Consider the following 191,693-nt stretch of genomic DNA (forward strand, 5'->3'; position numbering starts at 1 on the left):
TCCATTTTCTCGCAGACAATAGCCTCTAGGTGATCGAGCATCTCCAGCCGAATGTCCTCATGCACGTTCTTCGCCCTGACTTGCGCGCATATCCGCGCGAGAAACGCTTGTACCGCCGGATGCTGTTCCATTCCGCCGCCGCTCATGCGCTTCCCTCCCCAATTATCCGCGATACCGTGGAGCTGAACAGCGACCACTCCCGCTCTTTCTCGCCGAGCTGCCTGCGCCCATCGTCCGTGATCCGGTAATACTTGCGCTTGCGGCCGCCCTCCTCGTGCCAATAAGCGACGACGAGTCGTTCCATCTCAAGTGTGTGCAGAATCGGGTAGAGCGTCCCTTCCTTAAAAGTGAACAGACCTTCCGATTTCTGCTCGATCAGCTTCGTCATTTCATAGCCATACAAATCCTTATTATCTAGCAGCTTCAGGATCAGAATGACCGTGCTACCCTTCATGAGCTCCTTGTTGATTTTCATGGCGGACTTCCTCCTCACCTATAGATTATCTATGTATCGATTATCTATGTATTAGTATAAGACAATTTCCATACATTCACAACCACCACACAAAGAAGTCGCCCAGCTCGCCTTCCGTTATCCTGCCCGTTAACGTAATAACGGCTGCTCTGCAGCAGCCGTTCAAATATCGTTCCCCGTTAGTTGAACATCTTGGCAGACCTCAGTTGAGTAACCAACAATAGAGGATTTATAAATATAATCTCGAACATGATATTTCGGTGCATGGATTGCAAGGTTTCAATTTTCTTTATCCCCTAAAATGGATTTTGAAAGGAGGATCTGAATGGATTGGCTGGACCGCATGAACAGCGCTATGGAATACGTTGAAACTCACCTAACGGAAATCATTGATTTTGAACAAGTAGCTCGAAAGGCATTTTGCTCAACGTATCATTTTCAGCGCATGTTTTCGTTCATTACAAATGTGCCGCTATCTGAGTACATTCGGCGTAGGCGGTTGACACTTGCCGCATTGGAGCTACAGCAAAAGGGAACGAAAATTATCGACATCGCTTTAAAGTATGGTTACGAATCGCCTGAAGCATTTTCCAGAGCGTTCAAAAAAATGCATGGCGTAATGCCCACGTCGGCGCGCGACCAAGGCGTTTCGCTGAAAGCCTATCCTCGGTTATCCTTTCACATTTCAATTCGGGGAGATGTAGAGATGAATTACAAAATCGAGGAAAAAAAAGCTTTTGAGATGTTCGGCATATCTACTGTGGTCAATTTCGATGGTTTTATTGAAATACCCGCTTTTTGGAATAAGTGTGTTTCCGACGGAACCGTCGATCGAATTCGTACTGCAGCGGAATTGGGTGAAAATGATCAGATTCATGGTATTTCATACAACTTTGGAAAGAGTTATTCATACATGATCGGTTATTTTTTGCCTCAGAGTGGTTTGCAAGAGGGGTTTGAAAAGCTTCAAATCTCACCTCAAACCTACGTAATTTTCTCAATAGGGATCAACCCAGACGGACAGAGTGGTCTTCTTGAATTGCATAAGCGTATTTGGGGGGAATGGTTTCCAAGCAGTAACTATGAATCCGCAAATAGTCCCCATTTTGAAATGGTTTACGATAGGGGAAACAACATGTATGAAACGGAAATTTGGATCCCAATCGTATATAAACCTGAATCTTAGAACACTGAAAGCAATACACTACGTGTTGCTTTCCTCTTTTTTGAACTATCCTGCCATTTAACGTAAAACGGCCGCCATGGCAGCCGTTAAAGTATCGTCTCCCGCAATGACTGTTGGGTGGCTAACTTGCGGAGCTTTTCGGATAAAGCAGTGATATCTACATATAACTAATGACAGTTCTTAGGAAAGGAGCACTGGACAATGACTGATGTGATTAAACCTAACGGCTCACAGCATGCGGCACCGCCTTCGGATGATCCGAAGAAGCAAGGCAGATCCGCAGCCAAGAAAAAATCGAAGTAATTCAGAATGAATAAAGCCGCCGATTGGCGGCTTTGTTGCCGTCATTAACGGCAGGCACATACAGCGCTTTGCATTAAATTCAACAGCGGCTAAAAACAAGATCGCAGAGGTTCCATTATCAATATTTCTTCTAGCTTTTCTGAACTATCGTTTCCCGTTAGGTAAAAGTCATTTCATCGATTTGGCTATCTTAATCATTTTCCTTTTTGATAATTCGGGGCTGTCTATCTCAATATAAGTACCATCTTGTATCCATCGTAAAAACCCACCTAGCGTGGTATCTGCCCCTGGAGTAAACCGTGCTTCAAGTTCATTATATTTAATAATTTCACCACTCGTATCAAATTTGAAATCCTCTTCAACAATTTTCGTTTCACTGGTGTTATTACGTACATCAATGCTTGTCTGTTCTTTTTTGCTTTTGTACCCAATTGCTTTGTGTTGTTCAATTCCAAACATATAGTTTTCATCTTTATCAAAGTAGTGAAGTCTAACGTACTGTATTGCTTTGGTGGTGTCCAACGGATAAGGACACTTAAGTTCTACTGTCCAACCGTTAGGTATGTTTTCAGGAACAAGTAATGTGAAAGCCGACTTATGCTTAACTTCGTTGAGTTCGGTGCTATCCAATTTGTGATATTCCGAGGCGTGGGAAGGACTTTCATTAGCCTGAACCAACGAACTGGCTGAAAACATTACCACAGTAAATAATGCATAAAGAATCTTTCTCATGGTATCCCACCTAAATAATTATTAGGTATAAGGTTTCCAAATCAGCCCATATATAGTCATCCTGCCAAACTGCCGCTAGCTTAATGAAAACGACAGCCTATTTTCTGGTCGACTGACGCGGTTTTCTTATTGAACTATCGTACCCGTTAGCTTAACACATCATAGCTTGCTACTTAATAATGTCCTGCCAATTCGGGGGGAGTTCATGTGTTTTTACGTGAGTGTATTTCACCAGTCTAACCTTGGGTCCTGCAGATATTTCAAACGTCAATCTATCTTCACCAACAGGGATATGTGGTCCGACTACAGGCGTTACATCGAGCGTTAATGATAAGATAAATCCGCGAAATCCATTCACCCTGTGGGACTCAATCACATCAACAAAATATGAATAAACCAGTGGAGATTCCCGCAAAAGATGTTGGTAGTAATCGTGAACAGCATCGTTTATATAAGGATTTAAAAAATTCATTAGCATATCCTGCATTCTCAGTTCGGTTGAATCTGTCTTCGGAGGGCGATAAGCCTTTTCACCGTTAGTCTGCATTGGTGAAAGAAGGAACATCGCCATAGCCAAAGATATGACAACGATATTTCTTTTCATATTCTCACCTCATTGTTTAGGAATAGTTTCCCACACAATGAGAAAAATTATTAAGCAAATCTGCCCGTTTAGTTGAGAAACCCCAGCCGATTATTGCTACTGGCTGGCATCGAGTTTTTTGGAGCTATCGTACCCGTTAGTTGAGTCCAGCAATTTCCTGACTTAAGGAAGATTCACTTAGCCAGATTCTTAACCGATCGCGTCCTTCCGGGCAGGAATTCGCTCCACCTCTTCCAGTTCCTGAAGAACCTCCTCGAATAGTTTGGGATCCATAACGGTAAAGTCGTCATGGTACATGCCTGGGAACTTACGATCGAGCATCAGCCCCCTGAAAAGAATAAGCTCCTTATCTGCAAAAAAATCGCTCTTAAGCACCCATTCAAGCTTTGCGTCTAGTTTTTTGTGAATCTTCTTTCGGTCGCCGCTTCCGAACTTGTTCAGAAGATTCCGCATTTGATTGGGCGAACTTGGTAGTTCGTAAACTTTGCATTCCAGTATGACCAGGAGTTGCTTGTCCGGACTATAGGCGAGGACATCTATCTGGCCTGATAGTTTCTTCCCTTTTACCTTCAAAGGCATTTCACCGTTCTCCGTGTACCATATGCCATTAGTTTCCACCATCCCGCACGTATAGCCCGCCATCCTAAGTCGTTCAATGATACGATGTTCAAACTCGTCTGAAATGAATTTTTCTCGGAATCGCTCCGATAGCTTAACGGGACTTCTGGAATCGCCCATTACCGAGCTCTCAATAAAATTACCGAGGGAATCCAGTATAAGAAAGAAGGAGGTGACGTAACATTTTTCTTCGTTTTTGATCCTCATCACTGGACGGCTGATCAACATATCATACATGTTGACTTCATTCTTCGCACGCTCATACCACTCGGTTGTCCAAAATAAATCTTGAATCGCCTTCTGAAGCTTTTCCTGGCCTATCTTGGTAGAGGACAGAATAGGTATACGGTCGGGAAGAATGCTAATACCATGCTGAAGCTCGTCTTTCCTGTAGCCAAGGGACAGCATAAATACTTTGATCCTCGCCCAGACACCCAGCCAGAAGTCAATTGGTTCCGACCTGCTGATTTTGGCGAAAATTGTTTTTTCAAATTTTTTGATTCTGGAGGGAGATTCACCATTCAGAACGCGCTCCACCGCCTCCAAGGCACCCGGAATATCCGACATAAACACATTTACGAATTGCCCCCATGTCCGCTGTAGATAGCCTTCCCGGAACGATTGATAGAAATCATTCAATACTCGGTGAAAATCAGACGACCCGTGTACACCTTCACCGTCCAAGCTGAACGGTTCGCAAATAAAGCATTCCATATACAGACTGGACTCAAAGGTATTCAAAATCTGTATGCTGAGTAGCGCCTGCTTGATATCATCTGGCTCTCTGCTTTTACCCTTCGACCCGCCTTCAGCAAGCTGATCCCACAGGACGGCCGCGGTGTACTTGATCGCAAGTCCCAGCCAAGCGGGTGTTAAGGACCAGACGGAGTAAAAGTTCGTGTACATTTGAAGAAGAATAGGCAGAGCATGTTCCACGTCAATGATGGAGCATTTGGCGTAAGCGAACGACCTGAAGGAACCGATCGCCCTCCTTACGTCCTCATAGTCGCTGATCGTCAGCGAATCTTGACCGCCCGTAAATTCCTTCAGTATCTCTCTGAAAGGATACTGGTCTTCCTTTATGGATTCCCATAATATTTGGGCGTTGCGCTCTATCTCGGCATAAAATGATTCCGGCATTGGCATGGTACCGTCCCCTTTTTGTCAGTTGCTATTGCAATGCATCCAAAGTTCAATACATATTAAGCGTTATCCTGCCCGTTCAAATTACGCTAATATCTCATATAAATACTTCTTTCTTTAATGTTACTGCTAACGCATAATGTCCAGCGACTGACGGATCATGTTGTCCAGCATTAGTCGGGTAAGCTGACCGCTCTGTGATAAAAACCAGGGAGAATCATGACAATTCTCCCCCGATGACGCGTTTGATCATATGATCGTCGATAATCCGATGTTTGTTCTGCGCCCCGTACAGTAACCCGTGCGTACATACCTTATTGATCATCCGCGCGGATCCGCTCGCGAAGCGATAGACTTCATCAATCGCGCTATCCGTGAATATGTCACGATCTGCCCCCGCGTAAGTCATGTGCCGTTCGATGTAGGCTCCCGTCTCCGCCCGATCGTAGTGCGGCAGCTTGCATTGCAAATCGATTCGCTGGCGAATGGCTGCATAAGCCTGTAACCCAATCCGGTCCCATAGTTCGCTCTGTCCAACCAAGATTAGCGCCATGGGACTTTGTGCATCCATCTTGAAATTTAGCAGGAAGCGAACCTCTTCCAGCATCTCACGATCCAGTAAATGCGCTTCATCCACGACCACCACCGGTAGCAAGCGGTGGATTCCCCGCATGAGTTCAATTTCCCGATGCAACTGACGTTTAGCGTCACCCCGATAGAATTTCGATTCGCAGCCGAGTTGCTCCAGTAATCCTTTGTAGAAGTGACGTGGCGTGAGCTTCGAGTCCGATAAATATAGCACCTTATATTTCGCAGGATCCAGCACCGCTGTGAACCGCCGAATCGTCGTCGTTTTCCCCGTTCCGCAATCACCCGTGACAACGGCAAACCATTGTCGCTGTGCCGCATATTCCAGTCGTCCGAGCGTCTCCTCTAATGTAACGGAAGGATACAACTCGCTTGTCGGGATATCTCTTGAGAACGGCGAGCGGCTTAGACCATAGAAGGACTCAAACATGACTGTCCTCCTGATTCACCTTCCGGTAGGAAACCGCAGGTGCTTCGCGCTCATGGCGCTGACGGCTTTTCTCCTCGGCGGCTGTAAGTAATCTGGACACGTCTGTAGGTGCTTTCCCCAGATGCTCCGGTAAGGATGGACGCTTCCCAGCTCGCTCTCCGATGACCATTTCACGAACCGGCCAAGGCGCATGCCCGTCGTATTCGATGGTGAGCTCCGTCGTGTCCGCGGGGTCGTAAATGACGTCGACGGTGCAACCGATGAATTTCAGTCCCACTTCGTACTTACGATCCATGAAGCTGATGCAGAACAGACTTGTCGACTTTGCGCGTTTCGCAGTGTAGGAATGCCGTTGCTAACGCTTCTGGATCTACGAACCTCAGCGGTTTCTTGTCGCCGCGATAGACCGATTCCGGGCTGCGCTTGTTCTCTAGCGCCGAGTGAGGCTTGTTCTGATAGCATTCGCTGAGCCACACCTGGAACAGCTCATTCAATCGCTCCAAGGTTTGAGGTTTCGTTAGTGCCGCTTCACTTAAGAACGCGTCGACGACACGATTAAAACGCTCGACCTTGCCTGTTGCCTCTGGAGAGTAGGGCTTGGCAAAAAGGAGCCTCACTCCGAGTTTGGAACAAGCTCGTGTCATCCACTTGGTTCGGTACTGTTTTCCATTGTCGAAGTAAACAGATTCCGGCAGACCGTATTTCTGAATGGACTTACGGTAGCAATCCTCAACAATGGTCTTATCCATGACCGGATAGAACTCGCCATGCAGCACGAACCGCGTGGCGTCGTCAATGAAGACAACGAGGAATACCTGCTTCTTGGCTCCGTCCGGACCAATGGGTAAATAGGGGCCGAACTTGATATCCGAATGCCAGAGCCGATTGCGATGACGCTGTTGGAACCGCCTTGCGGCCACACCGGATTCGGCGTATATCCGCATATGGCGTGTGCTGTACCCACGAGATGCCAGTCTTTCTTGCAAGGTACTGCGTTTGATCTCGCCGGGCTGAATCCGACCTTCCCACTCTAGAATCTGAATGATCTGCGCGACACTACGCCCTGGTACTTCCCGCCGTAGGAGAATAGCTTGCTCCATGACTTCGGGTGCGATGTTGTCTGATTCCCTGCGACCTTTCCCCTTGGGGCGCAATCCGCTGAAGCCTGACTCGCGATAATTCGCCAGATAACGGCGTAGCGTCCGCTCGGATAATCCGTATTGCTCGCAGATTTGCTTCTTTAAAGCCTGAGCCTTGGCAGCGTCTAACCCAACTGCTAAGAGCGGTGACAACAGCTGTACCCGCAAAGAGGCGATTTCTTCCGCTTTCTTCTGATCTTTCATTTGTCTGCTCCCTCATTGATAGACTTCGAAGCTCAGTCTATCTCAAGGGAATGCGGACAAGAATGCAAAGCGGGTATGTAGCCAACAATTCGCGTTGGCGACGGGACGGACAATTCTCGCCAGCCATCCGGGTGCATTGCCAACGACGTGTCCAATTCTCTGGTGTGCGGTCTGCAAAGCAAAGGACGGTTGCCCTGCAGGATCCTGGTGAAAGCGAGTCGAGAGGGAAGCGAGGCAACCTAACCAATAGGTGGTTCGCTCTTGCACAAAGCTCCGCCAACGATGTATTGTGGATTCATCTACTGCGACTGTAAGAGTAGCGATTTCGCTTGTAGCTTGCTCTATACAGCTTGATTCGTAGTGCTTGTACGGCACTAGAAAGTCTGGCAACTCATGATGAATGCTACGGCATCCAAGGCAACGCAGTCTCCGAATAACTAAAGTTCTCTTATCCCCAGTAGCTCCGATGACCATTCGCTTTCGACTGCCAATCACGGAGAACTCCGCTAGGCAGCAGGGAGAAGGAACCAACTCCGCACACCTAACAAAAAACGCCGGTGATCTTCTCAACCAGCTCATACTTTGATACAATGACCATAGATATTTGAGGGGATGCTTCCAGTGAACCTGCTACCAACAGGCCACGCGATATGGGGGCATCCTTTTCCTTTACCGAGATACGGTCATTATATTCGGCAACTCCCGGACAGGCAATCCCACCAGCATCTGGACGTTATGATCTAGCGGTAACACTTTAAATCCAAGCGATTTCCAAAATGCATACCCAGTATTGTTCCAATGCATGACTTCGATATCTATATTTTTTGTTTCTAGTACTTCGAGCAACTTCTCAAAAGCTAATTTTCCATACCCATGCCTTCTGCTATTTCTACAGATAAAAAACTGTCTTAAATACACAGGTTTGCTTGTATGATTCACTAAGGCATAGCCAATGGTTTCGCCACTAATTTCAAATGCATAAGCTCTATAATCCGTGTTGATGAAACCTCTCATTCTTTCTCTCAACTGTTCGACGTCCATTGGATTGTCATGTTGTTCATCCTCAATTAGTTGTTTGTTTAATACAGCAAGAAAGTCCAAGTCTTCATCAGAGCAAATTCGAATTGTTATTGATTCATTATGAGACCCCCAAAATTCGATCTAAAATATATTGGACTATTCTCTAAATTGGTTGAATTATCCTGCCCATTAGTTAAACAAAGGCAGGCCGATCTTACTGGTCGGCTGCCTTCGTGTATGCGTTGAACTATTGTTCCCCGTTAGAGCTCAATCCCTCAGCCTCATTCATTTACATCATAACCAATTACTTGTTTCGTAAAAGGATTAAAATAAACGGTTATGGGACCTTGTAAACCTTCAAAATCGGTATGAAACAGCACACGAACAGCTTTATTTCCGTTTAAAAATAATAAACTACGATTAATTTTTGCACGCGCGTTTCGTTTAGGAATAAACAATTGCTTGATATTCTTTTCTTGAAGAGAGTTAATAGATACTTCGCCTTCCTGCCAATTAATAAGAAAACGCCAGCCGATTATTGCGACCGGTGGCGTCGAGTTTTTCTGAGCTATCGTTTCCCTCTTTGCCGCGTCTCTAAAATAAACCCCGACGAATGAGATTTGCCGTCACGGGGACCTTGCCCACTTCTCTCGACCAAACGGACAATTGACCGATATGGTGGATTCATGGGCGATGACGTGCCGCATGATTTCACCATATTTGTAGATAACCGGCTCACCCTTTGGCGTTAATTCCGATAACTCCTTTAATTCCATTTCATTGGTCCATGACATGACAAAAGGACGAACTTCCGCGTGAAGCTTGGCGGATAAATCCGTCACTTTCTGCAGGCTGGCATAGGATTCGAACGGCTCCGTGAAATCCGGCTTTCCCTGCAGACCAGATATCCAGCTGAATTCCACATCCGCAATATGAAACAAGGTGTGCAAAATGCCTCCGGTCCCGCCTGTTCGCTTCTTAAGCAGTTCTTCTTCAGAAACGTCTTGGCACCAAGCGAACCAGTCTTGCCGAACTTGCCAGTTATACTCGAATAATTTCAACATCTTTTTTACCTCCTACATAGGATCCTGAAATTCGAATCCATATAGCTTGTCCCATATTCGTTTCTTCCATCTCCGCGGTACCAAAGGATACATCCGATTTCTAATCTGACACATTAGCGGGTGCTGCATTTGGCCAATCAAGCCGATACGACGAGATAATTTTACAATTTGATTGGCACGGCGAACACGCTTGGATTCGAATTCGTTAAAGATTTGCCTAATGGACTTCGAATTAGAAAAACATTCAGATAAACATACCGCATCTTCTAAAGCCGTACATGCGCCAAGGCCAAGGCTTGGAGTCATCGGGTGCGCGGAGTCACCAAGCAATAAGGCATGGCCATACGACCATTGACGAATGGGATTACGATCATAGATATCCAAGTGTATGATCTCAGACTTCTCTTGCCCCGCAAAGATCTTATTCACGGGATCAGGAAACGAGCCTATAAGCTGCGTGATATCATGAGTTTGTGATTCTCCTGCTCTCACGTTCGCCGTCGCAAACCAATACGTTCGCCCTCCTATTAAAGGCACAAACCCAAACCTAGACCCTTCTCCCCAAATTTGTGTCATCGTATTCTCATAATTTGAAGGGACGCTGGTCTTAGATATTCCACGCCAGGACGTATACCCGCTAAATTGTAAAGCGTCACCGACGAATTGTCTCCGAAGAACAGAATGGATACCGTCAGCGGCGATGACCATATCCGCTTCGACAGATGTACCATCCTCAAAAGTGACCGCATTTCCGGTTAAATTTTTGAGTTTTTTATTCCAAAATATTTTTTCTTCTCCCACCTTGCCTGCCAAAATACGTAGAAGATCATAACGAAGGATGCCGACTGTCGGCGTGGCATAATTTATAGTCAGGGTTTCTAACAATTTGCCCCTGCTTGAATATAAATTGGCCATTGAAAGGCTTGAGGCATGATCCAGAAGGTCTTCCAACACATTGAGCTTCTTTAAGGCTAGTGTTCCGTTGGACCAAAGCGTCAGCGCCGCGCCGCGCTTCTCCAATCCTTCATTTTTGTCATAAATAGAAACATCCAACCCTATATTTTGAAGCGCAACAGCGGTTGCGAGCCCGGAAATACCAGCACCGACAATTATGATTTTCAACTGCATACCACCTATCACTTATGCAATGCCGAGGTTAACTTCCCCCCGGCTGAAACAGCGAAATAACATTTGATACATCATTGCTTGTGACAAGACTTTTATCCTCGAATCGCGTGGAAAGAACGACGTGGGTCGATGAAAATCCGAAAGCATTGCAAGTTTCAAGGAAGGTTTCCAACGTTTCGCTTGTTGCGGTAACAACCTTCAATAAGTAATTGTACTCTCCGCTCGTTCTGTAGAAATCGACGATCTCGTGGGCCGTTTCTACGAAAGCTTCGAATTCCTTGCAGTTATTCGATTTAAATAAGACAAAAGCGGTTGTGTACTTGCCGAGCTTAGAGGGAGAAAGCATCGCCCGATAACCCGTAATGACCCTCTGCTCCTCCAGCTTGCGAAGTCGTTCCGTTACGGCCGGCTGCGACATGGAGATGATTCGACTCATCTCGGAGATTGTAATTCTGGCGTTTTCATGAATAACGGCCAATATTTTTCGATCTATGTGGTCCATGAACAATCACCTCATTTTTTAAGGTTAGCGTCGAAACCAACGATGAAATTAAGTTTTTAGACCCCAAACTACTTAATAATCTTATTTATAATTGTAAGCAGCTTCCTCTAAAATGTCATTAATAACAAGTAAGGGAGCTGGCGAAGATGACGATGACATTAAACGAAACGAAAGCGACTGATGGATTAAACTTTATCACGACCGGAGACGGCGTTCGAATTGCTTACCGAATCGAAGGATCGGCCGGCAAGCCGGTATTGATGTTAGCGAACTCGATCGCTACCACGATGAACATGTGGGATGGCCAGTTGGCTGAATTATCCCAGTATTTCCGAGTTCTTCGCTACGACTACCGGGGGCATGGTAACTCGGATACGCCTGACGGTCCCTATTCTTTCGACAGGTTGGGACGGGACGTCATCGAACTGATCGACGCGCTTCAGCTCGACCGGGTGCATTTCCTTGGGTTATCATTGGGCGGCGTTGTCGGACAATGGCTCGCTATTCATGCTCCAGAGCGGATCGATCGGCTTATTTTGAGCAATACTTCCTCCTATCTAGGGCCGCCTGAGCAATGGGAAAGCCTCATCGTCTCTGCGCTGCAACCAGAGAACCTTCCTGGGTTCGCCGATATGTTCATTAACAACTGGTTTCCTTCGCATATGCTGGAATCGGAGAACGCCCTAGTCGCATCTTTTCGCGAGATGGTACTCACTACTCGTCCGCAGGGACTTGCAGGAGCATGGGCCGCTATCCGAGATATGGATATGCGTCGAACGGCCTCCCTTATTAACAGTCCGACACTAGTCATTGCCGGTCAGTACAATACAGTGACGCTTCCTGGCCATGGCGAATTGATCGCCGACACGGTGCCGAACGCGAAGTTCGTCTTGCTGCCCGCAGTTCACCTATCTAACGTGGAGTTTCAAGACGAATTCCTTCGAGTAGTGATCGAATTCTTAAGCTGATTTTGATGCCGATATTGCAAAAGTGGCGACGCAGAGGATTACCTCTTCGCCGCCACTTTTTAAATCTCTTGTCCGACATTCATGTCCGTTCTATACATTTTTTCCGCCTCAATAGGACTTTCTTTTGCCGTCACATGGTGCGGAATAACCCGGCAAACTTGAACCGGTCCGCCGAATACGGCCGACCTATACTTGTCCACGTGTTGCTTCGACAAGGGGCGATTATAATAGCCGGGTACGTATTTATTGATCATTTCCTGAAGCACATGAGTGGCTTCGTCCAAATCCGTGATTGGCTCCGCTTGACCGAATATCATGACGCTCATATAAGCCGTATCCGTTTTGGCAGGTACCGGATCCGTAATGGTCCCGTATTCCTCACATACCGTAAAACAAACCTCCGGATTTTCACTCATGACTTGATTACGCCTTCCATCTCCTGCCCCGTGAAAATAGAGCTTTCCATCCGTCCAAACATAATTAAGAGGTACAACATAGGGCAGGTTCCCGTCAACTAACCCAAGATGCCCAATTCTCGCTTGGCGAAGGAAACTTTCAATTTTCCCTTGATCCCGACATTCCCTGATTTTGTAACGAACCGAATCCATGTTTCCAAATCTCCCCTTTCGCTAATAAGGCATTCATTGCAAATACCGGCGTTATTACGGTAGTATATCAGCGAATGGATTGCGTAAAAATATCCAAACTTCGTTGTTATAAACAATCCATAATTATCATTCTAAAATTGGAGCTTCTATTTGGAGGTATGTGAGATGCTGAAAGTACTTCGTAATGATAAGAGACCGATCTGGCAGCAATTGCTCGATCAGGCCATTCATCATATTACCAGCGGAATCTGGGCGCCAGGGGAGTTGCTGATTCCTTCCCGCGAGCTTGCTCACATGATAGGAGTCTCTCGTTCAACGATACAGATCGTCTATGAAGAATTGCTAAGTCGAGGCTACACGGTTACGTCTCGTCGCGGAGGAACGCGTGTTAGTCATTGGAAGCAAGTCACTGAGACTGCAAAGGAGATCATAGCAGATGGCCCCATCCCCCCCTCGCTTCCCTTGTTGAACTCTGCTGTCGACCAATTGCATGACTGGTTCAGGGGCAAAGAACAGCGAGCAGTAGATATTGATTTTACTCCCCATGAACCCTATTTGGATGGACAATTTCAGAAGAACTGGCGACAATCGCTTCTCCACGCTTCAGCGACAATGGAATTATCAAACTGGGCCTACGGTAATCCCTTTGGTTATACACCATTGCGCGAGCAAATTCAGCGATATTTATCACTTGAACGAGGCATCCATATTCAAACCGATCAGATTCTGTTAACCTCGGGAGCTCAGCATAGCATTGACCTAATCGCGCAATCGCTTTTGGCTGATGGGGACACCGTTTCTGTAGAAGATCCCGGCTTTCCGGCTGCCTGGATGGCATTGAAATATCGGCGCATGAATGTAGTGCCCGTTCCTGTTGATGAGTATGGTCTAGCGGTTGAGCATATTCACCCGCAATCCAAACTGATCTTTACGACTCCTTCGCACCAGTGCGCGGTCGGGGTCGTTATGTCGGAGCCGCGCAGGCAACAATTGCTGCATAAGGCCGCTCAAGATCAATTCTGGATCATCGAGGACGATTATGATAGCGAATTTCGATATCGCGGGGAACCTCTTCCAACGTTGTTTTGCCAGGCGCCTAATCATACCTTGTATCTCATGAGTTTCTCTAAAATGATTGCTCCAGGCATTCGTATTTCAGCTATCGTTGGATCTGTCGAGGCAATTGCTCAACTCGCCAGGGTACAGGAACTGACCTATCGTCATCTTCCGATTATGGATCAGCTAACACTCACCCACTTCATTAAGAATGGGCATTTTATGCGCCATATGAGAAGAGTCAGAAATGTGTACCGAAGAAGACACGAAGCCATGACAAAGGCTATTATGGATAGCGGTTTAGGAGGGCGTTTCACGCTAAGTGGAGTAGAAACGGGATTACATATGTTGCTTGAGGCTGAAGAGTCATACGACGAAGAAACCGTGACAAAGATTGCCCTTCAAAAGGGAGTACGCGTTTACCCTCTTGGACCCTATTGTTTGGAAAGCAAACGAAAGGGATGGGTGTTGGGATTTGCAAAGGTAGATGAACAATCGATTGAGCAGGGGATTCATCGTCTTGCGGAGTTCATCTTGTAGGGTCATCTTGCTCACTACGCCCTGTGCTTGCATTTTGCAATTATATACTTGTATATTGCAAGTACGTAGTTTATACTTACTAGTGAAGTTAACAAATATTGGGCAGGTGTTTCCTGAATGAATCAGAACTACAGTACTTCTTTTACCGTTGACCAGAGCCCCGAAGAAGTCTACGCCGCTATCAATAACGCCCGCGGATGGTGGTCGGAAGATCTTGAAGGCAGAACTGACCAACTTGGCGAATTTAAGCACCAATATCGAGACATTCACCGCTGCACCCTCCAAGTCGCCGAGCTTATTCCTAATGAGAAGGTTCGTTGGCACATTACAGACAACTACTTTAATTTCGTAGAGGACAAGAGTGAGTGGACGGGAACCGACATTGTCTTTGAAATCGCCAAGAAAGGCGACCAAACGGAGGTTCGCTTTACGCACGTAGGTCTAGTCCCCGCGTACGAATGCTACAACGTCTGCACGGACTCCTGGGGCACCTATATCAACGGCAGCCTGCGCAGCTTGATTACGAAAGGTAAGGGTCAGCCCAACCAAAGCGAGCGAATTGTAAACAAACACGGCATAGAAAACTCTTAGGGCTGTCCCAGTTTGTCGTCCACATCCCCCTTTGGGTTGCCGTTCTGCCCGATTTGTACGAATTTTCATACACATACGCTCGTCCAGTTGCGGATCCTCCCGATTTTGTGTGAATTTTCATACACACACGCTCGTCCGGTTGCCGACCTACCCGGTTTTGTGTGAATTTTCATACACATGCCCCGTCCTGTCGCCGATCCTCCCGAGTTTGTACGAATTTTCATACACATACGCACGTCCAGTTGTTAATCGTTCGACGCTTATTCCAAGCTATCGTCGTACCGTCGTAGAAAGGACCTCAGCCCCCACATTGAAGTGGTGGAAATTGAGGTCCTTTCACGTGTGAATTGGGACGTTCGCCTGTCATGCGAACACTTTTGGAACAGCCTCTTCTTTACACCGACGTACATTAAGGTCTTACGCCCAACAATGGCTTCTCGGGATCCGGTTCCAGCTTTATGCGAAGCTTGCTGAAGTGTGAATCACGCGTCCTTTCATCGTCCATTAGGTCTTCGTCCATCGTCAATTATCCGATGCCGCCGATCCGGCTTGGCTGCAGACGAAGCAACGTCTTCCGCACCTCGTTCCAGACTTCCTTCATCATGTGCTGCATGATCCAGGACGACGAAGCGACGGCCGTTACCGTCAATCCATGCCGATAAGTCAAAGCAGCACCCGCGTACAACTGATCGTTCGGGAACGGCAACCGGTCCAGAACCGCTCTCACCGACTCCAGCAACACCGTGTCGACCCGATCGGAGAAAACAAGAAACGATCCCAAATGGCTATCAGAATCCCAAGCCCCTTTGGCTGCGATCAATTGCCGGCCCGGACGGACGAGCTGCTTCTGGTGATGAATCAGCTCGCCTTCATAGTAAACGGAAATTCGATTGTCCAGTTGCTCGTAGGCGAAGGACTCGCCTCGGAGCACCCGGCCCGGACTCAACACCTCGCCCTGCATCCATACGGCGCCTCGCTCAAGCTCAACATCCGTCCGATTCGTATAGGATGCATCCTTGTACAGCATAATGGGCTTCATCATCGTCTCGATGCAGGCGCCTGCCGCGAGACGATAACGGTTCTCCATCGACGCGCCGAGCTCCGGCGTACACGGATGCACTTTGGTAAAGCCCTGATTGGTCAGACAGAGATGAGCGCCCGCTTCCGCAACCCACTGCATCTCATAGCGGTCACCCTTAAGCATGCCTGGAGAAGCGTCCATAATCATCACGCAAAGCGACTTGTCTTCGGGAAACGTCTTGGCGATCTTGATCGGCGACGTGCAATAGCGGCCGGCCAATACGGTCCTGTCGCCCCGGCAGGTGGCCGAGACGTCCAATACGGCGGTGCGATACCGCTCCCGGTCAGCTATGGCTGTGTTCGATAAGATTGGCATGCTGATACTCGTGCGCAAGCCACGACACAATCTCGCTCACGCCTTCGCCCCCGCGCAAATTCGCAAATACGTAAGGCCGCTCCCCGCGCATTCGCTTCGTGTCTTCCTCCATGACTTGCAAGCTCGCGCCGACGTGAGGCGCAAGATCGATCTTGTTTATAATTAACAGATCGGAGCGCATAATGCCCGGACCTCCCTTGCGCGGAATCTTCTCGCCTTGGGCGACGTCGATAATGTAGATGAAGCGGTCGGCCAACTCCGGGCTGAACGCCGCGGCCAGATTGTCGCCGCCGCTCTCGATCAGCACCAGCTGCAAGTCGGGGAAGCGCCGCTCCAGCTCGGATACCGCTTCGAAGTTCATCGACGCGTCCTCGCGAACGGCCGTGTGCGGGCAGCCGCCCGTCTCTACGCCGATTACCCGTTCTTCGGGGAGTACGCCCGTCGCGAGCAGAATGCGGGCATCCTCCTTCGTATAGATGTCGTTCGTGATGACACCGAGGCTGTACCGCGACTTCAGTTCCCTGGCGATGTTCTCCAGCAATGCTGTTTTGCCCGCTCCTACCGGTCCTCCGATCCCGATTCGCATCGGACGCGATCCCTCGAATACCGGCCGCGACCATTCATGATGGTGATGATGTCCTTGTCCTTGGCACATTTGCTGTTCCTCCGTCCTGTTAGTGAAATGCGAGCGGGTTACGACATGAACAACCGGGAATACAAGCTCTCGTGCCGAATGGCGAATATCTCGGATATAGGCGCGCTGCTGTAAGCTTCCTCCGGCTGCAGCTCGCATGCGATCCGCCATCCTTCGTCAATCGCCGGACCGAGCCTGGCGATCAGCGCCTGGCATTCGGTCTGACCGATCGGCAGCAGCTTGAGCGCGCTGCCCGTCGTCGTGACGACACAAGAATACAAATAGCCCTGCACGGCTTCGTCGAGTCGCAACCCGAGTCTCCAACACATGAAGCCGTGAACGAGCGGATGCGTGGCGAGGCAAAATCCGGTCCGATGGGCGTCCGTGAGCGGCGACCAATCCAGCGTCGGATGGATGGATACGACCAACTGAAGCAGCCGCCTGCCCATCTTCTCGACGCCCTCGCGGGATTCGCTCCCCGCGCGCTGCAGATGAACCTGCCGCTCGATCCGCCAGAGCCGCAGCCAGTCCTGGATATCGGCGGTCTCATAGACCGCCTTGACGATCATCGCATCGGAGGTCGACCAGCTCTGACGAATCATGACGTGCATATATTGCTCCAGCTCCCGCATATTCCCGATCCGTCCGTCCTGTACGGCGGCCTCCAATCCGAACGAATGCGAGAATCCGCCGATCGGCAGCGCGGAGTCGAGCAATTGTTGGGCTGCGAGCCATCGAATCATAGGCTCATCTCCGCTTCGGTTCGTCTATCTGTCAGAATCATGTCAGAATAAGAAGTAGCGTTGCGCCATCGGCAGGATCTCCGACGGCTCGCATATGGCCGGAATGCCGTCCACCGTGACCGCATAGGTGTCCGGATTGACATCGATTTCAGGCGTTGCGCCGTTGTGGATCATGTCCGCTTTGGAGACGCTTCGACAATTCCGGACCGGTTCGATCCGTTTGCGAAGACCCAGCTTGTCGGGCAGACCGCTGTCGTAAGCAGCCTGTGAGACGAATGTAATCGCGCTTCTCTCCACAGCTTTGCCGTATGCGGCGAACATCGGGCGGCCCATTACCGGCTGAGGCGTCGGGATGGAGGCATTGGGATCGCCCATCTGCGCATAGGCAATGCTTCCTCCCTTGAGCACCAGATCCGGTTTGATGCCGAAGAACATCGGCGTCCAGATCGACAGATCCGCGAACTTGCCGGACTCGATGGAGCCTACGATATGCGAGATGCCGTGCGTAATCGCCGGATTGATCGTATACTTCGCGATATACCGCTTTATACGGAAGTTGTCGCTCTCCTTATCCGGCGCCAAGGAACCGCGCTGGCGCTTCATTTTGTCCGCGGTCTGCCAGGTTCGGATAATGACTTCGCCCACGCGTCCCATCGCCTGCGAGTCGGAGCTGATCATGCTGAATACGCCCATATCGTGCAAAATATCCTCGGCGGCGATCGTCTCCGGCCGAATGCGGGAATCGGCGAAGGCGACATCCTCGGGAATGCGGCTGTCCAGGTGGTGGCAAACCATCAGCATATCCAGATGCTCTTCGATCGTATTGACCGTAAACGGACGGGTCGGATTCGTGGATGAAGGCAGTACGTTAGGGTGCGATGCCGCACGGATGATGTCCGGCGCATGACCTCCTCCCGCTCCCTCCGTATGATACGTGTGAATCGTCCGGCCATTGATCGCCGCGAGCGTGTCCTCCAGGAAGCCGGCTTCGTTCAGCGTGTCGGTGTGGATAGCGACCTGCACGTCGAATTCGTCCGCTACGCGCAGGCAGGTATCGATCGCCTTCGGCGTAGTGCCCCAATCTTCGTGCAGCTTGAGCCCGATCGCGCCCGCCTCGATCTGTTCGATGAGAGGAGCCGGAAATGAAGCATTGCCTTTGCCGGTGAACCCGAGATTCATCGGGAATGCTTCGGCCGCCTCCAGCATGCGTCTCATATGCCAGGCGCCCGGCGTACAGGTTGTGGCGTTGGTTCCGGTAGCCGGCCCCGTCCCTCCGCCGATCATCGTCGTGACGCCGGACGACAGCGCCGTCTCGATCTGCTGCGGACATATAAAATGGATATGCGCGTCGATACCGCCCGCCGTGACAATTCTTCCTTCCCCGGCGATGACCTCGGTGCTCGCACCGACGATCAGACCCGGATGAACGCCGTCCATAATGTCCGGATTGCCGCCCTTGCCGATGCCGACGATCAGGCCGTCCTTGATGCCGATATCCGCCTTGACGATGCCCCAATGGTCGATAATGACGGCGTTCGTAATAATCGTGTCCAGCACGCCTTCATCCCGGACGGCATGAGAGGACTGCCCCATCCCGTCGCGGATAACCTTGCCTCCCCCGAACTTGCACTCGTCGCCATAAACCGTATAATCCCGCTCGATCTCCGCCCACAGCTCCGTATCCGCGAGCCGCACCGCGTCGCCCGTCGTCGGACCGAACATGCCGGCGTAATCGCCGCGATTCATGCTACTCATGGACGGCCCTCCATTCCGCCAGCCGGACGGCCGGACCTTCGGGCAATGGCCCGGCATCCGCCGGTCCCTCGGTCAAGCCGTTCAGGCCGAATGACCGCTTGGCGCCCCCGAGTTCAGTCAGCTTCACCGGCTTCTCTTCGCCAGGCTCGAACCGAACCGCCGTACCTGCCGGAATATCGAGTCTCATGCCGAACGCCTGACTACGTTCGAATCGTAGCTGCTTGTTAACTTCGAAGAAATGATAATGCGATCCGACCTGTACAGGACGGTCGCCCATATTGGCAACCCTAATCTCGACCTTCCGGCGTCCCGCATTCAATTCGATCTCGCCGGGTCGCACGCGATATTCTCCCGGTACCCTCACCCATCCAACCTCGCTCTCCGATTGCTTTGCCCTTTGCTACAATGAACTGCTATCGGTGGCCGCATTAGCCGATGGGCTGATGCACAGTGACCAGCTTGGTACCGTCCGGGAATGTCGCTTCCACCTGAACCTCGTGAATCATCTCCGGAATTCCCTCCATGACTTGATCGACGGTCAGAATCCGCCTGCCGTAAGCCATCAGGTCTGCCACGCTTCTTCCGTCACGCGCGCCTTCCATAATCTCCGAAGTGATCAGCGCGACGCTTTCGGGATAATTCAGCTTCACGCCTCGCTTCAACCGGTCGCGAGCCAAATTCGCCGCAACCGTAATCAATAGCTTTTCTTTCTCACGCTCCGTCAACTGCATGCCTGCTCCTCGCTCCTTTGCGCAGCATGGCGAACAACAACCAGGTCGCTATGAAGAATCCGACCAATCCCAGACCCACATATACAAAATCAAGCCGTTCAGACCAGGCAACCCAGCTTTCCGGCAGTTTTTTCTCAAACAAATGCAGCACTTGTACGAATCCGATAAAAAACGCGGACAGCACCGAGACGCCTGTCACAACCAGGTTGTAGACCAGCCTCTTCCGGGGTGTCTCGGAAGACAATCGATAGGCGCGACTCATCATTATGCCGTCGATCGTATCCAGGAGCGTCATCCCGGCGGCGAACAGGATCGGCAGCGACAAAATACCTATCAGAGAAGCCGATTGGCTTGCAGCTCCTGCCGACAATGCCAGCAGACCGATCTCGGTAGCCGTATCGAATCCGAGCCCGAACAGAAATCCGAGCGGATACAAATGCCAGCTCTTCCGTACGAGACGATACAAAGGCTTGAGCAGCACCGTCAGCACGCCGACGGGCATAGCCGATGAAGCGCCGGACTCGCCGGAAGATGACCCGCTGCGAGCTTGCCTTGCCTCGCGAATCGAGCGCACAAGCATGGTTACATTAACAATTCCGATCACGATCAGAAAAAATCCCGACACGGATGTCCCGATGATCGAACCGGCTTCCCGCAGCGTTTTATTATTAAAAACATAAGTATTGGCAGTGAAACCGACGACCAGCACCATTAAGAAAACGACCGTTGAATGGCCCAGCGAAAAAAACAAACCGACGCCATGCGGATTTTGGCGACCTGTCATAAGCTTGCGAACCGTATTATCGATCGCCGAAATATGGTCCGCATCAAACGCATGACGCAAGCCGAATGAATAAGCCAGCATGCCCAGCCCCCAGAAAACAGGGTCGCGAGCCGCAGCGATAAAAAATCCCGCAAACCCCAGAAGATGGAGCAGCAGCACGATGACAAAATACCTTTTCCATGGATAATTCAGCTCTAACCCCTCCTTCTTCTCTAGCGTCCGGTTACCGCTTCTTGGGTTAGATCGTCAAATAACGCATCACGTTAGGATCGTCGAGATGTTCCTTCCCTCCGCTCCAGACGATCGTTCCTTTCTCCATGATGTAAAATACATCGCCCACGCTGCGAACGAAGTCCAGACTCTGCTCGACGAGTAAAATCGAAGTCCTGCCCTCATTGCGGATGCTGCGAATAACGCTTTGAATATCCTGCACGATCGACGGCTGGATTCCCTCCGCCGGCTCGTCGAGAAGAAGCAGCTCCGGCTCGGAGACGAGCGCTCTGGCGAAGGCGAGCTGCTGCTGCTGACCGCCGCTGAGATCGCCGCCTCTTCGTCCGTACATCGACGGCAGCACAGGGAACTTCGCGATCGCCTCGGACGGTATCTCCCTGATTTTGCGCCGCTTCTTGTCGCGGCACGCTTCGAGTCCGATCCGCAAGTTCTCATAGACGCTCAATTGACCGAACACCTCCCGCCCTTGCGGAACGTACCCGATTCCTGCCCTCGCCCGCTCGCCCGAAGGCGATCGGGTAATATCGCTTTCTTTAAACTTGACTTGTCCCCGCTTCGTCTTGACGACGCCCATAATGCTTTTGACCAATGTGGACTTGCCCACGCCGTTGCGCCCCATCAGACATACGACTTGACCAGGTTCCACCTTCAAGCTCACGTCGCGCAAGATCATGCTCTCGCCGTAGCCCGCTTCCAATGCTTCAACCGACAGCATGCGCATCCCGCCCTTTGCCTTTGCCCAGGTACACTTCGGCCACCCGGTCGTCGCTTTGAATCTCGTCCATCGTTCCTTCCTTCAGAAGCTTGCCTTCGTGCATAACCGTCACCTTGCTGGCGAAGTTGCGCACGAACTCCATATCGTGCTCGACGACGACGACCGTCCGCTTGCGGACGATCTCCTTCAACAGCTCCCCCGTCTTGTCCGTCTCCTTGTCCGTCATGCCGGCCACCGGCTCGTCGAGCAGCAGAATCTCCGGCTCCTGAAGCAGCATCATCCCGATCTCCAACCACTGCTTCTGGCCGTGGGAGAGCAGACCGGCCCGCAGATGGCGTTGGTCTCCGAGACCGATCAGCGTCAGTTCCTCGTCGATTCGTTCACGCTCGCTATGCTTGAGGGACGCCCGCAGCGTCGCCCAGACGCTGCGATTCTGCGACATGGCGATCTCCAGATTCTCCATCACCGTCAGTCCCGCGAAGATAGAAGGCGTCTGGAACTTGCGACCGATGCCGGATTCCGCGATCTTGTGCTCTTGAAGCTTGGTGATGTCGAGGGCGCCCGGCCGACTGCGGAACGACACGCTCCCCGACACTGGCTTGACCTTGCCGCAGATCACGTCCAGCATCGTCGTCTTGCCTGCTCCGTTGGGCCCGATCAGGAAGCGCAGCTCACCCGGCAGCAGCATCAGATTCATGCCTTGAACGGCCTTGAACCCGTCAAACGCTACGGTTATTTCCTTGCAGGACAGAATGGGCGCCTGACTCATGCAAATTCCCCTTTCCGCGTATGTTGCGGACGGCTTCGACTCCGGATCGAATCAAACCGGCGATGCCGCCCGGCAAGAAAACCGTCACGACGATAAACAGCACGCCGAGGAAAATCGTCCAGATGTCCGGATAGGCCTCGGATAGACCGCTCTTGGCATAATTAAGCGCCAGCGTGCCGATCAAAGCGCCGATCAGCGTGCCTCTTCCTCCGATCGCGACCCACAGAATCATTTCGATCGACGGAACAATACCCATCATCGAAGGCGAGATAATGCCGACATGAAGCACGAACAGCATCCCTGCTATGCCCGCCAGCGCACCGGAGAGGGCGAACGTCATCATCTGGTACGTTGCCGGGTTGTAGCCGAGGAAGCGCACCCGGTTCTCCCCGTCGCGAATGGCGCGAAGCACCTTGCCCATCCGGCTTTTCGCGATATAACGACACAAAATAAACACGAACACAAGCGCCACGACCGTCGAAAGATACAAGGCAATCTTCATCGTATCCGACTTCAGGGGCTCGCCTAACAGCTTGGTGAAGCTCGTCAGTCCGTTCGTGCCGCCCGTATGAGCTTGTTGCCCGATGAACAACGTCGTGACGATAATAACAAGCGCCTGCGTCAGAATGGTGAAGTACACGCCCTTGATCCGATTGCGGAACGTAAAGAACCCAAGGAACAAAGCGAGCAGTGCCGGGATCAGGATGCCGAGCAGAACCGCAACGAGGAACGACCTGAACGGTTCCCAGAACCAGGGCAGCTTCGTCAATCCGCTCCAATCCATAAAGTCGGGCAAACGCGCCCCGCTCGCCTGAAGCTTCAGATGCATGCCCATCGCATAAGCGCCCAGTCCGAAAAACACGCCGTGACCGAGGCTTAGTACGCCGGTATAACCCCAGAGCAAATCAAGACCGAGAGCTGCGATCGCGAATGCAAGAAACTTGGCAAGCAAATTCAGGCGAAAGTCGCTTAAATACAGCGGAGCGCAAAACAATACCGCCGCGGCTGCCATATAACCGATAAGCAACCAAAGTCTCCGGCGATCCGCAAAAATCGACTTCATGGCATGCTCACCTTCTCTTCGATGAAATGAATCTCATTCGTCAATCCAGTTGGCGCGTGCGAACGGCGAACAATCCCTTCGGCTTCCACTGGAGGAAAGCTACGATCAATACAAAGACGAATACCTTCCCGAGCGAAGCGTCCGACCACCACTCGAACATGGTGTTAAAGACGCCGATGCCGAGCGCACCGACGACGGTGCCGACCAGCTTGCCGACGCCGCCCAGGACGACGACCATGAACGCATCGACGATGTAATAGGTACCGATATTCGGGCCGATCGGACCGATCAGCGTCAACGCGCAGCCCGCGATTCCCGCTATGCCCGAGCCGATCGCAAACGTCATCCCGTCCACGCGTCTGGTCGAGATGCCGAGACATGCGGCCATCTCGCGATTCTGCATGACCGCCCGCATCCGCCTGCCTGATGCGCTTCGATAAATGTACAAATACATGGCGGTCAGGCAGATGGCGACTAGCGCCAGAATAAACAGCCGCTTGTAAGGGAACACCGCGCCGTCTATCATCTCCAGCCCCCCATCCAGCCACGACGGACTGCTCACGGCGACGTTGGGCGCGCCGAAAATCGAGCGCGCGACCTGCTGCAGAACGAGGCCGACGCCCCATGTGGCGAGCAGACTGTCCAGCGGACGGCCGTACAAATGCCGGATTAATAACACTTCCAGCAAGTAGCCGATGGCGAACGCAGCGAGGAAGCTGGCGATGATCGCAGCGATAAAGTAGCTGTCGAACGCGCCCTGGGGCAGCATGTTCTTAAACAAATTCTGCGTCAAATAAGCGGTGTAGCTGCCGATCATAATAAACTCGCCGTGCGCCATATTAATGACGCCCATAAGTCCGAAGGTAATGGCGAGGCCGAGCGCAATCAACAGCAGGATAGAGCTGACGCTCAAACAGTTGAACAACTGGGAGATCCATACCTCCATGACATTCGCCCCTCCCTGCGAGTAAGGTAAAGCGGGAGTGCACCGTGTCGACGAATCTCGCCGTGTGACGCTCCCGCCCAATGGATTGCTTATGCCTTGAGGGTTAGGATCCCGAGCTGAGGCCGCTTGCCCAATCGTAGCCCTTGAGATACGGGTCCGGCTTGACCGGGCTGCCGGAGTTCCACAGCTCCTTGATCATGCCGTCGGACTGAATCTCGCCGATCCGGACCGTCTTGTAGATGTGGTGGTTCTCGCCGTCGATCGTAACCTTGCCTTCCGGAGCGTTGAACTCGATGCCGCCTGCGGCTTTCTTCACGGCGTCTACGTCGAAGGAACCTGCCTTCTCCACCGCAGCCTTCCACAGGTAGACTGCCGTATAGCCTGCCTCCATCGGGTCGCTCGTTACGCTGTCCGCGCCGTACTTCGCCTTGAAGTTCGCGACGAACGTCTTGTTATCCGGCGTGTCGGTTGTCTGATAGTAGTTCCAGGCAACGAGGTGCCCGGCCAGGAAGTCGGCGCCGATGCCTTTGACTTCTTCTTCGGCGATGCTGACCGACAGCGTCGTCAGATCCTTGGACGTAATGCCCGCATCCTTCAGTTGCTTGAAGAAGGCTACGTTGCTGTCGCCGTTCAGCGTGTTGTACACGACGTCCGGCTTAGCTTCCTTGATCTTGGCGATGATCGTCGTATAGTCGGTATGTCCGAGCGGCGTATACTCTTCGGCGACGGTCTCGCCGCCCTTGGCAGCCAGTTGCGCCTTGATAATCTTGTTCGCCGTGCGCGGGAACACGTAGTCGGAGCCGAGCAGGAAGAACTTCTTCTTGCCTTGTTCCAGCAGGTAGTCGACCGAAGGTACGATTTGCTGGTTCGTCGTGGCGCCGGTATAGAAAATGTTAGGAGAGGATTCGAGGCCTTCGTACTGAACCGGATACCACAGCAGGCCATTCAGCTCTTCGAATACCGGCAGCATCGCCTTGCGGCTCGCAGATGTCCAACCGCCGAATACTGCCGCTACCTTATCTTCGGAAATCAGCTTTCGCGCCTTCTCGGCAAAAGTCGGCCAATCCGATGCTCCATCTTCGACAACGGGCTTGATCTGCTTGCCCAGAACGCCGCCGGCGGCGTTGATCTCGTCGATCGCCATCATTTCGGAATTTTTGACCGTGACTTCGCTGATGGACATCGTACCGCTGAGCGAGTGCAGAATGCCGACCTTGACTGTGCCGCCATCGCTTGCTGCGGACGAAGAGGAAGGTGCCGAGGAAGCCGGTGCCGAAGACGAGGCCGAATTGCCCTCGTTATTGCTGCCGCATCCAACCAAAGCAAGACTCAAAGATACGGCCAATCCCATGCCTTTAAACCACTTTTCTTTTCTCCCCATAACTCCACTCCCTATTCCAAATGTTGATTTATTTCCGAACGATTTTTTATTTGTAGTGGATTATCGTTCGGTTGTTTGTATTATAGTGTTGGATTTCCTTTCATGTCAATATATATAACATTTAAATGTCAATGACTTGTACTTTGATGTTATGTTTGAGGACGAAAAAGACTAATAAGCGTAGGAAACGGAGTAGAAAGGGTGCATATTTGGAATTTCTCATCTGTTAGGGTTGTCATTTGAGTCTGTAATCTGAAGGTATAGGGGAGGTGAATGGTATATTTATGTTATATTATATGACCCAATACGCCAATATTATGATGGACCGATTACCATTATGTAAGTTTTTTTGCCGATAAATAAATGGAAAAAGGGCTTCCCTTTGTGCAGAAAGCCCTTCGTCGTCTATGTCCTAAAGTTACAACCGACATGCCAGTCGCGCGGGGTAACGGCGAAATTTGAAAGGAGCATTTCGCGACGCATGATTGCCAACTTTTTATATCCGCTTCCATGGCTGACCAAGCCTTTATAACATGCACAGAAGGCCGCCGAAGTTATCGGCAGCCTGATTAGCGGTGATTCAACTTTCGTACCCCATCCCTCGGTTTAGCAAAATCATAGGGTTACGATTCGATATCGTACGGAAACTGTTAAGCCAATCGTTGTTTCAATTGCCTCAAACCCATTGCTTGTTGCACGAATGGCTGATGACTTGAACGGTCTGATGATTGGACATTAAAGTCGTCTCCTTTTTTTTCGCTGTCACAGGAATAGTCGCAACGTCTGCAAGGGAGCCGCTGCAGGTTCGTCGGATTTGAAGGCGAATAGGTAATGGTTCTCGATCTCCTCGTTACCAACCGTTCGCAATTTCAAATCAAGTCGGAACGCTTCTTGGTAATCGTCCGGTATGCTCCAGTTAATCGAGCCGCAAGCCGTGACGAGTTCTTTCATCGGAAATCTTTCCGTCTCGCCTTTCAACAACGTCTCGCCGGCTTTGTTGCATATCGTCCAGGACAATTGCGCATCGGCGTCGTCAGGGTGATCGGCGCAAATGAATAACCGCGCTTGAAACGATTCGCCGCGCGCGTAGGCCAGCTTGTCAAACTGCGCCGACGGATGAATCGGACGCTGAGCGAGTGCCGTCCGGAAGTAGGCGGGTTTCGGCATGCCGTAGTAGTCCACGGCGCTCGTGCAAGACACATTCGGGAAAGGTTCGTTCATTTGCCACAAGATGCTCCCGCTGCACCGAGGCGCCCGGCGCCGGTTGGACTCCACGGCATAACCAATGGATTCGGCCTGAAGCCATTGGGACAGCCGGACCTTTTCCTCGAGCGTGCAGACGGGCCCGAATAAGCGCTCCAGCTGTTCGTTCATGTTCCAATATTCGTATCCATGGTGCAGCCAGGTCGGCGAAGGGTCGGACATCGTCGTCAACTCGTCTTCGGGCAGGAATCTCTTCAAGCTTTCCAGGCTCGCGAAGCCGTCTGCGCCATACTCACTGTGAAGCAATGCGTCGCTGCCGTTATAGAGAGCGTAATGATCGACGTCCCCGGCATATTTCCAGGGGCCGTGTACGTCGTAGGACAAGCCTTGCCCGGCGTGCTGTTGTTCCAGAAAAAAGACCGGGCCGGAAGAGGATGAGGGCAAAAACAACCTCTCCCCGTCGAGATCCGCGACCAAATCCCGAAGCATTCGCAAGTTCGGATGGTTGTCGGTGAGCGGCACGAGCCGATCTTGCAAATGTCCTCCTTCGGTCAATTCATTGCCTCCGCACCAGATGGCTAGCGACGGATGGTTTCGTTTTTCCCGAATGACGAAACGCATCGTTTGTTGCAATTCGTGGAGAAAGGCGGCGTCCGCGCTTGGCTCGTTGTTGAATCCGGAACTGGACTGCATCATTTCTTGCCAGATCAAAATGCCTGATTGGTCGCACAACTCGTAGAACAGATCCCGTTCGATCAGACCGCCTCCCCATACGCGCAACAGATTAACGTTCGCCTCTTTGGCAAGCCGGATGAGATGTTCGTATTGCCCCCTTCTTTCGCGACCGTACAATTGATCGACGGGGACCCAGTTCCAGCCTTTTAAATAAACGGGACGGTCATTGACGATGACGGTATAGGCGAGCGAATCGTCGGGGGAGCCCGGGTTTTGCTTGAAATCTAACGTGCGGATGCCGACGGTTAACTCCCGCTCATCGGAAGATTCCGCGTAAGGTTGACCATCGAGACGCACTTCCGTAACCAAACGGTACAGCGGTTGGTTGCCGTAGCCGTTCGGGTACCAGAGCTCAGGATGAGCGATATGTAATCGTTGCTCAATGATTTGTAGTCCCGGTCTTAGCTGCACTTGGGTTGTCCGGGATGAGCAAAGCGTTCCGTCGGGGGCGTACAGGTTCGTTATGACGCTTCCTTGTCCGCCCTTCTCGTTATCGAGTACGACCGTCACGAGCCCCTCCGCGCCGTCTTCGTTTAAGCTTGTCTTCCAGTGAACGTCGTTAAAACGGGACGATCCGTTAATACAAAGATAAACGGGCTTCCATAGCCCCATGTTCTGGAGTCGCGGGCAAAAGTCCCACTTGTATCCGAAACGGCTCTTCAGGTGATCGACTTTATTCGTGTAGCCCAATTGAGGAACGCCTTCCGGCGTTACATCAATGCCGATGAGAAGTTCGTTCGTTTCCCCCCAGCGCAGCCGATCGGTGAGATCGAACTCGGCAGGAGTAAACATGCCGCGATGCTCGCCTAGGGGTTCGCCGTTTAGCCGTAATTTAGCCGAATAGTCAATACCTTCGCATACCAGGCGCACTTTTCTTCCGCGCCAACGTTCATCGGCGACAAAAGCGTTACGATAAAGCCAATTGCGTTCGTTTACCCATTCGCACGCCTGCGAGTTTAGCCCCCAATAAGGATCGGGAAGATAACCTGATTCGTACAAATCGTAATGGACACTTCCCGGTACCTTCGCAGGTATCCATGGTATGAGCCCTTTTAACTCGATGCCGAGTTCCATGCTGCGTCCGAACTCCCAAAATCCGGGGTGCGAACCGGTGAGGAGCCATCCGTTCTCGATCGGTGCTTTCATGCAGTTTCCCTACTTTATGTGTTAGTTTCAATTTATTAATGTCAGGTCCTCGACCGTTCGGCCTTCGTACAAGCTGATAGGGGTAACGATGCTTTCGCAAACCGCTTCCTCACGCATGGCCTTAGCCAACAGCTTAACGGCCTGCTCTCCCATTGCAGCCGTATCTTGCTGAATGAAACTAAAGAAGTAGCCGTCCAAATCATGCAGGCCGGGATTGTCGAATGAAAGAATGGATAGATCCTCCGGGACGCGCCTGCCCATTTCTTTCGCGATTCGAGCTATTAAGACGGAAAGGTTGCGGTTAAACGAAAAGACCGCCGTCATTTCCTTGTGCCGTTCCATCCACGACCTGACCAATGATTCGATTTCTTCCTCGCTATTGTAAGTATCGCGAATTCCGATTAGCCATTGGTCGGGATTGATGACCAACCGATGCTTCTGCGCCGCTTCGAGGTAGCCGCGAAACCGTTCGTCCGCGCTCGACGTCTTCGATTTGGCTTCGGATAGAATGCCAATATTCCGATGTCCTTTGCCGATTAAATATTCCGTCCCCAACATCCCGCCCGTATAGTTGTCCGAGTATACCGCGTTCGTCGGAATGCCCGGCAAATACTTGTCGACCAGAACAAACGGATAAGATAAGGTTTTTAACTTGATAATTTCTTCGCTGTAGATTTCGTTGTCGATCGGGTAAATAATAAGTCCGCTCGTCTGTTTATCCACCAGATCCTGAATGGTCCGCAACTCTTCCTCGGGGCTCAGATTCATCTTGAGAATCAATTCAAAGCCTTCCTTCCGGCAAGCTCGCTCGATCGCTATGAGCATGGCCTTGGCAGCCGCATCAAGCAGCGCCGTTAACAGCACGCCGATTCGTTTCCCTTCCGTTCTTTCGCTCCGCGCAACGAACGTTCCTTTGCCGGAAACGCGGTAGACGAGGCCTTCTTCCACGAGTTGCTTGATTGCCGAGATGGCAGTCACTCTGCTCACGCCGAACTGAGCCATCAACTCCGCTTCCGTCGGGATCTGATCGTCGGGTCTAAACGCCTGACTGGAAATTTGGGATTTAATATAATCCCGTATTTGTAAATACAACGGAACCTTCAAGGAATCGGGCCCAGAAGACATCCAAAATTCACCCCTTAAGCATAGTCGAATACTCTAATACATTTAAGTGTATTGTATCATGCCTTTACCATAATATTAATTATTTTTTCTTCGAAAAACAAGATTTTAATTAAATGTATTAATACTTTTATTTAATATAATGTATTGACTGATTGTATTTAAGGTTTTATGATACTAGTAAATGTTGTAACCGTTCTCAGGAGAGGGTGCCGAAATGCCTAAAGCAATAATCAGACATAAGTTCATTTACTTAATGATCCTGCCGACGTTCATCTATTTTTTGGTTTTCAGTTACGTTCCAATGGTTGGTATTGTTATCGCATTCAAAGACATCCAACTGTTTAAGGGAATCTGGGCGAGCCCGTGGGTCGGGCTTGAACATTTCCGAACGTTTTTCGGTTCCATACAATTCAACCGGTTAATGGGCAACACGCTGACCATCAGCCTGTCCCGCATCTTGTTCGGCTTTCCCATTCCAATCCTGTTCGCCCTCCTGCTGAACGAAGTGCGTATAGGCGTTTTCAAGAAGGCCGTGCAGACGATTACTTATTTCCCCCACTTCTTGTCTTGGGTTATTTTCGGCGGCATTATCTATAACTTGCTTGGACCGATCGGGGCGGTAAACCTCATTTTGAACTTGCTTGGCATGGAGAAAATCGACTTTATGACGAATCCCTCCATTTTCCGAGGCATGCTCATCGTGACGGGTATTCTTAAAGAATTCGGATGGGGCGCCATTATTTATCTTGCAGCCCTCTCGGGCATAGACGGCACGCTGTACGAAGCGGCGCGAATCGACGGGGCCGGCAAGCTCCGACAAGTTTGGCACATTACGCTGCCGGGCATTCGCTCGACCATCGTCTTAATGTTCGTGCTGTCGCTTGCCGGGATTATGGATGCCGGTATGGAACAAATTCTAATTCTCGCAAACCCGCTCGTTTACAGCACTAGCGATATTATCGATACCTACGTATACCGCATCGGCTTACAGGAAAGCAATTTTGGACTGGCTACGGCGGTCGGCCTGTTCAAAGGCGTAATCGGTACCATCCTTATCGTGTTGGGCAACATGATTGTTCGGAGAACGGGGGAACGTTCGATATGGTAGCCAAATCTGCAGAGAAACGAAACCGATCTTTGGACAACAATCCGTTTTGGGCGAACGCCCTCATTTATCTTGTACTGACAGCGTTAAGCTTGATTACGCTGCTTCCGATGGTCAATGTTCTCGCTTTCAGCTTTAGCGAAGCGCGGGCAATATACGATAATCCGTTGATGCTGTTCCCGCATGACTTCACGACGGCTGCCTATACGTACATCTTCTCCACGCCGGCCTTGCTCAAGGCTTTCGGCATTACGGTTTACGTGACGGTTACCGGAACGCTGTTGAACCTTCTCTTTACGGTAACCGGAGCTTACGGGCTCTCCAAGACCAATATCCCGGGCCACCGTTTCCTTCTCTGGTGGACGATCGTTCCGATGCTGTTCGGAGCTGGATTGATTCCGTTTTATCTCCTGCTCAAGGAGTTGCACCTGATCAATTCGCTGTGGGCCATGATTCTTCCCGGACTCGTCGCCCCTTTTAATCTGATTCTCATGCGCAACTTCTTCTGGTCCATTCCGGACGAACTCGAGGAGTGCGTAAAGATCGACGGAGCAACCGAGTGGACGGCGCTTACGCGAATCATTCTGCCGCTCTCTAAACCGGCCATTGCCACGATTGCCCTCTTTTATGCCGTCGGACATTGGAACGATTATTTTAACGGATTGTTCTTTCTCACCGACAACGGCAAATGGCCGCTTCAAGTGCTGCTTCGCTCTATCATTATCGATATGAGCGCCTTAAACATGCGGGGTACCAACCTCGGACAGGATGTCACGAAAGTCATTCTGACGCCGGAAAACATCAAGTCGGCTACGATTGTTTTCTCGATCGTTCCCATTCTGGTCGTCTACCCTTTCCTGCAGCGATATTTCGTTAAAGGCATCATGATGGGCGCGGTCAAAGGATGAAGCAATACCGGGCATGACACAAGGTAAACACCCTCCGGGGTTTACATATTCATTAAATTACAGGGGTGAATGGTAATGAGTATCGCGAAACAGAAACAACAACGCACAAATCGAAAATTGTCGGCTTTATTGCTGACAGCGGTAATGACGACAGGAATGTTGGCTGGATGCGCCGGCAAGAACGACAAGGAGAGCACAGGCAGTCCCGGGTCCGCGTCGCCGCAGCAATCGCCGACGTCATCGGCATCCGCCTCGTCCTCGGAAAAAGCCACGCTTGCCGAGTTCTCGTATATGCGGCCGGTATGGGGCCCCGCCACCTTTGCGGAAGGCGGCGCTTACGAGCAACAATTGAACAAAGCCGCGAACGTGAAGATGAAAGTTCAAATCGTCCCCGTCGGCGAATACGACGCAAAGCTTAACACGGTCTTCGCTTCCGGCGACTTGCCGGACGTGTTCTGGGCGTCTGGTCCTGCGGACTACAAGTTCGTCGACATGCAAAAGCAAGGCGCATTTTTGAAAATCAACGACTATCTGGAGAAGTATCCCGCTATCAAAGCAATGGCGCCGCAAGCCCTGTGGGATCAGTTAAAGGACGAGAACGGCGACATCTTCTTCCTGCCGAACGCAATCAATCCCTTTAATCCGATGTTTAATTTCTACCGCAAAGACCTGTTTGAAAAACTGAGCATTCCCGAACCAACAACGATAGCTGAACTGGAAGCCGCTTTGGAAAAAATCAAAACAAGCGACCCGAAAATCATTCCGCTCACCGGCCAGGACAGTTTCTGGGGACTTGGCGCGCTGGGCACGTCGTTCGGCTTCGCCAAGGAAGGGTGGATGCCATCCAAGGAAGACCCGAACAAACTTGTTCCTTACTGGATGTTGGATGGTGTCGTGGATTTCAACATGTGGCTGAAAAACTTGCGCCATAAAGGTCTTCTCGATTCGGAATATCTCGTGAATAAAGATTGGTCGCACTCAAAAACGAAGTTCGAGACGGGCAAAGCCGCCGTGTTGGGGATCAACTGGGCGTATACCCCGGAAATCCTTCAAAACATGAAGAAATCGGCACCCGATGCCAAGCTCGGCATTTTGCCGCCTTTGAACGGCCCTAACGGCGATGCGGGCGGCGCCCAACTGTTCAGTTTGTACGACAGGGGAATTTACGTCTCTTCGAAGATGAAAGACCCGGATGGATTCTTCCGCGTACTGAACTGGTCGTTGACGGAAGGCAGCGACTTTAGCCGCTATGGCGTCGAAGGCAAAACGTATAAAGTCGTGGACGGCGAGAAGGTGCCGCTGCCGCAAGACCAAGTGGAGAACGACTTCAAGACGACGCAGATTGAACCGCTTCAATTCCTTCGTCCGATTCAAGAGAAATTGGACTGGACCGCGCTGAAAAGCCAATACGAAGGCGCCGGCATCGGCGATATGTTCGAAGAAGTCAAAAGCAAGTACTACGCTTACACCGCCAACTATTACGGCAATTACCGCCTGCCGAGCACGGTGTCCACGACGGAACAGAAGGATGGCGCGCGGATTTACACCGATTACTTGCAACCTCTGATTGACGGCGGCGCGACACTCAATGACAAATGGAACAAACCGGAATGGGAAGCAGCCGTGAAGAAATGGCTTGACGCCGGCGGCGCCAAAATCATTGAAGAAATTAACGCCAACCAGCCATCCAAAGTTAAACCGGAAATCAACATTAAAGAGCTGTTTCCTGAATAACGGTCTAGATAACGAGTAAGTGCTATCTTTCGGCCCGCCCCCGGATGAATAAAGGGTGGCGGGCTTTCCATTTTGGGAACAGAGACAGGAGAGACCCGTATTGGAACGCCATAAAAGCAACGATACTCAAACGAAAGTGTTCGTTATCTCGCATACGCATTGGGATCGGGAATGGTACCAGGACTTTCAGGGTTACCGCGTCCGGCTTGTCTACTTAATTGACGAATTAATTGAGACGATGGAGCAAAATTCCGCCTATCGTTATTTCATGATGGACGGGCAAACGATTGTCATTGACGATTACTTAGAAATACGTCCCGAGAACAAGGAACGGCTTCTTTCCTTAATCGAACAAGGACGTATCGATGTAGGTCCGTGGTACGTCATGCCGGATGAATTTCTTCCGGACGGAGAATCGCTTATTCGCAATTTGCAGACGGGGATTCGGCGTGCGCGCTCTTGGAATGCCGAGCCGTTGCTTGCCGGATATTTGCCCGATTTGTTCGGACACATCAGCCAAATGCCACAAATCCTGCAAGGCTTCGGCATCGATAATGCCGTTCTATACCGCGGACTCGACGGCCGCTCCTCCCCTTCCGAGCTCTGGTGGGAAGGCGCCGATGGAAGCCGCGTTCTAACGCTAAGACTCGAAGAAGAACGCTCGTACGGGGATTTCTATTTCGCCGTCCGTTGGCCTTTCGAAGACCGTGATTTCACGTACGACGGCGAAGAAGTCGTTCGGAGGGCACGCGATTTACTGCAACTCAAACGCGATCGGGCGCTAACGGACCGGCTCGTCGTGTGGGACGGCGTAGACCATGTCGAAATCGAACCGTGTTTGCCGGATTTACTGCATACGCTTAACGGAGCCGGACTAGGAGCCGACTTTCAACACGCCCGCTTCGACGACTACATGCGGGAGCTTCGTCCTCTAGCTAGGGAAACATGGCCTGTCGTGCGCGGGGAACAACGGTTCCCCGGTTATGCCGGACTTAATCATATGGTGTTGGCGAACGTCCTCTCTTCCCGCATCCACCTAAAGCAGCACAACGATCAGTGCGAAACGCTTTTGACTCGATGGGCGGAGCCTTGGGGAGTGTTCTCGTCATGGGAAGGGCGTTCGTATCCCCGGAGCTTTCTCCAACAATCCTGGGAATTCTTGCTCCAGAATCATCCGCACGACTCCATCTGCGGTTGTTCCATCGATCAAGTGCACCGGGACATGATGTACCGGTTCGATCAATCCCGTTTGATTGCCGAGTCGATGCTATCCGAACAACTGGCATATATCACGAACAACATTGATGCGCCTTGGAGCGCCGACGATCGTACGCTCGTTCTGTTCAACGCCTCCCAGTATCCGCTGGACGGCATTGCAACGGCGGACGTCGAGTTGCCTAGCGGCACGGATGCTTCCCAAACCATGCGCTTGCTCGGCGGGACTTCGTTCAGGTTGTTCGATGCCGAAGGACGAGAAATGGACTATCAGGTTCTCGGCATGGAGACACGCGCCGTCAACCGAGTTCGCCCGTTCCGTTCGGTACCGGTAAGCGAATCCGTGGATCGGATTCGGATCGCGTTCAAGGCGAACATTCCGTCTTTCGGCTATTCGGCCTATCGCGTGCAGTCGTTTACGATTAGCGGTCCGGCGTTCGGAGAGTACGCAGCCGAAAGTTTCATAGCGCCGGTACGCTATACAGGTACGATGAGAACCGGCAATCTAACCTGGAATAATGGAAGGTATATTTTACGGGTCGCGGACAACGGATCGATCGGCATCGAAGATTTACATACCAACCGCGCTTTCGACGGCCTCGTTTTGTTCGAAAGCGAAGGAGACATTGGAGACGGATGGAAACATATCGCGCCGCTTCGGAATGCGTATGCCTACTCCACCGGTTGCCCGGCGGAGATCTCTGTCGAAGCGGACGGACCGTTCTTCTCCTGCATTAAAATTGCCGTTACCATGCAGGTTCCCGCGTTCGCGGGCGCCGATCTGAACGGTCGCTCGGAAGAAACTGTGCCGCTGCGCGCAACGACTTGCCTTGAAATCCGCAAAGACGATCCCGTCCTGCGAATTCAAACCGTCGTCGACAACCGCTCGCGCAATCACCGTTTTCGCGTGTTGTTCCCGACTAACTTTACCGGCAAACACTATCGGACCAACACGGCATTCGACTTGGTCGAGCGCACGATCGAGAAACCGAATTTCGACGGATACTTGGAAAATTGGGCAGATGTCGTTCCGCACAGCGGCTTGATCGTTATGAACGACGATACTTGCGGGTTGGCGGTCTATTCCGAAGGCTTGCACGAGTTGACGTTGCGGGAACAGAAGCGCACGATCGCACTGACCCTCTTCCGCTCGACAGGCGACGAAGTGCTAACCAACGGATCGGACGGAGGGCAGTTGCTCGGCCGCCTGACATTCGACTATGCCCTTCGCTTATTCGATCCTGAGCAAACCTCTTCCGCGCAGTTGTGGGCCGAACATGCAAGGTTCAAGTCGTCCGATCGGTCATTAACACGCAAGCAAGGCCGAATTCGCCATGAAACGCCTCATCGGCGGGAACCGACGCTCCCGCTGTCAAACGGTTACTTGACGTTGGCGTACAATCGACTCATCGTCACGGCAATTAAGCAAAGCGAAGACGAGAAAAATGTGTTTATCGTAAGACTGTTCAACGCGGAGAACCGTGAAATATCCGACCGCTTGCGCTTTGCGTTCGCCGTTGAATCCGCAGAGTATGTCAGCCTGAATGAAGACCGCCCTTATCCGATTCGCCTTTGCGAAGACGGCAGCCTTGACGTTACGGCCAAACCCAAAGGCATTGTTACCATTGGATTTCGCATCGCGATACCGGTTGACGGGTCTCCGCGCCCGGACAATCATACGGAGGAGCTTGAATCATGAACAAAGAGATTACCCCCTTTATTGAACACCCGGCTTATTCGGGACCGATCGTCGTGTCCGCTTCCGTACTTGAATTCGGTGCGGCTCCGAATTCGCAAGCCGATCAGACCCGTTGCTTCCAAGACGCGCTCGACTGGACGGCTCTGCAAGGCGGAGGAGTCGTTTGGGCGCCAGCCGGCAAGTATCGTTTCGACGGCGGCTTAAAAGTGCCTTCCGGCGTTACGTTGATGGGGCAATGGTACGATCCGAATACGCCGGGCAAGACGGGCGCCACAACCGTCTATCACGTCTATGCGGGCAAAGGCTTAGGACCGGATGGGGGCTCCTTTATCGAAGTTGGCGCAAGCGGCGGGATTGCGGGAGCGATCATCTTCTATCCCGAGCAAAATGAATGCGCGCCCGTCCCTTATCCGCCGGCAATCAAGCTCGCCGACAGGGGGCGCAGCTTCGCGACAGCGCGTTTCTTGACCCTCGTGAATCCGTGGGAAGCCATTCATGCCGGTCCGGAAGGCAATGAGCTTCATACGATCGAGCATATTTATGGAACGCCTCTGGCTCGCGGCATTCTCGTCAACAAAACAACCGATATCGGGCGCATTCAGCACGTTCGCTTCTCTCCTTGTTACTGGCTGCGATACGCGGATACGTCCGTAGACGAGCAAGCGCTGCTGAAGCTGCTCGGCAACGCCGTCGGTCTCGAACTGCAGCGTACCGATTGGGAATACGTCTATCGATTCGAATGCGAAGATTACGGTATCGGCATCCGCTTTGAACGGGATCCCGGCTCGACGGATATTACGGACGGTCCGAACGGTCAATTGTATGACATTCGCATCGATCGAGCACGTATCGGATTACAGTTCCGGCACCTGAACACGATTGGCATGTGCGTGACGCGAGGACGCGTCCACGCCTCTCCCGTTCCCGGCTCGTTGGCCGTTGAAGTAGCGGCGGACTTCGATTCCGTCGCCCAGCTGTTCGATCTGTCCCTGGCCTCTTCCGAGACAGCCATCGTATCGATTCGGCAAGGCGCCGGGGGCTCGGTCTCCTTTCAAAGCTGCGACTTCCAAGGCAGCCGCTCCGACGACGCGGTTGCTTTGGAAGCCGCGGGAGCTACCGTACTGCTGTCGGGATGCTCCTTCAATAACAAAGGAACGTCGATCGAGTGCCTGGAAGGCTTGATCGCCGCGTCCATTGCTGGATGCCGCTTTCCTTCCGACTCGATTCCGATTCGTTGCGAACAAGGAGCGGAAGGCCGCATCATGTTGGATGCCGCTCCCCGCGATTTCGTCGAGATTCGCGAGCCTGAGCCGGATTTGGGCACTCAACCGCAGCCGCGCCGGTCGGTATTGTATCCGCTGCCCGAGTCTCCAGTCGGAATCGACTGGACGCAATTGCGCGATAAGGCGCATTTGATACAAGCCGCGCTTGAAGCGGCCGCCCGAGAAGGAGGAGGAATCGTGTATTTACCTCCTGGACCGCATCTCATTGCCTCCCCTTTGGTCATACCGGGGGGCGTAGAACTTAGAGGGTCTTACAACGTCCCTCACCACACGAACGCACCGGGAACGACGCTCTACATCGTGCATGGAGAAGGAGATCCCGACTCCGCACCTTCCATTACGCTTATGGAAAGGGCCGGAATTCGCGGTTTGAATATTTGGTACCCGCGTCAGCGAATGGAAGCCGTCACGCCTTATCCGTGGACGATTCGAATGGCCGGAGAAGAAGCCTGGGTCATCGAGGTCAGCCTCGGCAACAGCTACAAAGGTATTGATGCGTGGAGCGGGACCGGCGGGCACTACATTGAATTCGTGACGGGCTGCTTGCTGAAGGAGGGCATCCGGGTTTCCGGTTCCGAAAGACGAGGCTGGCTGAAAAACATTCATCTTAATCCGCATATGTATTTCCGTACGATCGGCACCGGGCTTCCGAACAGCACGATCGACCAAGCGGATGAAGCCGTCAAATTTTATGTGTTGCTGCCTTGGTTGGACCGTGAGCTCGAATATGCCTTTCGCTTCGGCAAAACGAAAGACGAAGTCGTGTTCAACTGCTTCAGTTACCGATCCAAGCTCGGATTGGACATTGCCGGGTTGCCTGGCGAAGGGTTCGACGGCACGTTCTACGGCCTTGGCTGCGACGGCACCGTATCCGGATTCCGAATCGTTCATACGGGCGATCGCGAGCTTCAGTTCATTAACGCGGGCATCGACATTGTGCATCAGGATTATATGCAAATTCAAGAAATAGGCGGAATGCCGGCAAAAATCGCCTTTATGAACAGCGTTTTCGGTGGTTATAATCTAAATCCGCGTCGGGGCGTAGTCATCGACGGAGGACACGTCCGCATTCAACAAGTCCATTTTCGCGCAAACGGCGCCGAAGAAGAATCCGATGCAGGCGTTCATTTGCGCTCGGGAAGGCTGTCGCTTTACGCTTCCGTCTTCGGACATATCGGCCCTATCGACGGCAGCCGCTTTTCCAAGCAGGAAAGGGTGACAGACGTTCGAATCGGCGCGGGCGCCTCGCAAGCCGAAATCGTGTGCAATGCGGCACGGGATACGTTTATGCTCGTCTCGCAGGCCGCAGATGTCCTCCCCGTCGCCGTAGGCAACGTATCCATGTAGAAGACCGGACCGGAAAGGAGGTGATGCCCAAGTCCGCGCAAGCGAACTCGATCGGCGGTTGCTGATTATCGTTTCGTACACCATTACGCGAGGAGGAAATGGATTGGGAAAAAACAAGCTTATTTCGAGGAATATTTGGAACCGCTTGGCGATGGGCATGGTTCTGGCTGTAACATTGAACGTGATGTCCATCGCGCCCGGTTACGACGGAGCGGTTACCGCTTCGGCTATGGGTACGGGAAACACGGCATTGAAATTCACGGTAACCAACGACGCATCGGCTACGACGAATCGTTACGTCTACCAGACGATTTCGACGGCTAGTTATACGACCCAGCCCGGAGACAGGTTGGAGTACGACGTCTACTTGCCGGACGCCGTAAGCGGTGCAGGCGGTCTGGATTTTTACTTCACCTCGCCAAGCGCAGGCGTAAGCAAATATTTTCGCGATAGCAATCCAGTCGATTCCAGCAATGCCAGCGCGCATCCGGCTGTCGATTTGACCGGACAAGCCTATGGCCAATGGTTCCATCGTACGCTCGTATTAAATCCAGGTCTTATTATCTCGAATTGGATTATCGCCGGTGAGAACGATCAATTGGGACTCTCGTATACCGCGCTTTACGACAACATTCAAGTGGTGAATACCGGATATTCAAATCCTGTTCGTCTAAACGTTTATCAGAACGGGGCACCGTCCGTCAACTCGGGAACGTTCTCTCCTTCGGGCGCATCGGGTTCCTTGACAACGGTCTCGGTTCAGGATACGCCGGACTTTCAACAACCTGCAGGCCACGAGTTGAAATTCACGGTAACCAATACTTCGGGGACCGGAGCCAAGCTTTCGTACCGCAAAATATCGGAAGGCGGTCGAGGTTTCGTCTTCCAATCGGGCGACCTCATTGCATATGACGTCAAATTGCTGGATAACCGAAACAATGCCGGAGGCATTGATCTAAGGACGCAAGACGGCTCGTACTTCCGGGATGCCTCGGGATGGAAAGACCAAAACAACATTGACGGGCATCCCGCCAACGATATTTCCGGTTACGCTTACAACAACTGGTATCACCGGACGTTGGCTGTCCCGCCTTCCATGGTCGGCAAGTCGCTCGACTACTGGATCGTGGCGGGGGAAAATACGACGCCGGGCATATCGTACAGTTCCTTATACGATAATCTTCGCGTCGTACGCAGCGGAAAAACGCTTGTGTGGGGCTATCAGAACGGCGATCGCGCGAACAACGGCAATCCTTTTTATAACGCTGTCAGCAGCGAGACCGGCGTGACGGGCGTTTCCTTATCGGGACTGTTTCCGAAAGCGCTTTATTTAAAAGTCAACAATGCTGCTTCGGGAAGCAACAAGTTTGCCTACTATAGCTTTTCGAATACCGCCTATACGTTCGCGAGCGGCGATTCCGTCGAATACGACGTTATGCTTGCGGATCGGGTGAACGGCGCGGGCGGCCTCGATGTCTGCGCAGGAAGTTCCTGCGCGAGAGATGCGAGCTGGTCCGATCAGAACGGTATCAGCGGACACCCCGCCTCCGATTTGAGTCCATATGCTTACGGGACATGGTACCACCGTAAAATGAACGTTCCTTCTTCGCTCGTGGGCCAAAGCTCAACGCAATGGTTGATTGCCGGCGAGAACGATACGGACGGCCAGCCGTACGGAAGCTATTACGCGAATATTGTCGTAACGAACGGGTCTACGCTAAAAGCGGTGCTTTATCGCGGCGATCAAAGTCCGACCCCGACGATGGCGCTAACGTCATCAAACGCGATTCAATCCTCGTCCTCGACGGAGATCAAGAACCCTTCTTTCACTGTCTTTAATCCGCAGAAGGTGACGCCGACGAACGCAGACTCTTCGGATTCGGCCGTCATCTCCGGTTTTAACGTTAAAGATTTCAATGCCATCGGCGATGGCCGAATGGATGATACGATTGCCTTCAAACAGGCGCTAAGCGCGGCTTCGCGCGCCGGCGGAGGCGTCGTATGGGTTCCTGCGGGAACTTACAAAATTATGGGACAGCTCACGATTCCGAAATCGGTCGTGCTGCAGGGCGACTGGAAAAACCCCGACAGCACGGGCGGCTTGGGAAGCGGCACGATATTGTACGCCTATTCCGGACGCGGCAATCCGGCGGCGGCTCCGTTCCTTACCGTCGGTCCGAGCGCCGCGGTAAAGGGAATGACGATTTATTATCCTGAACAGACCGACCCTTCCGCGATTGTCGCTTATCCGCCAACGATTCGTCTGCAAGATAACAATTTCGCCTATGCGAACGTTCAGAATACGACGCTCGTCAACGCCTACGATGCCATTCAAGGAAGCCCGGACGGCGACCAAATGCATGTGCTCAAAAACGTTTACGGGACGCCTCTTCACCTAGGGATATCCATTAACCACACGACGGACGTCGGCAGAATCCAGAACGTATTTTTCGACCCGAAGTATTGGATCGGCTACGCCGCTGCAGTCGGTGCGCCAACGGTCAACGCGGGAACCTTGAACGCCGCTCTCGCCGGGGCAACGGGTATGACCTTCATGCGGACCGACTGGGAGAACGTCTATAACATCGGGATCGTCAATTACGGGAAGGGAATCGTTCTGAATGAAGACGGCGCGGCGAGCGGTCCTGTCAAGGCAGCCCAAGCTTTGATGACCAAAATTAGCATCACGGGAGCCAACAAAGGCATTGTCGTCAATAAAGTCAACTATGCGGGCGTCATATTTGCTAAATGCTCGATAAGCGCTACCTCCGGTACCGACCCGACGGGCATCGAAGTGGCCGCGACGCATGACAGCATCGTCCAGTTTAACGGCTGTACCTTCAACGGCAGCGCTGCCCAGCAGGCTCGAATCGCTTCGGGAAGTACCGGAACGCTTTCCATTGCCAACTCCAACTTTGCCGATTGGGCTAACGGGGCCTCGAACTATGCCGTTACGGCAGGGGGAGGTACGCTCCAACTTGAAAATAACTCTTTCGGCAAATCACAGCCTGCGGTAAACATCGGCTCCGGGGTATCGGCCGCCGCGGTCTTGAGCAATACGTTTACCGGGACGCCGCAAATTACGAACGCTCAATCATCCAATCCGAATATCGTCGTCGATCATACGGCCAGACCTTTCAAGCCAGTGCCATCCGATCCCGACCTCGGTACTGCGCCTAACGTGACGGGAAGCGCTTTTGCCGTCGTGACGGACGCGCCTTACAACGCGGCAGCAACGGATACGCTCATCGGATTCGACAACACGGCCGCGTTCCAGTCTGCGTTGAATGCCGTAAGCGCCGCCGGAGGAGGCATCGTCTATGTGCCGCCCGGAGCTTATTATTTGACCGGGCAGTTGAATGTTCCTTCCGGGGTCGAGCTTCGGGGCGTCTTTGAAATCCCGCACCACACGACCGCGGCAGGCTCTGTGCTGTATACGACCGCGAACGCCGGCAACGAGAACGCGACGCCGTTCGTAACCCTTCAGCAGAATGCCGGAATCAGGGGGATTACCGTTGTCTACCCGAATCAAGACCTATCCTCTACGAGTGCCGTTAAAGCTTATCCGTGGACGATTCGCGCCGCATCAACGGGTGCGTGGGCCATCAACGTTACGCTGCCGAATACGTTTCGCGGGCTGGACTTTAGCTCGAATTCCAGCGGCGGGCACTACATTGACCATGTGAACGGAGCGGCGCTGAAAACGGGCATCGCAATCGGCAACTCATCGAGCGCGGGGCGCATCCTGAACGCGCATTTCAATCCTACGTTCTATTTTGCCAGCTGGGGCTCTTATCTGCTTGGCATGGGCGACTTTACGACGCTCGACTACAACACCCGCGTCGGTACGTTGTTCGGCTACCAAGACAGCAACCTGATCGGCTTCGACATCGGCAAAACGACAAACGAAACCCTGTTTCACTCATTCGTATATAGGGGCAACATCGGCCTTCATCTGTACCCCCAAGGGACGGGCTCGTTCGAGGGTTCGATTTACGGCTTCGGCGCTGAGTCGGTTACTCCCCTCGATATCGAAAGCATAGGCAGCGGGGGGCTGACATTGCTAGGCGGAACATTTAACACGTTCAGCAGCACGACGGGACGCATTCGGTCCACCGTGTCCTCAAGCGCGTCCATTACGCTGCAAAATGCCCAGTTCTATTGCTACAATTGTTCGCCATCCAACGGGCTTGTCGTACAGAACGGCAACGTAACGATTCAGCAGAATCATATTGCCGCCGATGCCGCAGGCAGCAACGGCGGAGTCCGCATCAGTGGGGGCACCGTAAACGTGCTCGCCTCGGCATTCAGCAAAATCGGCCCGATTTCCGGCTCCGCTTTCACTGTACAGAGCGGCGTCAAGGATGTCGTCGTCGATTCTGGGGTGACAGGCGGCCTCGTCGCCGGAAATGCAGGCAAGACAGGTTTCGTGTATACGAATAACGGCTCGGCGAATTTTGTCTCTAACGTCGGCAATTAATAAAGAACGTTGCGCAGAATCATTCTGCGCAACGTTCTTTTGAATGCATAACACCTCATTCAAACAACCCAGAACTAGCGGTATTCAATGAACAAGAAAGCAATCTGCCTGATCTGTACCCGATTATTCGCACCCGTTCATGCCGGACGTGCTGTTCCACCCAATCTTGAATGCTAATCGCACGAATCGAATGGGTGTCGATCTGACCCAATCCGCCCATCAGCTTGCCCCATTCCGCATCCTCTTCCGGAGTTAAATCTTCGGGAACTCTAACCATCTTCACTTGCCAGATGCCAATCATGCTGCCCTTGGATGCATATCCCCCGTCAGGCAGGCAATTCAGTTCTCTCAGAATTCGAAGCGCGGCCCCTCCTTCTGTATGATGATGGCTGTCAACAATCAATTTAAATCACAGTTTTAGCATATTCTCACCCCGAGTTAGTCCATCCCCTTGCGGTCTTGTGCTGCGGTCGTAGTAAAAATAGTCCAAGCACGACTGCGAGTGCGAGAAAAGCTGCGAAGAATCGGAAACCGGTGTTAGAAGCTTGGATCAAAACATCTTTCGATTGACCCAATTCTTTGCTCCCCGCACTAAATAATAATTGTGAAGCAGCATCGGACTTGGCTACTAATTGAACAACTGCCAGTGCAAGCGCTTGGCTAATAGCCCTGCACATGTTGTATACGGTCCAGAACATACCTGATGCAGAGCCCGCTTGCTCTTGCGGAGCGGCTGATAGTACTGCTTTTGCAAGTGATGGCCAGGAAAGTCCGGTTGCTGCCGAAATGATCAAAAGCGGAACAATGACAGCTATATTCGATAGCTTGGGGCCGAGCTGTCCAAGCATCAGTAGCGAGAGACCGATTAGAAACGATCCCAGCACAATCATTTTTGCGGGGCCGATACGATCGGCAAGCCTACCTCCGAAGGGTGCCGTGAACAGTTGGGGCACTGATAGCGGAATCAACAACAACCCCGACTCCAATGAACTGAGGTGTAGTGCACCTTGCAAATACAGTGTGAGCAGAATGGTGATGGAGAAATACCCGACACAGTAGCTCATTGTGATTCCGAGTCCTATCGTATAATTCCGATAAGCGAGAAGACCCAAATGAAACAATGGATACTTAGCCTTCTGCTCAATGAAAACAAAGACAATCCATAGGAACAGCACTGCTGCGAACAGTCCTAACGTTCTTCCCGACACCCATCCCCAAGTCTGGGCCTCGGACAAGACGATAAGCAGTCCAGTTAAACCCGTTCCGTACGTCAACACGCCGAGCCAGTCCGTCTTCGTTTTTTCGCTCGATTGATCATCCTCTAGAATTACAATACCGGCTACCAAGCCAACTATACCGATCGGAACGATCGCGTAGAACATGGAACGCCATCCAAATTCTCCAATTAGTACTCCACCGACAACTGGACCAAGGAGAGAGCCTGTCACCCATGCGATGTTGTTAATGCCAAGTGCAAACCCGATTTTATTAGGCGGAAATGTCCGTATCAGGATCGGAGTGGATGCCGCCATCGCCATGGCAGCACCGGCACCTTGCAGAAGACGTACCCCGATCAGAGCTGCACCGGAGTCTGACATACCGCAAAAAGCAGTAGCAATCGTGAATAAAGCGAATCCCCATAGAAAAATGCGCTTGGTACCGAACATGTCGGACCATCGGCCAGAAGGAAGGAGGAATACTGTACTCGTAATGTAGAACGAGGTAATTGTCCACATCCCCGTTCCAATCGAAAGATGCAAGTCCTCCATGAGCGGAGGCAGACCGTTAACTACAATCGTAGCGTCCAGATTGGTAATAAATGATACGAGTGTAACCACTAATAAAATGGACCATTGGCCTGATCGCTTGATTGCCATTATTTTTTGTGCCCTCCTTTTTCATAACAGTTTCAAATGAATCGATTACCTTCTCACAACACAATTATGATTATATGATTTTCGGAATAATCGTTCCGCCGAAAATCAGGCATTCATTTTTTGCCCTTTAGCACTGAATTGAAATAAAAAAGCCGAGAATAATCAGGAGTAGATACCTGAATTATTCTCGGCTTTTTTAGCATGACTCATTGACTTTAATTTGGTTTCTGTATTCAATTACTCTACTTGCTCAATTGCGCCAGCATGTTCAGAAGGGCCGTTACTGCCTCGGCTCTTGTCACATGGTCCCCAGGGGCGAATTGGTTATCGTATCTCCCTTGCATAATGCCTGCTTGCATGACATAAGCAACCGCAGCCTTTGCCCACGCTGGAATTTCTTCCAGTTATAGACTTGTCTAAAAAAGAGATATTTCGGAGCTTTTTTGCACCTACTACAGACCGTGGCTGAAACAAAAAAAGCACCAGCCAAGCCGTAGTTACCTACAGTTGGCGGTGCTTCTGCTCAATCAATGATCCCATTCAATCGACTTTACTCGCTCTGGTAGGCCAGCATTTTCAGCAAAATCGTCACTGCCTCTGCCCTGGTCGCATGATCAAAAGAAGCGAAATGGTTATTCCCTTTGCCTTGTACAATACCTGCTTGCTTAACGACTGCCACGCTGGCTTTCGCCCACGCTGGAATGTCCTTGTCATCCGCGAATCCGGATGCAGCACCCGCTTGACCAGGCTGGTCTAAAGCAGTTGCGATCATCGCCGCCATCTCCGCGCGCGTAATCTGTGTATTCGGACGGAATGTGCCGTCATCATAACCTTTAATTATGCCTGCTTGAACGGCTTGCGCGACCGATTTCCGTGCCCAAGCGCCGATTGTCGCTCCGTCAGAGAACGTTAGTGCCGCGCCATCTCCTTGCGGCTTCAGAGCGTTCATTAACATAGTCGCAAACTCCGCACGGGTTACCGTCTTATTCGGTCCGAACGTTCCGTCCGGATAACCGCCGACGAGTCCGTTCGCTACCGCTTGCTTGATGTTCGCCTCCGCCCAGTGTCCGGCGATATCGCTGAAGCTAATGGTTGGAGCAGTCGCGGCTTGTCCAACGATCATGACCGCATACTTGGTAAAGTGGTTTGTTTCCACGGTAATTTGATCGCCATTCACAACTCCGCCGACTTCCACCCATACCTTCTTCACTTCGTCGTAATAGAATACCGCAGCTCTTTGTCCGCCGCTTAATTTCGTAGGATCGAACTTAAACGTCAGCGTAATCGGCTTACTGAAGTTCTCCGTGAAGTTTTTCAAAATCTCGAAAATCGGGCTGGCTAGAAGATCTTGATTGGATAGCAGATTTTGAGTGCCCGTCAATTTTTGTATCGTTACTTTCAGATCTTGGGTGGTCGCGCCAGCCGGAATAGAGACCGTGACCTCATTATTCAAACTAACCTGGCCTATGTTGCCGACAGGCAGCGTCAAGGTTCCATCCGTGGAGATAATTGGAGACGCAGGTGTTGTTGGGCTGCTGTTGTTGTTGCCACCCGATGACGGAGGCGTAACTTGTGCCGCCGATACCGTTACCGTCGCAGTTCCACTCTTCGTAGGATCTGCCGTTGAAGTGGCTGTTACCGTAATCGTCTTGCCTGCATCAGCTGCATTTACAGTCAACAACCCACTTGCGTCAATTGTTGTACCTGCATTTAAACTCGATCCATTAATTGTCCAAGTAACGGTTTGGCTTGGGCTGTGGGTACCCGATACTGTTGCGGTAAATGATTTGGTGCCACCTGTCGCCGCAATTGTTGCCGTTGTAGGCGATACGTTTACCGCGGTTACGGTTGGTGCCGCCGATACCGTTACCGTCGCAGTTCCACTCTTCGTAGGATCTGCCGTTGAAGTGGCTGTTACTGTAATGGTCTTGCCTGCATCAGCTGCATTTACCGTCAACAACCCGCTTGCGTCAATTGTAGTACCTGCATTTAAACTCGATCCATCAATTGTCCATGTAACGGTTTGGTCTGGGTTGTTAGCACCCGTTACTGTTGCGGTAAATGATTTGGTGCCACCTGTCGCTGCAATTGTTGCCGTTGTAGGCGCTACGTTTACCGCGGTTACGGTTGGTGCCGCCGATACCGTTACTGTCGCAGTCCCAATCTTCGTAGGATCTACCGTTGAAGTGGCTCTTACCGTAATCGTCTTGCCTGCATCAGCTGCATTTACAGTTAACAACCCACCATCTCCGTCTATTGTAGTTCCTGCATCTAAACTCGATCCATCGATTGTCCATGTAACGGTTTGGCCCGGGCTGTGGGTACCCGTTACTGTCGCGGTAAATGATTTGGTGCCGCCTGTCGCTGCAATTGTTGCCGTTGTAGGCGATACGCTTACCTCCGTTACAGTCGGCACTGCTGCTGCTGTCGTTACCGTATATATGACCTGCGTTGTTCCGTCTTCCGCGGTTACAATAACCTTATCGCCAGTTGCCAGCGTTGTTGCTGGTGTCGTTCCATCGTCCTCGTATACCCCGAATGATGCATTCTCTGCTGGCTTAATCGCTTCGTTGAGTTCATCCAACGTGGTCCCGAACGGTATGTCGGTAATCGTTTCACTCGCTGTGCCGTTTGTACTTACAGTGCCAATCGTAGAAGTCAGCGTCGCATCTGCGCTTAGTGTCCGCATGCTATACTCGCCGCTCTGTTCCGATTCTAAGTCTGCATTGAATGCACTCACCTTAAATGAATACGAGGTTTTCGGAGTCAGTCCGCTCACTGTGTAGGAGTTGCTAGTCACGGTTGCAATCGCCGTACTCCCGCCATTCACGTAGATGTTATACCCGGTTGCCCCGGATACGGCATCCCACGAAAGCGAAGTTGAGTTGGACGTCGTGTAGCTGTCCTCCAGACCAGAAGGTACATCAGGATAGAAGACCAACTTTTGTACCCCACTATCTTCCCCTGCATATAACTCATGGTCTACATTAAGCAAGGAATGCACACTGCTCGGCGAGCCGCTCATCAGTGTCCAAGTGTCATTACTGTACGACAATACGCCGTTGGAGTTGGTGCCGTACAGCGTTCCCGACGCATATAGCGTGCCGTTGTCATAGGATAAAGAACTCACAATGTTCGGAGAGCCGATCATCTGCGTCCAACTGCCTTCACTATACGCCCATACGTCGGCGCCACCGCTCTGCGACCCCGCATATAGGGTGTCGCCTACTGCGAGCAAGGAATATACTTGACCCGGCGAGCCGCTCATCGGCGTCCACTCGTCTTCACTTTTACTGTACGACCATACACCGTTATAGCGTCCTGCATACAACGTATCGTCGGCAGAGGCCAAAGAAGTCACAAAACCCGGAGAACCGCTCATCTGCGTCCAAGTCCCGTCATCGTACTTCCAGACGTCCTGGCTACCGTTAGCGGTCCCCGAATACAACACGCCGTCGTAATTGAATAGGGTAGCCACATAAACCGGAGAACCGTTCATCTGTGTCCACGTCCCACCGCTGTACCTATACACGTCACCGTTGCCGTTGCCGCTAGAGTTCCCCGCATACAACGTGCCTTCCACATCGACCAAGGAAGTTACATTGACCGGGGAGCCGATTAACTGCGTCCATTTTCCGTTGCTGTACGTCCATACGCTGTTACTGCCTGACTGCGTACTCGCATACAAAGTTCCGTTAACATCGATCATGACACTCACGTTAATCGGCATGGCGCCCATCTGCATCCAACTGCCATTCGAGTATGTCCAAATGTCGTTGCTGCCGGTAGATGTCCCCGCGTACAACGTGCCGTTGACTTCAGCAAAGGAACTTATACCGTACAACCCGCCTAATGCAGTCCAATTCCCGGAGCTGTACGAATAGATGTTGCCGAATCGGTCCTTTGCATATAGCGTGTCGCCTACTAGGAACATATAATTGATATAGCTCGGCGAGTCGCTAATTTGAGTCCACGACCCACCGCTGTATGTCCATACGTCGTTGCTATTGTTAGAAGCCCCCACGTATAGCATGTGATTTGCACTGGCCAAGGAATAAGCTGAAGATGTGGTTGGCGCGTTGTTTAACTTCCCCCATGTCCCGTTGCTGTATGACCACACTTCGTTCCAGCCATTTCCCCTCATCGCATATATCGTGTCATCTACAACGGCAATGGATAGCACAGCGCCTGGCGATTCGGGCATCGACGTCCATGTCCCATTGCTACTGCTAGATGTCCACACGCCCATATAATTCCCCGCATACAGGGAGTCGTCGGTATAGACCAAGGAAGTCACCGAGTCCGGCGAGCCGTTCATTTGCGTCCAATTCCCGTTACTGAACGACCATATTCCACTTCCTTCAGTCCACGTCCCCACATACAACGTACCGCCGACATTCACCAAGGAAGTTACATTACCTGGCGAGCCGATCATCTGCGTCCACTTCGTGCCGTTGTACGACCACACGTCGTTCTGGCCAGTCGCCGTCAACGCATACAACTTACCGTTAGAATTGACCAAGTTGCTCACGGATGAAGGCTGCAAGGATTGTCCTATAGATTTCCAAGTCGACGAATTTGCATGGGCCTCTTTCCCCGAACCCATGAAAGGGACAAGCATCATGGCAAGTAAAGATACCAAAATTAACTTTCCCGATCTGGACGACCAGCGCTTTATCGTTGCTGTAAACAATTTCATAATACGAGTCCCCCTCTTAAGTTTCATTAACCTATTTGCGACTAGCGGTGCGATCTACTCTTCCCTGCACGGGGACTTAGAATAGCTCTTTAGAACGAAAAAATCGTCAAACTAAAGTTGTAATTCCGAAGAAAAAGTCGAAAAAGCCAACAACCTGGCGCCTTATGGCTCTGATTGTTGGCTTTTCATACATTCTTCTATATCCATTAATCAATGAATTGCAGTTCTCTTGCTAGTGCAATCGCTTGTCCTCGCCGCTTCACGCCGAGTTTGCTGTATAAGCGGAATACGTGGCTTTTGACCGTAGCTTCCGTTATCCCAAAACGATAAGCGATTTCCTTATTGGATAAACCGTCTGACAAGGCGTACAAAATTTCCGTTTCACGGCTCGTCAGTGGATCAACAAGCGACTGTGAAGCTTTTGCCGAAACATCCACAAGACTGCGGCTCGCATCACTTGGCACGCTGATCTGCTTGCGGGAATCCTGAAGCGATTTCAGATAAACCATTCGAGTTATCATGAGATCCAGCACGTCCAGCCTTTCCTCCGTAAAAACACCAGGGATCAAGTTATTCTCCAAATAAAGGACAGACGGCTGCGATTTCTCCGGAAACAGAACAGGCATACACAGAACCGAATAGGGCTGGTAGCGATGGATGTAAGCATCTGCCGCGTAAGAGCTTTGGGAGGCATTGGCAAGCACGACGGGTTCGCCGCTGTTAACAACATAGCGAACGATAGATTCCGCATACGAAGGAGCTTCTCGGGGATCCTCTTCCCTTCCTGCTTGCGCTCCAATTGAGAAACCTCTCTCCTGGCCGATCAGCACATATCCCTTCTCCGCCCCCGAATATCTAAGCGCCGATTCGAGGAAGCGATTCATCACATCCTCGTTATCCTCCTTGCTCGACCAGCTTGAAATTTGTCGAATGAGCTCCTTTTCATCAACGGTAGAGGACGGCATGTCCCGCGCAAATTCACCTTGACCTGCTTCCTCGAAGGCTGTCAGGCTGTTCTCTTGCCGCTGGGCCATCAATAACGGCAGCTCAGGGTATGTGTCTCTCAGTTTGCTTGCTTTGGCGGCAGCGCCCCACGTTGAATAAGCCGCGCAGGCATCTATCATGAGCGTATCCGCCGTCGTAGTCATGCCCGCTTCTCTGAAGTAAATCGAAGCCCGTTCGCATGCGATTGCTTCCATCACTCCGTATCCTTCGCTTCGCGTTGCCCGAATCGCATCTTCGAAACCTTGCATGGCAGCCGCCCTGTTGCCGCAGATTCGCTGCCATTCAGCCGTAATGAGCAGATGGGCGGAAGATCCTTGTCCGTAAAAACCCGTATCACGTGCCATGGAGCGTAATTGTTGGTTAAGCAACTGTCGAATGCTTTTACTCTCTTCAGGCGATGCCACGGCATGCAGAGCAGCCAGTGTTAACGACTTATAGACCTCTTGTTTGCCGATTTGTAGCGGCGCTTGCTGATAAGAGCAGTTGCTGCCTAGCTCCGCCCATCTCAGGGCTTCACGGTACTCTCCGGTCACATAGGCGATTTCGATTCTGCAGGTACAGGTATAGAAAGCCTGGTTGTTCTGTGTTTGGTTACGGGAATGACTCTCCATTGGAACAGAAATTTCATCCATTTTGCTTGCTGATCCAGTCAGTTCCGTAATATATTGTCTCGCGATATGAAATAATTGTAGCGTATCTTTATCCAAGAGCAGCTGTGAAATTTCTTCATAATAAGCAATACGTTCAGACAGCGTGTGTAAATCGCCAACATGCGTGGTTATATGCGTATGCATCGCATGACCGACGAAGGTCATATCACCAGCTTCAAGTCCATAGCGTATAGATTGCCCGAAATGCTCCACCGCCTGTACCGGATTCCGATACTGCTTGATGAGGCCCATATATAAGTGAAGATGGCATTTTAAAGTCCCGCTTTCAAAAGAAGATGAAAGAAGATAAGCCGTCTCGGTATAAAATGTCTCCGTAGGGCGGAACCCGACATTGTTACCTGGAAAAAAGTCTCGGAGTTTTTTAACAAAAATGCTGCCATATATGCAAAGAACCACCGTGAAAACTTCATTATTTCCATGCTTCAAACCATAGCGAACAAATCTTGACAGCAGTACCGCATACAGTTCCAAACTTAAGCTAAATACCGAAGCCGATATCGCCATGATCAGATCGGACAAGGCTTTATAACGGGCATCACGGCTTACCGGTAAGTGCGGCAACTCCTTGCGCATTCTATACAGGGCGATTCGCGTCATGACGACTTCTTTCGCAATCGCTGCTTTGGAAGGCTTCATTGGCAGCTTCCAGCCGAATTCCGCCAGAGCCTGACGTCCGATATCTACGGCTATTTGGTTTCTTTTCAAATACGCATTCATGGCAATTCGGATTCTATAAATACGGGAACGCTCGACCAAGTCGTTGGTACGGGACATCAATTGATCTAACAGCTCTTCCGCGCGATCTATTCGCCCGCACATATATTCGCATTCAGGCAGCTCCAGCATGATCCGGTAGGCAAGTGAATCCGTTCCTAACTCATCGCCCGTGGCAAGACGCAAGCCTGTTTCTAGAAAATGCTGCGCCGCCGCAAACGCCGTGGATGCTTTCGATTTCAATCCAGCCTGAAGATTATATGCCGCCAGCTCTCTTTTCTCCGCCTCATCTGTCATCTCATTGCAGCCCAGGTTCAAGTGATAAACCATATCAAATATGGATTCTTCCTTCTGATCGAACCCTTGGCTGCGCATTGCGCGTCCGATCTTCAGATGCAAGGCTGCTTGTTCCTGTGTAGGAACAGCTTGATAGGCGGCCTGCTGAACACGGTCATGTAAAAAAGCAAAATAACCATTATCCACATCCGCCTGTTCATTCGTGTCGTTCTCAAGGCGGATTAAAGCTCCTTCCTCAGCTGAATCTAAAAGTTTGCGTGTATAGGGCAACGTGTAGTCACTTACTAGAGCAATCGTCGCAAGGCGGAATCGGTGTCCGATGGCTGCCGCTATCGTCAGCAGTTCAATCGTTTCATTCGGTAGCATACGAATACGACTTCCAATTAATTGAAGGATGTCTGGATCTTCGGGTATTTGTGCAACTGTATCTGCATCCCATGTCCAAATGGCTTGTTCCTTATCGAAATACAGCCTTTTTTCGCGATACAGACTGTCCAGAAGACGGTGTAAGTAAAGCGGATTGCCACCTGTTCTATGGTAAATCGACTCCGCAAGCAAACGGATACGAGCCGTATTTTCGTTCAGAATTTGCGAGACAAATTGTCTCACATCGATATAAGACAAAGGCTCGAGCGTAATATGTTGCACCTGTAGAGGGGTTTCTGTCCAACCTAGAGTCGATTCCTCTCGGAAAGCGCCTATCACTAACAAACCATGCAGGTTTCGGTCATATGTAACTGCCCGGAGGACATCCAGCGTAGCTGGATCAGCCCATTGGAGATCGTCCAAAAACATCACGAGTGGATAGTCCTTGCTCGCAAAACTTTTTATGAAAATAGGCAGTAGTCGTTGAAAACGAACCGCTGCTTCGGCAGGAGATAGGGGTTCCACCGCAGGAAAGTCACCGAGAAGCGCTGCAGCTTCCGGTAGAAGCTGTGCAATAACGCCTGCTCCCATGCCTAAAGATTCCGCTAATTGGACCTTCAGCTTCGCTACTTTGTCGGGCGATGCACTCCAGATTTGCCGAATCAATCTTCGAAGGGCTTGAAGGATCGGTTCAAAAGGAATATCCCGATTCATGAGATCGCATTTGCCGCTAATGAACTGACCTCCAACCCTTATAACCGCAGGCTGAAGCTCTCGGATCAATGCGGTTTTCCCGCTGCCTGCCTTGCCGCTAATAAATACGAACGCTGATGCACCGATACGAGTCTGTTCGAAAGCTTCGCGCAGCTTTTCTTCTTCTGTTTCACGGCCGAAGAGAGTCTGCGGAAGACGGAATTGACTAACCTCATCTGCACGAGCAATCCCGAAGGGGACAATCTCTCCCCCTTGCTCCAAAGTCGTAGCACAGTATTTTAAATCAGACAATAAGCCATACGAGCTCTGATAGCGCTCCTCAGGTGACTTCGATAACAGCTTCATAATGATATCTTCCAATGGACCTGCCATCTCTGGGCGCAACTCGCTTAGCGGAATGGGTACTACTGCAAGATGAGCATGTACCCACTCTTCCTTACTCTGTGCTTGAAAGGGCAACCGCCCTGCCAGCATCTCGTAAAACATCATACCTAACGCATACAAATCGCTGCGCTCATCAGGCGCACGATTCATCCTGCCTGCTTGTTCGGGAGATAGATAAGCATAATCCAATTCGCGGCTTTCTACGAGAACAGCTAAATTCATATCCTCCTGGATTCGAACACGGGATGGATTCAAATCGCCAATGATCGTATTGCCCTGATGAACCGTTTGAACCAACCTCGTCAGAGCTATAGCTATATGTAAAAAAGAAGGAACTTCCATTGGAGTTAACTTTAAAATTTCCTCTAGTTTGATACCATCTGAACGTGACATGTTGTCCGCTCCCCCGTTTGAACCTCTGAATCCATTCTCTTCTGAATCATTTTGTGCCGTTTCTTATTCTAGCATTATTCGAAGTTACTGAGCAGAGAGGGACAACAGAAAAAGCAGCCATCACAGAGGAATCTCTGCGACAACTGCTTTCTCAGTTGGAGGACCAAGATTGTCATCATTAATCATTCGTAAACGATTCCGTTTGAACCAAACCGATATTGACTGCCTCCCAGAGGTATAGGGATACGATAGTAGAATAAGGCTTCCATCCGCCATGTTTATGTTTCAATTGAGATTTGCCCTCGTTCTCTTCGGATGAAAAAAGCCATTCCGCAGCACGGTTAAGTCCACTGTCCCCGAAAGATAAGACATCCTGTCTTCCTAAATAGAAAATGAGAAACATCTCCGCGGTCCACCGACCAATACCCTTAATTGAGACCAATAAACGAATGACTTCCTCGTCGTCCATGTTTTGAAACGCATGAAAATCGAGAGAGCCTTCTTTCACACATTCGGCGGTGTTCCGGATATAGGCGAGCTTGTTCTTAGATAATCCGGCAGAACGCAAACTCTCCTCTGTTGCAGCTAGGATGGTGTCTGGCGTTATCGTCCCGCATATCTGTTCAACTCTACGGAAGATTGTCTCTGCGGCTTTGACCGAAAGCTGTTGGCCGATTAACGATCTTGCCAGATAGTTGAATCCATCCTGCTGTTTGGGTATGCAGATGTTCCCGATCCGATTTACCAGCTTGTCCAGCAAAGGATCGTTGCTGCATAATTCACGTACACAATGGCTGTATGGATGAATATCGAAGAGATATCGCATTTAATCATCCTTTCTTGTTACAGTCCAACTGAACAAGTGGGAATCAACAAGCGTATGAGCCGATCTTGAGAATATATCGGGGTTAAAATCGGACTTTTTCATGTAAGAAAGCATAATAGCCCCATTACATAACATACGTAATAATTCTGCCATTTCAAATGGACGAGCAGCACCAGCCTCTTCTGCTAATCTTGCGATGCGGTTCCAGTTTTCTTCCGTACCTTTGACCGCCCTTATATGATTCTGATGGGCGGAGTCCGGAAATTCGACTGTTGTATTTACAAAGGGACAACCACGATATCCGGGCGTTTTTATCTTCTCTACAAATCGGTCAATGAGAGCATGCAACTGCATAACGCTTGAATTCGGATGTTGAAGCTGCACTTCCTCCAAATCTTTCGCATTCAGATCTTCGTGATATTCCAAATAAGCCGCAACCAAATCGTCCTTAGATGCAAAATTCCGATAGAAGCTCGATTTGACAACGCCCGATTCCAGTATAATCCGGTCAATTCCGACGGCTCGGATACCCTCTCTGTAAAACAAATCCGATGCCACTTGAAGAATTCGATTTTTCGCTGTCGCTCTTGGCATGAAATCACCCGTCATTTAGTTAATTGAACAAAGAACAAATTCGATTATAAATCGTACAGAACAGTCCTTTTTAATAATAGTAACCACACCGAGAATTGTCAATTTTCACGAGTAAAATGCTGGGATTATGAATTTGACAAGATTTTCAAATGGCTGTATGATCATCGAAAAGGTACAGATCAGTACCTTTTATATTCAAAATGGAGGGAATTCAAATGACGACAACAGAGAAACTAGTAAGTACATGGGATGCCTGCTTCGACAAGGAAAGCGGCTGGTTTCCCCCGCTTGAACGCGCACTGCAAGGGTTAACGGCTGTACAGGCATGCTGGAGATTGGATGGGAAAGAGATGAATACGATCAAGGAATTGGTCAACCACATCTTATTTTACAAGTCGCAGTTGCTGTCTAGCCTGACAGGTTCGACAGACGCTCCATCAACAGACACAAGTTTTGATGCGGACACCCGTGTGATTAGAGAGGAAGAGTGGCAGGAAACCGTTGAAAAATTGAAACATACACACACAAGCATTCGTGAGAAGCTTTCAGCATTGAGCGATCAAGATTTGCTGAGCGAATTAGATGGGGTCACGATTGACCAATCGGTATCGAATCTTGTTCTCCACGACATCTACCATACCGGTCAAATCATTTTCATCCGCAGAATGCAAGGTTCATGGTCAGTCTGACCTTCATCATGTAACAAGTTAGCAGCGTCCAACTTGATCTTTTCTTAAAGTTCGAGTCGGCGCTGCTTTTTTTCGATTTACATCTTCGGTTGAATAAAGAATGGCGGTTCATTTTTATCCACACGCACTGAAGACCGTCAAAATACTCGGCGGCCATTGATTTGTGAGAATTACTCTCTAAGATATGAAAAGACTATTTCTCCCGTTTTAGTCCTTGCAGTTTTAAATTTAATGAATAGACTAATCTTGAGAATAATGGAATTATAAAAGCAGCGAATATGGTAGCTGGAATCATAGATACATTAATGAAGCAAATAGCTACCGAGGACACTATTGCGAAAGTAAAAAACACAACCATAAACCAATATATAAATCGAAAATATTTTGATCTAAATGACATGTCTTTTTCACATGGTTTCCCATATAAAAACGTTATCAATTTCAATATTGTGCCGCCCCCAAGTATTTCTGAAGTTTTATGTTATTCGATTACACTGCCATTAACTCATCACTGGTTCGTATGTATTGTCTCACCGAATCCTCATCTAACTCCTGCCGGACCGAGGACCGAATAGCCCGAGAAGGAGAACGCCTGTGATGGACGTTCTTCTTTAGTTTTGGCTTAATGGTGCATGCGGAGGGCTGTTTGCCCCATAACGCACAACCGTTATGCGAATGACAATCAGAGTCACCATAATGTACTTAATTTTTCCTGCAGATTAATAAACCGTGTGTACTGATTCCGAGAATACTTTTCTCCCTACAGGTCTCATAGTGATAGTTCGAATAAATTTCAAACTTCTCATCAGAAAGTTCGTCAACTTCATGACTAATAGTGTGACTTAAACCGTCAGTCCCTAAATGATCTATGATTGTAATATTGAATTGGTTTACGAATTCTTCAATTTCTAATGGAGTTGTATAATGGGATTCTGTCCAAAATGATTCCGGATCTCCTGCCTTCAAATATCCATCAGTAATAACTTTATGTATTGTACCTCGATTAATAAATTCAGGAATCTTCTTTACAAGCATTGGAACGACTGAATATTTATTAATATAGGCAATGGCTAAAATTCCGCCAACTCGTAATACCCTCAATGACTCATGGATCAATCTATCCCGCGATTCAATATCAATAATATGATAATATGGCCCGAAACAAAGTACGCTATCAAAAGACTCTGATTGAAACTGACTAAGGTCAGTAGCATTACCGACTATAGCATCTAAATGAATATCCTTATATTCAGCTTTTTTGCTAATTATTTTTTCTATATTACTTGGAGTTATATCAAGTGCTGTAACATTGTGTCCAATACTAGCATAGTAAAAAGAATAGGCTCCTGTGCCTGCACCCAGTTCAAGTATTTTCGATGATCGCTCAAAATAAGATTCTAATGCCTTTGTGCATGTAAGAAATTCAATTCTTCTGGAATTTCTTTGAAAACGAAGTTCTTCGTCAACGACTTCGTAAAATCGAATCACATCATCCACGAATATACCCCCTCTTGAGTAACCAACGAGTTTTTAGAATGCAATGATGAATAAAGAAAGTTTAAGATTGTTAGGGATTAGTTAATAACGCTTATTCAAGAGAGGAGACTTCGGTAACACCATGTTCACGCATCGGGCTATACAGCCCTCGGTCCGGCAGGAGTCCGATGTGGATTAGTGTTTTCGAATTTATGTGTGTAACAATCATAACACGGAATTGGAAAACATTGTCGTAACTGGTCACCGAAAAATCCCCTAGGGCCTTTCTACTAGGGGAACAAGAATATCTATAGTACCTTCCTCCATTACTTCTACAAGCCTCGGCACCCTCCCTGACATTTAAGATTTTTCTCCGTCACTTATGATACGGTTCAGCGTACAACCTTATAATGGTAAAATGTAGATAAGAAATATTGGAGGTGAAGGTATGTATGGCTGATTACAATAATGAGGGGGAAAAAGGGAAGAGACTCCTCCGTATTATAGTTGATCGTCCAGGTCGCGCCGTGGGGAATCGCCCTTCGATGCTCAGGGTGCGAGTATCTTCCTCGGGAGGGCGATACCAATGAGGGATGCTGCGGAAGGTCAGCAGAAGCACGGGCAGCAAGAACATGTCGAGACACTGCCGCTGTTCTCCACCAGGGATAAGAATGGACGAATGACTATGCTCCGGCCGGGACGTCGCGTCGGACGCGCGGCTCCGCTGATGCCCTGGCTGCTCACAGCCGCTGCACTGTGGGCGCTGACAGGCTCCGTGCCGTTCGGCGCACTGCTAGGCATGGCACCGACAACGACGATCAGCATGTTCCTCGGTCATCCGGTCACAGTGGGCGTCGCCGTTTTGCTGCTGTTCGTCGCGATCGGTACGACCGGCGGAGTGTACTCGCGAGCGGTCGAGCAGTTCGGACAGACCAGGGTCGCCGGCCTGTTCGTGGCGCTAGCGATAGCAGGAGGACTCGCAGCAGTCGCGGGAGTCCTCCTGTTCTGGACACTGACAAGCGATCCGTCGCGCCCCTTTGACCTCAATGCCATAGCCACATCGCCGACGATCCCGTTAGAGCTCGGCGCCGTCGTTGGAGCTAGCTTCGGCCTCTGGGCCGCCATCACGCTCCTGCGGTTGCCCGGCTCTATCGCCCACGCCCGGCGGCGTCAGGCGGACATCGAACGACTTCGCATGGAGGGTTCATCTTGCACCGGGACGTTGACGGCCGTGAACTTTACTAACAGCTGGCTCTTTAATCTCCCGATGTTCACGGTTGAGGTAAATTACATCGTCGACGGTGCTCCTCGTGTCGTCTCAGCGCATATGCGCACCAGCGCCGACCGCGTTCCCGTCGTCGGGTCGCGAATGATCGTGCTGTTCGACGACCGCGGAACCACCCACGTGGAGCTGGACCTGGCGAATGGAGCGGCATTCGAGCCGGACGTGGGGAAATACGCCCCGTCGGACGGTTAATTTTGCTTTACGAAGAGCTATCGGGCTCGAATCCGTTCAGTAATTGAAACCTTATTTTGTTATAAGCACGCGATAAACGCCCTTGCTGCCTCCAGGTGCCGTTCCTATATATAAATATCCGTTGTGGCTTAAAGCGGTAGTTATGCCATACAGTTTGCCTTCCGGATCATGCCAGCTTCCGATAAGCTCTCCCTGAGGGCTGAGCTCAGCAGCAAGCCCATGCTTCGCCGGTGCGCTTGCGCCGCTAAGCAGCGACTGCGGTAATTTGGCCATGGTGCTGGCTAACCAAGTGTTGCTATGCATCTGATCTACAAAAGAAATGCGAGTCGTGAAGAGACCGACCCAGAAATGACCTTGCTCATCACGCGTAATGTTGTCTGGAAAGCCTGCGAGATTGTCCGCAAAAATATCAGATGTCCCCTTCTTCGGTCCCTTCAGCCAGTATCTGGTTATCTGATAATGATAAGATTCCGCCACAAGTACAAAATCTTCATCCGCAGACAAGGCAACCCCGTTTGCAAAATAGAGGCCTTCTAACAGAACGGTCGTCTGCTTGGTTATTGGATCGTACTTCAACAAACGTCCATGCGGCTTGTTCTCGGCAATTTCTTTGAACGTCACGCTGCCATAATCCGAAGTATCGGAGAAATAAATTGAGCCATCCTTGGCAATATCAAGCTCGTTAGCCAGATAGATCGGCGTGCCGTCCACATGATCGGCCAATACCTCTACGCTCCCGGTTGGGTTTATAGACAGCAGTCCCTTCTTGACATCAGTAACGATCAAATTGCCATTGGCATCGAATATGAGCCCATTAGGCGTTCCTTTGGTGTCTGCAAACAATTGCGCCTTTTGCGGTTTTCCCTCTGCATCGAAAGCAACCTTGTAGATTTTCCCATCAGAATCCCCCGTGTATAGCTGATCTCCCTTATCGAAGGTAATGAATTCCGGGGATTTAGGGGCATCAGTGACAAGCTGAGCCGCGCTGAGTTTATTGTTCTGTTGCCATGGGCCCGCTTCCTTAAAAGAGGGGGCCGTCGGCGCGGACCATTTTGCCGGTTTGATCGGTGAAGGCAATAGCAAGAAAACGAGTATTCCTAGAACGAGCACCGCGAGCAGCGATAGCCCCCATCGGCATATCCTAGCACGTAGTGACAGTTTCGGACGATTCACACTTTCATTAGCTTTAGCGGGCATTAGAGCATCTCCATTTTTATATAAGCGAGATTTTAGATTTGGACAACGATTTTACCGAAATATTGCTTTCCTTCAGCCAAGAGCGCGAATGCTTCTCCAATTCGATCCAGCGGGAATACATGGTCGATGACGGGATGTAATTGATGATGGGCAATCGCTCGATTCATGTTTTCAAAGTGATCTCGGTTGCCGACCTGACTGCCGCGAATAATTGCAGCTTTCTGCAAGATGCCGGTGACATCGTATTCTGGAATGGTCAAGCCTGATAAGAATCCGACCATACTCAAGGTCCCTCCAATGCGAAGCGCATTTATGGATTTGACCATCGTGGCCGCTCCTCCAACATCCAGAACGTGATCGACGCCGCCGGTCAGCTCTAAAGCTGCCTTATCCCAATCGGGAACTTCCGAATAGTTGATCGTTTGCCATGCGCCGAGAGCTTTTGATCGTTCCAGCTTGGCGTTGCTGCTCGATGTGATGATAGCCCGTGCTCCAGCCATCAGAGCGAATTGAAGCCCGAACAGGGAAACGCCGCCTGTTCCTTGCAGCAGCACGGTATCGCCCGCTTTCAAACCACCGTATTCGATTAGCATGCTCCAAGCGGTTAATGCAGCGATCGGTAAGGTGGAGGCCTCCTCATAAGTGAGGTGATCGGGTATAGGGACGACTCCGTCTTCATGTAGAACGACATACTCGGCCGCTACCCCGTTCAACGGGCCTCCCAGACTTTCCTGTAACACCTCCGGTCTTGGGTTGCCGGCAATGAATCGCTGCTGAAAATTTCCCGCTACACGGTGTCCGACCTGAAACCTTGTTACTCCTTGGCCAACGGCTACAATTTCCCCCGCTCCGTCTGACAATGGAATAAAGGGAAATTTGACTTCGATCGGCATTAATCCGCTGAGGACCACTAGGTCCCGGTAATTGAGAGAAGCTGCCCTCATGCGGATCAGTACCTCCTTAGATCCTGGCGTTGGTATGTCCAGCTCCGCCATGGTTAATTCCTCGAAACCGAAGCCGTTTTTCAGTTGTATAGCTTTCATCGAATTGTCCTCCCTGCAAGATCAGATTGATTACCCGGATTCATATTATTGCCGCTGGATCCTTCGCGCGGACGAATCATGCTTCCAACAAGCCGAAGACTTTGCTTTCGTGTAATGAATCGCGATAACTGCGCCCCGAGATAATTCTGCACGCCCGGAACGATATACACTTTCCCTTCCTTCAACGCACGAAGCGCAACCTCTACGACTTTTTCCGGAGTGTCTTTCTTTCCGACGGCGGCTTCTTCCGCTCCTACGACATTAAAGAAACTCGTGTCCGTCGCACCGGGACAAAGCGCGAAGAATTTAATGCCGCGGTCGCGGTTTTCAAACCATAACGCTTGAGTAAACGACAGGACGAAAGCTTTCGTTGCCCCATATACGGCCATATAGGGAAGTGGTTGAAATCCGGCGGTTGAAGCAACATTGATAACTGTACCTGAGCTTTTGCGCAGCATGTCCGGCAAAAACAAGTGGGTCATATCTACAACAGCGGCGACATTGAGCATCACTTCTTCATGTTGACGCTCGCCTGACACTTGTTCAAACAAACCATGCGTAGCAAAGCCTGCATTGTTGACCAGCAGTTCGATGTCCACTTTCAAAAGTCGACATTGCCGATATAGCTCGCTGGGTGCGCCTTCTTTCGCAAGATCCATAGCGATAACCTCAGCTTTGATGCCATACCTCTTACTGAGCTCTGATGCCAAGCTCTCAAGCTTGCTCTTCGAACGAGCCACGAGTACTAAATGGCTGCCTTGTTTGGCCAGTTGTCTCGCGAATTGCTCTCCAATACCGGAAGATGCTCCCGTAATGAGCGACCATTTACCTTGAATAGTCATCTCGCCTCTCTCCTTTTTAGATACTGTGTTATAATATAGAAACAGTGTTACCGGACGAACAGAAGTCACTCCCCGTTCTTAAGGAATTTGATAACCATCGCACCATTTGGTAACAGTGTTTCCGTTCGAGTTCATTGTATTCCGGCTTTTCATGAAAGTCAATATGATCTTTGAATATCCTTGAACATCTTCCGTTTCATTGACAACCGCTCAACAACTGTATAAAATTCCTTGCAAGAGCGCCAGAAACCTTGTTTCCTGACGAAAACTTGATAACCGAAGGTGATGATTATGAGCGATCAAGATATCTCCTCCAATGCGAACTCACGAGTGTTGAAAACCTACCAAGAAGCCCGCTTGCAAAATATCGAAAATCTCCGCAAGCTCGTTGTTGACGCTGCGGCAACGCTCTTGCAAGAAGAGGGTCCGGAAGCTGTTACGGTGCGCAAAGTATCGCAGAAAATGGGTTGCTCGACAAAAATCATTTATAACTTGTTTGTCAATAAAGAGGGATTGGCTCAACAGCTGTATCTGGACGGTTGCAAGCTTCTCGCTAACGAATTCGAGGGGACGCAGCAAGCTGCTGATCCGAAGCAGCATTTGCACAATTTAGGCGAAGCCTTTTGGCAATTCGGGCATCGTTACTCCAGTTATTATAAACTGATGTTCGGAGGCGCATTCGCAGATTTCAAACCGGACGAGGAAAGCCTAAATGGCACCGTAACGGCCATGCGGCAATTATTGACGGTGATCAGCAATGCGCAGAAGCAAGGTCTCATTCCCGGCCAGTATGACACTGAATTAGTTATCCGCATATTCTGGGCTTCGCTCCATGGCGTCATTCATCTTTACATGGGAGGACACTTAGGAGATGCACAATCGGCGCATGCGGTATACAGGCAAACGTTGTCTTTAATTGTCAGTTCGTTATTGCCGGATAATCGATGAATTGCATACGCCTGCGCTGCATGTAGCTGGTGATTATGCCTCGTAAAAGTTGACAAGCTCTTCCCTGTTTAGGCGAAGAGCTTGTCTTTTTTTACAAGGCACCGATAGGTGCCTTTTTGAAGTTAGACGGAGGTTGGAAGCGACGATACTTGTGCCGTTCATCCTGTTCCAACAGCATCAGCCTCGCATAATAATATGAGCCGTAATGGCCTGCACGAACGGCTCGTCGAGCGACGCATGGCCGTTCAGCAGCCGGTACCAGATCGGCCCGTAACAGAGGTCAGCGAGCAGCTCCAGATCGGCGTCCTTCTGCAGCTCGCCTCTTGCGGCGCCGCGCTGCAGAAGAGCGATGAGCATTGCCCTACGAGAGGAGATGAATGACTCGCGGAATATCTGCGCGAAGCCGTCGTCGAACTGGGCTTCCGCCATCAAGCTGCGCATGATCCCACCGGCGCCCTGTGTCAGCGAGCGGCAAGTATCGCCGATGTAGAGAAGCAAGTCCGATTCAAGCGAGCCTGTATCCGGAACCCCTACGTCATGATGGGCTTGCTGCCTCATCACATCCATGACGATGGAGGCGATGTTTGGCCACCATCGGTACAACGTGGGCTTGCCTACGCCCGCCGCCTTGGCGATGCCTTCCATTGTAAGCTCCTTGTAGGCCGTCGTCTGCAGCAGCTGGCGAACTGCCGTTAACACCGCCTCCATCGCTTGCTGACTTCTTGGGCGGCCGGGTGCCGGTTTGACTTTATGTATATCCACAAATAACCCCTCCAGGAAAATATTTTAAAGTGTCTATTTACATTACGTTACGTACCGTATTATAATTCAAACAAGCAAACAAATCAATCGGTACATATAGGAGGAAATGAGCATGGGAAAAGGGATTCAAGGGCAACGCATTATTATTATGGGCGGCACATCCGGTATGGGACTCGCATCTGCACAGATGCTTTCAGCTGAAGGAGCCGAGGTCGTCATTACAGGGCGGGACAGCGCCAAGCTTGAAGAAGCACTTCGGCAGCTCGGAGGCAACGCTTCGGGCGAGTGTCTCGATGCGAGCTCCCCGGAAGCGGTCTAAACATTCTACGAACGCCAAGGCTCATTCGATCATCTCATAATATCCGTGTCCGGCGCTAAGGGAGCTGGGAACTTCCGTGAGCTCGCACTGGATGATCTGCGCGGCGGCTTCGAGGCCAAGTTCTGGCCGCAGCTCACGGCAGCCCAGCTGAGCTTGAACACGATCAGCGCGAACGGCTCCATCACGTTCATTACGGCCATCTCCGCCCGTAACGTTTCGCCGGGGACTTCCGGCCTAGCTGCCATCAACGCAGCGCTGGAAGCGATGGTGCCCAATCTTGCGCTCGAGCTTGCGCCGCTGCGTGTCAACGCCGTTTCACCAGGTGTCGTCAACACAGCCTGGTGGAATTGGCTGCCGGTTGAGCAGCGCGAGGCAGCGTTTAACGGCTATGCCGAAAATACGCCGGTCGGTCGGGTAGGCGCACCCGATGATATTGCCAAGGCCATCGCCTATCTGGTCGACAATACTTTTGTAACCGGAACGGTTCTCGAAGTGGACGGCGGCTTGCGATTGAAATAATTCGGTCTGTCCGAATGCAGCAAACCGAATCTTCCGCATATGCCGGCGTACATGCGCTGCGTGGCAATGCGTCACAAAGCAGGCAGTCCCATCAAGGACTGCCCGCTTTCGCTCTACTTGTGGTACGGTTCCCCGCGCTGTCACTAGCGGCAAGTTTATCTCACAGTTACGACGACATTCCCCTTCTTATGTTTTTGTTCGACATAGCGATGGGCATCGGGAATTTGTTCCAAAGAATAGCGTCTATCGATGACTGGCTTAATTTTACCTGCCTCAAGCAGCTCTTGAAGGAAGATGAGGTTTTCAACACCGGGCTTTTGTGACATATGCACACTCACATATTTTCCGTTCGTACGAAGTGCTTTTTTGAATGTCGATTTATTGATTTGCGATATCTGTTTCCCAACGGCATCAAAGATCAGATCATAGCTTTCTCCAAGCTTCGTGAAATCCTGTTTCGTATAATCTATAGCCCGATCGGCTCCTAAAGATCTCACCATCTCAAGATTGGCCGTACTGCATACCCCTGTTACATCTGCCCCGTAATATTTGGCAATCTGCACCGCATAAGTGCCCACACTTCCAGAGGCTCCATAAATAAGTACCTTCATCCCGCTCGTAATATTCCCTGTCCTAAGAAAATTCAACGCGCTTATTCCCCCGATGGGAACAGCGGCAGCCTCCTCATAGCTCACATTGACCGGTTTGATGACCACCAATCCATCTTCAGGCAAACATTTATACTCGGCATACGCACCGAAGCCAAAACCACAAGACGCGAATACTTGATCACCGATCTTAAATCGTGTTACATCTTTGCCTGCGGCTTCAACTTCCCCGGCTAGCTCAAACCCCAATATCGTTACTTTTCGGGGCCTTAAGAGACCATTGTACAGTCTTGCAAGGAATGGGTCGGCCTTTCGCATGCGCCAGTCCCCCGCCGTTACCGTAGTCGCATATACTCTGATCAGTATTTCATTGTCCTTGGGTGTAGGTTTTTCTACCTCCTTCAGATGAAGAACATCGGGAGATCCGTATTGGGCATATACAATTGCTCTCATACTTGCCCCTCCTTGATTCCATTCTAGTGTTTGCTTGAATGGACTGCAGATTCATTAAACCCTTTCGCGATGAGCCACACCGCAAGGGTCATTTCATTAGCGAATATCGGAAGCGCCAAGATTGCCCCCCAAGCAGAGACTTGCTCAATGACCCCGAACATTTCTAATAAGGCTGCAAGAAAGATCAATGCCGACCCTGTTAAACCCAATATGGGGATGAACCTGGGTACAAGCTTTGACTTATAAAAGATATAACTATACATCACCGTATTAATCCCTAGAAAAAAATTAGGCCCAAGTAAAAATGTATAGTCATGCACGGCTTTTAGCACCGTACCCGAAACCTGATAGGACGCGATATCCGGGGCCCCCGCTGCTACATAGTCCCTGCTTAAGGCCAACAGGGACAGTACGCTGATGACCCCTACCGTAATAACAATGGCCTCCAAAAACCGGAAACAAACATGCCAAAGAGCAATCGTTTTATTAAATTTCCGTAAAAAAGGAAACATAGTGGTTGCAGTGCCTACCGCCGAAATGACAAGTATCAATTCCATCACCGCACCAAGCACTACCTCGTTAGCGTGCGCGGAACCTTGAATCAGGTAATCGGGATCATTTAGGATTGGTTTATATAAGATAAGCCCTCCTATGATTGATGTAACGGCCGCAAGGATAAACAGAACACCTACAATTTTTGATGCTGTCTTCGTTGAGAAATCCATCTCATCATCCCTCCTCTGAGTTTTCTCCGTAAAAGAATACCTCTTCCAACGGTAATTTAAAGGCGTGAGAAATACGAAAAGCCAGTTCCAGGGACGGGGAGTAATTCCCCTTTTCAAGGGCCACGATTGTCTGTCTGGTTACACCTACCTTGTCAGCCAGCTGCTGCTGGGTCATTTCGTTATGGTCGAAGCGTAATTTGCGGATATAATTGCCGACAAGATTTTTACCCATCTTAGACTCCTTTCTTGTAGTGAAACAGTCTCGTTAGGGATCCGGTTACGTCAGATAGAAATCCGGAGACGATCAGGATGATGAACATCACTTTCGAGGGCTGATCGAAGTTCAAGGACCCCATGGCAAGAAGAAAACCAAGTATAAACACCAAAAAAGAATTGCGGAAAGCTTTCAAATCAATAAGCTTATCAAGTTCATCCGCGAATGAAGGTTCCTTTTCACCTGTCGTCATTCGAAAGAAGATGTTAAAAATAATGCTGATCACGATATGCGCCGCAATGGAGACCAATGTCAAAACGAGGACGAAGGACCCCCAGTAATGGAAGATTTCCTTTGAATCCATTACCCCTTCAGGATACTGCGGGTACCTATACAGGCAATAAGCTGCAAAAATGAGTATGGAACTGATTAACGATACGATGCTCTTCTTTTCTTGATAAGTCATATACGACACCGCCTTCATAAATGTCAATCCAACTAAACATAATGTATACTAAACTTTACATAAAGTCAACTTGGTTATACAAAAAATGCCGAATCACATAGGTCGTGATTCGGCTTGGGCGATTACTTGCCGTTATTTATGATACGGTTCAGCATTCAATCCCAGACATCAGAAAAGGAATGGCTAACTTGATAAATTGTTCCGGCGATAATTCCTTACTATTTCTCCTCCACTCCACAGAAGCACCATAAACGCCCCAACTAAAAATGACAGCTGTAATTTTTAGAGATTCATCTTCTTCAGTTGTACGTTGTTTTCGCAACATTCCATAGAAAATGATTTCAAGTTGTTCCCTAATAATACGGGCTATGGTCTCATCGTATCCTCTATGGCACCGACTGGATAAAGCTCTTTGAAAATCCGTTATGGCCACGAAGATATCAATAATCGATGCTTCATTTAGTTCGCTTTTCTCGAAGTCAATGGCATTCAAATTAATCAATAAAACTTCCGATAATACCTTGTCCAACAAGTCATATATATCTTCAAAGTGATAATAGAACGTTGCACGATTAATCTTAGCCTCTGTTGTAATATCCTTAACGGTAATATCCTTGAATTCTTTTTTACCTGAAAGTTCAATAAAAGAATCCATGATTACCTTACGAGTTCGTAAAATTCGGGGATCCGTCTTTGATTGAGTCATATCATGTCCCCCCAACTTTTTAAACAATTGTATCAATGTGTTGCATAAACGACAAATGGAATGATCTATTGGTGTTCCGGTAGATTTTATATGGCTAGAATATGATTGTAAAACTAAGCGATGGGAGGATAAACGAAAATGGCGAACGATAATCATATGATTTGTGATTTAGAGACAGGCGTATGCGGAGTAGCCGGGGAAGAAGAAATGGAGATGATCGATTTTAATCAACCCCAAAAATCCATTGAAGTTTATTATGTAACGGATCCGATCTGCTCTCACTGCTGGGCGCTTGATCCTGTTCTTAGGCGATTTAAGGAGCAGTATGGACATTATTTTAACTTCCATACGGTAATGGGCGGACTGCTGGAAAAATGGGGTGATGAGCCTGTCGACCCTCGTAACGGTATATCAGGACCGGCTGACGTCTTCGGCCACTGGAGAGAGGTTGGAGAATATTCGCGCATGCCGATTGACGGTTCACTGATGCTCAACGATCCAGTTCAATCCTCTTACCCGCCTTCTCGTGTATTTAAAGTGATTCAAAAAAATTATAACGATGCATTAGCCTATAATTACTTAAGACGATCACGAGAAGCTCTGTTCGCATTTAATCGAAATATCGCCGATGAATCCATCATGATAGACATCGTTAATCAGCTTGGACTTGATGGAATAGCGATTGTCCAAGAAGCCGAGCAACAATCCGGCCAATCATTATTGAATGAAGATTTTAGCCTCGCTAGAAGCCTTGGAGTTAGGGGTTTCCCGACGATCATTATGATCAATGAGGAAAATAAAGGGTTGAAAATCGTAGGTAGTCGTCCATTTGAGTCCTATGTTGAGGGCCTACAACAAATTCTAAATACGGAAGAAGTACAACCAAAACAACAACCACCCCTTTCTAACTTGATTGAAAAAGAAAAGCTACTATTTTCTAAAGAAATTGAAGTTATGTATGATATTGAAAAACCCGAAATCAACGCTTTTGTTGAAAAAGAACTTTCACCAAGCAGTTATCAAGTGAAGGAACTTCTAGGGGAATCCTATTTTACAACGAAGAAATAATAATGGAGCAAAGACTTCAAATAATGTGTAGCTGCTGCTACTTCATTAGAGTTTGAAGGCCATCCTTTGCGGGATGGCCTTCTTCTCATGTGGTATATCCATCCAAATATCGCTGCATAGTCGATAAGACATCTGCTCTAAAGTCTCGCGTAAAACCAACCAGCCCTTTTTCCTCAACGAGATTCGTTAGTTCTACAGGGTAGCTTGCCGACAACTTACACCCAATAATAATAGATGCCTGAGCATGGAAGATGTCCATCACATCGCTCTTCGTTAACTCACCATATTTACAGAGTAGAGATGTCATTTCCATCATTTTTGAGTACAGATCTGTTTTCATCTTCAAGAGCAATTCAGCATCAATATTTTTTTCTAACACAGCCGAGCGCATTGCTTCTAAGCGAATATATAATGGCTTTTGATCTACGAGTTCAATAAGTTCAGTCATGATAAGACGTTTAAAGTCACCGAAACTTTTTACTGGTGTCTCGCTTATCAGTTCCGTGAGACGTACAAGCCTTTTTTCATACTCCCTGCACAGCAAGCTAAAAAATAATGCTTCCTTTGTATTAAAGTAGACGAACAGAATACCTTTCGACACATTCATCTCTTTAGCTATATCAGACATTTTGATCTGATTGTACTCTGTTGAAATAAACATCTTCGCTGCTTGATCAAGAATCGCCTGAACTTTCAAGGCTTTTGCTTCATCCGTCATTGCACGTTTTGCCATACATTTTCCTCCAACTCAAATCCAAGGGTCAAACCGTTGCAGCAAGTGCGCATATCTCCTCGGAATCTAGAACTTCCAAACTCGGTCCCTCTCTACGCGCTGCTAAGATCATTGCTTGAGCCACTTTCCGACTCTCGATTGCTTTGTATCTAGCAAGCGGCCCGATCATTAGAGCGCCGAACATTCTAAAAATAACGATTGCTACACGCTCACCAGGACGATTCTCTGTACGGTCACCGAACATGAGAGAAGGCTTCAGCACAACAAGACGTGAGAGCCCAAGGAGAGCCAAATCCCGTTCTGTTTCTCCCTTTACTCGGTTGTAGAACATTCTCGACCGCTCGGACGAGCCCATTGCTGATACGATTATAAATCTTGCTGCACCATTTTGGCGAGCTATCTGTCCTAGCGACAAAGGATAGTCATGGTCGACGCGGCGAAACGCTTCCTGGCTGCCCGCTTGTTTAATCGTCGTTCCGAGCGAACAGAAGACGTCCGCGTCCTTAAATAACTCCCCCTCCACTTCCTTCTCCATGCGGTCAAACACAATGTGGCGCTCTTCCAGCTTAGGATGAGACAATCCGATCTCCCGGCGCACAAGTACAACTACTCGATTGTACGCCGGATGATTCAGCAGCATCTTTACGAGCTCTCGTCCGACGAGCCCCGTCGCGCCAGCAACGATGGCCGTGGCACCTCGGCTTTTTTTCATAAAATTAGTCCTCCGTAGAAAAAGGTCCTTCTAACTAAATCTTTTGATGATTTTATCGAACATACGATCACTAAAAATAGTTTTAAGGAATACCATTGGCTTCGCACCAAAACCAATCAGATAGCGTGTCTTCGGTCTTTTGACAGTTACAGCTTTACCAATACAGCGTGCTATGGCCTCTGGCTTTGTGAGAAGTGTTCCAGTGTAAGTCTTGACCATATTATCAGCCGACTTATTTGCCGCTTTCTCATATGCACCGTCAACAGATACCTTCCGAAGATTCTCAGCGGCAATGATTCCCCAATCCGTTGCGATTCCGCCTGGCTCCACTACAATGACATCTATGCCAAATGGCTCGACTTCCATTCGAAGACAATCCGAAAATCCTTCAACGGCAAACTTTGTTGCGTGGTACCACCCGCCAAAAGAAGTCCACACCTTACCACCCATGGATGAAACATTAACTATTTTGCCGAATTGGTTCTTTCTCATACTTGGCAATACAAGCTGGGTCATTCGTGCAAGTCCAAAAAGGTTAACTTCAACTTGGCGTCTAGCCTCTTCCATCGGAACATCCTCTACCGCTCCATACGAACCGTAGCCTGCATTGTTCACTAGGACATCAATTTGTCCTTCTTTCTCCAGAATTTCATTCACACAATTCACCATAGACTCTTCATTGGTTACATCTAAAGAAATTGTGTGTATTCCTAAATCGGAAAGATCCTTCATCTTTTCTGTCCGCCGAGCAGCACCGTAAACGATAAAGCCTCTATTTTTCAACTCGATTGCAGTCTCTTTTCCTATACCTGCAGAAGCTCCTGTAATAAGTGCAACCTTTTTTTTCATGTTGGTACCCCCAGTTCATTTAATTGACCTGAAGTCAATTATAAATGACTATGGGTCAATTGTAAAGGATGGTCTCTTCCCATGAACTCACGCCCGACTTAAGTAACTTTTGGAATGCATATTATATTTTTGATTTAGAACCAAGACCGCTTTCGCAAGGAAGGGGCTGTCCCAAAAGTGTTCGCATGACAGGCGAACATCCCTACTCATACGTGAAAGGACCTCACTTCCACCACTTCAATGTGGGGGCTGAGGTCCTTTCTACGACGTTACAATCGACGAACAACCGACGATTGCTTTGAATGAGCGTCGAACGATTAACAACTGGACGAGCGTGTGTGTATGAAAATTCGTACAAAATCGGGAGGATCGGCGCCCGGACGGGGCATGTGTATGAAAATTCACACAAAATCGGGAGGATCAGCAACTGGACAAGCGTGTGTATATGAAAATTCGTACAAAATCGAGCAGATCCGCAACTGGACGAGCGTATGTGTATGAAAGTTCGTACAAATTCGGGCAGAACGGCAACCGAACGGGGTATGTGGACGAGAAACACGCGAGCACAAAAGATTGCAAAATGGCTTTTGGGACAGCCACTTCACTTTCAGCTTTGTCCGGTCAGGCCATCGATACATTGCACCTGCTCGGGGTACTTATCCTGCAAAAAATTATTCATCGATTGACCGCTCGGAGTCTGATTTCTCGAACATCGGAAACGTCGCGCCACATCCTATCCTACCTCCTCAGAATTCCGTACTGTTACTGAATCATAAATGAGAAATCCTTATTGGTAAAATACATAATAAAAACACCGCATCCTTTAAAATGCGGATCCGTTTTGACTTTCGTCCTGCGCCTGCTGCTGCCCCCGTCCTGCTAACCCATAGAAAAACAACTCTATCAATTGATCCATGCTCAGGGTTGTCCGTTCTTGATTCGATGCCTCCCAATGCCGGCCCAGTTCATTCTTGAACATCGTAAAGTAGCGCATCATCATCTCTTCTGTCTGATCTATACGAATATAACCCTCTTGTTTCCCGAGGGCGACAAACTTCCTAACGAATTGTGCGACCTTCTGCTCGCTATAGTTCTCCATCATTTGCATCAATCCGCTTAACTCGGAGGATGGGGCTTTCGGAAGCTCATCCGCTACAATTTTAATGTTCTTGGCCTCCAACAGCATGATTTCTTTAGTCTTCTCAGGAAAGGATAATTCGGAATCAAGAATGTCCTCACACACTGCCAGCTGTTTGTCCATCCAGTTCATCAGCGAATCGGTGTAGAGCTGTTCTTTCGTACCAAAGTAGTTATATATAGTAGCAGGGGATACCTTCGCTTTATGCGCAATCTCATTTACGCTGACCCTCTGAAAGCCGTGCTTGAAAAAAAGCTCACAGGCTGCGTTGTATATTTGCTCCATCTTTTTCTGTTTTCGTCGTTCGAAGCCGTCCATTATCTTCACCTCATATGTAATGTAACCAAATTTGTAGAGTATTTCAACAAAATCAGTACAAAACATTGAATTCATAAATTTGTGTAGTTATAATAGTTTTGTAGTCATTCGATCTATTCAATACATAATTTTACAAACAATTATTCATGATGGGAGTGTAAGGAGATGAAACAAATACGGATTCCTTCTTATTTGCATGATGTTTTTGGAGAAAAACAGACCTTTGGGTCTATTCTGGCGATACTGCTCTTTGGCGGAATACTGACTGCTGCGCTATATTGGGTTTTCCCTGAAATGACGAACAATTTGCCGGTGTGGCGCAGCACTGTAGCGTTATTGTTGATATTCGATATTTTTTCCGGATGCATAGCGAATTTTTCGGCTTCAACCAGCAACTTTTATGCGGCGAGAAAAACGAACCGAATCGTATTCATTGCAATACATTTCCATATCGTGCTTGTTGCGCTTCTTCTCCATTGCGGCATTTGGCATTCACTGGCGATTTGGGCATATACGATTATTGGCGCATTTATCGTAAATGCTCTTATCGGCAAGCGTTCGCAGCTATTCGTTGCGGGTTTGCTCTTGTCTGCCGGCCTCGGCTCCATGCCTATGCTGCCGGGAATACCGCCGTATGTACTGATCATCGGCCTATTGTTTATGCTTAAAGTACTGTTTAGCTTCGCCGTTGATCATTATGGCAAAGCACAACATGACTCCGGTGAAGCAGCATGAATACTTCGTTCAGAATTTCTAAGCTGTCTAAATCAGATAAAGCCTCATTCGTAGCACTAATGAGCAAAGCATTTTCTCGGGATCCCTTATTTCAGCATTTGTTCGGTGATCCCGAGCATGACCTTAAAGCAAACAGAAGGATGATAGCTTTTGTGTCCTTTATGTTTGATAAAAGCTTTTTACTTCATGAAGAAGTACGGGGCCTATTTGAAAATGAGAAGCTTCTCGGCGCATTTGTCGTAGAAAAGCCGCACGCAAACAAGTTTCAGAGTATAAGAGGAGGATTGTTTCTAATCGGGAGAGTGCTTCCTTTGTTGTTTTTGTTATCCTGGCAAACGCTGCGTCTCCTTAACGGCTATATGCGAGTCACAAGATCTGCTGCCCCCACATGGACGCATCATTACCTCATTATGATTGGCGTAGAGCCGGAGAGTCAGGGACGGGGAGTCGGTAAGGCGCTGCTGAAGCATCTGTTGAACATGGTAAGTGCGGATCAGAATTCATTGGGAGTCGCGTTGGATACGGAAAATGAAGAAAATGTCAACCTATATCGAAGATTTGGATTTGCCTTAAGCAGAGAGACGGAATTCAACGATTTGCCTGTTTACTGCATGTTCTATCAAAAAGACAGTTCTTACATGTCAGCGCCGAACTAAACCAAGACAGAACGGCAACTTGCATGAAGGTCATTGTCCCGCTTACTGCTAGGTCAAACCTAACTTTTAAGAAGAATGCTCTAGACAACGGATTAAAGCCGTCCAATCCATTTTCACCATAACCACGGGCCATTCCTTCAGCAAAATGATTTATTCAAACAGTTGGAAGCAGTAGAACAACAAGAATCCAACTAAACGTACAGACAATGTTTGCAGAATATAAGACCCCTTTCGCAAGGGGTCTTCGACTTTTTCAGGATTTTGAGCCAAATCTCAAAAAAAATTTCGCTCCACTTGTGATACGGTTCAGCTTAATACGGCGCGAGAGAATAAATCCCTGATTGCTCTTGTTTGACATAAAAACATCCTGGTTACGGAAAATCCAGCTCATCATCAATGACACGGAATATTTCCCTGCTCCGCACCGGATACCGGGCATCCAGTTCCTCCCACTGCCGCTTCGGTAAAATTAAAAAGTCGTGCGTATCGGAAAGATACGAGGCCTCAAATAGTCGAATTTCGTATTTGTCCCGGATCAGCTCCTGAAAGCCGCGAATCGTGATATAGCGATCATTTCCGGTAAAGGTAAGCGCAATCGAATGCAGTTGTCCATTGTAGGTAACGTCCAGTCCTTTGTCCGTAGACGTCACCTCGACCGTTTCATCTGGAAGCCGTTTACCGAACAATCGGACGATCTCCTCGTCTTCTTCTCCCCAATCTACAGTGACGCTGTATACAAAAGCAAACACAATCGGAATTTGCTCCTTGATCGCGAGCTCGTCCGCCAATTCATTCTCATCATCCATCAATTGATAGCGCTTGAGTTTTTCATGATGCTTCTCAATAAATTGTTTAAGCTGTCGCCCATCTCCATCGAATAGTAATGTCAGCTCGCTGTCGCTTGGCATTCTCATCCCAGAATCCTCCCTGTGTTCACTCAATCCAATTCGGCGCGAGAGAATAAATCCCTGATGACAGTGTCATCCTCGCAAGCATCTTTAAATCCGATTGCAAAACTTTGTAATGCCTCTCTATTGTTAGAATAAGCGCAGAACATACTCCCTTCTGGATCAAAACGTACGTCATCTGCCAATTGAGGCATTTTTTCCTTTAGAAATATAGCAGCCAGAGACCCCCAATCATAACCGTTGCCTTCAAATCCCTCATCAGCTCTTGTTTGAAAAATTTCATCTTTATAAGTACCCACATCCAAAATCATTGACACACTGCCATTATCATGCCCAACTAACAGAAACGGTTTAATTTTCTCTGCAAAGGGGTCTTTCCCTATCCCGTTATCGTGACTCAGTTCACTCTTTGCCCGTGCTGACTGCTTTGGTTTACGTTTCATTCGGCTGATTTCTGCTCTGCTCCATTCTATAAACCTCAAAGCATCCTGATCCGTGGGGTCTAGTTTATTCGCAACTTCAAATGCTCTTACTGCGTCCTCATACTGCGATAGGTAGTAGTAGGAGTAGCCCGTCCGGAAATGCCAAAGAGAATCATACTCACCTTGATTCTTGATACTCAAAAGTTGTTGCAATGCTTCATCGTAACGTTCTAAATTATTCAATGCTCTTGCCAAATGACTGACTAAATCATAATCTCTGTCCTGTTCGGCAATCAGTAAAATCTCACCAACTATTTTCTCGTACTCATTATCTTTATGCCAACGGGTTATTTGTTCCAAAAGGTCTTTGTCCATTATTCTACCTCGCCTCATCAGTCATTGCGTCCCGATCAGAATATCGGCCATCATGCCGTTGAAACCGGAACCAGCCCAGCCTGCGTTCACGCTCACTTTATTTGATACCTCATTTTTCCATACGATAGACGTAATAATTAATCAAATAGTTGCATCGCTTATTTCTGCCTTCATAAATATACACAGAAAGCCACCGAAGTAATCGGCGGCCTTATTATCGATGATTCAACCTTTGTTTTCGTTAGTAAAGCTCAAGGCCTTTTCTTCTCAAGACAGGTGATTTTAAAACTGGTTTTGTAACTGTTCAAGAGTTTGAACCAGCTGCTCAAATACTAAAGTCACTGTAAATTTCCGCTTCAGATCTATAAGCAAGCTATTATCTCTTCTTCCATCATTCTACAGTTCTCTCTATCCTTCTTGACATCCCAATTTTCGCCGTTACTTATGGTACGGTTCTCCGCGATGTCTGTAACGGCAGTTTTAGGGCCAACCCTTTGCGGAATGGCCCCTTCTTTTTAGACTCGCTCTATTCAACTCCCGTCTTCATTAGTGAATCATTATCAGGAATTGATTTCACCACAAATTTCTCAAGAGCAATAGCAACACCATCGTTATCATTTGATTCGGTAATGTGTTTTGCACAATTTTTCAGTTCAATTATCGCGTTTTCCATAGCGATCGGAAATCCGCACTTATGGAATAGTCCTAAATCGTTAAAGTCATCCCCGAATACCATCACATTTTCTGACTTCACCCCGATATCATCAAGCACCCATTGCACGGCTTCTTCTTTTGAGGCTGATTTTTGCATGATTTGAACCAATATTCCTCCATCAGTTGCGATTACGTTCAGATGATCACCGAGTTGCTCGATAACATCCATCCATGTGCTGTAACCATGAACCAATATTTTGGTTGGCGATAGTGAACTAATAAAATCCTTATCAACAACCAGGGGTTTAGGATCATTTGAACGGATACCGAAATGACTAAGTTGCGAGTCAGGAATTGGTGTACACGTATAGCATGTGTCATTGACCTCGTAATTAATTATCGATTGAGGTGCATGTAACTCGATGAAATTGTTGATCTGTTGGCTAATCTCCACAGGGATACTAATGTGCCGCTGAGATTGCTTAGACTTGCATATGGTTAGAGCACCATTGTAATAAACCAGATAGTCTACAAAAGGAAAATTCTTTACAAATTGATTAGCCGCTCTAGGCGGTCGCGCCGTGGCAACAATAATATGAATTCCAGAATCATAACATCTTTGAACGATCTGATAATTTCTAGGTGATATGGATTTGTCACTGCCGAGCAATGTTCCGTCCAAGTCTAATACAATTGCCTGTATGTCCGACATCTGCATCTCTCCTCACAAGTAATTCTTCCAATAATATCCCAGTTTTAGGAGAGATGCTAGACTCACTATAATATTAATTTTCCAGTTAGCTCAAAACTAGGTTTATCTGCTGCCCTAAGTACAAACATTCCCCCGAACAGTACCCGTTCTTATATTTGACAGATCAGTAAAGAATAAATATTATGGTTTTATTAGGCGTAGGAAGGGAGTTGAATGGGGTGAGTAAAAGCGGAAGGCCACGAGAGTTTAAAGATACCGCAGTGATCGATGCAGCTATGGAATTGTTCTGGGAAAATGGTTACGAAGCTTGCTCGACAGATGATTTGTGCAAACAAACTGGTCTTGGAAGAGGAAGCTTATATAATGCCTACGGAAGTAAGCACGAGCTTTATGAACAAGCTCTCTTACGTTACCATGAAATCGGCATCCAAGCCCAGATTGAGATTCTTCAGCGGCAAGGACCTATAAAAGACCGCCTTCGTGCTTTGTTGGATTGGGCTATCCAAGAGGACTTTTCAAACGAGAATCGAAGAGGTTGCCTATTGATCAATGCTGCAATGGAGCGTGCGCAAAGAGATCCGGTGGTCGAACGCCTATTCACACGACATGTGGATTTGCTGGAGCGGACTCTGCATCTGGCGATTGAGACAGCGCAGATGTCAGGAGAGATCTCGCGGACACATCAGGCTTCGGATTTAGTCCACCTTTTTCTAAGTAATTATTATGGACTCCGAGTGCTTAATGCTGCTCAGAATCGTGAAAGGGCCGTTCAAATAGCTAAAGCAACGTTGGAAATCGTATTCTAGCGTTGCGCTTTTTTACGGCTAATTTTCTACTGGTTAATAAAGAATTAGGGACGTCTGGACGGAACTCCATAGAAGCATTGTCACGCCCAATTTTGTACTAATCATTACAATTTGATCAGAGACTGGGGTCAATACTATGCCGTTTGCTATTTATGTATTGGGAATGATGATCTTTTCCATGACCACTGCCGAATTCACGGTGGCCGGAATCATGACTTCGTTATCGAAGGAATTTGAAGTATCCATTGCTTCCATCGGCTACCTGATATCTGCTTATGCTGCGGGGATGATTGTGGGGGGGCCCTTGTTAGCGATTGGTTTGTCCAAAGTGTCGAAGAAAAGGGCTTTCTTATTGATTTCCGCCATATTCCTCTTCGGGCAGACCCTTGGCGCGTCAGCCATCAGTTATGAGATGATGATGGTTGCCCGGATTATTACCGGCGTTTCCTCCGCTGCTTGCTTCGGCGTTTCGCTGGGCATTTGCTTTGACTTAGTCAGTCCTCAGTATCGCGGTCGTGCAGCTTCCATCGTCCTTGGCGGCTTAATGGTTGCTACCGCGCTCGGATTGCCCGCGGCGATGCTCCTCAACCAATACTTCGGATGGCGTTCCAGTTTTTGGGGAGTTATCGCACTGGTTTTACTGTCTGGACTTTTGGGCATGAAAGTGATCCCCACCACATCTGAGTCGGAGTCCGATAGTTTGCGCAGTGAAGTGGCGAGTTTCAAAAATCCAAATCTATGGGCTGCCTATGCGACCAGCCTTCTCATAATCGGCGCGACGTTTGCTGCATTCAGTTATTTTACACCCATCCTTACCGGCCTCTCCGGCTATAACACAGCGATGGTTCCGCTTCTATTAGGGATATACGGCTTAGCGACCGTCGCAGGGAACCTTGTTACCGGCAGAATTGCCGATCGATATATGATGCCAACCCTAAGCATTGGATTGTTGCTCTTGACTGTAGCGCTGATGATGTTCGGAATCTATGCCAACAGTCCGTACGTCTCTGTCCTTGCCGTCATTATGATTGGACTAACAGGAGTGACCCTCAATCCCGCGATGTCGACCCGCATCACCCGCGTGGCAGGGACCGGCACGCTTGTTACGACCGTTCACGGATCGGTTATTAGCCTCGGCATCGTCGTCGGCTCTTCCATCGGAGGACTAACTATCGATGCCGGATACGGGCTCCATTCTCCGTTATGGGTAGGTTTCATTCTGGCGATCCTGGGCTTGATTTCATTGCTTCCTGACTTAAAAAGGGCTAAAGAGCTAGCCGTCACGACGAAGAGCAAGTCTAGATGAATGTACTTAGTCTCTAACTTCAATTTTCTCGAACATCGGAAACGTTACGCCAAAAGTGCTCCTGCAAAATTGTTGCACTTCAGCGTTATTGCCGGGCTCTCTGGCATTGAATTGGTTACAAGGAAAACTGAGTATTTCCAACCCTTGTAAATGAGAAATCGTTATTTGTTAAATATATAATAAAAATAACTTTGATAGGATTAAACAATAAGAAAATGAAAGGCGCTTAACTGACAACGCTTTATACCTGATCCAAGGGCTAATCAAGCCTACACAACATGCATGGAAGGCCGTCGAACTAGTCGGCGGCCTAATTGTTTGTGACTTAAATGCCGTACTACGATAGCTGATCTCATATTGATTGAATTCGTTATGACACAATGAATAATTCCATAAATATTTCAGCAATTTCATTATCATTGTATTTTGGTATCTCATAAAAGCCAAAACTTCGAAACACTGACATCGCTTTATAAGATTGTTTCTCAGTGTCCAACCTCAGCTTTATTAATCCAGCTTGTCTTGCAAATTCTATTACTTGGCTCATCATGCTTTTACCGTAACCCATATCTTGATATTCAGGTAAGACGAAAAATCTCTTTATTTCACCAATTTTGTTTTCAGAATCAATACCCTTTAAACCAATAGTCCCAATAACGCTCTGTTCTTCCTTCAGTAACCAAAAACCTCCTCTCGTCTCAAAATATAGCGGTTCGATACTTCTAATATCTGAATGCAACCCTTCAGGTTCAAAGACATATCCTCTGGAAACATACATGGTTTTCATAAACCCTTCCAATTGATCCTGGTCTGATTTAATGTATCTCTGCAGCAATAAGCATTCCCCTCTCTTGTAATAGCTGTAGCTGCTTTACAGCTGATCTACACCTCGGGAAATAGCGGTGTTGATAGATACCTCTCGCCTGTATCTGGAAGAAGTACAACAATATTCTTATCTTTATTTTCTGGCCTTTTTGCGATTTGGAGTGCAGCATATGCAGCTGCCCCAGATGAAGTCCCGACCAATAACCCTTCTGATTTGGCCAGAAAACGGGCAGTTTCAAATGCTTCCTCATTTCTTACTTGGAAAATTTCATCAACGACAGACCTATTAAAATTATCAGGCACAAAACCCGCACCTATACCTTGAATCTTATGAACACCTTTATTCCCTCCGGAAAGTACAGCAGAATCAAAAGGTTCAACCGCTACAATCTTAACTGTAGATTTCCTTTGTTTTAGTACCTCCCCAACCCCTGAGATTGTTCCCCCTGACCCAACACCACCGACAAAGATATCTACTTCTCCATTTGTATCTCGCCAGATTTCTTCAGCTGTTGTCTTCTTATGAATATCTGGGTTAGCGGGATTTTTAAACTGTTGTGGTATAAATGAGTTAGGAAGTGTCGCAGCTATTTCTTCAGCCTTTTTTATTGCACCTGACATTCCTTCTGGGGCAGGTGTTAATACTAATTCAGCTCCAAGAGCGATCAATATCTTCCTCCGTTCAACACTGAAACTTTCAGGAAGTGTAATGATCAATCTATATCCTAAAGCGGCTGCCGCAAAGGCTAGACCAACTCCTGTATTTCCACTTGTAGGCTCGATAATTACTGAATTCTGATTAATGAGTCCTCTCTCTTCTGCATCTTTAATCATTGCTAATCCAATTCTATCCTTAACACTTCCGGCAGGGTTAAAGTACTCTAATTTAGCAATTATTTTTGAGTGGATTTGATGTTTCCTTGAAAAATTCGATAGCTCTAATAACGGTGTATTACCAATAAGGTCTGTTAGATTTTTTGCAATTCTTGTCATAGCAATCCCTCCAACAATGGAATTCCAACTAATTTAGTTGGATTTATGAGATCACCTTAGCATGCATGGAAAATAAATACAAGAAAAACATCCGCTCCACGGATGGAAAGGATGTTTCCGGCTGATATCGCTTCCCCGATGCGTGAACATGGCGTTAGCTGATGCCGCCCTTTCTTCGAGCTACAAACGTAATCCAATTACTTCTGAATTCAATTTCTTTACCGTATTTCACTTCATTAAGCGCCTGTGGAAGATTTCTTTCAATTAAGATCTCCCAGTCCTTATAAAGCTCTTGTAAATATGAAAATGCTTCTTCCGTCTTTAAATTTAATTCAATTAAGCCTTCTGAAATTTTCCCTGTTTCAATATCTATTTCCTCTATTTCTGTACTCATAAGGATTGTGTTTATTCCTCGTTCTTTAGTTCCATCAATCATTCGTTTTACAACTTTCCGAAATGCTTCAACAGAAGATACATGTTCTAGGCAAGAGCATGAAACGATGTAATCAAATTCATTAGGTAATATAGAAAATGATTCTGCATCAGCAACTTCCGGGAGGATCTGATTATCGACATCATATTTCTTTGAATTCTCAACTAAAATGTCAATAGCGGTCGGAATCAGATCAATACAAGTAATCGTTCCATTATGGTTCTTTAAAATCTGTGCTATTGGAATACTATTTCTTCCTACTCCACAGCCTAAATCAAGTACTCGTATTCTATTGAGATTAAGCAATTCAAGCATTTCCAAAACGACCTTAACCGGTTTTGCTAACCACGTTCCAGGTTCAAAAAGGTCATTCTCTGTGTAAAATGATTCATGATATTTAATCTCCTCAGATCTTGCTTGAATAAAATTATTCATTGGTCACCTGGTTTAAAGTTTTTTAAGCACTTGGGTGGTTTCAGCTCACGTTCATGTGTTCACGACGTCCCACTGACTTAAGGCGATAAAGTCGCCGGGCGCGATGCGCAAAAGTGAGGATTTCCGGCTATATGTCTCTCTGCTATTGCCGATTACTTCTTTCGAATCCACATCAAACTTCTGCCAGACCAAGGCGGATCGACCGCCGATACGTGAACATGGTGTTAGCAGAAGTACCCGACTTCTATGAAAAAGCCTCCAACAATTCCTTCACGGTCTTTATATGGTATGTTGGCTTAATATTTATTATTTCTTCCTCACTCCCATATCCGTATCCAACCCCTATAGAGGCAATTTGATTATTATGCGCCCCTATTATGTCATGTTTACGATCACCAATCATAATTGTTCTGTCCTTTACCAAATTCCTTGCATCAATAAGATATTTTATAATTTCAGTCTTATCGGACATTGTCCCATCTAGGTTACTGCCACAAACAAAATCAAAGTACTTAGAAATATTGAAATAATTTAAGATCTTCTCCGCAAACACTGTTGGCTTCGATGTAGCGACAATTAATATGTGATCTCGACTAACTAATTCTAGTAAATCCATTATCCCTTCATATAGCTCATTCTCATAAATTCCATTAGTAGAAAAATACTCTCTATAATATTCAACTGCAGTTTTGGCCTGAGATTCCGAAAATGAATATAGATCCATAAATGATTTTGCTAATGGTGGGCCAATAAATAGGTCTAGGTTATCTAAATCGTCTACGTAAATGTTAAACTTAGTCAGTGCATAGTGCACTGATTTAGTGATCCCTATTTTGGGATCAGTTAAAGTACCATCCAGATCAAAAAGTAAGGTTGAGAAATTCATGATTAGATTCTCCTATCTTTTTAGCTCTTCGGGTATTTCTGCCAACGTCTTATTTGCGAAGCTCGCAAATAGTCTTTATCCGTAAGTGTTTTTTGAATTTATGTATATCACAATCATAACACGGAGTTGGAAAACATTGTCGTATTCACTCACAAAAAGTCCCCCTTGGACCTTCTCCAACAGGGGGACAAACATATCTCAATAGCACCTTCCTCCATTACTCCTACAAGCCTCAGGATCCTCCCTGAAATTTAAAATTTTTCGCCGTCACTTATGGTAGGGTTCAGCTTAACGGAGCTATCGGCGAAAAATGCGCCGCGGTGCTTAGCCGTCAACCTTCTTAGCTCATTTACCGGAACTGCCGTAGCCTGATGCTACTACTCAGAATGAGACTCCCGGGGGCAAACAGAAAATAAACAAAAGCCTTATCTTCAACTTGCCCCCGACATAGCAAGTTCCTGCTCGATCTGAACCCGGCCCAGCTCAATAGAACTATGGATCAGAATCCCCCTTATCCATTTTTCCCACATAATAAGCCTTCTATTTGCCGCATGTGCAAGCTTGCCGCATGAAAACCTTAGTTAATTTTGACAAATAAAGTGAGGGGGTGGTAGATTCTATTTATACTAAATCTTTCATATTCGGGTGGGCTTGTGAGAAAAAAATTACAAATTTATATATCGGCTACTTACTACGATCTTATTGAGGAAAGACATACCGCTGTTGAAGCCATACTTCAAGCCGGTCATATCCCTGCTGGAGTCGAGCAATTTTTCAAGGAAAGTCCAATGAACATTAGGAAGAGATGGATCGACGAGTCCGACGTATATATCCTGATTCTCGGTGGATTCTATGGTTTAACGCTCCCTGATGATGAATCCAAAAGCTATACGCAATGGGAATATGAGTATGCCGGAGAAACGGGAAAACCTAGATTTGCTTTTGTTGTCACAGATGAAAAATTAAGACAACTGCCATACGATTTCACAGCAATTGAACACTATCAGAAGTTTCAAGAGTTCAAGCAATCGGTCATGGAACAAGTCCCTACCTATTACGTTGAAGATGTACGGCACATTAAAATGGTACTTCGTGATCAATTGCCGGAGTATGCAGCAAGAGACGATTTGTATGGCTGGGTTTCCGGCAAGGATCTCCCTGACGTTCAAAAGCTGTTGGAAGAGAATGCAAGATTAAAGGCGGAGTTGGAGAAAAAGAAATAAGAAAAACGTCTATCGACTTTCACAGAAGACAGAACGCGCTTAGCGGATGTTTTTTTTACGTTCATCATGAAAGATGGGGTGGAAAAACCGGCCCCTTTCTCTCGTCTTCCTTTCTCATTCTCCTTTAATGAAAAAAATGAGCCCCGAATAGTCCCCTTCAGCTTAGACTTCTGCCTTCCAAACTTAAACTTCCCTAACTCTGCAGGTACCTATAGCACCTTCCTCCATTACTCCTACAGGCCTCAGGACCCTCCCTGACATTTATAATTTTCGCCGTCACTTATGGTAGGGTTCAGCTTTACGGGTCTATCGGCGAAAAATGAGAAGGAGCTTGTCGCGGTACAGAATTGCCAACAGTTTTTGCTCATTAAATTAAACAAAGCTCAATTTCAATAAGGCCACCGAAGTAATCGGCGACCTAATTATCGATGATTTAACTATCGTACTTGTTAGCGTATCTCTCTTAATTCCGGTCTCTTTTCGATGGAAATATAGGTTGGGGCGAAGTTGAACATGAACGTTATTTCAGAAGCCTTCTACTAGTAATATTGTGAGTATAGCTCAAGCATATCATCAGCACAGCCAGCTATGATCGTATTTGCTTGTTCAGCATGCTTTACTGCCTCAGCGTAAAGTTGTAGATTAAAACTAACAGAAGCCATTATTAAATGCCATTCAGCGTCCGTAATTCCCGTATCAGAAACAGTTTGTAGCAGCCCATATGCTTGCTCAAATGGATCGGTCTGGTCGGAATAATCTTGCAGATAATTCAGTGCCCTTGCATATGCTAAAATCATTTCATATGACCACTGTTCCTGAGGATACTGCTGCAGGATTGATTTTATTTCATTATAATTATCTATAAGCTTCATTATATCCATCTCTGCCTCAAGATCGTATATATACTGCATGTCAATCATTCAGCATCACCTCTAGCTACAGTATACTAACAAACTAGACTATACGTTATACCGGATTTAAGTGAACCGTTAAGAAGTACAAGCATCATGCTGCTCTTTTTATATTCACGTGCCAATTTTACCAGTTGTTGATCTTGATGCAAAAGAGGATTTCTTCCGATTTTTTGCTTTCTGCCCGTTAGTTAGAGCAGGTTTGGATTAAATGATCCCATAAAACTCAATTTTTCGCCGTCACTTATGATAAGGTTCAGCTTAAAGGATCTATCGGCGAAAAACTCTATTTTAACCCTGAGACCAAAACTTAAAAGATAGATGATACGATTGTGGCCGAAGTGGCGCCGATTGCAACCGTGAAAGGATAAGTAACATATTGGTGTGCTACGTCCAACTAATCAAGCAGCCATATATCAAAGTCGGCGTAATAGGGCGATAAGGTGAAAATAAATAAGAAAAGGATGATAGTATGTTTATTTTGCAGGGTGTATCATTTCCCCTTCGTACTGACGAAAGGGGTTCGGCATTCTATGTCCATGGCAGTGATGATGGCGACACGATAGAAATATCTGTGGATGCCCACTTCCAAGAAAATACCTTTGAAGAAGATGATAATGTTGAACCATATGTTTCAATCAACCCAATACAAACAAACAAAAATTCATTATCCGATCTCATCGGTATGAGCTTTGAGGTGAAAACCATTGAAGAAGCCGATGAACGGGAGGATACTCTTTACATTTGGGAGCACGAGCCCTTTGAGAATTATCTATTGAACATAGTAGACATTAAAGACGATAAAGTGCACATTCAATGCAAAGGAACGGCAGTTACAGATGGATATGCGGATCCATATAAAACGGTTGAATTTACGATGGACTGCTGGTTACCAATTATTACTAGCGTGGATGATTGGAAAAAGTATGGCCTTTGAACGAGAAACCGAGCTGGGAAAAGCCAAATAAAAATAACGTAATTGATACGGTCAAGCAAGCACCTTTGGCCAAATATCACTTTGGCTCCCAGACCAAAATGTACATGCCCTGATGAGTGAAATGCCTGTCTCAGAATGATTGATAAGTATAAGACATTATGATTTTGGTCACCCGGATATCAGGTGACCTTTTCTAATTTCGGAGGGGGCTGGACATGCGAACCATCAACACCCGACAGGACGTCGAAGACCTTCGCCGGAACGGAACAGTGGTGGACTTATCTTCTATGGTAAACTTCGCCGTCACTTATGGTAGGGTTCACCGTAACATCTATAGAGCGAAATCAAAGGCACCCAATTGGATGCCTTTTGATTCAAAACAATTAATCGTGCTTACAAATTGTCACCCGCATGGGAAGCATTTTTAAGCGTAGCCCTTTCTACTGAACCAATGGGGAAGGGGGTTTTGTTCTTGGCAGTTAGACGTATTAACTCAAGTACGCTGTTCGTTGAGATAACTTTTTACCGAAGGTGCCGAATAGTTCGAAAACTGCTGTAGCATTCCTTCCGGAGATGTATCTGATATGACCATCGCGCGATAGCGCGGCTGCATGAAACCCTCGCACTCCATATGGCTAAACATAGACAGAAGCGGGTCAAAGTAACCATTGATGTTTAAAAGCCCACACGGCTTTCTATGTAGTCCTAATTGGCCCCATGTAAAAATTTCGAAGTATTCCTCCAGCGTCCCTGGTCCGCCGGGAAGAGCAATAAACCCGTCCGCTATATCAGCCATCTTCGCTTTTCGTTCGTGCATGGAATCCACCATAACGAGCTCGGTCAAGCCGTTATGGGCAATTTCACGGTTTTGCAAGAAATATGGAAGTACGCCGATGACTTTTCCGCCTCTTTCCAAAACAGCATCTGCAACGGCCCCCATCAGCCCTACATTAGCGCCCCCGTATACAAGCGTAATGTTTCGTTCAGCAAGCTCGTACCCCAACTTAATTGCACTTGCTTTGTAGACAGAATGGTTACCCTCGCTTGAACCGCAAAAAACTACGATTGATTTCAAGACCAAACACTCCTTCCCTTTGCCTAGGACATCGAATATCTTGATGCAAGCTTTTGCTTATGCGCTTCAAAGATTTCTTCAAGCAAGATATCATACTGATTGGCGATGACAACCAGATTCCCTAGTACATCCCCAAGCTCTTCAACTAGATTCGATCTATTATCTTCAAAGGAACCCTCCGATTCATCGGGACGATCTCGTCCGATCTCCAACTGACCGTTTCAAAAAGCATGCTTTTCGCTGAATTAAAATCGGACAGCGACTCGCTGCCGCCGAAGAAGAAAATACCAAGCGTTGCTCGACAAACGGCGCAACAAGGAATGCCCCTACACCTCTAACGCAAAAGAAACGGCCTGCTCTCTCGTCATTCCTCTTCCAATCGCAATGGCCTCGTTAAACGGCGCATCGCCGCATTCTAGCCTGCAGGTTCGTTTCGCCTGCTCGTAAATCCATTGAAACTGGGGCTGGGCCGCGGAGCCAAGATTGGCTCGTAATTTCTCGGAGACTCCGATCAGCGTAGCGGCCGCCCGGTATTCCCCCAGCCCGCACAACGCGCTTGCAAGCCCCTCGACTCCTCGCGCGAGGAACCACGTTCCCGGATACGTTTGGCAGATGGCGATGCCTCTCTTGAAAAGTGCCAACGCTTCTCTGGGTTTCTGACGGTTTAACGCAATATATCCCAAGGCCCGAAAAGGTCCCGACAACTCCAAGTCGTCTTTTGCTTTCTCGAATAGCGTGGCACTTTCGACGAGCAAGGGTTCCGCCCGTTCCCACTGCTGCTGTGCCACCAGGATGTAACTCAGAGAACCTAATGATGACGCAAGGCTCCAGTCGTCTCCTGAATTCCTGGCATGAAGCACGCTCTCTTCCGCGAGCCGGATCGCTTCGTCCGCTAAGCCCGAATCCGATGCCAGCTGAGTCAGCATGCGAAGCTGAGATGCCAGGAGCGCCGGATGTGCGAGCTTCCGTGCTTCATCCGCGCTTTGTCTGGCCAAGTCTTTGGCTGCATCGACTTCTCCCATGACCCACAGCAATACGCTCAGACCATGCTTCGCCTTGACCGCGTGTTCTTGAACGGAAGTTTGACAGTGCGTCGCCAGAGCCGCACGCAGCTGCGCGCATCCTTCCTGCAAGGTCCCTTCATGCAGCCAGTAATAATAGAGGCAGGACGTCATTCGTATTGCAGCTCCCGCCTCACGCGGATGATCGCAGGCTAGTTTCAGCGCGGAGCGAATGTTGGCGTATTCCCGCCGAATCGCCACGAATGCGGCATCCCGGTCTCGACTACGGAATCCCCGTTCCGCGCTCTCGACGAACCGACAGTAGTGCTCGACGAAGCGGCTGTTCAACCGTTCGCGTTCCTCGTCCGTGCAGTGCCTCTCCCATTGTTCGCTTCCAAATTGTTTAATCGTCTCGAGCATCGCATATCTGCGCCTAGGTCCGCTACTAGCCGAATCAACAAATAGAAACGATTTATTGAATAGGCTCGCAATCAAGCTTAAGGCTTCCTGACGATCGAACCGTCCGAGTGAGGGGTCCGATTCTTCATCCGCGCATATCTGTTCGACCGCGTCTAGCTCGAATCCTCCGGTAAAAGCACTCAGCTTCCGCAGCAGCAGCCGCTCTTGCTCTGTCAGCAGGGCGAAGCTCCATTCCAGGGTGGCTCGAAGCGATTGATGACGGGGGGCAGCCGTTCGCTTCCCAGCTGTAAGGACGGCGAACAAATCGGACAGCCGTTCGTCGATTTGTTCGATGCTAAGCACGTCCGTCCGGGCGGCAGCCAGCTCGATAGACAGCGGGATGCCCTCCAGACGTTCGCAGATTCGCCCGACGATCTTGACGTCCGCTTCCGTAACGCGGTAGGTGGGAGATAGGGCGGTCGCGCGCTCGATAAACAGCTGAACGGACTCGCAGGACAGAATGGCGTCATCCACTGCATGATCCCGCAGCTCATTTTCCGTGGGGAACGTAAGCGGCGGAATCCTCCATACGCGCTCCATGCCGATGTTCAACGGCTCCTGGCTGGTGGCCAAAATGGCGACCTTAGGGGATTCCGACAACAACCGCTCGATGAGAGCAGAGCAATAATCGATCAAGTGCTCGCAGTTGTCGAACACGAGAAGCATGCATTTGTTCCGGATATGGTCGAGCAAGGACTCGATAAGCGGCCTTCCCTTCTGTTCCTTGACGCCCAATACCGACGTGATGTTTCTCAGCGCCGAGAGCGTATCCATCGCCGAAGCGAGCTCGAACAGCCACACGCCGTCGGGATAAGAAAGGCAGGCATCCGATGCGACCTTATACGCCAGGCGCGTCTTGCCACTTCCCCCGGCACCCGCGAGCGTGACGAGGGGGGAATCGGCAAGATGTTGCCGAATCTCCCCGACCTGTTCGAGGCGGCCGATAAATGAGGACATTCTGCTTGGTAGATTCGTTGCTCCATATGGTGCGGTAGCACTTCGCGGCGATTCATCGGTCCTGTGTGCCGGCGAACCTGCCGATCGGATTACGGAGTGAACGTCAGCCTCTCTACCCGCAGAAGCAGCTGCGAGAATCGCCTCGAACCATTGTTCGTCAAAAAGGGGATACATCCGGTTGTTTCCTGACCTGTCGTCATGGAATCGACGGACCGTCTCCCAAAGCAACTGAGCCTCCGCGCGCTCGGAACCGCGAAGAAACTTTTGTTCAACGACAAAAAGTTGAATCAGCAATTGCAGATTATGAGCGCTCGGCAGCCGTTCGCCATTTTCCCACTGCTGAATCGTCCTTGTCTTCACCCCGATCCGTTTGGACAGATCGATCTGCCGCAGCTTCGCCCTTCCGGCCGGGCCCGGTCTCTGCCGCAGTTTGCGAATCATCTCTTCCGGCCATATCCGTTCCGTTCGATTACCTGCCATTTATTCCCCTCCCGATAACACGAACTTACACGAACTCTTCGTACGAACTCGCCTGCATTCTTAGCATAGATGTCATCGTGCTAAGATTCAATCATACCGAACACGCCGAGTAAGCGTGAGGAAAAGACTACGGGAAAACGAGAAGGAGGAATGCGGCATGCCATTCGTACGCATCGCATTAATGAAGGGCAAATCAAAAGAATGATGTTCCCACGCTATTTAGTTGATTTCGATGTGCAGAAGCTCCCTCGCGTCCGGACGGATGTGATCGTCATTGGGGCGGGGATTGCCGGATTGTTTACGGCGATTAAAGCGAGCGAGACGAAGTCGGTGGTAATGATTACGAAAAAATCGCTGCTCGATAGCAATACCCGATACTCCCAAGGCGGCATCGCGGCGGTTATCTCCGATGAAGACTCGCCGGAGTTTCATAGGCAAGACACCTTGGTTGCCGGGGCGGGTTTGTGTGACGAAGCAGCGGTTAGCGTGCTTGTGCACGAAGGGCCGGACGGCGTCCGCGACCTGATTGGAATGGGGACCGTATTTGACGAGGATAACGGCGAATTGGCCTTGACGAAAGAAGGGGCCCATAGCCATCGACGCATCCTGCATGCCAATGGGGACGCGACGGGGGCGGAGATCGTACGCTCGCTGTCGGAACGGACGAAGCTAGACCCGAACATCGAGCTGTGGGATGACCATTATGTGATCGATCTGTTGACCGAGAATGGCGAATGCCGCGGTGCACTTGTGCAGAAGCCGGATGGGACAAGAGTTGTGGTGGAGGCGGACGCCACGATTCTCTGCTCCGGAGGGGCAGGACAACTGTTCCGCTATACGACGAATCCGGACATTGCTACGGGCGACGGCATCGCAATCGCGCTTAGAGCCGGTGCGGAAATTCGCGACGTCGAATTAGTCCAGTTCCATCCGACCGCCTTGTGCTATCCGGGTGCGCCGCGGTTTTTGATTTCCGAGGCGGTGCGCGGCGAGGGTGCGATCCTGCGCAACATGAAGGGTGAGCGCTTCATGGCCCGATATCACGAGCAGCTTGAACTGGCTCCGCGCGATGTTGTAGCGAGAGCTATTCTCGATGAGATGGAAGCAACGAAGTCGACGTTTGTCTACATTGATATTACGCATGAATCGGAAGCATTCGTCAAGCGCCGCTTTCCAACCATCTACGACTTCTGTCTGCAATTTGGGCTCGATCTGTCCACGGACTGGATCCCGGTTGCACCGGCGGCACACTACATGATGGGCGGCGTCAAGACGGATCTGCATGGGGAGACAACGGTGAAACGGTTGTTTGCCTGCGGCGAAGTGTCGTCGACTGGCGTGCACGGGGGGAATCGGCTGGGCAGCAATTCGCTGTCGGAGGCGATTGTGTTCGGGCGCCGCATTATCGAGCGAATCGCAGAGCTGCCTCCGCTTGGCCAGGGGGTGCAGCAGCTCTGCGTGGCGACGCACAGGCAAGAACCGCCGCGGCAGTCGATTGTGGAAAAGCGGCTTAAGCTGCAGAAAATCATGCTGCGCGAAGCCGGTATAAGGCGCGATGCGAAGGGGCTCCAACGCGGATTGGATGAGCTGAAGCGGCAAGTCGCGTTCTTTGACGGGGTATTAACGAAGCTGGAAGAATATGAATTCGCCAATTTGCTTACGTGCGCGTTGCTTACTACGAAAGCCGCTCTGCGACGCGAAGAGAGCCGCGGCGGACATTATCGGGTCGATTACCCGAAGCGTGACGACGACCGCTGGATACGTCATATCGTCTTTCGGTTAACGCCCGAAGGACAGTTGGAGGAGAGCATTCAAGAGGCTGGAAGCTAATGACTACCAAGAACGAGCCGAAGCTGTAGAATCACGGGCTTAACGAAACGAACAAGGAGAGCGGTTTCGAGGTCGGTAGTCCATCTATTAGTAGGTAAAAATCGACATCGCTTGCAGGGATAATCAAATTGATCCCGCGACCGTTACACTTGCGAATTTGACCGAGGAGGCGAGAACATTGTTATATGAATTGCGGGTTTATCATATTCACCCGGGCAAGATGAAGGCGATCCAGGACCGGTTCCGGGACCATGTCCTTGCTTTGTTCGCGAAGCATGACATGAACGTGACGCAGTTCTGGGAAGACTGGGACGAAGGCGAGAATCGGCTGTATTATCTCGTCGAACATGAAGACATGGAGACGCGCAACCTGAACTACGAACGCTTCCTCAGCGATCCGAAGTGGTTGGCGATCAGACAGGTGTCCGAGCTTGACGGTCCGCTCGTGGCGAAGCTGGAAAGCCTGTTCATGAAGAACGCGGCCTTCTTCACGGCCATGTTATGAAATGAAGTCACTGCTTCATAGCGATTTAAAATGATGTAACACTGCATTAACTGCTCGCCTTAGCGCATAGGGTGAGCAGTTGTTTTATGGAAACAGCGACCAAACAGCGTTGCAGCGGAGAACCTTTTTCTTTTTGTTACAACAATCTGATAAGAACTGGCCCAGACCAGTTTTTAAAAAGTTGACATTCCTGAAGCAAGGCATACCTAACATATTGTTAAAGCGGTAATTACCTATAATAACAAAACTTTTTCGCCCTACTTGTGATACGGTTCACCGCGCTGTCTGAAGCGGCATGCTGCTGCTTTTATCAAAAACAACGTTCCCGACTAAGCCGAAGTTGATCGCTTGCTAATGCTATCTATCCATCTTGAGTATTTCCGATTCGTAGGACTGAAATGCATTTTCTATACCCATAATGACATCCTTGATCTTCATGTATCCTTTGGTGTATGGTATAGAATCTCGAATTTCTTCCCACATGTAATGATATTGCTTCATATCGTTCATCTCACATACTGCGAAATCCGTATATTCTTTCCCCGGAAGTGCCTCTGCATCAAAGAATCGAACCTTAATATGTTCCTCGTATTTTTGAATAATTTCCTGTAAGGAACCCGCATGTTTTCTGCGTTCTTCCCGAGGTAATGCCAACCACGAAGGGTAAAACTCCAACAATACAATCATCATATACCGCATCTTCATACCTCCTCTTTTGACGATCTGGATTTGTACCCTAGTGTACCCGACTAGTCATCCATGATGCATTAACATAGGTTAACGCTGATCGGTATGGAGCAATCTGCTCAGTGAAACAGGGGATACGCCTATATACGAAGCGATATGATATTGGGGGATTCGCTTGTCCAGTCCAGGATATTTGAGTAAAAACGCATGATAGCGTTCCATCGCGGACAGGTACAATAACTCGCGTTCCCGTTCCTCTTTTCTGATGTATAGTCTCTCTACACTCCTTCTTACAAACCGTTCCCACATATGGCTTTTATCCATGAGGTCCTTCAGCAGTTCATACGGAATTTCAATGACAACCGAATCCTCCATCGCTTCAATTGTGAAGGCAGATTGCTCTCCTTTTAACGTACTGGCGTAAGAGGTGGCAAAATCATTTTCTAAAGAAAAACCAACATTATACTCCCTTCCATCTGGTAGTGTGTAAAATAAACGAAAAAATCCTTCTGAACAAAAATAAGCATGGTGTACAAGTTGACCTGCTTCAATGATACGCGTTCCTTGGTTCACATGCTTCACACAGGTTCGTTCTACAAACGTATCCCAATCCTCCTCAACAATAAAAAATTGAGAAACCATACTCTCTAATGAACGATAATGATCCCTAGGTCTCATATTTCCTCCCAAAAAACTTGCCGTTATTTATGATACGGTTCCCCCCGATTAATCTTAAACCCCCGATATACCTGCTCCAGCAACAGCACGCGCATCAACTGGTGTGGGTAGGTCATGCGCCCGAACGACAGTTTCTTGTCGGCTCGCGACAAAACAGCAGGCGATAAGCCAAGGGAGCCGCCGATAACGAAGCTGATGGAGCCACCTCCGTAGACCGATTGCTTCTCCATATATGAAGCGAGTTGCTCGCTCGTCCAGGTCTCGCCCTCGATCGCGAGAGCGACGACGTTTGCACCTTCCTTGATCGCGGTTAAGATGCGTTCACCCTCGCGCACGCGGACTTGTTCTTCCTCAGCCGGGCTCATCGAGTCCGGCGTTTTCTCGTCCGGCAGCTCGCGGATGTCGAGGCGCGCATAGGCACCGAGTCTCTTGCTGTATTCTTCGATGGCGCCGACCCAGTATTTCTCCTTTAACTTGCCGACGCAGACAATTTGAATGTGCACGTTGGATGGCCTCCGATGTAAGTCTTTGCTTTACAGCTTATCCTATTCCGGATGCGAAAGGCAAAAGAGATCGCAATAAGCTAAACTGGGAATAACAACAACATTCCCCCGAGAGGACGCGATAACGCATGGCGAAATTAACGCCGTATTTTTACTCTTCCAATGCCGTCGAGCAAGCGAATTTCTATGTGCAAGCATTAGGAGGCGAGTTCCAACACCGGATGACGTACGGACAAGTCCCTGGCACGGACGAAGCGTTCAAAGACAAGATCATTCACATGAGCTTTGTCGCCGCCGGTGTCACTTTCTTCATCGCTGATACGATGCACGGAACTTCAGGAAGCAGCGGTTACGATCTGAGCCTCGAGTTCGGCTCCGAAGAGGAAGCCAGCCAAGCGTTCGCTAATCTGTCCGAAGACGGTAAAGTCATCATGCCGCTGGAAAAACAATTCTGGGGCAGCCTGTTCGGCCGCTTGGAGGACCGTTACGGCATCAAGTGGCAGGTGACGACGGCGGCGACTGAGCAACAGGGATAGCCGATACACAACTGCAGCTTAACCCAGTGTCAATCCGCCTAGGATAGGCATATGCTGAGGCATCAAGTTTGTAGGAGGAGTCTACGATGACTCTCGGCCCTATTGGCCACGGCGGGCCGGGACCATTTCCACCTGGAGGCCCTGGATTCCACGGCGGCTTCGGCCCAGGTCCAGGACCCGGTCCAGTTCAAGGCCCTGGCTTCCACGGAGGACATGGACCGGGATTCCACGGTGGCGGCGGTTTTCATGGAGGCGGCCATCGGGTGCCGTAAAACGTTCCGCAGAGAAAAGCGTACGATCCGCACAAGATCGCACGCTTTTTTCTTATTTAAATAGGGTCAACCATCACGAGGGTCAAAATGTACGCTTGGGTGTTCATCTCGATTAGTCGAGTGACACTCGTAGCTAAGTATAGCTAATCTCGATTCGTTGGTTTTACGAGAACCGGGACTGGCGCGTAGGACGAGCGCATGCCTCAAATACATACAATGCAAATGTAAGTATGCGACGCATGGTAAGGGAGGTGATAGATACGGGGAGACGTTATGCAGCTAAAGGGGGACAAACCTCGGCTTGTCCGCCCGACTAGAGAGACAAACAAGAGATGAGGGAAGCGACATGCACGACATCATGATTTACACGACGATTGCCGCTTTTATATGTACGTTGGCTTTTATATTCTGGCGACCGCAAGTGAACGAAGCGTATCCTGCTACTATCGGGGCGATCATCGTTCTGCTAAGCGGCAGTGTTACACTTGGAGACCTCGGCATCATCACGGAGACGATCGGTGGCGCAGCCGTTACGATTATGGCGACGATCGTGATGGCGATCGTGCTCGAGAGCTTCGGTTTCTTCCACTGGGCGGCCGATCTGCTGATGGCGAGAGCCCGTGGATCGGGTATCCGCCTGTACTGGTACACGAATCTGCTTTGCTTCCTGATGACGCTCTTCGTTAACAACGACGGAAGCATCCTGATTACGACGCCGATTCTGCTTATGCTGCTCAGCCGTTTCCGATTGAAAAATCATCAGAAGATTCCTTACCTTCTATCCGGAGCACTTATCGCAACGGCGTCCAGCGCACCGATCGGGGTCAGCAACATCGTGAATCTAATCGCTTTGAAAATCGTCCACATGGACCTCTACATGCACACGGCGATGATGTTCGTTCCCGCTACGCTTGGGCTTGTCCTGCTGTCGTTGCTATTGTTCGCCAACTTCTACCACTTGCTGCCGCGCAAGTTGCCGACGCTTCTGCCCGCGCAATGGCATTTTACGCCCGACGGAATGAAGCATCCCTTGCAAGGATCTAGCCCCGACACAGCAACGGATCGAATCGCTCAAGCTAACACCAGCAACCGGTTCATGCGTAACATTTTGATTTTCGTCCTAGCGGTCAGGATCAGTCTCTTCGTCGCTTCGTATGTGCATTTTCCGGTATGGTTGATGGCAGTCATCGGCTCGCTCGCCTTACTGGCCTGGCGTTGGTACTACTTGCGCATCTCTCCGAGAGATATGCTCCGCAAAACGCCATGGTACATTATCATCTTCGCCTTCTCGATGTACGTCATCGTCTACGGTTTGAGGAACATCGGATTGACAGAGTGGCTCGTCCATTTCTTGCAACCGATCGTGAACGGCGGTCTGCTGCACGCAAGCATCGGAATGGGCTTCCTGATCTCGCTTCTCTCGAACATTTTTAACAACCACCCCGCGCTTATGGTCGGAACGCTTACGCTAACGAACCTGAACCTTGACCCGCTGACGCTAAAAATCTCCTATCTGGCCAGCGTCATCGGCAGCGACATGGGATCCCTGCTTCTACCGATCGGCACACTCGCAACACTAATGTGGATGCACATCGTTCGCCAAGGCAAGATCAAGATCAGTTGGGCCGACTATATGAAAGTCACGTTCCGAGTCATCCCGATCAGCGCTCTCGCAACATTAATCATTCTGTCCTATTGGGTAAGCTGGATTTTCTGAAAATAAAGAACGACCTCCGCGAAGGAAGGCCGTAATTGAGGTATGCGTGATGCACACAACCAATATATGTACGCGGCTTCGGTCGAGTTTGTGCGTTCGTACCCGAGTTCGTAATCGACTACGTCGCTTTGGGGTTCGGCCCGTACGCATTATCTTCAACGCTGTCGGTACAGTAGAAAATCAGCAAAATAATCGCGCCGACAATCGGCACCAGACCGATCAATTGCCACCAACCGCTTCTGCCGATGTCGTGCAGCCTGCGGGCGCCGACGGCCAAAGACGGCACAATAATCGCCAGCGAATACAAGGTCGATAGCCACGTTCCGACGCCGAACAACCCCTCGACGATACCGAACACGATCGAGATGATCACGTTAACCAGAACGAACATCCAGTACTCTTTGCGCGTGGCCCTTCCTTCGAACACGGCGTAATTCTTCAGAACTTTAACATACCATTCCATGAGACGCAGCCTCCTTGAAAAATGGATTCTCTGCATGTATACGGACTTCGGCGCAACTCTTGCACTTTTTTCTCCGCGCGTCCCTTCGCAAAGTAAAAAAAGCCGCTCCCGGCCAATCTGCCCGGTAAGCGGCTTTTCTGATGGATGGTAAAGCGATGAAGCGCCTTATTCGCCGGCCGAGCCTCCGATAATGGTTTTGACCCTGCCCACTTGACCGTCTTGTAACCTCACTTTAATGCCATGCGGATGCTGCGGCGAGTTCGTAAGCAAATCCTTCACAATCCCCCGCGTCGTCTTGCCCGTCCGCTGATCCTGTTTCAATACAATATCGACTTCAAGCCCCGGCTTGACATCGGCGCGAATCCGTCCGTTTCCTGCCATGCTGCCTTCCCACTCCCGTCTGACCGAATGCCCCTATCGTACCATAATCGCCGCATGCGCCCAAACCCGAACCCGGAAGGCGGTACGCCAGCCTACGCGTTCGCGCTCGCAGCCGCTGTTACTGCTCCGGGGATTCTCGCTTTCTTGAAACCCGAAGCAACGAGCAGGACAAGAAACGCACCAGCAATTGACCAAAGCACCGTCGCATTCGAACCAACTGAATTCAGACCGCCGAAGTACATCACCTCGCGAAGTCCGACAGCCACGAACTTGAGCGGCGTCCACGAATAGATCCAATTGCGGGAAACCGATGACAAGAACTCAGGCGCCATGTTGAGCAGCGGCATCGAGAAAAACATTAGCAGAACAAGAATCGCCATCGCCGGAATACCGATCCAGTTCAGTAGCGCGGATTGCAGCATGTAGAACGCCGCACCCGCAAGCCATAGGAACAACCACGTATCCGTCGCCTGCGACAGCTCCATGCCGTACCAAGACGAGGCCATCCAGACGAGGAAGCCGGACGCGACACCTGTAATTACGATGCCGACAACCGGCTGCACCGCGATAGCGGACAATCTGCTCGCCCCGCCTTTCATCGCGCTCCCGCCTGCCAGGAACAGAATCATCGCCGTAACAAGGCTGCCCATCCACATGATCTGCGTCAACAAGCCCGGCGCATTGCCGGTCGCATTGTTCGCGCCCACTGCGTGAACCGTCTCTTCCTGCACGTGAATCGGCGAGAGCAGCGCTTGCGCGGCAGAGATCGGAACCTGATCAGCCTGCTTACCCATCTGTTCAAGCAGCGAATTCGCCATCTCCGCATTGACCATGCTCATCGCTTGCCCGAGCACTTGTTTGACGACGGTTGCCGCTTGGGTGTTCGAACCTTCGCTTGCGATGATGTTTACGGCGGGCGGTTTCGGCTCCGGCCCCATTAACGACGCGACACCCGAACTGAGTTCGGTCGGCACGATCAATGCGCCATAGAACTCGCGATCGTCGATCCCTGCGCGAGCTTCCTTCTCCGAACCGACAATCGTCCAAGAGATCGGCATCGCCTTGTTGGCCGTCAGCTTCGTCTTCATCATCTCGCCGACGGCAAGCGAACCGCCGTTCGGCAAGTTGGCCGGCTGATCGAGCACGACAAGCGCCACAGGCACATCTTTCGGTTTCGTACCGAGCACCGACCCCATCATCGCAGCGCCGAATACGACGAGCACAGCCAGGACAATGACCGTCCCGAGCCACGTTATTTTTTGTTTGAGAATCGCCATGATTTCCACCTGCTCCTCTTTCAACTTGGTCAACATATTGTTGATTAATGACCATGGTGTTAATTATAATGAGGAGAGTTGAAAGCACAATAATCACTTTCAGGCGCGATGTTCGTTACTCATCACTGTCGTCAACATTGTTCATTAACCGGATAAAAAGGAGCGAATTCTCGCCATGGCCGACAAGCTCGATCGCCGACAAGTCCGCACGAAGCAGCTTCTTTATGAGGCGCTCATGAGCTTAATTGAAGAACGCGGCTCCGACAACATCACCGTGACGGACATCGCGAACCGCGCGAACGTTAATCGCGGCACCTTCTATTTGCACTATCGAGACGTCGACGACATGCTTCAGCAACTGAAGGACGATGTATTCGAGCATGTTAGAGCCTACGTAGAACAGCTGAACATCATGGAAGCGATCTCCTACGCGGACAGGGAGGACGTCTACCCGCCCAGCGTCAAAATATTCGAGGCGTTCGCCGAACATGCCGACTTCCTACGCGTCATGTGTGGACCGAATGGAGATAGCTCCTACCTTTCGCGGTTTCGGGATCTTATGGCTTCTCGCATTAAAGAGATGCTCAAGTCCATCACCGAAGACCAATATCGACTCCCTCCGGATTATCTTATCGCGTATATGTCGTCGGCTAACTTAGGCGTTCTCCTGCACTGGCTCCAGATGGGCATGAACCAGACGCCGACCCAGATGGCGAAGCTTATGGCGCGGGTGATCAACTATGGGCCGCTCGTATCGCTTGGCATCAAGAAGCCTCTCGCTGCGGGGACGCAAAAGTGAAAACAGGGGTCGTACGCACCTCTTCAGTCCTTCGGATGCAGAGTAGCTGAGCAGAAGGATCTGCGCTCCCTCGCTTCTTTCTGACGTTAACTGAGCGAAGGGGATATTGGCACAAGGAACGAAAAAAGACTTCAAGCGCTTCCGAGAGGAAGTACATGAAGTCTTTTTCCATTTGCGTTATCTGCCGCGAGAGCCGCCACGTCCGCCGCTTCTGCCGCCGCCGGAACCGGATGGGCCGCCTTTGAAGCTGCCGCTGCGCGAGCCGGATGTTGGACGGCCGCCGCCGAAGCTGTTGCCGCCGCGAGACGGCGACTGGCCGCGTCCGCCTTTGCCACCGCTGGCACTTGCACCAGCGCCTGCGGAACGCCCGCTGCCGAACCCGCTGCTGGCTGCCGCCCCTGCGGAACGTCCGCCGCCAAAGCCGCTGCCGCCGCGCGAATCCGGCTTGCGATCGCGGTCGAACCGTCCGCCTTCCGCTCCGCGTCCGGCTGCAAGCCGCTCCGCCGAATTCCGGCGGTTCGGCCCACTGCTCGCCTTCGCGCCATAGCCGCCCGCGCCGCCGCCGGAACGATTCGCCTTCGCCGCTTCCCGGCTCTGCCACTGCTCGATCAGCTCGCCCGCACGCGCTTCGCGCTTGCTCGCCGAAACTGCCGGCTTCCCGGCGCCATACGCCGCCGAAGCCGAAGCCGAACCGCCGCCGCGCCGCTTGTCACCAGCGCCGCCGCTGCGAACACCGCTCGCTCCCGCGCCGCCATACGCCGCCCGCTCGCCGCGACCTTCCGCCGCGCCGCCGAACCCGCCGCGGCCTCTACCGCCCGCCGGGCCCGCAGACCGCGGGCCGGCACCTGCGCTCGCTCCGCCGTATGCTTTGCTCGCTTTACCCGCGCCGCCTCGGCGCGCACCCGCCGCCGACGCTCCGCTGGATGCGCGCGCGCCCGAGCGTCCGCCTCCGGCGGAACCGCTTCTCGCGCGCTGAACTGGGCCGCCCGGGCGGCCCAATCCGCCGCTGCTGCGCGGACCTTCCAAGCCTCCGCCGCCAAGGGAGGCTCCGTCTTCGCTTCTACGCTCCATCGCCATCTGGATGCCGTTCTCGATGTCCGCGAATTCCCGGCGATCCTTCGGCGCGATCAGCGTAATCGCCAGACCTTTCTCGCCTGCGCGTCCCGTCCGTCCGATCCGGTGAATATAGCTCTCCACGTCCAGCGGCACGTCGTAGTTAAACACGTGCGTCACGCCTTCCACGTCGAGTCCCCGCGCGGCTACGTCCGTCGCCACGAGCAGTTGCAGCTTCGCGTCGCGGAACCGCTTCATGACCTGTTCCCGCTTCATTTGCGACAAGTCGCCATGGAGCTCGTCCGACGAATAGCCCATCTCCTGCAACGCCACATTCAACGTATTCGCCCGCCGCTTCGTCCGGCAGAAAATAATGCTCAAATAAGGCTGAGTCTCTTCCAGTAGCCGCACAAGCGTGTCCTGCTTCGCGCGATCCGACGTCTCGACGACCCATTGGCGAATGTCCTTGACCGTCACGCGCTCCGCCTTCACCGTAATATGCTGCGGATTGCGTAGAATGCGCCCCGCCATCTCGCGAATCGAAGGCGGCATCGTCGCCGAGAACAGCATCGATTGCTTTTTATACGGCGTCTGCCGGAGAATTTCCTCCACTTCCTTCAGGAAGCCCATATGAAGCATCTGATCGGCCTCGTCCAGCACGAGCATTTTCACGCCGCCAAGCGTAATCGTCTCGCGCCGCAAGTGATCGAGCAGCCGGCCAGGCGTTGCCACGATAATGTGCATGTTGCCCTTCAGCTTGTGCAGCTGCGCTTCCACGTCTTGCCCGCCGTACACTGCCAGCACCTTGATGCCGTCTTCCGGCGTCAGCAGCTTCTTGATCTCGCCCGTAATCTGAATCGCAAGCTCCCGCGTCGGCGTCAAAATCAACCCTTGAACAAACGGCGCATCCGGCCGAATCTTATCCAGCATCGGCAGCACGAATGCGAGCGTCTTGCCTGTCCCCGTCTGCGCCTGGCTGATCACGTCATGCCCTTCTCGTACGATCGGAATCGTCTCCGCCTGCACCGGCGTCGGCGTCACGATTCCATCCGCTTTCAGAATCGCGACTCTTCCTTCCGATATGCCCAATCCCGCAAAATCCGTCATCGTATCCACTCCACTCATTTTAGGCTACCCAAACCAAACAAACTCGGCAGCACCGTCACTCGTCACAACGATCCAATCCATCCGATTCCTTTAGCCATTACTCTCTATCCTACCACATTCCGCCGCTTCGCATGTAATATAAACCGTCCAGACCGCCCGCTCGGAAAACGTTGCATCGTTGGTAACCATTTCAAAGGAAAATTTTATTAAACGTAGAATTAAATTAAGGCATCGAAATAAGTAAACGAGGGATTCTTATGTCAGTGGCGGACAAGCCGAAAATTCCGAGCGCGATCATTATCATCACCGTAATTTTCTTTTTTCCAATCGGTTTCCTATTGTTGATCTTGCGCTTCCTTCTTCACTCTAATGTTAATCATCATCGGGCGAAAGACTACCGTCTTGTGGGTCATTCCCTTCTGGTGCTTACGCTCCTCCTGATCCTCTTACTCGTGGTGACGAATTATGACAAAACAAGCATGTCCAGTCTGTCTACGTCTGTTATCGTTACGGCGATTATATTCGGCATACCCATTACAGCGTTCTATATTCTCGGCGGGAGCAGAGCGAGCAAGATGAGAACGCTCTATGGTCGGTATCGTCATCTCGTGACCGAGCAAAGGATCGACTCCATTGCTCGCATCGCCGAACTAACGGGAGAGAGCGAACGGAACGTACGCCAGGATTTGAGCTACCTGATCGCCATAGGCGACTTGCCAGCGTCCATGTATGAAGGCAGTGCATACTTGACGATCTTAAGACCGAGCCCCCCCTTTCAAGACGACCGATTCGCAAGGGAGCAAGTCGCTGCCGCTCAAGAGGCGGCAACGGCTCCGGATCAAGCGATCACGTGCGAGGGCTGCGGTGCGACTTCCCGTATCGTTCCGGGTGTTCGCCGACAATGTCAGTATTGCGGTAAAGATTTGTTCATTCAAGCTTAACGACCGCCACGCGCCAAAAACCCGCCTGCCCGATTTTAACGGGACGGTGGGTAGGCACACGTATAAAGCCGCCGCCTTCGACCATCCTAGTGACAGGAGGTGAGAAATGCGATGGCTAAAGACGTGCTGTGCGAGGTAAACTCCTGCAAGTACTGGGCGCCCGGGAACGCCTGCAACGCTTCTTCGATCTACGTCGTGAACAACCGCAACAAGCAAGCTTCCCATTCGGAAGAGACGGATTGCAAAACATTCGAACCTAAGATGTAACGTACCCCCAAGCCGGTCCGGCATGATCGGCGAGCAGAGCGAGAGGCATCCGCATTCGCGGGTGCTTCTTTGTTATTTTCGCTTCCTCATGTATTGTAACCAACATTGAGAATAATTATCACTTCACATTCCTACTCCCGCTCCGCATACTTCCGCTGGAACCGCGCCACTGCGGAGAACGAGCCGGCAAGCTGCCCACGCAGCTCCTCGTGAATCTCAAGCAGCTCGCGATAACGCTCCGCATGGTGCGCGTTCGGCTCCAGCCGCTCGGCGATCGGTATCCACGCCTTGATCTCGCGCCAATTCCCAAGCTCGCCGAGCCCTTGCATCGCCAGCGCTGCAGATGCGAGGGCGGAAGCTTCGGTTACTTCCGACACCTGAACTTCCATACCCAGGACGTCGGCCAGCATCTGCTTCCAAAGCGGCGATCTGGCGAATCCGCCGGACGCGCGAACTTCTTTTGTCTCGCCGGCCAGATCGCGAAGCGCTCCCGCGACCGAAGCAAGCGCCAGCATGACGCCCTCCAGTCCCGCTCTTGCGAAGTGCTCCCGCTTGTGCCCCAAGTGAGCGCCGAAGTAAGTGCCTCGTGCTTCTGACGTATAGATGGGAGCCCGCTCCCCGGTCAAATATGGCAGGAACAACAAGCCATCCGCGCCTGCTGCCACACGAGACGCCGCTTCTAGCACGTCTTCCGTTTGGCTTTCCGCCCCAAAGAACGCCTCACGCATCCATTGCAGCGCAATGCCGCCGTTATTCGTTGCGCCTCCAATAATATAGGCAGTATCCGCAACATGGTAACAAAACGTTCGCTGCCTCTCATCGGTCAACGGTCGATCTGTCATCATCCGGACCGTCGCGCTCGTCCCGATCGTCACCGCCATCTCGCCCGGACCGATCGCGCCGACGCCCATGTTCGCAAGCGCGCCGTCGCTACCGCCAAGGAAAAAAGGCGTGTCGACCGGCAAACCCATTCGGTCGGCCAGCCCCACATCCATCCCTTGCAGCCGGTATGTTGCCGACTGCACGGCCGATAATTGCTCGCTCGAGATGCCTGCGATGCGCAGCGCCTCCTCGTCCCAAGCGAGCCGATCCAGCTCCATTAGTCCAGTCGCCGTAGCGATTGCATGGTCGACGACCCATTCACCGAACAAGCGGAAAACGACGTATTCCTTAATCGATACGAACTTCGCCGACGCAGACCAGACATCCGGTCGATGCTCCCTTAGCCAGATCAGCTTCGGCAACGGAGACATCGGGTGGATCGGCGTCCCCGTCCGACGATAGATACCGTGTCCTTCCGGCGTCGCTCGAAGCCGACGCGCCTCTTCTTCACTGCGCCCGTCCGCCCACGTGATGCTTCTTGTTAACGGGCGGCCGCCCGCATCCACCGCAATTAACGCATGCATCGCCGAACCCATGCCGACGCCCGCCACTTTTTCCGCGCCTACATCGCTCGCCGCAAGTGCTCCTCGTACGCTGTCCACCACCGCGTCCACGATCGTCTCGGGGTCTTGTTCCGCCCAATCCAGACGATCTCGCAACAACGGATATTCCACTGAATAACTGCCCAGTTGATCGCCGCCCGGGCCGAAAACAACGCTTTTCGTGCTTGTCGTGCCGATATCTATACCCATGAAAGCCTGTTGCGCTTGTGCTTGTGTCATTCGACCGCCGCCCCCTTATCCCCTGCAGTTATCTCCGATTGCCGATTGCCGATTTCCTCTAATCGTCTTCTCTTTACTTACGGTGCATTTTGAATTCCAGGAACAGCTCGTTGTAGTGGGAGAGCATTTTTTTGCCGAGATTTTTGTACACTTCCAGTTTGTTCGTCAGTTCCGCCCTCGGGTAAAATCGCTCGTCACCGGAGATCTCTTCCGGCAGCAGCTTGAGCGCTTCCGCATTCGGCGTCGCGTAGCCGACGTATTCGGCATTCTGTGCCGCATGTTCGGGATCGAGCATGAAGTTGATGAAGGCGTGGGCGCCTTCGATGTTCTTCGCCGTCTTCGGAATGACGATATTGTCGAACCACAGGTTCGAGCCCTCTTCCGGGATGACGTAGTCAAGCTTGTCATTCTCGTCCATAATTTCCGATGCGTCCCCCGACCAGACGACGCCGACCGCCGCCTCTTCTTCCGCAAGCAACATCTTGATCTCGTCGCCGACGATCGCTTTGATGTTCGGCGTCAAGTCGCCTAACTTACGCTTGGCGGCTTGGAGATGATCTTCGTTCGTATCGTTAAGGGAATACCCGAGACTGTTCAAGCCGAAGCCGATCACTTCGCGAGCGCCATCCACCAGCAAAATGTTATTGCGCAGATCGGGGCTCCATAAGTCGTTCCAGCTTTTGAACGTGCGACCCCCGAGCAGATCGGGATTGTAAATAATGCCGACCGTTCCCCAGAAATACGGGATGGAGTACACGTTGCCCGGATCGAAAGGCAAATCCATGAAGTTCGGATCGATGTTTTTGAGGTTCGGAATTTTCGTATGATCGATCGGCAGCAGCAGCCCTTCGCCCTTCATCTTGTCGATAGCATACTCGGAAGGAATGCTGATGTCGAACGTCGTGCCTCCCTGCTCAATCTTCGTCATCATCGCCTCGTTCGAATCGAACGTTTGATAGATGACTTTCAGCCCGGACTCCTTCTCGAACTCCTTAATCAGCTCGGGATCGATATAGTCGCCCCAGTTATAGATCGTCAGTGTATCCGAGCCGGAATAACCCTCCGACGAATTGAGGTACGACGTCAAATACATGAGCCCGCCTGCAATGATGAACACAGCGACGAACAAACGCACGAGTTGTTTCATGGCTGCGAAACCCCCCAGTTCGGACGGCTCGCTTCTTTATCGCCTTTGCCTTTGCGGGTAATAAAATAATAGCCGACGACGAGTATGACCGTGAATAGGAAAATCAGCGTCGAAAGCGCGTTAATCGAAGGCGAGATGCCTTGCCGCGCGCGGGAATAAATTTCGACCGACAGCGTCGTGTAGCCATTGCCCGTAACGAAAAACGTCACCGCGAAGTCGTCAAGCGAATACGTCAGCGCCATGAAGAAACCTGCGAAGATGCCCGGCTTGATGAACGGAAGCACAACTTTGCTGATGACGCCCCAGCCGCTCGCTCCGAGGTCGCGGGCAGCATCGATCAGCGTCGGGCTCATCTCTTGAAGCTTCGGCAACACCATCAGCACAACGATCGGCACGCTGAACGCAATGTGCGACAGCAGCACAGAAGTGAAGCCAAGCTTAATGCCGAGCATCGTGAAGAAAATGAGAAACGATGCGCCGATAATGACGTCGGGGCTGACGATTAGCACGTTGTTCATTGCAAGCAGCGCATTCTTCGGCTTGTTACGATGAACTCGATCGATTGCAATCGCGCCGACGACACCGATGATCGTTGAGAGTGCCGAAGACAGAAGCGCGATGACGACCGTGTTCAACACGATGATCAATAGCCTCGTATCATGGAACACCTCGTCGTACCACTCAAGCGTGAACCCTTCGAAGCCGTGCATCGTGCCCGCGCTGTTGAAAGAGTAATACATCAGATACAGAATAGGTGCATACAGCACCAGGAAGACGAAAGCCAAATACAACTGCGGGAGTTTCCTTTTTCTACTCATCGAATCGTGTTCCTCGCTCCCCGATTGCCTGTCGCAATCATCATGATCGCCATAACGATGATCAGCAGCACCGCGATCGCCGAGCCCATGCCCCAATCCTGCGTCACGAGGAAATGCTGCTCGATCGCCGTGCCAAGCGTAATGACGCGGTTGCCCGCGATCAGACGAGTAATCATAAACAGCGATAACGCCGGGATGAACACCGCCTGACAGCCCGCTTTCACGCCGCCAAGCGTAAGCGGGAATACGACACGCCGGAACGTCATCCATGGAGAAGCGCCAAGGTCGCGCGAAGCGTAGATGAGCGACGGATTCATTTCCTCCAGCGAATTAAAGATCGGCAAAATCATAAATGGGATAAAAATGTACACAGACACGAACACGAAGCTGAAGTCAGTAAACAGAATTTGCCGCGTACCGATGCCAATCGCTTCGAGGAAGGCATTTACAAACCCATACGTGCCGAATAAACCGATGAAGGCGTACGTCTTCAGCAGCAAGTTAATCCAGCTCGGGACGATGATGAGCAGCAGCCATAGCTGCTTATGCTTCGTCTTTGTCAACAAGTACGCCGCCGGATAAGCGACAAGCAGAGAGAACAGCGTGATGAGAAAAGCGTACCAGAACGAGTTGAGCGTCATTTTCAAATAAATCGGAGTCAGGAACTTCTGGAAGTTATCGAACGTAAAATGCCCTTCCACATCGAAGAACGAATCGTATACGATCAGAACAATCGGCGTCGCGACGAACAGCAGCATCCACGCAAGATACGGGATAAGGTACAAGTTGCGCGACTTCGTCATGAGCGGCCGCCTTCGCTCGATTCGCCCGGTTTAGTGAAATTCGTTTTCGGGCTGCTCGTGTTCAGGCTATCTGGCCTGTTTGGGCTGTTCTGCTTATTCAGCCTGTTCGCCTCATCGGCACCCGCAACCTGCGCTTGTTCGTCGTTGTCTTTGTCGTCCTGTTCCCCGTACGATTCCAGCCGAGCGTCGAATTCCGCCTCCGTCTCGCCGAAACGCATGACGTGGATCGCTTCCGGATCGAAGCGTAGGCCGACGATTTCACCGACAGTCGCTTTGCGCGTGGAGTGAACGAGCCATTCGTTGCCCGCTTCGTCATATCCGCTGATCTCGTAGTGGACGCCGCGGAACAATTGACTGTCGACTTTGATTTGCAGATTGCCTTGTTCCGGCGTCGTTAGCTCCAGATCTTCAGGCCGAATCATAATTTCCACCGGCTCGTTCGGCGAGAACCCTTGGTCGACGCATTCGAACTTCTTGCCCGCGAACTCTGCAAGGAAATCTTCAATCATGCGGCCCGGCACGATGTTGGACTCGCCGATGAAGTCGGCGACGAACCGGTTGATCGGCTCGTCATAGATGTCGGTCGGCGTGCCGCTTTGCTGGATCTCCCCTTCGTTCAGGACGAAGATTTCATCCGACATGGCGAGCGCTTCTTCCTGGTCGTGCGTAACGAAAATAAATGTGATGCCCAGCCTGCGCTGCAGCTCGCGAAGCTCGTACTGCATCTCTGTGCGAAGCTTCAAGTCAAGCGCCGACAAAGGCTCGTCCAGCAGCAGAATCTCCGGTTCGTTGACAATTGCCCGGGCAATTGCGACGCGCTGCCGCTGACCGCCAGACATTTCGCTGATCTCGCGGTTCTCATAGCCGCTCAAGTTCACAAAACGAAGCGCCTCCTTCACCTTCTCGGCGATGTCGGCGTTTTTCATCTTCTTGATTCTGAGGCCGAATGCAATGTTCTCAAACACGTTCAAATGCGGGAACAAAGCGTAGTCCTGAAACACCGTGTTCACCTGACGCTTGTCCGGCGGAACGTTGTTGATCAGCTTCCCGTTAAAATAAATCCGGCCCTCCGACGGCTCGGCGAAACCCGCGATCAAACGAAGAATCGTCGTCTTCCCGCAGCCTGAAGGCCCGAGGAGCGTGTAGAACTTGCCTCTCTCGATCTCGAAGCTTACCTGCTTCAGCACCGTTGTATCGTTATCGTACCGTTTCGTCACTTGTTCGAACCGAATGATGGTATTGTCTTTATGGTCCGCCATCTGTGCTAGTTTCCTCATTCCCGGGCTCCGTTCGCCCCAGTTCTCGTTGCGTCCATTATACCGAATGTCGAGAAATGTATAAATGCGCGATTTAGCCATAGTCTTTTCGCCCCGGTGCCGAAGCCGTAATCGCGGTCGATCGCCCCCGCCCCCATCTTTTTCCGTTAGCGTCGCCTTCTCCCTTCAATTTATGCGTGTAGCTGAGATGCCCTGGGTTCCACAGTAGCTTAAAACGCTCAACGCTCTCACGGATGCCATCCTTTTAGTTAACTCCTCCCGAATCGTCAGGTCCGGCATCCCCCATCCCATTTCTGCAACCGGCTGCGCGAAAAGGTACCTTTATCCCTTCCGATCAGGAGGAGGTCAGAGGAGATTGGGAACTGCAGTTTAACTTCCTTACCTCTTCCCCGTAATATGTACCATTATCCCTTCTGATCAGGAGCGATAAGGTTCGCTATGACCACTAGAACCACTAGAATTGATTAGGAGGTTCACCCTATTCCACTCTGAAAAACAAGCTCGGGAAAATGAAATTTTTACCGCAAAACACTTGTGATGAGAACGTATGTTTGGTAAAATATTAATAGGAACAAACGTTCTGTTTCGGGAGGGTGTTCATGTTTCCGGATCAACTAACCTTTGAAGCGTTCTGCCAACAGTTCAACTCCGAACAAGCTTGCGTCGAGATGCTGTTCAAGACCAGATGGCCAGACGGCTTCCGTTGCCCGACTTGTAGTCATCCTCATTTTTATTTGATCCAAACACGCAGACTCCCGCTCTACGAATGCTGCTCCTGCCGCCATCAAGCATCTGTCATCGCCGGCACGATTATGGAAGGAAGCTCGACTCCTTTGCCGAGCTGGTTTCAAGCGATCTTCCTGATTTCCCAGCCTTCCGGCATCAGTTCCTCACGCCTATCCAATATCATTCAGGTCACCTATAAAACCGCATGGCTCATCGCAAGAAAAATACGCCACGCCATGCAGCATGCCGATGAAGGAGACCCCCTCACGGGTATCGTGCGGGTAGACCCTATATTTTATGGCTATGCTTACTATAGCGATGCCCGGCAGCCTCTTTTGATCGGGAGTTCTCTCGATCAGCATGACCGGCCTCAGCATGTCAAAATCAAACAACCTGATCCCAAGCATGTGAATACCGAGTCGAGGTGGATTGAAACTCCCGGCGTCCAAGCTTTCATAAAACACCATACTGACGGAGAGGCCGTGACTGTTTTTACGCGCGGCAAACTCCACCCTGCTTCTAACCCAATCATGAGGAATGTGACCCAGTGGCTGAACGATACGTTTCACGGCATCGGCGCCAAACATTTACAAGCTTATTTAGACGAGTTTTGCTTCCGGTTAAACTTAAAACTCCGTAATGTCCCCGTCTTAAGTCAACTGCTTCATTGGTGCTCAGCGACACCAGCTTTAACTTACAAGGATCTAACTCGCAGCAAACCGGTTCTCGCCGTTCCTTGGGTGGTCTGGGGAAGTAAAGCGAAGTGGAAAGGTCGATATCTCAGTCTATGGAACGCCTGATGCGCGGGACGCTTCCTTCTTCAAGCAGCTGAGAACCCGTTACATCCTAAATTGGCTTTTCTACAAGCATTTCTCCTGAGCCGAGGGGATAATGGTACGAATTTTTTCGAGGCTACAATCCCTACATTCAGGGTGGTCCGGTTCCGCCAGCCAACATGAGTATTCCGCCTGTTCCGGAAATTGCGCTTTCAAGCGCACAAAAAAGAAAATCCCGTTAATCCCTTCGGACCATACAGGACTGTCTACCTTTTCGCTTATAGAGATTAAGCAAAACCTTCTTCCCGTACGTCTTGGCCTTACGAGCGGCATACAACACCGTTTCTATAGGAATCTCTAGTTGAAGCATCAGGATATCGATCTCTTGGAAACTATGGCAAGCGTCTATGAGGGCGGGCTTTAACGCATCATTCGCGCCCCTGACCACCACGATTGAATTATCGTCATTGGCCACATGAATGGATGCTACACCGCTAGCCATGTCATGTATCTCCCGAACGCCGGAAACATCGACTCCCTCTGCAACTAGGCCCTCGAGCAACTTCGCGCCGAAGGAATCATCTCCGACAGCTCCAATTAGTGAAACATCAGCACCAAGTCTCGCACAAGCAACTGCCTGATTAGCTCCTTTACCGCCAGGAAGATAGGACACTCTTCGTCTGGAAACCGTCTCTCCGGTAACCGGATAACGATCCATTTCCACAACGATGTCCATATTTATACTGCCAATTACCACCTAGCTAATTGAGCAAGTTGGTGGATAGCCATTACGATGATCAATCTTCCGTGGAGTTGGGTTAAGCCGGAAGAGCAGACGGAGCGGACGGGCTAGCCCTCAGTACCCTGCGAGCGCTAAGAAGCAAAAAGGCCCCCGAGCCCATTCGGGCGCAAGGGTCCTCTAAAACAACTTCGGTTACACTTGTTCAGCTTACGCCACCACTTCTGTACCGCCAAGCTGTAACTGGTACATCGCGAAGTATTTGCCGCCATGCGCCATCAGTTCTTCGTGCGTGCCGCGCTCCGTGATCCGGCCGCGATCAAGCACGAGAATGAGGTCGGCTGCACGGATGGTCGACAACCGGTGAGCGATAACGAACGTCGTCCGTCCCCGCTTTAGCACGTCAAGCGCGTTCTGGATAATCGCTTCCGTCTCCGTGTCGATGCTGGCCGTCGCTTCGTCCAGAATCAGAATCGCCGGATCGAACGCCAGCGCTCGCGCGAACGAGATCAACTGCCGTTGCCCTGCGGACAACGTGCTGCCTTTCTCGATGACCGGCTCGTCGAGGCCTCCCGGCAATTGCATGAACATGTCGTACGCGCCGACGTCGCGAAGCGCCTTCTCGACTTTGTCTCGCGTAATCGAAGGGTCGTCGAGGCTGACGTTGGACGCGATCGTTCCGGTGAACAGGAACGGATCTTGCAGCACGATGCCCATATGCTCGCGCAGTTCCTGCTTCGATAAGTCCCGAACGTTCACTCCATCCACCGTAATACGACCCCGTTCCACGTCATAGAACCGGAACAGCAAGTTTAATATCGAGCTTTTGCCGGAGCCGGTATGCCCCACGAGCGCGACCGTCTCGCCTTGGCGAGCTTGGAACGAGATGTTCTTCAGCACGTCCTCGTCTGCCTTATAAGCAAAGCTGACGTCTTCGAACGCAACATCCCCTCTGTAACGCTCGATCCGCTTCTCCGACACTTCGATGCCCGGCTCGTCGAGCAAGGTGAACACCCGCTCCGCCGACACCCGTGCGACTTCAAGGTTGGACAGCTGATTAACGATACCGACGACTGGCTGCATCATCCGGTTCATGTAATCGATGAATGCATACAGAACGCCGACTGTCACCGCCGTGCCGAGCCAGTCGCCCGCGAACATCCAGATGACGCCGATGAACAGAAAGTTACGGAACACGTTCACCAGATTGTGTGAAGTGATCGCGTTCAGCGTCAGCATTTTGTTCTGATATTTGTAGTATTCGTCGTTCATCTCGTTGAACTCTTGCATCGCCGCTTCTTCTTTGCGGAACGCCTGAATGATCGGCATGCCTTGGATCGATTCGTTGATCATCGCATTGATGTCGCTTAGTCGCGTCCGAATGACACGATTGTACTTCGCCGCGAATTTCCGATAGACAACGACCCATACGTACAGAATCGGAATAAAAGGAAGTGCGATTAACGCAAGATTCACATCCAGGAAGAAGACAGCGCCGATGATCGCCGCGATATAGATAATGCCCGTAAAAAAGTTCGCGAGAACGGATACGTACAGCTCTCGAATCGCCTCAGTGTCGTTCGTAACCCTGGCGACGATCTTGCCCGCAGGGAGTTTATCGAAGTACTGCACCGGCAGCCGCTGAATATGTTTGAATACGTCATTGCGCATCTTGCGCACGATGCGGTTCGCGGACACTTGGAGCAATAACCGCTGCCAATAAGTAAATACCGCGCCGATGAGCAGCAAGACGATATAACCCATCGCCAGCAGTATGATGCTGCGGAACTCCGGCTTATAGAACGCGTACGTCTCGTTTCGTGTCAGCCGAACCGCCGGGAACGTCGCTTTTCTGCCATCCTTCTGTTCGATGACGACTTTACCGTCCGTGAAAGTGCGTGAGCCGCCGTTCGGAACCCCCGTCGCATCTACGAAGTAATAGCCCCGTTTTGCTTGCAGAATGCGCACTTCACGGCCTTTCGTCTCGTTCGCCGACAAGTGGTCTTCCCTTTTGTACAACGCGCCGAGGTAAGACACCGCGTATCGGTCGTCCTGCTTCGTCTCGTACCACGATTTCTCGATGCCCATAATGTTCGTGTCGATCATCCGCTTCGCTATGAACGGACCGACAAGTTCGACGCCGACGGCAAGAATCAGCATCGACAGGGCAAGAAGAATCGGTTTCTTGAATTGCAGCGCGTATTGGAACAGTCTCTTGCCGTTCCCTTTACCGCCTATATTTATTTCATCGTACATGTCGTTCATAAATGGATGTCACCTTCTTTTCTTCTATGACTCTCTTGCTTCGAAACATTATTCTTCTACAACAGAGACGAGCTGCTGCCTGTCGTATTGTTCCTTGTACCAGCCGTTCAGTTCCAACAACTGCTCGTGTGTGCCTTCTTCCGAGATGCGGCCTTCGTCCAGCACGACGATCCAATCTGCGTGCTGTACCGCCGACAGACGATGTGTCGTAATGATCGTCGTCTTGCCCGCTCGCTCGGTGCGGATGCCTTCGAGAATTTCCGTCTCCGTCTTCGCGTCTACCGCGGACAAGGCATCGTCTAGCATCAAAATTTCCGGATCTGCGATTACCGCCCGCGCGATGCTGACACGCTGCTTCTGACCGCCGGACAAGGCAACGCCTTTCTCGCCGACAAGCGTCTCGAGCCCGTCAGGCAGGAATGCGACGTCCTTGCGGAACGAAGCGAGTTCGAGCGCACGGTTCAGCCGCTCTTCGTCTCCGGCCTTCTCCATCGTGCCGAACCAGATGTTCTCGCGAATCGTTTTGCTGAACAGAATCGGTTGCTGAGGCACATAGCCGATCCATCCGCGCAATTGATCAAGCTTCAGTTCATCGATGGAGGCGCCGCCGACGGTCAGTATACCTTTGCCCTTCGGATATTCGCGAAGCAATTGCTTAAGCAGCGTTGTTTTGCCCGCGCCTGTTCTGCCGACGATGCCTAACGTCTGACCACGGCGCAGCTTCACCGTAATATCGACGAGATTATCGATCGTGGACGAAGGGTACCGGAATGTCAGACGATCGAAGACGATCGCATTGGGAACGGAGACCTCCATGGGAGATTCCGATTCCGTCACTTCCGCCTTCATTCCAAGCGTCTCGTTGATCCGGTCGAGCGAAGCGTTACCGCGCTGCATAATGTTGATCAGTTCTCCGATCGCGAACATCGGCCAGATCAACATCCCGAGGAACATATTAAACGACACCATCTCGCCGAGGGTAATCTCTTCGCGGAATACGAGTATGGCGCCATAACAAAGACCGATTAAGTAACTCATGCCGACGAGCACTTTCACCGTCGGTTCGAACACCGCGTCAATACGGGCGACTTTAATATTCTTCTCGAACACGTCGTCCGCCGACTCTTTGAATCTTTTGCGGTCGGCTTCTTCCTGTACGAACGCCCGGATCACGCGAACGCCGGACACCGACTCGAGCACCTGGTCGTTCAAGCTGCCGAATGCGTCCTGCGAGCTGGTGAACCTCTCGTGGATCTTCTTGCCGAAGTGCTGCATAAGAAGCGCCATAATCGGCAACGGGAGCAGCGCGGCAAGCGTCAGCTTCCAGCTGATGAAACCGGCCATCACGACGAGAATTGTCAGCATGAATAGCGTGGAATCGATCAGCGTCAGAATGCCGAAGCCCGCGGTAACCGATACCGCCCCGAGGTCGTTCGTCGCGCGCGCCATCAGGTCGCCCGTCCGATTGCGCTCGTAGAACGTCGGGTTCATTTTCAGCAAGTGGCGCATCAGACGAGAACGGACGAACCGCTCCAATACGAACGAAGCGCCGAACAATCGATTAAACCAGATTAACGTGATGCCGTAGCTGGCGATCGTGAGAACGATCCAGAACAGCAGCAGCTCCAGCAGCCGCGACTTGGTCAGCGTATTCTGCTGAATGCCGTCCACCGCGAACCCGATCAGCTTGGGCGGGATAATATCGACGACGCCGACCAGCGTAAGAAGGAGGACAGCCACAAGGTATCGTTTCCAGTGCATCCGGAAAAACCAGCTTAGTTTCTTCAAAACCGTAAACATAGGGATCATTTCACACCTTTCGTAATGAGAACAAAAAAGGCATACCGCCGTAAGCGATACGCCTTCGCAGAGGACGAAGACCATCCTCCCGCACCGGTGCCGCTTCCGCCAAGCAAGGCCGTAACAGCTTCCGATGCGATAAAAAAGGCGCACGATTACGTCACCGTAACCATGCGCCTCGCCACACTGTGCCGGAGATTACCGGAATCTCCAGAAGTTAGCGACTGTTCGCGAGAGGGTTACGTACGACATGAACGACAATTGCGGGAACCCCCGTATGAGGCATATTCCCAAAGAAACGACCGCCATTTCCGTTATTCATGTCCGTAACCCCCCTTTCCGTTCATCAAAGTATATTTGCAACTTTACCATCGCCCCCCAAAAGCTGTCAACGGGGGATGCAAAACTTTTTTCTCTCCGGGGCACAATGGAAATATCGGAAAGAGGTGTTCGGAATGCGCACCGTAGTTGGCGAGGATCCTGATCTGGATAAAGCGATTTTCCAGTTCATATACCCGTTCTCACTGGAAAGGAACTGCCAGGAGCGGCTGAGAGAAACGCTGCTGCAGGAAGGGTTCGCATCGTTCCGGCTGGGAGAGTTGGCGTTCGAGACATGTTTCTACGGACCCGGGCACAGAGTATCTCACAGAGAGCTTGAGCGATACTACTTGCCTTTCGCTTGTCAGGTGCTGTTTCCGGGCGACAACGACCCTGGAAGTTTCCGCCGACTGTCACGCTCGTCCGGCGACCGTGCCATATTGCGGGTAGGTGCCGCGGACGGCGGGCTCGGCGTACCGTTCTCCGTTCACTCCATCGATGTTGTTCTCTGCCCGTTCGATACCGGCTTCCTCACAATTCGCACGGAAATCGACGCTGCGCAGTCCATCACTTTCGGGCAGGCATTGGAGTTCGGGGATCGCATGCGGCACTTTCAGGACCGTGAGGAGAACGCCGCAGACCATCGATCGATCATTGAACATGACGGCCAGACGTATCGCGAAATCGAACATTACGTCTTCGGGGTGCTCGTGCCATCTTTGCTTCCCTTCCTAGACCGCTCATCCATGCAGGATACGCCTTTTGAGAAGCTGCCGTTTTTCATGGATGAGCGGCTTTTCGTCATCGGGTTCTGCTCTTTCCCCGGCGACACCGACTTGACGCTGCCTCAACGTTATCGGGCGGGGCGTCTGGACGGCTTGGACGCGCACGGACGCCCCCGCATCGGGGCCAGTCACTTGCCATACATGGAACGTTACGCGGAACATTTCGAATACGCCCGCTGGGCGCCGGACACGTATTACATTACCGACGAGACGTGTTTCGTCTGCCTGACGCGCGTAGCTCCGGACAAAGCACTGTTACTGGCCGATCAGATGTACGGGGAGTATTATTACGGATTGCTGCTAAACCTGTTTCACCGGATCGTCCTGCTTAAGCTATCGATCGCCTACTCCAAAGTGCAGCTCGAACGCAAACCCGAGCGCACGGAAGAGCTCATCCGCGACATCACCTGCTTCTCCGCCAAATATTATTTCGCCGAGATCGTCGCCCAGACGGAAGGACGGGAAATTTTCCACCAATTGCGCAATGTCTACGGTAACGACAAGCTGTTCGACGACGTCAAAATAACGCTGAGCGACTTGTACAAATATCAAGAGACTCGCACGTCCAAGCAAGCCGGTTACTTGCTTACCATCCTGACAATCTACACCGTCGTCAGCGGCATATTCGGCATGAACCTCGTCATTGAAGACTTAGACGGCGGTTACAACTGGGGGTTCCTGAAGGGTTATTCCCTGTTCCAGTGGGTTGCGCTCTCCATCGCTTTCTCCGGCCTTGCCGTCGCCGTGCTTCTCATCGTCGGCGTGCTTTGGAAATGGGGGAGAGATTTCGTTCGCAGGCGGCAGTGAGTCCGCTGGCAACAAACAAAAAGCCCTCCCGGCCGGGAAGGCTTTTTGTTTCCGCGTCAGACGACCAGAATCTCGACTTTGTTGCCGCACCATTCGCAGTGCTCGGGCGGATGCCAAGCCGAGAACGTCGTCGTCTGAAGGTTAACCAAATCGGGTGCATCCTCGTATTCGTCCACGAATTTATCGATCGCGAGCTCAACGTGCTCGCGGCATACACAGTACATACATCCGTTCCCTTCCGTTCGGACTGACGTCGCCGTTATTTTTCGCCTTCTGCACCGGTCTCTTCGTCATCCGATTGCTGCGGTTTCTCTTGGAGCTTCACGTTCAGCGTCGCTTTATCACCTTTGCGGTAGTAGGTTACCTTCAACGATTCCCCGATTTTTTTGTCGTTATACAAATATTTGCGAAGCGCCAGCGTGCTGTCAATCGGTTTATCGTCGAGCTGAACAATGATGTCGCCGGCTACTAATCCCGCGTCCATCGCGGGGCCGACCGCCTCGAGCACAATAACGCCATCGTAGACGCCGTCCGGCACGACAGGCTCCGCTGCCGCCGCGCTACCGTCATCCGCGGAAGGTTCTTTACCGTCCTCCTCCGACGATCCGGCATCGTCATCCGACACGTCGGTCTGTGCCTCAAGGTACGTTTGAAGATCCAGCGTAAAGATTCCCATGTATGCTCTGGAAATCTTGCCTTTGGCAAGCAACTCCTTCAGTATCGGCATCGCGTTGTCGATCGGAATCGCGAAGCCGATGCCTTCGACACCCATGTCCGCGACCTTCATGCTGTTGATGCCGATCAATTTTCCGTTCAAGTCGACAAGCGCTCCGCCGCTGTTACCCGCATTGATCGCCGCGTCGATCTGAATCACTTCTTGCTCCCAATCGTAGTTGCCGTCTTGATTCATCGATACCGGGATGATTCGTTTCTTGTTCGAGACGATACCTTGCGTCAGCGAATCGCCGAACCCGAGCGGATTGCCGATAGCGATGACCATCTCACCATCGCGGATTTTCTCGGAATCACCCAACTCTACGACTGCTTCGATGTCTTTGTCATCGACTTCGAGCACCGCGAGATCAGTCACGACGTCCATGCCGACGATCTTCGCTTCCTTCTTCTTCCCGCTCACGAGCACCGCTTGCACTCGAGCCGCGTCCTGTACGACGTGAGCGTTCGTAATAATATAGGCTTTGCCGCCCTTTTTCTGAAAAATAACGCCGGAACCCATACTCGACGCGTACGGGATTTCCCCGCCGTCCAGTTCCTTATCCGAGTCTTGCAGATCTAGCGCCGCGTTCGTCATATTAATAACGCTGACAACGGCGGGCCTCACCTTCTCAGCGGCGGAAATGATTCTTTCAGAAGTTTCTACGAGGGATTGCCCTCCGGTCAGAGCTGGCTTCGCCGAACGCCCCGTTGCTCCCCCTCCGCCCATGAGCGTGAACAGCAGTGCGACGATGACCGCACTTGCCGCCGAAGAGATGAGCGCAACTCGCAGCGTAGAGCCTTGTCCGGACGATCGAAACCGGGAGCCGCCCGTCTCCTTGGAACGCTTGCTCACACGCGTGGAATAGAAATCATCGTCGAACAAACCCATCGTCTTGCACCTTCCTTCCAATCGGAACCGCCACTGGAGATCGCGATCCGATCGTCCTTTTGCTCCGCGCATGTTCCTTCTCTATCAGCTTTTCTATTTCGTATGCTTCTATACTTGATATCGGAAAATAATAGGAATGAGATCAAGAGTTTTGACTAGAATAATAGTAGGATGATCTCATTTTACCCTTTCTCCTTGATCTCGCAAGTGATTTTCTCACCTATTCCCTTGTTAAAGAAAGGAAGGATTCCGATGCGTACGACGGATTACGGCTGGCAGTTCCTCGACCTTGCGTCGCAGATGTCCGACATGAAGCACGAGCAGTACCGGCAATTGCTCGCGATCAGCACCCTCATTGAGCTTCTCGTTGACAAAGGGTTGCTCACGCCAGAAGAAATACGGGTCAAAGCTGCACAGATGGAAGCCGAGCTGGACCGCCAGCTCCTGTTGTAACTAAGCCTGTTGCCTTTACAAACTAGCAACCTTCGCTTTCACTTCGTCCCACGGCGTCGGCTTGTCATAGTATGTATCGCATAGGGCGAATTCGTTTCTTTGATAAAAAATGCCGTTGTTCTCCAGCACTTCTCCGATCGTCATTTTGGCGATATCCATCAAGTTGTGCTCCTGGCTCAAGTGGGCCAAATACACTCGGCGCAACGTACCGTCGAGCAGCTTGCACAACGCGTCGCCCGCTGCTTCGTTGGACAAATGCCCCGTGTCGCCCAGAATGCGTCGTTTGGTGTTCCACGGGTAGCGCCCCATGCGGAGCATGTTGACGTCGTGGTTCGATTCCAGCACCAGCACGTCGGATTTCATCAATTGGCGAAGCACCTTGTCGCTCATATACCCGAGATCCGTTGCGACGCCCAGCTTCGCCCCATCCGATTGGAAGCAGTAGCCGACCGGCTCGGCCGCATCATGGGAAATCGCGTACGAATCGATCCGCATGTCGTAAATCTCCACCGTGCTGTCTGTCGGCATGATCCGGATTTGCGCTTCCGGAATGTCCCCGACCGACCGTTTCATCGCATGCCACGTTTTCTCGTTCGCGTAGATCGGCAGATTGTGCTTACGGGCGAACGCTCCAAGCCCTTTAATGTGGTCGGAATGCTCGTGCGTCACGAAGATCGCGTCGAGATCCTGCCCGGAGACATCCCTTTCGCCCATGAGCTCATCTATTTTCTTCGCGCTAAGGCCGACGTCGATGAGCACTGTCGCCGCCCCCGAAGATACGATCGTCGCATTCCCCGTCGATCCGCTGCATAACACCGTAAACCGCAATCCCATGATACAACCGTTCCTCTCCCCGGCGCGTTCCTCCGCGCGATCGCCGTTTACGTACGGCCCGCTGCGGCATCGCCCTTCTCTGTCGTCACTTCCGCGCTGATCGCGTTGACGTAGTACACTTCGTCGCTATTTTCCAGCAGCACCCGCCACGACGGTTCGGTCACTTGCGCCTCCGCATCGTCGAAAATTTCGCCGTGATAACCCAGCTTGATTTCCTTGATAACCGATCCCGATGGCAGGTTCTGCTCAATTACTTTGGCGAGCGCCTTCGTCGCGGACAGGACTTGCTGCTCCTTGGCCCCGCTCGCCGGCTTCACCGTTACGATGTCTTGCGTGAAGCCCTTGATCTTCTGATCGCTGTAATACAACTTCAGCCGGATGTCGAACATCGGCCAGAGCCCTTCCTTCCGGTTAAAAACAAAATAGACGCCTTCTTTGCTCCCCTGCTGATCGTACGAATAGTCGGCCAAGTCAGGGATGACGCCGCCAAGGGCAAGCGCAAACTGCTCTTCGGAGAAAATGACCCGCGTCTCAGGGGCCGGCGAGATCGGCTTCCGATCTTCGAGCGCATCTCCGCCGCCGCGCTGCTTAAACGTGTAGGTCAGCTGCCTCATGTTCGGCGTATCCGTCGGAATTCTCGCGTTATCGTCGACTTGGATGTTTTTCTCCTTCATCACTTGCAGCGTCTCGGGAGGAAGGGATGTCCAGTCCACCGCCGTATTCAACCGCTCGCGCCATTCCGTCCACAGTTGATAACCGAGAACGATGTTCAACGCGAGGAAGGACACGATAAGCACGCTTTTGGCGCGTCTCCAGTCCATCCCGCTCCCCCTTTCATCCCTGTCGGGTGCCCGCTATTGTTACACATATGGCTTCGAGTCCGCTAAGATGACGACTTCCCCGGTCGTCAACCGCGCCGCCCAGACCGGCGTCAAGCTGACCGTTTTCTCCAGAATCGTCGGCTTCATCGCCGGAAACAACGCTTCAACCGGGCGACCGCTATCGCGTAGCGCCTGAAGCTTCTTCCTCAGTTCGTCGCCGCCCGGCAGCTCGCGCTTATGTTTATTCGTCGCATCCTTGCCTAACACGACGAGCGAACGGTTATACGTCGACACGACGCCTTGCTCGAGGAATAGCTGAATGTAGCCGAAGTTTAACCCTCTATCGGGCACAATCGGCACGTCCTTGTAATACTGCTGGAAGCGGACGACCGACTCCCCCGTCTCCGACTCTGCGTCTTTCACGAACAGATGCTTGCCGTTCCAGCCGCCATGCTGATTCACGAACCCGATCGCCGACATGACGTTATCGAACAGATCGTTATTCACTTCGGTTCGCGCGGTCAAATCGGTGAAGGACAACCACGTGCCGTCCTGCTCGATTTTCATCCCCCGCTTCCCGTCGGTGTACATCTGGGAGCCGCTTTTGTTGCTCTGAATCGTTTTCGTCAGACCCGGGTCGAAAAACAAGTTGTCCTGCATTTGCTCAACGGTGTATTTGTTGTACGCCACTTCCATTTCGAACAGACGGGTCGTCGGCTTGTCCGGCGTATAGACGACGCCGTCGGAAGTCGAATAAGGATCCCAATATTGACCGAAACCGACGAACCCTTCCACGTCTCCGATCGTCAAGTCGGCATGCATCGATTCGTAGACGTAATTGCCATCCGAACTGAAGAAGAACGTCCGCACTTCGTCTCGCCCTTTGCTCGAATAAATCCAGATCCGGTCGATCGAATCACCGAAGAACAGGAAGTCGCCGTCGATCTTAAACGCCTTCTGCAACAGCTCGAATGGCACGGCACGGCCGAATCTCAGCTCGACGCCCTGGTCCTCTTTACGAATCTGTGCCCAGTCCACAGACTCGACGGAATCGCGTTGCAATCCTTTGAATTCGCGAAGCTTCAGCTTCGTCATAATCAGGTTGTAAAAGGTTTGCGTGCTCGGATAAAATACCGTGTGTTTGTCTTCGCCCAGATGGACGATGAGTTGTTCGGGAAAAACAAGATTGTCCGCCTTTTCCTCCTCGCCGAGCCGTTCCGTCTTCACATAATCCGAATCGCTCTTCACTTTGGCATCTTTGTAAGGCGTGTTGTAAGCGAGAAAATAGCTTTGCACCAAACTTAAAACCACCAGCAGCGTAAGCAGCACCGATTTGCCCTTCTCGATCAAGCGCCCTCACTTCCTTCCGGCACGATCGGCAGCAGCACCGTCACGATGGTGCCGACGTTGGACTCCGATTCGAGCAATATCGTGCCTCCATGCGCACGAACGATTTCCCGGGCAATCGAAAGGCCAAGCCCGGTGCCGCCCATATTCCGCGAACGGGCTTTGTCCACTCGGTAAAACCGTTCGAAAATCCGAGTCAAATCTTTCTTTGGAATACCGATACCTGTATCCTTCACCGTAATTGCGAGTTGGCCGGCTTCGTTATTCTTGGCGGATATATCGATCGCCCCGCCATCAAGCGTATATTTGATCGCATTCGATACAAGGTTATCGAGCACCTGGTCGATACCATCCCGGTCAAGCCAAGCGGTCTTCTGCCGGTGATCGACCTTTACCGTGACCGTGATTGCCTTCTGCCGAAGTTGGAAACTGAATCGGTCGACGACTTCTTCCAGCATCTCCGCGAGATCGGTTTGCTGCCGACGAAGCTGGTTGCGATTGGAATCAAACCGGGACAAATGGAGCAAGTCCGTTACAAGGCGGATCATCCGCTCCGTCTCGCTGCGGATAACGCCGACGAACCTTTCCGCCAGCGGCGGATCTTCGAGCGCGCCGTCATCGAGCGCTTCCGCGTAACTTTTAATCGTTGTCAGCGGCGTCCGCAGCTCATGCGAGACATTCGCCACGAATTCCCTGCGGGCCAGCTCCAGCTTCTCCGCTTCGGTGACATCCTGCAGCACGGCGATCGCTCCGGCCACGCCTCTGTCTCTCCTTCGAATCGGCGTCAGCGTCACCCGGAACACCAGCTCTTCTTCCGCCTGATCTTCCGGAAACCGGTTCAGTAGCAGAGAAGACTCTTCTCCCTGAAGAGTGGCGGCAATCGGGTCTTTCTCAATCCCTAGCGCTTCGGACAGAGTCATGCCTTCTTTGTCGGACAAGCCGAGCATACCTCTGGCTCGCCGGTTCGTTACGATGACTCGCCCGAGTTCGTCCGTCGCGAGAACGCCATCGCTCATGTTCGACAGAATCGAGCTGAGCTTCTCCCGCTCCTCCTCGTTCGAAGCGAGCGCATCACTCAGCCGATCGGTCATATCGTTAAACGCGATGCTCAATTGACCGATCTCGTCTTTGCCGAATATCGGCACCCGTTCGTCGAAACGACCTTCGGCAACCGCCGTCGCCTGGCGCGTAAGCGCCTTGATCGGCGACGTAATCGTGCCGGCGAGCAGAATGCCGAGCAGCGCCGTCAACCCGAGCGCAATCAACGTCGCAGAGACGAAAATCCGGTTCGTATTTTCCATCGTCTGATACAAGCTTTCCATCGGGGCGACGATGTACACCGCGCCGACGATTTTGCCCCCGCTGATGACGGGTTTGGCGATGACTTTGCTACGCTCGTTGTTGTCATCGATGATCTCTTCTTCGTTGTCGCGAACCCCTTGTAAGGCACGGCTTACGAGCAGCGACGTATTCTTACGGCCGACGTACGACTGCTGCGATGTCTTCGAAGTCGTCGCCGCGAGCACTTTGCCCCCGGCGTCGAGCACCTGGTACTCCGTTCCGGTTATCGTATCGATGCTGTTCACGAGAGAGTTCAGAAGGACACTCGTTTCGCCCTGAGCATCTTCATCCTTGTTCCCCGACGATAAACTCGAACTGGACAGAAATCGCGTCAGCAAGTTGGCTTGCGTGTTCAAGTTCTCCGTGAACGAGTTGCTCAGCGATGTCTTCATCGTGCTAATAAAATATACCCCGATCAGTTGTACCGCGATCAGGATCAGGAGAAGCACCATCGTAATGAGCTTGACCTGGATACTGCGGAGCATGCGAAACGCTCTCATCCGTAATAACCGCCGCTCATCTTCGGACTGCGCATCAAGTAGCCAAGACCGCGCCTCGTCATAATGATCTCCGGACGGCTCGGATCGTCTTCAATCTTCTCCCTTAACCGACGAATCGTCACGTCGACCGTGCGAACGTCGCCGAAATATTCGAACCCCCATACGGCTTGCAGCAGATGTTCCCTTGTCATCACTTTCCCGCTGTTCTTCGCCAAGTAATGCACAAGCTCGAATTCGCGGTGGGTCAAATCCAATGGCTGGTTGTTCTTGTAGACCACGTACATGTCCGTATCGATAAACAAGTTAAATAACCGGATGCCCTGGCGCTCCGCTTCCGACTGCACTTCCTCGTCCCGCGCCGACTCTACTTTGCGCTGGCGGCGCAAATGCGCCTTCACTCGAGCGAGCAGCTCGCGCGTGCCGAACGGCTTCGTGACATAATCGTCGGCGCCAAGCTCGAGGCCGAGCACTTTATCGATCTCGTTGTCTTTCGCCGTCAGCATAATAATCGGCGTAGACAGGCGTGTCCGCACTTCCCGGCACACGTCCATCCCGTCTTTGATCGGCAGCATGAGATCGAGCAAGATCAAGTCCGGCTCTTCTTCGAACGCCAGCTTCACGGCGGCTTCGCCGTCGAAGGCACAGACGACCTCGTAGCCTTCCTTCTCCAAATTAAACTTCAAAATATCCGCTATCGGCCGCTCATCGTCTACGACCAGTATTTTGCCCAACATGAATGGTCACCGCCTCCCGCTTCTCGGAAGCTAATCTCTATGTTATCTTACCATAACGCGGACAAGACCCCAATGGCGTATCATGGCAGATTACTGGCCTTGGCAGCGCCAAATTACACGCAGCAATAAAAAGCTCCCCACGAAGGCAAAGCACCTTCTGGAGAGCCGATAAAAAATTATAAATAGCTGGTCGGGTTCTTCAGCTTGCCGTTCAAGTAAATCTCAAAGTGCAAGTGCGTGCCGGTCGAGTGTCCCGTGCTGCCCATGACGCCGAGCGAATCGCCTTTCTCGACGACTTGGCCCTTCTTGACTGAGACGCTTTTCATATGACCGTATACCGTCTTGAAGCCGTTCTGGTGGTTGATGATAACCGCGTTCCCGAGTCCGCCCGACTTGTAGCCTGCGAATTCGACGACGCCTTCGTCCGCTGCCATAATCGTCTTCTGGCCTATCATATCGATCCCCTTGTGCATGCGGCCCCAACGTTGGCCGAGATAACTCGTGATGCGGGCCCCGACAACCGGCCAAGAGAACTTACCCGAGCCTTCGCCGCGAATGACTTTCGTGCCTTTCAGAATAATCGTCGGCACCGGCTTCAGCAAAATTTGCTTATTCACCTGTTCTTCCTCGATCAAAGCACCGTTGCGTTTCGTCAGCCGGTACGTCACTTGCTGCTTACCCGACGTCCCTTCGCTAATCACCTTCTGCTGGCCCTTCTTCATCGTATCGCTTGTCTTATATTGGACCGGCGGTTCGATCTCCTCGATCTCTGTCACTTGCTCTTCGGAGTTGACGTTCAGTAGCGGCGGCTGTTGGGACGACAAGTCAATCACGTCGCCGACTTTAATCTTATCGCCTACGATCCATTTATTCTTCTGGTGGATAAACTCCTCAGTGACATCCATCTTCGCCGCAATGCAACCGATGCAATCGCCTGCCTGCACCGTGTACTTGCGAGGCACCGATTCGCCCTTCGTCAGCTTGGCATATAACTCGTCAACTGTCGATACTTGCTCAGCAGCGACATCGGAATCCGCCGTCTGCACTTTCTCCTTGAAGCTGACCGACGTCACAACACGAGTCGGCTTCACCGTCGCTGCCGGCGCGCTGTTGCTTGTCGATAACGTCTGCACCTCAGTACCGGCCTTCTTAACAAGATTCGCCGGGACGTATTTGTTCTTGACCTTCTGAAGCAGCAGGTCCGCTGTCTTCTGGTCGCGAACGATGCCAACTTCCTTGCCGTCAACGATGACTTTCACGCCGATTGCATGCGTCTGAAGCATGTCTTCGAGACGAGCCAGCGTCGTGCTGTCGTCTGTCTTTTTCTTATACGCCTTTTGAACTTCATAGGCGACCTGATTCTCGTTCAACTCTTGTAGGACAGGAGTATTCGCTTGGCTCAGTTCAGCAGCTTTGGAGACGAGCAATTGCTCGACTATGGCCTTGTCACTGATCTCTCCAACGGAGTTCCCGTTCACCAGTACTTCATAATAGGTAACGCTATTCGCCTTCACATACTGGCTGGTTCCAAGCCCGACACCTGCGATCGCGATGATTCCACATGCAGAGAGGATGATCGGTTTCCTGTAATTGCGCCATTTCCCGGCAGCGTTCGACGTAACTTGAGTATCTGCAGACTTCTTGGATTGCACTTGCGAGGACCGAACGTTGTGGATGACTTTCCGCGTTGCGGCGATCATTGTCCGGATCCGATCCATTCCCCTAAACGCGGCCATGATCTTCTCCTTTTCCCTTGCTTTCGGTATTCTTTTCCCGGTTTTGGCAAAAGCATGTCCTCACTTTAGCATACGCCAGACCGCACGATCAACCTTTTGGGCCATTAGAATTATGAAAAGCTTTTAAGAATTGAAACGCTTACATGTTCGGCATAACACGAAAACCGTCGACATTATGCTCGTTTTATTGCCGCCCAACGCGCATTTTTGTCGAATAATAAAGCCACACGGAGGTTCTCTCCAGTGTGGCTCAAGTTAGCTAGAGTCGCGCCTCAGCGTTGTTCCGCACCAGCATTTTCGCCTGAGTCTTCAGACGACGTCCCTTGCAAAATGCTCATCATCTGGACGAACTCTTCATGCGTCAGCGCCGACTTCAACATCTCTTGAACGCCTTTCATCTGTTCCGGCGTCTGCCCTCCCTTGAGTGCATCGGACAACTGTTGCAATTGGGCAGGATTCAGCTTCGAGACAACAAGCGCATACAGTGATTGCCGCTGCTCGTCGGTCAACGATATTCCCGAGCTAGTCTGTTGTTCCCCGTCTCCCATGACGGGCACCGCTCCGTTTTTCCCCGGATCAGTGGAAGCTTCCGGGTCCGCCGATGCGTCCGCAGGCGTGGATGGTTCGCTCGAAGGCTTGTCGGACGGAGACTCGCTCACTCCCCCTACACTGTTCGAGGGTTCCGCGGATGGCGAAGATACGGGTGACGAGGACGGCTCCCCGTCCGTCTTGCTGCTTGTATCGCCTTTATCTACCTCTGCCGACTTCGACGGACTGTCGCTCGCTCCCCACAACTTTCCCCATACCCCTGATAGAGCGATAGGTTTGATATCTACCGGCAAGTTGAGCTGTTTCACGACTGTTTCCATATAGCTGTTCACGATATAACCTGTCGTCCATATGCTTAAGAAGCTGAGCAGCAAAGCCGTCGCGCCTATTTTGATCACCCAGCTAATCCACTTGAACATGATCGTACCTCCCGCCGTACGTGCGTTTTCATAGTTTTTAGTATAGGCAAACCTCCCTTATATCATTCCTCGCATGACCAACTATCCTGCCAGCCCCGCGGCCAGATACAGCAAAAAGCCCACCCGACGCTCCTCATCGAATAAGATGAGGGCGCGGGAGGGCATGCTGCGCGATAAGCCGATGTTATCGCACCCTATTATGCGGCCGCTTCTTCAGGAATCGCCTGCTGCGCCTTGCGTTGCTTGCGCGAACGCTTGAAGTAGAGCAGTTCATACATGACCGGTACGACGACAAGCGTTAGTATCGTGGAACTTGTCAAGCCGCCGATAACGACAACCGCGAGACCGCTGGAAATAATGCTGCCGCCGCCGAAACCGATCGCTAGCGGAATAAGCGCGCAGATCGTCGCGATCGCTGTCATCAGAATCGGACGCAACCTTGTGCCGCCCGCTTCGATGAGCGCTTCCCGAATCGTCTGGCCGTGTTCGATCTGCTGCTGAACGCGTTCGAGCAGAACAATTGCGTTCGTCACCACGATGCCGATCAGCATAAGGAACCCGATCATGCTCGACACGGATAGCGGATCGCCCGACATTAAAGTGCCTGTCAAACCGCCAATAAGCGCAAATGGCAGCGAGAATAAGACGGCGAGCGGCGCCCGGCCTTCCCGGAACGCAATAACCATAACAATGTAGACCATTCCGACAGCGACTAGCATCGCCATAAGCATATCGCTCATCATTTGACCGACGTCTTCATCGCTTCCGCCGAGTTTGTAGGAGACGCCCGCCGGCAACTTGAGCGCATCCAATGCTTTCGTCAGCTCTGAGTTCACTTTGCTTGCGTTTTTATCCGTAATTTGTCCGGTCACTGTCGCGAACTCAGCGCCGTTCTTCAGTTGCAGCGTGCTCGGAAGTTTCATCATCCGCACGTCCGCAATGTCTTTCACTTGAACGGTTCCGCCTGACGGTGCATTCAGCTTCAACTGGCCAATCTGTTCGACCGATGCGAGCGACGTTCCGTTTAAGCTCAAGATCAAGTCGCTGGCGCCTGTACCGTCGCCGATCCGCCCTGCGTTCGTCTCCGACAGAAATGGTCTGAGCAATTGTGCCGCCTGCAACGCCGACAAACCGACTTTGGATGCATCCTTCTGACGAACGGTAATTTGGATGCCATTCGTGCCGTCCTCCAGGTTGTTACTAATGTGATCGACGCCCTTCAAGCCGGCGATCGTCGAGGTTATCTTCTCCGTTGCCGTCTGAATATCGGATGCTGACGAACCCGTCACCGTCACTTCGATTGTGCCGCCGCCGCTCATATCGTCTTTTTCCAAACTAAAATCTGAGCCTTCGGGCATTTTCACTTTCGGGGCAATGTCATCCGTGAACTGGTCCAGGTCCGCAGAAGAACGTAAACCAATGAACCATTGCGCACCGTTCTCGACTCCGCCTCCGGTAATGTCTCCCCCGACGATGACATCGGTATTCTCGACGTCCGGGTGCTTGCGAATGATCGCGTCGAGACGATCTGCTTCCTTCCTAACAGCATCTACGGAAGTTCCCTTCGGCATCGTTAAGCTCGCGAACATATACTTGTAGTCCGACTGCGGCAGCAGCACGACGCCGACTTTGCCTGCGAAGATCGGCACCAGACTGCCCGCGAACAGCAACAGGGCGAGGACGATTACGGTCGTCTTGTGCCCGAGAGACCAACGCAGCACTTTCTTATATCCGCGGCTGACTGCCGAAGGTTTCGCTTCTTTCATTTTCGCGTTTCTCATAAGCGCCCATGCCATCAGAGGAACGACCGTCAACGAGACGAGAAGCGAGGAAATGAGCGCGAAACCGACTGTCCAAGCAAACGGACGGAAATAACCGCCGACCATTCCCTGCAGCATACCGAGGGGAGCGAACACCGCTACTGTCGTAATCGTCGAAGACGTGATCGCGCGGGCGACCTCCATCGTACCGGAAAGAATAAGCTCCTTGTTGATTTTCTCCCCTCTCATTCTCCGAACGATGTTCTCGATCACGACAATGCTGTCATCTACGACACGTCCCGTCGCTACCGCAAGTCCGCCGAGCGTCATAATATTAAGCGTCACGTCGGTGAACGTCTTCAAGCAAATCATTGCAATGAGCATCGACAACGGAATAGAGACAATTGCGATTAACGTCGCGCGCAGATTGCGTAGGAAGAACAGAATCAATACCGAGGCGAACAATGCCCCAAGCAAACCTTCGCGGGCAAGAGAGTTGACCGATTCCTTCACATCTGTCGCCCGGTTGTACATCACGAGCGCTTTCGCCTGGCCATCCTTCTCTGCAGCCTCGTACACTTTCAACACTTGGTCGGCTACTTCCACCGTATTGGCATTGCTAGCTTTAACGATGTTCAGCGTAATGCTCGGGCTGCCGTTCGTTAAGCTGATCGTTTTCTGCTCCTTGCCTTGCTCGATGGTCGCAATATCCGTCAGCTTCGCGCCGGGCGAGACTTCCCAGCTTTTCAACTGGTCGACCGTCGTCAGATCCCCTTGTACGAAAACCGGCAGCTTGTTCTGCCCGAATGTCGTTTCTCCTAGCGGCACGCTCAGATTGTTCGCTTGAAGCAAACCGATTACTTGCTCGTAGGAGATGCCTTTGGCCGTCATTTTCGCGGCATCCAGACGAAGGTAGACACCGTCATCCTTTAGCCCGATCGTCTTCACCTCGCTAACGCCTTCGATCGCTTGCAGCTTCGGAATGAGTTTCGTCTTGACCGTCTCACTGAACTGTTCGCTCGTTGCGCTTCCTACCGCCGTCACGGACGTGTACATAATCGGCTGATTCGTCGTCGAGAAATACTGCACTTCTGGCTTCTCAATGCCTTCTGGCAACCTCACGCCGCCGATCGTCTGCTTCACTAGCTCTTGCTTTTTCTTCATGTCATCGCTGAAGTTGAACTCGAGCTGGATCATTGACATTCCGTTCGCCGATTGAGAGGTGACGTTCTTCACGCCCTCCACGTTCCGCAGCGCCGCCTCAAGCGGCAACGTTACTTGATTCAGCACCTCATTCGGTGCCGCACCTGGATAGACAGCTTGAACGAAAATGCCCGGAAACGAAATTTCGGGCTGTTGCTCTTGTTTGAATTTGGTCGTCGAGTAAACACCGCCTGCGGCGATCAGCAGAACGAGCAGCACGATGGCCACCGGGTTTCTCAGCGAAAATTGGGTAAAAAACTTCATTGAACTTCTCCACTCCCTTGGATGATCTTATGGCCTCCATCTCATGATGGTCGATTCGAAACGAAGCCTCTGGAGATGATTGTAAGTTATTCCCCGCAATGCCAACATAGCCTCGGGTACGTTCTTGCACCTCGACTTAGGACGGGGAACGGTCAAGCCTTTAGTTCGGTGAAACGTGGCATTCGTCTGTCTGAAGCAGTAACTCCTCGCGCTTCGAGCTTTACACGAAAACCATCTTCCGTTACACTGGAAATCAGTTGGAGTTATAACCAGATTGGCGGTCGCGAAGCACGCGCCGCTCGTATTTCCTGATCATCGGGGAATCCGGGCGCGCGTGCTTTTTTGCATCCTTCCGCCGTTGTGGGCACAATTGCATATGTTACAATAGGGGGAGAAAAATGAAGCCATTAGCGCACGGGTCGGCACAAGAACAACAAACGGTACAACGATTGAATCCAAAAAATGATTTTCTCTTTAAGCGGCTGTTTGGCGAGGAAGAAGGCAAGCGGCTTTTAATCTCGTTGTTGAATGCCATTCTCCGTCGCACAGGGGGGCAAGCGATTACAGATGTATCGATTGTGGAGGATACGCATCTGGCGCGCGAAATGATCGAAGACAAGGAAGCGACGCTGGATATTTTGTGCGAAGTGAATGGGCAAGAACAAGTAAACATAGAAATGCAGGTTCGCCGGTTCGAGCATATGAATTTGCGCAGTTTGTTTTATGTGGGCAAGCTGTTAACCGATTCGTTGCGGAATGGTCAGCCTTATGAGCAATTGATGCGTTCGATCGGCGTGAATATGCCCCAAGTTTCGCAAGATGCTTTTTAACATCCAAGACCCGCTGCATCGCTGGCTACGGTTTTTGGAACAAAGCACAACTGCAGAACAAATGGAGGAGTTGATGAAGGTGGATGAAGTGATTAAGGAAGCTGAAGAGCGCTTGACTTATCTGGCCAGCGATATGGAAACAAGACGGCGGTACGCGATGCGGGAAAAAGCGTTGCATGACCGCGCCAGTCTGCTGGAGGACGCGCGGACAGCGGGGATTAAAGAAGGGGTCGAGCAAGGCATTGAGCAAGGCATTGAGCAGGGCATTGAGCAGGGCATTGAGCAGGGCATTGAACAAGGCATTCGAAAAACGGCGTTGCGAATGCTGGAGGAAGGATTGGAGCTTGAGCTGATTGGTCGCGTAACCGGCTTATCCGAGAGTCAAATGATGCAGTTGAAAGAAGAAGCAACGGCGCAGAAACACGAAGCGGACTAGGCTGGATTTGGTAAGTCGTTGTTGCTGGCTTCAACCTTATACGCTTGCTGATTCTTTAAGAAAAAGCCGCCCGGCAGATTTCCTGCCGAGCGGCTTTCCTTTAACTTCTATGCTTCGTAGATCGGTGCGACTTGGTTCGTCTGTTCGCGATTGCGGCCGACCGAGAAGATCGCGATCGGGATGCCCGTCAGTTCGGTAATCCGCTTCACGAAGTATTGCGTCGTCTCCGGCAGATCGCTGATCGTCTTCGCGCCGGAAATATCTTCGCTCCAGCCCGGCAGCTCCTCGTACACCGCTTCGCAATCTTCGAGCAGCTTCAAGTTCGCCGGATAGTGCGAGACGATCTCGCCGTTCAGCTTATACGCCGTACAAATTTTAACCGTCTCGAGTCCTGTCAGCACGTCGAGCGAGTTCAGTGACAATCCCGTAATGCCGCTTACGCGGCGGGCATGGCGCACGACAACCGTGTCGAACCAGCCTACGCGGCGCGGACGACCGGTAACGGTGCCGTATTCGTGACCTTTGTCGCGAATCCATTGGCCAAGCTCGTTATTCAGCTCCGTCGGGAACGGACCGTCACCGACGCGTGTCGTATACGCTTTAGCGACACCGATGACTTGTTTGATCTTCGAAGGGCCGACGCCGGAGCCGATGCAGACGCCGCCTGCGGACGGGTTTGAGCTCGTTACGTACGGATAAGTACCTTGGTCGATATCGAGCATGACGCCTTGCGCGCCTTCGAACAGCACTTTCTTGCCTTCGTCGATCGCATCGTTCAAGATGACGGACGTGTCCGTCACATACGGGCGCAGCAATTCGGCCAGCGCTAAGTATTCCTTGATAATGGCGTCCGCTTCTAACGGTTCGCCACCGTACATTTGGACGATGACTTGGTTTTTGTCCGCGATGATCGCACGCGCTTTCTCTTCGAAAGCTTCGGCAACCATCAAGTCGGCGATACGAATACCGCTGCGGGCAGCTTTGTCCATGTAACACGGGCCGATGCCTTTGCGCGTCGTTCCGATCTTGTTATCGGCTTTGCGGTCCTCTTCAAGCGCGTCGAGCACGAGATGATAAGGCATGATGACGTGAGCCCGGTCGCTGATCTTCAAGTTGTCCGTCGAAAAACCGTTATCGCGAATATATTGGATTTCTTCCACCAAAGCTGCCGGATTAATGACCATTCCGTTGCCGATGACGCAAATTTTGTCGTGATTAAAAATACCGGAAGGAACCATCGTCAGCTTGTATTTTTTGTTCTCGATGAGGATCGTGTGACCGGCATTGTTGCCGCCTTGGTAACGGGCGACGACGTCGGCTTTCTCCGCCAAGTAGTCGGTAATCTTCCCTTTGCCTTCGTCTCCCCATTGCGTACCTACAACTACGACTGTTGACACTGCAATCCCTCCACCCGGAGTGGTCCTCACGCCGGCATGATAATGCCGCCCGAGTATCGCAAAGGGCGATCAGGCAGCATGATAAGTTTAGCAACTGCGTCCGGGGAAGTCAACGGAAAAACGAACAATTGAGCAAGTGCCTATATGAACGTTCGGAATTTAACCACAATTGCCCGCTTTATGCGCTGCCTGCATAGGCTTCGCTATGCGAACGGTCTAAGCTGACGAACTTATTGTAGTTTTTCAGGAAGACAAGCTCCACCGTGCCGACCGGGCCATTCCGCTGCTTAGCGATAATGATCTCGATGATATTCTTCTTCTCCGATTCCTTATCATAATAATCGTCCCGGTACAGGAACGCGACGATGTCGGCATCCTGCTCGATCGAGCCGGATTCCCGAAGGTCAGACATCATCGGACGCTTGTCTTGCCGCTGCTCGACGCCCCGAGACAACTGGGACAGCGCGATAACCGGCACTTCCAGCTCCCGCGCGATCATCTTCAGCGTACGGGAAATTTCCGATACTTCCTGCTGGCGGTTCTCGCCCGCCTTGCCCCGGCCCTGAATGAGCTGAAGATAGTCGATCAGAATCATTCCTAGCCCTTTTTCCTTCTTCAGCCTACGGCACTTTGCCCGAATATCGGATACAGTGATGCCCGGCGTATCGTCGATAAAGATCTGTGCTTCAGACAGCGCGCCGATCGCCATCGACAGCTTCTCCCAATCGTCACCCTCGAGATGGCCTGTCCTCATTCGCTGTGCGTCAACGTTCGATTCTGCGCACACAATCCGCTGAACGAGCTGAGCGGCCGACATCTCGAGACTGAAAATAGCGACCGTCTCGGATGCGCGCACGGCGACGTTCTGTGCTACGTTCAACGCGAACGCCGTTTTCCCTACGGAAGGGCGGGCAGCCACGATGATCAAGTCGTTCCGCTGGAAACCGGCCGTCATTTTGTCCAAATCAACGAACCCGGAAGGGATGCCCGTGACGCCGCCCTTCTGGTTGTACAGAAACTCGACGCGCTCGAACACTTCCATCAGAACGTCGCGAATACTAATGAAACCCGTCGCCGCGCGGCGGCTGGAAATTTCCATAATGCGCACTTCAGCGTCGTTGAGCAGCGCACCGACGTCTTCCTCGGATGCATAGCCATTGGAGACGATCTGCGTCGCCGTGCGGATCAGACGTCTGAGAATCGACTTCTCTTCGACGATCTGGGCATAGTATTCCACGTTCGCCGCCGTAGGAACCGCGTTGGCGAGCTTCGTTAGATACATAATGCCGCCGACTTCTTCCATCTGGCCGAGATCTTGAAGATGAGCGGTCAACGTAATCAGGTCGATCGGCTTATTCTCTTCATTAAGGACAATCATGCCTTCGAAAATGCGTTGGTGGGAGACGCTGTAGAAGTCCTCCGCTTTAAGACGCTCCATGGCCGCGATCAAAGCCTCGACCTCTAGCAAGATGGCGCCGAGGACGGCCTGTTCCGCTTCCAGGTTTTGCGGTGGAATGCGGTCGTAGAACATTTGCTGATCCCCGGTTGCGCTCATCGGTTCATTCCTCCACGATTTTCACGTTTAGCGTGCCCTTCACATCGGGGTACAATTTAACGGTTACTTTCGTCACGCCAAGCGTGCGAATCGGATCGTCCAGCTCGATTTTGCGCTTGTCGATCGCAATTTTGTGGGACGCTTCCAGACCTTCCGCGATTTGTTTGCTCGTGATGGCGCCGAACAGACGGCCGCCTTCTCCCGCTTTCGCTTTGATCGTGACCGTCATCTCGGACAGCTTCGCCGCCAGCGCTTTCGCGTCCTCTTTCTCCTGATCCTTCTTCTTCTGAGCCGAAGCCACTTGTTGCGTCAACGTCTTCTTCGCGCCTTCGGTCGCAATCTGCACGACCCCTTTAGGCAGCAGGAAATTGCGCGCGTATCCTTCTGATACTTCCTTGATCTCGCCTTTTTTTCCTTGGCCTTTAACATCCTGCAAGAAGATTACTTTCATTCGAATAACCCCTCTTCTTTATCGATTTCGTTCAATACTTGCTTGAGCTTAAGCGCAACTTCTCCTACAGTGCCTTGAAGCTGGGCAGCCGCGTTCGTGAAGTGTCCGCCACCGCCGAGTCGCTCCATGACAACCTGAACGTTGATGTGACCGAGCGAACGGGCGCTTACGCCAACGCTGCCGTCCGGGCGCATGCCAATGACGAACGAAGCTTTGATCCCCGTCATGTTCAGCAACGTGTCGGCCGATTGAGCGATAAGCAATTGCGGCACTTGTTTGCCGGCATCCGCCACCGCGATGGCGATGCAGTCGCGGTACGTCTCCGCGTTGCGGATGATTTCCGCCTTGCGGATGTATTCCTCCAGATCCTCTTTCAGCATCCGCTGTATGAGGACTGAATCGGCGCCGTTGCGCCGGAGGAACGACGCTGCCTCGAACGTACGAGATCCGGTTCGGAACGCGAAACTTTTCGTGTCCACGGTAATTCCCGCGAGCAACGCGGTTGCTTCGCGGACGTCTAACACGACGCGTTCATGAATGTATTGCAGCAACTCTGTAACCAGTTCGCAAGTGGACGAAGCATACGGCTCCATGTACACGAGCACCGCATCGTCTATAAACTCTTCGCTGCGGCGATGGTGATCCACGATGACGATTCTCTCCGTTGCCTGTAGCAAGCGAGGTTCCGCGACCATCGTGGCACGGTGCGTATCGACAACGATCGCGAGCGAACGCTTCGTCATCATGCCAAGCGCGTGCTCTGGAGAAATGAACTTTTTCGCCAGCTTCTCGTCTTCCTTGATCATATCCATCATCCGCTGGATAGCGGGGTTCACGCCTTCAAGTACGATGTGCGCGTCTTTGCCGTACAATTGCGCCGCCTTCAGAACGCCGATCGAAGCGCCGATCGCATCCATATCCGGCATTTTGTGACCCATAATGATGATGTTGTCGCTTTCCTTGATCAGATCGCGGAGCGCATGGGCGATCACCCTCGCGCGAACTCGCGTCCGCTTCTCGACCGCGTTGCTCTTGCCGCCGTAGAAGCTTTGCCGCTGACCGATTTTCACGACCGCCTGGTCGCCGCCGCGCCCAAGTGCGATATCCAAGCTGCCTTGGACGAGATGGCCCAATTCGATAACGTTATCTGCGCCTGACGCAAAGCCGATACTGAGCGTCATTGGGAGCTTCTGCTCAATCGTGATTTCGCGCACATCGTCGAGCAGTTCGAACCGGGATTGCTCCAGATTCTTGAGCGCCGCCTGGTTCGTAATGATCATGTAACGATCGGAACTGAGACGCCGCAAGAACAATCCGTATTTTTGCGCCCATTCGTTAATCTCGCCAGTCACCTTGGATAGCATCAAAGCCCGCTGCTGTTCATCCATCCCTTGAGCGACTTCTTCGAGATTGTCCATCATGACGATGCCGAGCGCGAGTTTCTCTTCGTCATACTTCTTCTTCAAAGTCCAGCGGTCGGTCACATCTTTCACGTACAGAAACCGCTCGTTCGGCCGAAGCAGCAGTTCGTAGACACGTCCGCCGATGGTCACCTCCGACGTCTCCCTGTCTTTGAACGTATGCGACAGCGCCGGAAAATGAGTACCGAGAAGATCGCCAACGATCGATTGTTTGCCGATAACGATAGCAACGAAAGCATTATGCCACTGTATTTCCTTGTCTTCGTTAAAAAGAATAATGCCGAAAGGAAGCTGGCCGATCACTTCGTTTCCGACGTTCTTGATCCGGTGCGTCAGCGTCAGCACGTATTCGTTCAGATCTTTGCGGAAAGCCTTCTCCGCAAGTATGCCGTAAGCGGCCACGACGCCTCCAAGCATCAAACCTAACAAACCGAGAAGCCACTGGTATGAAGCCAGCGCTACGGTCAATATGAAGATGAGCACCAGTGCCCAGACGATATGCATACCGTGCCAACGCTGCACGAGAAACTTGGGCATATCCGCGATTCGCTCCCGTCTTATGGTGGTGTGCAAGCCGCGTTTCCGCGGCCGGCGGACCGGGCCTTATTGTTTGTTAAACGCTTTGCGCAGTGGGAAAGCCGTATCGAGCAGCCCGATCAATAGATAGGCTTGCGGGAAAAACAGCACTGGGACGCATAGCAACAACGCCACGATCTTGGACCATTTCTTCGCATCCGCCAGGAAAAAGAAAAATCCGAACGCAATCAACGTGAACACGAATCCGAGAATGGGCTCCAGATTTCTCGCCACGATCGCCCAGTATCCGACGGCATCGTTCGATATCGAGTAGACGGCGATGAGGGCGATCACATAGTAGAGCACAAAACTTCTCGGCACTTTCCATGTCTTTACTTTCGGCAGCGCCGATGTCTCGAAACCTGACGCTTTAAGCGCTTGGCGAGATAGCGCATGCGTGACAATCGTGAACATGACCGAGCTGAAGAGCAGAAGCATCGGCAGCAAGTTCATCACCTGTTCGCTCATGTCCCGTCCGATGCTCTCGGCTCCGCCAATCTTGAACAGTTCGGTTCCGCCAGCGCGCTCCAGTTCCTTCAGATTGTCCGTCAGAAGAGACGCGAGCTCGGTTTTCAGATCGATGTCGAACATGACGGAGAACAAGGCGAGCTCCAGCAGAAGCTGGGCCAGCACGATGACGAAACCGACGAGGACGGCTGTTTTCGCCGGACTGCCTTTCTTATAGATATGCCCCATCGCAATCGAAGGGACAAGGAAGAAAAACCCGAGAGTCACGACGATCGGCCCGATGCCGCCCGATGCCAGGAAAGCCGCCGCCCCGATCGCGACCACGTGCGCGGCGAAGGATTTGACGCTTAACATGCGGTACAGGACGACGAAAGGCGTCATCGTCAATAAAATCGTTACGAAGTTCAAAGGCGTCGCCAGCGCCACCAGGAGCAGCCAAGCGGCAGCGCTCCACGCTAGCGATCTCCACGATACGTTCAATCCATTCACCTCTTGCGAATTCGTTCTCGGCAGCTCGACAAAGATTCAGCTACCGCTCTCCCGGTTGGCTTTCTCTTGCTCAGACCCGTCAGCTTGTCCGTAGCAGCCCGAAAGTTGCAAACTTCATTATAACATAATATCCGACACGGAAGTGAGCGGCTAGGGCGTGTCTGAATACTCCGAGGTAGCAGATTTGGCCGAATTTTCGTTCCATGCAAGGAACTTTTGTGAAGGCGTACCGGGGGGTACGTCGAGCAAAAGTGACGAAGCAGGGGGCGAAAGGCGATGAAAGATACCCTGAGCGAGTATTCAGACACGCCCTGAAGCCGAGATCTGGATGTCGCGGCATGCCAAAAGGGCATCTCTCCGCCGTGCGGAGAAATGCCCTCTGATTGAAGCCAATGCCGACGACTTCGACGTTGGTGTTATGGCGTTAGCGTCAATTGGTTACCATCTTTGCCGAGCTTCCACCCTTGCGCAGTAAGCGCGGCTACAGGGACGTAATTATGCTCGCCGACGGCCAGCATCTCTGTCGTCCGACCGTCTTCCCAAGTGAGCTTGTAACCCCGCTCGAGAATCAGTTCGCCAAGCTTCGGCTTCGGCACTTCCACCGGTGTCGCGCCATCTACGCGAACGGCAGTCGCCGCATGTTTCCGCTTGTCCCAAGAGACCATATACCCGTGCGACTTGAGCGAATCCAGATCAACGTAATTGCCGCCGCGGTATTGGAGAACCGCCGTCGCGACGCCGTCCCACTTCAGCGATGCCGCGCTTTCCTTGACGCGGACAAACTCGCTCTTGATCGGCTGCCCTACGCGAACGTCTTTGTGAAGCCCTTTGTCGTCGAGTACGGTCTGGCCGTTCACGAGCACGTATTTGATGCCTGCAGACAATAGCTCCGGCTTCTCGACTGTCGACTTGTCGCTGATCGTCTTGTAGTCGAATACGACGATATCCGCGTCCATCCCTTTGGCGATGCGGCCTTTCTTTTTCAGCGCCGGAGCCTGTTTCTCGAGCCGCTGCGCGGGCATCAAAGACATTTTCGCAATCGCGTCCGACAAAGAAATAACTTGCTGCTCCCTCACGTACAGCCCAACCGTTCTTGCGAACGTACCCGAAGCTCTCGGGTGGTTGTTATATCCAGGCTCCAGAATGGCATCGCTGCCGATCATCACGTAAGGCGCCTTCAGGGAATCGATGACGTCCTGCTTCGGAATCGCGTAAGCGACTGCCAGCTTGCCTTCCTTCTGATACTTGCGGAACGTCTCCGCCGTCAATCGCTCTTTCGTTCCGGCAATCTGCAAGTCCTTGTACGTGATGCGGAAACGCGATTGCCAACCTTCGTCGAACCTCGCGGAATTCAAGTACGTTCCCCAATAGTCGTAAGGGTAAATGCAAGAGGTAATGTCAAGCCCTTCGGCTCTGGCGTCTTCCACCATCTTGAGCGACTGCTTCATAGAGAACGTGCCGCCCGTGCTGTTGATGTGATCGATATGTACGGACGCGCCGGATGCCCGGGCATATCCAATCAATTCGTTTAACGCGTCGATGTTCGTGCCCGGCTCTTCCATATCCGAATATCTGGCGTGGAAATAGACCGGCACATTGTACTTGTAAGCAAGCTTCATCATCGGCAAAATTTCTTTGTCGTTCACGCCCGGCACGTATTCGAGGCTGAATGAAAGACCGAGTACGCCGTCATTCAGCGCTTTCTCCGCCTGATCAACAAGTTTCTGCACTTGTTCAGGCTTGGCCGTGGCGTAGCGACTCAGCTTGAACTGGTTGCGCGCCTGCGTGTAGAAGAACGAGGCGCCGAAATGAACCGGCGTCCGGTTGCGCACGTAGTAGGGATACCATTTCTCCGGCGACGACGTGCCCCCATGCATAGCAATGTTCGACGTTACGCCGTCGGCGATTTTGTTCCATACGCCAAGCGGATTCGGGTCATAGCTCAAATTGTCGATAAAACCCGGTGCCACTACGAGCCCTTTGGCATCGATCGTGCGTTTGCCCTTGAGCGGCTTGTCCGTCACGAGCGCGATCGTGCCTCCTTGAATAGCCACGTTCAACCCTTCCCGATCGAGCTTCGTCTCGGGATTGATGACCCTGCCGTTCGTAATGACGACATCGTATGTTTTGCTAAGATCCGACGCCGTCGGCTGGTCGATAGGCGCCTCTGCCGATTCGGGCGACGCGGCCGGAGAAGCCGGCGAACCTGACTTTCCGTCCGTCGGCAGCACCGTTCCCGTCTGCTCTCCCGCGCTTGCGACAGAATTCGGTCCCGGTTCGTTCCGATCCCCTTTCAGCGTCGTTGCCGCCCATATCGCACCCGCTACGACAAGCACTGCGAGCAGTAAAATTAATGGGAGAGTGCGGCGTCTTTGTTTATTCTGGCTGCGGCTGTGACTCATCTGTCCTCCAAATTGTCCGGTATCGTCTGTATCGTCCTACGCTTCCCGCTTGACCGCCCTGTCGCCCGATTGAATCGGGAGCAGCAGTTTCTCGCAATAATCGATAATATCGCTGCGACGTACGATGCCGATAAAAATATTCATGTCGTCCACGACCGGAACGAAATTCTGCGTCTTCGCCAGCGAGATCAAATCTTCCATGTTGGCGTCGATGCGTACGGCCAGGTTATTCATTCTTAACGGAACTTCGTCCAGGGATACCCGGTGCAGTTGATCGAAGCCTCGATCTGAATGATTTTTCAAATACCAGAGTAAATCTCCTTCGGTAACCGTCGCCTTGTACTCTCCGGATTCGCCGATAACCGGTACGGCCGTGTATCGGTGTCTCTCCATTTTCTCCAACGTCTGGCGCAGCGTTGCGCCTTTACTAACGGTAACAACCTCTTGCTTCGGTAATAAAAAGAAAGCGATATTCATGCGTGCCTCCTTCGCAGAATTTGTCATGATGTCCTGTCGAAAGATCCGAGACCATCCGCCACGGCTTCCTTATTATAGCACTATGCGCAGTCGTTCTCCATGTCGCTCCTATCATGAGTTAAGGCAATCTTTTGTGAAAAAGGCTGGGCGACTTGGGCGGTTTGATGCGGGGCGGTGGTGGATGGTTAGCTTTTTCGTGCTGGGAGGGAGCGGCGGCGGCAGGTAAGCCGGTTTGGCCGGCTTATTTCGCTGGATTCGCCGCGGCGGGGGCCTGTAAGCTGGTTTTTCCCGCTTATTTCGCCAAATCTGCCGCGGCGGGGGCCTGTAAGCTGGTTTTTCCCGCTTATTTCGCCGAATCTGCCACGGCAGCGGCCTGTAAGCCTGTTTTTCCCGCTTATTTCACCGGCCTCCGCCCGCCGCTGCATCATTACGCCGCCGGTTGCTTGCTGTCCGACACTACGCCGCTCGTGCCCGTCGACTGCTCTTTGTTCTCGTCCTTCTCGCCCGGAACGACCAATTGGTCCTCCGGCGTATTCGGGTTCATCCACAGCGCGACCGTGGCGCGAACCGCCTCCAAATCTTGCTCGTCGGCGACATAATACCACAAGTTTTCTTTACCCATCCGTTTGCCGTCGCCCTTCAGCGTGTAGCTCTTTACTTCGTGGCCCGTCTGCAGAAACTGCTTAGCCAGCTCGTTCATCGACGACGGCGGCAGATCGGTGATAAAATTGTCGCCTACGATGTCGAGCACTTCGGGAATTTTGTTCCATTGTTGCAGCGAAGATGCCTTATGCATAAGCGCCTCGATAAACACGCGGTTGCGTTCCGTCCGCGCCATGTCTCCGCCCGCGTCCTCGCGGTATCTGACATAATTGAGCGCCTCGACGCCCGTATAGCTCGGTTTGTTCGCTTTCACCGTAAATTTCTCGTGTTCCGCGCCTTTATTGACGATATCTTTGCCGATCGGAAGCGAGATGCCGCCGAGCGTATCGACAACTTTCACGAAACCTTGGAAATTAATCGCGGCGTAATGGTCGACCTTCGCGCCTAGCAGCTTCTCTACGCTGTTGACCGCCATTTCCGCACCGCCGAACGCGTAGGCATGCGTAATTTTGTCTTGCTTATCCTTGCCGACAATCTCTGCGTACGTATCCCGCGGAATCGACATCATTAACACCTTGCCGTTGTCCGGGCGAATGACCGTATAGATGATCGTATCCGAACGTCCGCGCTCCTTCGCGCGGGCGTCCACGCCGAGCATCAGCATGCTGAACGGCTCGCTTACCTTCGGCTTCTCGACAACCGGACGATCGGTTAGCGGCTTGTATGAACCTTGGAAGCTCGCCTCTACTTTGTCGGACAGAAACAGGTCGTACCCCAATGCAGACAATGTGCCTCTATTCGCGTAGATGAGTCCTGCGGCTACAACAAGTGTCATAACCGACGCGATCAGAACGATTTTGAAACGACGATATTTACGCATAATTTCTTCTCCTTCTCCTCTGTATCTCTCTATTTGTGATGTAAGACATTTTTCATTCGAGTTTCCGGACCCCTATTATACGATTGGCGGCACGAAGAAGTTACAGATTTCGCACTGGCAAATAGAATACCTGCCTGCCTACCCAACATCCGGTATCTCCCCCTGCCTCGACCTTTAGCCAATCGCACTAGACCAAAGTCCGGGTGTCATACTCATCCTTCGGCCGTGATTTTGCGAGCATCCCGTCCTGTATACTTCAGTTATTCGATCCGTTCAGGAGGTAATACGCACCATGTCTCAACCCGTTTTGCAGCTTCGCAACGTCACGAAGACGATTGGCAAGCGCAATATCGTAGACAACCTTTCTTTCGACATTCCCGCAGGCGAAGTATTCGGTTTTCTTGGACCGAACGGCGCCGGCAAAACGACAACCATCCGCATGATCGTCGGTCTCATCTCGATGACGAAGGGCGAAGCAACGATTAAAGGCGTTTCCGTCCGGGAGAACTTCGAGCTGGCGATGACCCACGTCGGCGCCATCGTCGAGAATCCGGAAATGTACAAATTTCTTACCGGTTACCAGAATCTCGTGCATTTCGCTCGCCGTCATTCCGGTGTCACGAAAGCACGCATCGACGAAGTCGTGAGTTTACTCGGTCTTCAGAACCGGATTCACGAGAAGGTCAAGCGCTATTCCCTCGGCATGCGGCAGAGACTCGGCGTCGCCCAAGCGATTCTTCACCGGCCGTCATTGCTTATTTTGGACGAACCGACCAACGGCCTCGATCCCGCGGGCATTCGCGAGCTGCGGGATTATTTGCGCAAGCTGACGAAAGACGAAGGCATCTCGGTCATCGTTTCCTCCCACTTGTTGTCGGAGATGGAGCTCATGTGCGACCGCGTCGCCATCATCCAGAGCGGCAAACTCGTCGACGTCCGTTCGCTGCAAGAACATAAAACCACTGCGCAGACGAAGATCGTGATCGAAGTGGGCGACTTGCAAGCCGCCCGTCAATTGCTCGCAGAAACATTCGATGAGTCGCTGCTGTCCACTTCAGGCAATCTGCTCGAGGTTCTTGCGGACAAAACCGCCATTCCGGATATTGCGAGAATGCTCGTCAAATCGGGTCTGGACGTCTACGGCATTCACGCCGCGCAAAAATCGCTCGAAGAGCAATTCCTCGAAATTACCGGAGGTGAGATGGTTGTCTAGTCTTGTTCAGCTTGTCCGTAATGAGAATATGAAAATTTACCGCCGTCCGCGCACATGGATTATGGTCGGCATCCTGATCCTGGCGCTCGGACTGTTCAGTTGGCTCATCAAATGGGATTCCCACGATGACAATCAGAGCAACTGGAAAAACACGTTAACCCAGCAAAATACGCAAATGCAGAACGACCTAAAAGGGCTGACACCCGCCGAAGGAAAGCACCAGACTTGGCTGACCGAACAGATCGAGCTTAACCAGTATTATCTCGATCATGATATCAACCCATTCGATCTTTCCTTATGGACCTACGTCAACGAGTCCGCATCTCTGATTATTCTTGTGACGATCTTGACGGTCATTATCGCCGCCGACATGATCGCCGCCGAATTCTCGTGGGGCACGATCAAGCTGCTGCTCGTCGGCCCATCTTCGCGAACGAAGATTATGCTCGCCAAATACATCTCGACGATGATCTTTGCGGTGCTTCTATTGATATTGTCGTTCGTGGTGGCGTTCCTGTTCGGTGCGATCCTCGAAGGTTTCAGCGGCATTTCCTTGCCTCACTTGACGATAGGGGACAACGGGCTCGTTCACGAAGGCTCCATGATCGTCAATTCCTTGCAGCAGTACGGCTATAACATCGTCTCCCTGCTCATGTACGTTACGATGGCGTTCATGATCTCCTCCGCGTTCCGGAGCTCGTCGATGGCGATCGCATTCTCGCTGCTTTTTATGCTCGTCGGCAATACATTATCAGGATTGCTGCGCCAGTATAGCTGGGTCAAATATTTGTTGTTCTCCAACATCGACCTGAGGCAGTATTTGGACGGCTCCCAGCCACTCCATCCAAGCATGACGCTTGGCTTCTCGATAGGCGTGCTCGTTGCCTACTATGTCGTGTTCCAGCTCGTGGCCTGGCTGCTGTTCACAAGGCGCGACGTGGCGGCTTAATATTGTCCTCCAGCACGAAGAATCTCCCCGCAACAAGCCGGGGAGATTCTTCGTGTATACGGGTAGATTCGTAGACAAAGCGGAGCATATTGCCCATTAGGTTTCGGCTAACGGAGGCCTACCGGAAGCGAAGCATGACGGCCAACAAACCCTTCAGTATGTTTTATCGTAAATACGTATCCGCCGGATCCGACATCAAGCTCGACATAGCCCTCTCTCATTGAGCCGCCGTATACGCCTGACGTTCCCTCCACGAATCGTCCATCCGCCCATACGGTGTCGTTCCCCTCCCTAACGATGAACGCCATCGAACCCGACAAGGGAACGGGCATACACAATTTGGCGCGGCTGTTGGCCGGAATATTCGCTTTCAAAATAAACTCGCCGTCTCTCCGAACCCACTGCACCTCAACGCTACCGTTGATCGTTTTCAAAGAAGCGTTCACGAATGTCAGATCGCTTGTCGGGTAAGGCTTGATCACCATCTTGTCGAAACCCCGCGCGGAATCGTCCGCGTTGATACCCGCCAAAACCTTGTAGAACCATGACCCCACGTTGGCATGCATCGGATGATTTCGGGAATTCATCTCGTTGCCGATGTCGTATTCCCACCTCTCCCAGATCGTCGTCGCGCCGTTCGCGATCATGAATCCCCAGCTCGGGTAAGTCGTCTGCGTAACGATCCGGTATGCCGTTTCGATCCGGCCGTGCTCCGCCAACGTCTCGAGCATGTGCTTGGTGCACTGATTACCGGTGCTGAGATGATCATCATGAACTTGTTCGATGTCCCGAACGAGATGGCCAACGACATCCTCGACTTTGTCTTCGCGAACCAGCCCGAATCTAAGCGCGATGGCTTGCGAGCCTTGGCTGCCTTGGACGTAACGGTTCGCTTCTTCGTCGAAGAAGCTTCGGTTAAACGCCTCTTTGATTTTGCGTGCGAGCGTGGCGAATTGCTCTTCTTCCTCCGGTTTATCCAAGATGGCCGCGATTTGGGCGAGCAGCCGGGCGTTCCAATAGAAGTGCGCCGTCGACATGAGCTCCCCCGGCGTTCCCTTCGATATCGCACCGTCTCCATCGCTCTGCGGTTCGCAATCAATCACCGGAGACGCCCAATCCCCAAAGTAGCTGCGCTTGACGATGAAGTCTTCCGCCTCGTTCGCCAAATACTCGGTCCATCCCTTGAGTCCCTCGTAATGCTGCACAAGTACCCGCTTGTTCCCATAATGGCGATACAGCAGCAATGGAATCGTCAAATAGCAGCTGACAACCGGGTCGGCCGGCCGAAATCCCCATCGGTACGGCGCCGTGTCGGCGATCGCACCGGTTCGCCCGTCGCGGGTATCGCTTATATCGTCCAACCATTTCTGATAAAATCTCGACATGTCGAAGTTATACAGCGCTTCATCCGCCCTGGCCGTCGCGTCGTTCAGCCAGGCCATGCGCTCGTCCCGCTGAGGACAGTCCGTCGGGATGCCGTGAAGATTACTCGCTTCCGTCCACCAGACGTTGCGATGAATCCGGTTAATGAGCTCGTTACTGCATTCAAAGGCACCTATCGGCTCGACAGAGCTTCTGACGATCTGCGCGGTTAACCGCGACACCTCGGCCGTGCCCGCCTCTATCCCTACTTGCACATAGCGGAAGCCATGATAGGTAAACCTCGGCGCATAAATCTCTTCCCCTGAACCCTTTAGAATATAGGTGTCCTTGGCATCGGCAAGCCGCAAATTTTCCTGGTTGACCGTCCCGTCGTCGTAGAGGCTTTCCGCATATTTCAAGGACACGATGGCGCCCGCCTCGCCGCTTACCGCAATCTTCGCCCAACCCGCCATATTTTGGCCGATATCGTATACTCTGACTTGATCTCCGATGACTGATACGTCGATCGGCTCGAGCTCGCCCATGACCTTAATCGGTTCCATCGTCTGCGATACGAGCTTTCCTCCCGGGCTTTCTACGGAAGAAGCCGTGATCCACCCGTTTGCCCTGTGGTTATAACGTGCAAAATCGTACGCCGCGGTGTCCCAGCCTTCTTTCTCAAGCCGTGCGTCGTACAGCTCTCCTTCGAAAATGCCATTCCGGACGATCGGGCCGCGCGAAATATGCCACCCCGCTCCCCAATCCCATCGCGTGCACACTTCTTCGCTCGTTCCGTCATCGAAATCGATGTGCATTTGGATCAACGCCTTCGGCGCTCCGTACCAGCCATTGCCGAGATGAACGCCGACGACGTTTTTTCCGTGTTGCAACAGCTCCGTAACATCGTAGGTACAATAGAGAACCCGTTTGCTGTAATCCGTCGTACCGGGATCGAGCACGTGGTCTCCGACCTTCCGGCCGTTCATTCTGAACTCGTAATAGCCAAGCCCGGCAATATAGACTCTGGCCTTGGAAACTTGCTTACTTAATTCAAATTCCTTGCGCATCAGGATTGACGAACCGTTAAATCCCCCGGCATGGCCAAGCCAGTTGCCCTTCCAATCCTCCGGCTCCAGCAGTCCCGTTTCGAACACGGCGATTTCGCTGTCATCGCTTTCGTTGCCGTACTTGTCCCACAGCCTGACTTTCCAGTAACAAGTTTGCCTGCTCCCAAGTTCGGCGCCGCCGTACGCGATGCCGCTAGATTGTGCGGAAAGAACCTTGCCGCTGTCCCATAGATCGCCTTGATTTTGCCGCGCCGACTCCGGACTGCTGGATACGATGACCCGGTAAGCCGATTGCCATTGCCCTCGTTCCGAATGTCGCATCGCCCAAGACAGAAGAGGCGATTTCGAGTCGATTCCGATTGGATTTCTTGCATACTCGCACAGCAATCGTTCAGGTCCGAACAATCGCTCGTTGGTTTGATTCATTGAAGCGTCCCCCCCGCTGCTTTTCTCGATTCACCTCGCGGACGACCACCGCCCGCTCCTTGTCATTCGGTCAGGCTTTACAATCTTGCAACGCAATTATAGACTGGTTTCATCAAAAAGCATTTGTATTTGATCCGCCACAATAGAAATCCGAACCTATATTAAAGCAAACTAAGTGGACAATATCCCCATTCTATTTGTACTATATTGACCTAATCAGAATCGGAGGCATTTCATGCATATCCGCAAATACGGGAACATCACGCTGACCTCCCCCCAAAGCTATGAAAGTGGAGGCCTACACCCCTATCATCATGAAATTTTGTATGTCTCTTCCGGCGAAGTTCAATTGGACTGGCAGGACCGGATCTATAAGGCCAAGGGACCCGCTTTATTTTTCCTGACGCCGAACACGACGCATCAACTAACGAAAATCTCGCCCCATTACAGCTTCCTGTTCATGGAGGCGGAGATGCGGGACGACCCGTTCCTCGGCCTCTCCGAGATCATTCGCTGGAACGCGATGCAGAGCGAGGGGCTGTCGCCCTCCTATGCCCACTCCGTCGTTCTATCGACAATGAACCAGATTCGCAACCACCTCGAATCCGAATTGGCGGCCCAACCCGCGCTCATCGACCAACTCGTGACGACTGAGATTCAGAAGGTCGTTTTGCTGGTCAGACAGATCGTTTCGGCCCACGGGCATGACTCCGGTCCCCCGGAATCCACCAAGGCGGTCGAATCGCTCATGCATTTCATGGAATCGTTCTATAGAGAAGAGATCACGATGAAAGACTTGGCCGACCTGGTTTATCACCATCCGTCCTATTTGATACGCCTATTCAAGCAGTCCACGGGCATGACTCCGTTCCAATACTTGAACCGCCTCAGGATGAACGCCGCGATCAACCATCTGAGCAATAGCGATCTGCCGATACAGGACATCGTCCGACTGACGGGCTACGGCAGCATCCACTATTTCAGCCGCTTATTCAAGAATACGTACGGGGTCAGCCCTTCCATGTGGAGACAGCAGCAGCGTGAAAACGCGCGGTGAACGACGGCTCGTTCCCCGCGCGCTTCGGTTAAGGATAAATCCGGACTTCCCTGATTTGAGCCGTATCGTTCCAGCCCGCAGAGACATTCAGCTTCACATACCTTGCGTTCACCGCCGGGAACGAATAGATCACGTCGTTCTGGCCGCTGTTCTTGGCAGTATACACGGTTGTCCAGGAAATGCCGTCGGCGGACGTCTCGATCGTAAACGCCTTGGGCCCCAACTTCTGCGCCAGGATGTTGTTTCTCGGGAAAACCTCCACCGCCCGCACGCTCTTCGCGCTGCCCAGATCGAATTGAATCCAGGCGGGCGGCGAGCCGACCGGCGCCCACATATTGACGTCGGATTCGGTGATGCCATCGACGGCTTTAGCCGCTTCATAGCCGGCCGCCTGCGAGGACGCCGTCACCGCTGCGACGGACAGAGGCGTCAGGCTCCGGCGGAAGGCGAGCTGCCGGATCATCACGGAGTCGGCGTAACCTTCCGTGATATTCAGCTTCACGTAACGCGCCGATACCGGCGTCCACGCGTAGGCATCGTCCTTGTTGCCTTGATCCGCTACCGTCAGCACGGCCGGTCCCCAGTTCACGCCGTCTGTCGACGTCTGAACGGTAAAGCTTTTCGGACCCGACCCTCTCCAGTTGATGTCGTCCACGGCGAGCCAGGCGTTGGCGCCGGAAGCGTTGCCGTCCACGACCTGGAAGATGACCTTCTCGCCCACGTATGCCGAAACATCCCAGGTTTGCAAGCTGAACTTGTCGCTTTGCGGCGGCTTGGCGGTGAACAGGATAGCGTTGTCGGACGCTCTTCGCAAATAATAGAAATTCTGATTGCTCGTCCCCGACGGTCCGTCATAGCCGGCTTTGCGGAAGGAGAAAATGCCGTTCTCCAGCACGAAAGCTCTGCTCGTCAGCGTGCCCGTCGCGGATTCTCCGCCGACGTAGGATGCGGCATAGTACGATCCTCTGAAGCCGTCTACGCTTCCCAGCGGATTGTAGGCTTGCGGCGAGCCGCCGAACGCCGTGCCCGTCTTGGTCCATCCGCCCCATGTGCCGACTTCGAAATCGAAGTTTTCCAATTGTGTCAGATCGTCAAAAGCCAGCCATCCGTAATCCTTGTTGTCGACAACGTCGTATGCGACGCCGTCCTCCACTTTCACATACACTTCCGTTCCGATATAGGCCGACACATCCCAATATTTCTGGACAAAATGTCCGGCTTGCGGCGGTTTGGCGACGTATAAAGGCACATTGTCCGAAGCGCGAATCAGCCAATAATAGTTCTGGTTGCTGCTGCCGCTCCGTCCGTCGTAGCCGGCCGCCAAATAGGAAAGGACCGGCTTCTCGATCACGAACGTCTTGCTTGTCAGTGTGCCCGTCGCAATATTGCCTGCCGCATGAGTGCCTGCGTAATACTTTCCGTCGTATCCGGGAACGTCTAATATCTTTTTGCTCCAGGGAAGGTTCTCGTCGCTATGCTGGTAAGTCGGTGCCGTGCCGAAGCCGTTGCCGGTCGCCGTCCAGCCGGAATAAGTGCCTCGCTCGAAGCCGTAATTGCCGCTGAAGAAGATGTCGTCGATGCCGAGCCATCCGTACAGACTGCCGAAGTTGCCGTCCACGGCCTGAATATAGACCCGTGTGCCCATATAGGGCGTCACGTCCCAGGTGACTTCCGTGAAGCTGTCGCTCTGCGGGGGTTTAGCCGTCAACAGGATCGCGTCGTCCGAAGCTCTCCGCAAATATACGAAGTTCAAATTCGAGTCTCCCGCTCCTCCGTCGAAACCGGCGATTCTGAACTTCAGCAGTTCTTTTTCCGGCAGGAAGCTCCCCGAAGTCAACGTGCCCGTGGCGGCGTCTCCCCCCGACTTGGAATCGGCCCAGTACGAACCTCTCCAGCCTTTTACCAGCCCGCCGTGATCCGAGGTCGTCGGAGCGGAGCCGAATGCGGTTCCCGTTACCGTCCATCCGGCAAAGCTGCCTTGCTCGAACGCGTATTCGGGGATGTCTTTGTTTTCCCTGTAACTGCCGAGAGCCACGGCGTCCGCGCCCAGCCATCCGTAAGCGGCCGCAGTATCGTTATCGACGATCTCCAGATACGCTTCGGTGCCGATGTCGCGCGTCACCTCCAGCCTTCTCGTCACGAACGCGTCGCTCTGGGGAGGTTTGACGGTATAGAGAATCGCGTTATCCGAAACCCGCCTGATGTAAATAAAATTGCGGTTGTCCGTACCTGCCGGTCCGTCATATCCGACGATCCTGAGGCTCAGCACATCCTTGTCGATCGTAAAATTCGGACTCCTGAGCGTGCCGGTCGCCGCTTCTCCCCCCCACTGCGAATCCGCCCAATACTTGCCCTTTATACCGGATATCGCGCCAAAGTGGGTGCCGGAAGTCGGCGCCGTCCCGAACGCAACGCCGGTTGTCGTCCATCCGTTGTAGCTGCCCGTCTCGAAAGAGAAAATCTCCCGCTCGTCCTTGTCCCCGATCGGGTACAGTTCCATCCCGCTCACGGGGTATACGTCTCCGAAATCGGCAATCAGCGTTTGCGGCTTGTCGGGAGAAGCGCTCCCGCCTTTCCAATAGCCCGCTTCTTCCTTCGGAAGATCGACGACCGACTTCGGATTGAACGGTTTCTCGTGCATGCCTGCGCTGACCTCCGTCACCGGCAGATAACCGTAAGGAAGCGAGTTCACCAGCAAAGGTTGTGTTGAAGACGCCGTATACGTTATCCTTTTCTGCGGCAGCTCCAGCGACTCTTCTTTTATTCGTCCGCCGACGACCTGGGTCCACGGCGCCGTCAAATCCACTTCCATGACAGAACCGTTCAAGCTGGAATCGGCCTCGATCTTGAGCGTCTGGCCATTCGACATGTATTCAGGGTCGGCCACGACCGCAAATTTGTTGCCGTTCTGCTTATTCGTCCCCATATAGGCGACATGATAACGGTCGCCGTCATATTTCACTTTCCGGACGACTCCGACATGATCGGCGAAGTCATGCAGAATTTTTCCCATGAACGCGTCGTAAAACATTTCACTGTCGCTCACGGGAATAGTGCTGTACAGCACTTTCCCGCTGCCGTAGCTGTATTCCACCATCAGCGCGTTGCCGTTCCCGTCGACGAGCACAGGCGTGGCGCCGGGAAGGAGGCTGGTGAAAACCTGCGCCTGACTGCTGTCTGAGACAGTGAATTGCGCCGTTTCGCCCACCTTCAACGACGTCAGCCATGCCGGTTTGTTCGCGGCGACGCTGGCCGTCCGGCTCGCCGTCGTCGTGGCCGTGCTGCCTCCCGAGATACCCATCATCCAACTGGCGACGTTCGTGTCGCCCGATACCGAGCGAGTTGCCAGATTCAGCTTGTAGTTAAAGCTGTCTTTGCCGAAGCCGACAATCGCTTTACCGCCGTGGACCCAGTTCAACAGACTGCTCTGCGCGACGTCGGAAGTGAGCGTCAGGCTGGAGTTGGCCGAGACAAGCAGCTTGTAGTTCGCCAGCACGCCGTCTTCGATCAGGAAGTCATCGATTACGTCCGGCGTATCCAGATAATGCGACCAACTCGCGAAAGGCCTGACGTTAAATCCGAGCCCGTGATCCCGGTCATAAATATTCATGTAGTCGTCGTATCTGTACCCTTTGCGATAATTGCTGGAGTAAAACGAATTGTAGATCGCCACATCGACGCCTTCCGGCAACGGATCGACGGCCAGCAGCCGACCCGACCGCTGCGCGTATTGCTGCAGCTCCTGCGTTCCCGTATACGTGCCGGTCGGATCCCATCCCGTCGTATGCTCTGTGCCCGTCCAACCGCTTCCGGCGAAATCCTCGGCCATGTTGCTGTTGTTGAACGTTCCAATTCCCTTGGCCAGCAGCGAGAACATCGTGTCATCGCTCAGCTTCTTGTTCTCGTAATTGGCATTGTCAATCGCCGTATCGAAGCCATAGAACCTTGCCGCGGCCGCTATGCCCGCCGCGCCGAAAACTTCGTCGCCTCCGCTGCTCGCGAACACGAACGGTTTGTAGTCGGCAGCGATTCTCGCCGCCATCCCGAGACTGGCTTGGCTTTCCATCGGGGAGAACCAGTGGCCGCCATCGGTCTCGATATAGAGCGGCTTATCCGTCGCGCTCCGCACAGCTTCGATCGTCTGGCGGGTGTAATTAGCCAGATGGTCGCGCAGCCAGAACATCAGATCGGACCAGCTCTGGCGCGTATCGTAAGATCCCGGCATTCCCGTACGCAGCGGCTTGGGCGGTTGAATGTCGCTCCAACCCGCATAAGTCGTTCCCCAGGCCAGATTTACATCGGCGATTGTGGCATACTTGGTTTGCAGCCACTGCCTGAACTTGGCTTTGGCGTTGTCGTCGTACACCCAGAGGGTCGGATTGACGATATCTCCCCCGTAGATTTCAACGCCTCCGAAATATCCCGGACCCGTAATCGCCTGCAGCCGCACGTAAGGATTATCGCTGAAATGCTGGGCCACCTTCTTGTTGTAAGTGCTGTATAGCGTTAACGTATCGTCCACAAAAGGATTCGCTTTAACCTCGTCCAGAAACTGGCTGCCGTTCTCGTCGATGAGAGGTGTCTTCAACTGCGACCAGTAAGGCGTCAGCAAGCCGAGATTTTCCCCGATGAACATATCGAATCCGTGGGAAGTGAAGCGATTCACCATTTCGTCCGCGTACGTCCAGTCGTAATTAGCGTCGTCCGCCGGATCGCCTCCGTTAGGCAGCGTCTGAACGGTGAAGTCGGGCGCATAACCTACGATGATCGGATTCACCAACTGGATGTTGGCGCGCTTCAGCGCATCGAAGCCCGCTTCCGTACTTCTGGAGAAGTCGTAGAGGTCCCCGGCCGACAAAGTCGATACCCGATGCGGCAAAATTTTCGAAAACAGATAGACTTCTCTGAGCTGAACGTCGTTGTTGAACCCGGATGTGGCTTTGATTCTCACGTACCTGGCTTTGAGCGGGGTCCAATCGTGAAAGGTACGCTTGTCCGCAGTCAGATTAACCGTCTTCTGCACGGCGTACGAGACGTCGTCCGTAGACGTTTCGATAGTGAACGCTTTCGGACCGTGACCGATATTCGGGTAAATCTCGATCGCTCCCACATATTTCGCGCTGCCCAGATCGAACTTGATCCACTGCGGGCTGGAAGATGTCGGCGCCGCGTTGGCCGCCCACTTGTTGCCGGCGTCCAGATGAATATCGTCGGAAGCTTTGGCCGGCCCGTTCCCCGCTTGGGAAGAGGACGCCGTTACCAGGCTGACCGGCAAATCCAGATTGCTGGCGTCGGCGGCGGGCGATCTGCCCCAGAGCATCAGCGTCACTAACGCTGCCCCTACTGCAAGCGCTTTCAACCTTCGATTTAACATTATACTGCCTCCTTTATTTTCTGATATCGCTCAATGCTTACGAAACGGGCCGGGGCGTGGAGCGAAAACGGATGGTTTGTTGTCAGTTGCGTTCACGCGTCGGAGGTTTCGGGAGTTTGTGCGGTTGTACGCTAGGCTAAGTGTATATTGAGCATTTAGATGGCCGGGGTTTTGTCGTCCGAGAAATCTAATTGCATTTTCGACACTTAGATCAGGCCCGAATCCCCGCCAACGGGCAAAACAGTCAAGTTAAATGCCTGTTTAACACTTAGTTCCGCCCCTAAGCGTTTTTCAGCGAATCTAATTGTTCTTTTTACACTTAGCCAAACACCGCACATCCGACAAGCCGATGATCCTCCCTCTCGCCCCGCTCTGCCACCCTCCATCCGGCACGCTCTAAGAATGTCCGTCGCGCCCCTCCTGCCCCCCTTCTGGAAGCTGCTTGCTACGTTGCAGCAGTCTGAACTCGTTCGGCGTCATCCCCGTCATCTTCTTGAACACGGTGAAGAAATAGCTTCGCGACTGGAAGCCGGCCTGCTCGGCAATGTCCGGAATCGCGGACTTCGTGCGGATGAGCAGCTCCATCGCCAGCGAAATGCGCTCGTTCAGGATGAAGTCGGCCAGCGTCATGCCGTGCGCCTCTTTGAACACCGACCGAACGTAGCTGTAGGAGAGCGACAAATGGCTGGCAATCTGCTCCTGCGTCAGCATCGGGTCCTGCAGATGGTCCTTCGCATATTGCGCGATCTCCGACGCCAGCTCGCTCTTGCGCCCGCCGCCTGCCGGAACGTTGATTCGTGCCGTGACCTCGCGGATCATCTGCTCTAGCCACAGCCGGTATTGCTGCAGCGTGTCGAAGCTTTCCAGCAGCTCAACAATATTCTCTTCGTTCTGCACGAGCTTCAACTGGCTGAACGCCTTGAACAGCGTATAGGTGACGAACATCAGCTGCAGCTTTAGCTTCTCGTGCGTGAGCGATTGCAGTTCCCTGAACAAACGGTCCGTGAGCGCCTCCACTTCTTCCGTTTTCCCCAGCCGGACGGCGTTAATCATCTGCTCGATGACGACCTCGGAGGCCGGGGGCTGATACGTCTCCACGAAATGCTGCAAATCGTCGGGCGTGTACACTTTATCCTCGCCGCTGACGAACTTGAGCAGCGTAAGCTCCAGCACGGTATCGTACAGGCTCCGCAAATCGTCCTCGATCCGGACGGCGTGGCTGCTCGCGGCAACGTTGGGAATTTTCAGCCACACCTTGATCTGCTCGCCCACGTCGCGGATGACGGGAAGGTAGTCCAGTTCGGTATCCTCGCGGCGTCCGATCAGTACAATCAGATGGTCCGTCCCGAGATCGACGCTCTGAACGCCCCAGCCCTCGTTGCGGATAATTTCCGAAGCGATATTCCCCATGGCGAACTTCAGCAGTTTTCTCGAATAGTAGTTGTATTTCTCGCACAATGCCTGATAAGACTCCATACGGACGACAACCAGATACAGATGAGGAAATGACGTCAGTTCGCTTTCGCTTTCCACCAGCTCCCGAATGGACGGCGTCATTTTCCCCTGCAAAATCCATTGCCGCATATACTCTTCCCGAACTACGCTGCGATGTGTCGACATCTCCTGGCTCATCCTGTCCACGCTGTCGAGCAGATACTCCACGCGGTCCCGAATGTATTTCATCCCCTGCCGCGACAGGTACGCGTCGTCCTCCGTCCGCGCTTTCTGCTTGTCCATTCTCTGCTGAATGAGCTTGTACAGCTTGGCGATCGGACTGTACGTCCGAACCGCGTTCCATACCGCAATGAGCACAAGCAGACATAGCAAGCCGAGAAAGTTCCAGACGATCTTGGCGTTAAAGGAACGGACGTGCTCCCGCAGCGTGTGCAGACGATTGTAGGAATAGATGGTCCACTCCTGCGAGCTTAACGCCGCCAAATTCGGCGTCCACTCTTCCTTGTCGCGGAACGTTCCGTCACCGATCACCACATTGCCCTGCTCGTCCGTCACATAGTTAAGGGTATTCGGCTGGTTGTTGGACAGCAGGCGCTCGTTCAGCATGTCTTTGTCCAGCAGAAGCACCAGGTAGCCGTAATAATTGATGCGCGATGGCGTCGAAGGATAGATCAAAGCCAAATAGGACCGTCCGTCGACGGTATGGCTGAAGTAGCGCAGAAAAGACTGACGGTGGTTCCGGATGCTCGACAGAATCTCCTGATCGGGAAAGCTCTGAAACCGGTTTTGCCCTTTCTCGGAATCCAGAACGGACTCCGAACGCAGGTTGATCAGGTAGCTTTTGGCAATAAACGGCTGTGTCGTCAAGTAGAGCTTCATCGCCTGCTCCGCGACCTGCTGCGCTTCAATATCCTGCTGTTTGGTCATTAGCCAGCTCTGGATGCGCTGATCCTCGTAAATATTGATGCCGAATACCTTCAGATTGGTGAGGAAAAAGTCCAGATTGTTGGCGGTTTGCACGACTTTGTCCTGGTTAAAGCGGTTGATCTCATCGGACGCGTACTCGGTAAATTGACGAGACAGAAGAAGCGTAAACGGGATCATGACGATCGTGATAACAATCAGGATGAACATGACCGATTTGGCGAATCTGAGTCTGGCCAACCACATGAGCGTTCCCCCTCCGATGCTTGTTTTGCAGAGTCATCCCTTCGGCGCGGACAATCGTTATCCTGCCGAAGGAATGCCTTCTTCCGAATTTGCTTATTTTTTCGCAGCCAGGAAAGCGTCGATCTGCTTCTGAAGGTCCTGCTGAATGGTAGCGAGCAAGTCCTTTGCTTCCTTCTGGAACTTGCCGTAATACTCGTCGGGGTCTCCGACGCCGTTAAACAGAATGGAATAATATTTCGACTGAATGGCGTTGTACTGCGAGATTTCGTTCTTCACTGGTTCGCTGTTGAACGAGAAGCCGGTCAGAATATCCGGGGTGAAGTTGTCGCCGTTCTTGATAAAATCTTTCTTCGCAACCGTCTCGTCTTCGTCCGTGTCGGGATATCTCTCCTGCACGGGGTTCCAGATCATGCTGAAGGAAGCCAGTCCGTGGGATTCCGTGATCAGGTCCTTGTACTTGTTGTCGCCGACCGCCTCCCACGACTTGCCCGGGATGCCGTGCTCGATCAGGTCGTAATTGTCTTTCTCGTTCGCCCAGTTCAGGAACTGGATGGCTCTCTCTTTGTTTTTGCTGACGGCCGGTACGCTGATGAAGTTGTCCATCTGGTAGTTGATAATATTCGCGCCCGGAGTGAAATCCATCAGGATCACATTCTCCATCGTGCCCGTCGGGACGTTCTGCTGCAGAACATTCGGCTGCCAGTAGTCGTATTTGAAGCTTCTCGTGAGCGTAATCGCGCTTTTGCCGGTATGGAATTCGCCCGACCAATCCTTGATCGACATGACGTCGGGACTGATGATTTTGTCCTGATACAGCTTTCTGGCGTCGGTAATCCAGCCCCAGATCGTCGGGTCCTTGTCTTCAAGCAGGTTGTACACTTTGCCGTCGTTGTTCTTGTAGTAGAGCAAGAAGCTGTTGTTCAGCGCATGAGTGGAACGAATTTTGCCGGTTTCGTCGTTCTGGCGGAACGCCGCCCAGGAGTAACCTTTCTCGTCGTCGCTCGAAGCGGGCACGATCGGCGAGAGCTTCGGATATTTGTCTTTCACCGCATAGGCGTACTTGATGAGATCGTCATACGTCGTGATCGGAGGCAGCCCGAGCTCCTCGCGCAAGTCTTTACGAATGAGATAAGAGTGCCCTTGCACCATGAAAATGCCCAGCGGAACGCCCATGATTTTACCGTCAAACTTGTTGGCGTCCCACATCTGCTGTGGACGGGTACTTTGGAGCGTCGGACCGTATTTCGCGATTAATTCGTCCAACGGCTCATAATATCCCGCCGAGATCATTTGGTTCATGTGCAGCCACGGAGCATCATAGATGAGATCGTAATTCTCGCCTGCCGCCAGCGTCACCTGCGTTTTCGTGGACAAATCCGACCAAGGGACGTACGTGATGTCGATCTTGACGTTCAGCGTGTCCGCCAGCCTTTTCTCGATCTCCGCCTTCACATCGTCGTAATCGCTCGGCTTGTCGCCGGGAAGCATGATGCGCAGCGTTACGGGATCGAGCTTCTCCGTCTTCGTTTCTTCCGATGCCGTACCGGCGGGCTCTTTCGACGAGGCGCTCGGCGCCGAAGACTCCGCATTGTTTTTGCCGTTCGACGAGCACCCGGCCAGAACGAACAGCGCTAACATCGCGGCCAAACCGGCCGAAACTGCTGATCTTCCTCTCATGTTGCATCCTCCCTATTTCTTTTCATTTTATATGTTTAATGTCCCCCTGCCACAGGCAAGTTCGCATTGAAACCGTGTTCAGCCTTTCACCGAGCCGATCGTCAAGCCTTTCACAAAATACTTCTGCACGTAAGGGTAGAGAAGAACGATCGGACCGATCGTCAAGCATACCGTCGCCAGCTTCACGCCTTCGGTCGGCGGCTGCCCTGTATACTGCGTGCCGCCCCCCACATAGCTGGACACGCTGACGCTGGACATCAACTGGCGAATCATCATCTGCAAGGAATGAAGGTCGTGATTGTCGATGAAGAGCAGCGACAGCCACCAATCGTTCCAGTACTGCAGCGCGTAGAACAGACTGACCGTTGCGAGCGCGGGCGTGGAGATCGGCCACATAATCCGGAAAAAGATCCGAATATCGTTCACGCCGTCCACGGTCGCCGATTCGTAGATTTCATACGGCAGATTCCGGAAGAACGCAACCAGCACAAACGCATAGAAAGGATTCAGCAGATAAGGCAGGATCATCGCCCAGATGGAATCCTTCAGATGCAGCCAACTCACCATCAGGATGTAGAAGCCGACGAGCCCCGCTCCGAAAATCATCGTAAAATAAGTGAGAAACGACAGTACGTTACGGTATTTTACTTTTCTGTGCGACAGCACGTAAGCATATGTGGAGGTTACGAGCATGGCGGCCACGGTGCCGACAATCGTCACGAACAGCGTCACGCCATAGCTTTTGAGCACCTGTTTCCCCGCAAGTACGTATTGATAAGCGTTAAGGTGAACGGAAGTTGTCCACAACTTGTAGCCTTCCGTCTGGAGCACCGATTCCTTCGCGAACGAATTGATGAACACCATCCAGAACGGGATAAAGCAAACTAGCGCAAACATGATGATAAAGAGGTAAACCGAAACGCCAAACCATCTGTCGCCGGCCGATTGTCTGGGTTTGTTCGCAGCGATCATGTTGTCCATTCCTTTCGAGTCTCAATATAGGGTCGCGTCGGGATCCACCTTTTTCGCCACCCAGTTAAACACGGCAATCGCGCACAGCCCCAGGAAAGATTGGTAAAGCACGACCGCGGACGACATGCTGAAATCTCCCAATTGCCTTAGCGCCCGGTAAGAGTACGTATCGATGACATCCGTCGTCGAATAGAGCATCCCGTTATCGCCGACGATGCCGTAGATCATGCCGAAATCGCCGTAAAAAATTCTCCCGATCCCGAGCAACGTCAGCACGATCACGACGGACCGCAACTGCGGAAGCGTAATATAGATCATCTGTTGCAGCCTTGACGCTCCGTCGATCTTGGCGCTCTCATAGATTTCCGAGGAAATGCTCGTGATGGCGGCCAGAAAAATAATCGAATAGTATCCGGAAAACTTCCAAATATGAATCAGCGTCAGCAGCAAAGGCCATACGCCGGGAGTCTGGTACCAGTTGACGGGGTCCAGCTTCGAGGCGATCAGGATGCGGTTCAGGATACCGTCCGAATTGAGCAGGGAATACGCCATAAAGCTGACAACAAGCCAGGAAATGAAATACGGTAGAAAAATTAAGGATTGCGCGGTAGATTTGAACAAGGAGCTGCGGATTTCATTCAACAACAGGGCGGCAAGCAGCGCAAACCCTAACCCGAATACGATAAACAGCAGATTCAAATAGATGGTGTTGAACGTCACAAGCTTCCAGTCATGCCCGCCGAAAAAAAACTCGAAATGCTTGAACCCGACCCATCTGCTCCCCCAGATGCCGTCCCTGAACTTGTAATCCTTAAATGCGAGCAGATGCCCGAGCAGCGGGATATAAGCGAAGATCGCCATAAAAATCATTCCCGGCAGTCCGAGCAAATACAAGTATCGATTGCCCTTCAGTTCTTTAACGATTCCGAACATGTATGCTGCTCCTTTGTTGTGTCCTCTTGTGTTCTACAGTAAGCGAAGTCTGAAAGCGCCGTATAGTTCGCAATCTGCCGATATCGGTTGGATTTTTGACTTAGTTGGCCTACCCGACGGGGGTTAGGGGGATCTTTCCCCGTCAAATCGGGCAAGAAGAAGGTGCTGACTGTCAGTCCGCGGGTATCCCTGAAGCCCAAATAGCAAGCTTTGGCTGTCGGCGGGATCGTTGCCAGTCATTGCCGATCTTCCCTTCCTGTTTCATGAGTGATGCGTTCATATGACGAAGCAGCTCTAGATTACCTGAAGATCGGCATAACCGGTTTGCACGACATTGACTTTCCTGTTTCTGGGGGACACAGTGACGCATGATCATACAAAGAAACCCCTCAATCATCCGTATAGAATGATTGAGGGGTTTTCTGTTGAACAATCTCAACCTCGTGGCGTCGTCTTCATCACGAAAAGCCAGTGCCGGCCTATATCACTTCGCGCTCGTCGTTGCCCGGCAACGGCGGGAACGGAGCATGCGGCTCCGCCTGATACCAGAACGCAGTGGAAGAGATGTCGCTTTGCTGTGGCAAATAACGTCCGCCGGAGCGCCAGCCGAGGTCCTGAATCGTCACCCGCAAATCGCTCTCGAACCGGATCGGGTCCATCACATGCCACCGGTACATGCCGAACCGCATCTGACTCCGATACAGGCCGTCCGGCCGGATCACCTGGTGCATGCCGAGATACGGCGTCGAATAGTTCCGATAAGTGCCGAGCGGCTGCTCCCAATTCCACGCTCCGCCGAAGTAATCTTCGGTTCCCGTGCCGCAAATCGTCGGAAACTCCTTGTCCCCGTCCATGTAAAACTTAATTTCTCCTTCGCCCCACCAACCGGTGTTGTTCACCTGCCACGCGAGGTATGTGCCAACGTAGTGGCCTTTGCCGGAAATGCCGTCGATGATCGTGCATACGTCCTTGTACGGAACCGGATTCGTGCGGCGCCACTGCGCGTGAAAGTATGCCGCATCCTCGGGAACCTCCGTCAGCGCGTAGTCGATTTGATAGTATAGCACTGCTTTTTCCGTAGATGAGGTGTTCTCCATCGTGAACCGGGCGGATTGGCGGAACGGCATCTGCCAGTAGCTGTTCATCCCGCCCGCCGGATTCACCGCGACCGGCAATGAATTGACATCGGTCCGCTCTTGCCAGCCGTTGCAGAAGAAATCGCCGACAGGCACTTCCACCGAAGGCGTGTCTTCACCATCCCAATAAATTCGGAAAATCAAATTCCGCCAATATGCCGGGAAACACGTCAGCCACAGGTGCTGAATGACGCCCGGTCCCTGAATTTCGCCCATTGTACACGTCGTACCCGGCTCGATCTCGACGGATGGAGACACCTTCCAGCCGACGCCCAGATCTCGCGCGCAATTTGCGCCCGTTCCTTCCGTCGCCATACCGCCTTTGCCCTTTTCGCCGGTAAAATTTTCAGGGCTGATCGATCTCGTCTTCGCGTCCGACAGACGCGCCAAATTGCCCAAGCTCATATCCAATCCGTTAAAAGAACTCATGTATGCCAGCTCCTCTATTATCGATGATTGCAGACACTTGTTTTCTGGACCTAATCTTACGCTTGTGCATAGCCCGACTTGATTGCCTTCAGCCGTTTCAGCACATCGTTGCCGCTACGACCGAAATAATCGTGCAGCTCCGTATATTCGCGGTACAACAGGTCGTACACTTGCACATGCTCCGGAATCGGCTTAAACGTCTCCTCCCGAACCCGGGCCATTCGGCTCGCCGCTTCGACGATGGAGTCGAAGCCTCCGGCTTCCGCACCCGCCGCGACCGCGCCGAACATGGCCGCGCCGAGCGCCGCCGTCTGCGTCGAATTCGCCACTTTGATTTCCCTTCCCGTCACGTCCGCGTAGATCTGCATAAGCAGCCTGTTGCGCTGCGGCAAACCGCCGCAGGCGTATAACTCGTCAACGGCAATACCGCCACTGGTGAACGCCTCGATAATGCTGCGGGTGCCGAATGCCGTCGCCTCCAGCAACGCACGGTAAATATGCTCCGGCTTCGTCTGCAGCGTCAACCCGACGATGACGCCGCTCAGATCGGCATCCATTAAGACGGATCGGTTGCCGTTCCACCAATCGAGCGCCAGCAACCCGTTCTCTCCGGGCCGAACGGATGAAGCTTCCCGCTCCAGCCATTCGTGTACGCCGACGCCCGCTTCCGCTGCCTGCTGCTTCACATAGGCCGGCGCAGCTTCCTCCACGTACCATGCGAAAATATCTCCGACGGCGGACTGGCCGGCTTCGTAGCCGTAATACCCGGCAACAATTCCGTCTTCGACGACCCCAGCAATGCCCTCCGCATGCACTTCCCGGTCGCTTAGAAGCATATGGCATGTCGAAGTGCCCATCGCCAGCACAAGCTTGCCCGGCGATACGACGCCTGAAGCCGGCACCATCGCATGCGCATCGATAATCCCTACGGCCACCGCCGTCCCCGGCCGCAGCCCCATTGCCGCAGCCATCGCTTCGCTCAGCTCGCCAGCCTTAGCGCCGAGCGGCACGACAGGCCCGCGCAGCTTCTCATCTGCCAGCGAGGACAGCCGCGCATCAAGCGCGCGCAGAAACGCCTGCGAAGGAAACCCGTCTCGTTTGTGCCATGTCCCTTTATAACCGGCCGTACAACTGCTGCGCACAAGCTGCCCGGTCATCTGCATGACAACCCAGTCCGCCGCCTCCATAAACATGTCCGTATGCTCGTACACGTCCGGCGCTTCGTTCAAAATTTGCCACGCCTTCGGCAGCATCCATTCCGAGGATAGCTTGCCCCCGTACCGCGCGAGGAAAGCCTCTCCGCGTTCTCCAGCCAGCTCGTTGATCCGGCTCGCCTCATCCTGCGCCGCGTGGTGCTTCCACAACTTCACCCAGGCGTGCGGGTTGTCACGCCATCGCGGCAACAAGCATAGCGGCATACCGTCACGATCAAGCGGCATCATCGTACACGCGGTAAAATCGATGCCTATTCCGATGACGTCGTCCGGCTGCGCGCCCGCCATACGCAACACTTCCGGTACCGATTGCTTCAGCACGTCCAAATAATCACCCGGGTGCTGCAGCGCCCAGTCGTGTTCGAGTTTGACACCCGACCCGGGCAGAGCTTCATCGATGACGCCGTGGGTATAAGGCGTTACATACGTCGCCACCTCGGCCCCCGTCTCAATATCAACGAGAAGTGCCCTTCCTGACTCTGTACCGTAATCGATGCCAATGGCGTATTTTTTGCCCACCTTTTCAACCCCCTGTGCCTGCCGCGTATGAGCCGCTTAAACGCTGCTTTTTAAATCCGATAACCGTACCGCTCCCGCAATGTCTCGCCGTGATGCGCTTTAATGCGCATATACGCCTCCGCGGCAGCCCCGTTGCCCCACGAGAAAATCGTAAACACGCCGATGCCGGCGCCTTCCCCATCCGCTTCGCCTTCGTGGCCGTAATTTTCCATCATGAAGCCGTAATCCTGCTCGCCGAAAAAAGGATGAGCCTTCTCCCACTGCATTCTCGTCTTTGCGTTCTCGGGACAATACATCATGACGAACGATGCTCGCAGCGCCGCAATACCTCGTTCCACATACTCGTCGTGCCCAAGCTCCATCCCGTATTGCAGCAGCAACTCGGCGAACAGACTCTGGCGCGCATCGTTCCACTCGCCGTCGGCGTTCATGACGCCGAAGCCGCCGAACACGTCCACCGCCATGTACGGCGGTTGCCAAGTCGCCTGCGTCATCAACATTTCGTCCAAGCATCGGCGTCCCGCATCCAAATAGTCCCGTTCCCCCGTTGCCTTGTAACAGCCGTAAAGCGCCTCCGCCGTCCAGAACATCGAGAAATTACACTGTTTGTACAGATTATTGCGCAATACTTTGCGGCCCACAAGCTCTTTCTGACCGTAAGCGTTGCACGACCAATACGTCTCGAAATCTTCCCATCGCCCAATCGAAACGATATGCGTCTGCACGGCATGTATCGCACGGAGCGCCGCCTTCAAATATTTCTCGGACGGGGACAACTCGTGCAACTTCAGTAAAAAAGTGACCGACTGCGATGTCTCCGGCGAATCGTCGAGCAACCCAAGCGGCGTCAGCGTATGCCAATCGAGCCAGGCCGGGAAAAACCCCCGCTCGTCCTGCAACGCTAACAGCGCATCGGCATAGGCAATCGCGTAGTCGAGCAAACGCGAATCCCGCTCCAACTCTTCGAACCAGCGAAGCATAAGCAGAGCAGTCCAGCTCATATCGAGCATGTGATAAGGCGCCTCGCGAATCGAGCCCCAGTAGTTCGCCGGGTTGCGGTTGGAGTTGCCCCAGAAAGCGGTATCCCAGCCCCGGGAACGGTTTACCGTCTGCCCGTTGATCTCCACCTGCTCCATCTCCGTCGCGATGACGGTCGGAAAAAATCCTTCGCGCTGCGGCGCGGCCAGCGCCAGTTCTTTCGTCAGCAACGCCCGCCGCACAAGATCGGCGTCGCCGTTCTCCAGACCATACCGATAGAAACCGAAAGCCGAACGAAGCGAACTGAACCACGCCTGATTCCAGATCGACCGCATCTCCCGTTCGCTTGATTCACAGCCGTAGTTCGGGCTTTGCGTCACATTGACGATAAATACCGGGGCTCCGACTCGCGTCCCTTGCCACTCGAACTCCTGCCACACTGCAGTCTCCCAATGGCGGAACGCCCAATCGTACGTATGCCGCACATAACCGTCCAAAGGGCCGACATGCGGCGCGCCTTCCCGGAACTTCGCCTCTCCCCATCTGCTCCACATGAACGCCAGCACCGGACGCCAAGGATTGGCGGCAAGCGCCTCATCCTCGATCGTCAGTAAGTAGAAGCCGAACTTCACTACGCCGCGCGGGAACTTCGTCCCGTCCGCCTTTTCGAACAACACGTGTTCCGCCACCCGGCTCCGGCTCATTCCAAGCGTCAATGTATTGCGACCGGCGTCTAAGTCCATATACCATCGCGCTTCGGCATCTGCCGTCATCAGATCTAAGTCCGGAATCATCGCCACCATACGCTCGCCGTCATGCACAATGAGCGCCGGAGCACGAAAGACGTGCTGATCGATGACGTGCCGATCTGTAGGCGTCAAATGCGGCGCCCAGTGGAACAACGGCTCGAACGCCGGGGTCAGCCGGATTTGCCAATCGTCCTGCTTCACTTCTTCGTCCAGCGTGCAAGAGATCGTATATCGCGTCAATTGCTCATCCAGCTTCTCCTGCGCAATTGCCGGCTCTGCTTGACCTAATCTATCGATGACCATCCGCCTAATGAATCTATTGTTGTAATTTATCAATCGAATGGCATCCTCCCTCTTCATTTCTGCAACGTCGCCTTAAACCAGAAGACGTTGTACGGCCCCCACAGCGACAGCGTAAAATAAATCGTCTTGCCGCCGTCGGCCGTAAATTTGTCGTTCATGAACGGCCCATAAAGTCCGGGGTACTGTTCAAAAGTTATCAGATCGTGCGCGTCTCCCCACGGACCCCATGGCGACAAACCTTCGCGAATGACGACGCCGGTGCTGCCCAGGTACGTCATAATCCAGCGCTGGAGATATGCGTTCCAGACGACGGACAACTCGCCGACCGCATCGTCCACGATCGTCTTTGCCTTTGTCAGGTCGGCGCTCCAGATTGGTTTTCCCTCGTCATCGTCGCCGGCATAATAGCGATAGTCCGCCAGACTTTCGATTTTCTCCTCGCTCACTTTCATCAGCTGTACGCCGTCGAATCGTCCGGCAGGAATGCACCAGAAATATACATCGGTACTGCCGTCTTCGTCCGTCACTTTGTAAGGGCTCACCTGGATGAAATTGCTGTCTCCCGGCCACTTCACGTTATCGAGTACCGTCCAGTTCTGCCCTTTGTCGCTCGACTTGGCGAGACCGGCAAAGTTAGCATCCCAGCGGCCCGGATCTCCCCAATGTTTGACCGACATGTAGTACAAGTACAAGTTGCCGTTCGCGGCAAGCCCGTGCGTCGGAATCGTCGTCATCTCTTCGTAATCGATTTTCGCCGAAGGCAGCAGCTCTTTGGCCGTATGGAAATCGTCGAGAATCATCCCGTCCAGCGTAATCCCGTCCGTCGGGTCCGAGTCCGTCGAGTAAGCCATCGTATTCGAGCGCCAATCGTGGCCGCCCGCCCCGATCTGCTCTTCCGGGCGTTCGCCGAACGTATCCCCGAATACGAAATACGTTCGGTCGCCGTCGCTCATCATCGATCCGAGATCGGTGCCGTACACGCCGTAACGCTCGGTCTTATTCGGCGACTCGACACCTGTTATTTGCGACACTTGCGTCAGCCCTGTCGTCCCTTTCAAAATGAACGATTTGCCTTCCGCGGTCAGACGCGGATCGATCTTACCGCCGCCTCCCATGCAGCCGGTTAGCGCCAGCATGAGGGAGATTGCTGTTAAGCCCACTTTCCGCTTCATAAGCATCCCCCTTTCATTCACCTACCCTTTCAGCCCCGAATTCACGATCGACTGCACATAATGCTTTTGCAAGAATAGGAACATCACTAGAATCGGCACGGATGCGACGGTGTCGGCCGCGAGTATTTTCCCCCATTCCGTCGCCTGAAGGTTCGTGAAAGTCGCAATCGCGACTTGCAGCATCTGTTTCGTATCGTCGTTAATAATGATGAGCGGCCACAAGTACGAGTCCCACTGTCCGAGGAACGTAATCAGCCCCATCGTAATAAGCGCGGGCACAGTCGCCGGAACGACGATTCGCGCATAGACGCCGAACCACGATGCGCCGTCGATTCTCGCAGCCTCGAGCAACTCTCTTGGCACTTCCGCGAAGAACTGGACAAGCATGAAGATACTGAACACCGATATTGCCGCAGGGATAATCAACCCTTGATAGCTGTCTGTCCAATGAAAAGCATTAACAAGCATATAAGTCGGCACCATCGTCACTTCGCCCGGGATAACGAGCGCAGACAGGAAAATAGCGAACACGATGTTGCGGCCCCGGAACCGCAACTTGGAGAAAGCGAACGCCGCCATCGAATTGAGCCACAGCGCCAACACAGTGACGATCAGCGCAACGAGCAGCGTGTTCTTGATGTAGAGGCCGAGCGGCTTGCTGTCGTCGCTGAACACTGCCAAATAGTTGTCGAACGTCCATTTCACCGGAAACAGCATGTGCCACTCCAATGAGACGTACTGGAACAGTTCCTGGCGCGGACGAAGAGAGCCGAGAATCATCCACAAAATCGGCAGCAAAGACGTCAACGCAAGTGCGATCATCAGCAGCCATTTCAGTGTCGATCCTACACGTAAGAGCATCGCAGACTGCCCCCTTTCAATATTCCACGTCCGACCTGAGCAAGCGGAGCTGGATGATCGAGATGACCATGACGATAATGAACAGAATGAAAGCGGCGGCAGCGCCGTAGCCCATATCCATCTGCTCGAAAGCGGTGCGGTAAATATAGTACACGGCAGTCGTCGTAGAATCCGCGGGACCGCCGCCGGTCATAATGAACACCGGACCGGAAATTTTGATCGAATCCATCGTCGTAATGATGATGACGAACGCCATCGTCCTGCGCAGAAGCGGCAGCGTAATGCGGATGAACTGCTGCAGCCTCGTTGCGCCGTCCACTTCAGCCGCTTCGTACAGATCCGCGGGGATACCGTTCAGACCGGCAATAAACACGATCATGAAAAAACCCGCCGTCTTCCACATGCAGAGGAGTATCACGCCGTACAAGGCGACTTTCTCATCGGATAGAAATGCGACCGGGGAGATGCCGAGCGTATGCAGCACGTTGTTGAGCAAGCCGTAATCATAGTTGTATATGAGCTTAAACAACGTCGAAGCGACGCCCATCGCGATAACAACCGGGATGAAGTAACTCGTACGGAACAGCCCCGACACGTATGACTTCTTGTACACGAGCAGCGCCATCACGAGCGCCAACGCGGTCTGTACCGGAATGACAACGATTGCAAAATGAAACGAGTGTCCGAGGCTTTCAAGAAATTTCGAATCGGTCAGCAAATTGCGATAGTTGGTCCACCCGATGAAATTCGAGTGCGGGTTGATTAGTCTATAGTCTTTGAAGCTAATGATGAGAGCATTAAACATCGGATAAAACGTAAACAACGCCAGACTGATGACAGCCGGTAAAATAAACAGAAACGCCGCCCGCTCTTCCTGTCCTCTGAACGACGAAAGCTTCATCGTTTCGCCCCTTTCTGGCGGAAAGGGAGAGCGACTCGCGCTCTCCCCCTCCCTCCTGTGTCCGCGCGCTTATTTGTACTTCTGCAGCGCCTTGTCGATCGTGGTGACCGCATCGGCGACGACATCGTCCACATTGCGGTTTTTTACGCCAAGCTCGGCGAACATCTTCGAGATCGCTGCCGTCACTGCCGGATAAGCCGGCGTAACCGGACGCGGATGCGCGTATTTGCTCGATTGCTCGACGAAAATGTTCATCGGATACTGCGTCAGCTCCGGGAACGCCGCGGCGGTCGAGAGGCGAGCCGGCAAGTTTTGCGTTTCCTTGTACCACACTTTGGCGCCTTCGACGCCCGTTACCCAGTTGACGAACTTCCACGCTTCATCCGGATGTTTCGACGCTTTGGCGATCGCCATGTTCCAGCTGCCGTTCGGCGTCACCTGTTTGGTGTCTTTCCAGAGCGGAGCGATGTCGTAGTCGACGCCCAGCTTAAATTCCGGATGCGCGGCCGCCATGCCCGCGATCGACCAAGGGCCGTTTACGATAATGCCGAGTTTGCCCGTCTCGAAAGCTTCCGGCGGCAGCTCTTTGGCCGCGACTTTATATTCGTTATACAGCGAGGAGAAGAACTTGAGCCCTTTCTTCGATTCGGCAGAGTCGAGATACCCTTTCACTTCAGTGCCGTCCGGGCTCAGCACTTCGCCGCCGGCTTGCCAGATGAACGGCATTTTCACGAAAGTGGAGCCTTCCCCTTCGCCCAACCCCCAAGCCGGATCGATTCCGAAAATTTTGTGCGCCGGGTCGTTGATTTTTTTGGCCGCTTCCAGCACTTGCTCCCACGTCCACGCCTGCGAAGGGTCCTTGGAAGGCAGCTCGATGCCGGCTTTCTCGAACAGCTTCTTGTTATAGAACATGCCGATGCTCGCATCGTTCAGAGGCGCCGCCCAAATCTGATCTTTGTACGTCAAGCTTTGCAGGACCGGAGGGGCGATATCTTCCTTGTTGCCGTCTACGTCCATGTACTTGTCCAGCGGGAGCACCGCGTCTTGGTACGCATAAGCCGCGACCGTCGGACCATCCAGCCCCATTACGTCCGGCGGATTGCCTGCCGCGAGCGCGGTACGAATTTTCGTCTCGTAATCCCCGTAAGGGATGACTTGCATCTTGACCTTGATGTTCGGGTTCGCTTCCTCGAACGTCTTGATCAGTTTCTTAAGCGCGTCTACTTCCGGCTTAAAATCGTGACGCCAGTATACGATTTCCACTTTCTCGCCGCTGCTGCCGCTATCCTTCGCGCTTTCGGAAGGACTGGCGCTCGGACTGGCACTTGGGCTGGCGTTTGCTCCATCGTTCGAGCTGGATTGACCGCCTTCGTTCGATTTGCTCGAGCAGGCTGCTAACGTGCCGAGCACCATACTGCCGGCCAGCAGCGTCGTAGCGAGTTGCTTCATTCTGATCATCGTATCCCACCCTTTAACGGTTGTATGAGGAATGCACCCTCAAGATACCACACGGCGGAAGCGTACCTGAATACAGCCGTTTTGGCTCCGGAGATGTAATTTTTTTAGTTTTCCGCAGTGAGGGTAGATTTGCGGTATTCGTTCGGACCCGATCCGAAGTATCCTTTGAACACGTTACTGAAGTATGCTGCGCTAGAAAAACCCGTCAACTGAGCGATGTCCGCGATTTTCAGCCCGCCGTCCCGCAGCATTCTGCTGGCATTATTCATTCGTACTTGAAGCACATAGTCGCTGAACGTGCTCCCGGTCGTCTTGCGGAACAAATCCGACAAGTAAGCCGCATTGTAATGATGCTGGTTCGCTATCGAGGCAAGAGACAATTCTTCTTCTCCGTAATACTTGTGAATATGCTCGCAGATGGCGGCGATCGTCTCCTCGCGCCCTTTGCCTTTGCTGCTTTGCAGCGTCTCGATTACTCTTTCGGCCATGCTGCGAATACCGTCCAGCCGCTGGTCGAACGATTCATAACGCCACTCCGCGTTGATGTACGGCCAGAGCATCGGCTGCAGCTCCAGATGCTTCAGGTCGTGCTTATGAATCCATTCATCCAGGGCCAAGCAAAGCTGCACGAGGAAAAAAGAGTACGATTGTACGGACGACCGCTTGCCGATCTGCGCGATTTCGTCGAGCGCCTGCCGCATGTGAGGTACGCTCATTTTCTCGATCGCTGCGGTAAACTTGCGAACCGCCGCAGCCGGCAACATCATCTCCCGGTTGATATCACGACCGTTGTCGTAGATCGCCTGCGAGATCGCCTCCGGTTTACTGCGATTGAGCGAGGCAAGGCTGGAAGCGAGTCCTACATGCCACTGATCGACGCCGCTAACGGCGTGGCCGATGCCGACGACAAGCTCTAACCGCAAGTAACGCGTCGTCGTCTCCGTCAAACTTTGCACAAATCGGGCGATACGTTCGTCAGTTTCCGAAGTGGCCGACGATTGACGCATGATGAAATAAACCCGCTCCGGTTGATGCTCGTCGTGGAAAACGGCGGTGCTATCGCCCCATGGTGCTGCCACCTCCGAGGCAAGCAGATGAAACGCATGCTTGAACGCGCCCGCGCTTGGCGAGTTCGATCGATCTTGTCGCATGTCCTCGACCCGGGAAGCCGGAAGGCGTATTTCCGCAGTAACGAAAAGGACCGCTGCGTCGGGAGCGCCCCATTCCGCCAACCCGTACGTCGATAATTGCAGTTGTGCTTCCGACAGCGGTAATTGTTCATGCGCGATTTTGCACAGAATTGTCTCGCGTTCTTCGTCCAGTTCTTTTTTGATTTTGACGAGTACGGCGATCAGTTCGTCTTTCAGCACCGGCTTTAACAAATAGTCCTTTGCGCCTTGGCGCAGCGCGGTCCGTACAAGCGGAAAATCGTCGTAACCGGAGAGCACGATCGTTTTCGTGGCGGGATAACGGGCTGCGCATTCGCTCAGCAGCGCCAAACCGTCCATGATCGGCATCCGAATGTCGGTTACGACGACCGACACTCTTCGATCGTGCAGCAGCGCAAGCGCCTCTTCCCCGTTCGACGCCTCCATGCCTATGCGAAAGCCGTAAGCCTTCCAGTCGAGCTTAAGCGACAGCCCGGTACGGATTTCCGCCGAGTCATCCACCAATATGATGTCGTACATACACCGTCATCCTTTCTTCGGTACCGTCATCGTAATCTCGCTTCCTTCACCGGCAACCGTCCGAATATCGAACTGGAATGCGGCGCCGTAATGCATCCGCCCTCTGGCAAGCACGTTTTTCAGGCCTATTCCCTTCTCTCCGATTTCCAGCACTTCAAGCGCGAAGTTGTCGTGGGATACGGACTGCAGCTTCTCCAGCACATCCTCCGGGATCCCGCCGCCATTGTCTCGAATCGTAAAGCGCATTTGTTCATCCAACTCTTCGATTTCAATCGATATTTTCGCCGTCTCCACAATGCCGAGACTATATTTGACCGCATTCTCGATCAGCGGTTGCAACAGCAGCTTCGGGATGAGGATGTCGTCGTGCGCATGTGTTTCGGTAATTTGAAAAGCAACGCGGCTGCCATAGCAGGTCGACAGAATGGACGTAAACGCGCGAATGTATGCGACCTCATCCCGTAGCCGGATCAGCTCCGTATCCACCCGCAGTGTCGAACGCAGCATACGACTGAGATCGCCCACCACTTGCTCGATATCGTGGTGCCGTCCCTGCGCGGCGAGCGACGTAATCACTTCCAACGTGTTATTCAGAAAATGCGGATTGATCTGCAGCAACAGCGCCTTGTACTCTGCGTTGCGCCGTCGCAAGTTGGAGGCGAATTCCGTCTCGATGTACGTCTGAAGCCGGTCCACCATTTTCTTATAATTAAACGTCAAATACCCGATTTCATTCGGCTTCACTTTCAGTTTCGTTAAAATGTGACTGCCTCTGAAGAAGTCGCCCGCTTCGACGTAACGCATCGAGCGGACAACGCGAGAGATTGGCGAAGCCAGGCTCGCGGACAGCCAGAACGCCAATGCGACCGTGGCAGCGAACAGCAAAGAGGCGACGATCAGAAAATTTCTTCTCGCCACCGTAATTTCTTGGAACAACTCTTTCTCCGAGACGCTTCCCACGACAATCCAGCCCATCGTCTTGAGCGTCTGGTAGAAATAGATCGTTTGCTCCTTCGTATTTCTGTAAATCTGCGTGCCGGTCTGCGATGCATGATCGCTCGAACGAATGTATGCGAGCAGCGATTCCGGCAGCTCTGGCGGAGTCTGGCTCAGCACAGGTTTGCCGTCGGTCGTGATCAAATACGCTTTTCCCGTCGCACCAAGCGTCAGTTTATCTAGCGGCTCTTGCAAGTATGAAGTGCGCATATTCAGCTTGAGTATGCCGACTTCACGCAAATTCCATAAGTCCGACAGCGGATATACGAGACTGTTGATGGGTGTACCGTTCTGCACGCTGCCGTTCTGGCGATCGTCGTAATGTGCGGACGGCCAGCGAAGGCCCTTGTCATGGTAATCGGCATACCACTTGCTGGACATGTAAGAATCGCCGTCCAGGTTCCACATATCCCATGCGCCATAGAAAATATTGATCGACATCAACAGAGAGCTGTTGTTGCCGATAACGGAATCGAAATATTTCTTAATGTTATAGTTTTGCTGAATTTGCTCGGTGTCTCCGTCTTCCTTCCGGGAACGGATCCATCCTTGCGTCGTTTCATTGCGCAAAATTTGATTGGCCGTGCTCGTAAGTTGCGAAGCCGTTCCTTCTGCGAAGTCCGCATATTGGTTCAGCGTCTGCACGGTAGACGTCTCGATAGACCCTCGCAGCGCGCCGGCCGCCTGATTCCAGAACAGGAAACCCATAATGACGAATGGCACGATAAGAATAACGATAATGGCGATGAGTTGAGTGCGGATGGAATAGAACATCGGAGTCACGCCTTTGATATTAATGCGGCGCCAGTCGCTGAGTCGCTATTGCGCTGCTTAATAGGAGCATAAGTCGGGCATGAGAAAGCGTCAAACCCTATCTCTTGCAAATTTTTTGGATTGGCAGTTGTAATTTTATTGGGGGCGGTTATTGAGGCGGGGTGGAACTCCGAAGGCGCGTGCCGGCCTCCAGCCGATACTCTCACACCGCACAAAAAACGCCGCCGGTTGCCCGGCGACGTCGTTCGCGCTGTGTGAAGCTATAGCTCCAATATTACTCGGTCGTGTATGGCAGCAAAGCCATTTGACGTGCGCGTTTGATCGCAACCGTCAACATGCGTTGGTATTTCGCTTTCGTGCCCGTCACGCGACGTGGCAAGATTTTGCCGCGCTCGCTGATGAACTTACGAAGCAAGTCCAACTCCTTGTAGTCCACGTGAGTAATTTTATTTACCGTGAAGTAGCAGACCTTCTTACGTTTGTTACGGCCGCCACGGCGGAATTTACGAGGCTCGCGTTGCTCGCCGCCTTCGCGTGGACCGCGTGGTCCGCGCTCTTCGCGCGCTGCAGGAGCAGAAGTTTGTTGTTCGCTCATTTGTTATCCGTCCTTTCCAGTTAAAATGGCAAATCATCGTCCGATATATCGATCGGTCGCCCGTCGTCCGCGAAGGGATCGTTGCTGTTACCGCTATTGCGAGAGGAGCCAGAGCTGCGGTTGCCGCCTCCGTACCCGCCTCCGCTATTGTTCGAGCCGCTAAAGCCGCCTTCTTCCCTTGCTTGTCCACCGCCCTCGCGGTTAGCGGATTCCAGGAAACGAACGTTATCGGCAATAACTTCCGTCACGTATACGCGTCGGCCTTCGTTGTTCTCGTAGTTGCGCACTTGAATGCGGCCTTCCACGGCGGCCAAACGGCCTTTACGAAGATAATTCGCACACGTCTCCGCAAGCTGTCTCCATGTTACGATCGGAATGAAGTCGGCCTCGCGTTCTTCACGGTTGCCACCGGAAGAAAACGGGCGATCCACGGCGAGCGTGAACTGGGTAACGGCTACGCCGGCTGGCGTGTAGCGCAATTCGGGATCCTTGGTCAGGCGCCCTATGAGAATAACTCGATTCAACATCGCGGGTTCCCTCCACTAAAACTGACATTAAGGCTTGCGGCGGAAATCCGCCTGGTTATGTGCGGTTTACGCGGTTTGTTCTCTGACGACCATGTGACGAATCACTTCGTCCGTAATCTTCAGAACGCGTTCCAGCTCCGATACAACTGCAGGCGTAGCTGTGAAATGAACCAACACATACGTCCCATCGCGGTGTTTGTTGATCTCGTAAGCGAGGCGGCGCTTGCCTTGTACCTCATGCTTGACGATCTCTCCGCCGTTCACGATGATGCCCTGGAATTTTTCCACGACAGCTTGAACGGTTTCTTGTTCCACGTCCGGACGGATGATGTACATCAACTCGTAGTTGCGCATCTTCCGTTCACCTCCTTTAGGTCTTTGGCCTCCCACTTTGTATACCGTCATCGAAATGTCGGCTGAGAAGCAAGGAGTATGCCTTACATAGCATACCTGAATACTTTAGCACAACTGCCCGCATATCGCAAGGAATTTCGCGCTACACTATCCCCATGACAGGGGGTGAATGCGAATGGGTGAACAGACGCAATTTGAGCCTGGCCAACGGGCTCCGAACGACGGCGAATACATGGAAGTCGGCGAAGATTCCTTCCATATGGGAGTCAACAATCCACGGCACGTCACGCTTCGCAAAGGGGAGCATTTTCCGGAAACGTCGAACCATAATCGCAAGTGGAAAAAGGTAAAACGGCTCCATTAGGACGTGTCTGAAAACCCGCTCAGGGGCATCTTTCACCGCCTTTTCGCCCCCTGCTTCGTTCCGTTTGCTTGACGTACCTCCGGTACGCCTTCACAAACGCGCCTTGCATGGAACGAAAATTCGGCAAAATCTGCTGCCCTCGGAGTATTCAGACACGCCCTAGAAAAAAAATCGCCAGCCATGTATAAAGGGCCAGCGATTGTGCCATTCTATATTTCGGCGACGCAACGAGAGGTGTGGTTCCCTTGAACGACAAGGCGCAACATCAGCAGGAGGATAACGTTCCAGCAGGAGTAGGTTAACGGAAGCGAGGCGTTGTGCTAAAGACACTGTTCTGAAACACACGGATCACGAGATCCGATTGCCGAAGCGCTGAACTAAATCAGCAACGTTGGGTACGACTCATTGCAACTCATTACACGTCGCCCGTAGGGCCCCGCAAGGGGCTCTTCGTTATTTTAAAATCGCATCAAGACCTGCTTTAATCCCAGCGACGATCTTGTCTTGGTACTCGGGCTGACTCATTCGTACGTCTTCATCCCTGTTCGTCATAAATCCCATTTCGATCAGGAACGTCGGCACTTTCGTCCAGTTGAATCCAGTCAAATCTCCGCGGCCCTTGACGCCAATCAACTTGGCACCTGTTCTGGAGATGACCTGCTTCGAGACGGCGGCGGCGATCTCTTTGCTCGTTCCAGCGATCGGTTTCGTGTATGCGTTGTCCGGCGATGGGTAGAAGAAGGTCATCCCTTTCACATTCTTGTTCGTGCTGCCGTCCGCGTGAAGCCGCACCATAACGTCCGCTTTCGCATTGTTGCAGACGATGGCTCTCTCGCTGTTGGACAAATTGACATCGTTCGTGCGCCTGACCATCACGACTTGGTAGTCGTCCTTGAGCGCAGCTTCGAGTTTCAATGCAACTTCAAGCGTCAGCTTATATTCCGGCTTTTTCGTCGCGACCCCGCTCGTCCCTCCGGCGACTTTCGCCTTCTTCGTCTTGCTCCCCGGTGCGATCGGCTCCGTCTTCAAATTCGCCTTTGCTTGATGACCGGCTTCGACGCAGACGATCGGCTTACGTTTCTCTGCCTGGTCTTGTCCGGCTGCTGCCGTGCCACTGCTCGCCGTTACCGCTGCTGAACTAGCCGCGGTGGCCCCCTGAACGTAACCGACCGACATCGCAAGCAAGACAGCGACAAGCACAATTCGTACCGCAGACTCCCCATACACCCGCCCATATCTCTTCATGCTCATCCTCGAGCCCTCATTTTCCTAACGGATTTCCTTCGTAACCAATATACCAAACTCCGCCCGAAGCGCAATATTTCACTTGCACCGATTCGCACAAAAAAACGACCCCGTCTTGGGATCGTGAACTTTTTATATAGGTGGCGGAGAGGGTGGGATTCGCTCCGTCGCCCCATGACCATAAATCCGGTCACGTATTATGGCGACTATCACGCCAGGGCCTACGAACATGCCTTATGGCACGTTCGCTTAACGGCCCGTTCTCACCCCACTTTCGCCATATACGCAAAAAAACGATCCCTGTTATTCAGGAATCGTTCGAAGTTTCGCTTATATGGCGGAGAGGGTGGGATTCGCTCCGTCGCCCCATGACCATAAATCCGGTCACGTATTATGGCGACTATCACGCCAGGGCCTACGAACATGCCTTATGGCACGTTCGCTTAACGGCCCGTTCTCACCCCACTTTCGCCATATACGCAAAAAAACGATCCCTGTTATTCAGGAATCGTTCGAAGTTTCGCTTATATGGCGGAGAGGGTGGGATTCGAACCCACGCACGGCGCGAGCCGCCTAGATGATTTCGAGTCAACCCCCTTGGACCTCTTGGGTACCTCTCCGCAGCAAGAATTATCTTATCATAGAACGTGCGGACATGCAACTGTTTTCGCGATCCAGTTTAACTGCCCTGCTCGGCAGTATTGTCCGCTCCCGGCTCGACTGCTTCAGGTGCTGCCGATCTTAGCACTTTCTTTAGGCTCTTCTCGAACTTCGCGCGCGGCAGCAGTATGCTGTGCTTACACTTCACGCATTTGATTCGAATATCCATCCCCATGCGAATGATCTCCATCTCGTTCGCTCCGCAAGGATGCTGTTTCTTCATCATGACAACATCGCCGAGGTCAAACGTTTTCCGCTCCATCCCGATTCCCCCGTTTCGTTTGCGCGGCTTTTTTAAGTTGTCGAGTCTGGCGGCGTCGCCGGCGTCTCCATCGCGGCTTCCGCTCTTGCCGTATCGAACGACTTCTTCAATTCCGTATTAATGAGACGCGTAATTTCACCCGTCGTGTTTGGCTTACATTTGGCGGTTACACGAATCGTCATCTGGTTCATCTCCAACGATTGAATGCCGAGCACCTCGGGTTTAGACGTCAAATTCGGACTTTCAATCCGGTTGAGCACTTCACGGATAACCATCATTTGCTCCTCGACCGTCTTGTCCGAAGAGATCGTCAGATCGATGACGGCCAGCAAAGGGTGGATAGAGAAGTTCGTCACTTGAATAATCGAACCGTTCGGAATAATATAAACTTCGCCGGTCCCGCTTCTCAGCGTCGTTGTTCGGAGCCCGATTAACTCGACCGTACCTTTGAAAGCACCTAGTTGAACGACGTCTCCTACAGCGAATTGATCCTCTACAATAATGAAAAATCCAGTGATGACGTCTTTCACAAGGCTCTGCGCGCCGAAGCCGATCGCTAGGCCGATAACGCCAGCGCCTGCAAGTAATGGAGCCAGTTCAATATGAAACTCTCCGAGCACGAGAAGTGTGGCTATAAAGTAAATGATATATGATGTGGCGTTCTTCAGCAATTTCCCCATCGTCTTTACGCGTCCTGGACGCAGCTTCAGCCGATTCGCTTCCGTATCTCTCGCAATATGATCGATGAACCGATGCAGCACGATAAGAGCCAACCTGCTGACGACTATGATCAGCACGACTCGCAGCAGGACAAACAGTACCGATGTCCACATCTCCGTATCCTCTACCGTCTCCCAGAATCGGTCGAGGAATTTACTCCATAAGTTGCTTTGCAGAACATAGCTTTGCAGTGCCGAATACATTCTCATACGCTTGCTCCTTTAAACGCCTCGCTCGATTTCATGGTAGCCTTCGGATGTTTTACAAAACATCCCTCTTATCTCGACGTTCTCCGATGAGATGATGCTTCGAACTTGGGGTAGCTCTTCTCCGGAAAAAGCAATCGACAGCGCGCATCCTGCCGTAATTTCTTTCGGTGTCGGGCAGATGTCGATCTCGATGTCCGCGTATTCCAGCAGCATCTCCGCCCGTAGCGCCTGCTGCGTCGAATCGAACGCGATTAGAAGCGTGTCCACCGTCATGACGCTTGCCCCTCTCTTTTTCAATCAGAACTATTCTATTGCCGTATAATTAAGAACCCTTTTCTCTACCCAAGTATAAATGCGCCTTCCCGTCCATATACTAGTAACATACTAGGGTAGGAGGCGAGTCGGGCGAATGAACGGCGCATGGGAGAAACGTCCGGGCTCCGCACCGGAATCAGCGGCGCTCTCTTTGAAAATTCCATTTAACGATCCATCGGTCTTGCATCGGTTGTCCCAAAGTCTCGAATACTATCTCGAATCGCTGCCTCAAGATCGCTCCATCGTTATCGTCTGCGTAGGCACGGACCGTTCGACCGGAGATTCGCTCGGACCTCTCGTCGGCACCGCCCTCGCGCGCGAGTATAGCGGTCTATTCGAGCTGTACGGCACGCTGGAAGAACCCGTTCATGCGATGAATTTGGCCGACACGTTACTCAAAATCACAAGAACGTCCCGGCAGCCTTTCATCATCGCCGTGGATGCTTGCCTCGGACAAGTATCCAGCGTCGGCTGCATTCAGGTCGGAGATGGTCCGGTTCGGCCCGGAGCCGGGGTGAACAAAGAACTTCCTCCCGTTGGAGATATCCATATGACGGGCATCGTGAACGTCGGGGGCTTCATGGAATACTTCGTATTGCAGAACACTCGGCTGAACCTCGTCGTTAAGATGTCCGAGATTATCGCCAAGAGCATCTACTCCGCAATACATAAAGTTCGAAGTAATCGCCCGATTATCCCTTTTGCATTGCCTGACTGATTGCCAGCTTCTCTTCGGGCGTAAGTAAGTATGCCGATTGGCCCTTGTCTATCGGCTTCGCGTAGAGGAACGTTTGCTCTCTGCCGTGGATACCGGTAATGACGACGCCGTCTTGCCCGTCATTCACGATCGCAATCGAGAAACTGAGGTCACTTCCCGAATCCGAAAACGCGTTAAACCGATGAACGCCTATCCGTCCCTTCTGGATGGCCAGGCGTTTGCCGTGTTTATCGATCAACTCAGCCTGTTCATTCTGTCTTGCATGAAGCTCAGTCAGTCTGTCATGAACAACACCCATGACGTCTTCCATATTGCTCATCCCGGTGTCGCCCATCAGTTTAGTATGGGCTTTGCCAAGTTTCTTTAGCTTGCTTGCGAGAGAACCGATCCATATGAGCGCTACAATCAGCAGCAAACCTTCCCCGGCAGCCACCGCCATTGCGATATTGTCGTTCCAACTTCCCATGATTCTTTTTCCCCCAGTGTATCTTTCTATACAACCCGCTCTATTGGATGCTCTCTCAGGTCGATTTGCGAAGTGCTTTCGCAATATCTCGAACGGCATCCACCATCGTTACAATTTCCGAATCTGTTGTAAAATATCCGGGACTCGCCCTCACCGCACCTGTCTCGTAAGTACCCGCCGTCTCGTGTCCGAGCGGTGTACAATGGAAGCCCGATCTTACGGCGATACCGTACTGCTGATCTAACAGAAACGCCAGTTCCGAAGGATCTACGCCTTCCATCACGAATGAGACGATTGCCGTCCGTTCCACACCGAGATCCGGACCCAAAATCGAGATGCCGGAAATGCTCTGAAGCCCCTCCATCAATGCGAACGTGTGACGCAGCTCTTTAGCATGGATCGCTTCCACAGTTTCCTTCAGTACGAACTGTACGCCTTCCGCCAACCCCGCAATACCGACCGTGTTCGGCGTTCCCGCCTCGTACCGATCCGGCCTCACTGTCGGTTGTTCCGACGCTTCTGACTTACTGCCCGTTCCGCCCTGAAGCAGCGGCTCTAAATCCAGCTCGGGATGAATGTACAGCCCACCCGTCCCTTGAGGCCCCAGCAATCCTTTGTGCCCCGGAAATGCAAGCAAATCAATATTCATCGCCTGCACGTCGATCGGCAGCGTCCCGGCGCTCTGAGCGGCATCTACGAGGAATTTAACCCCTTTGCCCCGGGCCAACTCCCCGAGCTCTGCAATTGGCGCAATCGTCCCTAACAAGTTCGAACTGTGTGTCGCTGCGATCAGCTTCGTCTTCCCTGTTATCGCCTCTTCGACTTTTTTGATATCTATGACGCCCTGCCTATCTGTGGCCACATAAGTGACCTCGATACCGAGCTTTCTTTTTAATGCTTCCAGAGGTCTACGAACCGAATTATGTTCCAGCGATGTCGCTACGACATGGTCGCCCGGCAACAGTAATCCTTGAATAGCCATATTCAAAGCGTGCGTCGTATTCAGCGTAAATGCAATATCATTCGGATTGGAAATGCGGAACAGCCGCGCCAACCGCTTGCGTCCTTCGAACAGCACCCTACTTGCCTTTACGGCCATCGCATGGCTTCCCCTGCCGGGATTCGCCGAGCTTTCTCTCATCGCCCGTTCCATCGCTTCAATGACAGAAGGCGGCTTGGGCCAACTCGTCGCCGCATTATCCAAGTAAATCGGATGTTTCTCGTCCCGATTCCTCAACCTCTTCACCGCCTTAACAGAGCAATAGCATACCTTAGTTTAATCCTTCCATCGGAAGATTACAACTTTGGTATGCTATCGGTTTGGGCGTATTATGCGAGTGCTTTAAGCAGTTCCAGCAGGCGTTCCAGGTCGCTCTTGCCGAAGTAGCTAAGCTCGATGCGCCCCTTGTCTTTATTCGGTTTAATCCGGACAGTCGTCTGGAATTGTTCCCTTAACATGGTCTCGATTTCTTCGATATACGGATCGCGTTTCTTTGTTTTCGCCTTTGACTTGGCGTTCGGTTTTGCTTCCGGTTTCTGCAGCGCTTCTTCCAGTTCCCGTACGCTCCACTCGCTCTCTACCGCCTGCTTGGCCAACTGACGCTTAGCCGCATCATCTTTAATGCCGGCGAGTGCTCTGGCATGTCCCATAGACAATGTTCCACGTGAAACATAATCTTTAATGTCATCTGGCAGAGCGAGCAACCGAAGGAAGTTGGCTATATGTGAACGCGACTTACCAACCTTTAAACTCAATTCCTCTTGAGTTAACTTAAACTGGTTCATGATAGCCTGATAAGCGATCGCCACTTCTATCGAATTCAGATCTTCACGCTGAACGTTCTCGATCAAGGCGATCTCCATGACCTGTTGATCGTTATACGTACGCACAACCGCCGGAATTGTCGCGTTACCGAGCAACTGAGATGCCCTGAACCGTCTTTCCCCCGCGATGATCTCATATCCTTTTAACGCTTGTCGTACGACAATCGGTTGAATAACGCCATGTTCGCGGATCGACTCCGCTAATTCCTTAATCGCTTCTTCCTCGAACGTTTTGCGAGGTTGATACGGATTCGCTCGCAACTGCGAAAGTGGAATTTCGACGATTTTATCATCCTCTTTAATCGATAAAGAGGTGATCAGCGCATCCAATCCTTTACCTAGCCGCTTGCTCATACGAGATCACTTCCTTCGCCAGCTCGAGATACACTTCTGCACCCTTCGATTTTGGATCGTACGTAATAATGGACTGTCCGTGAGACGGTGCTTCACTTAACCTAACATTGCGCGGGATGACCGTCTGATACACTTTCTGCTGAAAATACTTCTTCACTTCTTCAATGACTTGAATGCCCAAGTTTGTACGAGCGTCGAACATCGTCAGCAGCACGCCTTCAATCTGCAACGTCGTGTTTAGATGCTTTTGCACGAGACGAATGGAGTTCAACAGTTGGCTGAGTCCTTCGAGAGCATAATACTCACATTGAATGGGAATCAGCACCGAATCAGCCGCCGTTAACGAGTTGATCGTCAGAATGCCGAGAGATGGCGGACAATCAATCAGCACATAATCGAAGTCTTTGCGAACGAGCGCGAGAGCCTTTTTCAGCCGCACTTCGCGAGACATTGTCGGCACAAGTTCAATTTCCGCTCCAGCAAGCTGAATCGTAGCGGGAATGATTTTTAAGTTCGGCACTTCCGTATCCGCAATCGCTTGCTGCGGATGGACTTCATTGATCAGTATGTCATAGATGCAGTAATTGACGTCCGCCTTGTTTATGCCTATCCCGCTCGTTGTATTGCCTTGAGGATCGATATCGACAATGAGCACCCGTTTGCCGAGCGACGCGAGACACGCGCCGAGGTTTACCGATGTCGTCGTTTTGCCGACTCCGCCCTTCTGGTTGGCAATCGCTATTATTTTAGACAACCTATTTCACCTCAATATTAGTCAAGCAAATCGCAATATCCCGCGCTCGCAACGCGTAACATTACCTATCGTTGTTTCGGTATTCGTATAATGATTTCGTAATGGTCTTCGCAATCTTTCTCGCTTGCATTAATCGGAATGCCCGACCCGGTAACCATGTCCACCGACTGACGAATCGTGTTCACCGCAAGCCTTACGTCTTTGGAAAACGAAATTCGTTTCGTCTTTTTCGTCCGAGAAGCTTCCAGATAAAGCGCAATGCGCGCTTCGGTCTGCTTAACGTTCAGTTCTTTTTCGATAATTTCTGTGAGAATTTTGTTTTGCAGTTGTTCGTCGCTCACTGCAAGCAAAGCTCTCCCGTGCCGTTCCGTAATTTTGCGTTCCAACAATGCTTGTTTCGCCGGTTCATTCAATTGGAGCAAACGAATCTTGTTCGCGATTGTCGATTGGCTTTTGCCAAGGCGTTGTGCCAAACTCTCCTGCGTCAATTGATGCAAGTCAATCAACTTCTGGTAGGCAATCGCTTCTTCCAGGGAAGTCAATCCTTCGCGTTGCAAGTTCTCGATAAGTGCCATTGATGCGGCCTGAGAGTCATTGATTTCGCGTATGATGCCAGGGATAAATTCCATCCCAAGCTTTGTAACTGCACGCCAACGCCGTTCTCCCGCGATAATCTCGTATTTGCCGTCACGCACCCGCACAACGATTGGCTGGATAATGCCGTGAGTTCGAATGGTCTGACACAATTCGTCTATCCGCTCATCGTCAAATATGGAGCGAGGTTGATATGGGCTAGGCACGATTTCGTGAATTGGAAGTTGTCTGACTTCCTCTTGATTGCCGCGATCGGATAAGCCGAGCAGCCTGGAAAATGACTCTTTCATAAGTTCCGGATCACCACATTAAGTAAGATAGAACATACAGCATGCATTCGCCGTTCTTGGAAGCATACCCGAGTAGTCGACGAAACCGACGACCAGAGTCTGAACGCCGTATGATCTGCATGTATTCCAGACATCCTGCAAAATAAGCGCTAAACGACAAATAGAAACGCCTTCCGTGTCTTGGACGACGGAGATAGCTTTACGTAGCCTACAGATGCATATAAAGCGTTCTGTCTCAACATTTATACTTTCTGCCTCTACGAAAAAGCGCCGCTATAATGCGCCTGTCGGCACAATGCGGCACGCTTGTCTGTTATCGTATTAGATTCGCTGCGAAGACCCGTTTTTCCTGCTTTAGAGTAAAAATTTAAACAATCACTTCCCCTATAACGATACCATTTTCAACGACGCTAGTAAACGTAAAAAATGTTCCACGTGGAACATTACGAGAGTCGCAACGATGTTTCACGTGGAACATTTTATGGGTTTCCGATATTATTGTTGTTTTATTTGCTTTTGAAAGCCAGTGAAGGCTTCACCAGCGGCGTTTTTAACGGGATACCCGCCTTTCGCGGATATTCGTTCGGCGTCGCTTGCTGCTTGATGCAGATCACAAGGTGGCGATCCGCCCCCTCCGTCGGCAGCGTTAATTTCTTAACTTCAACCAACTTAGCACCCAGTTTCGTGAAACTAAACTTCGCTTCGTCAAGTTCGGCGGACAAATCCGTCCCTTTCATCGCGATAAACATTCCACCCGTCCGCACGAACGGTAAACAAAACTCGTTCAGTACAGCCAATCTGGCGACAGCCCTTGCTGTCACCAGATCATATTGGTCTCGATGTTCTTTCATCCGAGCGACTTCTTCCGCTCGCCCGTGCAAGCTGACGACTGTCGATAAGCCTAACTCCGACGTCACCTCGTTCAGGAACTTTATTCTCTTCGCCAATGCGTCGACGATCGTTATCCTCATATGTGGAAAAGCGATGGCTATTGGAACTGAAGGGAATCCCGCACCGGAACCGATGTCGGCCAAACTATTCAGTTCGGCGAACTTCACAACCCCGGCAATCGTTAATGAATCGTAGAAATGTTTCTCGTAGACAGCGCTTCTCTCCGTGATGCCCGTCAAATTCATTTTCTCGTTCCACTCGACGAGCAATTTGTAGTACATCTCAAACTGCTCCAACTGACGTTCCGACAATTCAATGCCTAACGTCCGTGCCTGCTCGACAAATTGCTGCTGGATCGCATCCATCATGAGCCGTGCGCCGCCGCGGTTACCCGATTATAATGTTCCAGATGAATGAGCAGAATCGATAGGTCTGCCGGTGTAACGCCGGAGATACGCGACGCTTGCCCGATCGACAACGGACGAACTTTACCAAGCTTCTGTCTCGCTTCCATCGCCAATCCATGGATATTGTCGTAATCGATGTTGTCGGGTATGCGTTTTTTCTCCATCTTCTCCATACGCTCGACTTGGAGTTGCTGCTTCTCGATGTAGCCCGTATATTTCACCTGAATTTCGACTTGCTCCTTCACTTCTTCCGTCAAAGCGACATCAGACGGAGCCAACCATTCGAGATGACGGTATGTCACTTCAGGACGGCGCAACAGCGTCAGTCCGTCTACCGTGTTGTTTAACGGAGCGGAACCGGCAGTTGCAAGCATCGCTTGAACCGCTTCGTCCGGACGGAACTTCGTCTCTTTCAAACGAGCGATTTCAGCCTCCACCAGCGCTTTTTTCGCTAGGAACCGCTCGTGCCGGTCTTCCTTGATCAATCCAATCTCATACCCGATCGGCGTCAAACGAAGATCCGCATTATCATGGCGAAGAAGCAGCCGATACTCGGCACGGGAAGTGAGCAACCGATAGGGCTCATTCGTCCCTTTCGTCACTAGGTCGTCGATCATAACACCGATGTATCCTTTGGAACGGTCGATAATGATCGGATCGCGGCCTTGTACTTTCCGCGCAGCGTTAATACCCGCCATAACACCTTGCCCCGCTGCTTCCTCATAACCGGACGTTCCATTGATTTGACCTGCGGTGAACAAGTTATTTACAACCTTCGTCTCGAGTGACGGCCACAGCTGTGTCGGCACGACCGCGTCATATTCAATCGCATAACCGGTCCTCATCATCTCCACTTTCTCAAGTCCCGGAATCGAACGTAGAATGCTCAGTTGCACATCTTCCGGCATACTCGTCGACAAACCCTGTACGTAATATTCCTTCGTGTTGCGACCTTCAGGCTCCAAGAAAATCTGGTGCTTCGGTTTATCTGCAAACCGGACGATTTTATCTTCAATAGAAGGGCAATACCTCGGACCGGTTCCTTCGATGACACCTGTGAACATCGGCGCCCGGTACAAGTTGTCGTTAATGATTTGATGCGTCTCTTCGGATGTATAGGTTAACCAACACGGAATTTGCTGATCTGCATGGGCCATATATTCCGTCTCGTAAGAGAAATATTTCGGATTCGTATCCCCCGGTTGAATCTCCGTCTTGCTAAAGTCGATCGTATCCTCATGCACGCGGGGCGGCGTACCCGTCTTGAACCGCGCCAATTGAAAACCTTCGCGCTTTAAAGCTTCCGACAGCTTTAATGACGGTTGTTGGTTGTTCGGGCCGCTTTCGTACATGAGCTCACCCATGATCACTTTCCCGCGCAAGTAAGTCCCCGTCGTCAGCACAACGGTTTTTGCCCCATATTCGGCTCCCGTCTTCGTCACAACGCCGACGACCGTGCCGTTCTCAACGATCAGATCGTCGACCATCCCCTGGCGAAGCGTCAGCTTCTCTTCTTTCTCGATCGTTTCTTTCATCGTATGCTGGTACAAAAATTTGTCCGCCTGCGCACGAAGCGCGTGTACGGCCGGACCTTTACCCGTATTGAGCATCCGCATTTGGATAAATGTCTTGTCTATATTGCGCCCCATCTCTCCGCCTAGCGCATCGATCTCACGCACGACGTGCCCTTTCGCCGGTCCTCCGACAGAAGGATTACATGGCATGAATGCGACCATGTCCAGATTGATCGTCAGCAGCAGCGTTTCGCATCCCATCCGCGCTGCCGCGAGTGCTGCTTCGCAGCCCGCATGTCCAGCGCCGATGACGATGACGTCGTAGTCGCCCGCTCTATACCCCATTTACCTCACTCCTTTATTTACCTAAACAGAATTGGGAGAAAATCTGATCGAGCAACGAATCGCCCGCCGCATCCCCAAGTATTTGCCCAAGCGACTCCCAAGCGGCCGCAATGTCAATCTGAATCAAATCAATCGGAATACCTTCATATGTCGCCTGTATCGCATCCGCCAACGACTTCTTCGCTTCATATAATAACGCGATATGTCTCGCATTGCTAACGTATGTCATATCGCCGGCTTCCACTGCCCCGCTGAAAAACAAAGATGATACGGCTTGCTCCAACGCTTCGACGCCTTCGCCTTCTTTCGCCGACAAAAACACGATACGCTCCTTCGGATAATCGCGTTCGACTTCGGATACATCCAGTTCACCGGGAAGGTCGATCTTGTTCACGACAACAATCGTCGGCCGATCTTTTAGCAGCCCAAGCAGCTTTCGATCATCTTCGTGTAGCGCCTCGTGGTGATTCAGTACGAGTAAAATCAGCTCTGCTTCTTCAAGTGCGTTATGCGACCGTTCGACGCCAATCTGCTCCACTTTGTCGTTCGTTTCCCGAATACCCGCCGTATCGAGCAGCCTTAGAGGAATGCCAGCTAATGAGACCGATTCCTCCACAATATCTCTCGTCGTCCCTGGAATATCGGTCACAATCGCTTTGTTCTCCCGCGCCAGCGCGTTCAAGAGCGACGACTTGCCGGCATTCGGACGGCCAGCGATCACCGTCATAATGCCTTCTCTTAATATTTTGCCTTCGTTCGCCTGATTTAACAGCTTTTCCACCTGGAAGAGCGTCTCCGTGCATTGCTCCCGGATCAAGTCCGAGGAAACATTGTCGACATCATGCTCCGGATAATCGATGTTAACCTCCACATGCGCCAACAATTCGATAAGCTTCTGCCTCATTGGGAAAATCACTTTCGACAACGCGCCTTCAGCTTGTTTCCTCGCCATCTGGAACGCGCGATCCGACTTCGAACGGATTATGTCAATAACCGCTTCCGCCTGAGCCAAGTCGATCCTCCCGTTCAGGAAAGCCCTCTTCGTGAACTCCCCCGGTTCCGCCATTCTCGCGCCGCTGCGCAGAATCAACTCCAGCACCGACTTCACAGCTACAATACCGCCATGCGTGCTCACTTCGACGACGTCTTCCGCCGTGAACGATCTTGGCCCCTTCATCACCGTCACAAGCACTTCGTCGAGCACAAGCTCCACGCCGTTCGCAACTTCCCGATCGACGATCCACCCATACTGTACCGTATGGGACGGCGCTTCCCTTAAATCCGTCTTCGACTTAAATACTTTCGCGACAGTCCCGATAGCATCCGGCCCGCTCAATCGAACGACCGCGATACTGCCTTCTCCAAGCGCTGTCGCAATCGCGGCAATCGTATCTTCCTTCATTTGCTTTATCCCTCGCTCTACGCAAAAACGCAATGACTTCCAACGAAGCGGAAGCCATTGCGAATTCTTTAGCTGACTGACATTACTTCAGCGCGATCACGATGCGGCGGTTCGGCTCGTCCCCTTGACTGTACGTCTTGACGTTCGGGTTGGCCTGCAGCCTCGCGTGAATGATCTTTCTCTCTTGGGAGGACATCGGTTCAAGCACGATCTCCTTGCGAGTTCTAACAACTCGGCTTGCCATTCTTTCGGACAGCGCCTCCAGCGTCTGACGACGCCTTTCGCGAAATTGCTCTGCATCGAGAACGATTCGCAGATGATGGTCCGAGTGGCGATTCGCCACGATGTTCGCCAAGTATTGCAGAGAATCCAACGTCTGTCCGCGCCGTCCGATCAAGATGCCAAGATCCGATCCGGATATGTTAATCCGAATCGACTCTCCCTCATCCTCACGTTCGACGGAAACGGTAAGTTCCATCGCTTCCGACACGGCACGAAGAAAACTGATCGCTTCTTCCACACCGTCCGGCAACAATTCCAACTGTACTTTTGCTTCTCTGGCTCCAATGAGCCCGAACAACCCTTTGCTTGGCTGTTCCAATACCGTGATGTTCACCCGATCTTCTTTCACGCCCAATTGGGCCAGACCGCTTCGTACCGCCTCTTCGATCGTTTTACCTGATGCCACGAGCATTTTCATTAGGCGCGGGCCCCCTTACCTTTACCGCTAGGCTTAGGTTTTTGTTTCGATGGAGGATTGTCGTCCGGCTTATTGTTCGGCTTCGGCGAATTCCGATACATAAAGTAATTCTGGGTAATCGTGTACAGGTTGCTGTAAATCCAGTAAAGCGGCAACGCAACCGGGAAGTTGATCGCCATGACGAAGATCATAACAGGGAAAATGTACATGAGGCCCTTCATCGGACCGACCATCGTCTGCTGTTGCGACATCATCATCGATTGAACCAACGTCGTACATGCCGCTACAATCGGGATTAAGTAGTAATACCAATGTCCCGAGTTGTTCGGCGTTAATCCGAGCTGGAATCCGATAAACGTATGCTCACGAATCTCGACGTTCTTATAGATCGAGTTATAAAGCGCGATAAAAATCGGCATCTGCACGATCAGCGGCAAGCAACCCGCGAGCGGATTCACTTGATGCGTCTGGTACAGCTTCATCATTTCTTCTTGCTGTTTCTTCGGATCGTCCTTGAACTTCTCGCGGACTTTCTTCATCTCAGGTTGAAGCGCCTGCATCGCTTTCGTGTTCTTATACTGCTTGATCATCAGCGGCAGGATAAGCGTTCTCACAATAATCGTCAGCAGCAAAACCGACAATCCGTAAGAGCCGCCGAACCATTCCGCGAACTTGTCCAACATTACCGAGAACCAGTACACTACGTTGCGGGTCCACCAGGAACCGCTATTGGCCATCTCGCTCGTATGCATAGCGGCCGTATTCGGAGAACACCCCGACAACAGCGCCATCAGCATTAGCGCGCCCGCTATTACCCACCATTTGCGATTTCGCAACAAAAAGTAAAACTCCCCTCTTCACAACCCGGCATCCCAGATAGGTGCAAACGTCTATTCATATTCACTATACCATAAGAAGAAAGACAAAGAAAAGCTAACGATTCGCCCATGAAACGGCAGCCACCATCATCTTGCAGCCACGATCCGTTCATGTCAATTCACAAGCTTTATTTGCCTTTTATTCCGTTGCGTTCTCCCGGTTTCTTCCCTCTTGCGCCGGAACTATTCGTTTGCGACCTTGGTGCTCCCGGAGTCATTCCTTTCAGCAGCCCCGCTTTTCGGAAAACGTGAAGCACGCTACCCTCCATCTCTTTATATGGAAGAGACAGCGCCGGCTTCCTAACGATCAGAACCAGATCAAGCTCGTCCTGCAGTTTCGGCGCGTTCAGGCGAACGATCTCCTTCACCATCCGTCGCAACCGATTGCGTACGACAGCATTCCCCAGTTTGCTGCTTGCGGACACACCGAGCCTAAAGTTCGCCTTATCCGACCTTTTCCGCCAATAGACGACGAACTGCGAGTTCGCGAATGACTTGCCGAAACGGTACACCTTATTAAAATCTTCTCTTTTCCGAAGACGCAGCTTCCTATGCATCTCTCACCGCTCCATCTATCTTTGGCCCACGCTTAAATAAGAAGTCGAACACGCAAGATAAGAAAAAAAGACCACGCAGAGTGGTCTTTCGTTCTATGCTGTCAATACTTTACGACCTTTTTGGCGACGAGCCTTGAGAACTTTACGACCGTTCTTCGAGCTCATGCGGCTACGGAAACCGTGAACCTTCTTGCGCTTGCTCACATTCGGCTTAAATGTAGGACCCATGATTCAACCTCCTTACGCAAAACTCAGGTCTTATCATTAAACCACGAAGCGCCCAAAAAGTCAATCCAGACGCTCTATGCCTGTCGTTGTGCTGTGATAATGTCACCCTATAACTGTTCTGAGATAATGTCACTATGAGACAGGAGACAGTGACATTGAGCAGAGCCGAATTGAAGAAG

General features: G+C 51.6%; 160 protein-coding genes, 1 tRNA gene and 5 pseudogenes (1 of these 166 running past the window's edge). 38 read left to right on the top strand and 128 right to left on the bottom strand.

Going from position 1 to position 191,693, the window contains the following annotated elements; all coding sequences use genetic code 11:
* Together ACFPOF_RS27875 and ACFPOF_RS27880 are read right to left on the bottom strand one after the other, a co-directional pair.
* Positions 1-146, bottom strand: the start of a protein-coding gene (locus ACFPOF_RS27875; RefSeq protein ID WP_378138666.1) for an FtsW/RodA/SpoVE family cell cycle protein. 1,204 nt of this gene lie to the left of the window's left edge; 146 of the gene's 1,350 nt are visible here — the first part of the coding sequence; the start codon lies at positions 144-146; the stop codon falls past the left edge of the window.
* Entirely contained in the window at positions 143-475 is a 333-nt protein-coding gene (locus ACFPOF_RS27880; RefSeq protein ID WP_378138667.1) for a PadR family transcriptional regulator, read from the bottom strand. Before ACFPOF_RS27880 ends, ACFPOF_RS27875 begins: the two co-directional genes overlap by 4 nt.
* A gap of 325 nt (positions 476-800) precedes the next feature.
* Here ACFPOF_RS27880 and ACFPOF_RS27885 point away from each other — a divergent pair, with 325 nt between their 5' ends.
* Positions 801-1,661 carry an AraC family transcriptional regulator gene (locus tag ACFPOF_RS27885; RefSeq protein ID WP_378138668.1) on the top strand — a complete coding sequence of 287 codons (861 nt, stop codon included), beginning with the start codon at positions 801-803 and terminating at the stop codon, positions 1,659-1,661.
* Positions 1,662-2,132: 471 nt separating this feature from the next.
* On the opposite strand, the gene ACFPOF_RS27890 is transcribed toward ACFPOF_RS27885, so the two are convergent.
* From ACFPOF_RS27890 to ACFPOF_RS27940, 10 genes and pseudogenes are all read right to left on the bottom strand, one after another.
* Positions 2,133-2,696 (bottom strand): DUF4367 domain-containing protein, encoded by a 564-nt coding sequence (locus tag ACFPOF_RS27890; RefSeq protein WP_378138669.1) that lies wholly within the window; start codon positions 2,694-2,696, stop codon positions 2,133-2,135.
* 169 nt (positions 2,697-2,865) lie between these two features.
* Positions 2,866-3,300, bottom strand: a complete 435-nt coding sequence (locus ACFPOF_RS27895) for a DUF3888 domain-containing protein (protein WP_378138670.1) — start codon at positions 3,298-3,300, stop codon at positions 2,866-2,868.
* Between the two features lie 189 nt (positions 3,301-3,489).
* A complete protein-coding gene (locus ACFPOF_RS27900) occupies positions 3,490-4,854 on the bottom strand; it encodes a hypothetical protein (RefSeq protein ID WP_378138671.1) in 1,365 nt (454 codons plus the stop codon).
* Between the two features lie 424 nt (positions 4,855-5,278).
* Positions 5,279-6,079 carry an ExeA family protein gene (locus tag ACFPOF_RS27905; RefSeq protein ID WP_378138672.1) on the bottom strand — a complete coding sequence of 267 codons (801 nt, stop codon included), beginning with the start codon at positions 6,077-6,079 and terminating at the stop codon, positions 5,279-5,281.
* Positions 6,072-7,422 (bottom strand): annotated as a pseudogene (locus tag ACFPOF_RS27915) (DDE-type integrase/transposase/recombinase). Before ACFPOF_RS27915 ends, ACFPOF_RS27905 begins: the two are co-directional and overlap by 8 nt.
* Positions 7,423-7,464: 42 nt before the next feature.
* Positions 7,465-8,001 carry a DUF6431 domain-containing protein gene (locus ACFPOF_RS27920; RefSeq protein ID WP_378138675.1) on the bottom strand — a complete coding sequence of 179 codons (537 nt, stop codon included), beginning with the start codon at positions 7,999-8,001 and terminating at the stop codon, positions 7,465-7,467.
* 90 nt (positions 8,002-8,091) lie between these two features.
* Complete coding sequence (locus tag ACFPOF_RS27925; RefSeq protein WP_378138823.1) at positions 8,092-8,463, bottom strand: GNAT family N-acetyltransferase; 372 nt, start codon at positions 8,461-8,463, stop codon at positions 8,092-8,094.
* Positions 8,464-9,036: 573 nt separating this feature from the next.
* Positions 9,037-9,506: pseudogene (locus tag ACFPOF_RS27930) on the bottom strand (DinB family protein).
* 12 nt (positions 9,507-9,518) lie between these two features.
* Positions 9,519-10,628: an FAD-dependent monooxygenase gene (locus ACFPOF_RS27935; RefSeq protein ID WP_378138676.1), complete on the bottom strand. Its 1,110-nt coding sequence runs from the start codon at positions 10,626-10,628 to the stop codon at positions 9,519-9,521.
* 34 nt (positions 10,629-10,662) lie between these two features.
* A complete protein-coding gene (locus ACFPOF_RS27940; protein ID WP_378138677.1) occupies positions 10,663-11,136 on the bottom strand; it encodes an Lrp/AsnC family transcriptional regulator in 474 nt (157 codons plus the stop codon).
* A 146-nt stretch (positions 11,137-11,282) separates the two neighbouring features.
* Between ACFPOF_RS27940 and ACFPOF_RS27945 the strand changes: the two genes are divergently transcribed.
* Positions 11,283-12,104, top strand: a complete 822-nt coding sequence (locus ACFPOF_RS27945) for an alpha/beta fold hydrolase (RefSeq protein WP_378138678.1) — start codon at positions 11,283-11,285, stop codon at positions 12,102-12,104.
* A 59-nt stretch (positions 12,105-12,163) separates the two neighbouring features.
* Here the strand turns inward: ACFPOF_RS27945 and ACFPOF_RS27950 are convergent, their stop codons facing one another.
* Entirely contained in the window at positions 12,164-12,712 is a 549-nt protein-coding gene (locus ACFPOF_RS27950) for a pyridoxamine 5'-phosphate oxidase family protein (RefSeq protein WP_378138679.1), read from the bottom strand.
* Between the two features lie 165 nt (positions 12,713-12,877).
* Here ACFPOF_RS27950 and pdxR point away from each other — a divergent pair, with 165 nt between their 5' ends.
* Both pdxR and ACFPOF_RS27960 read left to right on the top strand, forming a co-directional pair.
* Positions 12,878-14,308 (top strand): MocR-like pyridoxine biosynthesis transcription factor PdxR, encoded by a 1,431-nt coding sequence (gene pdxR / locus ACFPOF_RS27955; RefSeq protein ID WP_378138680.1) that lies wholly within the window; start codon positions 12,878-12,880, stop codon positions 14,306-14,308.
* Positions 14,309-14,425: 117 nt separating this feature from the next.
* Positions 14,426-14,899 (top strand): SRPBCC family protein, encoded by a 474-nt coding sequence (locus ACFPOF_RS27960; protein ID WP_378138681.1) that lies wholly within the window; start codon positions 14,426-14,428, stop codon positions 14,897-14,899.
* 526 nt (positions 14,900-15,425) lie between these two features.
* Here ACFPOF_RS27960 and ACFPOF_RS27965 read toward each other — a convergent pair.
* From ACFPOF_RS27965 to ACFPOF_RS28030, 14 genes are all read right to left on the bottom strand, one after another.
* The gene (locus ACFPOF_RS27965; protein ID WP_378138682.1) at positions 15,426-16,295 is read right to left on the bottom strand and encodes an urease accessory protein UreD; all 870 of its coding nucleotides are present in this window, start codon (positions 16,293-16,295) and stop codon (positions 15,426-15,428) included.
* The gene (gene ureG / locus ACFPOF_RS27970) at positions 16,264-16,950 is read right to left on the bottom strand and encodes an urease accessory protein UreG (RefSeq protein ID WP_378138683.1); all 687 of its coding nucleotides are present in this window, start codon (positions 16,948-16,950) and stop codon (positions 16,264-16,266) included. The genes ACFPOF_RS27965 and ureG overlap by 32 nt, the downstream gene beginning before the upstream one ends.
* 38 nt (positions 16,951-16,988) lie before the next feature.
* On the bottom strand, positions 16,989-17,672 hold the full coding sequence (locus ACFPOF_RS27975) for an urease accessory protein UreF (RefSeq protein ID WP_378138684.1): 684 nt from the start codon (positions 17,670-17,672) through the stop codon (positions 16,989-16,991).
* Between the two features lie 42 nt (positions 17,673-17,714).
* Positions 17,715-19,427: an urease subunit alpha gene (gene ureC, locus ACFPOF_RS27980; RefSeq protein WP_378138685.1), complete on the bottom strand. Its 1,713-nt coding sequence runs from the start codon at positions 19,425-19,427 to the stop codon at positions 17,715-17,717.
* Positions 19,420-19,791 (bottom strand): urease subunit beta, encoded by a 372-nt coding sequence (locus ACFPOF_RS27985; RefSeq protein WP_378138686.1) that lies wholly within the window; start codon positions 19,789-19,791, stop codon positions 19,420-19,422. The genes ureC and ACFPOF_RS27985 overlap by 8 nt, the downstream gene beginning before the upstream one ends.
* Before the next feature lie 64 nt (positions 19,792-19,855).
* Entirely contained in the window at positions 19,856-20,158 is a 303-nt protein-coding gene (locus ACFPOF_RS27990) for an urease subunit gamma (protein WP_378138687.1), read from the bottom strand.
* Complete coding sequence (locus tag ACFPOF_RS27995) at positions 20,139-21,101, bottom strand: HoxN/HupN/NixA family nickel/cobalt transporter (RefSeq protein WP_378138688.1); 963 nt, start codon at positions 21,099-21,101, stop codon at positions 20,139-20,141. The genes ACFPOF_RS27990 and ACFPOF_RS27995 overlap by 20 nt, the downstream gene beginning before the upstream one ends.
* Positions 21,102-21,180: 79 nt before the next feature.
* Positions 21,181-21,888 (bottom strand): urea ABC transporter ATP-binding subunit UrtE, encoded by a 708-nt coding sequence (urtE, locus tag ACFPOF_RS28000; protein WP_378138689.1) that lies wholly within the window; start codon positions 21,886-21,888, stop codon positions 21,181-21,183.
* The gene (gene urtD / locus ACFPOF_RS28005) at positions 21,875-22,657 is read right to left on the bottom strand and encodes an urea ABC transporter ATP-binding protein UrtD (RefSeq protein ID WP_378138690.1); all 783 of its coding nucleotides are present in this window, start codon (positions 22,655-22,657) and stop codon (positions 21,875-21,877) included. The genes urtE and urtD overlap by 14 nt, the downstream gene beginning before the upstream one ends.
* Entirely contained in the window at positions 22,608-23,720 is a 1,113-nt protein-coding gene (gene urtC / locus ACFPOF_RS28010; RefSeq protein WP_378138691.1) for an urea ABC transporter permease subunit UrtC, read from the bottom strand. The genes urtD and urtC overlap by 50 nt, the downstream gene beginning before the upstream one ends.
* Positions 23,721-23,760: 40 nt before the next feature.
* Positions 23,761-24,666, bottom strand: coding sequence for an urea ABC transporter permease subunit UrtB (gene urtB, locus ACFPOF_RS28015; RefSeq protein WP_378138692.1), 906 nt, complete (start codon positions 24,664-24,666; stop codon positions 23,761-23,763).
* Positions 24,667-24,769: 103 nt separating this feature from the next.
* On the bottom strand, positions 24,770-26,047 hold the full coding sequence (gene urtA, locus ACFPOF_RS28020; RefSeq protein WP_378138693.1) for an urea ABC transporter substrate-binding protein: 1,278 nt from the start codon (positions 26,045-26,047) through the stop codon (positions 24,770-24,772).
* A gap of 762 nt (positions 26,048-26,809) precedes the next feature.
* The gene (locus tag ACFPOF_RS28025; protein ID WP_378138694.1) at positions 26,810-29,131 is read right to left on the bottom strand and encodes a glycoside hydrolase family 2 protein; all 2,322 of its coding nucleotides are present in this window, start codon (positions 29,129-29,131) and stop codon (positions 26,810-26,812) included.
* A 27-nt stretch (positions 29,132-29,158) separates the two neighbouring features.
* Positions 29,159-30,256: a GntR family transcriptional regulator gene (locus tag ACFPOF_RS28030; protein WP_378138695.1), complete on the bottom strand. Its 1,098-nt coding sequence runs from the start codon at positions 30,254-30,256 to the stop codon at positions 29,159-29,161.
* A gap of 214 nt (positions 30,257-30,470) precedes the next feature.
* Here ACFPOF_RS28030 and ACFPOF_RS28035 point away from each other — a divergent pair, with 214 nt between their 5' ends.
* The 6 genes from ACFPOF_RS28035 to ACFPOF_RS28060 all read left to right on the top strand — a co-directional run bounded on the left by ACFPOF_RS28035 (position 30,471) and on the right by ACFPOF_RS28060 (position 44,027).
* Positions 30,471-31,364: an ABC transporter permease gene (locus ACFPOF_RS28035; protein WP_378138696.1), complete on the top strand. Its 894-nt coding sequence runs from the start codon at positions 30,471-30,473 to the stop codon at positions 31,362-31,364.
* Complete coding sequence (locus ACFPOF_RS28040) at positions 31,358-32,269, top strand: carbohydrate ABC transporter permease (protein WP_378138697.1); 912 nt, start codon at positions 31,358-31,360, stop codon at positions 32,267-32,269. The genes ACFPOF_RS28035 and ACFPOF_RS28040 overlap by 7 nt, the downstream gene beginning before the upstream one ends.
* A gap of 75 nt (positions 32,270-32,344) precedes the next feature.
* Positions 32,345-34,003 carry an extracellular solute-binding protein gene (locus tag ACFPOF_RS28045; RefSeq protein WP_378138698.1) on the top strand — a complete coding sequence of 553 codons (1,659 nt, stop codon included), beginning with the start codon at positions 32,345-32,347 and terminating at the stop codon, positions 34,001-34,003.
* A gap of 100 nt (positions 34,004-34,103) precedes the next feature.
* Complete coding sequence (locus ACFPOF_RS28050) at positions 34,104-36,917, top strand: alpha-mannosidase (protein WP_378138699.1); 2,814 nt, start codon at positions 34,104-34,106, stop codon at positions 36,915-36,917.
* Entirely contained in the window at positions 36,914-39,547 is a 2,634-nt protein-coding gene (locus ACFPOF_RS28055; protein WP_378138700.1) for a glycosyl hydrolase family 28-related protein, read from the top strand. Before ACFPOF_RS28050 ends, ACFPOF_RS28055 begins: the two co-directional genes overlap by 4 nt.
* Positions 39,548-39,650: 103 nt before the next feature.
* The gene (locus tag ACFPOF_RS28060; protein WP_378138701.1) at positions 39,651-44,027 is read left to right on the top strand and encodes a glycosyl hydrolase family 28-related protein; all 4,377 of its coding nucleotides are present in this window, start codon (positions 39,651-39,653) and stop codon (positions 44,025-44,027) included.
* A gap of 55 nt (positions 44,028-44,082) precedes the next feature.
* Here the strand turns inward: ACFPOF_RS28060 and ACFPOF_RS28065 are convergent, their stop codons facing one another.
* The 7 genes from ACFPOF_RS28065 to ACFPOF_RS28095 all read right to left on the bottom strand — a co-directional run bounded on the left by ACFPOF_RS28065 (position 44,083) and on the right by ACFPOF_RS28095 (position 56,567).
* Positions 44,083-44,430: a hypothetical protein gene (locus ACFPOF_RS28065; protein ID WP_378138702.1), complete on the bottom strand. Its 348-nt coding sequence runs from the start codon at positions 44,428-44,430 to the stop codon at positions 44,083-44,085.
* 25 nt (positions 44,431-44,455) lie between these two features.
* Positions 44,456-45,904: an MFS transporter gene (locus ACFPOF_RS28070; protein ID WP_378138703.1), complete on the bottom strand. Its 1,449-nt coding sequence runs from the start codon at positions 45,902-45,904 to the stop codon at positions 44,456-44,458.
* Positions 45,905-46,146: 242 nt separating this feature from the next.
* Positions 46,147-46,308 carry an S-layer homology domain-containing protein gene (locus tag ACFPOF_RS28075; RefSeq protein ID WP_378138824.1) on the bottom strand — a complete coding sequence of 54 codons (162 nt, stop codon included), beginning with the start codon at positions 46,306-46,308 and terminating at the stop codon, positions 46,147-46,149.
* A 146-nt stretch (positions 46,309-46,454) separates the two neighbouring features.
* Complete coding sequence (locus tag ACFPOF_RS28080) at positions 46,455-50,603, bottom strand: S-layer homology domain-containing protein (RefSeq protein WP_378138704.1); 4,149 nt, start codon at positions 50,601-50,603, stop codon at positions 46,455-46,457.
* Positions 50,604-50,809: 206 nt separating this feature from the next.
* Positions 50,810-55,147: an AAA family ATPase gene (locus ACFPOF_RS28085; protein WP_378138705.1), complete on the bottom strand. Its 4,338-nt coding sequence runs from the start codon at positions 55,145-55,147 to the stop codon at positions 50,810-50,812.
* Between the two features lie 178 nt (positions 55,148-55,325).
* Complete coding sequence (locus ACFPOF_RS28090; RefSeq protein WP_378138706.1) at positions 55,326-55,973, bottom strand: DNA-3-methyladenine glycosylase family protein; 648 nt, start codon at positions 55,971-55,973, stop codon at positions 55,326-55,328.
* Entirely contained in the window at positions 55,974-56,567 is a 594-nt protein-coding gene (locus ACFPOF_RS28095) for a TetR/AcrR family transcriptional regulator (RefSeq protein ID WP_378138707.1), read from the bottom strand. It abuts the gene before it with no gap.
* A 215-nt stretch (positions 56,568-56,782) separates the two neighbouring features.
* On the opposite strand from ACFPOF_RS28095, the gene ACFPOF_RS28100 reads away from it, so the two are divergent.
* A complete protein-coding gene (locus ACFPOF_RS28100; protein WP_378138708.1) occupies positions 56,783-57,256 on the top strand; it encodes a DinB family protein in 474 nt (157 codons plus the stop codon).
* A 702-nt stretch (positions 57,257-57,958) separates the two neighbouring features.
* Here ACFPOF_RS28100 and ACFPOF_RS28105 read toward each other — a convergent pair.
* Positions 57,959-58,753 (bottom strand): class I SAM-dependent methyltransferase, encoded by a 795-nt coding sequence (locus tag ACFPOF_RS28105; protein ID WP_378138709.1) that lies wholly within the window; start codon positions 58,751-58,753, stop codon positions 57,959-57,961.
* Between the two features lie 565 nt (positions 58,754-59,318).
* Here ACFPOF_RS28105 and ACFPOF_RS28110 point away from each other — a divergent pair.
* Positions 59,319-60,209, top strand: coding sequence for a hypothetical protein (locus ACFPOF_RS28110; RefSeq protein ID WP_378138710.1), 891 nt, complete (start codon positions 59,319-59,321; stop codon positions 60,207-60,209).
* A 51-nt stretch (positions 60,210-60,260) separates the two neighbouring features.
* Here the strand turns inward: ACFPOF_RS28110 and ACFPOF_RS28115 are convergent, their stop codons facing one another.
* From ACFPOF_RS28115 to ACFPOF_RS28125, 3 genes are read right to left on the bottom strand one after another with little or no spacing between them, the layout of a single operon-like run.
* Positions 60,261-61,406: an SMP-30/gluconolactonase/LRE family protein gene (locus ACFPOF_RS28115; protein WP_378138711.1), complete on the bottom strand. Its 1,146-nt coding sequence runs from the start codon at positions 61,404-61,406 to the stop codon at positions 60,261-60,263.
* Positions 61,407-61,438: 32 nt separating this feature from the next.
* Positions 61,439-62,449, bottom strand: a complete 1,011-nt coding sequence (locus tag ACFPOF_RS28120) for a zinc-dependent alcohol dehydrogenase family protein (protein ID WP_378138712.1) — start codon at positions 62,447-62,449, stop codon at positions 61,439-61,441.
* Positions 62,446-63,291 (bottom strand): SDR family NAD(P)-dependent oxidoreductase, encoded by an 846-nt coding sequence (locus ACFPOF_RS28125; protein WP_378138713.1) that lies wholly within the window; start codon positions 63,289-63,291, stop codon positions 62,446-62,448. Before ACFPOF_RS28125 ends, ACFPOF_RS28120 begins: the two co-directional genes overlap by 4 nt.
* A 291-nt stretch (positions 63,292-63,582) precedes the next feature.
* Between ACFPOF_RS28125 and ACFPOF_RS28130 the strand changes: the two genes are divergently transcribed.
* Complete coding sequence (locus ACFPOF_RS28130; RefSeq protein WP_378138714.1) at positions 63,583-64,239, top strand: TetR/AcrR family transcriptional regulator; 657 nt, start codon at positions 63,583-63,585, stop codon at positions 64,237-64,239.
* Between the two features lie 177 nt (positions 64,240-64,416).
* On the opposite strand, the gene ACFPOF_RS28135 is transcribed toward ACFPOF_RS28130, so the two are convergent.
* On the bottom strand, positions 64,417-65,001 hold the full coding sequence (locus ACFPOF_RS28135) for a TetR/AcrR family transcriptional regulator (RefSeq protein WP_378138715.1): 585 nt from the start codon (positions 64,999-65,001) through the stop codon (positions 64,417-64,419).
* 148 nt (positions 65,002-65,149) lie between these two features.
* On the opposite strand from ACFPOF_RS28135, the pseudogene ACFPOF_RS28140 reads away from it, so the two are divergent.
* Positions 65,150-65,839 (top strand): annotated as a pseudogene (locus tag ACFPOF_RS28140) (SDR family oxidoreductase).
* A gap of 155 nt (positions 65,840-65,994) precedes the next feature.
* On the opposite strand, the gene ACFPOF_RS28145 reads toward ACFPOF_RS28140, so the two are convergent.
* The 5 genes from ACFPOF_RS28145 to ACFPOF_RS28165 all read right to left on the bottom strand — a co-directional run bounded on the left by ACFPOF_RS28145 (position 65,995) and on the right by ACFPOF_RS28165 (position 69,011).
* A complete protein-coding gene (locus ACFPOF_RS28145) occupies positions 65,995-66,900 on the bottom strand; it encodes an NAD(P)-dependent alcohol dehydrogenase (protein WP_378138716.1) in 906 nt (301 codons plus the stop codon).
* Between the two features lie 23 nt (positions 66,901-66,923).
* A complete protein-coding gene (locus ACFPOF_RS28150) occupies positions 66,924-67,625 on the bottom strand; it encodes a DUF4386 domain-containing protein (protein WP_378138717.1) in 702 nt (233 codons plus the stop codon).
* Positions 67,626-67,629: 4 nt separating this feature from the next.
* Complete coding sequence (locus tag ACFPOF_RS28155) at positions 67,630-67,857, bottom strand: helix-turn-helix transcriptional regulator (RefSeq protein WP_378138718.1); 228 nt, start codon at positions 67,855-67,857, stop codon at positions 67,630-67,632.
* A gap of 1 nt (position 67,858) precedes the next feature.
* Positions 67,859-68,305: a hypothetical protein gene (locus ACFPOF_RS28160; protein WP_378138719.1), complete on the bottom strand. Its 447-nt coding sequence runs from the start codon at positions 68,303-68,305 to the stop codon at positions 67,859-67,861.
* Positions 68,306-68,453: 148 nt separating this feature from the next.
* Positions 68,454-69,011, bottom strand: a complete 558-nt coding sequence (locus ACFPOF_RS28165) for a TetR/AcrR family transcriptional regulator (protein ID WP_378138720.1) — start codon at positions 69,009-69,011, stop codon at positions 68,454-68,456.
* Between the two features lie 138 nt (positions 69,012-69,149).
* On the opposite strand from ACFPOF_RS28165, the gene ACFPOF_RS28170 reads away from it, so the two are divergent.
* Complete coding sequence (locus ACFPOF_RS28170; protein ID WP_378138721.1) at positions 69,150-70,079, top strand: DsbA family protein; 930 nt, start codon at positions 69,150-69,152, stop codon at positions 70,077-70,079.
* 85 nt (positions 70,080-70,164) lie between these two features.
* On the opposite strand, the gene ACFPOF_RS28175 is transcribed toward ACFPOF_RS28170, so the two are convergent.
* The 4 genes from ACFPOF_RS28175 to ACFPOF_RS28190 form a co-directional block, all read right to left on the bottom strand.
* The gene (locus ACFPOF_RS28175; protein WP_378138722.1) at positions 70,165-70,812 is read right to left on the bottom strand and encodes a TetR/AcrR family transcriptional regulator; all 648 of its coding nucleotides are present in this window, start codon (positions 70,810-70,812) and stop codon (positions 70,165-70,167) included.
* A gap of 28 nt (positions 70,813-70,840) precedes the next feature.
* On the bottom strand, positions 70,841-71,524 hold the full coding sequence (locus tag ACFPOF_RS28180) for an NAD(P)H-binding protein (protein ID WP_378138723.1): 684 nt from the start codon (positions 71,522-71,524) through the stop codon (positions 70,841-70,843).
* Positions 71,525-71,554: 30 nt separating this feature from the next.
* Positions 71,555-72,373 (bottom strand): oxidoreductase, encoded by an 819-nt coding sequence (locus tag ACFPOF_RS28185; protein WP_378138724.1) that lies wholly within the window; start codon positions 72,371-72,373, stop codon positions 71,555-71,557.
* 823 nt (positions 72,374-73,196) lie between these two features.
* Positions 73,197-73,829 carry a TetR/AcrR family transcriptional regulator gene (locus ACFPOF_RS28190; RefSeq protein ID WP_378138725.1) on the bottom strand — a complete coding sequence of 211 codons (633 nt, stop codon included), beginning with the start codon at positions 73,827-73,829 and terminating at the stop codon, positions 73,197-73,199.
* A 165-nt stretch (positions 73,830-73,994) separates the two neighbouring features.
* Here ACFPOF_RS28190 and ACFPOF_RS28195 point away from each other — a divergent pair, with 165 nt between their 5' ends.
* Together ACFPOF_RS28195 and ACFPOF_RS28200 are read left to right on the top strand one after the other, a co-directional pair.
* The gene (locus ACFPOF_RS28195) at positions 73,995-74,564 is read left to right on the top strand and encodes a hypothetical protein (protein WP_378138726.1); all 570 of its coding nucleotides are present in this window, start codon (positions 73,995-73,997) and stop codon (positions 74,562-74,564) included.
* Positions 74,561-75,220, top strand: a complete 660-nt coding sequence (locus ACFPOF_RS28200) for a GNAT family N-acetyltransferase (protein WP_378138727.1) — start codon at positions 74,561-74,563, stop codon at positions 75,218-75,220. The genes ACFPOF_RS28195 and ACFPOF_RS28200 overlap by 4 nt, the downstream gene beginning before the upstream one ends.
* A 371-nt stretch (positions 75,221-75,591) precedes the next feature.
* On the opposite strand, the gene ACFPOF_RS28205 is transcribed toward ACFPOF_RS28200, so the two are convergent.
* The 3 genes from ACFPOF_RS28205 to ACFPOF_RS28215 form a co-directional block, all read right to left on the bottom strand.
* A complete protein-coding gene (locus ACFPOF_RS28205; protein ID WP_378138728.1) occupies positions 75,592-76,134 on the bottom strand; it encodes a hypothetical protein in 543 nt (180 codons plus the stop codon).
* A 23-nt stretch (positions 76,135-76,157) separates the two neighbouring features.
* The gene (locus tag ACFPOF_RS28210) at positions 76,158-76,925 is read right to left on the bottom strand and encodes an immunity 51 family protein (RefSeq protein WP_378138729.1); all 768 of its coding nucleotides are present in this window, start codon (positions 76,923-76,925) and stop codon (positions 76,158-76,160) included.
* Between the two features lie 526 nt (positions 76,926-77,451).
* The gene (locus ACFPOF_RS28215) at positions 77,452-78,291 is read right to left on the bottom strand and encodes a Cof-type HAD-IIB family hydrolase (protein ID WP_378138730.1); all 840 of its coding nucleotides are present in this window, start codon (positions 78,289-78,291) and stop codon (positions 77,452-77,454) included.
* Between the two features lie 218 nt (positions 78,292-78,509).
* Between ACFPOF_RS28215 and ACFPOF_RS28220 the strand changes: the two genes are divergently transcribed.
* Positions 78,510-79,097 carry a TetR/AcrR family transcriptional regulator gene (locus ACFPOF_RS28220; RefSeq protein WP_378138731.1) on the top strand — a complete coding sequence of 196 codons (588 nt, stop codon included), beginning with the start codon at positions 78,510-78,512 and terminating at the stop codon, positions 79,095-79,097.
* Between the two features lie 136 nt (positions 79,098-79,233).
* On the top strand, positions 79,234-80,403 hold the full coding sequence (locus ACFPOF_RS28225; RefSeq protein WP_378138732.1) for an MFS transporter: 1,170 nt from the start codon (positions 79,234-79,236) through the stop codon (positions 80,401-80,403).
* 15 nt (positions 80,404-80,418) lie between these two features.
* On the opposite strand, the pseudogene ACFPOF_RS28230 reads toward ACFPOF_RS28225, so the two are convergent.
* From ACFPOF_RS28230 to ACFPOF_RS28250, 5 genes and pseudogenes are all read right to left on the bottom strand, one after another.
* A pseudogene (locus ACFPOF_RS28230) lies at positions 80,419-80,550 on the bottom strand (glutathione peroxidase); the annotation flags it as partial.
* A 223-nt stretch (positions 80,551-80,773) separates the two neighbouring features.
* Complete coding sequence (locus tag ACFPOF_RS28235; protein WP_378138733.1) at positions 80,774-81,238, bottom strand: GNAT family N-acetyltransferase; 465 nt, start codon at positions 81,236-81,238, stop codon at positions 80,774-80,776.
* Between the two features lie 47 nt (positions 81,239-81,285).
* Complete coding sequence (gene cysK / locus ACFPOF_RS28240; RefSeq protein WP_378138734.1) at positions 81,286-82,221, bottom strand: cysteine synthase A; 936 nt, start codon at positions 82,219-82,221, stop codon at positions 81,286-81,288.
* A 154-nt stretch (positions 82,222-82,375) separates the two neighbouring features.
* Positions 82,376-83,089: a class I SAM-dependent methyltransferase gene (locus tag ACFPOF_RS28245; protein WP_378138735.1), complete on the bottom strand. Its 714-nt coding sequence runs from the start codon at positions 83,087-83,089 to the stop codon at positions 82,376-82,378.
* Positions 83,090-83,333: 244 nt separating this feature from the next.
* Positions 83,334-83,978 carry an HAD family hydrolase gene (locus ACFPOF_RS28250; protein WP_378138825.1) on the bottom strand — a complete coding sequence of 215 codons (645 nt, stop codon included), beginning with the start codon at positions 83,976-83,978 and terminating at the stop codon, positions 83,334-83,336.
* Positions 83,979-84,628: 650 nt separating this feature from the next.
* Here ACFPOF_RS28250 and ACFPOF_RS28255 point away from each other — a divergent pair.
* Positions 84,629-85,198, top strand: coding sequence for a DUF4062 domain-containing protein (locus ACFPOF_RS28255; RefSeq protein WP_378138736.1), 570 nt, complete (start codon positions 84,629-84,631; stop codon positions 85,196-85,198).
* Positions 85,199-85,737: 539 nt separating this feature from the next.
* Here ACFPOF_RS28255 and ACFPOF_RS28260 read toward each other — a convergent pair.
* Positions 85,738-86,118: a hypothetical protein gene (locus tag ACFPOF_RS28260; protein ID WP_378138737.1), complete on the bottom strand. Its 381-nt coding sequence runs from the start codon at positions 86,116-86,118 to the stop codon at positions 85,738-85,740.
* Positions 86,119-86,581: 463 nt separating this feature from the next.
* Between ACFPOF_RS28260 and ACFPOF_RS28265 the strand changes: the two genes are divergently transcribed.
* Positions 86,582-87,046, top strand: coding sequence for a hypothetical protein (locus ACFPOF_RS28265; protein ID WP_378138738.1), 465 nt, complete (start codon positions 86,582-86,584; stop codon positions 87,044-87,046).
* A 493-nt stretch (positions 87,047-87,539) separates the two neighbouring features.
* On the opposite strand, the gene ACFPOF_RS28270 is transcribed toward ACFPOF_RS28265, so the two are convergent.
* From ACFPOF_RS28270 to ACFPOF_RS28280, 3 genes and pseudogenes are all read right to left on the bottom strand, one after another.
* Complete coding sequence (locus tag ACFPOF_RS28270) at positions 87,540-88,121, bottom strand: LOG family protein (RefSeq protein ID WP_378138739.1); 582 nt, start codon at positions 88,119-88,121, stop codon at positions 87,540-87,542.
* 23 nt (positions 88,122-88,144) lie between these two features.
* Positions 88,145-88,333 (bottom strand): annotated as a pseudogene (locus ACFPOF_RS28275) (MazG nucleotide pyrophosphohydrolase domain-containing protein); the annotation flags it as partial.
* Between the two features lie 114 nt (positions 88,334-88,447).
* Complete coding sequence (locus tag ACFPOF_RS28280) at positions 88,448-91,018, bottom strand: helix-turn-helix domain-containing protein (protein WP_378138740.1); 2,571 nt, start codon at positions 91,016-91,018, stop codon at positions 88,448-88,450.
* Between the two features lie 204 nt (positions 91,019-91,222).
* Between ACFPOF_RS28280 and nadB the strand changes: the two genes are divergently transcribed.
* Positions 91,223-92,848, top strand: a complete 1,626-nt coding sequence (gene nadB / locus ACFPOF_RS28285) for an L-aspartate oxidase (RefSeq protein WP_378138826.1) — start codon at positions 91,223-91,225, stop codon at positions 92,846-92,848.
* Between the two features lie 178 nt (positions 92,849-93,026).
* The gene (locus ACFPOF_RS28290; RefSeq protein ID WP_378138741.1) at positions 93,027-93,353 is read left to right on the top strand and encodes an NIPSNAP family protein; all 327 of its coding nucleotides are present in this window, start codon (positions 93,027-93,029) and stop codon (positions 93,351-93,353) included.
* 357 nt (positions 93,354-93,710) lie between these two features.
* On the opposite strand, the gene ACFPOF_RS28295 is transcribed toward ACFPOF_RS28290, so the two are convergent.
* The 3 genes from ACFPOF_RS28295 to rlmH all read right to left on the bottom strand — a co-directional run bounded on the left by ACFPOF_RS28295 (position 93,711) and on the right by rlmH (position 95,221).
* Entirely contained in the window at positions 93,711-94,052 is a 342-nt protein-coding gene (locus ACFPOF_RS28295; protein ID WP_378138742.1) for a darcynin family protein, read from the bottom strand.
* A gap of 78 nt (positions 94,053-94,130) precedes the next feature.
* Entirely contained in the window at positions 94,131-94,718 is a 588-nt protein-coding gene (locus tag ACFPOF_RS28300) for a Crp/Fnr family transcriptional regulator (protein ID WP_378138743.1), read from the bottom strand.
* A 23-nt stretch (positions 94,719-94,741) separates the two neighbouring features.
* Positions 94,742-95,221 (bottom strand): 23S rRNA (pseudouridine(1915)-N(3))-methyltransferase RlmH, encoded by a 480-nt coding sequence (gene rlmH, locus ACFPOF_RS28305; RefSeq protein WP_378138744.1) that lies wholly within the window; start codon positions 95,219-95,221, stop codon positions 94,742-94,744.
* A gap of 128 nt (positions 95,222-95,349) precedes the next feature.
* Here rlmH and ACFPOF_RS28310 point away from each other — a divergent pair, with 128 nt between their 5' ends.
* The gene (locus ACFPOF_RS28310) at positions 95,350-95,757 is read left to right on the top strand and encodes a VOC family protein (protein WP_378138745.1); all 408 of its coding nucleotides are present in this window, start codon (positions 95,350-95,352) and stop codon (positions 95,755-95,757) included.
* A 618-nt stretch (positions 95,758-96,375) separates the two neighbouring features.
* The gene (locus ACFPOF_RS28315; protein WP_378138746.1) at positions 96,376-97,746 is read left to right on the top strand and encodes an arsenic transporter; all 1,371 of its coding nucleotides are present in this window, start codon (positions 96,376-96,378) and stop codon (positions 97,744-97,746) included.
* Positions 97,747-97,864: 118 nt separating this feature from the next.
* Here the strand turns inward: ACFPOF_RS28315 and ACFPOF_RS28320 are convergent, their stop codons facing one another.
* The 3 genes from ACFPOF_RS28320 to ACFPOF_RS28330 all read right to left on the bottom strand — a co-directional run bounded on the left by ACFPOF_RS28320 (position 97,865) and on the right by ACFPOF_RS28330 (position 99,867).
* Complete coding sequence (locus tag ACFPOF_RS28320) at positions 97,865-98,209, bottom strand: DUF805 domain-containing protein (RefSeq protein WP_378138747.1); 345 nt, start codon at positions 98,207-98,209, stop codon at positions 97,865-97,867.
* A 165-nt stretch (positions 98,210-98,374) separates the two neighbouring features.
* Positions 98,375-98,590, bottom strand: a complete 216-nt coding sequence (locus ACFPOF_RS28325; protein WP_378138748.1) for a YwbE family protein — start codon at positions 98,588-98,590, stop codon at positions 98,375-98,377.
* Positions 98,591-98,682: 92 nt separating this feature from the next.
* Positions 98,683-99,867: a YhgE/Pip domain-containing protein gene (locus ACFPOF_RS28330; protein ID WP_378138749.1), complete on the bottom strand. Its 1,185-nt coding sequence runs from the start codon at positions 99,865-99,867 to the stop codon at positions 98,683-98,685.
* Between the two features lie 175 nt (positions 99,868-100,042).
* Here ACFPOF_RS28330 and ACFPOF_RS28335 point away from each other — a divergent pair, with 175 nt between their 5' ends.
* On the top strand, positions 100,043-100,666 hold the full coding sequence (locus ACFPOF_RS28335) for a TetR/AcrR family transcriptional regulator (RefSeq protein ID WP_378138750.1): 624 nt from the start codon (positions 100,043-100,045) through the stop codon (positions 100,664-100,666).
* A gap of 177 nt (positions 100,667-100,843) precedes the next feature.
* Here the strand turns inward: ACFPOF_RS28335 and ACFPOF_RS28340 are convergent, their stop codons facing one another.
* On the bottom strand, positions 100,844-102,826 hold the full coding sequence (locus tag ACFPOF_RS28340; protein ID WP_378138751.1) for a DEAD/DEAH box helicase: 1,983 nt from the start codon (positions 102,824-102,826) through the stop codon (positions 100,844-100,846).
* 257 nt (positions 102,827-103,083) lie between these two features.
* On the opposite strand from ACFPOF_RS28340, the gene ACFPOF_RS28345 reads away from it, so the two are divergent.
* Positions 103,084-103,767: a hypothetical protein gene (locus ACFPOF_RS28345; RefSeq protein ID WP_378138752.1), complete on the top strand. Its 684-nt coding sequence runs from the start codon at positions 103,084-103,086 to the stop codon at positions 103,765-103,767.
* 111 nt (positions 103,768-103,878) lie between these two features.
* Positions 103,879-104,034 carry a DUF1540 domain-containing protein gene (locus ACFPOF_RS28350; protein WP_378138753.1) on the top strand — a complete coding sequence of 52 codons (156 nt, stop codon included), beginning with the start codon at positions 103,879-103,881 and terminating at the stop codon, positions 104,032-104,034.
* A 131-nt stretch (positions 104,035-104,165) separates the two neighbouring features.
* On the opposite strand, the gene ACFPOF_RS28355 is transcribed toward ACFPOF_RS28350, so the two are convergent.
* The 5 genes from ACFPOF_RS28355 to ACFPOF_RS28375 all read right to left on the bottom strand — a co-directional run bounded on the left by ACFPOF_RS28355 (position 104,166) and on the right by ACFPOF_RS28375 (position 109,725).
* Complete coding sequence (locus ACFPOF_RS28355; protein ID WP_378138754.1) at positions 104,166-105,698, bottom strand: gluconokinase; 1,533 nt, start codon at positions 105,696-105,698, stop codon at positions 104,166-104,168.
* A gap of 73 nt (positions 105,699-105,771) precedes the next feature.
* Entirely contained in the window at positions 105,772-106,845 is a 1,074-nt protein-coding gene (locus ACFPOF_RS28360; protein ID WP_378138755.1) for an ABC transporter substrate-binding protein, read from the bottom strand.
* Entirely contained in the window at positions 106,842-107,663 is an 822-nt protein-coding gene (locus tag ACFPOF_RS28365; RefSeq protein ID WP_378138756.1) for an ABC transporter permease, read from the bottom strand. Before ACFPOF_RS28365 ends, ACFPOF_RS28360 begins: the two co-directional genes overlap by 4 nt.
* Complete coding sequence (locus ACFPOF_RS28370; RefSeq protein ID WP_378138757.1) at positions 107,660-108,466, bottom strand: ABC transporter permease; 807 nt, start codon at positions 108,464-108,466, stop codon at positions 107,660-107,662. Before ACFPOF_RS28370 ends, ACFPOF_RS28365 begins: the two co-directional genes overlap by 4 nt.
* Complete coding sequence (locus tag ACFPOF_RS28375) at positions 108,463-109,725, bottom strand: ABC transporter ATP-binding protein (protein ID WP_378138827.1); 1,263 nt, start codon at positions 109,723-109,725, stop codon at positions 108,463-108,465. Before ACFPOF_RS28375 ends, ACFPOF_RS28370 begins: the two co-directional genes overlap by 4 nt.
* A gap of 617 nt (positions 109,726-110,342) precedes the next feature.
* On the opposite strand from ACFPOF_RS28375, the gene ACFPOF_RS28380 reads away from it, so the two are divergent.
* Positions 110,343-111,269, top strand: a complete 927-nt coding sequence (locus tag ACFPOF_RS28380) for a transposase (RefSeq protein WP_378138758.1) — start codon at positions 110,343-110,345, stop codon at positions 111,267-111,269.
* 214 nt (positions 111,270-111,483) lie between these two features.
* On the opposite strand, the gene ACFPOF_RS28385 is transcribed toward ACFPOF_RS28380, so the two are convergent.
* The 3 genes from ACFPOF_RS28385 to ACFPOF_RS28395 all read right to left on the bottom strand — a co-directional run bounded on the left by ACFPOF_RS28385 (position 111,484) and on the right by ACFPOF_RS28395 (position 116,049).
* A complete protein-coding gene (locus ACFPOF_RS28385) occupies positions 111,484-112,002 on the bottom strand; it encodes a PfkB family carbohydrate kinase (RefSeq protein WP_378138759.1) in 519 nt (172 codons plus the stop codon).
* Between the two features lie 192 nt (positions 112,003-112,194).
* The gene (locus ACFPOF_RS28390; protein WP_378138760.1) at positions 112,195-114,249 is read right to left on the bottom strand and encodes an ABC transporter ATP-binding protein; all 2,055 of its coding nucleotides are present in this window, start codon (positions 114,247-114,249) and stop codon (positions 112,195-112,197) included.
* A gap of 48 nt (positions 114,250-114,297) precedes the next feature.
* Positions 114,298-116,049 (bottom strand): ABC transporter ATP-binding protein, encoded by a 1,752-nt coding sequence (locus ACFPOF_RS28395; RefSeq protein WP_378138761.1) that lies wholly within the window; start codon positions 116,047-116,049, stop codon positions 114,298-114,300.
* A gap of 455 nt (positions 116,050-116,504) precedes the next feature.
* Here ACFPOF_RS28395 and ACFPOF_RS28400 point away from each other — a divergent pair, with 455 nt between their 5' ends.
* Entirely contained in the window at positions 116,505-117,959 is a 1,455-nt protein-coding gene (locus ACFPOF_RS28400) for a hypothetical protein (protein ID WP_378138762.1), read from the top strand.
* Positions 117,960-118,015: 56 nt separating this feature from the next.
* Here the strand turns inward: ACFPOF_RS28400 and ACFPOF_RS28405 are convergent, their stop codons facing one another.
* Together ACFPOF_RS28405 and ACFPOF_RS28410 are read right to left on the bottom strand one after the other, a co-directional pair.
* A complete protein-coding gene (locus ACFPOF_RS28405) occupies positions 118,016-118,183 on the bottom strand; it encodes a CxxH/CxxC protein (protein ID WP_120978053.1) in 168 nt (55 codons plus the stop codon).
* Positions 118,184-118,218: 35 nt separating this feature from the next.
* Positions 118,219-119,634, bottom strand: coding sequence for a S1C family serine protease (locus tag ACFPOF_RS28410; RefSeq protein WP_378138763.1), 1,416 nt, complete (start codon positions 119,632-119,634; stop codon positions 118,219-118,221).
* A 180-nt stretch (positions 119,635-119,814) separates the two neighbouring features.
* Between ACFPOF_RS28410 and ACFPOF_RS28415 the strand changes: the two genes are divergently transcribed.
* Complete coding sequence (locus tag ACFPOF_RS28415) at positions 119,815-120,015, top strand: hypothetical protein (RefSeq protein WP_378138764.1); 201 nt, start codon at positions 119,815-119,817, stop codon at positions 120,013-120,015.
* Positions 120,016-120,030: 15 nt separating this feature from the next.
* Here the strand turns inward: ACFPOF_RS28415 and ACFPOF_RS28420 are convergent, their stop codons facing one another.
* The 8 genes from ACFPOF_RS28420 to ACFPOF_RS28455 all read right to left on the bottom strand — a co-directional run bounded on the left by ACFPOF_RS28420 (position 120,031) and on the right by ACFPOF_RS28455 (position 131,523).
* A complete protein-coding gene (locus ACFPOF_RS28420; protein ID WP_378138765.1) occupies positions 120,031-120,849 on the bottom strand; it encodes an MBL fold metallo-hydrolase in 819 nt (272 codons plus the stop codon).
* 47 nt (positions 120,850-120,896) lie between these two features.
* Positions 120,897-121,670, bottom strand: a complete 774-nt coding sequence (yycI, locus tag ACFPOF_RS28425; RefSeq protein ID WP_378138766.1) for a two-component system regulatory protein YycI — start codon at positions 121,668-121,670, stop codon at positions 120,897-120,899.
* 39 nt (positions 121,671-121,709) lie between these two features.
* Complete coding sequence (gene yycH / locus ACFPOF_RS28430) at positions 121,710-123,020, bottom strand: two-component system activity regulator YycH (RefSeq protein ID WP_378138767.1); 1,311 nt, start codon at positions 123,018-123,020, stop codon at positions 121,710-121,712.
* Entirely contained in the window at positions 123,017-124,858 is a 1,842-nt protein-coding gene (walK, locus tag ACFPOF_RS28435) for a cell wall metabolism sensor histidine kinase WalK (RefSeq protein WP_378138768.1), read from the bottom strand. The genes yycH and walK overlap by 4 nt, the downstream gene beginning before the upstream one ends.
* Complete coding sequence (gene yycF, locus ACFPOF_RS28440; protein ID WP_378138769.1) at positions 124,855-125,592, bottom strand: response regulator YycF; 738 nt, start codon at positions 125,590-125,592, stop codon at positions 124,855-124,857. Before yycF ends, walK begins: the two co-directional genes overlap by 4 nt.
* A gap of 176 nt (positions 125,593-125,768) precedes the next feature.
* A complete protein-coding gene (locus ACFPOF_RS28445) occupies positions 125,769-127,328 on the bottom strand; it encodes a peptidoglycan DD-metalloendopeptidase family protein (RefSeq protein WP_378138770.1) in 1,560 nt (519 codons plus the stop codon).
* Between the two features lie 272 nt (positions 127,329-127,600).
* A complete protein-coding gene (locus tag ACFPOF_RS28450) occupies positions 127,601-128,296 on the bottom strand; it encodes a hypothetical protein (RefSeq protein WP_378138771.1) in 696 nt (231 codons plus the stop codon).
* Between the two features lie 197 nt (positions 128,297-128,493).
* On the bottom strand, positions 128,494-131,523 hold the full coding sequence (locus ACFPOF_RS28455) for an efflux RND transporter permease subunit (protein WP_378138772.1): 3,030 nt from the start codon (positions 131,521-131,523) through the stop codon (positions 128,494-128,496).
* A gap of 398 nt (positions 131,524-131,921) precedes the next feature.
* On the opposite strand from ACFPOF_RS28455, the gene ACFPOF_RS28460 reads away from it, so the two are divergent.
* Together ACFPOF_RS28460 and ACFPOF_RS28465 are read left to right on the top strand one after the other, a co-directional pair.
* On the top strand, positions 131,922-132,353 hold the full coding sequence (locus ACFPOF_RS28460) for an Rpn family recombination-promoting nuclease/putative transposase (protein ID WP_378138773.1): 432 nt from the start codon (positions 131,922-131,924) through the stop codon (positions 132,351-132,353).
* Positions 132,343-132,789 (top strand): PD-(D/E)XK nuclease family transposase, encoded by a 447-nt coding sequence (locus ACFPOF_RS28465; protein WP_378138774.1) that lies wholly within the window; start codon positions 132,343-132,345, stop codon positions 132,787-132,789. Before ACFPOF_RS28460 ends, ACFPOF_RS28465 begins: the two co-directional genes overlap by 11 nt.
* A 107-nt stretch (positions 132,790-132,896) precedes the next feature.
* Here the strand turns inward: ACFPOF_RS28465 and ACFPOF_RS28470 are convergent, their stop codons facing one another.
* From ACFPOF_RS28470 to ACFPOF_RS28505, 8 genes are all read right to left on the bottom strand, one after another.
* A complete protein-coding gene (locus ACFPOF_RS28470; protein ID WP_378138775.1) occupies positions 132,897-134,186 on the bottom strand; it encodes an adenylosuccinate synthase in 1,290 nt (429 codons plus the stop codon).
* A gap of 178 nt (positions 134,187-134,364) precedes the next feature.
* A complete protein-coding gene (dnaB, locus tag ACFPOF_RS28475; protein ID WP_378138776.1) occupies positions 134,365-135,741 on the bottom strand; it encodes a replicative DNA helicase in 1,377 nt (458 codons plus the stop codon).
* Positions 135,742-135,745: 4 nt separating this feature from the next.
* Positions 135,746-136,192 carry a 50S ribosomal protein L9 gene (rplI, locus tag ACFPOF_RS28480; protein ID WP_378138777.1) on the bottom strand — a complete coding sequence of 149 codons (447 nt, stop codon included), beginning with the start codon at positions 136,190-136,192 and terminating at the stop codon, positions 135,746-135,748.
* The gene (locus ACFPOF_RS28485; protein ID WP_378138778.1) at positions 136,189-138,150 is read right to left on the bottom strand and encodes a DHH family phosphoesterase; all 1,962 of its coding nucleotides are present in this window, start codon (positions 138,148-138,150) and stop codon (positions 136,189-136,191) included. The genes rplI and ACFPOF_RS28485 overlap by 4 nt, the downstream gene beginning before the upstream one ends.
* 66 nt (positions 138,151-138,216) lie before the next feature.
* Positions 138,217-139,137, bottom strand: a complete 921-nt coding sequence (locus ACFPOF_RS28490; RefSeq protein WP_378138779.1) for a DUF2232 domain-containing protein — start codon at positions 139,135-139,137, stop codon at positions 138,217-138,219.
* 425 nt (positions 139,138-139,562) lie between these two features.
* Positions 139,563-141,548 (bottom strand): amidohydrolase family protein, encoded by a 1,986-nt coding sequence (locus ACFPOF_RS28495; RefSeq protein ID WP_378138780.1) that lies wholly within the window; start codon positions 141,546-141,548, stop codon positions 139,563-139,565.
* A gap of 36 nt (positions 141,549-141,584) precedes the next feature.
* A complete protein-coding gene (locus ACFPOF_RS28500) occupies positions 141,585-142,025 on the bottom strand; it encodes a CBS domain-containing protein (RefSeq protein WP_378138781.1) in 441 nt (146 codons plus the stop codon).
* Between the two features lie 427 nt (positions 142,026-142,452).
* A complete protein-coding gene (locus tag ACFPOF_RS28505) occupies positions 142,453-143,508 on the bottom strand; it encodes an LCP family protein (RefSeq protein WP_378138782.1) in 1,056 nt (351 codons plus the stop codon).
* Positions 143,509-143,800: 292 nt separating this feature from the next.
* Between ACFPOF_RS28505 and ACFPOF_RS28510 the strand changes: the two genes are divergently transcribed.
* Together ACFPOF_RS28510 and ACFPOF_RS28515 are read left to right on the top strand one after the other, a co-directional pair.
* A complete protein-coding gene (locus tag ACFPOF_RS28510) occupies positions 143,801-144,721 on the top strand; it encodes an ABC transporter ATP-binding protein (RefSeq protein WP_378138783.1) in 921 nt (306 codons plus the stop codon).
* Complete coding sequence (locus ACFPOF_RS28515) at positions 144,714-145,670, top strand: ABC transporter permease (protein ID WP_378138784.1); 957 nt, start codon at positions 144,714-144,716, stop codon at positions 145,668-145,670. Before ACFPOF_RS28510 ends, ACFPOF_RS28515 begins: the two co-directional genes overlap by 8 nt.
* Before the next feature lie 107 nt (positions 145,671-145,777).
* Here ACFPOF_RS28515 and ACFPOF_RS28520 read toward each other — a convergent pair whose 3' ends face one another.
* The gene (locus ACFPOF_RS28520) at positions 145,778-148,525 is read right to left on the bottom strand and encodes an alpha-L-rhamnosidase (RefSeq protein ID WP_378138785.1); all 2,748 of its coding nucleotides are present in this window, start codon (positions 148,523-148,525) and stop codon (positions 145,778-145,780) included.
* Positions 148,526-148,760: 235 nt separating this feature from the next.
* On the opposite strand from ACFPOF_RS28520, the gene ACFPOF_RS28525 reads away from it, so the two are divergent.
* A complete protein-coding gene (locus ACFPOF_RS28525) occupies positions 148,761-149,582 on the top strand; it encodes a helix-turn-helix domain-containing protein (RefSeq protein WP_378138786.1) in 822 nt (273 codons plus the stop codon).
* A gap of 28 nt (positions 149,583-149,610) precedes the next feature.
* Here the strand turns inward: ACFPOF_RS28525 and ACFPOF_RS28530 are convergent, their stop codons facing one another.
* From ACFPOF_RS28530 to rpsF, 17 genes are all read right to left on the bottom strand, one after another.
* On the bottom strand, positions 149,611-154,956 hold the full coding sequence (locus tag ACFPOF_RS28530) for a discoidin domain-containing protein (RefSeq protein ID WP_378138787.1): 5,346 nt from the start codon (positions 154,954-154,956) through the stop codon (positions 149,611-149,613).
* A gap of 396 nt (positions 154,957-155,352) precedes the next feature.
* Positions 155,353-157,581 carry an AraC family transcriptional regulator gene (locus tag ACFPOF_RS28535; protein ID WP_378138788.1) on the bottom strand — a complete coding sequence of 743 codons (2,229 nt, stop codon included), beginning with the start codon at positions 157,579-157,581 and terminating at the stop codon, positions 155,353-155,355.
* 93 nt (positions 157,582-157,674) lie between these two features.
* Positions 157,675-159,258: an extracellular solute-binding protein gene (locus ACFPOF_RS28540; RefSeq protein WP_378138789.1), complete on the bottom strand. Its 1,584-nt coding sequence runs from the start codon at positions 159,256-159,258 to the stop codon at positions 157,675-157,677.
* 78 nt (positions 159,259-159,336) lie between these two features.
* Entirely contained in the window at positions 159,337-160,230 is an 894-nt protein-coding gene (locus tag ACFPOF_RS28545; RefSeq protein ID WP_378138790.1) for a carbohydrate ABC transporter permease, read from the bottom strand.
* 21 nt (positions 160,231-160,251) lie between these two features.
* On the bottom strand, positions 160,252-161,163 hold the full coding sequence (locus ACFPOF_RS28550) for an ABC transporter permease (RefSeq protein ID WP_378138791.1): 912 nt from the start codon (positions 161,161-161,163) through the stop codon (positions 160,252-160,254).
* Positions 161,164-161,642: 479 nt separating this feature from the next.
* Positions 161,643-162,728, bottom strand: a complete 1,086-nt coding sequence (locus tag ACFPOF_RS28555; RefSeq protein ID WP_378138792.1) for a glycoside hydrolase family 172 protein — start codon at positions 162,726-162,728, stop codon at positions 161,643-161,645.
* 56 nt (positions 162,729-162,784) lie between these two features.
* Positions 162,785-164,461, bottom strand: a complete 1,677-nt coding sequence (locus ACFPOF_RS28560) for a ribulokinase (protein ID WP_378138793.1) — start codon at positions 164,459-164,461, stop codon at positions 162,785-162,787.
* Between the two features lie 50 nt (positions 164,462-164,511).
* Positions 164,512-166,524, bottom strand: a complete 2,013-nt coding sequence (locus tag ACFPOF_RS28565; RefSeq protein WP_378138794.1) for a glycoside hydrolase family protein — start codon at positions 166,522-166,524, stop codon at positions 164,512-164,514.
* A gap of 20 nt (positions 166,525-166,544) precedes the next feature.
* The gene (locus tag ACFPOF_RS28570; protein WP_378138795.1) at positions 166,545-167,663 is read right to left on the bottom strand and encodes a DUF4185 domain-containing protein; all 1,119 of its coding nucleotides are present in this window, start codon (positions 167,661-167,663) and stop codon (positions 166,545-166,547) included.
* Between the two features lie 21 nt (positions 167,664-167,684).
* A complete protein-coding gene (locus tag ACFPOF_RS28575; RefSeq protein WP_378138796.1) occupies positions 167,685-168,524 on the bottom strand; it encodes a carbohydrate ABC transporter permease in 840 nt (279 codons plus the stop codon).
* Positions 168,525-168,540: 16 nt separating this feature from the next.
* A complete protein-coding gene (locus ACFPOF_RS28580; RefSeq protein ID WP_378138797.1) occupies positions 168,541-169,425 on the bottom strand; it encodes a carbohydrate ABC transporter permease in 885 nt (294 codons plus the stop codon).
* Between the two features lie 69 nt (positions 169,426-169,494).
* Positions 169,495-170,883 (bottom strand): ABC transporter substrate-binding protein, encoded by a 1,389-nt coding sequence (locus ACFPOF_RS28585; protein WP_378138798.1) that lies wholly within the window; start codon positions 170,881-170,883, stop codon positions 169,495-169,497.
* A 104-nt stretch (positions 170,884-170,987) separates the two neighbouring features.
* Positions 170,988-172,571, bottom strand: coding sequence for a response regulator transcription factor (locus tag ACFPOF_RS28590; RefSeq protein ID WP_378138799.1), 1,584 nt, complete (start codon positions 172,569-172,571; stop codon positions 170,988-170,990).
* A gap of 6 nt (positions 172,572-172,577) precedes the next feature.
* On the bottom strand, positions 172,578-174,341 hold the full coding sequence (locus tag ACFPOF_RS28595; protein ID WP_378138800.1) for a cache domain-containing sensor histidine kinase: 1,764 nt from the start codon (positions 174,339-174,341) through the stop codon (positions 172,578-172,580).
* Between the two features lie 274 nt (positions 174,342-174,615).
* On the bottom strand, positions 174,616-174,936 hold the full coding sequence (gene rpsR / locus ACFPOF_RS28600) for a 30S ribosomal protein S18 (RefSeq protein WP_378138801.1): 321 nt from the start codon (positions 174,934-174,936) through the stop codon (positions 174,616-174,618).
* A 20-nt stretch (positions 174,937-174,956) separates the two neighbouring features.
* On the bottom strand, positions 174,957-175,463 hold the full coding sequence (gene ssb, locus ACFPOF_RS28605) for a single-stranded DNA-binding protein (RefSeq protein ID WP_378138802.1): 507 nt from the start codon (positions 175,461-175,463) through the stop codon (positions 174,957-174,959).
* Between the two features lie 66 nt (positions 175,464-175,529).
* Positions 175,530-175,817, bottom strand: coding sequence for a 30S ribosomal protein S6 (gene rpsF, locus ACFPOF_RS28610; protein WP_378138803.1), 288 nt, complete (start codon positions 175,815-175,817; stop codon positions 175,530-175,532).
* Between the two features lie 175 nt (positions 175,818-175,992).
* Between rpsF and ACFPOF_RS28615 the strand changes: the two genes are divergently transcribed.
* Complete coding sequence (locus ACFPOF_RS28615; RefSeq protein WP_378138804.1) at positions 175,993-176,181, top strand: YjzC family protein; 189 nt, start codon at positions 175,993-175,995, stop codon at positions 176,179-176,181.
* 453 nt (positions 176,182-176,634) lie between these two features.
* Here ACFPOF_RS28615 and ACFPOF_RS28620 read toward each other — a convergent pair whose 3' ends face one another.
* The 5 genes from ACFPOF_RS28620 to ACFPOF_RS28640 form a co-directional block, all read right to left on the bottom strand.
* Positions 176,635-177,432 carry an N-acetylmuramoyl-L-alanine amidase gene (locus ACFPOF_RS28620; protein WP_378138805.1) on the bottom strand — a complete coding sequence of 266 codons (798 nt, stop codon included), beginning with the start codon at positions 177,430-177,432 and terminating at the stop codon, positions 176,635-176,637.
* A 523-nt stretch (positions 177,433-177,955) separates the two neighbouring features.
* Positions 177,956-178,046, bottom strand: a tRNA-Ser gene (locus tag ACFPOF_RS28625).
* Between the two features lie 59 nt (positions 178,047-178,105).
* Positions 178,106-178,348, bottom strand: coding sequence for a DUF951 domain-containing protein (locus ACFPOF_RS28630; protein ID WP_378138806.1), 243 nt, complete (start codon positions 178,346-178,348; stop codon positions 178,106-178,108).
* Between the two features lie 32 nt (positions 178,349-178,380).
* The gene (locus tag ACFPOF_RS28635) at positions 178,381-179,277 is read right to left on the bottom strand and encodes a mechanosensitive ion channel family protein (protein ID WP_378138807.1); all 897 of its coding nucleotides are present in this window, start codon (positions 179,275-179,277) and stop codon (positions 178,381-178,383) included.
* A gap of 12 nt (positions 179,278-179,289) precedes the next feature.
* A complete protein-coding gene (locus ACFPOF_RS28640; protein ID WP_378138808.1) occupies positions 179,290-179,550 on the bottom strand; it encodes a putative Se/S carrier protein in 261 nt (86 codons plus the stop codon).
* Positions 179,551-179,686: 136 nt separating this feature from the next.
* Between ACFPOF_RS28640 and yyaC the strand changes: the two genes are divergently transcribed.
* Complete coding sequence (gene yyaC, locus ACFPOF_RS28645) at positions 179,687-180,310, top strand: spore protease YyaC (protein ID WP_378138809.1); 624 nt, start codon at positions 179,687-179,689, stop codon at positions 180,308-180,310.
* On the opposite strand, the gene ACFPOF_RS28650 is transcribed toward yyaC, so the two are convergent.
* From ACFPOF_RS28650 to rpmH, 12 genes are all read right to left on the bottom strand, one after another.
* On the bottom strand, positions 180,285-180,776 hold the full coding sequence (locus tag ACFPOF_RS28650; RefSeq protein ID WP_378138810.1) for a DUF4446 family protein: 492 nt from the start codon (positions 180,774-180,776) through the stop codon (positions 180,285-180,287). The two genes, yyaC and ACFPOF_RS28650, sit on opposite strands and share 26 nt — an antisense overlap.
* A gap of 55 nt (positions 180,777-180,831) precedes the next feature.
* Positions 180,832-182,013 carry an aminotransferase class V-fold PLP-dependent enzyme gene (locus ACFPOF_RS28655; protein ID WP_378138811.1) on the bottom strand — a complete coding sequence of 394 codons (1,182 nt, stop codon included), beginning with the start codon at positions 182,011-182,013 and terminating at the stop codon, positions 180,832-180,834.
* Positions 182,014-182,105: 92 nt separating this feature from the next.
* Positions 182,106-182,954 carry a ParB/RepB/Spo0J family partition protein gene (locus ACFPOF_RS28660; protein WP_378138812.1) on the bottom strand — a complete coding sequence of 283 codons (849 nt, stop codon included), beginning with the start codon at positions 182,952-182,954 and terminating at the stop codon, positions 182,106-182,108.
* Positions 182,935-183,708, bottom strand: coding sequence for a ParA family protein (locus ACFPOF_RS28665; protein WP_378138813.1), 774 nt, complete (start codon positions 183,706-183,708; stop codon positions 182,935-182,937). The genes ACFPOF_RS28660 and ACFPOF_RS28665 overlap by 20 nt, the downstream gene beginning before the upstream one ends.
* 65 nt (positions 183,709-183,773) lie before the next feature.
* Positions 183,774-184,592: a nucleoid occlusion protein gene (gene noc / locus ACFPOF_RS28670; RefSeq protein ID WP_378138814.1), complete on the bottom strand. Its 819-nt coding sequence runs from the start codon at positions 184,590-184,592 to the stop codon at positions 183,774-183,776.
* Between the two features lie 506 nt (positions 184,593-185,098).
* Positions 185,099-185,848: a 16S rRNA (guanine(527)-N(7))-methyltransferase RsmG gene (gene rsmG, locus ACFPOF_RS28675; protein ID WP_378138828.1), complete on the bottom strand. Its 750-nt coding sequence runs from the start codon at positions 185,846-185,848 to the stop codon at positions 185,099-185,101.
* A complete protein-coding gene (gene mnmG / locus ACFPOF_RS28680) occupies positions 185,848-187,749 on the bottom strand; it encodes a tRNA uridine-5-carboxymethylaminomethyl(34) synthesis enzyme MnmG (protein WP_378138815.1) in 1,902 nt (633 codons plus the stop codon). The genes rsmG and mnmG overlap by 1 nt, the downstream gene beginning before the upstream one ends.
* 13 nt (positions 187,750-187,762) lie before the next feature.
* Positions 187,763-189,151 carry a tRNA uridine-5-carboxymethylaminomethyl(34) synthesis GTPase MnmE gene (gene mnmE, locus ACFPOF_RS28685; RefSeq protein WP_378138816.1) on the bottom strand — a complete coding sequence of 463 codons (1,389 nt, stop codon included), beginning with the start codon at positions 189,149-189,151 and terminating at the stop codon, positions 187,763-187,765.
* An 82-nt stretch (positions 189,152-189,233) separates the two neighbouring features.
* Positions 189,234-189,851, bottom strand: coding sequence for an RNA-binding cell elongation regulator Jag/EloR (gene jag, locus ACFPOF_RS28690; protein WP_378138817.1), 618 nt, complete (start codon positions 189,849-189,851; stop codon positions 189,234-189,236).
* Entirely contained in the window at positions 189,851-190,690 is an 840-nt protein-coding gene (locus ACFPOF_RS28695; protein WP_378138818.1) for a YidC/Oxa1 family membrane protein insertase, read from the bottom strand. Before ACFPOF_RS28695 ends, jag begins: the two co-directional genes overlap by 1 nt.
* Before the next feature lie 167 nt (positions 190,691-190,857).
* Positions 190,858-191,286, bottom strand: coding sequence for a ribonuclease P protein component (gene rnpA, locus ACFPOF_RS28700; protein WP_378138819.1), 429 nt, complete (start codon positions 191,284-191,286; stop codon positions 190,858-190,860).
* 93 nt (positions 191,287-191,379) lie between these two features.
* On the bottom strand, positions 191,380-191,514 hold the full coding sequence (gene rpmH / locus ACFPOF_RS28705; protein ID WP_027086758.1) for a 50S ribosomal protein L34: 135 nt from the start codon (positions 191,512-191,514) through the stop codon (positions 191,380-191,382).
* Between the last annotated feature and the right edge of the window lie 179 nt (positions 191,515-191,693).

The sequence above is a fragment of the Cohnella soli genome, from assembly GCF_042655525.1.
In the GTDB taxonomy this organism is placed as follows: domain Bacteria; phylum Bacillota; class Bacilli; order Paenibacillales; family Paenibacillaceae; genus Cohnella; species Cohnella soli.

What these genes read in the sequence shown, in the direction of transcription:
- walK (WP_378138768.1), bottom strand. Translation starts at nt 124,858, where the DNA reads ATGAGAGCGTTTCGCATGCTCCGCAGTATCCAGGTCAAGCTCATTACG.
- rplI (WP_378138777.1), bottom strand. Translation starts at nt 136,192, where the DNA reads ATGAAAGTAATCTTCTTGCAGGATGTTAAAGGCCAAGGAAAAAAAGGC.
- ACFPOF_RS28415 (WP_378138764.1), top strand. Translation starts at nt 119,815, where the DNA reads ATGCGTACGACGGATTACGGCTGGCAGTTCCTCGACCTTGCGTCGCAG.
- ACFPOF_RS28350 (WP_378138753.1), top strand. Translation starts at nt 103,879, where the DNA reads ATGGCTAAAGACGTGCTGTGCGAGGTAAACTCCTGCAAGTACTGGGCG.
- ACFPOF_RS28355 (WP_378138754.1), bottom strand. Translation starts at nt 105,698, where the DNA reads ATGACACAAGCACAAGCGCAACAGGCTTTCATGGGTATAGATATCGGC.
- ACFPOF_RS28525 (WP_378138786.1), top strand. Translation starts at nt 148,761, where the DNA reads ATGCATATCCGCAAATACGGGAACATCACGCTGACCTCCCCCCAAAGC.
- ACFPOF_RS28370 (WP_378138757.1), bottom strand. Translation starts at nt 108,466, where the DNA reads ATGACGAAGTCGCGCAACTTGTACCTTATCCCGTATCTTGCGTGGATG.
- urtB (WP_378138692.1), bottom strand. Translation starts at nt 24,666, where the DNA reads ATGGAGGTATGGATCTCCCAGTTGTTCAACTGTTTGAGCGTCAGCTCT.
- pdxR (WP_378138680.1), top strand. Translation starts at nt 12,878, where the DNA reads ATGCTGAAAGTACTTCGTAATGATAAGAGACCGATCTGGCAGCAATTG.
- ACFPOF_RS28500 (WP_378138781.1), bottom strand. Translation starts at nt 142,025, where the DNA reads ATGAATATCGCTTTCTTTTTATTACCGAAGCAAGAGGTTGTTACCGTT.
- ACFPOF_RS28175 (WP_378138722.1), bottom strand. Translation starts at nt 70,812, where the DNA reads ATGGCAAAACGTGCAATGACGGATGAAGCAAAAGCCTTGAAAGTTCAG.
- ACFPOF_RS28170 (WP_378138721.1), top strand. Translation starts at nt 69,150, where the DNA reads ATGGCGAACGATAATCATATGATTTGTGATTTAGAGACAGGCGTATGC.
- ACFPOF_RS28510 (WP_378138783.1), top strand. Translation starts at nt 143,801, where the DNA reads ATGTCTCAACCCGTTTTGCAGCTTCGCAACGTCACGAAGACGATTGGC.
- ACFPOF_RS28650 (WP_378138810.1), bottom strand. Translation starts at nt 180,776, where the DNA reads ATGGGAAGTTGGAACGACAATATCGCAATGGCGGTGGCTGCCGGGGAA.
- ACFPOF_RS27940 (WP_378138677.1), bottom strand. Translation starts at nt 11,136, where the DNA reads ATGGACCACATAGATCGAAAAATATTGGCCGTTATTCATGAAAACGCC.
- ACFPOF_RS28145 (WP_378138716.1), bottom strand. Translation starts at nt 66,900, where the DNA reads ATGAGAGCAATTGTATATGCCCAATACGGATCTCCCGATGTTCTTCAT.
- ACFPOF_RS28070 (WP_378138703.1), bottom strand. Translation starts at nt 45,904, where the DNA reads ATGGCAATCAAGCGATCAGGCCAATGGTCCATTTTATTAGTGGTTACA.
- ACFPOF_RS28160 (WP_378138719.1), bottom strand. Translation starts at nt 68,305, where the DNA reads ATGACTTATCAAGAAAAGAAGAGCATCGTATCGTTAATCAGTTCCATA.
- ACFPOF_RS28520 (WP_378138785.1), bottom strand. Translation starts at nt 148,525, where the DNA reads ATGAATCAAACCAACGAGCGATTGTTCGGACCTGAACGATTGCTGTGC.
- ACFPOF_RS28595 (WP_378138800.1), bottom strand. Translation starts at nt 174,341, where the DNA reads ATGTTCTATTCCATCCGCACTCAACTCATCGCCATTATCGTTATTCTT.
- ACFPOF_RS28265 (WP_378138738.1), top strand. Translation starts at nt 86,582, where the DNA reads ATGTTTATTTTGCAGGGTGTATCATTTCCCCTTCGTACTGACGAAAGG.
- ACFPOF_RS28660 (WP_378138812.1), bottom strand. Translation starts at nt 182,954, where the DNA reads ATGAGCAAGCGGCTAGGTAAAGGATTGGATGCGCTGATCACCTCTTTA.
- ACFPOF_RS27950 (WP_378138679.1), bottom strand. Translation starts at nt 12,712, where the DNA reads ATGGATTCGGTTCGTTACAAAATCAGGGAATGTCGGGATCAAGGGAAA.
- ACFPOF_RS27945 (WP_378138678.1), top strand. Translation starts at nt 11,283, where the DNA reads ATGACGATGACATTAAACGAAACGAAAGCGACTGATGGATTAAACTTT.
- ACFPOF_RS28150 (WP_378138717.1), bottom strand. Translation starts at nt 67,625, where the DNA reads ATGGATTTCTCAACGAAGACAGCATCAAAAATTGTAGGTGTTCTGTTT.
- ACFPOF_RS28505 (WP_378138782.1), bottom strand. Translation starts at nt 143,508, where the DNA reads ATGCGTAAATATCGTCGTTTCAAAATCGTTCTGATCGCGTCGGTTATG.
- ACFPOF_RS28185 (WP_378138724.1), bottom strand. Translation starts at nt 72,373, where the DNA reads ATGAAAAAAAAGGTTGCACTTATTACAGGAGCTTCTGCAGGTATAGGA.
- ACFPOF_RS28630 (WP_378138806.1), bottom strand. Translation starts at nt 178,348, where the DNA reads ATGGAGCGGAAAACGTTTGACCTCGGCGATGTTGTCATGATGAAGAAA.
- ACFPOF_RS28465 (WP_378138774.1), top strand. Translation starts at nt 132,343, where the DNA reads ATGCTTTTTAACATCCAAGACCCGCTGCATCGCTGGCTACGGTTTTTG.
- ACFPOF_RS28085 (WP_378138705.1), bottom strand. Translation starts at nt 55,147, where the DNA reads ATGTCACGTTCAGATGGTATCAAACTAGAGGAAATTTTAAAGTTAACT.
- ACFPOF_RS28345 (WP_378138752.1), top strand. Translation starts at nt 103,084, where the DNA reads ATGTCAGTGGCGGACAAGCCGAAAATTCCGAGCGCGATCATTATCATC.
- ACFPOF_RS28450 (WP_378138771.1), bottom strand. Translation starts at nt 128,296, where the DNA reads ATGTTCAAGTGGATTAGCTGGGTGATCAAAATAGGCGCGACGGCTTTG.
- ACFPOF_RS28580 (WP_378138797.1), bottom strand. Translation starts at nt 169,425, where the DNA reads ATGAAGCTTTCGTCGTTCAGAGGACAGGAAGAGCGGGCGGCGTTTCTG.
- yycF (WP_378138769.1), bottom strand. Translation starts at nt 125,592, where the DNA reads ATGTTGGGCAAAATACTGGTCGTAGACGATGAGCGGCCGATAGCGGAT.
- ACFPOF_RS28485 (WP_378138778.1), bottom strand. Translation starts at nt 138,150, where the DNA reads ATGCCCAAGTTTCTCGTGCAGCGTTGGCACGGTATGCATATCGTCTGG.
- ACFPOF_RS28205 (WP_378138728.1), bottom strand. Translation starts at nt 76,134, where the DNA reads ATGAGAATGCCAAGCGACAGCGAGCTGACATTACTATTCGATGGAGAT.
- urtD (WP_378138690.1), bottom strand. Translation starts at nt 22,657, where the DNA reads ATGAGTCAGGCGCCCATTCTGTCCTGCAAGGAAATAACCGTAGCGTTT.
- ACFPOF_RS28535 (WP_378138788.1), bottom strand. Translation starts at nt 157,581, where the DNA reads ATGTGGTTGGCCAGACTCAGATTCGCCAAATCGGTCATGTTCATCCTG.
- ACFPOF_RS28620 (WP_378138805.1), bottom strand. Translation starts at nt 177,432, where the DNA reads ATGAGCATGAAGAGATATGGGCGGGTGTATGGGGAGTCTGCGGTACGA.
- ACFPOF_RS28245 (WP_378138735.1), bottom strand. Translation starts at nt 83,089, where the DNA reads ATGAATAATTTTATTCAAGCAAGATCTGAGGAGATTAAATATCATGAA.
- ACFPOF_RS28420 (WP_378138765.1), bottom strand. Translation starts at nt 120,849, where the DNA reads ATGGGATTGCGGTTTACGGTGTTATGCAGCGGATCGACGGGGAATGCG.
- ACFPOF_RS28030 (WP_378138695.1), bottom strand. Translation starts at nt 30,256, where the DNA reads ATGTCTTCTGGGCCCGATTCCTTGAAGGTTCCGTTGTATTTACAAATA.
- ACFPOF_RS28615 (WP_378138804.1), top strand. Translation starts at nt 175,993, where the DNA reads ATGGGTGAACAGACGCAATTTGAGCCTGGCCAACGGGCTCCGAACGAC.
- ACFPOF_RS27990 (WP_378138687.1), bottom strand. Translation starts at nt 20,158, where the DNA reads ATGCAGTTGACGGAGCGTGAGAAAGAAAAGCTATTGATTACGGTTGCG.
- ACFPOF_RS28545 (WP_378138790.1), bottom strand. Translation starts at nt 160,230, where the DNA reads ATGATCGCTGCGAACAAACCCAGACAATCGGCCGGCGACAGATGGTTT.
- ACFPOF_RS28095 (WP_378138707.1), bottom strand. Translation starts at nt 56,567, where the DNA reads ATGCCAAGAGCGACAGCGAAAAATCGAATTCTTCAAGTGGCATCGGAT.
- ACFPOF_RS28540 (WP_378138789.1), bottom strand. Translation starts at nt 159,258, where the DNA reads ATGAGAGGAAGATCAGCAGTTTCGGCCGGTTTGGCCGCGATGTTAGCG.
- ACFPOF_RS28195 (WP_378138726.1), top strand. Translation starts at nt 73,995, where the DNA reads ATGAAACAAATACGGATTCCTTCTTATTTGCATGATGTTTTTGGAGAA.
- ACFPOF_RS28375 (WP_378138827.1), bottom strand. Translation starts at nt 109,725, where the DNA reads ATGGCGGACCATAAAGACAATACCATCATTCGGTTCGAACAAGTGACG.
- ACFPOF_RS27885 (WP_378138668.1), top strand. Translation starts at nt 801, where the DNA reads ATGGATTGGCTGGACCGCATGAACAGCGCTATGGAATACGTTGAAACT.
- ACFPOF_RS28300 (WP_378138743.1), bottom strand. Translation starts at nt 94,718, where the DNA reads ATGAGACCTAGGGATCATTATCGTTCATTAGAGAGTATGGTTTCTCAA.
- ACFPOF_RS27880 (WP_378138667.1), bottom strand. Translation starts at nt 475, where the DNA reads ATGAAAATCAACAAGGAGCTCATGAAGGGTAGCACGGTCATTCTGATC.
- ACFPOF_RS28585 (WP_378138798.1), bottom strand. Translation starts at nt 170,883, where the DNA reads ATGATCAGAATGAAGCAACTCGCTACGACGCTGCTGGCCGGCAGTATG.
- rnpA (WP_378138819.1), bottom strand. Translation starts at nt 191,286, where the DNA reads ATGCATAGGAAGCTGCGTCTTCGGAAAAGAGAAGATTTTAATAAGGTG.
- ACFPOF_RS28320 (WP_378138747.1), bottom strand. Translation starts at nt 98,209, where the DNA reads ATGGAATGGTATGTTAAAGTTCTGAAGAATTACGCCGTGTTCGAAGGA.
- ACFPOF_RS28200 (WP_378138727.1), top strand. Translation starts at nt 74,561, where the DNA reads ATGAATACTTCGTTCAGAATTTCTAAGCTGTCTAAATCAGATAAAGCC.
- ACFPOF_RS27925 (WP_378138823.1), bottom strand. Translation starts at nt 8,463, where the DNA reads ATGGACGTCGAACAGTTGAGAGAAAGAATGAGAGGTTTCATCAACACG.
- ACFPOF_RS28445 (WP_378138770.1), bottom strand. Translation starts at nt 127,328, where the DNA reads ATGGCCGCGTTTAGGGGAATGGATCGGATCCGGACAATGATCGCCGCA.
- nadB (WP_378138826.1), top strand. Translation starts at nt 91,223, where the DNA reads ATGTTCCCACGCTATTTAGTTGATTTCGATGTGCAGAAGCTCCCTCGC.
- rpsF (WP_378138803.1), bottom strand. Translation starts at nt 175,817, where the DNA reads ATGCGCAACTACGAGTTGATGTACATCATCCGTCCGGACGTGGAACAA.
- yycI (WP_378138766.1), bottom strand. Translation starts at nt 121,670, where the DNA reads ATGGACTGGAGACGCGCCAAAAGCGTGCTTATCGTGTCCTTCCTCGCG.
- ACFPOF_RS28365 (WP_378138756.1), bottom strand. Translation starts at nt 107,663, where the DNA reads ATGAGTAGAAAAAGGAAACTCCCGCAGTTGTATTTGGCTTTCGTCTTC.
- noc (WP_378138814.1), bottom strand. Translation starts at nt 184,592, where the DNA reads ATGAAAGAGTCATTTTCCAGGCTGCTCGGCTTATCCGATCGCGGCAAT.
- ACFPOF_RS28325 (WP_378138748.1), bottom strand. Translation starts at nt 98,590, where the DNA reads ATGGCAGGAAACGGACGGATTCGCGCCGATGTCAAGCCGGGGCTTGAA.
- ACFPOF_RS28215 (WP_378138730.1), bottom strand. Translation starts at nt 78,291, where the DNA reads ATGTCGGACATACAGGCAATTGTATTAGACTTGGACGGAACATTGCTC.
- ssb (WP_378138802.1), bottom strand. Translation starts at nt 175,463, where the DNA reads ATGTTGAATCGAGTTATTCTCATAGGGCGCCTGACCAAGGATCCCGAA.
- ACFPOF_RS27960 (WP_378138681.1), top strand. Translation starts at nt 14,426, where the DNA reads ATGAATCAGAACTACAGTACTTCTTTTACCGTTGACCAGAGCCCCGAA.
- ureG (WP_378138683.1), bottom strand. Translation starts at nt 16,950, where the DNA reads ATGTGCCAAGGACAAGGACATCATCACCATCATGAATGGTCGCGGCCG.
- mnmE (WP_378138816.1), bottom strand. Translation starts at nt 189,151, where the DNA reads ATGAAGGAAGATACGATTGCCGCGATTGCGACAGCGCTTGGAGAAGGC.
- ACFPOF_RS28455 (WP_378138772.1), bottom strand. Translation starts at nt 131,523, where the DNA reads ATGAAGTTTTTTACCCAATTTTCGCTGAGAAACCCGGTGGCCATCGTG.
- ACFPOF_RS28025 (WP_378138694.1), bottom strand. Translation starts at nt 29,131, where the DNA reads ATGAAAGCACCGATCGAGAACGGATGGCTCCTCACCGGTTCGCACCCC.
- jag (WP_378138817.1), bottom strand. Translation starts at nt 189,851, where the DNA reads ATGAAAATGCTCGTGGCATCAGGTAAAACGATCGAAGAGGCGGTACGA.
- ACFPOF_RS28155 (WP_378138718.1), bottom strand. Translation starts at nt 67,857, where the DNA reads ATGGGTAAAAATCTTGTCGGCAATTATATCCGCAAATTACGCTTCGAC.
- ACFPOF_RS28280 (WP_378138740.1), bottom strand. Translation starts at nt 91,018, where the DNA reads ATGGCAGGTAATCGAACGGAACGGATATGGCCGGAAGAGATGATTCGC.
- urtA (WP_378138693.1), bottom strand. Translation starts at nt 26,047, where the DNA reads ATGGGGAGAAAAGAAAAGTGGTTTAAAGGCATGGGATTGGCCGTATCT.
- ACFPOF_RS28315 (WP_378138746.1), top strand. Translation starts at nt 96,376, where the DNA reads ATGCACGACATCATGATTTACACGACGATTGCCGCTTTTATATGTACG.
- ACFPOF_RS28410 (WP_378138763.1), bottom strand. Translation starts at nt 119,634, where the DNA reads ATGCGCGGAGCAAAAGGACGATCGGATCGCGATCTCCAGTGGCGGTTC.
- urtC (WP_378138691.1), bottom strand. Translation starts at nt 23,720, where the DNA reads ATGAAGTCGATTTTTGCGGATCGCCGGAGACTTTGGTTGCTTATCGGT.
- ACFPOF_RS28310 (WP_378138745.1), top strand. Translation starts at nt 95,350, where the DNA reads ATGGCGAAATTAACGCCGTATTTTTACTCTTCCAATGCCGTCGAGCAA.
- ACFPOF_RS28125 (WP_378138713.1), bottom strand. Translation starts at nt 63,291, where the DNA reads ATGACTATTCAAGGTAAATGGTCGCTCATTACGGGAGCATCTTCCGGT.
- mnmG (WP_378138815.1), bottom strand. Translation starts at nt 187,749, where the DNA reads ATGGGGTATAGAGCGGGCGACTACGACGTCATCGTCATCGGCGCTGGA.
- ACFPOF_RS28055 (WP_378138700.1), top strand. Translation starts at nt 36,914, where the DNA reads ATGAACAAAGAGATTACCCCCTTTATTGAACACCCGGCTTATTCGGGA.
- urtE (WP_378138689.1), bottom strand. Translation starts at nt 21,888, where the DNA reads ATGCTGTCGGTTGAAGCATTGGAAGCGGGCTACGGCGAGAGCATGATC.
- ACFPOF_RS28130 (WP_378138714.1), top strand. Translation starts at nt 63,583, where the DNA reads ATGAGCGATCAAGATATCTCCTCCAATGCGAACTCACGAGTGTTGAAA.
- ACFPOF_RS28225 (WP_378138732.1), top strand. Translation starts at nt 79,234, where the DNA reads ATGCCGTTTGCTATTTATGTATTGGGAATGATGATCTTTTCCATGACC.
- ACFPOF_RS28380 (WP_378138758.1), top strand. Translation starts at nt 110,343, where the DNA reads ATGTTTCCGGATCAACTAACCTTTGAAGCGTTCTGCCAACAGTTCAAC.
- ACFPOF_RS28165 (WP_378138720.1), bottom strand. Translation starts at nt 69,011, where the DNA reads ATGACTCAATCAAAGACGGATCCCCGAATTTTACGAACTCGTAAGGTA.
- ACFPOF_RS28115 (WP_378138711.1), bottom strand. Translation starts at nt 61,406, where the DNA reads ATGCCCGCTAAAGCTAATGAAAGTGTGAATCGTCCGAAACTGTCACTA.
- ACFPOF_RS28045 (WP_378138698.1), top strand. Translation starts at nt 32,345, where the DNA reads ATGAGTATCGCGAAACAGAAACAACAACGCACAAATCGAAAATTGTCG.
- ACFPOF_RS28180 (WP_378138723.1), bottom strand. Translation starts at nt 71,524, where the DNA reads ATGAAAAAAAGCCGAGGTGCCACGGCCATCGTTGCTGGCGCGACGGGG.
- ACFPOF_RS28120 (WP_378138712.1), bottom strand. Translation starts at nt 62,449, where the DNA reads ATGAAAGCTATACAACTGAAAAACGGCTTCGGTTTCGAGGAATTAACC.
- ACFPOF_RS27890 (WP_378138669.1), bottom strand. Translation starts at nt 2,696, where the DNA reads ATGAGAAAGATTCTTTATGCATTATTTACTGTGGTAATGTTTTCAGCC.
- ACFPOF_RS28405 (WP_120978053.1), bottom strand. Translation starts at nt 118,183, where the DNA reads ATGTACTGTGTATGCCGCGAGCACGTTGAGCTCGCGATCGATAAATTC.
- rsmG (WP_378138828.1), bottom strand. Translation starts at nt 185,848, where the DNA reads ATGGATGCGATCCAGCAGCAATTTGTCGAGCAGGCACGGACGTTAGGC.
- ACFPOF_RS28400 (WP_378138762.1), top strand. Translation starts at nt 116,505, where the DNA reads ATGCGCACCGTAGTTGGCGAGGATCCTGATCTGGATAAAGCGATTTTC.
- ACFPOF_RS28640 (WP_378138808.1), bottom strand. Translation starts at nt 179,550, where the DNA reads ATGACGGTGGACACGCTTCTAATCGCGTTCGATTCGACGCAGCAGGCG.
- yyaC (WP_378138809.1), top strand. Translation starts at nt 179,687, where the DNA reads ATGAACGGCGCATGGGAGAAACGTCCGGGCTCCGCACCGGAATCAGCG.
- ACFPOF_RS28260 (WP_378138737.1), bottom strand. Translation starts at nt 86,118, where the DNA reads ATGATTGACATGCAGTATATATACGATCTTGAGGCAGAGATGGATATA.
- ACFPOF_RS28080 (WP_378138704.1), bottom strand. Translation starts at nt 50,603, where the DNA reads ATGAAATTGTTTACAGCAACGATAAAGCGCTGGTCGTCCAGATCGGGA.
- ACFPOF_RS28390 (WP_378138760.1), bottom strand. Translation starts at nt 114,249, where the DNA reads ATGAACGACATGTACGATGAAATAAATATAGGCGGTAAAGGGAACGGC.
- ACFPOF_RS27905 (WP_378138672.1), bottom strand. Translation starts at nt 6,079, where the DNA reads ATGTTTGAGTCCTTCTATGGTCTAAGCCGCTCGCCGTTCTCAAGAGAT.
- ACFPOF_RS28210 (WP_378138729.1), bottom strand. Translation starts at nt 76,925, where the DNA reads ATGGACAAAGACCTTTTGGAACAAATAACCCGTTGGCATAAAGATAAT.
- ACFPOF_RS27965 (WP_378138682.1), bottom strand. Translation starts at nt 16,295, where the DNA reads ATGCCAATCTTATCGAACACAGCCATAGCTGACCGGGAGCGGTATCGC.
- ACFPOF_RS28090 (WP_378138706.1), bottom strand. Translation starts at nt 55,973, where the DNA reads ATGCGATATCTCTTCGATATTCATCCATACAGCCATTGTGTACGTGAA.
- ACFPOF_RS28100 (WP_378138708.1), top strand. Translation starts at nt 56,783, where the DNA reads ATGACGACAACAGAGAAACTAGTAAGTACATGGGATGCCTGCTTCGAC.
- ACFPOF_RS28110 (WP_378138710.1), top strand. Translation starts at nt 59,319, where the DNA reads ATGAGGGATGCTGCGGAAGGTCAGCAGAAGCACGGGCAGCAAGAACAT.
- ACFPOF_RS28035 (WP_378138696.1), top strand. Translation starts at nt 30,471, where the DNA reads ATGCCTAAAGCAATAATCAGACATAAGTTCATTTACTTAATGATCCTG.
- ACFPOF_RS28575 (WP_378138796.1), bottom strand. Translation starts at nt 168,524, where the DNA reads ATGCTCTTACGTGTAGGATCGACACTGAAATGGCTGCTGATGATCGCA.
- ACFPOF_RS28360 (WP_378138755.1), bottom strand. Translation starts at nt 106,845, where the DNA reads ATGAAACAACTCGTGCGTTTGTTCGTCGCTGTGTTCATCATTGCAGGC.
- ACFPOF_RS28550 (WP_378138791.1), bottom strand. Translation starts at nt 161,163, where the DNA reads ATGTTCGGAATCGTTAAAGAACTGAAGGGCAATCGATACTTGTATTTG.
- ACFPOF_RS27975 (WP_378138684.1), bottom strand. Translation starts at nt 17,672, where the DNA reads ATGATTCGATGGCTCGCAGCCCAACAATTGCTCGACTCCGCGCTGCCG.
- rpmH (WP_027086758.1), bottom strand. Translation starts at nt 191,514, where the DNA reads ATGGGTCCTACATTTAAGCCGAATGTGAGCAAGCGCAAGAAGGTTCAC.
- ACFPOF_RS28555 (WP_378138792.1), bottom strand. Translation starts at nt 162,728, where the DNA reads ATGAGTTCTTTTAACGGATTGGATATGAGCTTGGGCAATTTGGCGCGT.
- ureC (WP_378138685.1), bottom strand. Translation starts at nt 19,427, where the DNA reads ATGAGTAGCATGAATCGCGGCGATTACGCCGGCATGTTCGGTCCGACG.
- dnaB (WP_378138776.1), bottom strand. Translation starts at nt 135,741, where the DNA reads ATGAGCGCAACCGGGGATCAGCAAATGTTCTACGACCGCATTCCACCG.
- rpsR (WP_378138801.1), bottom strand. Translation starts at nt 174,936, where the DNA reads ATGAGCGAACAACAAACTTCTGCTCCTGCAGCGCGCGAAGAGCGCGGA.
- ACFPOF_RS28295 (WP_378138742.1), bottom strand. Translation starts at nt 94,052, where the DNA reads ATGCGGTATATGATGATTGTATTGTTGGAGTTTTACCCTTCGTGGTTG.
- ACFPOF_RS28570 (WP_378138795.1), bottom strand. Translation starts at nt 167,663, where the DNA reads ATGAAGCGGAAAGTGGGCTTAACAGCAATCTCCCTCATGCTGGCGCTA.
- ACFPOF_RS28335 (WP_378138750.1), top strand. Translation starts at nt 100,043, where the DNA reads ATGGCCGACAAGCTCGATCGCCGACAAGTCCGCACGAAGCAGCTTCTT.
- cysK (WP_378138734.1), bottom strand. Translation starts at nt 82,221, where the DNA reads ATGACAAGAATTGCAAAAAATCTAACAGACCTTATTGGTAATACACCG.
- ACFPOF_RS28530 (WP_378138787.1), bottom strand. Translation starts at nt 154,956, where the DNA reads ATGTTAAATCGAAGGTTGAAAGCGCTTGCAGTAGGGGCAGCGTTAGTG.
- ACFPOF_RS28340 (WP_378138751.1), bottom strand. Translation starts at nt 102,826, where the DNA reads ATGACGGATTTTGCGGGATTGGGCATATCGGAAGGAAGAGTCGCGATT.
- ACFPOF_RS27895 (WP_378138670.1), bottom strand. Translation starts at nt 3,300, where the DNA reads ATGAAAAGAAATATCGTTGTCATATCTTTGGCTATGGCGATGTTCCTT.
- ACFPOF_RS28495 (WP_378138780.1), bottom strand. Translation starts at nt 141,548, where the DNA reads ATGAGTCACAGCCGCAGCCAGAATAAACAAAGACGCCGCACTCTCCCA.
- ACFPOF_RS28590 (WP_378138799.1), bottom strand. Translation starts at nt 172,571, where the DNA reads ATGTACGACATCATATTGGTGGATGACTCGGCGGAAATCCGTACCGGG.
- ACFPOF_RS28395 (WP_378138761.1), bottom strand. Translation starts at nt 116,049, where the DNA reads ATGTTTACGGTTTTGAAGAAACTAAGCTGGTTTTTCCGGATGCACTGG.
- ACFPOF_RS27920 (WP_378138675.1), bottom strand. Translation starts at nt 8,001, where the DNA reads ATGAGCTGGTTGAGAAGATCACCGGCGTTTTTTGTTAGGTGTGCGGAG.
- ACFPOF_RS28190 (WP_378138725.1), bottom strand. Translation starts at nt 73,829, where the DNA reads ATGGACGGCTTCGAACGACGAAAACAGAAAAAGATGGAGCAAATATAC.
- ACFPOF_RS28330 (WP_378138749.1), bottom strand. Translation starts at nt 99,867, where the DNA reads ATGGCGATTCTCAAACAAAAAATAACGTGGCTCGGGACGGTCATTGTC.
- ACFPOF_RS28635 (WP_378138807.1), bottom strand. Translation starts at nt 179,277, where the DNA reads ATGAGAATGTATTCGGCACTGCAAAGCTATGTTCTGCAAAGCAACTTA.
- ACFPOF_RS28460 (WP_378138773.1), top strand. Translation starts at nt 131,922, where the DNA reads ATGAAGCCATTAGCGCACGGGTCGGCACAAGAACAACAAACGGTACAA.
- ACFPOF_RS28040 (WP_378138697.1), top strand. Translation starts at nt 31,358, where the DNA reads ATGGTAGCCAAATCTGCAGAGAAACGAAACCGATCTTTGGACAACAAT.